Below are 230,686 nucleotides of genomic sequence, written 5' to 3' on the forward strand. Positions count from 1 at the left end.
GTACTTCACGTAACCAGCTATCAACTTCTGTGTTGAATTGACGCTCACCTAGAATTTGACGTGCCATACGCTCTTGATATTCATGAGTCATATCTTTTTCGCGTTTGTCTGTCACTTGTAGGATATGCCAACCAAATTGAGTTTGGAAAGGTTCACTAATTTGACCTACAGGAATTTCCTGCATTTTTTTATCAAACTCAGGAACCATCATACCTGGTGTAACCCAGCCTAAACTACCGCCATCACGTGCTGAACCTGTATCGTTTGAATAGGTTGCTGCAAGTGTAGCAAAATCTTGTCCTGCTTTTAATCGCTTGTAAATGCTATCAATAATTTGTTTCGCATTTTCAGGACTAACGACTTCAGACGGTTGAATAAGAATATGGCGAGTTTGATACTGTGTTACTAAAGCTTTTTGTTCATTTTGCTTACGTTCTAAAAGTTTTAGAACATGTACGCCATCACGTACAGAGATTAGATCAGTTGTTTGACCTTCTTGTAGCGGAGTAATGCGCGCAGCAAGTTCAGCTGGAATGTCAGAAAGAGGGCGGAACCCCATATCTGCACCTTCAACTTTCGCACTTGTAGTTGAAAGCTTTTTGAGTGCATTTAAGTCATTACTTTGAGCAAGCTTCGAACGAACTTCTTTGGCTACACTCTGAACTTCTTGAGGGTTGTCCCCAGAAATTCGCATGTGAATCACATGTACTTGATTGCCAAGAGCTGCTTGTCCCTGAGGTGACTTTAAGAAATTGTCTACATCTTGATCGCTAATTTTAATGCGAGACATTACTTGTTGTTGACGTAAGCGATTGATTGCTAAATCTTCACCAATACGGCTACGTAAATTTTCATAAGTACCTGGTGCTATAGCATCTAACTTTTGTTGAAAGGCTTCTAAGCTTTTGCTACCAGATTGATTTGCTACTTTAAGTACTGCTTCATTTAGACTTTTCTCATCAGGCTTAATGCCATAACGTTTTACTTGTTCAAGTTGAGCTTGACGTAAGATAAGTTGATCTAAAACCTGAAACTGTAGGTATTGTTGAGGTGGTACTTCTTTTTTTTGTGCTTGCAATTCGTGGGTGGCTTCAGCCATTCCTTGTTCAAGGTCGCTTTTTAAAATTACGCTATTGTCCACAATTGCCACAACTTCATCAGCGGGTTGGGCAAAACTATGCATTGATGAAGATATTAATACAGCAAGGGTTGTTGCTTTAAAAAACTGTTTAAGATGCTTTGTCTTCATTAACGTTGTGTCCAAGATTGATTAATTTTGTTAAAACCTAACACGCGATTTTCGAGTAAAGATGCAAGTTTATTGTTTAAACCGCCTAAACCTTTGAGGGTAATTTCAGCCATGATCGCACGTTTTTCACTAACATTCGAAGCTTTCGGATCATCTAGGTCGTTATAGTAAGAGCGACCATAGACTGAGATACCCCAACAGCATGATTCGTAGTTAACACCGAGTAAAATTTCACGGGCAACATCATTATCGATGTCATATTGTACGTGGCCCATAATACGCCAATTGTCTTTAATTGGTTGTATAAACGATGCAACAACTTGATCATAAGTCTCTTGACGACCAGCTATGTCTTTGCGATAGAAGTAACCTAGGTTGTAAAGGTTACCTTTGTCGCCTGTATAGTAAACTTGGAAGTCTCTCTGGGCATTATCACCATTTGACATCCATGCAGAATTGGCAGCAATTGTAAAGTTTTGGTTGAGTTGGCTCGTTAAACTTACAACAGGACCAGTATTACGTTCGGTATCAATATCATCTTGTTCGTTTAAAGTAACACGGCGATCTTCAAAGTAATAACTTTGTCCTACACTTGCACGCAAACGTTCTAAACCTACCGTGTCAAAAAGACTATAACTTACACCTAGTGATAAGAAGTTGTTGTCTTCAAGGCGGTCATGACCATAGAAGCGGTATGGGTTAAAGAGTTGATCGTAATTAACCGATGCTGAAGTTGAGTCGAAGTTTGGATAACTGTCTTGGTTCTTGTAAGGCGCATACGCATAAAATGCACGAGGGGTGATCGTTTGTAGGTATTTACCTTCGCGTTCAAAAGTTAAACCACTGTCCAAAGTAAACTGAGGTACAACAACTGATTTAGATTCTGAGCTTGCATCTAGACCCTGTGAGGCAATACTGTCCTTATCATAGAATGTCTGGATAGACCGTACAGAAACTTCAGGAATAACAAAGGCTGATGGTGTTCGATAGTTATAACGTGTTGCGAACTGGTTATAAATACGCGTACCACTACTTTCCTGAGCAGAACCGTCATTAATTGATTTTTTAAAGTATGCCGTATCGTTATTAAATTCGTATTGTAATCCCTGTGGGTTACCAGTGACATAATTTAATAAAAACTGTGGTAAACGTGCATAAGGTTTATTTGCATCCAAAATTGTTGGATCTAGTGTTTGGAAGTCTTCAACTTTAAGCTGCGCTTTTAAGCCAGGAATACCGTGCTGATAGTTAAGTTCCCAAGCTCTACGTAAATTTACATCGGTTTTAGAGTTTGGGCTGTTATCTAAATCAGCAAAATAATCTTTATCCGATGCATAACGATATTCAAGATTGGTTGACCACTGATCGTTAATATCCCAGTTATGAAGGAAGTTAAAGTTTTTACGATCTTGATCATCGTATTTTTTATCAGATGGAAGTATACCGCCCCATATTTGACCAGAACCGAAGCCATCAGTTAAATATCTAAACGAACCTTGCAGCATTGCACCACGGTCTGCTAAGTAACGTGGAGTCACGGTTGCATCATAATTAGGTGCAAGATTTAAATAAACAGGTACAGAAAGTTCAACACCACCATCGTTTGAGAAGCCAAACTGGGGATTGAGAATACCCGTAGTTCGGCGGTCATCAATTGGAAAGTTGAAATATGGAACGGCAATAACAGGAACATCTTTAACATAGATTTTTGTTCCACGCGTAACACCGCGACCGGTTTCCTGATTTAGCTCAATTTTATTGGCTTGGATCTTCCATGCAGGTTTTTGACCTGGAGGGCAAGTGGTATATGTTGCATCGTTAAGAACCATCACATTTGGAGAGGTTTTTTCGATTTTTCCAGCATGACCATGGGCATGTTGTTGTTCGGCAATATAAAAACTATTGTCTAAATTACCAGTCTGAGTCTTTAAATTGTAATCAATTTCGTCACTTTGAGAGAGTAAGCCACCTTGAGCCAACTGTACTCGGCCTTTTGCATGTGCAAATGTTTGAGTTTTATCAATGGTCACTTTGTCGGCACGAACCGTGCGACCTTCTTGATCAATTACCACATTTCCTTCTAACACCGAGTCGCCAGCAGGGTTGTAATGACCATAATCAGCCGTAACGACCGAAGTGGTTTTATCTGCATCTAACGCTTTGGTTTCAGGATTAATAGGGGTAATCCAAGTTCCTTGACAAAATGCCGAACTCAAATATTTATTATTGCGCAACTGCGCTTCAGGTGCAGATTTATCAACATAATATTGTTGAAAGAATTCCTGTCCTGGATAGGCTTCCTTAATACTCGCCTTAAGTTGATTATTGTCTATGTTGGAGACAACATCAGCTGACTCAGCATAACTTGATTGTATGGAGCCACTACATAAGAGCGTAAAAATAGCGGTCGCTAAAGGATTAAATTTAAACTGATGCTTCATTGTCTCATTAACCAAGTATGCTAATTCACAATTAATTATTGTCGCATCATAGAGAAAAAGTTTATAAGTGGCTACACTTAACCCTTCAAAAATCTCAGCTTGTTTTAGATTTTATTGCAAATGAATACACAACGTGAACAATTGATACATACATGGCTTACATCTGTTCTTGAAAATGATCAATTTCAGATCGCTTTTTTAGCAGGTGATGCGAGCTTCCGCCGTTATGCTCGCATTCAGTTACAAAATAAAACATATATGCTTATGGATGCGCCTCCTGAAAAAGAAGACTGTGTTCCGTTTGTGACGATTGATGAATTTTTTGCGGGTAATGGAGTTCGAGTACCCCAAATTATTGCAAAGGACCTCACTCAAGGTTTTCTTTTGTTAGAAGACTTTGGGGATGTGCTGTTATCTACATTATTAAATGATGAAACAGTAGATCAGTATTATGAACAAAGCTTTAAGCAGCTCGTTCATTTGCAATCGATTGATGGCACTGACAATTTTCCAGCTTATTCATATGAAAAGTTAATGTCAGAAATGCACTTGTTAACAGACTGGATGTTGCCATCACTTGGAATTCATCCAACGGCTGAGCAAAAGAAAATTATTGATAATGCTTTTGATTTTTTGGCTCAATCAGCACTAGCTCAACCTCAGGTTATTGTACATCGCGATTTTCATAGCCGTAATTTGATGAAGATTGCAAGCGAAGACGAATTGGGTGTAATCGATTTCCAAGACGCGGTTATTGGTGCCGATACCTATGATTTAATCTCGATTACACGTGATGCATATGTACAGTGGAACGCTGAGCATGTTTATCAATGGTTTAAAGTTTTCTATGAACTTTTACCAGCCTCTGCTAAACAAAACCGAAGTTTTGAGCAATTTAAACGTGATGCTGATTTAATGGCAATTCAACGCCATATCAAAATTTTGGGTATTTTTGTCCGCTTGTTTGAGCGAGATGGTAAGTCTGGATACCTAAAAGATTTACCGCGAGTGATGTGGTATTTACTTGAGGAAAGTCGTGGTTACGCAGAGCTTGAAGAGTTCATGTCATTTGTAAATAAGATGGTGATGCCTAAGTTTATCGAGAAATATGGTAGCTATGAGGTAGCAGCATAATGAAAGCAATGATTCTTGCTGCAGGTTTGGGTAATCGTATGCGTCCACTCACGCTATATACGCCAAAGCCTCTGCTTGAGGTAGGTGGAAAGCCGCTTATTGTATGGCATATTGAGAAACTCAAAAAAACTGGTGTGACTGAAATAGTCATCAATTCGGCGTGGTTGGCTGATAAGCTGATTAGTAGTTTAGGTGATGGTTCTCAATTTGGTGTGGACATCCGTTGGACACGAGAAGAAGAAGGACTTGAAACAGCTGGCGGCATTATTAATGCTTTGCCACTACTTGGAACGGATCCTTTTATTCTAGTGAATGGTGATGTTTGGACCACGATGGATTTTGAAGCTCTGCGCGATATTAAGCTAAATGATGATTTAGCACACCTTGTATTGGTTGATAATCCTAAACAACATCCTGAAGGCGACTTTACATTATTGGATGGGCGCGCTTTTACATTCGATCAGGATGTGAAGGGTGAAAACCTTACTTTTAGTGGTGTGTCTGTTATTCATCCTAAGCTTTTTGATGGGTTGGAATCTGGTAAACGTCCATTAGCTCCACTATTGAAGCAATCAATGCAAAATCAAAAGGTATCCGCTGAAAAGCTTAAAGGTGCATGGGTAGATGTAGGGACGCCTGAGCGTTTAATGGAGCTAGATTTGCAAATTCGTGAAGGCTTCTACGATTAACTGCGTAATCCCTAATCGTTAAATAGTGTTCCACGATGCATAAATGGGTATACTTTGTTTTAAATTTTACTTAGATGTTATCTGTTTATGCATCCGTTTTTTCAAGAGTTACAACAGGGTAGTCAAAAATTAGGTTTATCGCTTAGCGATGAAGCTTTGGCGTTATTGTTAAAGTATCAAGATGCTTTGGTACTTTGGAACAAAGCTTATAATCTAACAGCGATTCGTGATCCGAAAGAAATGTTAGTGAAGCATTTGTTAGATAGCCTAAGTATTTTGAAAGACTTACCAGCAGGGCGCTTGCTAGATGTAGGTACAGGTGGTGGCATGCCAGGCATGATCATTGCTTTATGTCAGCCGGAACGTTCTTGTGTATTGCTTGATTCAAATGGTAAGAAAATTCGCTTTTTGAAACAGTTTATTGCTGACCTTAAGCTTAAAAACGTAGTAGCTGTGCAAACACGTGTTGAAAATCAAGAAACAATTGATGAGCTTGGTCAGTTCGATGTGATTACAAGTCGTGCATTTGCATCACTAACTGATTTTGTTGATGCTGCACGTCCATATTTGCATGAGCAGAGTATAATTGCTGCAATGAAAGGACTCATTCCATTTGAAGAAATGGAAGAGCTTAAGCAGGAGTTTTCATGTAAAGTGATTGAACTGCATGTACCAAGACTTGATGAACAACGTCATTTACTTTTACTTCAACGAATTTAAATAAAAAGTATTAGGGTTACCATGGCTCAAATTATTGCGATTGCAAACCAAAAGGGTGGTGTTGGTAAAACAACGACTGCAGTAAATCTTGCAGCGTCACTAGCTGTATTGAAAAAACGTGTGTTACTTGTCGATATAGATTCGCAAGGTAATGCAACGATGGGGTCTGGAATTCAAAAGAATGATCTGCTTTATTCAATTACTGATGTTTTATTGGGTGAAGTTCCAATCGAAACAGCAATTCAAAAGGCAGAGGTTGGATATAAGGTTTTAGGCGCGAACCGTGAGCTTTCAGGCGTTGAGCTGGCAATTGCGGAACAAGAAGGACGCGAATTCATTTTAAAGAATGCACTAAATGAAATCAGAAATTCATTTGATTACATTATTGTTGACTGTGCACCTAGCTTAAGTTTAATTACAGTGAATGCCTTAGCGGCGGTAGATAGTGTAATCATTCCTATGCAATGTGAGTACTATGCATTAGAAGGTTTGGCAGATTTAACTCAAACTATCGATCGTATTCAAAAAGCTTTAAATCCTGATTTAGAAATCATTGGTGTGTTACGTACTATGTATGATGCACGTAATGCTTTGACACGTGATGTGTCAGCTGAGTTGGAGCAGTTTTTTGGTAAAAAACTCTACGATACCGTGATTCCACGTAACGTTCGATTGGCGGAAGCGCCTGCACATGGTTTACCAGTTATCTATTTTGAGAAAAGTTCTAAAGGTGCAGTTGCATACTTAAATCTTGCAGCTGAGATGTTAAAGAAAAGTAAAGTGAAGAAAGGAAGTAAAGTATGAGCATCAAAAAACGCGGATTGGCGAAAGGACGTGGTTTAGATGCATTACTTGGTTCAATTCAAAAAGAAAAATTACAACTCGAAGCCCAAGCGCTTGATCATGGTCAATTAAAGCAAATTGATGTGAATTTATTGAAACGTGGTGAATATCAGCCACGTCGTTTTATTCATGAACATGATTTACAAGAGTTAGCATCATCTATTGAAAAGCATGGGGTAATGCAGCCAATTGTTATCCGCCCTGTAGATGATGAAGCTCATCCTTACGAAATCATTGCAGGTGAGCGTCGTTGGCGTGCTGCACAAATTGCCGGTTTAACTGAAATTCCTGCAATTGTTCGTGATTTAAATGACCAAGTTGCCATTGCTTTAGCGCTGATTGAAAACATCCAGCGTCAAGATTTAAACCCTATTGATCAAGCCTTAGCATTGCAACGTTTTCATGATGAGTTTGGTTTAAGTCATCAGGAAATCGCTGATACTGTTGGTAAAGCAAGAACAACGGTGAGTAATTTACTGCGTTTATTAAGCTTGGCTGATGATATTAAAGAGTTTATGCAACAGGGCCAGCTTGATATGGGGCATGCTCGTGCCATTTTGACTTTAAAAGGCAAAGAGCAGCTTGAAGTTGCCCAAATTGTTATCGAAAAAGGATTATCTGTTCGTCAGACTGAACAGTTAGTGCGCGATTGGAATGAGCCTAAACAGGAAAAAGAAAAAACTCCTGTTGCACCAGACATTGAGCAATTAACGCAAAAATTATCTGAGCGATTTGGTGCCAATGTTAAAATTGATCATAACCAGAAAGGTAAAGGTAAGCTTGTTATTCATTATCATTCACTCGATGAGTTAGATGGTATTTTGAATATTTGTTTGCCAGAGTAATTCTAAGTTAGGTCATATATTTCTAATTTATATTCTTGGGGAAGAAAATATGTGGGAACTTGTGAAAGCGGGCGGCTGGTTAATGCTGCCTTTAATTTTGTGTTCAATTTTAACGGTCGCTATTAGTATTGAGCGTTTTATACGTTTAAGACGTTCACAAGTTTTGCCCAAATTACTGATGAGTGATGGTAGTGCAGATGTTTCTCATATCATCACAAATTTGGAGCAGGATACTGCTGCTCAAAACACAGCATTAGGAAATATTCTAAAAGCTGGTTTTGAGCATCAAGAACATGGTGAGCAATTTGCTCGAGCACAAATGGAAGCAATGGCTTCTCAAGAAATTTCTTATTTAGAAAAAAATATTAACTTCTTGGGAACTTTAAGTGCAATTGCACCATTACTTGGCTTGCTTGGGACAGTTGTAGGGATTATTGAGTCTTTTCTAGTGATTGATTTTGGTTCGGCAGGTAGTCCAAGTCTAATGATTCCGGGTATTTCAAAAGCGCTAATTACGACCGCCGTTGGTATGCTCATTGCAATTCCTGCTCTTATCTCATATCGCTATTTTCAAAGAGTAGTACAAAACTACATTGCGGAATTAGAGCAGCAGTCTACACTCTTTCACGCATCACTGTTTTACAAACGCTCTTCTGTTGCTCAAGAACACCGTCGTGTTGGTTGATGGATAGGGAACAATATGAAGTTTAAACGTTCTCAAGTTGAAGATATTCATATCAATCTGACGCCGATGATTGACTGTTTGTTGTTTATTTTAGTGTTTCTATTGTTATCTACTACTTTTAACCAGCCCAGTCGTCTCAATTTAACATTACCAGATGCGCAAGGCGTCCCACCAAAACAGTACGATCATAAAATTGAAGTCGTGGTAGACTCTAGCGGTCATTACGCTGTTAACGGTCAGGCATTGTCTACCAAAGATATAGCTGATTTGAGTACTGCAATTAAGCAAATTGCTCAAGAGCGCCGTGATTTTATGTTTATCATTGCTGCTGATGCAAAAGCGTCTCATCAGGATGTTATTCGTGTTATGGATGTAGCAGGACAACTCGGTTTTGTTAACATCAATATTAGTACCAAAGTTCCTTCTAGAGGTTTTTCTGAGTGAATCAAGATTTTAAGGTTTATTTGCGTCTCATATCTTATTTAAAACCTTATTGGGGCGTGGCCTTATTAGTTCTTATCGGATTCGGTATGAACTCAGCAACAGAGGTTTCAGTTGCTAAGCTCATTAAATTCATTATTGATGCAATTCAAAATTCGAGTAGAGCGGATCTGGATTGGTTCCCTTTACTAATTATTTTATTAGTATTTTTCCGTGGCCTTGGCCTATTTATGGGTGGCTACTATACTGCTGTTATCTCACGTAGTTTGGTTTTTAGCATTCGACAAGAGGTTTATGCAAAACTTTTAAGATTGCCAGCCCAGTATTATCTCGATAACTCTTCGGGACACATTACAGCCAAAATTATGTATAACGTTGAACAGCTGACGGCTGCTTCATCTGAATCCTTAAAAACCATCGTTCGAGATGGCATGATTACTTTGGGATTGTTAGGTTATTTGTTTTATACAAATTGGCGTTTGACTATTTGTATCATGGTTTTTTTACCGATTATTGGTGTTTTGGTACGTAGAGCATCAAAAAGAATGCGCAAACTTTCACTGCAAGTGCAAGACACTATGGGTGATGTCAACCATGTAGTGCAAGAAAGTATTAGTGGTAGTGCAGTTGTTAAAAGTTTCGCAGGTGAAGAGTCAGAACAAGAGCGTTTTTATAAGTCATCTGAAGAGAATTTAAAACGCGGTTTAAAAATGGTGATTGTACAAAACCTGAATAGCCCTGTTGTTCAAGTGGTTATGGCTTGCGCAATGGCTCTTATTGTATGGTTGGCTTTAAGACCACAAATTTTAGGTAATACAAGTGCTGGTGAGTTTGTCGCGTATATTACAGCGGCTGGTTTACTCTCTAAACCTGTCAAAAACTTAACTGATGTTAATGAGAAGTTGCAGCGTGGTTTGGCGGCAGCACATTCAGTTTTTGAATTATTAGATTTACCTGAAGAAGAAAACAGCGGTCATCTTCAACCTAAGTTGCAAGGTGCAATTCGTTTTGATCATGTTGTACTTAACTATGCTGATGGCACTCAGGCGATTAAAGACTTTTCTTTAGATATCCGCCCAGGCGAAACTGTTGCATTGGTAGGGCGTTCTGGTGCTGGTAAAACCTCTTTAGTGAACATGCTGGTGCGTTTTCAAGAAGTCTCAAGTGGTCAAATTTATTTAGATGATTTACCAATACGTGATATTGAACTTTCAAGTTTGCGCACGCAAATTGCAATGGTAAATCAGCAAGTTGTTTTGTTTAACCGAACAGTACGTGAAAATATCGCTTATGGTCAGTTGCATGATGCAAGTGATGAACAAGTGATAGCCGCAGCGAAAGCTGCTTACGCCCATGATTTTATTATGAACTTACCAAATGGTTACGATACTGTCTTAGGTGCTCAAGGCTTAAACTTGTCTGGTGGTCAACGTCAACGTATAGCAATTGCTCGTGCAATTTTGAAAAATGCGCCAATTCTTATTTTAGATGAAGCGACAAGTGCGCTTGATAATGAATCTGAGCATTTTATTCAACAAGCATTTGATGAAGCGATGCAAGATCGTACAACGATTGTGATTGCGCATCGTTTATCAACAATTGAAAATGCAGACCGTATTGTTGTGTTAGATCGTGGACAAATTGTTGAACAAGGTACTCATCAAGAATTACTTGCTAAACAGGGTGCTTATCATCAATTACATCAGCGTAATTTTGAGGACAACTAAGTATGTCTTTAGCCCAGCTGATACAAAATGCATGGAATAAACAATCAAATTGGTTGGTTGTTTTGCGTCCATTATCATGTTTGTATCGTGTTGGGTTTTTATTGAATCGTCATTTTTATAATTCAGGTTTAAAAAAAATCTATGACGCGCCTGTACCGGTCATGGTGATTGGAAATATTACAGTGGGCGGTAGTGGCAAAACGCCATTATTAATAGAACTGGTTAACTACCTGAAACAACATAACGTAAGAGTAGGGGTAATTAGTCGGGGTTATGGTGGAGCTGGTCCTTTTCCTATGTTGGTGACATCAGCCAGTCAGGCAGCTGAAGCAGGAGATGAACCTGCTTTAATTGTACAGTCAACAGGCGTTCCTATGGCTGTAGGGCCCAATAGACAAGCAGCAATCGAGTTATTATTAGCATCAACAAAACTAGATTTAATTATTAGTGATGATGGTTTGCAACACTGGGCATTAGGTCGTCAAATAGAATGGATTGTGCTTGATCAAAATCGTGGCCTTGGAAATAGAAAGTTATTACCAGAAGGCTATTTACGTGAACCTGCTGAACGTTTAAAAACTGGTACAGTAATCGAACATGCATTTGCTCCTTCAACAGCAATGCATATGCATTTGGATGCAGGCCAACCTTACTTGTTGAATCCTTCTTCATCAACTGAATTATCATTCAATACTCAAAATAATTACCATGCAGTAGTTGGTATTGGTTTTCCTCAGCGCTTTTACCAAACACTTAAAGGTTTAGGTATAAACCAATTTCAAGAGCATGCTTTTCGTGATCATCATGATTACGTTATTGATGATCTTGTATTTAATGATGACCAACCTATCATTACGACTGAAAAAGATGCGGTTAAGTTGTTACCGTTACTCGAAAAGCATCCAGAATTTAAACGGCCTATTTGGGTCGTACCTGTTAAAGCTGTTTTGTCTGAAGAATGCTATCAGGTTTTAAATCAACAATTGCAAAAGCTTGATATTCAAATATCTTAGGAAGAAAAAATGAAACACATCGTTATTCCAGCACGTTTCTCAAGCTCGCGTTTGCCAGGTAAGCCATTGTTACTTATTCATGATCGTCCTATGATTTTACGCGTAGTAGATCAGGCAAAGAAAGTTGAAGGTTTCGATGATCTGTGTGTAGCAACCGATGATGAGCGTATTGCTGAAATATGCAGTGCAGAGGGTGTCGATGTTGTTTTAACAAGTGCTGACCATCCATCGGGAACAGACCGTTTAAGCGAAGTTGCTCGTATTAAAGGTTGGGATGCGGATGACATTATTGTAAATGTACAAGGTGATGAGCCTTTACTACCAGCTCAACTTGTTCAGCAGGTTGCTAAGCTTCTAGTTGAAAAGCCAAATTGCTCAATGTCCACATTATGTGAGCCTATTCATGCTTTAGATGAGTTTCAGCGTGATAGCATTGTGAAAGTTGTTATGTCTAATCAAAATGAAGCTTTGTACTTTAGTCGTGCAACTATTCCTTATGATCGAGATGGTACTAAACAAGCTGAACCAAGTTTACATGGCCAAGCATTTCGTCATTTAGGTTTATATGCTTATCGTGTCAACTTGTTACAAGAATATGTTACATGGGACATGGGTAAACTTGAAAAGCTAGAGAGTCTTGAGCAATTACGTGTTTTAGAAAATGGGCACCGTATTGCTATTGCTGTAGCAGAAGCGAATTTACCGCCAGGTGTTGATACTCAAGCAGATCTTGACCGTCTAAATAATATGCCTGTTGAGTCTTTTGAGTAAGTATTAATTTAATGAATCAGAATGTGACTTCTAAGGTTTATCCGTGGCAACAGACAATGTGGGAAACGTTAACAACACGTTTTCCCAATATTGGGCATGGCTTATTATTTTATGGTAAACAAGGTTGTGGCAAGCATGCTTTTGCTAAGCATTTCTTAGCGTGGGTACTTTGTTTAAATAAACAACCTCACGGTGCTTGTGGTGAATGTAGTAGCTGTCAATGGTTAAAGTCAGATACGCACCCAAACTATGTTCATATCACGACTGATGAAGAAAATAAAAAACAGAATGCAAAAATTAAAATAGAAAAAATTCGAGATCTATTGCCATTTGTCCAGCAAACTGGTGAAGGATGGCGTGTTATTGTTATTGAACCAGCCGAAGCTTTAAATCTTGCATCATCAAATGCACTGTTAAAAACTTTAGAAGAACCCGGTGAGCGTGTTGTTTTAATTTTGTTGGCTGATCACTATTTGAAATTACCAGCTACCATTCGAAGTCGTTTACAGCATTTTGCTTTAGACCGCATTTCATATGAGCAGGCAACAACTTATCTAAATGAGCATTTGGCTGAAATCGCGTCAGTGTCACCTGAATTATTGTTAGGCCTTTCTAATGACATGCCTTTGCAAGCAGTCGAAATTGCGACCAGTGATTGGTTTGCGAAAAGACAGTCCTTTTTAGAAGACTGGACGAAAGTCGTTAACCAAAAAAACATGCCTTTATTTTATTCAGCTAAGTGGCAGAAAGAGCTCAACTTTAGTGATTTTATGATGCTTCTTGAGTACTTGTTGGGGGATTTAATTTGTGTCAAGCTGAACCAACCACAGAAAAATATTGATTTACAATTTGATCAATTGGCACAAAACTATAATTTAGAAAGCTTATTCAGTCTTTATGAGGAAGTACAGCAATCTAAAAGATTGGTTGAACAAAATGTGCAAACACAACTCATCACAGATCAACTTTTTATAAAATTAATGAACGTTTAAGGGGAAACTATAATGCAACCACAAATGGGTGGAATTATTCAGGTCAATATTCCTGATAGAGCAACCTTGCAAGCAAGCTATATGGGGTATGTGCAAGGTGGAGGCTTATTTGTACCATCGAAGCAAAAAGTGAAGATGGGCCAAGAAATTTTTATTTTAGCTACATTACCAGAACAATCACAAAAAATTCCTTTAACTGGTAAAGTAGTGTGGATTTCACATAAGCAAAGTGGTTTTAAACCGCAAGGCTTCGCAATTCAATTGAGTGGTGATAAAGGCATTTACTATAAAGCTGAGGCTGAACGGATTTTAGCTGGTAGTATGTCTTTAGATCGTCCAAGTTATACCATGTAAGCAGATAGGAAAGTACAGTGTTTGTTGATACCCATTGCCATTTAACAATGTTAGATTTAATGCCTTATAACGGTGATTTAGATCTTGCACTTGTTGCTGCACGAGCAGAAGGTGTCTCTAAGTTTATGGCAATTTCAGTTGACCTTGATGATCATATTGCTTTAGCTGAAATCGCAAAGCGTCATGAAGATGTTGGGTATACGGTGGGTGTGCATCCTTGTGAGGATATAGATACCATGGCTCGAGCAACGACTGAGTATTTGACTGAGTTAGCTCAATCAGAAAAAGTGTGGGCTTTAGGCGAAACAGGTTTAGATTATTACCACAGTACTGACTTTATTAATGAGCAAAAGGCTTGTTTTGCTCGGCATATTCAAGCCTCTAAAAATGTCAAAAAGCCAGTAGTTGTTCATACACGTTCAGCCAAACATGACACGGTAGATATTATTCGAGCTGAACAATCTTCACATGGTATTTTGCATTGTTTTACTGAAGACTGGGAAACAGCAAAAGCCGTATTGGACTGTGGTTATTATATTTCCTTTTCAGGAATTGTTTCATTTAAAAATGCGCAAGACCTACGAGATGTTGCCAAGCAAGTGCCTTTAGATCGACTTTTAATTGAAACAGATAGTCCTTATTTGGCTCCAGTGCCATATCGTGGTAAAACAAATGAACCAAAATACGTGCCCTATGTAGCGAAAGCACTTAGTGATGTATATGATAAGTCGGTTGAGGAAATTGCAAGAATCACTTCTCAAAATTTTGAAAATTTACTCAAAGCGATTTAACTTATAGAAACTATATAAAGAGAGTAATTGCGTGAAGATGGACCGTCAAGCTCAGTTCCGAGCAAGAGAAGCGTTAATATTTCAAGTTGCGGAACAGTTGTTGTTAGAAAATGGCGAAGCCGGAATGACACTTGATGTGCTGGCTGCTGAGCTTGATTTGGCAAAAGGTACTTTGTATAAACATTTTCAAAGTAAAGATGAATTGTACATGCTGTTAATTATTCGTAATGAGCGCATGCTACTTGAAATGGTTCAAGACACTGAAAAAGCTTTTCCAGAGCATTTGGCTTTCTTTATGTTGCATCATTTGCATCACCCAGAGCGAACAGTTTTGTTTCATCAAATTGAAGAAAAGCTTTCGATTACCGCGCAAGGTGTACACCATCTTTTTAATGAATTGTATCAAGTGCGAAAACAGCGCTTACGTATCATTATTCGTATGACTGACCATTATTTAGAGTCAATCCAGAGTCATATGACTACGCGCGATTACTTGGCTTCAATTTGGTCGCTCACTCATGGAGCTGCTGCAATTCTGAACTCAAGTTTTTACCAACGTTATTTGGGTTCAAGAGATACTTTAAGAGTAGCTTATATTGATCAGGCATTGGCCTTACCGAAACAAGCAGTTGAGCAATACGCTTAATAGGTCGATATGAAATCGAAATCATTTCAATCACAAAAAGGCTTTACCCTCATAGAAGTGATGGTGGTCATCGTGATTATGACAATTATGACCTCACTTGTTGTATTGAATATCGGTGGTATAGACCAAAAGAAGGCAATGCAGGCACGAGAGTTATTTTTATTAGATTTGCAGAAAATTAATAAAGAATCACTTGATCAATCGCGTGTATTAGCTTTAGAAACTCATGGTGAGACAGATGTCTCACCATTTTCTTATGAATTATATGAATATCACGATCAAAGTACCTTGCAAGTACAAGATATAAAAAACCAATGGCAGAAATATGCTGAGTTTAAAACACGGCAACTTCCTACGCATGTATCTTTCTCTGTGCAACCGATAGATGGGCAGAATTATTCTAAAGCTAAAAATACCGATTTAGTGGGAGGGCAAACGCCTCAACTCATTTGGTTTGGCAATGGTGAAGCCAAGACTGTAAAAATACAATTTTATTTAGAACAAAAACCGATTGGTTCAGAAATACAAATAGATCATTTGGGTAAAATAAATGAAATCTAAAGGCTTTACCCTATTAGAAGTTATGGTAGCTCTTGCAATCTTTGCTGTAGCAGCTGTCGCTTTAACTAAAGTAGCAATGCAGTACACACAGTCTACTTCTAATGCAATTTTACGAACCAAAGCTCAATTTGTAGCAATGAATGAAATTGCCATGATGGAGATTAACCAAGAGTGGTTGCAGGGCACTCAAAGTAAGCAGGTAACTTCTCAAGGTGAGACTTGGCAGATTGATAAATCAGCTGAATCGACTGTTAGCCCTAATGTTCAAAAAATTGATGTACAAATCAGCTTATATGATCCGGATAAGGGAAAAGTACAAAACGGTATTACGCATATGGTCTTTTTTAATTATCCAGTGAAAGCAAAATAATGATAAAAAATAAGCACTTTTGCACCCGAAGCAAAGTTTCACGTCTTACGGCACGATCAAGTATTGTGTCGACTGACTACTCAGAGCATAGCTCTTCAGCTTGCGCTCGGACAAAGCGTTGTTTTAGAGAGCCTCACACTCGAAACATGGTTTCTCGTCTTGCGGCGCGATCAAGCAATGCTCGATTAACTCGCGCCTCAGGATTTACGTTGGTTGAGTTATTGGTTGCGATTGCTATTTTCGCGGTTTTATCTTTATTGGGGTGGAAAATATTCGATTATTTACTCAAGGTTCGTGATCGTAACGCCGAACATGAAGTGCATTTATTTGAATTACAAGATGCTTATCAACAAACTCTTCGTGATACTCTGCAAATTATTCCTTTATCTGCAAATCAAGGTGGGCAACTTCATCCAGCTTTAGAAATCGATAATCAAATTTTACGTTTTAGCAAAGCAGGTGTAACTGATCCTTTAAAACAGGGTTTGTCACCATTTGAACGAATTGAATATCGTTATGATGCTGATCAAAAAAAACTATATCGTCTTAAATATACAAATTTAAATACTTCGAATAACGAGCAACCTTTATCAAGTACCTTATTAAGCCAAGTTGACCAATATCGAGTTATGGTTTTGACTCCGCAAGAAGTAACAAAATGGCCCGAAGTTAATATTGATCCAACAAAACCTAACGAGTTAAAAAAATTACCGAAAGGAATAAAAATCCAAGTTACAGTTGCAGGAGTAAGTTATGAATGGGTTTATAGCTTAAATCAAAGCAACTTGGCACTTTCTCAGCAAGGTGGTTCATAATGGTTATTCGTTATAAGCACCAACAGGGCGTGGCTTTATTGACAATACTTATTATGGTCGCGTTGGCTACAATCTTAGCTGCTTCAATTGCTAAACATCAAAATAATACTATGGAAAATACAGCTTACTTAATGCTGCAAAATCAATCTTTGCTCTATGCAAAAAGTGCAGAAGCTTTTTTTTCGGAATTATTAATTCAAGATGCAAATAATGCTGGTGGAGTGGATCATTTAAAGGAAACATGGGCGCAACCTACGCCACCGTTCCCAGTTGAAGATGGTTTTGTCTCAGGGCGTTTACTTGATGAGTCGGGGAAGTTTAATCTAAATAATTTGACCAACGGGGAAGGCGCTGTCAATGAAGATGCTAAAAATTGGTTCGAGCGTTTGCTTGTACGAGTAGGTTTACCCGCTGAGTTAAGTCAAGCTGTGATTGATTGGCAAGACCCAAATGATGAACCAGCTGGACCAATGGGAGCAGAAAGTAGTTATTATCAAGGTTTAGATCCAAGCTATATGGCTGCAAATACTAAATTTCATCGTATTGAAGAGTTAAAGCTGGTCAGAGGCTTTGAAGGTAAAAAATATGACCTTATCTCTCCATATATTTCTGCCTTACCTGAAAATACGAAGTTAAATATTAATACTGCTTCACCATTGGTTTTAGCAAGTATTGATGAAAAACTAGATGTGGGAACTATAGAAAAAGAATTACAAGCACGACAGCAAAACTTAAAGTTCTTTCAAAATGTTGATGAACTTTGGCAATTGAATGCTTTTTCAGCGGTTGATAGTGAGAAGAAAAAGCAGGTGAGTGGTCTTATTGATGTTAAATCCAACTTCTTTCAAGCTCAAATTGAAGTTGTTCTAAACAATAGAAAGCGTCAGTTTACCAGTGCTTTAATGCGAAAAGACAAGCAAGTATATGTATATTCCAGAAGCTTGGCTCCATTTAACTGAATAAATTTATTGATATTTTTTTTGAGTCTGTAATACTTGAAACTTATTAATAAAAGGGATGGGGTCATATTTCTGCATAGACAGTATTTAAAGTAAAAATCAATATCTTCAAAATTCCTTCACATCTCTTATCATACTTTTTGCTAATTGTTTCTATTTGAAAAGTGGTGCGAAGTTTTTGTCTTTTGCTTTATAATAATGTTCTTAGAAGGAATGATCGATTTGGCACATGTTAATTCGTAAGTTATTTAAGTTTGAAAATGCACATGTTGTACGTAACTGTACATCGGATCGTTGTAAGCGATCGATTCATGGGCATAGTTATAAAGTCGAGTTATTACTTAAAGCTTCGAAATTAGATCATGGACAAATGGTATATGATTTTGGACTATTAAAAGGTGTAATTAAAGACCTTTTTGATAGTTTTGATCATGCGATTTGTTTCTGGGAAAAAGATGACCCTCAATATATCGATGCTTGTAAGACTTTTAGTGCACGTTGGATTTCTTTACCAGTGTCTCCATCTGCCGAACAATTTTCTCGTATCTTCTTTTTCTTAGCTCAACAGGTATTACAATCGACCGTTACCCAAAATGGGGAAGGCGATGTTGAAGTTTATTCAGTGATTGTTCATGAAACTGATACGGGATATGCCCAAAGTTTCCTTGAAGATATTCAAAATGAGCAAATGGGTTTGTTAAACCTTGAAGGAATTGTTTTTTCAGAACAAGTTCAATCTGAGTGGACTGATCTACAAATGTATGAAAATTTAAAACAAGGGATTAAATTTCATAATCCGCATGTTAACTTACAAGTAGAAGTGTAAGTTAACTTCCCTTTGTTTTTAGAAATGAAAATTGATCTAGGATGACATTAATGCAATTAACTGAGCAACAGCAAGACAAACTCAGTAAAGTTCAATTAGAAGAAAGCTGGAAAAGCTCATTAACTCCATTTTTGCTGAGCCCTTATATGGATAGTTTGCGAGACTTTCTCTTCCAAGAGAAGCAAGCTCAGAAAACAATATATCCACCAAGCAAACAAATTTTTAGTGCTTTAAATATTACGCCTTTAGATCATGTAAAGGTCGTTATTTTAGGGCAAGATCCATATCATGGTCCTAATCAGGCGAATGGGTTAAGTTTCTCCGTACAAAAAGGGATTGCATTACCTCCTTCTTTACGTAATATTTTTCATGAATTAAACACTGATTTAGGTGTACCTGTTTCGCGTCATGGTGATTTAACTAAATGGGCCGAGCAAGGTGTACTTTTATTAAATAGTGTACTTACTGTAGAAGCAGGACAACCAACATCACATCAAAAACAAGGTTGGGAAGAGTTTTCTGACGCAGTAATTGATGTTTTAAATGAACAACGTGAGCATATCGTGTTTATTTTATGGGGTGCTTATGCACAACGTAAAGGACAACGTATAAATAGAGAAAAACATTTGGTTTTAACAGCTGCACATCCATCACCACTTGCGGCTAATCGTGGTGGTTTCTTTGGGTGTAAAGTGTTTTCAAAAACAAATCAATATTTGAAACAACATGGCATTGAGCCCATAGACTGGCAATTGGACGCATGATGAACTCTCCCAATGTAAATAGCTATCATCCGGATTTGGTAGTTGAAGAAGCGAAAAATGGTTGGCGTATTGTACGATTGAATCGGCCTAAATCATTACATGCTTTAGATGAATCAATCGTAACGGCTTTGTTACGAGTATTTGAAGACTTCCGTGATGATGAGCGAGTAAAAGCAATTTGGTTGGATTCGACAACACCAAAAGCTTTTTGTGCAGGCGGAGATGTACGCAAATTACGTCAGCTGGTGATCAATCAAGAAGTAGAAACAGCAAATAAGTTTTTCCAGCAAGAATATGCTTTGGATTTACTATTGCATAACTATGCCAAACCTATTGTGGTGTGGGGCGAAGGTTATGTAATGGGTGGTGGACTAGGCTTGTTCATGGCGGCGCCTTTCCGCCTTGTTACGCCATATTCACGTTTAGCAATGCCTGAAATTAACATTGGCCTATATCCGGATGTTGGAGCAAGCCGTTTCCTTGCTGACCGTGGGCAAATTGGTTTATTTACTGGTTTGACTGGTTCAATTATGACTGCTGCTGGGGCATTTAGCATTGGTTGGGCGACACATATTTGTGAAGCACAACGTGATAATGTCCTGCAAAAAGTACTTAATATTAATTGGGCTCACTATCCGGCAGGTGATTTCCGCGCGATTGATGATACTTTAAATAGTTTGCATCGCCCGGTTGCAGCAGGGCCATTACAAAATTCGTTAGACGTTATCCATAGTGTTTGTCGTGGTTCAAGTTTTGAACAAGACTACCAATCAATTGTTAGCTTACGAGATGCAAGCAGTGATTGGTTGCGTCAAGCCAGCGAAAATTTGCAAAAGGGTTCACCGAGCACAGCAGCCATTACTTGGTTATTATGGCAATGGGGTAAGCAAGTACATTCTTGGGACGAAGTTTTTGATTTAGAAGCGCAAATCTCTGAATGGAAAATTCGTCATCCTGATTTTGTCGAAGGTGTTCGTGCCCGTTTAGTTGATAAAGATTTATCGCCAGAATGGAAAGCATGTGAAGACCTTAGCTTAAGAGGTATTTTGGCTGATGATCCACCAATAACGTCTATTGATAGCTGGAATGCCTTACTTAGACAATATGGCGTAGTTTCATAGTCAATAAATGTCCAAATTTAGTAACGAGTATTGGATGCAGCTTGCTTACGAGCAAGCTGAGTTAGCGGCTGAACAGGGTGAAATTCCTGTAGGTGCTGTAATCGTAAGTCAAAATAAATTAATTGGAGCAGGTTTTAATGCTCCAATTGGTTTATCTGATCCTACTGCCCATGCGGAAATTCAAGCTATTCGTGCGGCTTGTGACTCATTGAAAAATTATCGTTTACCAGACGACGCAACTTTGTATGTTACGCTTGAACCTTGCACGATGTGTGTAGGGGCCTTAGTACATGCAAGGATTAAACATGTTGTGTTTGGTACAACAGAACCTAAAGCTGGTTCACTTGTCAGTGCGCGTCAATTATTAGAAAATGGTTATTACAATCATAAATTTACTTTTGAGCAAGGGTGTTTACATGAAAAATGTGCTCAACAGTTAAGTCTTTTTTTTAAGCAAAGACGTGAACAAAAGAAAAAAGAGAAACAACAAAAAACGTCCTTAAATGATTAAAAAATGTCATGGGGTTATGGCAAACTAGCGCCGTTTCATTGACATGATTTATTTAAATAAGGAACTTTCATGCGTAATGTAATTACTATACAAAAAGAATTTAATGCTCCGCTGTGTGATGTATTTAACCTGCTTTCTAAACATGCAACTTACAACAAGGCATTTGCTCCACTACAAGTTGTACGTGTGAAAGACTCAACAGATCCTGAAAGACCAGATGGGGTTGGTTCTATTCGTGGTATGGGATTTGGTGCAATTAAACCGCTTAAAGAAGAAATTACTCATCTCGAAGAAAACAAGCGTATTGAATATAAATTGATTGATAATCCTTTAATTAAACATCATTTAGGTCGTATCGAGTTTTCTGAAATTACCCCTTATATTACTTTGGTCACTTATCGTATCGAATTAACAGCAAAAGCTCCTGTTGTAAGTAAATTAATTCTTGCACAGCTAAAACTAGCGATTACACTAGGCTTTTCGAGATTAGCTAAAGCATTTGCTTCTTAGTGAGAGTTCAATGACAGTTCAAATTATTACTATTGATGGTCCGAGCGGTTCGGGTAAAGGAACATTAGCAGCTAAACTTGCTGCGTATTATCAATTTCATTTACTTGACTCTGGCGCCTTGTATCGTTTGTTAGGGTTGTCATTACATAAACATGATTTATTGGAAAAATTAGATAGCCATTTAGATGAGTGTGTGAATTATGCTCGTCAGCTTAATATCAAGTTTGAAACTTCACCTGAGGGAACATTAGTTTTCCTTGATGGAGAAGATGTATCGCAAACCATCCGCACAGAGCGAGTTGGTGAATATGCATCTAAAGTTGCAGCAATTCCTGAACTTAGACAAGCACTTTTTGATCGTCAGAGAGCCTTTGCACAAACTCCAGGTTTAGTTGCAGATGGCCGAGATATGGCAACATCAATTTTCCCGGAAGCTAATGCAAAAATTTATCTGACAGCTTCGGCTGAGTCGCGTGCTGAGCGAAGAGTAAAACAGTTGCAGGGCATGGGGCTAGATGCTAAAATAAACGACATTTTAGCTAATATACAAGCGCGTGACAAAAGAGATATGGAGCGAGAAGTTGCTCCTCTCAAGCCAGCCGCAGATGCTTATATTATTGATAGTTCGGAATTAACGATCGATCAAGTATTTAAGTTAATGGTTGATTATGTCAATAGCCGTACTGTTAGCAACTAAGATTATCAGTTGACGCATAGCTTGATCAGTCTATAAAGACTATGTTGATACTTAACTAAACCGGCCTTGTCTGATCCAAGACCGCTGAATTTATCAGGTATATCATGACCGAATCTTTTGCAGCCCTCTTTGAAGAAAGTGAATTAAACCTCAACGTTGAAAAGGGTGCAGTCATCCAAGGTGTTGTTGTAAACATCGATAGCGACTGGGTTACTGTTGACACTGGCCTTAAATCAGAAGGCATTGTTGATCGTGCTGAATTTTTAAATGAACAACGTGAACTTGAAGTTCAGGTTGGCGATACTGTTGACGTAGTTGTTGAAGCTCTTGACAACGGTATGGGTCAAACAGTTTTATCACGTGAAAAAGCTAAACGTGCTGAAACTTGGACTAAACTTGAAAAAATCTTTGAAGATGGCGAAATCGTTACTGGTGTTATCTCTGGTAAAGTTAAAGGCGGTTTCACTGTTGACATCGGTCCTGTTCGTGCATTCTTACCAGGTTCATTAGTTGACACTCGTCCTATCCGTGACACTACTCACCTTGAAGGTAAAGAGTTAGAGTTTAAAGTAATCAAACTTGATGCTAAACGTAACAACGTTGTTGTATCTCGTCGTGCTGTTATGGAAGCTGAATCTTCTGCTGACCGTGAAGCATTACTTGCTCAACTTGAAGAAGGTCAAACAGTTACAGGTACTATCAAAAACCTTACTGATTACGGTGCATTCGTTGATCTTGGCGGTATTGATGGTCTTCTTCATATCACAGATATGGCTTGGAAGCGTATCAAGCATCCTTCAGAAGTTGTTGAAGTTGGTCAAGAAGTTACTGTTAAAGTACTTAAATTTGACCGTGAACGTAACCGCGTATCTTTAGGCCTTAAGCAATTAGGCGAAGATCCATGGTTAGCGATCATGAGCCGTTACCCTAAAGGTTCTATCGTTAAAGCACGTGTTACTAACTTAACTGACTACGGTTGTTTCGCTGAAATCGCGGAAGGCGTTGAAGGTTTAGTACACGTTTCTGAAATGGACCACACTAACAAAAACATCCACCCATCTAAAGTTGTTCAGATCGGTGACGAAGTTGATGTTATGGTTCTTGAAGTTGACGAAGAACGTCGTCGTATCAGCCTTGGTATCAAACAAACTCGTGCTAATCCATGGGAAGAGTTTGCTAAGTCTCATGAGAAAGGCGAAAAAGTTTCAGGTACAATCAAGTCTATCACTGACTTTGGTATCTTCATTGGTTTAAATGGCGGTATCGACGGTCTAGTTCACTTGTCTGATATTTCTTGGAACGAACAAGGCGAAGAAGCTATCCGTCGTTACAAGAAAGGTGACACAGTTGAAGCTGTTATCTTGTCTGTAGACGCTGAAGGTAACCGTATCAGCCTTGGTATCAAGCAATTGAACAGCGATCCGTTCAATGATTTCTTAGCTGCTAACGAACGTGGTGCTTTAGTTAAAGGTACTGTGACTGCAGTTGATGCTCGTGGCGCAACTGTTAAGTTAGCTGACGAAGTTGAAGCAACTCTTAAAGCTTCTGAAATCAACCGTGACCGCGTTGAAGATGCGACTAAATTCTTAGAAGTTGGTCAAGAAGTTGAAGCGAAAATCATCAACGTTGATCGTAAATCTCGCTCTATCAACTTGTCTATCAAAGCGAAAGACGAAGCTGAAGAGAAAGAAGCAGTTGCTAACTTACGTACAGCATCTGCTTCTCAAGAAAATGGTCCTAAGACTATTGGTGACTTGATCAAAGCACAAATGAAGTAATAAGTTAACAAAGTACAGTTTCATGTAACGAAATTGTACTTTTTATACAAATTACTGTAAACGGTAGCGTAGTATTCAACATACTGCGCTACCGTTTTGTATTTAAACAGGTTATTATCAAACGACTTAGAGTAGTAATAAATAACGAGGTCGTAGATGACTACTGAAGCTCTTAATAAGTCTGATTTAATCGAACGCATTTCGCTAAAAAATCCACACTTGGCTGAACCTTTGGTGGAAGAAGCGGTTAAAATCATGATTGATCAAATGATTGAAGCTCTTTCGACGGACAACCGTATTGAAATCCGTGGTTTTGGTAGCTTTGCTTTACATCACCGTGAACCTAGAGTTGGTCGCAACCCTAAAACTGGTAAGTCAGTTGATGTTGCAGCAAAGGCGGTTCCGCACTTTAAACCAGGTAAAGCACTACGTGATGCAGTGAATGAATCTGGAAAATAAATAAAACTCATAAGGGGTGCCTATGCGTTATATTCTAATTGCATTACTCATTATTTTATTTGGCTATTCTTTAGCACTCGTTTTGCAGAACCCAACAGAACTTCCTGTTGATTTATTATTTACTCAAGTTCCAGCAATGCGTTTAGGGCTATTATTGTTGCTTACCTTAGCGCTTGGAATTGTGGTTGGACTTTTATTAGGTGTGCAAGTTTTCCGAGTCTTTCAAAAAGGCTGGGAAATCAAACGTCTTCGTAAAGATATTGATCATTTGAGAAAAGAACAAATTCAAACTGCTCAATTGGCAGCGGCAGAAGCAGCTGCAAATGTAAGACATGAAAAAACTGTTGTAGATATTTATCCGCAAGATAAAAACTCTACTCCGTTATAATTATTTTTGATACTACTCTTTATCCAGTTATAAAGAGTAGTATTTTTCATTTCTATATTTCAATTACTAAATAAATTCAAAATCAATATTTTCTTATTCAAAAACTTGTCTCAATAGATTTCTTTATTAGTAGCTGACTTGTCTATTATAATAGCGCTGATTTTATGTGATGGAAGAAAGTCTCTTGAGTATCATTGTTGCGTTAGATGCTAAAAGCCAATATGACGCTTTAAAAATTGTTGAACAACTCGATCCTACGTTATGCCGTGTAAAAGTAGGTAAAGAGCTTTTTACTCATGAAGGCCCATCTGTTGTAAAAAAACTTCAAGATGAAAATTTCGAAGTTTTCCTCGATTTAAAATTCCATGATATTCCTAATACAACTGCTCAAGCTGTATGTGCTGCAGCAGATTTGGGGGTATGGATGGTGAACGTACATGCATCAGGTGGTCGTAAAATGATGGAGACCTGTGTACAGCGCTTAAAGGCAGGTAATTATCAAACTCAGCTAATTGCAGTAACAGTTTTAACTTCAATGGGGCGTGAGGACTTAAAAGATATTGGTTTAGATATCGAACCTGTAGAGCAAGTTAAAAGATTGGCTAAACTTACCAAAGACAGTGGTTTAGATGGTGTGGTCTGTTCTGCTCAAGAAGCTAAAATTCTCCGTGAATTAATTGGACAAGATTTTTCTTTAGTTACTCCAGGAATACGTCCAGAAGGTAGCAATGCCGATGACCAAAAACGTATTGTGACTCCAAAACAAGCAATGCTTGATGGTTCTACTCATTTAGTTATTGGTCGTCCAATTACGAAAGCAGAAGATCCAACTCAGATGTTGAAATCAATTCTTGCTTCAATTGCTTAAAAGTTTAAAAACACAGTAATTAAAAGCGGAGCGAGTAAGCTTAAAAGTAGGCCGCTCATCATGGCATGTGGTACATAATGTGTGCCACATGACTGTTTTACCATAGCTAATGTTACATCCATTGAGGTAGCGCCAGCACTTGATATTGCTGGACGTGGAAAACGCCATCCCATTGTATACATTAGTAAAATTGCCACTATTTCTCTAAATAGATCTGTAAGTAAAGCAATTCCGCCTAACTCGGCTGAATGTAACTGTGTAAATAAAATACCCGACATTGAATACCAGCCATAGCCTTGAGCCAAGGCTAGCATTTCGTTGAGTGTAAAATGGTTACCTAGTAAGAAATAGTTGAGAAACCCAGCTATACATGAACCTATAAAAGCAGCCAATGGCACAATAAGGATTTTCCAGCTTAACCATGTTCGATTAAAATGAGTAAAAGCTAATTCGATACCAATCAGAAAAATAAAAACTAATAACAAATACCAGCTATTAAATGGAATATGTACATTTAATCGAGTTAAAAAAACACCTAAAATGATACCTGCAGCTAAAGCTAAAAATGCCTTCGCAATATTTTTTAAAGCATTTATAAAAAGTTGAAGTGAAATTTTTCCTTTTACACTTTCTTTATCAAAAACTGTATACGCTAATAAACATGTAAAAAAGGAACCGAATGATGTCGTGACTGCAATTAATAGGGCAGGTGGCAGTATGGTAGAAGGATTGTTAATTTGATCAAGCGCAAGAGTTAATTCTAAAGCAACACTTGTGAGTAAAATATAAGAAAAATAGGGCAAAACTTTGAAAATAAATTTTCGAATATTTAACGAAAGTTTAGGGCCTAAAAAGTAGCCAAAAGCTATGACAATAAAAATTTGAATAATGAGGCTAACAGATTGCATATAATAGATAGATTGTTATCAACCTATCTATTATGCATTGAACATTTTATGCTGCATAGTTTTTAGAGTATTTATTTAGCAACAAATAATCTTTGGTATTCACTTTACGGGTTTCTAGCCAATACTTCCAAGTGTAAGTTGGCCATAAGGAAAAGTTCTTTCCATCGGCAGCCTGATACCAGCTATTACAGCCCCCAGCTTGCCATACTGTCCCTTGAAGTTGTTTCTGTATTCTTTCATTGAAAGCATCTTGGACTTCCGGTTTAATTTCTATCGCGTGTTGACCAGATTTATCGACAAGTTCAATCAGCTGTAAAATATAATTAACTTGTGACTCAATCATAAAAATAACTGAGTTATGACCTAAAACAGTATTTGGCCCAACGAGTTGGAATAAATTAGGAAAATTTTTGGTCATAATGCCATAATAACTTTCTGCACCATCTTTCCAAGCTTGTTTTAATTCAATTTGGTTACGACCAATACAAGTAAAATGTTTTAAATAAATACGTGGGTCGGTAATAAAACCAGTCCCATAAATCAGACAATCGATAGGTCTTTCTTTTCCATCTTTTGTGATAATGCTGTGCTCTTTAATTTCTTGAATACCATCTGTCACTAATTCAACATTTTTACGGTTAAATGTCGGAAAGTATTTATTTGAAATAAGAATGCGTTTACAACCCATTACAAAGTCTGGTGTAAGTTTTTTAGCTAATTCTTTATCTTTGACTTGGAAACGTATAAAAGCCTCAGCTAATTTTTGCCCATATTTCATGATTTGTGGCTGAACAATTGGCACAACGCGTGATTCGTTACTCCAATAAAGGCGACTGCGATGAATTTGTCTATAAAGATTAGACGTTTTAAATAGGGCTTTACTTAAGCTTGAGTATTTGCGCTCATCTCTTGGAATCACCCATGCGGCTGTTCTTTGAAACACATATAGTTGTTTAACATCTTTTGCAATTTCTGGAATATATTGAATTGCACTACCACCTGTACCAATAGAGGCAACTGATTTACCTATAAGGTTATAGTTATGTTCCCATTGTGATGAATGAAATACCTTACCTTTAAACTTTTCGATACCATGAATATGAGGAATTTGTGGAATATGTAAGGGCCCAGAAGCAAATACTACAAATTGTGCTTCGAGAGAAGGTTGGTTTGTAAAGTCTAACGTCCATACATGGCGAGTTTCATCATACTGAACATGAGTAACTTCATGATTAAACTTACAGTAGTTTTTAATTTGATATTTATGAGTTATATCTTGAATATAGTCAAAAATTTCTGGTGCTTCTGCATAGCGTTTTGACCAGTCAGTTTTAGGTGCAAAAGATAAAGAATACATATGCGACTGAACGTCACATGCAGCTCCTGGATAGCGGTTTTCGCGCCAAGTTCCACCGACATCATTAGATTTTTCTAAAATAAGAAAATCGGTTTGCTTGTTCTGTAATAGACGAATAGCCATTGCAAGGCCACCGAATCCAGCACCAATAATTGCGATTTTAGTTTTTTGAATAGCGTTTTGTTTTGCACTGTGCATTGTAAACCCTGCATATACCGTAAAGAGGATTGCAGGAAAGACTAACGTTTTTTGATCAGTTTAAACATGATTGTACCGACGTGAAAATTGATATATTCGGCAATTAATTTTATTACTTCTTTATAGTAAAACATTTCAGTCTAGGGAAATTGATAGAAGAATGAAACGATCGGCACTTGGTTTAATCTATTTAATTCAAGGAATGCGCAATGCGGGCATTGATGTCGACTCACGTTTGGCTAATATAGGCATTAAAGTAGATTCTTTGGATCCAAGTTCAACAATTCACGATAGTTTAGAGTGGGATATTCAACAAATTATTAGTGAAAATGTTGATCCTGAAAAAGGTTTGTTCATCGGGCAGCACTATGCATTAGCAGGTTATGGTCCGTTATTAATGCTACTTGTAACAAGCCAAGATATACAAACTGCATTGGAAAAAGGCATACAGTATCAAAAACTCACTCATTTATTTGGTACTTTAAGTTTACAAGAAACTGAAAATCACATCATTCTGAACTATTTACCTGTCGACTTAAAAACAGAGATTGGTTTGCTTCGTGCCCAGTGTGAAATTTCAGGGACTTATAAATTTATTCAAGATATTTACACCATGATGGGCTTAACAATGCCTCTTATGCGTATAGATTTGCCATTTCCCAAACCAAATAATACAGATACCGTTGCTCAATATTTCTCATATTATGGAGATGATCTGCATTTTAATTCTACACATGCAGCATTTAGCCTAAGTAAGAATGTGCTTGAAATAAAAGTTCCTTCAGCGGATATCATTACTCATCGTATCTATGAAGCTAAATGTATTAAAGAAATAAAACGATTAAATGAGCAAGATCATCAAATACCACCCATTATTCAATATGTGCAAGATTATCTAGAGCTACAACAAGGAATTATCCCGAGCATGGCGGAAACCGCTTTCGCTTTAAAAATGCCTGAAAGGACATTAAGGCATCAATTGCAGCAGCTTAATACGAGTTATAAACAAATTCGTGAACAGATTATTAAGAATAAGGCGCTTAAACTTATGGAATATAAAGAATATTCAATAGAAGTTATTGCTGAGTCGCTTGGCTATTCTGAACCTGCAGCTTTTAATCATGCGTTTAAAAGATGGTTTGGGCAGAGTCCTCGGCAATATGGAAAAGAGTTTTACTGAGCATAACTCTTGATGCTAAAAGCTAATGTGGTCGGACAAAATGTTCGCTATACTCTCTTCAGTTAAAATTGAAATAAAATGATATGTTAAATTTAAAATCTTCTCATAGTACTGCTTTTACTCCTTCTTCCCCAGCAGAGCGCTATGCTGAGGCATTGGCTTCAGGCCAGTTTATGGCAGATGAAGCACAAGCACAGGCAGTGCAAGAATTAGATCGTGTTTGGAAGGAACTTTTAAACCGCTATAAAGCTTCTAAGAAAGCTTTCCGTCGCTTCCGCCGTCAAACCTCTCCAAAAGGCGTGTATATGTGGGGTGGTGTAGGTCGAGGAAAAACTTGGTTAATGGACCAATTTTATGAGTCTGTGCCATTTCGTCGTAAAACACGTATGCATTTCCATCACTTTATGCAACACGTTCATAAAGAATTAAATAAACTTTCTGGTCAACGTAATCCACTCGATATCGTGGCTGATCAAATTTATAAAGATGCTGTTGTTATTTGTTTCGATGAGTTTTTCGTTTCAAACGTAACAGATGCAATGATCTTGAGTGATTTATTCCAGAAGTTATTTGTTCGTGGAGTAACACTGATTGCTACTTCGAATATTGCACCAGACGGTTTATATAAAAATGGAATTCATCGCGACCGTTTTATACCTACCATTGAAATGGTTAAGAAGAATTGTGCTGTTTTAAATGTAGATGCGGGCGTAGATTACCGTTTACGTGTTTTGAAACAAGCTCAATTGTTCAAATCGCCTTTAGGTAATGAAGCGCAAAGTTGGATATCTGAGCGTTATACTGCCTTAACGCATACGCAAGCAAATTCTCAAGAACCAATTGTGATCAATAACCGTGTTGTTGAAACGCTAGGTCACACCGAAGATGTTTTATGGTGTGAGTTTTCTGAACTTTGTTTAAAGCCGCGTAGCCCAGCAGATTTTATTGAAATTGCTAATATTTATAATACAGTTCTAGTCAGCAATGTTCCGCACTTAACCGACTTCTTGTCAGAAGGAACGCGTCGATTTATTTATCTAGTCGATGAGTTTTATGACCGTGGCGTGAAATTACTCTTAACTTCTCAAGATAGTATCATTGATATCTATCAAGGCGAGAAATTAGCTTTTGAAATTGAGCGTACGCGTTCTCGTTTGTTGGAAATGCAGTCAGATGATTATTTGCATTCAGAACACCGACAAATTGATGAAGCCAAAACTTCTTAAGAAGATAGTTGTGAAAAGCGCTCTAAATAGAGCGCTTTTTTTATAACAAAAAATTGATAAATTTAATTAAATAGTGCTTTTTCACAGCTTAAAGTTTGATATAACTAAATACGCTTTAGAAAAATCAGATACTGAAATTTTTTGTTTGTTAACAAAAAGTCTAGTTTCAGTATTTTTAAATATTGAATAAATTGTTGAGAAACCTAGTTAGAATTTTAATATTTTCCTATATAGAAAAATTTATCTTTGTCAATAGTTTTGCAAGGGAAAATGCTTACTATTTAGGAATGTGATATTAGTATTCAGCTTAATTTAAATCGGTATACTAGGTTTCTCTTGGTATAAAAAGTAGCAACTTCAGGAAAGACAATGACTGCACGTATTCAAAAAGGCAAGTTAGCGATTGCTAAAGAACTTTACGATTTTATCGAAAATGAAGCTTTACCAGGTTCTGGTTTAGATAGTGAAACTTACTGGAAGAACTTTGAGCAAGTTGTTGTCGATCTTAGCCCAAAAAATAAAGCGTTATTGGCTAAGCGTGATGAATTACAAGCAAAAATTGATGAATGGCACCGTAATAACAAATTTGAATTAGGTGCTTATAAAGCGTTTTTAACTGAAATTGGTTATTTATTACCAGAAGTTGAAGATTTCCAGATCACAACTGAAAATGTAGACGAAGAAATTGCATTATTAGCAGGGCCGCAGTTAGTAGTACCTGTACGTAATGCACGTTATTGCTTAAATGCAGCAAACGCACGTTGGGGTTCTTTATATGATGCACTTTACGGCTTTGACGTAATTTCAGAAGAAGGTGGTGCTGAAAAAGGGAAAGGATATAACCCTGTACGTGGTGCTAAAGTAATTGAGTTTGCTAAAAACTTCTTAAATGAAGTTTTCCCACTTGCACAAGGCTCACACGCAGATGCAACTAAATATGCAATTGAGCAAAATAAACTTGTTGTGACTTTAAAAGATGGTACTCAAACAGGTTTAGCTCATGAAGCTCAGTTCGTTGGTTTTAATGGTGAAGAGACAAATCCTTCAGAAGTTGTACTTTTAAGTAATGGTTTGCATGTCATTATTGAAATCGATGCAAATAGCCCAATTGGTCAAACTGATTTAGCGGGTGTTAAAGATTTAACACTTGAAGCTGCGGTTACGACGATTCAAGACCTTGAAGACTCTGTTGCAGCTGTAGATGCTGAAGAAAAAGTTGAAGGTTACCGTAACTGGTTAGGTTTAATGAAGGGTACACTTCAAGAATCTATCGAAAAGAATGGTAAAACAATTGTCCGTGCGTTAAGCAAAGACCGCGAAATTAAAAACTTAATTGGTGGAACAACAAAACTTCATGGTCGTTCACTTATGTTACTTCGTAACGTAGGTCACTTAATGACGAATCCAGCTATTTTGGTAGATGGTGAAGAAATTTTCGAAGGTATTATGGATGCATTGGTAACTCCATTGTTATCAGTTGCTGATATCCGTAGTACGAACGAAAATAAAAACTCTCGTAAAGGATCTATGTATATTGTTAAGCCAAAAATGCATGGTCCAGAAGAAGTTGCTTTTGCTGTTGAATTATTTGAACGCGCTGAGCAAGCACTAGGTTTACCCGCGAAATCTCTAAAAATCGGTATTATGGATGAAGAACGCCGTACATCTGTAAACTTGAAAAACTGTATTGCTGCTGCAAAAGACCGTACTATCTTTATTAACACTGGTTTCATGGACCGTACAGGTGATGAAATCCATACTTCTATGGAAGCTGCACCAGTTGTTCGTAAAGAAGCGGTTAAAACACAAAAATGGATTGCCGCTTATGAAAACCGTAACGTTGCAATTGGCTTGAAATGTGGTTTACAAGGTAAAGCTCAAATTGGTAAAGGAATGTGGCCAAAACCAGATAGCATGAAAGATATGTTAGCAACTAAAGCTGCTCATCCAAATGCTGGTGCTTCATGTGCTTGGGTTCCATCACCAACTGGTGCGGTACTTCATGCAATGCATTACCATCAAGTAAATGTAAAAGCACGTCAAGATCAGTTAAAAGCTGAAGAAATGTTGTCATTAGATGACTTATTAACTCCTCCATTTGCGCCAGAAACAAACTGGTCAGCAGAAGAGATCAACAATGAACTTGAAAATAACTGCCAAGGTATTCTAGGTTACGTTGTTCGTTGGGTTGACTTAGGTGTGGGTTGTTCAAAAGTTCCTGATATTAACAACGTAGGTTTAATGGAGGACCGTGCAACATTACGTATTTCTTCTCAACACGTTGCGAACTGGTTACGTCACGGTATTGTGACTCGTGAACAAGTTGAAGAAGTGCTTAAACGCATGGCAAAAATTGTTGATGAGCAAAATGCGAATGACCCATTGTATAAGCCAATGGCAGCTAACTTTGAAACAAATATTGCTTTCCAAGCAGCTTCAGATCTTATCTTTAAAGGTTGTGAACAGCCTTCAGGTTATACTGAACCGTTACTACACGCTGCTCGTTTAAAGTTAAAAGGTTATACAGGTGACTAATTTAAACCTGTTATAAAAAAGCCTCTTCGGAGGCTTTTTTATTTTCCGTATGTTTTGTGCTTATAGAAAGGGAATTTATAGCTAAAAGGTTTTGAGATTGATTAATTTAAAAGATCTTAATTGTGAAAATTGGATTTTATGTGCAAAGTTGTCATTGCATGAATCTCAAAAAGATTATGTTGCACCAAATGTATATTCTATTGGTGAGGCTTGAATATTTCAGTTCAAAAAAAACGCTAACTGAAGATTCAAGTTAGCGCAGGAGTTAATAGAGTTAAATAGATTGAAAAGTAATATTAGTTACTGCTTACAATTCCAATTTTAGTGACACCTAAACGCTGTGCTGTAGCCATCACCATCGCTACATTTTTATATTCAGCCATCTGGTCTGGTTTGAGTTTGATTTGATCTTGATCTTTTTTGCCAACAACACCTTGAAATAAAGTTTCTAGTGCTTTGCGATCAGAAACTTGTTGGTTATTCCAAAATACTTTGCCTGTTGCATCAATTCTTACATCAATCACTTCTGGAGGTTTTTCATTTGTTGGTGGCGGTGTGCCATTTGGCAAATTAATATTAATCGCGTTGTTTGGTGCAGGTATGGTAATAATAAACATGATAATGAGTACCAACATGACATCAATAAGCGGTGTCATGTTGACTTCTAACATCACATCGTCATCATTATTTGAACCGACATTCATACCCATAAGATTCTCCTTAAAAATAGTTATGGGGAGGCTGGAGGGGTAGTAACAAAGGCAATTTTGCCAATACCAGCTTGTTTGGTTGTACTAATGACCTGATCTATCGCTTCAAAATGGGTAAGCTGATCTCCTCGAATATGTACCTCTGGCTGCGGTCTTTTTTGCGCCACAGCCTGTAATTTCGCTAATAAAATTTCTTTATTTGGTACATAACTTTCATTCCAGAAAATATCTCCTTTCTTATTGACTGAGAGTTGAATATTTTCAGGCGTAGTTGCGTACGGCGTATTTTTTTCTTCAGGTAGTTTCACAGGTACTGTATGTGTAACTACTGGAATGGTAATTAGGAAAATAATAAGTAAAACTAACATGACGTCCACCAGAGGAGTCGTGTTAATTGTTCCAATCATTTCGTCTTCATCTTCAGAACCAACACTCATACTCATAATGTTTGCTCCTGATTATTTAATGCTGCGGTTAACTGAATTATTAGTATTAATTTCTCCGCTTAATAAAACTGCATGTAAATCTGAACCAAATGAACGTACGTTTTCCATCACTGCTTTATTGCGACGAGTCAACCAGTTATAACCAAGTACAGCCGGTACTGCGACTGCAAGACCAATAGCTGTCATAATCAGTGCTTCACCAACTGGACCTGCAACTTTATCAATAGATGCCTGTCCTGAAATCCCGATAGCTGTTAACGCGTGATAGATTCCCCATACTGTTCCGAATAGACCTACGAAAGGGGCTGTAGATCCAACTGTTGCTAAAAAGGCTAAACCTCCACTTAAGTGGTTTTGTACTTTTTCAATTGAACGTTGTATTGAAATGCTTACCCACGTATTGAAGTCAATGCGTTCAAGTAACGAACCGCCGTGTGACTTAGTTGAGTTAATTCCTTTTTCTGCAATAAATCGATAAGCGCTACTTTGTTCTAAACCTTCAGCAGCATTATCAAGAGAAGTAGCTTCCCAGAAATGTCTTTCAGCTTCTTTTCCTTGTCGTTTAACTTTTCCTTGTTGTAATAGTTTAGAAACGATGATGTACCATGTACCGATAGACATAAGTACTAATATGAATAGGGTAGATTTTGCAACTAAATCACCTTCACGCCAAAGTGCTTCTAAACCATAAGGGTTTTTAACGGTTTCACTCGTTGCAGGCTTTGGCGGTGGAGTCGGTGTGCTTGAGTTTGAGGTTGCTTCAGTCGTTGCGGTTGCAACAGGAGTATTGCTCGTTTCTTCTGCAAAAGCTGTACTTAATGGGAGCAGTGAGCAAGCTGCGATTAGGCTTGCAGAAGCGAAACGTACTAGCGCTTGAGTTGATTTTTTCATCATATTTTCTCCAATATTTTTAATTTCTGATTAATTCAATTTGTTCATTCAATTACGAAAGGATATTCAATTTCATACCAGTCCTGCTGAGGCACACCATCTTTCATTGCTGGTTTGAATGTACATAGGCTGTAAGCTTTAGTTGCTGCTTTATCTAAGGTTTTGCTGCCACTCGATTTTTTTACTTTGGCATCAATAACCTTGCCGGAAGTATCAACTAAAACACGTATGCGCACTGTCCCTTGTTCTTCATTCATAAGTGCTTCACGTGGATACTCTGGTTTTTCACAACCTGCGGAACCTTCTGAAACACCACGAGTTACACCAGCTGGTTTAGGTGCTGGAGCAGCCGCAGTTGGAGCAGGTGCCGCAACTGGACTTGGTGATGGTGCACTAGGTGCAGCCGGTGCTGCTGGAGCAGGAGTCGCAACTTTAGTTGGTTGAGCTATTGGAGTGGTTTTTTGCACAGGAGTTACAACTTTCTCAACCTGTTTAGTAGGCTCAGGAACCTTGGCAACTTTTTCCACCATTTTTGGCGGCTCAGGTGGTTTTTCCTTAGGTTTCGGCTCCTCTGGTTTTGGTGGTGGAGGCGGTTTAATATCCTGAATAATTTGTAATTCCACAGGTTTTTCTGCTGGTTTTTGAATATTGTTTGCTAAACCTGACATCAGAATATAGGCAACAAGAAGATGCAGAAAAAGTACTGCGGCAATACCAATAAGGCGTTTGGGAGATTTATTTTCTATGTCTGTAAAAGTCATGCCCATAGTTACTCCTGAAACTGTAGACAAACAATTTTTAAAATGACTGTTTGGCTAAGAATGAGTATTTGTTCTGCAAACTAACTGTTGTTACATTTGCAGAACAACCATTTAGAACTTATATGTACCTCGTACAAAGTAAGTACGTCCTAAAGGATCTGCGTAACGTGGGTCATATCCCATTTGGAAGTTGTCACCAACATTTGAAGCAGGAGGGTCTTCATCAAAGATATTCTTAATACCTGCTGTAACTTCTAGATTTTTAAAGCCTTTATATGTGCCTGAAATATTGTAGGTTGTATAGTCGCTCACTTTGTGATTTCGATAACCTGCCTTAACAGTAGAACTTGAATTTTGATCTTCATAGCCGCGTGAGAAGTTTTGTTGTAGGTTTAAAGCCCAATTCTCATAGTTCCAGTTCACATTGGCGGTATGTTTCCAGCGAAGAATAATAGCTTGGTAGTCTAGGCCACTATAAGTGCCTGCAACACCTTTCCAGTCACCATCTGGTTCAGATTGATATTTGTAATCTGTGACATATGTCCCATCAATATTGAAACCAAATCGACCTGTAGCAGTCATTGGAGAAACCCAACTTAAGCCCACATCGAAACCGGAGGTTTTAATTCCACCTAAATTTTGTTGTGTTGTAATAATATAATCTAATGAGCCATCAGGATTACGTACAAATTTGTCTGCATATTTCACTGGGTCATCAAAAATAGCAGTTTCCGAAAGTGTAGCAATTTGCTTGTCTACTTCAATATTGAAATAGTCGAGAGTAAAGGCTAAATTTTTAATTGGTTCAAATACTAAGCCAGCAGTAAAAGACTTTGACTCTTCCGGATCTAGAGTTTTATTTCCCCCATTTTGTCTATCAAATTGCATATTACAATCACGTTCTCTTACACCACCCGGTTTTAAGTCATTCCCAGGGCAGAGTACGGGATCATAATAGTATCCACCAGTATTGGTTACGGAGTTTGGTCCATTCACTTCCCAAAGTGTTGGAGCTCTGAAGCCTGTACTATAAGTCGTACGGAACATTAATTGTTTAATAGGTTCCCAACGAAGTGCAAATTTTGGATTAAAGGTATCGCCAAAGTCACTGTAATCATCATAACGAGCAGCGATTTGAGCCTCTAAAGTTTTATGGAGAGGGATATGAAATTCGGTAAATACCGATTTTATATTACGATCACCCTTATTTACTGGTTCATCAGGATCAACACCGGTACTAGGGGCAACTCGGGCAACATCAGTAACGACTTTTGAAGTCCAATCTTCATAACGATAGCTTGCTCCAATGGCGAAGCCAACATCTCCTGCTGGTAATTTAAATATAGGTCGACTTGCTGTGAAATCGACAGTAGTTGTATCTAGGTTTGCTTTTAAATACTTGCCTTCAACACCTAACTGGTTCCATACATTGGCATCTTCAGGGTTTTGCGTCCCGAATGGGTTTAAAATACCATTGTTTAAAGCTTCTTGTGTTTTGTCAAAGTTTAAATAGCCATTTACTACAGCATCTGATGCACTACTATGTGCATAAGTAACGCCTGAATTAATATCCCAACCGTGTGTTTCACCCTCAATACCGGCAAATAGTCTATGTGACTGGTTAATACTATTACTTACACGATTACCTGATTGTGAACGTAGATATAATGGAATAGGTCCTGTAGCACCAGCTAGAGCAGGAGTTATGCCATTTCCTGGATAATATTTACTACTAGGATCAAGGGTCAAATCAAAAAATACATCTGGTGCAACTGAAGTGGTGATCTCATTTCTTGCATATAAGTATTCTGCAATCGCATTAAAGTTATCATTCAATTTAAAAGTAGCTCGACCCATAGCTGAAATATCTTCAGTTTTTGGAACAATACCAATTACTGCTTGGCTATTATATTTACAAATTTGACCATCAGTCTCTACTAGAGGGTTATTACCACAACCTGTAGATGCATAGGGATTACCTAATCCAGGTACATTGGCAGGGAATGAGCCACTACTATTTTTATGGATTCCTAATTCAGGTAATATGCCTCCGCGTCGACTAACTTTGCGATCTTGAGCCATGACATCATCGCCTTTTCGGTAATCGACAACTCCAAAAACGTTATAGCCATTTTCTTCTAAGTCACCAAAACCGCCGAAAATGCTATAGTCTTGTTGATCTCCACCTTTTTCTTCTGGTTTTTGATATCCAGCGGTTAGGTTAAGACCCGTAAACTGCTTTTTAGTAATGAAGTTGATAACCCCACCGATTGCATCTGTTCCATAAATGGAAGAAGCACCATCACGTAAAACTTCAATACGGTCTAACATGGCGAGTGGAATAATATTTAAGTTTGTCACCCCACTATCATATGCATTAGCAGCTAATCTACGACCATTCAGCAAAATAAGTGTCTTGTTAGCGCCTAAAGCTCTCAGGTTTGCTGCTGACCCCACAGTTTTACTAGCGCCCACATTGCTAGCAGTTACGAAGTTTGATTGGTTTGCACTAATCTTGGCTAAGGCTTCTTCAGTTGATGTTACGCCTTGTTTTAAAATTTCATCAACTTTCACAACCGTAATAGGAGAAGCACTTTGTGCTGCAACACCTTTGATTGAAGAACCTGTAACGGCAACTTTTACGACTTTTGCCGGTTTATCATCATTGCTTGATTGTTCTGTTTCTGCTGCTTGTGCCATGGTAAGACACATCATGCTTAAACTAAGGGTACTTAATTTAAGTATTGTCTTGCCGATCTTGGGGGTTACCTGAGATCGAACATTGTATTTTTTTTTCATCGTGGATTTGATCCCTTTTTGTTGTAGTTAGCGATATTGCTGGAAAGTTTTTAAGCAAAGCAAGTGCCAACTATATATTTTTCTTTTTTTAGTTTATGCAAGATATTGATAAATATTGATTTTATTATGGTTGCGAACAGTGCTTTTGTTTTTTTATAGGGATAAAAAGTTTTCCATTTGGTAATTTTTTCAATGGTGGCTAAAAGTTCCAAATAAATTTGTATAAAAAATATACATTGCTAGATTCTTCACATGTTTAATACAGAAAAATGTGCTGTTTTAGAACTTTCTTGTATGTAATGTTATACTATTTTTAATAATTATTTATTTCTAATATTTTTAATAATATTAGTGTATTAAGTTGAAATTAGTAATTTTGTATGCATGCTTTTTTGTGATTCATAATGATACATTTGTGTATTTTTATTGTGCATTTAAGGTGTTCAATGATTAACTTATGCAAATATAATATTTGGCAAAAAGTGACTTTTATTTATATAGTTCAAATGAATTTAAGTACCTAATAAAAATATGAATTTCTAATAATCTCGAATATTTTATGATGATTGCCAATAGATGGCATGAAATTCGCTTTATATTCAGTAGTTACAAACACTGGGTGCTTAAGTTTATTTTTTCCATTTGATCAAATAAAAATGATGATAAAGGAAAGTAAATTACAAATCCCAAATAGGCCTATCTGCTGAAAAAGAACTTTTCTTATGCAGATTTAGATGTTACTCAAAAGGTTAATGTCTTTTAAAAAAATTAGTTATGTGGATATGAACTTGAAATTAAAATTTTTTAAGCTCGCCGTTTTAAGTTTGGCTATTACATCAGTTCCATGTGCCTACGCAATTACGCCAGCACAACCCAACAAGATTTTGCATGTTGCCTATGAAGCACCAGATGATGGTTTTGACATGGTTAAAACCAACAATTTTTATAGCGCAAGTATTGCAGAAGCTATTTTTGAACCTCTACTCAAATACGATTATTTGGCACGTCCAGTACAACTGGTTCCTTATACGGCTGAAAGCATGCCTAAGGTTGAACAAGACGGTAAAGTTTATATATTTAAAATTAAGCCAGGTATTTATTTTACAGATGATCCCGCATTTAAAGGTAAACGCCGCGAGTTGGTAGCTGAAGACTATGTCTATGCAATTAAACGTATTTTAGACCCTAAAAACAGAGCGCCTTCCGTTTCTTTTCTGGATGGAAAATTGGTGGGTGCCGATGCAGTGATAGCTCAAGCAAAAAAAACAGGAAAATTTGATTATGCTGCACCAATTGCAGGGCTTAAAGCACTAGATCGCTATACTCTACAATTTACTTTAACTCGCCAAGACTTTAATTTTCCTTATATCCTTGCCTATATTACATTTAGCGGTGTTGCCAAAGAGGTTGTTGATTATTATGGTGACCGTATTGGTATGCACCCTGTAGGTACCGGACCTTACATGCTAAGTAAATATGTTCCAAGAAGTAAGGTCGAGTTGGTTGCCAACCCTGATTATCGTGGTTTTGTTTGGAACTTTAAGTCCACAGGAGCCCCTTGGGATAACCAACTTGTTAAGGAAATGTCTGGAAAGAAAATGCCACAAATTGGCAAGGTGGTGGTTAGTATTATTGAAGAGCAACAGTCACGATGGTTAGCTTTCCAGTCTGGTCAATTAGATTTTGATAGACTTACAGCAGATGCAGTTCCGCAAGCTTTAGATGGCAATCAACTTAAAGCTTCTTTTCAGAAAAGAGGCATTAAACATTTCCCATATAAAGAACCTGAAATTACTTATACCATGATGAATATGCGAGACCCTGTCATTGGTGGTTTTAGTCCTGAAAAAATAGCGCTTCGTCGAGCAATTACTTTAGCTTATGATCAAAAAGAAAGCATAAAACAGGCATATAAAGGTCAGGCTGTCAGAGCAGAAATGTTTATACCTGAAGGTGTAAATGGATATAACCCAAAATATAAAAGTAGTGTTGGGTACAATCCAGTTCTAGCAAATAAATTACTTGATTATTATGGTTATAAAAAAGGGGCTGATGGCTATCGGACCTTACCAAATGGCAAGCCTTTAGTTTTAAAAATTAACAATGAGAATAGCTCAGCATCCGTTATTCATGCTGAACTTTGGAAAAAAAATCTAGATGCGATAGGCATTCGTGCTGATTTTAAAGTAAGTAATTTTGCAGATAACTTAAAAGCCGCAACTCAATGTAAATATATGATGTGGAGTGGGGCATGGATTGCTGACTATCCAGAAGGAGATAATTTTGCACAATTACTATATGGACCAAATGCTGGGCAAGGGAACCATGCGTGTTATCAGTCTAAAACATATGATGCTCTTTACACTCAGGCCATTCATTTACCACCGCAACAACGTCTACCATATTATGAAAAGCTTAATCGCCAGATAGAAGCTGATAATCCTTGGATTATTCATGTAACTCGAATTCGTAATTGGTTGATACGCCCACAAGTTCAGGGTTTTAAACCTCACCCTATGATGAATACAAACTGGCAATATCTTGATATTACCCCTATTAAAAAATAATTTTAGATAAAGATCATCATGACTGAAAATTTAAAACAAAAGCTCAAGCACTGTAGTGTAGGTCTATTATTTGTCAGTATGGCATTAACGGGTAACACGACTATTTTTGCAAAAAGCCCAGCCGATCCAAATAAAGTTCTACATTATACGTTTCCGACAGCTGAAACAGGTTTCGACCCAGCGTATATCCATGACTTATATTCGGCACATGTAACCACGTCGATATTTGAAACTTTATATACCTACGATTATTTAGCAAGGCCAGCAAAGCTTATTCCGCAAATCGCAACCGCTATGCCAGAAGTGAGTGCAGATGGCCTGACTTATACTATTCACATTAAAAAAGGTATTTATTTTACGCCGGACCCTGTTTTTAAAGGTAAACCTAGAGAGTTAACGGCTTACGATTATGCATACTCTTTTAAGCGTCTATTGGACCCAAATTTACGTTCGCCAAATAGCTGGTTGTTGGAGAACAAAATTGAGGGTATGGATGCGTTAGTACAATCAGCCAGTAAAACAGGAAAGTTTAACTACGATCAAAGTGTGAGCGGTTTACAAACACCTGATAAATACACCTTGGTTATTCGGTTAGTAAAGCCTGATTATAACTTTCCTTTATTACTAGCACATGACCCTACAGGGGCTGTAGCACGTGAAGTTATCGAAAAATATAAAGATAAATCTGGCTTTGTTATGGGGCATCCAGTAGGGACAGGACCTTATATGCTCAGTAAGTGGTTGCCTGCTTCGCGTATTGTTTTAAAAGCGAATCCTGATTATCGCGGTTTTACTTGGAACTTTGTAGCCAGTAGTGCTGAGGACCAAGCAATTGTAAAACGCCTCAAAGGTAAACAAATGCCTCAAATCGGCACAATTGATATTCAGGTAATGGAAGAAAACCAGTCACGATGGTTGGCATTCCAGCGTGGTGAAGTTGATATTATTCAACTTGAAGGGCAATTAGTCTCGAAAGCGATTAAAGACGGTAAATTAAGTCCTGAGCTTGCAAAAGAGGGGGTGCATTTATCTCGTATTGTTGATCCGGAAATTAGTTATAACTATTGGAATCTTAAAAATCCGGTTGTTGGAGGGATGAGTAAAGAAAAAATTGCTTTACGCCGTGCAATTGCAATGTCTCGTTCAATAGATCAAGAAATTAAATTAGTACGTAATAGTGATGCTGAGCGTCTACATTTTCCAGTTCCGCCAGGTGTAGTAGGGGCTGAACCTCAATATAGAAGCAGTACCCCATATTCGGTCAAAGCAGCAAATTTATTATTAGATAAATATAACTATAAAAAAGATGCATCAGGTTGGCGTACACAACCAAATGGTAAGCCCCTTGTTATTGAATATATGGCGCGCAATGACAGTATTGGTCAGCAAAGCGCTGAGCTTTGGAAAAAGAACTTTGACAGTTTGAATATTCGTATGGTTTACAAACCAATGCTCTTTTCAGATCTCATTCGGGCGCAAAAACAGTGTGATGGAATGTTTGGTTCCTCTGCATGGATTGCCGATTATCCAGATGGGGATAATTTTATGCAGAATTTTTATGGCCCGAACACTCATATGACCAACTGGTCTTGCGGTTCAATACCAGAGTTTGATCAATTATATCGTCAGTCTCAACAGGTTAAGCCTGGCCCAGAACGAGATGTGATTTATCGAAAAATGACACGTTTGTTAGAAGTGTATATGCCAGTGCAAGTGTTGTATGCACGTTATAGAAATATGTTGGCTCAACCACGAATCATTGGATATAAGAAGCATCCGATTTTACATGCTGAATGGATGTACTTCGATATTGATACAAATACGAAATCTAATCATTAAATGAAAAAAATTGGAGATACGATGAAAAATAACACACTGAAAATGACTACATTATGTATGTTGACGATAGGTATAAGTCAATTTGCATCGGCAGAGACAACACGTGCAACCTTACCATTACTTAAAGCAGAGCAACTCCCAGCATGGTGTGATTCTAATTTAAAAAAAATCCAGCAAGAGATTTCAAACTTTGAAAAAACACCTGTTAAAACCGATGCTACCGCCGCTCCGATATTAGCAAAGTGGGACAAAATTTTTGCTCATCTTGAAGATTTTTCAGGACCTGTCGGTTTATATAGTAATGTAGATCCAGATGCGAAATTACGTAAAGCAGCAGAAGACTGCGAAATCAAAATTAATCAGTTACATACCGATATATTTCAAAACTCAAAATTATATAACGTAATTAAAAATACAAAATCGACTGATCCTATTGATAAAAAATACCGTCAGGATATTTTGGATCAGTTTGAAGACACGGGGGTCCAATTAGAACCAGCAAAACGTGCAAGAATGAAAGCCATTCTGGATGAATTGACTAAACTCGAACAAGAATATAGCCGTAATATTCGTGATAACCCTGAAAAACTTGAATTTACGCCTGAAGAGATGAAAGGTCTGCCGGAAAGTTATATTTCAGGGTTAAAGAAAAATGGCAAAGGTAACTATCTATTAGGTTTTGAGTATCCTGAATATCGCCCATTTATGGAACTGGCAGATAATGATGATGCCCGAAAAAGATATCAAATCGCCTTTACACGACGTGGTACTGAACAAAACTTAAAATTACTCAAACAAGCAATAGATTTACGTTATGAACTGGCGCAGTTATTTGGAAAAGCAAGTTATGCAGATTGGGCGTTAAAGGACCGTATGGCAAAAACGCCCGAAGCTGTAAATCAGTTTTTGGCAGAAGTACAAAAAACGGTGGCACCACTTGAGCGCAAAGAAGTAGAAGAGCTCCGCGCATTTAAAGCACAAACTTTAAAAACACCATTAGATAAAACCGAGATAACACGTTGGAGTGAAGCTTACTGGAGTGAGAAACTGCGTAAGAGCAAATATCAAATTGATCAGGAAAAGCTTCGTGATTATTTCCCGACTTTAGCGGCACAAAAATGGTTATTTGCAATTTCATCTGACCTTTATGGTATTGATTTTAAACCTGTCAAAGTTAAAGCATGGCAAAGCGAAGTTGAGTATTACGATGTAGTCGATAAAAAGACAGGAAAGCTTCTGGGTGCTCTATATATGGATAAATTCCCTCGCGAAGGGAAATATGGCCATGCTGCCGTTTGGGGAGTATATGGTGGCAGTACTTTAACTAACCGCTTACCCGTGTCAGTACTTGTCACAAACTTTAACCGTAAAGGTTTAAATAGTGACGAGTTAGAAACTTTTGTTCATGAATTTGGTCATGCCTTACATGGCATTTTATCTAATACCCGTTATGCAAGTCAGTCTGGAACTTCTGTAGAGCGTGATTTCGTAGAAGCACCATCTCAAATGTATGAAGAGTGGGCGCGCCGTAAGGAAACTTTGTCTAAAGTAGCTGATTATTGTGATCCAGCATGTCCACGAGTTGATGATGAATTAATTGCCCGTTTAAAAGCAGTACATAACTATGGGCGCGGTTTACGTTATGCACGTCAGACACTTTATGCACAGTACGATATGGCACTTCATACGGCTGATGCCTTAAAAGTAAAACCTTTAGAAACTTGGCAAAAAATGGAAGCAGCTACAGCCTTGGGATATGTACCAACAACAGAATTTCCTGGACAGTTTGGACACTTAATGGGTGGTTATCAAGCAGGTTACTACGGTTATATGTGGTCTGAGGTTTTAGCTTTAGACATGCTTTCTGCTTATGGTGACAACCTTAATAACCCACAAGTCGGGCAACGTTACCGTCAGACGATTTTATCCCAAGGTAGCCAAAAACCGGCAGCTGAGTTGGTTAAAGATTTCCTTGGTCGTGATCCTGACAATAAAGCATTCTTTAATGAAATTACTGGACAACGGGTTAAATAAGGAATTATCACTATGCTGGCATATGTTATTCGGCGGTTATGGCAGATGATTCCAACCATGTTGGGAGTAGTACTGTTTATCTTTATTCTTTTTAACTGGGTAGGTGGAGATCCAGCTTATATTTTGGCAGGTAAGATGTCTAATCCTGAGCAGATTGAAAACATTCGTAAACAGCTAGGGGTAGACCAGCCTTATTACGTTCAGCTCTGGATTTTTATTAAGCAGATTCTCACTTTTGACTATGGTGCAAGTTGGAGTACGGGAGAACCGGTTTCACAAATTATTTTAACCCGCTTGGGGCCTTCACTAACGCTTTTGATTCCACTCACTATTTTACAAACCGTTATCTCAATTGGCTTGGCATTGGCTGTGTCGGCTGTACGTGGTTCTTTAACAGATCGTATGGTCATGATGTTATGTACCATTGGCATGTCGATTAGTATCTTGGTTTATATTATTGTTTTTCAATATGTTCTGGCTTATCAGTTAAGTTGGTTCCCAGTGCAGGGCTGGAGCGATAATTTTACAGATAATTTATTTAAGTTCGCCTTACTTCCAATTTTAATTATGTTGGTGGTGAGTATTGCACCTACTTTACGTTTATACCGTAGTTTTGTGCTTGATGAAATTAACCAAGATTATGTTAGAACGGCACGTGCTAAAGGTGTAGGTGAAAGCCGAATTTTAGGTGTGCATGTTTTACGTAATGCCTCAATTCCTATTATTACCGATGTGATGGCGACTTTGCCTGCGTTGCTCATAGGTGCATTTTTAATTGAACGTTTTTTTGGTATTCCCGGTATTGGTCGAGAAGTAATTATCGCAGTTGAGCGAAGTGATTTTCCTGTGATTAAAGCAATTACAGTCTACATTGCAGCTGCAACCATGATTTTTAACTTGATTGCTGATTTAGTCTACAAAGTGGTTGATCCACGTGTACAGTTGAAGTAGGTGGGTTATGCTAAGTGTTCTATCAAAAAGAAAATTACAAACCCAGACAGCGCCTGCTTCAGCGGGTTTATGGCGGCTTGCAATGCGTCGCCTTCGGGCTGACAAAATTGCAATTGCATCACTCATTGTTGTGCTGTTCTATTTGGTCGTATTGCTACTATCATTTACGGGAGTGATTGCCTCGGACTGGAATAAAGAAGTTGCAGTCAGTTATGCACCTCCTACATTTATAGGTGCAGATAAAACAACGGAAGCTTTGCAAAAGACAGCTGCTGTAGATGAGGAATTACCGGAAAATCCAGTCGATCCTTTAAAAGATGTCATTCACCAACTCAAGGCTGAAATTAAACAAGAAAAGAGCTCTGGAAGTGCAATTGATTATTATGGTGTAGTTGATCCGTTAGCAGATGATATGAAAGCAATTGATCAGCAACTAGGTGGACATTTACTCGAACAGCAAAGTGAACTTAAAAGTACGCTTATATTTGGAGCTGACAAATGGGGACAAGATGTCCTTAAAAAGACCATTAAAGGTGCCGAAACCTCAATTATTGTAGGGCTAGTTTCAGCATTGCTCGCAGTAACCTTAGGTACACTGCTAGGGGCGATTTCAGGGTACTTTGGTGGTTGGGTAGATGACATCCTTAACTGGTTTTATAACATTTTTACTTCCATTCCATATTTATTATTAGTTCTTGCGATAGCTGCCGTACTGCAACAAAAGGGCGTTTTATCTATTGTTCTGATTTTAGGTTTAACGGGCTGGACGGGTGTTTACCGTTTAATTCGTGCTGAGTATATGAAACATACCGCACGTGAATATGTTCTGGCTGCCAAGGCAATTGGTGTTGGACATTTCCGCCGTATGTTCATTCATATTTTTCCTAATGTCAGCCATATTGCTTTGGTTCAAATGTCAATTTTGGTGGTTTCTTTTATTAAATCGGAAGTTATTTTGAGCTTCTTAGGCTTCGGTGTACCTGTCGGCGTAGTGTCTTGGGGGAGCATGTTAAATGAGGCGCAAAGTGAACTTCTTTTAGGAAAATGGTGGCAGCTTGTCGCAGCCTCTGTCGCAATGGCTGTTTTGGTTACGGCATTTTCAATGTTTACTGATGCACTGCGTGATGCATTAGATCCAAAACTAAAATAAGAGGAAAACCTAATGTCAGAACAACAAAAAAGTGTCCCTTTACTCCACATTGAAAACTTACGTGTAAGCTTTAAAGGTGAAGACAAGCAGTATATCGAAACTGTTAAAGGAATCTCCTTTGATATTCCAGCAAATACTACTGTCGCTTTAGTTGGTGAGTCGGGTAGCGGCAAGTCAGTTACTTCTTTGGCAACTATGGGCTTACTACCTGTAGGCCAAAGTAAAATTGATGAAAAAAGTAAGATTGCTTTTGAAGGTCAAGACTTACTCAGTTTATCCCGTAAAGATATGCGAAAAATCTGTGGTAAAGATATTGCCATGATTTTTCAGGAACCCATGTCATCATTAAATCCCGTTTTTACGGTAGGTAATCAAATCGCAGAAGTGTTGTGTTTACACATGGGGATGAGTCGTAAACAGGCCCGTCAACGTGTTTTAGAGTTACTCAAAGAGGTCGGGATACCTTCACCAGAAACTAAGATTGATGCTTATCCTAACCAGCTGTCTGGTGGTCAACAGCAACGTGTCATGATTGCAATGGCGATTGCTTGTGAACCTAAGCTACTGATAGCCGATGAACCCACTACGGCACTCGATGTCACCATTCAAAAACAAATTATTGATCTGCTTGAATCATTGCGTCAGCGCCGTCAAATGTCGATGCTTTTTATTACGCATGATTTGGCTTTGGTGGGTGAAATTGCAGATCAAGTCATTGTCATGCGTCATGGTGAAATTAGAGAGCAGGGACTTGCAGAACAAGTTCTAGAGCAACCTAAAGATGTATATACCCGAGCATTGCTATATTGTCGTCCTCAAATGTCACAGCGACCTTATCGTTTGCCTGTGACCAGCGATTTTATGCGTCAAGAAGACAATATATTAGTCGAGCAAAGTTTTGATGTTTCAGAAATTCCACAGCGTAAACGTGGTTTAAATGGCGATGAGCAAATCGTCTTAGAAGTAAAGGATTTGAAAAAAAGCTTTTATAGCCGTAAAGGGTTATTTGGAAAAGAAGAATTTCAAGCAGTAAAAGGTGTTTCTTTCAAACTGGCAAAAGGGAAAACGCTTGGTCTGGTGGGAGAGTCAGGCTCAGGTAAAACTACTGTGGGACTTTTGCTCATGCGCTTACATGAAGCAACAGGAGGTGAAGCTTTCATTGAGGGTAAAGATATTCTTTCATTAACTGAAAAAGAGTTTGCTAAATATCAGCGAAAGATACAGATCATCTTTCAGAACCCATATGCTTCGCTTAACCCACGCTTTACCATCGGGCAGATTTTATTAGAGCCTATGCAAATTCATAACATTGGTAAAGATGATGCGGAGCGTAAACAAATTGCACTTGGGTTACTTGAACGAGTGAATTTACCTGAACAAGCTTACTATCGTTATCCACATGAGTTCTCGGGTGGGCAACGCCAACGTATTGCTATTGCACGTTGTTTAACGCTAAAGCCTGAAATTTTAATTTGTGATGAGTCTGTTTCGGCACTCGATGTTTCAGTTCAGGCACAAGTACTTAACTTATTACAGGACTTACAAGATGAGTTTGGACTAAGTTATATCTTTATTTCACATGATTTATCGGTTGTGAAATATATCTCGGATCAAGTCATGGTCATGAATCATGGGGAGGTTGTTGAAATTGCCAATTCGGATGAGCTCTATGCACATCCTCAACATGACTACACTAAGCGATTATTGCAGGCGATTCCACAAGGCATTCAACACGTTTCATAAGCGTAAAGTTATGTCGCTAAAGGCACTTTCGAGTGCCTTTTCATTTGGTTTATGTGGTAAATGTTTATAAAATAAGAGAAGTAAAAGTACAGTGTTTTATTCTTGCTATGTGTGCCAACTTTAAACCTTTAACGCTTGCCCAATTACAGCAACTTCAGTTGCCTGTGGTCGGCTTTAGCTATGCCGATGAGGTTTATCCTGCTGGCACAACGCCGCTATTATTCAAATCACCGCAAGGTCTTGAATGGCGTGAAGTCATGTTTGGATTAGTTCCCAAATGGGCGGAAGATACAAACATAGCAAAACATACTTATAATGCGCGTCACGAAACAATTTTCCAAAAACCGAGTTTTCAAGAAGCTGCTCTTAAATGTAAGTTTGGTGTGATCCCTGTAACCGAGTTTTATGAAAGTAAATATATAAATGATAAACCTGAACGATGGGCTGTACGCCGTAAAGATGGGCAGGCTTTTTTCATTGCAGCAATTTATGAAATTTGCAAAATAAATGAAAAGATTGTCCGTTCTGCAAGTATGTTAACGATGGACGCCATAGACCATCCTATGATGAAAGACTTTCACGAACCGGGCGATGTCAAAAGATCAGTCATTGTGATTCCACATGACCGTTTAGATGAATGGTTAAGTTTAGAAACACCAGATATTTCGAGTTTTGTTGAAGGTTTTCCTGTTGAGGAGTTTGAATGTTTACATGTTCCTAAAGAGAAAATTATAAAACCTACACCTCAATTAAGTATGTTTGAATAGCAATAGTGGGGCTAGGTTATTGGCTTAATTGTTAAGTCAATAACCCTTTATAGTTAGTCAATATTCTTACTTAAAGTTTGTACCTGATTATCATGTGCTAGATAAGCCAATTCAATTGGTGAAATTACAAAAGTTGAGTTATCTGAGGTTTGTTTAAAAACAAAGCCATATTCAAATGATTGCGTATTTTTACTTGGTAACCAAAATAAATAAGGGCAACCTGTATAGCTACCGTCCCAACCCATTTCTTTTGCTAACGCTAAAGCCGTATCTGATTTAGCAATAATTTCTTTAAGTGATTCTTTGTCTCTTTGAGACACATCACCATCATCATCTGCAAATGTTTGTAAAAACTCGTTTAATGGGGTTAAGTCTTCCCAGTTATTTTCAATTGTTGAGAAATGATATCCATATAGCATCATATTTTAGTCTTCCGTTTTGTTATTGTGCTATTGAACATAACAAGAAATGCTTGAAAATGAAATGTTTGAATTTATGTTAAGTTGTTTATTTTTCATAAGTTACAATAGAATTTATATACAAAAATTAATGTTGTTTTCTTTTGAATATAAGTACTTTACCAATTCAAGATTTAAAGCAAAGCTTATGAAAAAATTGTAATGATTCAATTAAAAAGAATGTATTTTTAAGGATACTAGACTCTTGTTGAATACTGCATTTGTCATAATTCACTTATAATGAAAAGGAAAGTAAATAGAGCTTATTTATGTTTATAACAACAACTCGTCCCAATGATGCCTTAATTGAACAGCTGCTACCAATCTTGGAAGAGGCTAGTCAGATTTTATTACAAGAATATCAAAACTATTCAGCTGGATATGAGTTTAATATTCAAGAAAAACATGATGATTCACCTGTGACTCAAGCAGATTTAAAGGTAAATCAATTTTTATTAAAACAACTTGCGGAAATTACACCAGAGTTACCTGTCTTATCAGAAGAAAGTGACTATAGCGCTCGCCATGACTGGTCTTCTTGCTGGATGCTAGATCCGCTTGATGGCACCAAAGAGTTTATACATGAACGGGATGAGTTCACGATAAACTTGAGTTTGATTGAAGGGCGCGAAACTATCTTCTCTGTAATCGTTGTACCTTGTGAACAGGTTGTTTATTTGGGTTATTTAAAAGAGTTGCCTTTTAAATATAGCTTTAGCCAACAACAATGGTACCAATATCAAAAAGAGCCTTATTCAACACAAGCACCTGTACAAATTGGTTTAAGCCACAGTAGTAAAAATCCGAAATATCATAAATTTATTGAACCGATTGAAAAAAACCGTACCGTAATTCGACGTGAAGCGGGCAGTGCTTATAAGTTTTGCATGATGTTAGAGGGTGAGATTGATATTTACCCTAGATTTCATCCTACCTCTGAATGGGATACCAGCTCAGGTCAGGGATTATTAGAGAGTATAGGTGGGGGGTTACTCACCTTAAAAGGTAAACCCTTTGAATATAACCAGCGTGATACTGTATTAAACGGGGGCTTTATCGCATTTCGTGATCAACAAAGCAAAAAAATAGCATTTGAAGCTTTGGCTCAATCGGGTGTTTTGGATTGAGAGTTATGCCAGACATGTTATAGTGACAAAGTATTGAAAAAAGATGACACGATAAAATGGCACTCGATTTATTGCCTAAAAGCATGTTTGAAGCAATTGATTTATTGCCAGATGCTTCAACCCCTGTAACCCTTTTTACACGGCACTCGCTGAGAGAGTTGGTCGATGGACAAGGCTTGGCAGGATACGATTTGCAACTTACTCCTCAAGGGCGTGAGCTAGCACAGGCATGGGGAAGCTATTTAATTAAAAATACGGACCGTGTGATTCAACACTGTATATCTAGTCCAATCCAACGTTGTGTAGATACTGCTGCGCTTATGATTGAAGGTGCAGATGGTGTAAGCCCTGAACCTAATACGCATACAATTGAAATTGTTGAGCAAGGCCTATTGGTAGAACCGGGAAGCTTTGTACTCGATATTCAACAGGCTGCTCCTTATTTTCGTAAACAAGGGGCACTCGGGTTTATTAATAGTTTTGTGAATAATGCTTTGCCCGGCATGAAACATCCAATTACTGGTGTTTTAGATGTGTTAGAACTGATTTATCGAACTCATCCTAAAACAAAAAGTGGGCTAAGTTTAGCTGTAAGCCACGACACGATTATTGCAGCTATAGTTGCTGTAATTTCGGGTAATAATCAGATACAAAAGGCAGATTGGCCTGCAATGATGGAAGGTTTATTTGTATGGTTTGAAGGGGATGAATTTCCCAACTGTAAATTAAAGTGGATTTGGAGAGGCAAGGCTTACGAGTTGGACGTATCAAAATTTCATAATGAACAGTAAAAGCAAAAAATATAAATAATAAAAAAAGCCCTATTGGGCTTTTTTTATATGCTTCAAATTAGTTAGCTAACGCTTTAACTTGAGCATTTAAACGGCTCTTATGACGAGCAGCTTTATTTTTGTGGATGATGCCTTTATCAGCCATGCGGTCGATTACAGGAACAGCTTTTTTATAAGCTTCTGTAGCAACTGCATAATCACCACCAGCGATTGCACTTAAAGTACGCTTGATGTAAGTACGAACCATAGAACGCAAGCTTGCGTTGTGTTTACGCGCTGTAACGTTTTGGCGCGCACGTTTTTTAGCTTGAGCAGAGTTTGCCACTCTTGCACTCCTTGAAAATAAGTTGGTCTGGGCGGGCTGTGGTCAATCCAGTAAACTGGTGTAACCATCACCAGCCCGTAAACAAGTGCCATATTGTGATGAATCAACACCGTGAAGTCAAGCCTTGCGAGCATTTTAAGCCGTTTTAGGGGCTGCTAAAAGCGTAAGAAAAGGTTAAATTTGAAACAAACTTAAAGAAGGTTGGATAAAAAATGACTATAAGCAAGAAAAAAGCAATTGTACTAGGTGCTACAGGACTTGTTGGTTTAGCTCTTGTAGAGCAGCTTGAGCAAACACCAGAATTTGAAGCAATTACGGTTGTTGTTAGAAAAGAATCGCAACTACTTAATACATATAAAAAAGTTACTCAACTAGTCATAGAGGATTTTTTATTACTTAATGACGAAGACGTAAATGATCATACTCATGCATTTAGCTGCTTAGGTACAACTCTAAAAATAGCAGGTTCAAAGAAAGCCTTTTATGCTGTTGACTATGAAATAAATGCTCATTTTGCCGACTTGATCCAAGATAAACATACTCATTTCTTAATTGTGAGTGCGCTTGGAGCAAATGCTAAGTCACCAGTTTTTTACAACAAAGTAAAAGGACAACTCGAAGACTATATTCAAAGTTTAGATATTGAAAAATTATCGATTTTCCAACCATCTTTATTAATTGGTAAACGTAGCGATGTGCGTTTTATTGAAGATTTAGGACAAAGCCTATTTAAATTCATTGAAAATAAATGGCATAAACCATTCAAATATAAACCCGTTACTGCTGAGCAATTGGCTCATACCATGGTCGTAGCGGCGCTAGCGCAAATTGAAGCATTTAAGCGATATGATAATCTGAGCATACAGCAAACTCGATAAGGGAGAATAAAAGTGTCTACAGTACCATTTGTGACATGTGATTTATTGGATGATAACCCAGAAAAAGATTTACAAGTGGTCATACCCTCAATGGATGGTAAGTTCTTTAAAAGTTATGGTGCGCGTCAAACCTTTGGTGGACAGGTTGTAACTGTAAAGTGCTTTGAAGATAACTCACGTGTAAAAGAGTTATTAGCAACAGATGGTACAGGGAAGGTGTTGGTTGTGGATGGTGGTGCTTCAATGCGCTGTGCACTTATGGGAGATATGATTGCTGAGTCGGCAGTTAAAAATAACTGGAATGGCGTGATTATTTACGGCTGTGTACGAGATGTTGATGCACTTGCAACTCTGGATTTAGGTGTACATGCATTGGCAGCAATTCCACAAAAAAGTAATCGTAAGGGCATTGGTGAAGTAGATATTCCTTTGTATTTTGGTGGAGTCACAATTCAATCTGGAGATTTCATTTATGCAGATAACAATGGAATTGTGATTGCTAAGGAAAAATTAGTTTAGCTCCACAATATAAAGGAACATGACATGGTGAATCATCAAATTAAAGTGCTGCAAGCAGTAGCATCTGCAATTGCTGAGGGTGGTAGAGGGGTTACAGGTACAGCATTTCCTAATCAACCTGTTAAAGCGTTAAAACTCTATGAATTTGAGGGTTCACCATTTTGTCGTCGTGTTCGTGAAGTGATTACACTTTTGAATTTGGATGTTGAAATTTATCCGTGCCCTAAAGGGGGAACAAAGTATCGTTCAGTTGTAAAACAAATAGGCGGTAAATTACAGTTTCCTTTTTTTATTGATGAAAATACAGGCGATAAGCTATACGAATCACAAGATATTATTCATCACTTATTTAAACATTATGGAAAGACAGGACAAACACCTCAGAAATTTTCAAATTATCCAAAAATGCCATATCTGGCATTTGCAGGAACGTTATTGAATGGTGCACGTGGGGTCTGGATTAATAAAAAAATAGTAAATAGAGCTGCACCTGAGCAAAAACTTGAATTATGGAGTTTTGAAGCAAGCCCATATTCGAGAGTAGTAAGAGGTTTGTTATGTGAACTTGAAATTCCTTATATTTTGCATAATGTTGCAAAAGAAAGATGGCAAGATATGGGGCCTGCCATTCTTCGCTTAAAACCGGGTAAATATGTACCTTTAAAAGATGGGAAAAGAGAAAAGTTATTGCCGATTATGCAAGGTAAAATGCAAGTACCTTATCTAGTTGACCCAAATACAGGGGTTAAAATGTTTGAATCTGCTCAAATTGTAAAATATTTAAAACAACGATATGGTAATTAAGATAAATTAAAAAACTTAAAAGAGATTGGGTAAATTCAGTCTCTTTCAAGTCATAAAAAAGAATAAGAAATCGTACGATAAAAAAATGAGTATGCTAAATTACTACCGTAAATAGTAAAAATAAGGCCTGTTTTTATGGAATGTATGAGAATTCAGCCTGTAACGAGTCATCCTGGAGAAAATGCATTATTTATTGTATTGGGATTAGCTCAAGGTGATTCTGTTGTAGAAAAAGTAAAAGATTTTGCTGCTAATTTTTCAGCATTAACCAGAAGTTTATCTAACCGTTATCCGGATAGTAAATTTAATGCTACTTTGGGATTTAGCTCAAATGCATGGAGCATTTTATTTCCTGAACAAGCAAAGCCACAGCAATTAGAAACATTTCAAGAAATTAAAGGCCCAAAGTACACAGCTGTTTCAACACCTGGTGATTTATTCTTTCATATTCGTGCTGATCGACAAGCTCTTTGCTATGAGTTGGGAAGCATAATCAATGAACAGTTGGGTAAAGTGACTTATCCAATCGATGAAGTACATGGTTTCCGTTATTTCGATGGTCGAGCGATTATTGGCTTTGTAGATGGAACAGAAAACCCTGAACCTGTAATTGCAGCGCAGTGGGCGCTAGTGGGTAGTGAAGATCCTGAATTTATTGGGGGAAGTTATGCATTTATTCAAAAATATACTCATGACATGGAAAAATGGCGTGCTTTAAGCGATGCAGAACAAGAAAAAGTGATTGGACGCAAGAAGTTTAATGATGTTGAACTTGGTGATGATGAAAAGCCTTTAACAGCTCATAATGTGGTAAGTAAAGCGCATGATGCAGAGGGCAATGAACTAAAAATTATGCGTGCCAATATGCCTTTCTCGAATCCTTCAAAAAATGAATACGGTACTTTTTTTATTGGTTATTCGCGTAAATTTAGTACAACACGCCAAATGCTTGAAAATATGTTCCTAGGAAATGAACAAGGTCATCTTGACCGTTTACTTGACTTTAGTACTGCGCAAACTGGTACTTTATTTTTTGTACCGACTGTAGATTTCCTAGATGATTTGGGTGACGAATAGTCGCTAGAAATTAATTAAGCATAAGTGATGGAGGTGAATAGGTGGCCTCCATTATTTACATTGAAACTAATATGATGTGATGAAATGTTTAAAAAGTTAAGCCAGCTTTTTCAAGGCTCGAAAGAGTCACCAGAGCAAAAATATTTACAAGAGAATCAACTTAGTTTTGATTCTGAGCGTGGACCCGTAATTAAAAATATTGTCATTAACGAGAAATGGTCAGAGCATCTTGAATATTTTTCAAATCGTAAATTACAGAACTTTGATGATTTACGTAAGTTATTTCAAATTACGCCACAAATTAATGAAAAAATCGACTTAGAGATTGCAAATCAACGCTATGTCGAAAGGTTAAGTAATACTGAAGAAAAGTTACTTGAACTTAAAGCAATCATACAAATATTGAACCAATATTATGTGATGTTTCTACGTGATAAATAAGTTCAAACATTTGTTTAAGAACTATAAAAAAGTATCGTAAAGTAGTAGCTTGATTTCAGAAAAATAACTCAATTCAATAAAAACATCATGCTACTATTAACCTCATATCTTTTTAGCTCATAAAAGCCATATACATGTTTCAACAAGAAATCTCTCAATTGAATTTGCAACAGCTCAAGGCCGGTGAAAAGCGTTGGGTGGGGTCATTATTAGGTTCATCAGCCGCTTTATTGCTTAAAGAAATTGCGACTCAGCATTCTTCTTTATTAGTTTTAGTCGCTCGAAATAACCAGCATGTTGCACAATTAGAAAGTGAACTTGAGTTTTATGGAATAAAACCGACAATTTTCCCCGATTGGGAAATCTTGCCTTATGATCGTTTATCACCGCATCAGGATATTGTCTCGGAGCGTCTTGCGATTTTATCGAATATGCCGCAGCAAGGCGTATTACTCATTTCAGCAAGTACTTTGGCTCAACGCGTTGCACCTTATTCATGGGTTTTAGGTAAGCACTTTGACATAAGAGTAGGACAAAAATTTGATTTAGAACAGCAAAAATTAAGATTGGTTCAGGCTGGCTACAACTTGGTAGATACAGTATATGATCATGGCGAATTTGCGGTACGCGGCAGTATTATGGATATTTTTGCATCTGGGCAAGAAGCTCCTATCCGCATAGACTTATTTGATGATGAAATTGATTCTTTAAAATTCTTTGACCCCGAAACCCAAAGAACAACTACAACGCTAAAAAGTTTTACAGTTTTACCTGCCAAAGAATTTCCATTAAAAGAAGCACGGTCAGTTTTTAGAGATCGTTATTCTGAGTTTTTCCCGACAGCAAACCCTAAGAAAAATCCAATTTATCAAGATGTTTTAGATGGTATAGCATCTCCCGGGATTGAGTTTTATTTACCTTTATTTTTTGATAAAGAACAAATGCAATCGCAAAGTATGTTTACAACGTACTTACCAAAGAATTGCATTGTAATTACAACTAATGATGTTGATACCGATTTAACAAACTTCTGGAAAGAAGTTATGCGTCGTTATGAAGATCGACGCCATAATATTGATCAACCTATTCTTGCTCCTGAAGAATTATTTATTTCTCCAAATAATTTGCTGAGTGCTTTAAATCAGTTTCCGCGCATGCTTGTGAGTGCAGAAACGATTGAAGAAAAAGCTGGTGCACTTAACCTTAAAACTGAACATCCACCTAAATTACCGGTCGATCCAAAAAAAGAAAAACCATTTGCAGCTGTAAAAAAATATATTGATGAAGCAAACCATCCTGTTCTATTGGTTGCGGAAAGTGCAGGACGTCGAGAAAGTTTAAAAGATGCATTGCGTTCAAGTTTGGGGGAAATTCCAAATGTAGAGAATTTTGAGCAATTCAAAACCAGTCAATTTGCAATTGCGATTACCAATGCACCTTTAGACCGTGGCTTACTTATAACTGATCAATTAACAGTTATTTCAGAAAATCAGCTTTATGAACACCGAGTTGTACAGCGTCGTCGTAAGCGACAACAGGAAGTTTCTGAAGAATTTCTGATTCGAAGCTTAACTGAGCTTAGTATTGGTGCTCCTGTTGTGCATATTGATCATGGCGTGGGGCGTTATGCTGGCTTAATTACACTTGCTATCGAAGGGCAAGACTATGAGTTCCTCCAACTCGATTATGCTGAAGATGCTAAAGTTTATGTCCCAGTAACAAACTTGCATCTGATTAGCCGTTATAGTGGTGGCGACCCAGATTTAGCACCACTACATAAAATTGGTACAGATGCTTGGAGTAAGGCAAAACGTAAAGCTTTAGAACAAATTCATGATGTTGCAGCCGAACTTTTACATATACAGGCACGTCGTCAATCAAAACCTGGCTTTGCTTTTGAATTAGATCAATCGCTTTATATGCAATTTGCAAGCGGATTTGCGTATGAAGAAACGCTTGATCAGGCCAATGCAATTGAAGCCACACTGTATGATATGCAGCAAGCAAAACCAATGGATAGATTGGTGTGTGGTGATGTAGGTTTTGGTAAAACCGAAGTGGCCATGCGTGCAGCGTTTGTTGCAGTGCAAAATGGTAAACAAGTTGCAGTTTTAGTTCCTACCACATTACTTGCTCAACAGCATTATGAGTCTTTTAAAGACCGTTTTGCTGATTGGCCCGTTCGTATTGAAGTGTTGTCACGATTTGGTTCAAACAAAACTCATGTGAAAAATATTGAAGACTTGGCTGATGGTAAAGTCGATATTGTGGTAGGTACACACAAACTATTACAAGAAAATGTTCAGTTTAAAGATTTAGGCTTAATGGTTGTGGACGAAGAACATCGTTTTGGTGTGCGTGACAAAGAGCGAATTAAAGCTTTACGTGCCGATGTTGATATGTTGACTCTTACCGCAACACCAATTCCTCGTACGCTTAATATGGCCTTTTCTGGTATGCGTGATTTGTCGATCATTGCCACTCCGCCAGCACGTCGTTTAGCAGTAAAAACCTTTGTACAAGAACATACAGATGCTTCAATCAAAGAGGCGATTTTGCGTGAGTTATTACGTGGTGGACAAGTTTACTTCTTACATAATGAAGTAGATACCATTGAGCGAGCGGCTGAAAATATTCGCATGCTTGTGCCCGAAGCACGCGTGGCGGTAGCACATGGACAAATGCGCGAACGTGAACTTGAGCAAGTTATGCAGCAGTTCTACCACAAAGAATATAATGTGCTGGTGTGTTCAACCATTATTGAAACGGGTATTGATGTTCCAAATGCCAATACAATTTTGATTGAGCGTGCAGATAAACTTGGCTTAGCACAATTGCACCAGTTGCGTGGTCGTGTAGGTCGTTCGCATCATCAAGCTTATGCTTACTTATTGGTGCCTTCAATCAAACATTTAAAAGGTGATGCTGAAAAACGCCTCGATGCAATTCAACGAGCTTCTACATTAGGTGCAGGCTTTATGCTCGCTACGGAAGATTTAGAAATTCGTGGTGCTGGTGAATTATTGGGTGAGCAACAAAGCGGTTCAATGCAGGCGATCGGATATAGTTTGTATATGGAAATGCTTGAGAAAGCGACCAAAGCAATTCAACAGGGTAAAACACCGAATTTCGATGCACCATTGTCGTTAACTGCGGAAATTAACTTACATATTCCTGCACTTATTCCAGATGATTACTTAGGTGATGTTCATCAACGTTTATTATTCTATAAGCGCATTAGTAATACAGATACTCAAGAAAAATTGGATAATATCCGCATGGAGCTTATTGACCGCTTTGGTGTTCCACCGCAATCAGTTAAGCACTTATTTAGCGTGCATCAGATCCGCTTAAAAGCGGAGCATTTGGGTATTACAAAAATTGATATTAATACTCAAGGCGGCAACATTGAATTTTCACCAGATACTCCTGTTCAGGCTATTAGTATTATTCAACTCATGCAAAAGAACCCGACGTATTATCGTATGGAAGGTGGACAGCGCTTAAAAGTGATGGTGCAGCTTGAAGATTATGAAAAACGAATTCAATTTATCAATGATTTACTACAAAAATTGATGAGTGAATTACATGCCTGAGTTCTGTTTTTTTAATAAGCGGTAGCTGATCGGAACATTTGTTTTGTTGTGATTGGATTTTATGCACTTTTTTTATACCTTGAGATATGAATAAGTGCATAAAATCATTGTTATTTGTAAGCAAACGGGCTACTAATAATATTCACATCAAAACTGATGTGATAGTATTAGCCATTATTGTTTATTGTCATTTATAAAAGATATGTTTAGTTTGCATCCACAACTTGCTCAAGATACTTTTTTTGTAGGCGATTTTCCGCTTTCAACATGTCGTTTAATGAATGATATGCAATTTCCTTGGTTGATTTTAGTACCACGCGTACCAGGGATCACGGAATTATACGAATTAAGTCAAGCTGACCAAGAACAGTTTTTACGTGAATCAAGTTGGTTATCTAGCCAGTTAGCTCGCGTTTTTCGTGCTGACAAAATGAATGTTGCAGCTTTAGGTAATATGGTTCCTCAATTACATTTTCACCATGTTGTCCGTTATCAAAATGACGTAGCTTGGCCTAAACCAGTGTGGGGTACACCAGCTGTGCCATACACAAGTGATGTTTTGGCTCACATGCGTCAGACCCTTATGCTTGCTTTACGTGGTCAAGGTGATATGCCTTTTGATTGGCGTATGGATTAAATCAATGTAATGCCACATCTCAGTGTGGCTACATTGAAATGTGGAGGATAGGGTGCAATTAGAGAGGTTTATAGATCGAGAACCTAAACAGTTTGCATATTTTCATCGTTTGATGGGGTATTCAATTCTGTCATTGATTTTAGTGATCTATGCTTTTACCTCACCAAATACTAATTATCAAATCTATATTCCTCCTTTTTTTCTTTTTTTACTTTTTATCAGTTCTAAATTAGAACATTGGTTACAGTATCAATTTGATAAGAAAACACAAAAAAGTGTTTTTTTTGCGATAGACACGATTGTGGTGGCAGTTACTCTTGCAGGAGTACACCTTAATCTTGTTCCAACATTTATTGCAGTTTTCGCCTTATTTTACTCAGCTATTAATAGTCGTATTTCGTTTGCAGTCATTTGTTTAACGAGCTTGCTTGGTGCGATTATTTTTTATTTAAGTACTTTTTTCCTCTTCGGTTTCCATCCATATTTTGAAGCTACTAGCCAAGAACTTACAGTAATTACTTTGCTTGGTCTGGTTATGTTTATAACCATTGGAAATTACTACCAACATCGCTGGGTCAAAAAAATTAGTCAGCAACGTCAGCATTATTATGATCAAATGACACGTTATATCGCTTTTGCTAATCAGTTAAGTCGCTATGCGCCATTACAGCTATGGCAATCTATTATGCGTGGTGAGGCTGAGGCAAAAATTGAATATAAACGTAAGAAAATGACAGTATTCTTTTCTGATATTCAGGGTTTTACTGAGTTATCTGAAACCTTAATTCCAGATGATTTGGCTTTCTTGCTTAATGACTATTTAAGTCATATGACTGAAATTGCGAAGCAATACGAGGCGACTGTCGATAAATTTATGGGAGATGCGATTCTCATTTTTTTTGGAGATCCGAACTCCCAAGGTGTTGAGCAAGATGCCAAATCATGTGTAGAAATGGCAATTGCTATGCGTCAGCAAATGAAGTTGTTGCGCGAACGCTGGAAGAAAATGGGATATTCAGCTTTACATATCCGTATGGGGATTAGTACGGGTTATTGCCACGTTGGGAACTACGGGGCAACACATCGTATGGCTTATACGATTGTGGGTCGTGATGTAAATTTGGCGGCACGTTTACAATATGCTGCTGAAATCGATGAGATACTCATTTCTGATGATACTTATCAACTTATTAAAAGTGATTTTCTATGCGCACCTAAAACACCTATTTATTTAAAAGGTATTCAAGGTGCAGTAAAAACATGGCAAGTTATGGAAAAATATACAGGGAACAAGTCAGATCATCAGCAATGGTTTGATTATGAATATAAAGGTTTCCATTTAGTCCTGAACTTAGAAGAAGTACAGAACTATGAATATCCAGAATTGGTTGAAGTGCTTGAAAAAATGATTCAGCGCATTAAAGTTCAACAAACTTTGATTAATACTCAAGGTGTTGCTCAGCTTAAACTTGAAGACGAAGTTAAGCAGATAAATATTGATCAAAAGCAAAACCAAATATAAATTACAACAATAAAAAAGCTGCCGAAGCAGCTTTTTCACTATTATATTTTAATGATTTTCTGATGCATGGTTAATTGTGTATTTCGGAATCTCGATTTCAAGATCTTCATCTACGATTTTAACTTGGCATGAAAGACGAGAGTCTGGCTCTAAGCCCCAAGCACGGTCTAAAAGATCAGCTTCAACATCATTCATTTCTTCTAAGCTATCAAAACCTTTGCGAACAATGACATGGCAAGTTGTACATGCGCATGACATGTCACAAGCGTGTTCGATTTTGATACCTTTGTTGAGCAGGCTCTGGCAAAGATTTGCATTTTGTTCAACCTCAAATTCTGCGCCTTCGGGACAAATCTGAGCATGAGGAAGTACTTTAATACGTGGCATATTGATCACCTATACCTTTTAGTTTGATTTTGACCAATCGTCGAGTTTTGTGCCTTTTAAGGCATGGTCAATATGTCGATTCATTCGTAGTGCTGCAAACGCATCACTATGTACTTTAAGCTGTTGAACTGCTTGCTCAATCGCTTGGATATCGCTGCCTTCAAGCTGGGTTTTCAAGGATTCTTTTGCAGAGTTAAGAGCTTCACGCTGGTTTTCATCAAGTAAATCTGCATCTACTTTTAATGCTTGCTCTAGAGCCTCAAGTTCACGTTCTGCTTCAACTTTGGTTTCCTTTAAGTGACGAAGATTTTTGTCTTCTTCGGCATGTTGAAAACCTTCAATTAATAAGCGTTCCGTATCTGCTTCAGATAAACCATAAGATGGTTTAATATCAATATAGGCTTGTACACCAGAAGTTGTTTCACGAGCAGAAACAGTGAGTAAACCATCTGCATCAACTTGGAAAGTGACTTCAATACGAGCTTGCCCTGCTGTCATTGGTGGAATACCATGAAGCACAAATCTGCCTAATGAGCGGCAATGTTCAACTAAATCACGCTCACCCTGAACTACATGAATTAACATGGCAGTTTGGCCGTCTTGATAAGTTGTAAACTCTTGACGACGGGCTACAGGAATAGCGGTATTGCGAGAAATTAGGCGTTCAACTAAACCACCCATTGTTTCTAACCCAAGAGAAAGAGGAGTCACATCTAAAAGAAGTGAACCATCTTGACTATTGCCGATTAACTGATTTGCCGTAATCGAGGCACCAATAGCCACAACTTCATCCGGGTTGATCGTGCAAAGAGGCTCTTGATTAAAAACGTCACGGACTGCTTTTTGAACCGCATAAGAGCGGGTAGAACCACCTACCAAAACAACATTTTGAATGTCAGTTAACTCAAGCTTGGCATCACGTAGGACACGCTTACAAACACTAATGGTTTTATCTAGAGCCACTTGAATAATGCTTTCAAATGTAGGGCGATCTAGTGTAAGAGTTGTATCAATCAGCTTTAATTCAACTGAATCTTGATTAGATAATTGCTCTTTAGCTTGACGCGCTGCAACTATAAATACGGCATAGTCTTCATTACTTAATACATCAATATTAAGCTGTTTTTTTGCCCATTTCACAATTAGACGGTCTAAGTCATCACCACCTAGAGCTGTGTGACCACCAGTCGCTAGGACTTCAAATACGCCTTGTGAAAAACGCAAGATTGATACATCAAAAGTACCACCGCCCAAATCGTAAATTACATAGTTACGGTCGGTCTCTAAGTTACTTTCTTGATCCAATCCATAAGCAACTGCGGCAGCTGTAGGTTCATTTAATAAACGTAATACATTTAAACCAGCAAGTTGAGCAGCATCACGAGTTGCTTGGCGTTGAGCTTCATCAAAGTAAGCAGGAACTGTAATCACAGCACCATTAACAGGATTTTGTAGACTGTCTTCAGCACGATCTTTTAATTGTTTTAAAATTTCAGCTGAAATTTCTACAGGTGTTTTACGTCCAGCACGAGTTTCAAAAGCAGGCATCTCGTTTTCTGAGCCTACTAATTCATATGGATGCTGAAACTTAATATCTGCTTTTGAGCGACCCATAAATCGTTTAACAGATACAATCGTATTTTTTGGATCTGCAATGATAAATGGTTTAGCTTCTTCACCATAATGAGTTGTATTGTCCCCATAATGAACGATAGAAGGAAGTAATCTTCTATTTTGAACATCATTGAGTACTTTAGGTTTGCCTGATAACACTGTCGCAACTAGTGAGTGTGTTGTTCCTAGGTCAATACCAATCGCAATGCGATGTTGGTGTGGGGCACTGGATTGACCCGGTTCAGCAATTTGCAAAAGTGCCATGAGTTAAATCCCTTGAAAATAAAGTAGAAAAAGCAAAATTAAAAATCATCGTCTAAATCAAAGCTGTCTTCTTCATCTAACAGTTGATCTTCTGCTTTATCAATATCGTTTAAAACACGTTGAAAGAAACGTAACTTACGTACGGTATCACGTGCTTCAGCCCAATCTTCTTCACTGTAATCAATTTTGAATTCACGAACCAGGCCATCAATCCATTGTTGTACTTCTAGCTTTAAAGTACGTAAATGTTCAGTTGTTGTCGCTTCGTCAAGTTGTTCACGAAGTTCTAAAGCAGATTGTAGAAATTCAAAATCACTAATAGATTGATCAAGATGATGATCTTGCTTCTTAAGAGCTAAAAGATAAGCAGCACGACTATCTACTTGTGATAGTGTTTTAAAAGCTTGATTGATTTCACTTGATTTGATCAATGCTTGATCTTTATCTGAGGCTTTATCTGGATGATATTGTTGCTGCAAACTCAAGAAATTTGATTTTAAGCTTGCCAAATCGATATCGAGTGCCACAGGTAAATTGAACAACTCAAAATGATTCATTAGAAATGGGATCCGCGTTAATTAAATACATTAAAACAGTGCTTGATAGACACTGTTTTAATGAGAAAAAGGAAAGGAGAGGATTAAACAGTGAAAGATTCACCACAACCACATTCACCCTTTTTATTAGGATTGTTAAATTCGAACCCTTCATTAAGGCCATTTTTAACATAGTCCATTTCTAAGCCTTCTAAATAAACTAGGCTTTTCGGATCTACAAAAACCTTAACGCCGAACTGTTCGAAAGTTTGATCATGTTCATCGATTTCATCTACAAACTCGAGAACATAAGCCAACCCAGAACAACCAGAAGTTTTCACACCAACGCGAATGCCTTCACCCTTACCTCGGTTTTTAAGGTAATTGCTAATATGAGTCGCAGCATTTTCAGTTAAATGAATCATGAAAACTCCAACGTTTATAATGGTAACAAATTAAGCTTTTGACTTTTTACTACGATAATCTTCAATCGCAGCTTTAATCGCATCTTCAGCTAAAACAGAGCAGTGAACTTTTACTGGTGGAAGAGCTAACTCAGTCGCAATATCAATATTTTTGATTGCTTGAGCTTCATCAAGAGTTTTGCCTTTTAACCATTCAGTTACAAGAGAACTTGATGCAATTGCAGAACCACAACCGTAAGTTTTAAAGCGTGCTTCTTCGATTACGCCACTGTCATTTACTTGGATCTGTAAACGCATCACGTCGCCACATGCAGGTGCACCCACCATACCTGTACCAACATTTTCAGAGTTTTTGTCTAAAACACCAACATTACGTGGATTTTCGTAATGATCAATTACCTTTTCGCTATAAGCCATTTCGCTTCTCCAAACCTCGGGGTCAGCCTAATATTAATATGAGGGTTAAAACACTAATTTCAATAATTAGTGTTCTGCCCATTCAACTGTAGAAAGATCGATACCTTCTTTGTACATATCCCAAAGCGGAGAAAGTTCACGTAATTTCTCAACAGCGGCTTTGGTAATTGTAAGCACGTGGTCAATGTCTTCTTCAGTCGTGTATTTACCAAAACTAAAGCGAATTGAGCTGTGTGCAAGCTCATCAGATAAACCTAATGCGCGAAGAACATATGAAGGCTCTAAAGTTGCAGAAGTACAAGCTGAACCACTTGATACGGCAGCATCTTTAAGCGACATCATTAAAGATTCACCTTCAACAAAGTTAAAGCTGACATTTAAATAGTTTGCAACGTTTTGAGTCGGGTGGCCATTTAAGAACACTTGTTCAAGATCTTGTAAACCGTTCCAAAGTTTGTCACGAAGTTTACGAAGACGCTCTTGTTCTGCATGCATGGTTTTGCCTGCGATTTCAAAAGCCTCACCCATACCTACGATTTGGTGAGTAGCCAAAGTACCAGAACGCATACCGCGCTCATGACCACCACCATGAATTTGTGCTTTTAAGCGAACACGTGGGCTACGACGTACATATAATGCGCCAATACCTTTTGGACCATAAATTTTATGAGCAGAGAAACTCATAAGATCAATTTTCATAGTAGATAAGTCGATATCAACTTTACCAGCTGCTTGTGCTGCATCTACATGGAAAAATGTTTTGTTGGCACGTGTTAATTCACCAATCGCCGCTACATCTGTAACTGTACCAATTTCATTGTTTACCATCATAAGAGAAACAAGAATAGTATCTGGGCGAAGGGCAGCCTTCACCATCTCAGGAGTAATTAAACCTGTTTGTGGTTGTGGCTCTAGGTAAGTAATTTCAAAACCTTGTTCTTCTAATTCACGACAAGGATCTAGAACAGCTTTGTGTTCAATTTTACTTGTAATGATATGTTTGCCTTTAGAAGCGTAGAATTGAGCTACACCTTTAAGAGCAAGGTTATCTGATTCGGTTGCACCAGAAGTCCAAACGATTTCACGTGGGTCAGCTTTAATTAAATTTGCGACTTGCTCACGTGCATATTCAACTTTTTCTTCTGCTTGCCAGCCATAAGCGTGGGAACGAGATGCAGCATTACCAAAGGTACCGTCGAAAGTTAAACACTCCATCATACGTTCTGCAACTTGCGGATCTACTGGAGTGGTTGCTGCGTAATCAAGATAAATTGGACGTTTCATATCAAATACCTGTACCCGATAAAAGAGCTGAATCTATGCCAGTCACATTTTGGCGTAGTGCAACAGTTTGAACGTTGTCTCGGCTAATGAGGTCGGCAAGAGTGATTTTGGCTAAATAGTCGGCAATATGATGAGAGAGTTCTTGCCATAAATCGTGAGTCAGACACATTGCACCATTTTGGCAGTTACCTTTATGGTCGCAACGCGTTGCATCAACAGTTTCATTTACGGCTTCAATGATTTCTAACACAGTAATTTCATCAGCGTTTCGAGCCAAATGGTAACCACCATTTGCACCGCGAACACTAGAAACTAACCCATGACGCTTAAGTTTAGCGAACAACTGCTCTAAGTAAGCAACTGAAATAGATTGACGTGCGGCAATTTCGGCGAGCGTGATCGTTTGTTCAGTTGGCTGCAAAGCTAAATCAAGAAGAGCAGTCACTGCGTAGCGACCGCGAGTTGTAAGGCGCATGATTCGATACACATGTTAAGACTAGATAATAGGATTTTATGAATCCCGACTAAAATAGTCAAGTTTTTTTATTTTTAATTCAAGTGTAGGATCAAGATAGAAAAAAATGAGTTATGCTGCCCATAAATTATATATCAAATAAGCAAAAAATATTAGGCTAATTATACCAAAGCACAAGTTAATATTGCGTTGACGTTGCTGTAAACGTGCAATTCGATTCTGATATTGTTTAATTTCTACATTTAATGAATTGATCTCTGAACGTTGTTGATCAATTTTTTCAAGTAATGGGGCAATTCTTTTGCGTGAAGCAAGTGTCTCAGCTTCGTCATCTGGCGCGTTGAACCATTGTTTCCAGTCCGCTAGAAGTTTAGGTAATGTGAGATGTGAAATTAAATCGATGAGTTCTTTTTTAGTTTCTGAATCTCCATCAATTCGCATGTTGTTTAAACTACGTTGATTTGAGAAAGCGAAAATTTTGATAAGATCAATAAGTGTACTATTTATTTCTAAGTCAATACGACGGTCATATGAGTGAATATCAAATAGCAAGCCTTTTTCAGTAAATTGCACATAGAAGTCGAAAAATGGCAAATAGCTATTAATGCGGATTGTGATTTTATTAGCAATAAACTTTTTCGCTTGCAAGCGAAGAACACCATCGTGGGTGAGAATAAATGAGAAAAAAGTTTCTAAAATAATTAGAACAATATTCAGCAACAGACGTGGATGTTTTTGTCTTTGTTGCGTTTCACTCATAAAAGTTTATCCTTAAATATTATAGATTAATTGAGGGAATGAGACATCCTATCTCAAACTTAGCATAATGTCCTGTTAAATATATTTACATGACATGATTGTTTTGTAGAACAGTTTCATAAATGTATCAAGTCTTGACTTTGATATTATAAGAATATTTTGTGGTTAAATAAGACTTCGTCTGTCTCATCCGATCAGGAGCTTAGATCAATGGATAATGCAAATATAGAAACACAAGTAGAAGAGCAAGAAGAAAAAAATAAATTAAAATCAAAAAGTTCTAGGAAGTCTGCATTAGATTTTAGAAAGTATACTAAACAGATCTGGTTAGCAGGTCTAGGTGCTTTTTCTCGTGCTGAAGAAGAAGGCAATAAACTATTTGACTCGCTAGTCAAAGTAGGTGAAGAGCTTGAGTCCAAAACAGGTGATTTAGCTGATACAACTGTTGGTAAAGTAACCGAAAAAGCCAAAGAGTCTGTTTCTGACACCAAAGACAAAGTTGAAAAAATCTTAGATACCAGTGTGAATCATTCTTTAAATAGAATTGGCTTAGTTACTCCTAAGGACTTACAGCACATAGAACAACTCTTGGTTCAACTGCATATAAAGGTTGATGCTTTAATTGAAGAAAATCAAAAATTGAAGGCAAAATTGAATGAAAAGTAAAAAAATGTAGGGATTTAGCAAATATATAACAGTTTTTTAGCATTTATTTTTGCTAAAAGCTCTGCTCTAGTATTGCGTTTTCCCCCAAAGCATTGCTATAAAGGCGTCATGGCCTTTTAAACTATAGCCTTGGACCTTAAACAAACGATATTAAGAGGATGTTTTATTCATGAATAAATCAGAATTAATCGATGCAATTGCTGAAAAAGGGGGAGTATCTAAGACTGATGCAGGCAAGGCACTCGATGCGACAATTGCGTCAATTACTGAAGCACTAAAAAAAGGTGACACAGTAACTTTAGTTGGTTTCGGTACTTTCAGTGTTAAAGAACGTGCTGCACGTACTGGCCGTAACCCTAAAACTGGTGAAGAGCTTCAAATTAAAGCAACAAAAGTACCTAGCTTTAAAGCTGGTAAAGGTCTTAAAGATTCAGTTGCTTAATCTTTTAAGATGATTAAACGCGCCAATATAGGCGCGTTTTTTATTAAAAATCTGAATTGACCAATATTGCTCATTCATTCATTGTGGTTTTTCAGTTAAAATTCTCCTCGAAATAAAATATTGGAATACTTATGGAATCTTTTCGTACAGTCATTAAGGGTTGGCTAGGCAAAGTCCTTTTAATTTTGTTTTTGACCCCTTTAGCGCTTGTAGGTATTAATGGATATTTTAATAGGGGAAACAAGGCAGATGTCGCAAAAACTGTCAATGGACAGGACGTATCAAAAAAAGACCTTGAAACTTTAACGCAAAGGTATAAAGAACAATATTTAGCTGCTGTAAAGGGTGATGAAAGTTTACTTAATTTACCGGTAATTCAAGCAAAAGCACTTGATATATTGGTATCTCGTAATTTACTCATTCAGCAAGCTGAAAAACTCGGTATCTCTTTAAGTGATGCGCAAATCGAGCAAATGTTGGCTCAACAGCCAAGTTTGCAAGAAAATGGCCAGTTTTCACAAAAATTATATGAAAATTATTTGCGTTCGATTGGTATGACAAGCCAAGCTTTAATTGCGAGCTTGCGTCAAGATCACGCTTTGAAAATGTTGACTTCAACTTTCTCAGATTATTCTTTAGTAAGTAAAGTTGATTTAATGCAAATTGCGAATTTGCAAACAGAACAACGTACATTACATTTGGCTAGTATTAAGTTAGACAGTTATAAAACTGGCTTAACTGCATCGAATCAAGAAGCTACTGACTATTACAACAAACATCAGAATGAGTTTAAACAGCCTGCTTCAGTTGATGTGGATTATGTTGTTTTATCTCCATCTTTAATGGCTAAGCCTGCACCAGCAACAGATGCTGAGCTTAAGCAAGCCTATGCGAAGTTTGTAGAATCTCAGCAAAAAGATGCTAAACGTGTTGTTAAACATATTCTTATTACGACTGATGGTCGTGATGATGCAGCAGCCCAAAAGCTTGCTAAAGATGTATACGCAAAAATCCAAGGTGGTCTTTCATTTGCTCAAGCAGCAGCCCAGTTTTCAGAAGATCCCACTTCGAAAGCGAAAGGTGGCTTAGTTGAGGCATATGCACCAGGTATTTTCTCTGATGCATTTGATAAAACTGTTTTAAGTTTGAAAAATGGTCAAGTTTCACAGCCAGTAAAAACACAATATGGTTACCACATTATTGAAGCAGAAACCCCAGCGACTCAAATTCCTTCATTTGATGCTGAGAAGTCACGCTTAACTGCAGAAGTTGAAAAGAATAAAGTTGCTACTGTTTATTCAGATACCGTTAATAGTTTGAATGAAACGATTGTTGGTAATGATTCTTTAGATGCAGTTGTACAACAAGTCAAAGGTACAAAAATTGAATCTTTAAATGGTGTAACTTTAGCTACTCAAAACCCGCAATTAAGTGATCCAAACGTAAAAATTAAATTGTTTAACGATGATGTGAAAAATGGTGATCGTAATGCTTCATCAAATATTCAATTAGCGAATGGCGATACTGTCTGGATTAAAGTACGTGACTATCATGCAGCTGGTGTTAAACCAATTGCTCAAGCGATGAATGAAGCGAAAGCTAAAGTAATCGATGAAAAAGCACGTAAAGCGGCTCAAGCAAAAATTGCTACAATGTTGACTGAATTCAAAACTCAGCCAGCTGAACAGGTTGTTGCAAAAAATAAGGTACCTTTTGAATCTGCAGGTGTATTTACTCGCTCACAAGGTTTGAAACGTGCAATTGAGCGTGCAGCATTTAGTGTTCCTACGCCAAAACCTGGTATGTGGTCTGTTACAACAGCAAACTTACCAAATGAGTTAGTCGTTGTTGCTGTATCTAATGTAAATTCAGCTGCGGTAAATGCTATGCCAGCCGACCAGTTAAAGCAATTACAGCAGCTTTATCGCCAGTCTCGTGGGCAGCAAATACTTGAAGATTACAGCGAATACTTAAAGTCACACGCTAAAATCAAATAAAACTTATGTAATAAAAAAAGCGCTTCGGCGCTTTTTTTATTACTGATCTAGACTACTCCCAATATAGTTTTGTCTATATTGTTTAGGCGATAAATCAAATACTCTTTTAAATGCCTGACTAAACGCTGTTTCTGAAGAATAACCAACTTTATTTGAAATTTGTTGAATTGATAAATTGCTTGTACGCAGATATTGGCTCGCTAAACGAAAGCGATAATGCTGTAAATATGTAAGAGGAGGTTCACCAATAATACTATTAAAAAGATTGGCAAACTTAGATCGTGACATGCAACATTGTTCAGCTAATGATTCGACAGTCCAGCTTGCTTCAGGTTGACTATGAATTGCTGATAGAGCATTACTCAACTCAGGGTGAGTTAAGGCACCTAACCAGTTTTGCTGATCTGACATTTGTTGAATATGATCACGAATACATTCAATTAAAAGAATACTCACTAAATGATCGATAATCTTGTCATGCCCAGGTTGAATTTTTTGTGTTTCGACTGCTAAAAAATACAGTCCTATTTGTAACCATTCAGGAGGAGTGGTTTGGTTCTCTCGTTGAATATGCATGATAGGTGGTAATGCATTAATAAGTGGTCCTGCCATATGAGTATCAACTTGACAGCGTAAACAGAGCAGTAATGTATTTTCAGATGCTGCTGAACCGAGCTCAATCGGGTCTTGTCGATGTCCGTTAAATAACGGAGTAATATCTACAGGATCTACAAGTTTACTTGCAGTCGCTTTTGAGTCTGTAGCATGGTGAGCTTTTCCAGAGGGAATTAAAATAATATCTCCAGCCTTGGCTGTTATTTTTTCTGAAGCATTTATTTGAATATATACAGAACCGGTTAAAACGATATAAGCAAGTAAAGCAGATTGATCTTGTGTTTTAAAAGCCCATTCATTTTGTGCTTTGATATAGATATATTCTGACTTATTTAAGTGGATATCATCAAAAAATTTACTTAGTGCATCCATGTTTACGTGATCAATCATTATTTTAATAAAATTATAGTGAGCTGTAAGAATAGATCAACATGTGTTTTTAGGACAAAAAAGTGGAAGAAAATGCCAAAGACTTTGAAATAGGTTTTTTGGACGGTTACAACTGTTAAGCAAATGGTATTTCTTTAACTATATAGATATATAGAAAAAGGAAATATGACTATGAATGCACCAGTAAATGTTCAGCAAGAACTTATGCCAGTGCCAGCGTCTATGCGTGAAATAGATCGTAAGCGCTATTTATGGATGATTAGTCCGGCTCTACCTGTAATTGGTTTAGGTATTTTAGCTGGTTACCATTTTGGTCCACGCCCATTAAAGAAAGTATTTGCTTTGGGTGGCCCACTTTTATTACATGTTGTGATTCCTGCAATTGATACGATTATTGGTAAAGATGCACGTAATCCAACTGATGAAGAAATTAAACTTCTAGAAAAAGATCCGTATTATTCACGCTTGGTGAAGAGCTTTATCCCATTACAATATGCAGCAAACGTTTATGCATGTTATTTAACAAGCCGTAAAACTACTTCTTTTATAGATAAAATATTACTTGGTATTTCAATGGGTGCAATCAATGGTATTGCGATTAATACTGCTCATGAACTAAGCCATAAACATGATCGTATTGACCATATTTTATCTCATCTTGCTTTGGTGCCTACAGGTTACAACCATTTCCGTATTGAGCATCCATATGGCCATCATAAGCGTGCGGCAACGCCTGAAGACCCTGCATCTTCACGGATGGGTGAAACATTCTATGAATTCTGGCCGCGTACAGTTATTGGTTCTTTCAAGTCAGCAATTGAAATTGAGAAAAACCGATTAAAACGTAAAGGTAAAGAGTTTTGGTCACTCGATAATGAATTACTGCAAGGCTGGGGTATGACTGCTGCTTTTCATAGTTCGATGATTGGACTTTTTGGTAAAGGTACGATTCCGTATTTAGCGACGCAAGCATTTTACGGTATTAGTCTTTTTGAAATTATTAACTATATTGAGCATTATGGTTTGCTACGCCAGAAAAAAGAAAATGGTCAGTATGAACGCACAATGCCAGAGCACAGCTGGAATAATAACAACGTAGTGACAAACTTGTTCTTATATCAGTTACAGCGCCATTCAGATCACCATGCTTATCCGACTCGTCCATTCCAAGCACTGCGTCATTTTGATGAAGCACCTGAGTTACCAAGTGGTTATGCAAGTATGTTGCTACCAGCATTAATTCCTTCACTGTGGTTTAAAATGATGGACAAGCGTGTATTTGATCACTACAAAGGTGATTTAAATAAAGCAAATATTTCACCAAAACGTCGTGCAAAAATCTTTAAAAAATTCGGTGTAGTTGATAAGTCATTAGAAGTTACGCCAGTTAAATAAATAAAAAATATATACCTGAAATACCTAACCCTCTAATCATATGATTAGAGGGTTTTTATTTTGTAGATAGAGTAGTACTAAGCAGTAAGGAAGTTTTAACTTACTTGCAACGCTCTTATTTTAATTCGCTTGATGATTTACCAAGCTCACGTCGAGCAATAATAAGCTGCTGAATTTGTTGAGTTCCTTCAAAAATATCAAGAATTTTTGAATCACGTGCCCATTTCTCAAGTAATTCATCTTCGTTATAGCCAACACTTGCTGCTAACTCGACACACTTCAAAGTGATTTCGTTGCCTACACGGCCTGCTTTTGCCTTGGCGATGGAAGCTTCTTTTGAGTTTGGTTTCTTGTTGTCAGCCATCCATGTTGCTTTCAACATGAGTAACCGTGCTGCTTCCCATTCGGCCTCCATACGGTAAATTTGTGCCGCAAGATTGGATGTTTGCAAATATGGCGTTGAGTAATTTGGGTCCAACTGATCTTTAAAAATTTCTTTAATACGTTCTAATGAAGATTTAGCACAGCCAATGGCCATAGCAGCGACAAGTGGGCGTGTATTATCAAAAGTTTCCATTACACCTGCGAAACCTTTAGCAACGTCCACTTCGGCATTACCTAAAAGATTTTCTGCTGGTACACGGCAGTCAGTAAAACTAATAACTGCTGTATCAGAAGCTTTAATTCCCAATTTGTGTTCAAGGCGCTCCACCTTCATTCCAGGCGTGCCTTTAGGCACTACAAATGATTTGATGGCTGCACGTCCAAGTTTTCGATCAAGGGTAGCCCAGACAACCACAGAGTCTGCACGTTCACCTGAGGTTACGAAAATCTTTTCACCATTTAAAATGTAGTCATTACCATCTTTAGTTGCTGTAGTACGGATAGCAGCAGAGTCTGAACCACAGCCGGGTTCAGTAATCGCCATTGCAGCCCAAGTACCTTTAAAGCGTTCTAGTTGCTCATCATTTGCAACAGCAGCAATTGCAGAATTTCCTAAACCTTGGCGTGGCATACTGAGTAATAGCCCAGTATCGCCATAACACATTTCAATGATACCTAGTGCCGTCGACATGTTGGTGCCGTTACGGACACCTTCATTATCTGTTTCACCCCGTTTGCTTGCACCAGCAGCACCTGCATTAATTCCTTCGCCACCTTCGTTCATACCGTCGATGAGTGAGGCAAGCATATCAAGCTCTTTGGGATAAGCATGTTCTGCTTTATCATATTTACGGGAAATAGGGCGTAATACATTGATAGCAACATCATGTGCTTGATCAATCATCATTTTGAATTTTTTTGGATTTTGTAAATTCATGAAAATGTCCTCAGATTGATCTTAAGCATGTAAGCCAGAATGTAAAATTGCGGTCGCACGTAAATCACGGTACCAACGTTCAACTGGGTGTTCTTTTGTGAAGCCATGACCACCCAAAATTTGTACGCCATCTGTTCCTATTTTCATGGATTTTTCTGCACAAAGAAGACGAGCTAAATATGCTTCACGATGGAAAGATTTACCAGCTTCAGCAAGACTTGCTGCATTTAAAATCAGCATACGCATAGCATCAATTTCAATTGCCATGTCTGCAATCATGAATGCGACACTTTGACGATGTGAAATTGGTTCTCCGAAAGCAGTTCGCTCATTGGCATATTTAATACAATAGGCTTTTACAGCTTCACATGTACCTACAGCCATTGCACACCACATCAAGTTGCCCAAATCTACAAAGGCGGTGTAATCAAAATCTGTTGCACCTAGTCGTAGAGCAGGTGTGTGGCTGAATTTTAAAGTAGCTGTCTCTGTTGCTTTGAGGCCCATTGCCGGAGTGTTCTTAATGGAAATAGTGTCACCCACTTGCACTACAAATACATCTGGCTTGCCATTAAAGTCAGCACTCACCAATAACACATCAGCCAAATCACCTAAAATGACTAAGGTTTTTTCACCATCAATGTAAAATTGATCATTTTCAAGAGAAGCTTTTGTTTTTAAAACATAAGGGTTGAATGCTGGAGTTGCTTCTTGTACTGCAAAGGTTGCTGTAATGTCTGAGTCTTCAGCAAAACATGGCAGATACATTGATTGAACCTCGGCAGATCCCCAATGTGTGATTGCATTAATAACGCTAAAGGTACTGAGTAATCCCGCTGTAAGACTAAAATCACCTTCAGCTAGTTTTTCAGCAATCAGTAAGTTGCTTACAATATTTTGTTCAGCAGCAACGCCACCTAGTGCTTCTGGTAGGGCGTAATAATTTAGTCCTAAATCTTCAACATATTGCCAAAGACTTTCTGGAAATTGTGCTGCTTGATCGGCATCATGAGCTAATGTTAGTAAAACTTCTTTAGCAAATTGAGACATTGCTTCAGAAGTCATTTGTTGTTCTTCAGTTAGGCTTAAATCAAATAGGTTTTTCTTTTGCTGAGGTAGTCGTTGTTGTGGAATTTGTTTAGGTTTAAATGCTTTTTGAGTTTGGCTTAATGCTCTAAAGCCAGCTTTTGAACCTTGATAAAGAGACTTTTCAAGAAATTTACGTAGTTTGAGTTGATCAAGTACATCGCTTCCAGCTAATTTTGTGATCAGCGATAAACCCAACCCTTGGGCTTTATTGATCATATTTGTCATGATTATGGTGTCCTAACACATTGTTATTGGTTTATGCTGACACGCAGTATAAGAAAAAACTATGTCGTTACTGACATTCAAAAAAAGAGTAGATAAATGGTAAAAATAAAATAGACTTGATTTTATGTTTTTGATTTTATAAATAAAAATTAGTTCTTAAAAATAATAATTTTGTTTGCATTGACTAGAATGACATTGAGCCATTCTAGTCGTGATCAAATTAAGCAAAGTTACGAATCATACGACGTACATTTGTCTTGGCATCAATAACAGTCATAAATGTATATGCACCAATAAACTTACGGCTAATAAACATAAACTCTTTTGGAGGGACAGAGAAATATCGGGATGCCATTGATTTACTTGCCTGCTGCATAACACGACTATGTAACTGGCTTTTTTTCCAGTCATAACGTTCATGTTCATCCATCAGGCCGGCTGGCATATCTGGATTATTTGCAGATGTGCTGAATGCTTCTGTCGCAAGTAAAAATACATCTGCCATGCCAGGTTTAATACTTTCAGGCATTGCATCGAAAAACTCATATCCAGTCATTGCTTGGACCATCGCATGTTTATCATGCTGATAACCCGCTTGTATGAGATTACGTGCAACTGAGAGTAAGTGTTCATCGAACTGACGAATCGCGCCGAAGTCTAATAGTACGATTTTGTCCTGAACATCTTGGCCATTACCTAAACGAACTAGGTAGTTACCAAAGTTAGGGTCAGTTTGCATTTCACCCCACTCAAAAATCTCACGAACTGCAATCTCTAATGACGCTTCACCAAGTTGATTACGGCGTTCTTGTGGAAGAGAAAGCATAACAGGACTATTAATAGGTACGCCGCGTTCAAACGTCATACATAAGACTTGATCTGTGCAGTAATCATCTACAATTGTAGGGACAATATAGCGCTCATCATCTTTTAAGCGCTCACCAAAGCGGCGAGTGGTTGCTGCTTCAACATCATAATTGACTTCACGATGCATCATTTCACGTACTTCATCAAACCACTGATCAAACTCACGTGTCTGAGGAACCATACGTGTAAGCTTAAGCATGTTTTTAAATAGACTCATGTCTGAGTCAATTGCACTCGCTACACCAGGGTATTGAATTTTTAAAACTAACTCTAATCCATCTGATTTGCGGATTGCGCGATGAACTTGTGCAAGAGACGCTGTACCAATAGGTTCATGATCAATGGTTAAATCGTTTAACTTAGAACCAAGTTGTTCTTGTAAATGTGGCTTAATCGCAGGCCAGTCTAAAGCAACCGTTTGGTTGTTTAAGGTATTTAACGCCTGAGTAATTTCTTCTGGTAAAAAATGTTCACCATAAAGAGCCATCATTTGGCCAATCTTAACAATAGAACCTTTAAGTTTGCCAATTTCAGAAACAAGATAATTAGCTTGTTCGCTCATTGCCTTTTTACGCTTCTTCTCTTTTTCTTCTTCACTAGAAAAAAGGGTAGAGGCACTTGCAGTAGCCCAACGTGTTCCTGCCAGTAAAGAAGCTTTCGCGATTGATAAGCGTCGATCCATGGAAGAAGTTTTTAAACTCTTAAGCTTATCGTTCTGATTTGACATGAAAATAGAATCCTATGCGCATCATGCAGCCAAACGCTGGTGATCTAAAATTGTAACGAATATTACATGTTTTGAACGTATTAAAATAGTTCCCTCAGACTGAATGGTGAGTTGAAAGTATCATTTTATATCTTAATTTTCTAAAATAGCCTAAGCAATATAATAAAAATTAAAATACAATTTCTCCAGAAAGAGGAACTAGATTAAAAAGCCATTAAATATTAATCATTAACTTACATTTTAAACTGAATTTTTAATTCAGCTTTTTGCATTAAGTGGATACGATTAGCTTGAATATGTTGAATAACCATTTGCTTGACAGAATCATGCATAAAACCAAGAGCATGGGCCTTTACAATAACGATGCTCGGTAGTGTATAGAAAAAATACTTAACATCCTCAAAAGTGGCATTATTAAAAATACCTTGTTCGATTAAGGTCTGCTGTAAAAATTGCTTTTCATTTAATACATGATCTGAAGATTCATCCCAAAAACGGTGACGCATTGCCATCAGATTATTGTGTTTGTAACTCATAAATTTGCCAGTTCAGACTTTAAATCTCAATTAAATATATTGGAGTCATCTACTCAATATCAAGTTCAGATTGTTTTTTGTTCAGTGTCTGTTTGATTTTTCATGTAAATGACGTAAATAGCCTAAGCAAATTTTAAACTTTTCTCTAAAATAAATATAATCAATATCATTTCATTAAAATCTAAAATCCTATGACACCTGCATGTAGACTGTTAAAAAGTAATAAAATCGAATTTTCTATTCATGAATATGAACATGATGCAAATGCTAAAAGTTTCGGTTTAGAAGCTGCCGAAAAATTAAATCTTGATGTAAATGAAGTTTTTAAAACGCTACTTGTAACTGATGAAAAAAATTATTTTGTCGCAATTATACCTGTTAATCATCAACTCAATTTAAAAAAGGTGGCTACGGCGGTTGGCTGTAAAAAACTACAAATGGCAAATCCAAAAGATGCAGAACGTTTAACAGGGTACTTAGTGGGTGGAATTAGTCCATTAGGACAAAAGAAACGTTTGAAAACTGTGATAGATGCTTCTGCACAAGAACTTGGCAAAATTTATGTAAGTGGGGGAAAAAGAGGATTAGATATTGGTCTAAATCCGAATGATCTGGCGCAAATATTGACGGCGCAATTTGCAGATATCCTTGATTGATTAAAATAAGGGCAATATCAAATTGACTTATTAAATGAAAATGATTATCATTATTGTGTGGAGTTTGGTTCTACCAGAAGATAACAAGAGTTGATAAATTTCTGGTATTGGTAGACCTGCAAGACATAATAAAAACAATGCAGGTTTGTTTAGCAGTAAATGGACCTAAGAAAAATAAACATTATCAGCGCAATAAAAAGAACAAGTAAAGATAGCAAGCAAGGATAGCTTGCTATCTTTGCATTAGAACTCGGTTTCAGAATTATTTTCATTATTCAACCTTTTAGAGTTTTTAAGTTCTCTCAGTAACAGATTACTTATATTTTTGATTAAAAAATAACCAGTAATGTTTCATTTATTATCATCCTGCCTTTTTAATCAATTTTTTGTATACCCTGAATAAAACATGATCAAAAAAAGAGGTAAAAACGTGCTTATTTTTCATGGAAAACCTGTTCATGGAGCTATCTTTGATATGGATGGGACAATGTTTGACACTGAGCGCTTACGGTTTCAAACATTGCAACAAGCATCTCAAGAGCTGATTGGGCAGGAGTTTTCACACGAATATTTAATGCAATGTTTGGGTTTAAGTGCGACAACAGCAGAAAAACTAGCACAACGTTTATATGGGGTAGATGTTCCGTATAAAGAAATAAGAAAAAGAGCTGATGAGATGGAGCTTGAGCATATTCGTAAACACGGCGTGCCTATTAAAAAGGGATTAGTTCAAGTTCTTGAACGTTTAAGAAAATCTGGTTTAAGAATGGCTGTAGCCACTTCAAGTCGTAGAGCAATTGCCGAAGAATATTTAATAAATGCCAATGTTTATAAGTTCTTTGATGTGATTACTTGTGGTGATGAAGTAGAACAGGGAAAACCTCATCCTGAAATATTTTTAAAAGCAGCAAGCCAACTTAATTTAAACACTAAGCAATGTTTAATGTTTGAAGATTCTGAAAATGGTTTAACCTCAGCTTACACATCTGAGGGTCTAACGATTTTATTAAAGGATATTAAAGAGCCAAATGATGAAATGCTCGAAAAAGCAGATTTTTATTACGATCAGATGTATGACTTTTTAAGCGATCTTGACCAGTTCATTCCTATTATGGATATGCCGGAAATACAAGAACCTTTTCCACAGAGCCTGAATCAACTTACGGTTGGTATACATGGCTTCGGTGCTATTGGTGGGGGATATATAGCTCAAATATTGTCACATTGGGATGGATATACAAAACCAAGAAAAATAATTGCTTCAACTCGTAATAGTCTTTTTCGCGAGGCCGTAAATGCGTTTGGAACCTATAGTATACGCTATGGACAATTTTCTTATGATGAACGTATTGAGAATATGACGATTGTCGACTCTGACAATGAGCAACAAATGTTAGAGATGTATACTCATTCAAGTTTGATTGCACTTTGTTTGCCAGAGCAAGCGATTGAAGCTGAATCAAAAATGATAGCCAAAGGACTATACGCCCGTTTTAACTCGCCACTTGAAACATGTATAGAACCGCTAACTTTTTTAATTATTTTAAATAAAGTGGGTGCTAAATATTTAGTGATGAAGCATCTTCGTGAAGCTCTATTAGAGTTAACGAATGATGAGGATGTGACTGAACATATTTTAAAAGAGCATTACTTTTGTGACACTGTAGTAAACCGAATGGTTTCAAAACTTTCTAATCAGAATTTATATCGTCAACTTCGTATTAAGCATAATTTCCTTGAACAGCATTTAGAAGATTTTGAACAAGAAGATCAAATTGAAATTGAAGACTGCAATAAACTGACTACAGATCAGCAAAACAACGCCTCGGTTTATGTTGAAAATATGCGTCGTAATTTCCAACCTGGTCATATCTTACAAAGTATGGATTTAATCTTATTCCACAGTGAAACGGATATGCCAATTTATGTTGAAAAAGGCAGTCCTTTACTTGAAAAGCTACGTCAGGTTGTATTGGTTGAACAAATTACAGATATTCAACTTATTAAAAACCGCCTATGGAACGGCGTGCATGCGATGCTTGCTTGGTATGCATCACTAATGGGTTATGAATCTATTGGGATTGCTATGGGTGATCATTCAGTAAAAGCATTTGCAGAAAACTTAATTACAGAAGTAAAACAGGGGCTTGCAATTGTATTGCCTAACTATGCAAAAGATCTGAACCGAATGGCTCAAAGTTTTCTAGACTCTTGTGAATATGCATTTAAAGATCCGTGCCAACGAGTAGCTCGAGATCCATTACGCAAACTCAACTATAATGAACGTGTCATGGCATCAATTGAAATGAACATAGGTCATGATTTACCTTATAAAAATTTATTAAGAGGTACTGCTCTAGGTTATGCGTATGCGATTCAATTTTTAGAAATTGATGATAATGCTGTTATTCAGCATTTACAGCAACAAATTCTAAAATTAGATCTGAAGATGGCTCAAAAAAGACAGCTTGAAGTTGATTTGGTCCAACACATTCAATATTTGTTTTCTGAACAAGACCAACAGCTTTTGGATATGAAAACTAACAAAGCCAGAACGACAGCTACCCAATATGTCTGAAGGCATTTAATGATTTAACACTCTACAATTGAAAGGCAAACATGTTTTAATACAAAACTTAAGTGACTTTGAATTAAAACTGTGCTGCTAAAACCTACGACGTTCATGGTGCCAACGACTATACGGGATTATCCGGAATGGCACCTAGGACGTCAAAATTATGCTTTATGGTATCTAGAGATTAATGATCAGAAATTAGTTGATTATCTAGATGTCTTACGTACACATTTTTCAGAATTTTTATTAGAACCGAATAATCGTCAATATCATGTCACATTATTTATATGTGGATTTTTAACCCATGAACCTAGGGTTTATAGTGATGACTTTAGTTTCCATGATTTTTTACAACAAAGAGAAATTTTAAAAAAAGAAAATATTTCACCATTTCGATTAAAAATTGGTTCAGTTGATAGTTTTAGTAGTGCTTTATTTGTAGAAATCCAAGATACCGATAATGTTTTATCTCACATACGTCAAAAATTAGGCATAGTTTCTAATGAAATTGCTGCTTTAGATTACTATCCTCATATCACGTTAGGCTTATATAAAAACATCTATAGTAGTGATTTGATTTTGCAAAAAATTTCTCAATTACCTGTACAATACAAATACGCTGAATTTGAACTGAAAGTTGAGCATTTAACGTTTGGTTTTTATGAAGCTCAAACTTTACAAGGTAAGCTGTTTTCGTATCAGCATTTGTTTTTAGGTGATTCATGTTGCAATTGATTTTGGGTGGTGCTCGCTCTGGCAAAAGTAGACTCGCTGAACAAACGGCAATATCTACACAATTACCTGTGACTTATGTGGCGACAGCGCAAGCGCTTGATCCAGAAATGCAAAGTCGAATTGCACATCATCAAAATCAGCGACCTGTTCACTGGGCATTGGTTGAGGAACCATTATTTTTAGCAAATGCTCTGAAAAAAATTGATCAACCTAATCAAATTATTTTGGTAGATTGTTTAACGCTTTGGTTAACCAATTTGTTACTTTTAGAAGATCAAAGTGTTCAACAATTTGAGTGTGAGCAACTATTAAAAGTTTTACCTACACTTGAGTCAGAAATTATTTTAGTAAGTAATGAAACAGGGCTTGGTGTTGTGCCACTCGGCGAAATTAGTCGCCGTTTTGTCGATGAAGCAGGAAGACTACATCAAGCGTTAGGACAAATTGCAGATAAAGTTGTGTTTTGTGTGGCTGGTTTTCCAATGATTTTAAAAGGTGAGAAGTAAAATGAACTGGTGGTTAGAATCTGTAAAGCAACCTAATCTGGACGCAAAGCAACAAGCTGAACAACATCAACTCCAGCTCACTAAACCTACAGGTGCTTTAGGTGATTTAGAGCAGATTGCAATTACACTTGCTAGTTTACAATCAAATGCACATCCTCATGTTAACCATTCATGGATTACAATTTTTGCTGGTGATCATGGCGTAGTTGAAGAAAATATCTCTGCATATCCTCAAGCTGTTACCCGTCAAATGTTGCAAAACTTCACGACGGGTGGCGCAGCAATTAGTGTACTTGCTAAATATCATGAAGCTTATTTACAAGTGATTGACTGTGGCACAGTGGGCGAAGCATATGAATACGCAGGTGTTGAACGTCACTATATTCGTGCTGGGACTGCAAATTTTGCTAAACAAGCCGCAATGAATGCTGATGAATGCCGTGCTGCCTTAGAGTTAGGAAAGAAGAGTGTAGATACTGCTAAAGTCGACGGCGCAGATATTTATATTGCAGGTGAAATGGGAATAGGGAATACCTGTTCTGCTTCTGCCTTAGCTTGTCTTTTACTAAATGATACTGCCGAGCAATTGACTGGAGTAGGGACAGGAATAGGTGCCGATCAGTTAAGACATAAAATTGAAGTAATTGAGAAAGCTATAGAACTTCATCATAAACATGTCGTTGGTGATGTCTTCAAAACATTATGCGCCGTCGGTGGTTTGGAAATTGCCGCAATTACTGGTGCTTATATTCGATGCGCACAAGTCGGTTTACCTATTATTGTGGATGGTTTTATTAGTTCTGTAGCCGCTTTATGCGCTGTGCGGATGAACCCTAAAGTACGTGACTGGATGTTGTTTGGTCATCAATCGGCTGAATACGGCCACCAACGTATTTTACAGGAACTCAATGCTGACCCGATTTTAAAGATGAACTTGCGTTTAGGTGAAGGTAGTGGTGCTGGTGCTGCATTAGCATTAGTTAAAATGGCATGTATATTACATAATCAAATGGCTACCTTTGCCCAAGCTGCTGTAAGCGGGGATAAAATTGGGTAAATTTAGAATCGATTTACTCAGACATGGCGAAAGTCAATATAGCCATACTCTACGTGGGCATTTGGATGATGAGTTAACAGCAAATGGTTGGCAGCAAATGCAGTCGACCATTGAACAAGTTACAGACCAGACATGGGATGTCATTGTAACTTCTTCTTTAAAACGGTGTGCTTGTTTTGCTGAACAACTTGCAAAGACAACTCAGCTGCCTTTACTTCTAAATCATGACTTAAAGGAAATGTATTTTGGTGAGTGGGAGGGCGTATCAACTCAGCAAATTTACGAAACTTCACCCGAACTACTTGCAAATTTCTGGCAGAAACCGAGTCAATATTGTCCACCACAGGCAGAAACCTTAATGCAATTTCAAACGAGGATTTTGAAAGGCTTTCAAGATTTACTCTTAGAGATGCGAAAACAAAACTGGCAACGTGCATTGGTTGTTACACATGGAGGCGTGATTAAGCTATTGTCTTGCTTAGCACGGCAACAACCTTTAGATGACTTGCTAAAAATGCAGGCAGAACTTGGAAAATTATACTCATTCGAATTTTTTGAAGAAGAACAATTAACTTTTATCTTGAAATAGTGGTTTTATATTTTTATACAATTGTAAGTTATTATTTTTATAAAGATATTTAAGTCCGTTTAATAGAACTGTAATTGCTAAAAACTAAGCTAGGGACATTTCTTATTAATACCTCATCTGACTTATGAATATTTTATTTAAAACGACGTTGCTTGCCACAACCATATTACTCGCGGCTTGCAATAACAATGATGATCAAGAAGTTCAAACTACACCATCTACAAACTCATCGAAATATTATCAAACCAAAACACCTTATCAACCGCAACAAGATCTAAAAAGCTATGAACAAGCACCCAATGGGTTCCAACCAGTTTTTACAGAGCTAGTTGCACGTCACGGTTCACGAGGACTCTCAAGTCTTAAATATGATTTAGCACTTTATAACTTATGGAAACAGGCAAAAGCAGAAAATGCTTTAACGCCGTTAGGTGAGCAGTTAGGTACTGACTTAGAAGCAATGATGAAAGCCAATATCCTGTTAGGTTATGGTGTTGAAGGTATTCGCCAATATGGTTACGGAAATGAAACCATGACTGGTATTTTAGAACACCGTGGCATTGCCGATCGCTTATTACAACGTTTACCAACACTTGTAAACTCTCAAGCATCTATATTGGTACAAAGTTCTGGGGTAGATCGTGCGGTGGATAGTGCTAAATTCTTCACTGCTGAACTTATTAAACAACAACCCCTCTTGAAAGATAAGATTGTACCAACGTCTTATACCAGTTTATCGAGTACAAGTGTTCCAAGTATTTTAGATGGTGGTGTTGACCGTTTTAAACTTTATTTTCATAGTCTAAATGCGGCTGAAGACTTAACTCAACCATTAAGTGCTACCCAACAGAAAATTTATGATGCAAGCCAGGCCTATCAAGATTTTGAAGCAAACAATAAAGATTTAGCTCAAAAGTTGAATGAGTTATCGAAGAATACTCAGGCAGAAAAAACTGCTCAGACCGTACTCATTCCAATTTTTAAAGCAGACTTTATTAAAAAGCTTGGTACAACAGGTTATAGTTTTAGCAATAATGGGTTTTTTACAGTAACTTCACCTAAAGGCGAACAAATTACAGAAAAGGGTAAGGGTAAAAATACCATTGCTAGTGCAGTAGATGCTGCGGCTTATATTTATGAGCTTTATTCTATTTCTGGTGGTATGAAAGATGAGTTAAAAGGTGTTGATTTTGATAAATATATGCCTTTAGACGCCGCAAAATTTTATGCTGAATTTAATGATGCCAATGATTTTTATGAAAAAGGCCCAAGTTTCACAGAGTCAAATCAAGTTACAAGTGAAATTGCACAAGGCCTCAAACAAGATTTATTTCAACAAGTTGATGCAGTTGTAAATAAAGCCCAACCATATAAAGCAGTTTTACGTTTTGCTCATGCTGAAATTATTATTCCTCTAGCGACCAGCTTAGATCTGCATAATATGATGCAGCCTTTACCACTACGCCAAACTTATACCTATTCAACAAGTACATGGCGTGGTGAAGTAGTTTCGCCTATGGCAGCCAATGTACAGTGGGATATTTACCAAAATAACCAAGGTAATACTTTAGTGAAGATGCTTTATAACGAAAAAGAGACGTTATTTAAGTCTGCATGTAATTATGCACGTTACACACCAACTAGTTTTTACTATGACTACATCAAATTGAAACAGTGCTATCAAATGCAATAGATTTTCAGTTTTTAAAGTCTTTCATGGGAATAGGGATTGCTATTCCCATTTTTATTTCTTCATAATTCAGTTTATTTTTAAATATAGTTCAGTTAGAGAGTTGGATATGACACCTTTTTGGATTGCATTGCAATTTTTAACTGTTCTGCCTATTGAGTTAAAAACTATACCAACGGCGCAACAAAATGGTCGAGCTATTTTGTTTTATCCACTGGTTGGGCTGATTATCGGTGGCATACTTTTTATTTTCATCTGTCTTTTGGCTAAACTCCCTATTGTTCTACTTGCCTCAATCACACTCACTTTATGGATTTGGTTGACTGGGGGATTGCATCTAGATGGATTAGCCGATACTGCCGATGCGTGGGTAGGTGGTTTTGGTGATAAACAACGTACTTTACAAATCATGAAGGACCCAAGTTGCGGTCCAATTGGAGTACTGAGCTTAGTTATCATTTGTTTACTCAAATTTGTACTCATCTATGTGTTGATTGAACAACATCAAACACTATTTTTAATACTTGTACCTATAGTTGGACGCGTTGTACCGTCTATTTTGTTTTTAACTACATCATATGTTCGTGAAAAAGGTTTAGGGCGTTCTTTGACAGATCATTTACCTAAAATTGCTTCATGGATAATAACTGGGTTTGTTCTGCTATTGCCATTGTATTGGGAATTGCAAGGGCTTATTACGATTATTGGCTTTTTAAGCAGTCTTGTTTATTTAAGACACTTATTTATAAAACGAATAGGTGGTATTACAGGCGATACTGTCGGCGCAGCAATTGAGATTAGTGAAACTGTACTGCTTTTTACTTTTGTCGTAAGTTATTTTTATTTAGTTTGATATTGAACTCCGCCCAAACAAAATAAAAAAAGCCCTCATTTTTGAGGGCTTAATTTTCAATCTTAAAAAGATGAATTAACGGTTTGGTAAAACATCTTTTAAAGCTTCATGCATTTCAAGCAATGTCTTTTCAGTAGTTTCCCAATCAATACAACCATCAGTTACTGATTTACCATATTCAAGGTCACAAAGGTTTTCAGGAATATCTTGGCGGCCACCTTTTAGGTGACTTTCAACCATAATACCTACAATTGACTTATTGCCATCTAAAATTTGTTCAGTAATGTTTTTAAGAACAAGTGGTTGTAAGTACGGATCTTTATTTGAGTTGGCATGACTTGCATCAATCATGATCTTATTGCTAACTTTTGCCTTCGCTAAAGCAGTTTCTGCTTCTGCAACAGAGCCAGCATCGTAGTTTGGTTTACCATTACCACCACGTAATACAACATGCGCATAAGGGTTACCATTTGTATTAATAATTGAAACCTGACCGTCTTCGTTCAAGCCTAAAAAGCTATGACCATATTTAACAGACTGCATGGCATTGGTTGCAACAGTTAAACCGCCATCTGTACCATTTTTAAAACCTACTGGAGATGATAGACCAGAAGACATTTCACGGTGAGTTTGGCTCTCGGTTGTACGCGCACCAATAGCAGACCATGAAATTAAGTCTTGGTAGTATTGTGGCGAGTTAGGATCAAGTGCTTCAGTTGCACAAGGTAAACCTTTTTCATTTAACTCAAGCAAAAGCTTACGACCAATACGTAAACCTTTTTCGATGTTAAATGAGTCATTCATATCTGGATCATTGATTAGACCTTTCCAACCAATTGTCGTACGTGGTTTTTCAAAATAAACACGCATAACCAAATAGAGAGTATCTTTAACCTTTTCGCTTAGTGCTTTTAAGCGATCGGCATATTCGTGAGCAGCTTTAGGATCATGAATAGAGCAAGGACCAATAACGACAAACAAACGCTTATCAGAACCGTCCAAAATATCGCGAATAGTTTCACGGCCTTTTAGAACAGTTTGTGAAGCAACATCAGATAAAGGAAGTTCTGACTTAAGTTCAGCTGGTGTTACAAGAGTTTGGATGCTTTTAATATTAACGTCGTCGATATCTGGCTTTGAAACGGAATTTAAATGTGTAGTCATTGCTGTCACTGGTTCGATCATACTAAAGGTTGTTTTGTGTACTGAATATACCATGAAATAATTATGAAAATACTACATCCCATGGTATTTCAGTTTGGAAAAATCCTATTGATTTTACTATCTTTCAGTCGAGTTGCCTGTTTTTTCAGCAACTTGAGCTTGTTGTTGTACCACAGGTGCTTTCGGTTTTGCTTTGACTGGATGAACCATAAAGTTAACACCAAGGGCAAATAGAGTGATACCTAAAATTTTACGGATTAAACGTTCAGGCATGCGAGAGCTAATTAATGTTCCTACAATAATTGCAGGAATTGAACCTACCAATAACCATGTAAGCAACATAAAGTCGACATTACCTGCACTCATATGTCCAAGACCAGCAACTAGCGTAAGTAATACGGCATGTACAACATCTGATCCAATAATTCGAATCATTGGCAAGTTCGGGAACATAATCACGAGTGCCATAATTCCAAAGGCACCAGCACCAACAGATGATAGTGTCACGAATACACCTAAAATGATGCCCATAATCACAATGTAGGTACGCTTATTTTGAATAGCTAATTGTTCATTTTCACTATGAGCAGTTTCTTTGTTGCGGAATTTACTAAAAAACTTCTCAATACGAGAGCGGAAAATAATAGAAACACCCGTCAAAGTCAGCATAAAGCCTAACACCATGGTTAATACGGCTTTATAGTGGGTAGATTGACTTAAATAGTGCTCAAGTACCCAAGTGGTAATGAAAGAAGCAGGAATACTACCGACTGCGAGCCATAAAACGATAGGCCACACGATATTCAATTTCTTTGCGTGAACCATTGATCCACAGAACTTTGAAATTGCGGCATAAAGTAAATCGGTACCAATTGCGATATGAGGTTCAATTCTAAAAAGGCCAATTAAAATTGGTGTCATTAATGACCCACCACCAACTCCTGTAATCCCTACACAGAAACCAACTAACATACCCGCTAAGATAAATTCAAAAGCACCAGACATCTTTATCGCCACTTATCACGAAACGCAGATATCTTATTCCTTTTAGAGATAAACTTTTGTCATGAATAATGATTTACTTATGCAAAAAAAAGCTAAGCAATGCAAATATCACTTAGTTTGTTTTATTTTTAATCATTATTTTTAATAAAGAGATTACTTTGATGACTTGAGTGGATTAATTAAAAGTATCAGAGCAAAAGTTAAAGGTGTTGCAAATATCCACCAGCTCACAAAACCAATAGATAAGCCATTTTTTTTGATAAGAATAAATCCGCTCAAAACAAACAACAGACAAGCGGATATTCTTAACAATGAGTGAGATTTCTGAGCTAAGGTTTTGAAATAACCAGTTGATTTGGGGGACCGATATTTCTCGCTCGATATGAATAGTAAATACATGCCTAACACAGTCAGGGTAAAAACAAAGATCATCATGAATTCACCTCAATATTTAACTTATTCAGTTTCTTTTGAATTTTTTGTGTAGCTTTATGCTGAATAGGTCTAATTTTGCAGAATATAAAAAGTGCTAAAGCTGCAAATATCCATAAAAATACGTCTATACGGGCAAAGATCCAATAATCACCGAGGCTTTGAATGTAATTATATTTGATTAAATAACTTAGATTTAAGATTGGAAGTGCAATACAAAGCAGAATAAAAATACTCAATTGAGTTCGCCACAAATGCTGCTTTTTAGTAATTAATGCAATAATTAGGCTCATGAGCCAGACTAAAAAGAAGCTATAAATTTCATAATTGATTGTAGTTATGGTGACGGTAAACAATCGATTCGCATATAAATAAGCAAGGGTTGCACAAGGCAAGCCTACAAATGTGGCAATATTTAAACGGTCAACTAAATAGTGCCCGAAATGAAACTTAGTATTTTTATTTTGAAGTTGGCGCTTAAGGCTCCAAAGTAACAAGCCAGACGCAATCATCACACAACCTAAAATGCCTGAGAAAAATAATCCTAAGCGAAGTAAAGGTTGAGCAAAAGTTGCCATGTGCAAACCATATACTCCCGCATAAAGTGTGGCAACGGCACTATGATTACGCGTATCACTTAAGACTTTGCCAGTTGTAGCATCTAGGATGATTTGCGCTTGATTACGAGTAATGGAGCGGTCTTCTTGCTGAATAAACGTAATTTGAGCCTGATTCGTATTTGGGTTTTTAACACTAATAGTACCCAAAATTTGCTTTCCCCAACGTTGTTCAAGTAGAGCCAATAGTTTTTCGATGGGTAGACTCTGCGCAGGATGCGGAGCATTATTTTCTGAGACTGTTTTGCTCCGTATATCATTGAAATATTGATATGGATTCTCTGGATAGAGTTTTTGCATTCCCCAAGGTAGATATAAATAAAAGAAAATAGCTAAGCCTGTAAAAGTAATAGTCAAAAAGAAGGGTAATGCAAGTACAGATGATACATTATGAAAATCTAGCCATGACCGCTGAGACTTAAAGGTGCGTAAGGTAAAAAAGTCGGTAAAGATTTTTTTATGGGTAATGATGCCCGAGACTAAGGCGATTAACATAATAAAAGCTGCTAAAGATACAACTAGCCGTCCAATGAATATCGGAACGCCAAAAAGTTGATAGTGAAAACGATAAAAGAAGTCACCACCTTCGGTTGCCGAAAGTTTTAGTTCTTGACCTGTGTATGCATCGAGTGTGGCATTGCCATAACCACCGTCAGGTTTTTCCCAATACATGGTGTTAACGGGACTTTCTGCTGTAGCAACAGTTAAATACCAAGACTTGGCATCTGGAGCGTGTTTTTGTAAATATTGATATGCTGTTTTAATTGCAACATCTTGTTTTATTTCGTACTGTGCAAGTGCTGGTTGCATCCATAAATTAATTTCATGACGGTAATACGACAAACTTCCCATTAAAAAAATAGCAAATACGAGCCATCCAAAAATTAATCCAGTCCATGAATGTAGCCATGCCATAGATTGGCGTATACCTTTATGCATAACTCACCATCCGTGTCACAAAAAAGAAAAGAAGACATAACGCGATTGATAACCCAGTGAGTTTCAAAAGTGATTGAATGCAGAAACCTATAATCACGAAAAGTACATAAAACAAAATAGAGATAAATGCTGCCAAATAAATGGCTTCAGGTTTGTCTAGGGTCAAATGGAAAATGCCAGTAAGACCAAGACTTAAATAAGCCATACAGGCATAACCCATACCGAAAACGACTAAGAATCGATAGAAAACTTTTATGCGATATGACATAGGGAGATTTAAAGTTTTGGACATTCTTACTGACACATAAACAAAAATAAGAGGAATGCCAACTCCTAAATAGGAGTTGGCTATGCGATTAATATTTAAACTTTACAGCAACCGTATAGTTAGCTGAGGGTCCATAAAAACCTTGACCATCAGGGAAACTATACAAATATTTCTTATCGAAAATATTATTACCGTTGGCTTGAAGCGTAATGTGGTTATTCACTTCATAGCTCGCCATTAAATTCACTAAAGCATAGGAATCTTGTTTAATGGTGCTGTTTGCTGTCGAGTCATATAGTTTCACGGCGTCTTGCCATTGTAGCCCTGCGCCAACTTTCAGCTTAGGTAAAACAGATGGTGTATAGGTCGTCAGCAAGTTAAGGGTTTGGTTCGGATTATACGTTCTCGCTTCACCACCATTTTTAATATCTTTAATACTAAATTGAGCATAGCCAAAAGTAAGATTGACGTTATCAGTGATTTGACCTGATAAGCCAACTTCAACACCTTGTGATTCTAAATCACTAGTTGGTACTTTTCGGTTAAATGGATTTCCGTCTGAATTACGTAGTGGATAATTATTTTGCTCGGTTTTAAATACTGAAAAAGCACCTGTTAAACGGTCGTCTAGCCATGAGCTTTTAACCCCCATTTCATAACTTTTACCCTCAACAGGTTTCAAAGCTTGATTAGTATTTTGGTCGATACCAGTTTGCGGACGGAAAATAGAGGTATAGCTCATATAACCTGTATATTCAGGCGTAAAGTTATAGGTTAGGCCTGCATAAGGTGAAACTTTACTTTCACTATATTCCATGGGTGAACCATAGCTTTCGCCTTTACTCTCAGCTCGCACATAGTTTGCGCCAAGCAAAAGTTTTAAATCTTCATTGAGATGTAAACGTGTAGCTGCATAAATTGAATCTATATTTTGCGTATAGTTCGCTGCTTCCGTGAAATCTGACCACGTTATAGATTGAGGTGTCCAGCTTGCCCAATTTGTAGTGGTAGAATTGATAACATTGGTATCGTTAATTGTTCCTGTAGATTGATTATCATGCTGACGACTACGTACATAGTTATAGCCTAAAGTTGCTTCATGCTCTCGATTAAAAAGTTTATAAGTTCCTTCAAGATTAAAATCTACAGCATGTTGTTCTTGATGCTCTTGACCACCCCATGGTGTCAAAGACACTCCTGAACCATCAGCTTTTGGATAACCATAATAATAAAGAAGGCGACTATTGTGTTTACTATCAAGATAGTTATAAGTCAGCTTAGCTGCCCATTGATCATTAATTTTCTGTTTTAATTCAACAAAAGCATTTTGCGTTTCATTATCCCAATGTGCCCAGTCAGGGTTTGGGTTATAGGAGCGATCATAAGAAATTTGTTTACCATTGGCATCGAGTAAGGGTAGAGCACCCCAATTGTTTGCATTCGGTTTATTTTTTTCTTGGCTATAACCTACGGTAAGTAACGTGGTATCTGTTAAATCAGCTTCAACAATACCAGCGAAACCATTTTTTTCTGAAGAATATCGGTCAAGGTAAGAATCGCCAGTTTGTTCATAGCCCATAATGCGACCACGGACTTTTCCACTCGGTAGAATTGAGCCAGAGACGTCAGCCTCATAACGCTGAGTGTCCCAAGACCCGTAACTTATACCGCCGCTTGCTTGAAATTCTTGAGTTGGGCGTTTTCGAATATTGTTGATAGTTGCACTTGGGTCACCAAATGCATTCGTTAAAGAGTCAGCACCTTTAACGACTTCTACACGATCATAAAAATAAGTATCAGGATTGGTGTTGTTGTAGTTATAACCTGAGAGGGGAAAACCTACGCCATCAGTCAATATATTTGAAATCTCAAAACCACGAGCCATATAAGTAGTTCGCTCGGTTTCCTGATTGGTAACTGTGACTCCGGGTGTGTTGTTTAGAACATCTCGGGTGCTGGTAAGCCCAAAGTCTTCAATTTGTTGACGAGTAACGACATTAATAGTTTGAGGCGTTTCTTTAGCTTCTATATTAAGCTTGGTTGCACTACTAGAGTTTTTAACACTATATGCTTTTGTTTGTTCAGAAGACTGCTCAGCATTTGATGCTTTAACTTGAATCATCTGCAAAGCTTGTACATCTGTATCTTGAGCATAAGTGAGATTTGCATAACAAATCGCGCAAGCGATTACAGAAAGTTTAAATGGTCGAGGTGGGAAGGTCATAATAGTAAAGATAATGTAAATAATTCTCATTTATTTTATTGTTTGTAAATGTAAGCTACAATTCAAATTGCATTGTTAATTTTGATTAAAATATAGTGAGTGAGTGTAATTCTAGATTATGGCGTGCGGAGACAGACTTTCGCCAGCATGTATCTAGCAAGTTCAAGATTAATAAACCTCTATGCTAGAATGCATTATTTCAAATTCTTGGGTAAACCGACTTGGCAAATCGAAAACTTAAAATAGGCATTGTAGTTGGGGAAGTTTCTGGAGATACGCTAGGTGTCAAACTTATGCGTAATTTCCGCGAGCAAGGAATTGATGCTGAGTTTGAGGGAATCGGTGGACCCCAAATGATTGCTGAAGGTTTTAACAGTTATTACCCGATGGAAACTCTATCTGTGATGGGGATTGTTGAGGTATTAAAAGACTTAAAAAAATTGTTCGCCGTACGAGATGGTTTAATTAATCAATGGACTCAGCATCCGGTTGATATTTTTATTGGTATTGATGCACCTGATTTTAACCTCAGACTTTCAAAAAGTATTAAAGAAAAGAATCTTCCAATAAAAACAGTTCACTATGTCAGTCCATCTGTTTGGGCGTGGCGCCAAGGACGTGTTCACGGCATTAAACAAAGTATCGATTTAGTACTTTGCTTATTTCCGTTTGAAAAAGTTTTTTATGAACAATATGAAGTTCCAGCGGCATTTGTGGGTCATCCATTAGCTAGACAATTACCACTTGAAAATCCAATTCAAATTGCCAAACAGCAATTAGGCCTTAATGAAAATCAAAAGCATATTGCTTTGTTACCAGGTAGCCGTAAAGGTGAAGTAGAGCGACTTCTTCCTATGTTGCTGGGTGCTGCTAATATTTTGCATACCAAATATCCTGACATCCAGTTTTTAATTCCGGCAATTAATGATGCCCGTAAGCAACAGATTGAGCAGGGTGTTCAACAACTAGCACCTCATTTAAAGGCTTCTATTCATATTTTAGAAAATACTGATAGTGAATCTAAAATTGGTCGTATGGTCATGAATGCAAGTGATATTATTGCGTTAGCTTCTGGAACGGCGACTTTAGAAGCCATGCTCATGCATAGACCGATGGTCACTTTCTATAAGTTGCATTGGTTGACCTATATAATTGCTAAGCTTTTGGTCAAAATTCCTTATTATTCTTTACCGAATATTATTGCGGGTAAGAAAGTCATTGAAGAACTGATTCAGACCGATGCAACACCAGAAAATTTAGCCGCTGAAATAGAAAAACTAATGAACGTTGAGACGGCTCAAATTCAAGTGATGCAACATTTAACTATGCATAAACAGCTTATTTCTGGAAATACAGAAGATCCTGTACAAGCCATTTTGCAATGTTTAAATCGTTAATTTTTAAGATTTGATTGGTTAATTGCTTTTAATCCTGCCAATGAAAATTTTTTAAAATGTTCAACTAAATCTTGTAATGGCATCTGAGCAATATTTTTAAGAGGCTCAGGTGCTTGAGCATTAGGTCCTGCAATAATGAGCATCATGCAAGGTGTCATCACGCTTAAAATACAAGGCAAAACAGCTGGATCATTTTCATCTAAGCCTGCAACTTGACTAATGAGCTTACGAATAAGAAAAAATTTTCTCATACCTGCAAATTCAATAAAATTTAATAAATGCTCAGAAGGTGAGAACAACTCACGAATAAAGACTTTGCCATGCCAAACATCTTTTTCAGTTAACTTATGCAGCAAAGTTTCAAGTAATAAGCTCAGCTTTTCTTCTGGTGAGTGAGTGCTCTCGACAAGTTCTAGTAAGTATTGTTCATCTAGATAGTGGGCATGCGCTTCCACCAAAACTGCTTGATATAGTCCATCTCGACCATCAAAGTGATAATTAATTGCAGCTAAATCGACATTGGCAGCGCTAGCAATTGTTTTGTTCGCTGTCTTTGCAAAACCATATTGGGCAATTAGTGGTCCTGCTGCCTCAATAATTTTAGACTTGGTTAAGTCACCATCACTTCGTCTAGATCTGGACATGTTTAAACCTAATTTTCATTCACCATAAAAGTATATCTTTTATTCAAAGATTGGAGTAATTTAAATTTAAATTGAATTTAAACTAAGAAAATTTGAATTTAATAAGAAGGATAATAAGATGAATAAAAAAGTGATTGCCATAGTCGTAGTTATTATAGCTCTGGTTATCATCAGCTTCTGGGCATGGAAATATAATAATAAGAATCAAAAAGATAATGATTTGACTCTATATGGAAACGTGGATATTCGCCAAGTTTCACTCGCATTTGAACAGTCTGGCCGTATAGAGAAACTGTTAGTTCAAGAAGGCGATAAAGTTAAAGCAGGTCAAGTACTGGCGACCCTGAATACCAATTCTTTAGAAATTCAGGCTAAGCAAGCTCAAGCACAACTCAAAGCTCAACAAGAAGCAATCGTTAAACAACAAATTGGAGCTCGGCCAGAAGAAATTAGTCAAGCAAAAGCACAACTTGCTTCTACACAGGCTGACTTAGATAAAGCCAGCAAAAACTTGCAAAGGTTACAAATATTGGTGAACAGTACCGATGGTCGGGCAATAAGCCAACAAGAGCTCGACTATGCCAAAAGTAATAAAAATAGTGCTGAGGCAGCAGTCCGTGAAAGACAAGCTAATTTAGAATTGATCATTAAAGGTGCCAGAAAAGAGGATCGGGAAGCGACTAAAGCACAATATGAAGTGACGAAGGCTAATTTAGATTTAATTAATTATAACCTTACCCAAGCTGAACTAAAGTCTCCTGTAAATGCAGTGGTACGGGCACGGTTACAAGAAGTTGGAGATATGACCACTGCGCAAAAGGCAGTTTATACATTGGCTTTGACTGACCCTAAATGGGTTCGTGTATATGCAAATGAAAAAGATTTAAGTTCCATTCATATGGGCGGTACGGCACAGGTCATTCGAGATGCTTATCCGGATCAACCTATCAATGGAAAAATTGGCTATATATCTTCTGTGGCTGAGTTCACTCCTAAAACTGTACAGACTGATGAGATAAGAACAACTCTAGTTTATGAAGTTCGGGTTTATGTAAATGACCCGAATGATCAATTGAAAATGGGTCAACCGGTGACTGTAAAAGTACCACTTGTTTCAGGTGAAAAAGCTCATGACTGATAATAATGTAGTGGTTCAAGCTCATAATTTATCTATGGCTTTTAAAGCTGAAAATAAAAAATCAGCAGAAATTAAGGCAATTGATGATTTGAATATGCAGATCAATAAAGGAGAACTTACTGCTTTAGTTGGCCCAGATGGTGCAGGAAAAACAACTTTATTAAGATTAGTTGCTGGACTATATAAAGCTACTTCAGGTTCTCTGAATGTGCTTGGGTTTGATATCGATAAACACCCGCAAGCTGTACAAGACCGTGTTAGTTATATGCCACAACGCTTTGGGCTCTATGAAGACTTAAGTGTACAAGAAAATTTAGATTTATATGCTGACTTACATGGCGTTCCAAGGGAAGTACGTAGTCAAAGATTTAAACGTTTATTGGAAATAACGGATCTTACTCAATTCACTGAGCGTCTAGCTGGGCAACTTTCTGGTGGTATGAAGCAAAAACTAGGTCTGGCATGTACTCTAGTTCGTTCACCAGAGTTATTGTTACTTGATGAGCCTAGTGTTGGAGTAGACCCTTTATCAAGACGAGATTTATGGATCATTATTGAACAGCTTGTTCAAGAGGAAAGCTTAAGCGTTATTATAAGTACAGCTTATATGGATGAAGCAGAAAAGTGTGACTATGTGTATATCATGTATGAGGGCAAAATTTTAAAGCAAGGTTTACCTGAGCAATTAAAAGAAATAGCGCATGGACAAACATGGAAAGTAAAGTTTTCAGAGCAAATTAAGGCACGGACTTTACAAGCTCAATTGCTTGGAAATTCTGTTGACATTATTGATGCTGTTCCAAAGGGTGAACAAGTAAATTTTATCGGTCGCCAAAAAGAATTATCAACAGATATTTTACCTCAGGGGCTAGTCGCTCATAGGCGATCAGCAGAACTTGAGGATGCGTTTATGATGTTGTTGCAGCAGACTCAAAAGCAACGAAAACTAGTATCTGTTCCTGAGCAGAATTTTCAATTAGAACAAAACAATCATTTGAAATCAGAACAACCCGTCATTGTGGTTAAAGATTTAGTTAGAACCTTTGGCGATTTTACTGCCGTTGCCAATACATCATTTGATGTTCAACGTGGTGAAATATTTGGATTACTTGGTCCGAATGGTGCGGGTAAAACCACAACATTTCGGATGTTATGTGGATTGTTACCAGCAAGCAGTGGGTATCTAGAAGTTGCTGGTAAAAACTTACGTACAGCCCGTGCTGAGGCCAGAGCCAAAGTAGGGTATGTCTCTCAAAAATTTGCGCTTTATAGTAATTTAACAGTCTTGGAAAACTTAAAGTTTTTTGGTGGAGCTTATGGATTATCAGGTAAAAAACTAAATCAACAAATTGATAAAGCCTTACAGCAATACGATTTAAAGCCACATATTAAAAGCGGTGATTTACCTGGGGGGTATAAACAACGATTATCTATGGCTGCGGCACTGTTGCATGACCCAGAAATTTTATTTTTAGACGAACCCACGAGCGGAATTGACCCGCTTGCACGGCGTTCATTTTGGTACAGCATTGGCGAGCTGGCAAATCAAGGGATTACTATCATTATTACCACTCATTTTATGGAGGAAGCAGAATATTGTGACCGCATTGCAATACAGGATGCTGGAAAGTTATTGGCCTTAGGTTCACCACAACAAGTACGCAATTTAGCCAGTCAAGATAAGCATATTAGTGATATGAATGAGGCTTTTATAGCGATTGTGGAACAAGCACGTACATTAAGGCACGCTGTTTAGGAGGTCTACAATGAGCTTAGGGTTTTGGAATCGCTTGATCGCATTAGTTCGTAAAGAAACTAAGCAGCTCATTCGTGATAAAAGCAGCCTTGGAATTGGACTCGTTTTGCCTGTTATTTTAATTTTACTGTTTGGTTATGGACTTTCCTTTGACTTAAATCAGGCCCGGGTCGGAGTTGTAGTTGATCAGTCTTCACCACAAATCCATCAGGCTTTAGCGGGTTTGAATGGCTCACGATATTTAACAAGTCAAGAGTTTCATAATTTGCCTGAAGCAGAGCAGGCCATTCGAGATGGCGGAATTGATGCCATTTTGCATTTTCCTTCAGATTTCGCCACTCAGGCACAGCAAGGTAATGCAAAGGTTCAACTATTATTAAATGGCACATCCACCACCATAGCAACAGCCTTAGAAGGTTATGTTGCAGGTGCTTTAGCTACCGCGCCGTCTATACAAGTTGACCGTGGGCAAATATTAGCAACGTCAAGCGCCATTAATATTGAACAACGAATATGGTTTAACGAGTCTGCTAACAGTACTTGGTTTTTAGTCCCTGGCCTAATGGTACTTATTTTGACTCTAATCGGTGCATTTTTAACTGGTTTACTTATCGCCCGTGAAAGGGAGCGAGGAACACTAGAGGCCTTATTTGTCACACCTGTAAGACCATTTGAAATTGTATTAGCAAAGCTTATTCCTTATGTTGTTGTGGGCATGATTGATATCGTAATCTCTATTATTGCTGCCTATTTTATTTTTGAAGTGCCCATGCGCGGTTCATTATTCTCAATTTTATCGGCTTCATTTCTCTATTTAGTTGTTTCTTTATTACTTGGTTTAACTATATCCGGTTTTGCTCAAAGTCAGTTTCAGGCAAGTCAAATTGCTTTATTGGCAAGTTTTATGCCCGCACTTATGCTGTCAGGATTTGTTTTTGATACCCGCAACTTACCTTTAGTCGTGCAAATTATTAGCCAATTGCTTCCAGCTACACATTTTATGATTTTAATTAAAACTTTATTTATGGGAGGTGATGATTGGAAGTTATGGCTTAAAGAATGTGGCTTTTTACTGGGATATATCGTTGTTTTGATATGTGCCGTGAACTTTTCACTAAAAAAACGGTTGAGATAAAGTTATGTGGCAGCAACTAATCGCCTGGCTAAAACACTTAAGTTTTTTGGTCAAAAAAGAATTCTTAACCATTTTTAGTGACCCTGCAAATAGAGTCATTCTATTTGTACCTGCACTGATGCAAGCGCTTTTGTTTGGTTATGCTGCAACTTATGATGTTAACCGTGTGGATTATGCGATTTTAGATCAGAGCAATGGGCAAGTTTCACATGAGCTAATCTCAAAACTAGATGGCTCTGGTATTTTTAAGCGTGTTACAACACTTCAATATACAGATCAAATCAAACAAGTAATTGATAGCCGTCAGGCACTGGTCGTGATTACGATTCCATCAGATTTTGAGGGCAAATTAAATGATAACCAAAGTCCACCTATACAAGTCATTGTTGATGGCAGGAATTCATCAACCGCGGTTGTAGCTGGTTCATATCTAAATAAAATAATTGGGGAGTTTAATCAGAAAAAATTTAACTCTGCATTACCTATTAGTCTTGAAACACGAACTTGGTACAACCCAAATCAAGAGTCTCGTTGGAGCTTAATGCCATCATTAATTGCAGCATTAAGTATGATGCAGACATTACTTTTATCTGCTTTATCAGTTGCTCGTGAACGTGAGCAGGGCACATTTGATCAGTTACTAGTGACACCATATACACCATTACAAATTATGATTGGTAAGGCCTTACCACCAATTTTTGTAGGGTTGATACAATCAACTATTATTCTCTTGATCATTTTGTTCTGGTTTAAAATTCCCATGAATGGCTCTATTGGGCTACTTTATTTTGGTTTGCTAAGTTTTAATGTGGCTGTAGTTGGTGTGGGTTTATCTATTTCAGCGTTATCTTTAAATATGCAACAAGCCATGCTATTTACGTTTTTACTCATTATGCCTTTAATGTTACTTTCAGGCTTACTGACACCTGTAGAAAATATGCCGAAAGTATTACAAATAGTAACGTACGCAAATCCATTAAGGTTTGGAATTAACTTGGTACAACGAGTTTATTTGGAAGGTGCAGGCTTTGCACAAGTTCAATTTAATTTTATTCCAATGATTATATTGGGAGTGGTTACTTTACCTTTGGCAGCTTGGCTATTCAGAAACAGATTATCTTAATTAAAAAGCCCCATTTTAGGGGCTTTAAAACTTATCTAGGCACGTATAATAAGCTCGTAACCTGTATATTTACGAATGTTGATCACACCAATATCAAAGATTAAATATTGGCCTTTAATACCCTGTAACACACCGCGAATTTTTGGTGTTTTATCTAGGTTTAGAGATTTAATTTTTTCAGGATATTGTTCTACTGGGTAGACAAATTCGCGCGGCAACTCATCTTCTAATAATTCAACAGTTTCGTTAAATTCAAGATTTTGGCTAAATTCCTCACGAATCGTTTGAATTTTTGGTGCAAATTCTTCGATTAATTGATCACGCTGTTCTGTCAGTTTGAGAGGTTCAGCTTCGCCTTTAAGTAGTTTACGCCAATCAGTTTTGTCAGCAATTAAAGAACCAAACATCGTTTCAAGCTGACCAGATAAACGGCGTGATCCAACTTTCATAATTGGTAAAGCCTGAGTTGCTCCTTGATCTAACCAACGACCTGGCATATGACTAACACGAGTAATACCTACTTTTAAAGCACTCGAATTTGCCAAGTACACAATATGGGGTTGGAAACAAACATTATGGGCAAAGTCATCTTCACGACACGTTCCTAAATGATAATGGCATGTTTCAGGTTTCATAATACAAAGGTCACATTCTGCTTTAGTTTTAAAACATTTAAAGCAGTGACCTTGAGAATAAGACTTCGGTGTTTTAGTGCCACATGAAGTGCAATAGATATTACCTGTCCATTCGATTTCTAGTTCTTGTCCTAAATTAAAAGGAAGATCAATTTCTGAACGGTCTAATACAAATTTGTATTCAACATTTGCCTTGGTTGTCTGTTGATCAGTTACACTAGCATCTTTTAGACCTGCATGCATTTTATGGCAAATGCCTTGTAGTTCCATAAAGTTTAAACTCACATCTTTCAATTAAGGGTTGCAGTTATGGCTGAACAAAATGTCATCACTTCTATGCTAGACGATTTATCAAACGAACAGCCCATTCATACTGCACTTTGTATTGGCCAGAAAATTGACCAGAATAACGCAATTCAATGGCACTATTTTACCGTAACTGAGCTTTTAAGTCTGCCTTTTACTCAGCGTTATGACTTGGGTTTTGTATTGTTTGATACAGATGAAATGCAAAACATTGGCGATGTTCAAAAGTCACAATTATTAGTGAAGCTAAGAGATTTGTTGGCAAAACGGATTGTTGTGGTAAGCAAACGCAGTGATGAACAGCTATTACGTTCTTTAGGCTTCACGCAACTCATCGATAAAACATCACATGATAGTGATTTTGCTTTATGGCAATTCAACATCTTGACATATAAACATGTGCCAGACTGGTTTAACTCAAAGTTTTGGGCGAACCCAGAGAACTGGAATAAATTTCGCTGGTAAAAGGCAAGCAAATCTCTTTCAAAATTTAACAATTTGGCTTTTGCTGTGTTCATAAGAATCCGCGTATGCTCATGTATAAATCATGCATAAGAGATACACATGACAAATTTAAGCAGTATTGTAGAAGTTTTGGCTCAGCAAGCTTTAGGTGGGAACCAGCAAGCATCAGGTCAAGGTGGTTTGGGTGGAATTTTAGGTTCTGTATTGGGACAAATGGGCGGTGATACTTCTTCTGGTGCTCAAGGCGGTTTGGGTGGAGTATTAGGTTCGGTATTAGGACAAGTGACAGGCAACAACAATGCACCTCAAACAGGTGGTGGCGTACAAAGTTTATTAATTGCGGTTGTACCTTTAATTTTAGGTTGGGTTCAACAACAAGGTGGATTACAAGCTGCTTTAGAAAAGTTAAAAGGCGCTGGCTTAGGTAGCCAAGTTCAAAGTTGGGTTGACCCAAATCAAAGTAATAGTGAAGTTCCTACCCAGCAATTACAAAGCCTATTTAACCCAGCAGATATTGAGCAAGTTGCCCAGCAGGCTCAAGCGCCAAAAGAACAAGTTTATGGTGCGATCGCATCTGTGTTACCTCAGGTTATTGACTCTTTAACACCTCAGGGTGACAGTACAGATCATCAAGAAGCGAATCAAGACATTCAAAATGTGATGAATCTGGTCAGTGGTTTCTTAAAATAAGAGATATACTTTAAAAAAGCCGATCATTTTTATATCGGCTTTTTTAGTACGTACAATAAAATAAAAGGGCGCAAGCCCTTTTATTTTATGAAGGATGGTTAATAACTTAGAAGTTATATTCCATACCAGCACCTACAACAGTACGTTTATCGTCTTGAGCAAGCCAGTCACGTTTTTGTTGAGCAACAATACCGTAGAAACGTGCTTGTTTATTGATTTTGTAGTCTAAGCCTACGCCGTATTGATCAATTTTACGATCTTGCTGACCATCTACAGAAGCTTTAGATGATTGGTATTGTCCTTTTACAACAAAAGGTGTTTCACCAATTTTGTAAGTTATAGCACCAACCCATGCATCTTCTTGTAAGCCTTTATATTTAGTCAACTCATCAGTTGGTTCAGCATGTTGCCATAAACCACCCAACACAAGACCAGTTGCGCCAAGTTTACTGAAATCGTAAGAACCTGTTACACGGTAAGCATCAGAGAAAATATTGCTAAGGCCATAAGCATTGTATTTACCTTGTACGCTGTAGTTAGCAGCAGCAGCCAATGCTAAACCAATATCTTTGTTTTCGTAGCCGAGAGAGCCTGAAACTGAGTCACCAAAACCATTACGTTTGTCATCGTTACCAGATGCGCCTGGAGTTGGATCAGCAGGCGTTTCACCTTGTTGGAACATTACATTGAATGTTACACCAGCAAGAAGTTTAGGATCAGATTCAAAACCAATAACGTTATTTAGACGTTCTTCACCATACATTGTGTTGGTAATATCTAAAATAGTGTGGTCGTTATAGATGTCTTGGTAGTTACCAGCGGCATTTTTGAAGTAAGAGTCAAATTTACCAACTTTTAATGTACCAACATTATTTGATTTAATACCGATATAACGGTTACGTTGACCAAGATCTGTACCATCACCATCAGCATTAATTTGCCATTCAGCTAAATAAACTGCTGACAAGTTATCAGTCAATTTCTCTTCGCCTTTTACCCCAATACGAGACGCGTTAGAGTTAACTTCGGTAACGTCACTTTTACCATCGAAATTTTTGTTGTCAACTTGGTCAATGGTAACATTGAGTTTACCGTACAAAGTTGGCGCTGCTTGCACCGCGTTTACGCTTAGAGTTGCAACTGCGGCAGCGAGAAGCAATTTCTTCATTGAGATTTCTCCAAAAGGTATTTTTAAATGGCGTATGCCTAGCTAACTTTTATTTTGTAGTTGGCTTATGTACAAAAAGTTACAGAAGCTCACCAACTTGCTAAGAAGTATCTGTAAACTTTGTGACAGTGGAGTGAAGAAGAAATGACAGTTTTATGACAAATAAGAATTAGAAATACTTTATTTTGTTTTGATTTTATTACACTTTTTAAATAAAAAAGCGGAGCCTAAGCTCCGCCTTTAACTCTTTAAATCAAAGAGCTGCTTTAATTTTTTCGGCTAAGGCCTTGATTTTATCTTGATCTCCTAATTGCGCAGCATGTTTACCAAGCTGGTGAACATTTGTTGGAATTAGGTGAAAGTGAACGTGAGGGACAGTTTGTCCAGCAGCGGCCCCAGATAATTGCATGAGAACAATACCATCTAGGTTTAGTGCTGTTTCCATTGCTTTCGCAATCTTTTGCACAATCTGGATGGTGTAAGCTGCTGCCTCAGGGGGTAAATCAAGTAAAGTTACTGCAGGAGTTTTTGGAATAACTAATGCATGACCATCGGCTTGGGGCATAATATCCATAAAAGCTAGAACTTGATCATCTTCATAGAGTTTTATCGCTGGAAGTTCACCACGTAAAATTTTTGCGAAGATATTTTGATCATCATATGCCATGAATTATTCCTTTAAGTACTATTTACACTTCAATTCTTTTTGACGTTCTTTAATTGCGTCTAGACGTTGCTGCTCTTTATCAGAGAATTTTGGCTTAGTCGTATGACAGTTTTCATTACCATATTTTTCTTTAGCATCTTGGTCTTTAAAGCAAAAGCCTTTTGATGCATAAATCAAATTGTAATCATCTTGCAATTTTTGACATTCTTGCTCAGGTGTTGCAGCTTGAGCACTGAAGCCGGCAAGAGATACCATTCCAGTGAATACTGCAACGAATAATTTATTCATGAGCTTTTCCTCAGTTAAGGTATGAACCTGTACTCAATATAAGGTTTATTCCCAATATTTCAATGACTATTAATTACTCAAGTGTTATTAAAAATCATGTTTTATCTTATAATACAAAAAAGCTTTACATATCAATATCTTTTTTAAAATTTAAATTAAATCAATTGGTTATATTTTATTTTAGATTAAATAATAAAAATATATACATAATAAATATTTAAAACGATTATTAAAATTTCATAGTGATGAATTAAATACGCTATATGAGTAACATCGGTTCTTGTTTATGTAATCAAGAAATTTCTATATTTCTTTAAATGAAAACTATTTATTACTGTCATTGCAGTTTATGGCTAAAACAAACGGGTACAAGAGCGAATGCGGGACTTTGGTCGAAGAAAGCTTTTTGTATAAAGTCAAAACATGAATGGGTAGGTTAGCGAACGCTCATGAAAGTTTTGAACGTTTGCCTGTTATTAAAGAATTTTTAAAGTACTTCGAATAACATCTTTTTAATTTTATATCTTTTAATATTTCTTAAGTGTTCGTTACATAAATGATGTGTGTTCACTGTTGAATATATCCTGTATTTAATTGAGCATGAAATGACATAACTTAAAAAGGATGAATCACATGATAGATGAAGAAAAGCCTTTAAACTTTGAAGATGATGAAGAGCCTCTTGATTTTGAAGATGAAGAATTTATAGACGATAAAAAAGAGGATGAAATGTATAACTCGATCACTAAGGATGGATCTAGCGTTGATCCTGCCGATGACGGAACAAGACATATTCGCCCTGAAGATGGTGATCCGATAGAACTTGATGAGTAAAAACATCAATTTAAATAATATTATTCTTTTTAATATTTAAGTATAAGTGTAATATCCGATCGCTGTCACAAACAGCAAAAGTCCTGAATGATCAGCGCAAAAAATCAAAAGGGTAGAGCCTGCTTACAAAGCGGGCTTTTTATTTTTTGTATAAATTTAAACTGAAAAGTTGGCTGAATGAGAAGAAAATATTCTTGTTTTTAAACTAATAAAATATGCATCAAAATAATAGCTTACAGCTAAATACTCCACTTATTTATAGTGAGCATTTAAAAGGAGCACGAATGTAAATAATAAAAATAAAAAAAGTAGAAAAGCCATAAGTTAAAGCATATCGTTAAATTATTTAGGTATTTTACACAATTTAACATTTTATGCAAATTGGTTTGCATTTTATTAAGATTTGTTAAAATTCGATCAAAGTCTGATCGTTTTAAATGTATGACAATTTTTGTCTAATTTGATAGATTGTTTTGTTTTTTACAACAATGGGTAGGCTGTATGGAAAAATTGTTATTCGCTTTTGCTGTGGTAATGACGCTGAATGGTTGTGCATCACTCACCCATAAAGCTGATGAAAATTATGTTAGCAAGTCACCAGTTACTCCAGTGAATACCGCATTTAATGGAACGAAAGTACCTGAGCATGGAATTTTTACTGAGCAAGATATTGCTAACATGCCTGAACATTCAAATATCAATTCACGTTATGAGGTAGCATTTTAATAAGTGAACAGAATTTGAAATTGAATAGTTAAACTAAATAAACTGGTCAATTAGCAGAAATATTAAATTTACTAGCATTCTATTTAGTAAAAGCTGCTAAGTATAAAACCACCAGTTTGGTGGTTTTTAAAAAGATAAAATGTTAAATTTTAATCATTGAAAAAATTGGTTTTATAAATGAAAATTATCATTATTTTTACTTCTATATTTTTATTATGCGGGTGCGCAATTAATACTAAGTCATTATCATCACCAAAAAGTAATGATGATAAAACGATATTAGAAGCTGAAAAATATAAGCAACAATATCAGAAAAAAATCTTTCGAACTTGGGATGTCCCATCATCTTCATCTGGTATGAGTGCTAGTGTTAAAGTTTTTTTAACTGACACAGGTCAAATTGAGCAAATTATTTTTCTTGATAAAGAAGATCCAAAGTTTAAATCAAGTATTGAAAAAGCTATATGGCGTTCAAGTCCATTTAATTTACCTAATAATCCTGAGGTTCGAAAACAAGCTAGAAAATTCAATATAAAATTTATATCTAAGTAAATTTTTCAATATGAACTTGTTCTTTACTTCAAGAAACTACCAGCAGGTGGTTTCTTTGTTTTTATAGGGAATTTTACGATTTATTGATAACTTTAGGTTATTAATTATTTAAAAACTAATCATTATTTTTTATCAGCTTTTTCTTCTATGTTTAGTTTATCGAAAAAGAGGAATAAGCCATGTTGAATCAACATGAGATTAATTTAAAGCAGTACCACAATAAATCTTTAAGTTATTTGAATAGCACCGCTCATTCTGAAGGGGTTGAATTTGATAAATTTATTAAAGAAATTGAGAAATACCCAAATGCGGTTGTTTTAGATTTAGGTTGTGGTGGTGGTCATGTGGCTTATAACGTTGCTCATCATGCTGATCTGGTTTTTGCTTATGATTTATCTCATGAAATGCTCGATACTGTTTCAAAAGCTGCCAATGACCGAAAAATAAAGAATATCTTTGTACAACAAGGTATAGCTGAAGATATGCCTTTTACAGATGAACAGTTTGATGTAGTCATTAGTCGATATTCTGCTCATCACTGGCAACATGTACCAACGGCCATGAAAGAAATAAACCGGGTTTTAAAACCTAATGGTACCGTTATTTTTGTTGATATTGTTAGCTCAAGTTTTCCCATATTAGATACCTTTTTGCAAACTATAGAAGTGATTCGAGACCCGAGTCATGTAAGAAATTACAGTATTAAAGAATGGGTTTACTTCATTGAGGACGCTGGCTTTGAGTTAACTGCTTTAGACAAACAATCGCTCATGCTAGATTTCGATAGTTGGGTACAGCGCATGAAAACACATGAAGATCAGATAAAAACGCTTAAGTATCTACAAGAAAATGCATCAGATATCGTCAGAAAATATTTCAACCTTCAAAAAGACGGGAGTTTTGAAAGTAAGGTAGGGTATTTTGTATTTAAAAAGATATCTTTTTAGCTCGGTTGTATGTTGAAGTTTCTAATATTAGAAATCTTTGAAACTGATCAAATATACAGTTATGTTTTATAAAAAGTGAAAAAGCCCTTTATATCAGGGCTTTTTCATAGTTGTTTTTTAAATTATAGTCGAACGTTCCGTCAACCAATCTGCCAGTTTAGGCCAAAATTCTTGCGCACTTGCTTGGCTAGACATCAGTCCTAAATGACCTCCGGGAATAAGAGTAAAGGTGACATCTTGGCTACTGGTTAATTGGCTTAATGGCTGAGCAGCATCTGCTGTGACCAATTGATCGCTACGACCTGCACCGACTAAAAGAGAACAATCAATATTTTTTAATTCAATTTTTTTATCTTTTAATTGAATAGAGCCTTGATTCAATGGATTTTGTAGCCATACGTTGAATAACATGTCCTGATTAATACCACCAGGATAATCAATCATATTGTTTAAAAAACTACTTAATGTAGCGTGCTCTTGTACAAATTGAAGGTCATGAAGGTTTTTGAGTAATTGAATATGACCGTCGAACCAGCCTTTAGGGTCAAGAATTTTAAATCCCAAAGAATTTAAAATACCTGGAGTATGGATCAACCGCTTTGGTAAACCAGAATAAATACGTTGCTGAAGTTTTTTATTATGACTAATAGCATTATTTATGGTTCTGTAGAGTTTTCCAATATAACCAGATGCATAACTATTGATAGGGCTGCCTAACACTATAAGGTTTTTGACATAATTAGGTTGGTTATGCGCTGTATATAAAGTAACGAATATGCCTGCCATACTCCATCCATGTAGTGAAATTTGATTGCTACCTGAATGCGTTCGTATTACCTCGATGGCTTTAGGAATAAAATCTTCAATAAATGATAAAAAGTTTAGATGTCTATCTTTAAATCCTAAACGTCCCCAATCGACAAGGTATACGTCGAAACCTGCATTCTGGAAATGTTTAATAAGAGAACGATAAGGATATAAATCATAGATCGCCATATTAATCGCTAAAGGTGCAACAAATACTAATGGTTCTTTAAAGCGCTTTTGAGCAGCAGCATAGTAACGAATGCGAGTTTCATTAAATTGACCAATAACTTCGTAATGCGTGCTTTGAGACAACACCAGTGTTTTGGGGTGGAATAGTCGGGTAGAGAGGTGCTTGATTTGACTTTGTTCAGAGACAAGGGACTTTAAGCGTTTCATCTTGTTTTACCAACTATACTAAAGATTGATTGAAGTCTAAGCGATAATTTTCAGGTTTACCTTGACCTTAAATACCCTAGGCACTCAAAATGATGATAGTTTTTAGTACATGACCAGTAAAGGCGAACATTTAATGAACCAGTCTGATGATTTAGAATACCAACTTGATACTTTAGCCATTCGTACCGGACATACTCGTAGTTTTGAAGGTGAGCATGGCGAACCGATTTTTTTGACTTCATCTTTTGTATATGAAAATGCTGCTGAAGCGGCTGCAAAATTTTCTGGTCAAGTTCAAGGAAATATCTATTCACGTTTTACCAATCCGACTGTATCGATGTTCGAAAAACGCTTAGCAGCTTTAGACGGTGCTGAACGTGCTGTTGCGACAAGTTCTGGAATGGGCGCGATTTTGTCAGTTGCTATGGCATATTTAAAAGCGGGTGATCATGTTATTTGCTCAAGAGCAGTTTTTGGTTCAGTTGTCGCTTTGTTTGAAAAATATATTGCCAAGTTTGGTGTAGATATTACATTTGTCGATTTATGTGATTTGGACGACTGGAAAAACGCAGTACGTCCAGAAACTAAACTTTTATTTGTTGAGTCACCATCGAATCCTTTAGCTGAGATTGCAGATATTCAAGCACTTGCAGATATTGCACATGCGAATGGTGCATTACTTGCAGTTGATAATAGTTTCTGTACGCCTGTTTTACAGCAACCATTAAAATTTGGTGCAGACCTTGTGATTTACTCGGCAACTAAATATTTAGATGGACAAGGGCGAGCATTAGGCGGTGCTGTTGTCGGTAATCATCAGTTGTTAGAAGAAGTTTTTGGTGTCGTCCGTACACTTGGGCCATCAATGAGCCCGTTTAATGCATGGGTTTTCTTAAAAGGTCTAGAAACTTTACGCTTACGTATGAAAGCACACTGTGAGAGCGCTCAAATTCTTGCCGAATGGTTATCTACCCATGACAAAGTAGAGAAAGTCTATTACGCAGGCCTTCCAACTCACGAAGGACATGAACTTGCAGCAAAACAGCAAAATGGTTTTGGCGGGATTGTTTCTTTCGTTGTTAAAGGTGAACGTGAAGGCGCTTGGAAGGTGATTGATAACACCAAATTTATTTCAATTACTGGTAATTTAGGTGATGTGAAGTCAACAATTACCCATCCTGCGACAACAACACACGGCAAACTTTCTGCTGAAGCCAAACAAGCAGCAGGAATTCAAGAAGGTTTAATCCGTGTTTCAGTTGGTTTAGAAGATATTAACGATATTATTGGTGATATCTCACGCGGATTAGATTTAATCTAAATAATTTATATATTTAAGACTGAGCCATACTTATTTTAGTATGGCTTTTCTTTAAATTCACTTTTACTTTTAACCAACGATTGAAATAAAAAAACTACATTTTGTTATAAATGACTTTAAAATCGAAACGTAAAAAAGTTCTAAAGTTAATAAAAATAACAAAGCGAGTTTTAACCATGCTTAAACCTATAATTTTTTTAGTCGCTATAGGGGCAATTGGTTTAATTGGATATGGAGTATTTGCCCAAAAAGATGAACCAACTCAAATCAGCGAAACTGTGTTGTTGATTAATGATGCAAACAAATCAGTTGAAGATGCCGATCATTCAATTGAAAAAGCAAATGCCTCTTTTCAGAAAATGCCTTTAAATGAATACAAACCTGACAATAAAAATCTTCAAGCTTCACAGTAGTGTCAGTTAAATTAGAGAACCAGTTCCTAAGTCTCAAAACTTTTGTATAGAAAACTTTAAATGGATGAGTTAACGAAAATAGTTTCATAGATACCAATAGAAAACATTAATTTATTGTGTCAGAATTGCGGATTAATTTTGATTTAAACGTAATGACCTCAATGATCTTGATGATCGGTAGGGGTAATAAAAGAGTTTAAGTTCCGAAGTGTTATGTGACTATCAATCATATTTGATAGAGATACGGAGTTAGGTTTATGAATATCAATATGCTCATGCAGCAAGCGCAGCGCATGCAAAAAGATATGGAATCAAATATAAAAAAGGCCAAAGAAGAGCTTGCTCAAACTGAAGTACATGCTGAAGCTGGCGGCGGTTTAGTTAAAGTAACAATGACTGGTCGTTATATCGTAAAACGTATCGAAATTAATCCAGAATTACTTCAAGATGAACCAGACATGATTGAAGATTTGATTGCTGCGGCGGTTAATGACGCTGTACGTCAAGCAGAAGTAATTTCTGAAGAGAAAATGCAAAAAGCTAACTCAGGTATGGGTTTACCTCCTGGTTTAGCAGGCATGTTCTAAGGAAATTCAGTGTTTAGTGATAGATTTGAACAACTCGTTCAAGCTTTACGTATTTTGCCTAGCGTTGGACCGAAGTCGGCCCAACGTATGGCTTTACATCTGTTGATGAAAAATCGTGAAGGTGCCTTTGCTTTAGCGCATGCTCTCCATGAAGCATCAAGTTATATTCATGAATGTAGTGTTTGCCACTCTTTAACAGAGCACGAGATTTGTGACATTTGCGCCTCAACAGAAAGAGAAGATCAACTGCTTTGTGTAGTTGAGTCTCCGGCAGATGTGATGGCAATTGAGCAAAGTGGTAGTTTCCGTGGCAAATACCATGTATTAGGTGGTCATCTTTCTCCTTTAGATGGGATCGGGCCAGAGGAAATAGGTATTCCTTACCTAATTCAACGCTTAAGCCAAGGTACTATTGAAGAAGTTATTTTGGCAACTTATGGACTTGATACAGAATTTATTAAGGTTGACACCCTTTGGCCTAAACTTGGAGTATGTCAGGTCAATGTCAACGAAAACGTATATTTGTTGGATGGGGTATCGTTAGATTTAACTGAGTTTTGGAAAAAAATCTTTGTTGCTCAACAAAATATTTTTCACGCATGTAGTGAAGATATCGATTTAATTTACCACTATGCCGATGAACAAAACCTGTTAAATGTTTTTGATACTCAAGTTGGACTTTCTTTTCTCGGACATGGTTTACAAGTCAGCTATCAAGGTGCTTTAAAGCTTTGTTTAGACATTGACATTGAAAAAGATCAAACACGTTCAGACTGGTTGGCGAGACCTTTATCTCCTCAACAGCTATGTTACGCTGCAAATGATGTTTTATATCTTATGCAATTGGCTACCCATATTCAGGAGCAGCTTAAGCAAAAAGGGCTTTACGACTATGTTGTTGAAGATTGCAGTAGTCTCACCAAAGAAATTATTAGTGAAACACCAACTTCATTGCTTTATACAGATGTAGGGAATTATAGACATTCGCGTCGTCAATTAATGCAGTTGCAAAATTTGAGTGAATGGCGCGAACATATAGTTAAAGCAACTAACCAGCCACGTAGTTTTGTTCTTAGAAACTCGACAATGATTGATTTAGTCGAAAAGAATCCGCGTAATAATTTTCAATTATCTCAAGTCAGAGATATTCGTCCAAATGTTGTTCGTGAATATGGCAAGATTATTCTGGATCTTTTAAAAGACTTACCAGTAGAAGGGCAATGGCCAGCTAAAATTGCTAAACCTTTTAAAATTACTTCAAAAGAAACTTTAGATAAAATGGATGCGTTAATTGCTAATGCTATAGAGCAAACCTCCATTCCAAAAGAAGTTTTGCTTCGTAAGAAATGGTTAAATGCGATTCATCAGCATGTGCTTTCTAAAGGTGACGAACAAGATTTACCTGATTACTTGTTGGGATGGCGTTACGAATTACTCACCAAACCGCTTATTGAGCTATTTACAGAAGAGAAGGCAAGTCTCTTATTTTAAATTTATAAAGGTGTTTTTAGTTCAAATAAACTCCTTGTATCTAAGACATAGTTTGTTTGGTTAATATTTATTCAAATAATGCTTGTTAATATTACTTTAAAATAAGACTCTTTTATAAGCACAGTTTTATGAACTTAATTTTTTATTTAGCTTTGCTTTATATTAGTGGGCTTTTTTAAAGTTTAATTACTATAAATATGAGTTAATCTTAATTATATATACCTATGCTGAATTAAATTAACTTTATTCATGAGAAAAATTCAATTGCGTATATATACAGGTCTGTATATTCTTGGTAGCAAGAAAAACAATTTCAAAATAAATAATATATAACTATAAGTTTGTTTCGGTGCAGAAATATAGAGGCCTTCTCGGGGAGAGGAGGCCTCTAATTTTATTTGTGCAATCTTAAAAAGTTTTTAAAATCAATAATAAGTTAATATTGAAATTAATTTTTTATGCTATAAATAAAGCTTACTAATAACTAGAGAGATAAACATGACTAATAATTTTAATGCTGAACAGGCAAGAAAAAATGCTAAAGATGTAAAAATTGATCAAACAATATTATTAGAAAAAATCTTATCTGGAACCGAGGAAATTTCCAAAGAAGGTAAACGCCGAGCAGTGTTTCAATTTCCAATAGATGCCTTACATCCTGAACATATTACCCAAGTAGAAGAAGAGATAAAAGCTAGAGGTTTTAATATTTCAACTAATATTGAACAGTCTGGTACAACGGTCAATATTGAAGTTAGTTTCTAAATTTTTTATCAGACGCCCATACTTTAGGGCGTTTCTTATATTTTTTTACAATCTAAATTTATAAAAATCAATATATTGTTTGACAGGTTTGTACTTCTTCTGTAGCTTTACTTTTTGAGTGGAATATGGATATGAACTTTCAAACAATACTTTCATCTTTCAAAAATCAATCTACTGGTACAGATGCATTTAAAAACTTAAAAAATGCGTGTGAGCAGTATCTAAAACAATCTCCAGATCTAAACCAAAAATCAGCGACTTATCTTATTTATGGGTTTGCTCGTAGTTATGTAATGTTATATGAAGATGAAGCAGTGACTACCGAGTTTGCGCGAGCTTCAAAAGAAACATTAATGAATTACATGAGTCATTTAAATGAGGCCTTACTTACTCAAGATGACAGCTTAATTTTGAGTGCGTTAAATCAGGTGAGTAATGACTATATGCAAGGCTCAAGAGTCTTTTAAAGTTATTAATAGGATACTTCTTTAGTCATCAAGTTAACCAAAGAAGTATCTAGTGGTAATTTTAATGTGATTTTTTCTTACCACCGCCATCTTGTTTATTGACGGTAGACCATGCAATACGTTCAGCTTCTTCTTGAGAATGACCTCTATCTACCTCACTCTCAACAATATGTTTAGCCTGACGCTTTTGCTTTGCTGTATAAGATGATTTATCGCCACGAGACATAGCATAGACCTCCTATTTATAGATCTATAGTTATTGAAACACATCCGAATTTATAATCGGTTAAATAATGTCTTATCCTGTATGCATAAGTTAAAACTTACCAAGGTTTAATTTAAAGCAGAATTTAAATTAAATTTATAATTTTCAATAAATTAAACTGGATTAACTTCAGTTAAATTAAAGTTTGATTGTTTTCAAAATGTAATTTTTTCATTTTATAAAAGTAGTTCAAAGGATTTTTTATGTAAAATTAATAGGTTATTAAAGGTAGAAAATTTAAAACTTTAGAAAATTAAAAGTTATTTGTCGACCTTAATGATTGTTGTGGGTTAATATTTCGCAAGAAAAGAAAAAACGACTGATGCGTAAACAAACCTGCGTGTGTCTGTTGTTTTTTTTCATGTATGCTGTCCTTAGTTCAAGAGTTGATTTGAAATGCACTGTGATATTTATAGATCGAGCAAAAAAGATGAAATGTACATTTATATTGCTCGTCAAAACTATCCTGATGATACGGAGCAAGCCGATCCGTTTGAAAAAGTTCCAGAAGCTGTTTTACAAGCATTTGGTCGTGCAACATTTGTCATGCATTTAGAATTGGCTCCAACACGTAAATTAGCGCGTGTAAATGTTTTACATGTTCTAGACTCATTACAAACAAAAGGTTTCTTTATTCAGATGCCGCCAGAAGGGTTAATTAACCCAAATGCAGTTGAACCAGAGGGCTTACGTGGTGCGTGAAGATCAAGCTGGAGTTTTAAATCAATTACTTTCTTCTCTCGATGCAATTCCTGAGGAAATCATTGCTTTAACAGCTTATGGCGTTGGCGCTCTTATTGCTTTGTGGTGTTGGTGGCGTTTAATGCGTCGCTTACCTACTACTTTTGGCGCAATAAGCTGGTTAGTTGTGTTTGCTATTTTATTGACGCCAACCGTTTCGGAAGGGCCTAATGCATCTGTAGCACCAGCTATTTTTGGTTTACTGTTTGGTGTGTTAACTAAAGACAGTCCTTTAATCTGGTCAAATTTATCCTTAATTCTGTTTGTGGTTGGTCTAGGTTTGGTTATTGGCTATTGTTGGTCAAAATATTCAACAAACAAGAGCATGCGTTCCATCTAACCATTGAAATAGAAAAATAAGGTCTCTACATGTCTGCTGATACCCAACATTTTACCGGTACAGATCAATATATCGCGACTGATAGTCTTAAACTTGCTGTAAAAGCAGCTCGTGCTTTGCAAAAGCCTTTATTGGTTAAAGGTGAGCCAGGTACAGGTAAAACTTTACTTGCTGAGCAAGTTGCAGAAAGTCTTGGTTTAAAACTCATCACTTGGCACATCAAGTCAACGACTAAAGCACAGCAAGGCTTATATGAATACGATGCTGTGTCCCGCTTGCGTGATAGTCAACTCGGTGATGATCGTGTTTACGATATTAAGAACTATATTAAGCCCGGTAAACTGTGGGAAGCTTTCACCAGTGAAGAGCGCTGTGTGCTTTTAATTGATGAAATTGATAAGGCGGACATCGAGTTTCCAAATGACTTGTTACATGAACTTGATAAGATGTCTTTTTATGTTTATGAAACAGGCGAAACGATTACGGCTACTCAACGTCCAATCGTAATTATTACTTCAAATAATGAAAAAGAATTACCAGATGCGTTCCTGCGTCGTTGCTTCTTCCACTACATTGAGTTTCCAGACGAAGCAACTATGCGTGAAATTATCTCGGTACATTTCCCAAGTATCTCTGCAACCTTAGTAAATGAAGCACTTCAAGTTTTCTTCAAACTCCGTGAAATTCCTAATTTGAAGAAACCACCATCTACTTCAGAATTAATCGATTGGTTAAGTCTGCTTATGGCAGATGATATGCCTGAAGATGTATTACGTAATCGAGATACATCAAAAGCGATTCCACCTTTGTATGGCGCACTCATTAAAAACGAGCAAGATGTGCAACTGCTTGAACGTTTGGCTTTCATGTCACGACGTTAAAGGAGGGAATAACCCATGTTTGTGCGGTTATTTTACACCTTACGTAAATACGGTGTTCCAGTTACTACACGTGAGCTCATTGACTTAAACCGTGCAGTAAGTGAAGGTTTAGTTTTTGCCGATCAGGAAGAGTTCTATCAGCTTGCTAAAACCATTTTAGTTAAAGATGAACGCTTTTTTGATAAGTTTGACCGTGCCATGAAAGATTACTTTGATGGCATAGAAACCTTTGATATCGATGAGTTACTCAAGCAAGTCCATAAATTACCAAAAGACTGGTTCGATTTAGAACTTCTCGAAAAGCATTTAACACCAGAGCAAAGAGCTGAGCTTCAAAAAGCAGGCTCTTTAGAAGAACTGATGAAAATGCTAGAGGAACGCTTACGCGAACAGCATAAAAAACACCAAGGTGGTAACCGTATGGTTGGCACAGGTGGAACATCACCTTTTGGCGCTTTTGGTGACCATCCAGAAGGCGTCAGAATTGGTGGGCCAGGGCGTAAACGTTCGGCGGTTAAAGTCTGGGAACAGCGTAAATACCAAAACCTAGATGACGACCAAGTCCTTGGAACTCGTCAGATGCAAATTGCGTTACGACGTTTACGCAAATTTGCTCGTCAAGGTGCTGCTGAAGAGCTAGACGTTGACGGAACAATTCGGGAAACAGCCAAGCAAGGTATCTTGGATGTTCAAATGGTTCCAGAGCGCCGTAATCGAATCAAAGTATTGATGTTGTTTGATGTGGGCGGTTCAATGGATGCTCATATTGCCCAATGTGAAAAGTTATTCAGCGCAGCTAAAACAGAATTCAAAACACTTGAATACTTTTATTTCCATAATTGTCTTTATGACTATGTTTGGAAAGATAACTACCGAAGAACAGCTACGCGTATGAATACATGGGATTTGTTTCATACTTACGGACGCGACTATCGTGTAATTGTGGTAGGTGATGCCAGTATGGCACCGTATGAGCTGAAATCGGTAGGTGGCTCGGTTGAATATATGAATGATGAGGCAGGTGAAATTTGGTTACGCCGCTTACGTCAGCATTTTGATAAAACAGCATGGTTAAACCCTGAAACAGACGGGTATTGGCATTACACACAAACAATTGGTTGGATTAAAGAGATTTTTGAAAACCATATGTATCCAATGACCCTAAAAGGCATTGAGGATTTAACGCGTTACCTTTCTCGATAAACTTGATAACTTTAATAATTTAAAAAGAGGGATGATATGCAACATCAAATTAATGGTATTGCTTTACCGAATGAACAAGGATTTTTTGGTGAGTATGGAGGGCAATTTATTCCTCCACATTTAAAAGAAGCAATGGATGAAATTAATGTTGCTTATGAAGAAATTCGCCATACAGCTGAATTTCAAAATGAACTATCAGACCTCTTTACGAATTATGTAGGCCGTCCAAGTCCCTTATTTCATGCAAAGCGTCTATCTGAACAGTTAGGCGGCGCACAAATTTATTTAAAGCGTGAAGACTTAAATCATACGGGTGCCCACAAAATTAATCACTGCTTAGGTGAAGCTTTACTTGCTAAATATATGGGCAAAAAGAAAGTCATTGCTGAAACTGGAGCAGGTCAACATGGAGTTGCTTTGGCAACAGCGTGTGCTTTAGTGGGTATTCCGTGTGAAATTCACATGGGGCAAGTCGATATTGAAAAAGAACATCCAAATGTTGTCAAAATGAAAATTTTGGGTGCACATTTGGTGGCAGTTACACGTGGTACAGCAACATTAAAAGATGCTGTAGATAGTGCATTTGAAGAATATTTAAAAGATCCTAAAAACTTTATATATGCCATTGGTTCTGTGGTTGGACCTCATCCATTCCCTAAAATGGTTCGAGATTTTCAATCTATTATTGGTAATGAAATTAAAGATCAAACGCACCATCGCTTTGGTAAAAATCCAGATTATGTGGTGGCATGTGTTGGTGGCGGTTCAAATGCTATCGGTGCGTTTACAGCATTTTTAAATGATTCGGATGTAAAACTCGTTGGGGTTGAACCAGCTGGACATGGGTTAGACACCAATATGCACTCGGCAACCTTAACTTTAGGTAAACCAAGCCAAATTCATGGTATGGCGTGTTATGTGCTTGAAAATGAGGCTGGTGAACCTTTACCAGTGCATTCTATTGCTTCAGGACTAGACTATCCGGGTGTTGGGCCACAACACAGTTTTTTAAAAGATTTAGGTCGTGTGGAATATAGCACTGCAACCGACCAAGAATGTTTAGATGCTTTTATGACACTTTCTCGTGTAGAAGGAATTGTTCCTGCACTAGAAAGCTCACATGCGGTGGCTTGGGCAATTCGTGAAGCACCAAAGCTGCCGAAAGAAACCATGATTGTGGTGAATCTGTCGGGTCGTGGAGATAAAGACTCCGATTATGTTGCAGAAAAGCTTAAGCTTTAAGCCAACTAGAGTTCATAAGCGGTCAGTATTTAAAGGCCGCTTTTTTGTTTCAGAGACTATATATTGCGCTACTTATAAAGTTCATTATTTCTTAATTAAAACAAAGTATTCTAATTTAAAGCCGTGATTTCTATAGATTGAGATGTAAAACACTGGTTCACAAGGCAAAGCGTTGCGTTGCTTTGTCTCACTCAGTAGAATAGTCACTTTGCAAAAATTGCCTTTGGAGACGCCTAAGTGGAGCGACCGACGATTAGCCCTGAACATTTACAGGAAGCTGCTGAAAATTTATCAACAATTCGAGACTTTATTCGTTTTGGGGTATCAGCATTACGTCAACATGATGCACATTTAGGACAAGGTACTGAAGATTATTTTGCAGAAAGCTCTGCATTAGTTTTACAAACCTTATCTCTTGAATGGTCAGCAGATGCAGAAATTCTAGATGCTAAGCTTTTACCAAGTGAAAAAGCAGAATTCTTAAGCTTGCTGGAGCGTCGTATTAATGACCGTATTCCAACTTCTTATTTATTAAATTTAGCTTACTTCTTCAATAAGCCATTTTATGTTGATGAACGCGTACTTATTCCTCGTTCACCAATTGCAGAGTTAATTGAGCAACGTTTTGCACCATATTGTTTAGATGAAAATGGTCAAATGCGTGAAGCGCTCAATAACTTACCAGAAAATACTAAACCTAAGACTCCGCAACGTATTTTAGACATGTGTACAGGTTCTGGTTGTATTGCTGTGGCTTTAGCTTATGCTTATCCAGATGCTGAAGTGGATGCAACAGATATTTCTAAAGAAGCTTTAGAAGTAGCTTCAATTAATGTTGAACACCACAATAAGCAATATCAAGTTGCGTTACTTGAATCTGATTTATTCGCCAAGATTCCAGCTGAAAATCAGTACGATTTAATTGTAAGTAACCCGCCATATGTTGATGCCGAAGATATGGCTGACCTACCAGAAGAGTTTTTACATGAGCCTGAACTTGCATTGGCAGCGGGTCAAGATGGTTTAGACTTAGTACGTAAAATGCTTGCTCAAGCAGCAGATTATTTGACAGAAGATGGTTTAATCGTCATTGAAGTGGGTAACTCTGAATGGGCAATGCGTCAGAACTTCAATACGATTGATTTCAACTGGCTCACTTTCCAAAAAGGCGGTTCAGGTATTTTTGCTTTGACTGCTGAACAATGTCGTCGTTATAGAAAATTATTTGCAGAACAATCTTAAGGAGTTGTACATATGGCAGGGAACACTATTGGACAACTCTTTCGTGTAACTACATGTGGTGAATCACATGGTGTTGGCTTAATGGCAATTGTTGATGGCGTGCCACCGGGCCTTGCATTGACTGAAGAAGATCTGCAAATAGACTTGGACCGCCGTAAACCTGGTACATCGAAATTTGCAACTCAACGCAAAGAACCTGATCAGGTTGAAATTATTTCAGGTGTATTTGAAGGGAAAACCACAGGTACTCCAATTGGTTTGCTCATTCGTAATACTGACCAAAAATCGAAAGATTATGGAAATATTGCGCAAACCTTTAGACCGGGCCATGCGGATTATACCTATACACAAAAGTATGGTTTCCGTGATTATCGTGGTGGCGGTCGTTCAAGTGCTCGTGAAACTGCTATGCGCGTTGCAGCAGGCGCTATTGCGAAGAAATATTTAGCAGAAAAATTTGGTGTCTTGATTCGTGGTCATGTCACTCAAATTGGTAATGAAGTTACCGAGAAACTAGATTGGAATGAAGTTCCAAATAATCCATTTTTCTGTGGCGATGTAGATGCTGTTTCTCGCTTTGAAGCATTGGTTACTTCTTTACGTGAACAAGGTACAAGCTGTGGCGCTAAGCTAGAAATTTTAGCTGAGAAAGTTCCTGTGGGTTGGGGCGAGCCTGTTTTTGACCGTTTAGATGCTGACATTGCACATGCAATGATGAGTATTAATGCGGTGAAAGGTGTAGAAATTGGTGATGGTTTTGCAGTTGCTGGACAGTTTGGTCATGAAACACGTGACGAATTGACGAGTCATGGCTTCTTAGCAAATCATGCTGGTGGAATTTTGGGTGGTATTTCAAGTGGTCAAACCATTCGTGTAGCGATTGCCCTAAAACCAACAGCAAGTATCACAACTCCGGGGAAAACGATTAATTTAAATCGTGAAGATACTGATGTATTAACTAAAGGCCGTCATGATCCGTGCGTCGGCGTTCGAGCAACTCCAATTGCGGAAGCAATGCTGGCTATTGTTTTAATGGATCATTTCCTACGCCATCGTGCTCAAAATGCAGATGTTGTTCCTCCATTTGCTCCGATTGAACCTTAGTCATAGTTCTGGTTGAATTAAGAAAAGCCACATAATTTAAAGTATGTGGCTTTTTTATTTATTGATAGCAATTTTTTTAATTATATAGACTTATGAATAATTAAGTTAAGTCTACAATTTGTTCTTCATTTACAGCAATTTGATATTGATTACGACCATTTGTTTTTGCTTGATAGAGTGCATGATCAGCACGGCTAACAAAGGCAGAAATTGAATCATTTAAACGCGGAACAGTCGTTGCCACACCCACACTAATGGTTACATACGGTGAAACACTGCTACATGGATGAACAATTGCAATTTTTTTAATTGCGTTCATTAATCTTTCAACTTGAATTTGAGCCTGTTGTGGGTTTGTCATAGGGAAAAGAAGTAAAAACTCTTCACCACCATAACGAGCAACCAAATCTCCACTACGAGCGGCAATAGATGAAATTGCAGTAGCAATATCTCTTAAGCACTGATCACCCTTAAGATGGCCCAAGGTGTCGTTATATGACTTAAAAAAGTCGATATCAACCATCATAATAGTAAGTGATGTCTCATGACGTAGTGCACGTCGCCATTCATTATCTAGTGTTTCATCAAGATAACGTCGGTTAGCAAGCCCAGTTAAAGCATCTTGTTGTGAAAGCAAAGATAGCTGCTGCGCTTGTTGCATGAGTTCAATACGGTTGAGCTCAATCATACAGTTTTGTAAATAGTTTTCTCGGTGTTGACGGTCTGTTGCGTAAGCAAGGGTCATCCCTAAGAAACTACTAAACGTATATGTACGGTTTAAAAAGGTCCAGTCAATGTCACCTTTTACATAGGTACTGACTAAAATACCAACAAAACCACCAACCCATCCAGCAATAATGGCAGTATAAAAGCGCATACCTACAGCACCGTAGATAATCACAATTGCATACATCATCGCTGCATGAAAAAGAACATTATCTTGGCCATTTTCTAAAACGTTAATTAAAATAAAGGTGATAGCAACGGCGGAAGCAGAGCCAATTCCGACATAATAATCAAACCACTGATTTAATTTTTTAATAAATGATAAAATCCATGCAATTAAAACTATTATACCCACCCAAGAATAATAGTTTAACCAGGATAAAACTTGTTCAGTCGGTAAAACTTGGTATATACCAAAGCTTAAAAATAAATATAATATTAAAATAATAGGTGCTCTATAGCGAAACTCATAGGCCGCACCTTCTTGATATTGAAAACGATAAATCGTTTCAAGTTGCTTTGGAAACCTGAGGAAATTTAATCCGCGTGTGGTTAATAAATCTATTTGTTCCTGTCCCAATATATTGGAACCTTGCAACTTCATAATTAATGCTCTCTATATTGGAAGTTGGCATAAAATGAGACTTGGTTTATTAAAGTTCCATCTAAAAGTATTGGTTATATAATGTGTGGATTATTTAAAAATAATAATACAGATTTTTTAAAAAAGTAATGATTTTTATACTCTCTAATTGTGATAAAAATCACGACATTTCAATGATTAGCGTCACAATTATCTAAAGACCCCAAACCTTTGAGAAAAAATGACAAATGGTCGATTAAAGATTGTATCTTTATCATTTTCGGATAGACTTATAGCCGTGAAGTACAGATGATTGCTGTCATATAAATAGGAAAATTAGCAATGACTGCTTTAAATCAATATGGAATGAATTTAGAAATTACAGCGCATAATGAATGGTCTCAGCGATTTTGGGATGATCTTTTACCAGTTAAGGAGCGAGTCAGTAAACATCCGTTTTTTACTGAAATGGCCAATGGGGGATTGAGCCTAGAGAGTTTCCGTTATGCATTACTTAATTTCTATCCATTAGTAGCGCACTTTCCATCATATATGGCTGGTGCATTAGCTAAAGCGACTGCTTTTGCTGAACCAGGTGTAACGGAAGCACGAGACTGGTTAATTCAAAATATTAAAGTCGAAGAACGCCATTTGCGGTGGTATCGTGATTGGGCTAAAGGTTTTGGATTAACTATAGAACAGCTTGATAGCGTGAGACCGCCGGCTGCAATGAATGCGGTGAACCATTTTCTATGGAATATGAGTCATCGTGGTAATTTAGCTGAATGTTTAGCTGCCACCAACTTAGCAATTGAATGGGCGACAGGTGACTGGTCTATTCAAGTCTATAAAGGTATTCATGCTTATACAGATCACCCTGAAGTCACGATTGATAAGCGCTCTTTAGCTTGGTTGCGTGCCCATGCGCATTATGATGATTTACATCCTTATGAAGCCATGGAGTTGATTAAACGTTTGTCGAATGACCGACCCGATTGGCAGCAAAAAGCATTTCATGCTGCTGAAGAAGGATTGCGTTATTATGAGCTGGCTTTAGATGATTGCTATAGGATACAGCTTAAAGCTTCTGCTTAAGCTGATCTTGAAAAGGGAGAATATTTATACAATATTCTCCCTTTTATTTTATTCAAGCAATTTTAAAAGCTTTACTCTATAAGGTGTATCTTCAGGTAATAATTCAAGTAAGCGTTCAACAGCATCAACTCGATCAGGCACACGACTGACTACCCGTAATAGTTGATCTATATCATCAATTTGATAAATTACATGGCTCAATCGAGCATCAAAACAATCTCTCCAAGCGCATAAGAATGGGCTTTCTGATTTGGCTAAAAAACTACCTCTGTAGAGTGTTAAAGTGGTTGCAGTAAACCCTAAGTTTAACGCCTGCTCAGCCATAAGAAAGTCACATTGAATTTCACAGTTGAGTCTATATGGCCGTGACTCGATAACATCTGGAATTAAGTTTCGAAGTTGAGAGAGTTCAGATTTTAATGTGGTTGTACTCACTGGGCGGTCGCCATATAAAGCGTAGTGTAGTTCTTCTAAGTTTATACCTTCTGGACACAAGGCAAGAATACATAATATTTCGATTTGACGCTGCGTGAGTGTTAAGCCATGTTGATTGTATTGAACTTTAGGTGTGCCTAGAGCCTTAATATATAAAATGTTTTTTTGATGAAGTTGAATGGCTTGTTTTACAAGATCTGCACAGCGTTCAACTGCTAAAATTCCAAGTGAATTATGCTTTTGATACTTAGTTGATAAGTTCATAATGCCATAAAACTGGCCTGTGTTTGCATCGGTGATTGGGGCTGCATAACAGACCCAGTCTCTAACGCTGTTCATCTGGTTTTCATGTGAATAAACACAGCTTGCTGAATGTGTATTAAGTGCAAGACCAATTGCATTTTGACCAACCGCTTGAGTAGACCATTGCCCACCTTCAACAAAGTGGACTTGTTCAGCAGATGAACGCATAGGTGTACTACTCCATGTCCAGAGTAAAGTACCGTGAGGATCTGTCACGCCAATTGCCATATCCGCATCTTCAGCAATATGCATCAAATTTCTATGACACTCTTGGATTGAACGACCAAATAAGGAATGTTGCCATTCCTGATCAAGATCAAATATAGGGGCCGCATCTAAATCGAGTGAGGGCTTTTTCACTGAATAGGCTGTTTCAGAAGTTGTTTCCGTTCTAAAGAAAGACGGAAGGTTATCTGTAGAAGGCAATAATAGTTGTTTTGACATATCCATATCGAAATTCCTTTATCGTTGAAATGGCGTATCCTTAGCCGCTCAACAGGTTTAACTTTCTTATTGTGACAATTTCCTCTTATTTCATTTACCTTAAATAGTTTTAATGGGTTTGACCATTAGCCAATTGGATAAGTTTTGTTATTTCGGATTGCGCTAAGACAAAACATCTTCTCTTGAAAATGGCTTCGGTACAGGTTCTCCAAAGTATTGCCGATCGGCAAAATAGCTAGAACGTACCATTGGTGCACTCCAAATATTTTTAAAGCCTAAACGCTTTCCATGCTGAGTGTATCTTTCAAATTCTTTTAAATGGACAAAACGATGAATAGGGGCATGTGACTTTGAGGGCTGTAGATATTGCCCAATAGTGATTAAATCTACATCGTGATCTTTTAAATCATTGAGTAGAGCAAGCACCTCAGCCTCAATTTCTCCTAATCCAACCATCAGACCGCATTTGGTTTTAATATCTGGACAGTATTTCTTAAAACGTTTTAATAAATTTAACGAATGCTGATAGTCCGAACCAGGGCGCATCGCTCTATATAAACGCGGTACTGTCTCAATATTATGATTAAACACGTCGGGTGGCGATAAACTTAATGTCGAAAGTGCAGTTTCTAAACGACCACGAAAGTCTGGAACTAAAATTTCAATCAGCGTGTCTGGACAACGGTTTCTGATTTCTTCAATACACTTCACAAAATGTGCTGCACCACCATCGTGTAGATCATCGCGGTCTACAGAGGTAATCACGACATATTTTAAGTTTAGGTTGGCGACTGTTTCTGCCAGATGCTTAGGTTCATTTTCATCTAAAGGCATTGGACGACCATGAGCTACATCGCAGAAAGGGCATCGTCTTGTACAAATATCTCCCATAATCATAAATGTTGCCGTACCGCCACCAAAACACTCAGGTAAATTTGGGCATGCGGCTTCTTCGCAAACACTATGTAGTTTTTGTTGACGTAATAAATTTTTGATACGTTGAATTTCTTCGAAATCCGTTATTTTTGCTCGAATCCATTCTGGTTTTTTAGGTAATTCTTCGGTAGGTAAAATCTTAATCGGAATACGAGAAACTTTATCTATTCCTCTTAATTTAATACCTGTCTCTATTTGCCTTTTAAAGTCCATATATAAAATTCCATTTTATATTTAATTCATTTTAAATTAGGTTGTGTATAATAAAATCTTAATTTATAAAAATAATAAAAAATGAATTTATTAATACACGCAGTACACAGCAAATATTATAAATTAACAAAGGTTGGTTAAAGGTTTGTTTTATAAGTTAATGAAATGAATTAAAATTTTTTGATTTTATTTTTGTATTGTAAGTTTTTGAAAAATAAAAATTAATAGTTAAAAAACTTATTTAAAAATTTTTAGTCTAATAGCATATTAAATTAAATTGAGCTTTATTATTTATAGCGAAATATATATCTCGCTGAAACTTGGTTGATTTTCAATAATCAAGATAATAAAGGAAAAGGATATGCAATTAACGGAAGAGCAATTACTCGCAGCATATAAACGCATGCGTGATATTCGTGAATTTGAAGATCGACTTCACGAAGAAAATACCAATGGTGATATTCCAGGCTTTATTCACTTATATAGCGGAGAAGAAGCTGTAGCAGTCGGGATTTGCGAGAACTTAACCGACAAAGACTATATCACTTCAACACATCGTGGACATGGACACTGTATTGCAAAAGGCTGTGACATTCACGCCATGATGCTGGAAATTTTTGGTAAAGATGACGGGCTGTGCCGTGGAAAAGGCGGTTCTATGCATATTGCCGATTTAGACAAAGGTATGCTCGGTGCCAACGGGATTGTGGGTGGTGGACCTCCTTTAGCAATTGGTGCAGCTTTGACAGCAAAAACCTTAAAGACTGGTGGCGTCGGACTGTCTTTTACAGGTGATGGTGGCTCAAACCAAGGCCTTACTTTTGAAGCGATGAACATGGCTGTTGTTCTTAAACTTCCAGTGATTTTCGTTTTTGAAAATAACGGTTTTGGCGAGGGGACTGGTCATGATTACGCTGTAGGAAGTAAGGACATAGCTGGTCGTGCAGCAGGTTTTGGTTTACCTGCGGTTAAAGTTGATGGTACAGACTTCTTTGCTGTCTATGAAGCTGCTCAAACTGCCATTGAACGTGCACGTCGTGGTGAAGGACCAAGCGTGATTGAAACCATTACAAACCGTTTTTATGGCCACTTTGAAGGTGACCCTGGCTTGATTCGTTCTAAGGAAGAAGTCGAGTTTATTAAAGAAAACAAAGATCCTTTGAAAATTTTCCGCGAAAAAGTCAAAGGCAAAATTGATGATGCCAAACTAGACGAGATTGATGCAGCTTCAAAGGCAAATGTTGATGATGCCGTTGCAAAAGCTCGTGCTGCGGCATATCCAAAACCAGAACAACTCCTTACCGACGTCTATGTCTCTTACTAAAGGAATAGTAAAGATGCCAAATAAAAGTTTTCGTAATGCAATTAAAGAAGCCATTGAATCAGAAATGCGCCGCGACCCAACCGTATTTGTTGTTGGTGAAGATGTTCGCGGTGGACACGGCGGTAAAAACACTGAAGACAACCAGTTAGAAGGTTTCGGTGGTGTATTGGGTGTAACCAAAGGTTTATGGACAGAATTTGGTTCGGAACGTGTGATTGATACACCAATTACCGAGTCTGCAATTATTGGTATGGCCGCTGGTGCTGCTGCAACAGGTTTACGTCCAGTTGCTGACTTAATGTTTATGGATTTCTATGGCGTGTGTCATGACATGCTTTATAACCAAGCCGCTAAATTCCGTTATATGTTCGGTGGAAAAGCAAAAGCGCCAATGGTTGTACGTGGCATGATTGGCGCAGGTTTTTCTGCGGCAGCTCAGCATTCTCAGTCGCCATATAACGTATTCGCCGCGGTTCCGGGCTTAAAAGTTGTGGTTCCATCTAGCCCATATGATGTGAAAGGACTATTAATTCAGGCTATTCGAGATGATGACCCTGTAGTGTTCTGCGAACATAAAATGCTTTATGACATTAAAGGCGAAGTTCCTGATGAGGCCTATACCATTCCTTTTGGTGTAGCAAATTACACCCGTGAAGGGACAGACGTGACCATTATTGCTTTAGGCCTGATGGTACACCGCGCCAATGAAGTAGCAGACAAACTGGCAAAAGATGGTATTTCAGTTGAAGTAGTAGACCCTCGTACAATTTCACCTCTGGATGAAGAAGGAATTTTAGAGTCTGTTGCATCAACTGGACGTGTGGTTATTGTGGACGAATCAGCGGCACGCTGTGGCTTTGGGCATGATGTGGCTGCACTAATCGCCCAAAAAGGTTTCCACTATTTGAAAGCACCTGTTGAACTCGTAACGCCACCACATACGCCTGTTCCATTCTCTCCAGTTTTAGAAAAAGAATGGATTCCAAGTGTAGAGCGTATTGAGCAAGCTGTGCGAAAAACATTGGAGGCTTAGGATGAGCGAAATTAAAACGCTGGAGATCCCAAAATGGGGATTATCCATGGAAGAAGGCACGATTGCCCAATGGTTGATTAAAGAGGGTGATAGCTTTAATAAAGGCGATGAAATTTGTGAAATTGAAACCACAAAAATCGTCAATGTGTTAGAAGCGCCTTTTGCTGGAACGCTCCGTAAAATTTTGGCGAAAGACGGTGATACTTTACCCGTCGGTGGTCTTATTGCGGTATGTGCTGATAGTGAAATTTCTGATGCAGAAATTGAAACGTTTATTGCGTCACTAGGTGGTTCAGCAGCTAAGGCCCCCGAAGCACCTTCGGAACAAAGTAAATCGGAAACATTTGCACCTGTTGCTGAAAAAGCCGAACAACCACAGTCTGTAGCTGCAAGTGCTCCAGCTCCTGCAAAGGTAGCTAAAGGTGACTACGATGTACCGGAATCATTGCAAGGCTATCAAACATCTGATGAGTTGTTTACAACACCGCATGCCTTAAAGCTTGCAGAAAAGCACAATGTGAACTTAGCGAAAGTCACAGGTTCTGGTCGTGAAGGCCGCATTAGTGTTCAAGACATCCAGAAGGCTGTACAGGCTGCTGGTGGTCAATGGCCTGATGTTAAGCAGCAAACTCAAGCTAAAGTGGTTAAATCTACTGCTGATGATAGCCGAGTTTCAGCGACACCTGTAGCACGCCGTTTAGCAAAGCAATGGGGCATTAACCTAAATGACTGCCGTGTTTCAGGTACTCGTGGCCGTGTCTGTAAAGAAGATGTTGAAGCGGTTTATTACCGTAATAATCCAACCTCGGTAAATGAACAATCTGCTCAATGTGCTGCTCAACCACAATCGACCGTTACTACTGTGGCGATGAATGGTATGCGTAAAGCGATTGCTTCACGGTTACAGGCTGCAAAACGTAATGCACCGCATTTCCGCTTAGTGGTCGATCTAAACGTTGAAGCTTTGCAAAAACTACGTAAGCAGATTAATGAGACCGTTCCACAAGTGAAACTTTCAATTAATGACATGCTAATTAAAGCAGCTGCTGCGGCACTGATTAAAGTACCTGAGGTAAACGTTCAATTTGATGAGGCGACTCAATCAATTTTACAGTTCTCTCAAGCGGATATTTCGGTGGCTGTAGCGATTCCAAACGGTTTAATTACACCCATTGTAAAAGCAGCAAATCAGAAGTCTTTAGCACAGATTTCCGATGACATGCGTGATTTGGCAACGCGTGCCAAGACTGGCAAGTTACAACCTGATGAGTTTCAGGGCGGCAGCTTTAGCATTTCAAATTTAGGAATGTTAGGCATTAAACAGTTCGATGCCATTATTAATCCACCGCAAGGTGCAATTATGGCATTAGGTGCTTCTGAATCACGTGCTGTTGTTGAAAATGGCAATGTCGTGGTTCGTGAGATTGTTACAGCGACGTTGTCATGCGATCACCGTGTCATTGATGGTGCAGTTGGGGCGAAATTCTTGGCCAGCTTTAAGCAGTTTGTTGAAAATCCTGCTTTAATTTTGGTGTAGGAGAACCCGCATGTCAGAAGCTCAATTTGATTTAATTGTGATTGGCGCGGGACCGGGTGGGTATGTGGCTGCAATTCGTGCAGCCCAGCTCGGGTTAAAAACCGCAATTGTAGAAGAGCAACATTTAGGTGGAATTTGTCTAAATTGGGGCTGTATTCCAACCAAAGCTTTGCTTGCAGGGGCAGAGCTCGCAACCCAGTTTAAACATGCCGTACAGTTTGGTTTTCAGGTATCCCAACTCGATTTTGATATTCAAAAGCTTGTGCAACATAGCCGACAAGTGTCAGCTCAATTAGTACAAGGCATCGATTACTTGCTTAAAAAGAATCAGGTGACAGTGTTTAATGGCCGTGCTCAACTTACGGCTAAAGAAAAACTTGAAGTGACAGATGCTCAAGGTAAAAGTCAGGCTTTGAGTGCACCGCATATTATTTTGGCAACTGGAGCTAAAGCTCGACATGTTCCTCAGCTTCCTGTCGATGGAAAATATGTCTGGAGCTATAAAGAGGCTCTTGTTCCAGAGCGGTTACCGAAAAGTTTACTGGTTGTAGGTTCAGGTGCAATTGGTAGTGAGTTTGCGAGCCTTTATCAAGACTTGGGTTGTCAGGTCACGCTTATTGATTTAGCCAAGCAGATTTTACCAACTGAAGATGCGGAAGTTGCTCAATTTGTCAGAAAGCAATTTGAACAAAAAGGAATGAAGGTCTTAACCGATGCTGTTGTTCAAAGTATTCAAATTGAAAATGATCAAGTCCACTGTGTAATTGAAACGGCAAATGACGTTCAAACGATTATTTTCGACCGTGTGCTTTCGGCAATTGGTGTACAGCCGAATACCACAGGGTTCGGACTAGAACGTTTAGGTGTAGAACTGAATCCACAAGGTTTTGTGGCAATTGATGACTATTGTAAAACCAATGTAGCAGGGCTTTATGCGATTGGTGACGTGGCTGGAGCACCGTGTCTTGCCCATAAAGCAAGCCATGAAGCCATGATATGTGTCGAGAAAATTGCTGGTGTAGCAAACGTACATTCACTCGATCGTAGCCAGATTCCGGGTTGTATTTTTACTCATCCACAAGTGGCGAGTATTGGTTTAACGGAAAACGTAGCAAAAGCTCAGAATTTACCTGTACGAATCGGCAAGTTTTCTTTAACTGCAAATGGTAAAGCTTTGGCAATTGGAGATGCGTCAGGTTTTGTGAAAACTATTATTCATTCAGAAACGGGCGAACTGCTTGGTGCACATATGGTAGGCCATGAAGTAACCGAACATATCCAAGGATTTGCTATTGCCAAATACCTAGAAGCAACTGATGAAAGTTTAGCTCAGGTGATTTTTCCGCATCCAACCTTATCAGAAGCTATGCATGAATCCATTCTAGCTTCAATGCAACGAGCGATTCATATGTAGAAATTCTGCATTTACAGGAGTTGAACATGGTTAAGGGATTAAAAAATAAAGTCGTTTTAGTGACTGGGGCAGCTCAAGGCATTGGCCGTGGGATTGCCCTGCGCTTGGCGCAAGAAGGGGCACATATTGCATTAGTGGATATGAAACAAGATCGACTGAACGATGTGCAGCAGGAGATTCAGGCTTTAGGTGTAAATGCGAGCACATTTATTGCTGATGTAAGTGACCGAGAGCAAGTGTATGCCGCTATAAATCATGCTGAGCAGGCACTTGGCGGGTTTGATGTCATGATTAATAATGCTGGAATTGCACAGGTTCAGGCGATTGCGGATATCACACCTGATGAATTTCAAAAAATTGTTGATATTAATATTGGTGGAGTGCTGTGGGGCATACAGGCTGCTGCTGCAAAATTTAAGCAACGCCAACATAAAGGTAAAATCATTAATGCTTGCTCAATTGCAGGCCATGATGGTTTTGCTTTACTCGGTATTTACTCGGCAACCAAATTTGCAGTACGAGCACTTACGCAAGCTTCGGCAAAAGAATATGCCAGTCATGGTATTACGGTAAATGGATATTGCCCCGGAATTGTCGGAACAGACATGTGGGTTGAAATTGATAAACGTTTTGCTGAAATTACTGGTGCTACTATAGGTGAAACTTATAAAAAGTATGTAGAAGGCATTGCTTTAGGTAGAGCCCAAACACCAGATGATGTGGCTGCATTAGTTGCTTTTCTGGCAAGTGAAGATTCAGACTATATTACGGGTCAATCCATTTTAACGGACGGTGGAATAGTCTATCGCTAAAACAACATCCTGATTTGAGGGAGATAATAATGAAAGCAGCGCGTTTTTATGACAGAGGTGATATTCGTATTGAAGATATCCCTGAACCAGAAGTCAGTCCCGGCACTGTAGGCATTAAGGTAGCTTGGTGTGGAATCTGTGGTACAGATTTGCATGAATTTATGGAAGGGCCAATTTTTATTCCACCGTGCGGACATCCGCATCCTATTTCAGGCGAATCTGCGCCTATTACTATGGGACATGAATTTTCAGGTGTGGTCTATGCTGTAGGTGAAGGTGTTGAAGACATTGAAATTGGTCAGCATGTGGTGGTAGAACCTTATATTGTGGCCGATGATGTGCCGACTGGACCGGGCGATAATTATCATCTTTCCAAAAATATGAACTTTATCGGTTTAGGCGGTCGTGGCGGTGGTTTATCGGAAAAAATTGCGGTTAAACGCCGTTGGGTACACCCAATTTCCAATAAAATTCCACTGGATCAGGCAGCCTTAATTGAACCGTTATCGGTGGGTCACCATGCTTTCGTGCGTAGTGGTGCAAAGGCTGGTGATATTGCACTGGTTGGCGGTGCTGGGCCAATTGGTTTATTGCTTTCGGCAATTTTAAAAGCGAAAGGTCTTAAAGTCATCATTACCGAATTAAGTGCCAAACGTAAAGAAAAAGCCAAAGAGTCGGGAGTCGCAGATTATATTTTAGACCCATCTGAAGTTGATGTTATTTCTGAGGTTATGAAAATTACCAATGGCGATGGTGTCGATGTCGCATTTGAATGTAGTAGCGTTAACAAGGTATTAGATACTTTAGTTGCAGCAGTGAAACCAACTGGTGTGATTGTCATAGTTTCGATTTGGAGCCATCCAGCATCAATTAATGTGCATAGTGTGGTAATGAAAGAGCTTGATGTACGAGGCACAATTGCCTATGTAAATGACCATCAGGAGACGATTAAACTGGTTGAAGAAGGTAAAATAAATCTTGAACCTTTTATTACGCAGCGTATTCGACTGGATGATTTGATTTCACAAGGTTTTGAAACCTTAATTCATAACAATGAGTCGGCAGTTAAGATTATTGTACAACCCTAAATAGAAACTTAAGGCTGTAAAAAAGAGCGAATCATCGCTCTTTTTTATTAAAGTAAATTGTTATTTTTGGCTTCAATAATAGGAGGTAATGGCTGTCCTAAAGAGCTTAGAGACTCACGTTCAATCAAACGCACAATAGAATCGAGCGGTAAATCATTTTCTTGTAACCCGAAAGGTTCTTCAATTTGAGCACTTAAAGCATCTAGCCCTAAAAACATATAAGCGATTAAGCCAACAATAAGCGGTGTCCAAATACCTAAAGCTGCTTCAAGGCTAAATGGTAATATGAAACAGAAACAATAAACAGCGCGATGTAAAAGTACAGAATAAGAGTAGGGTAAAGGTGTACCTGCAATACGGTCACAACCCGCTTGAATATTGCCTAACTCAATAATATGTCGATTTAGCGTGCTATAGATAATGTCACTAATTTCACCGTCTTTTAGTATTTTAACTAAATCTTTTTGAATGTTTTCGAGTACAAACTGCGGTGCATTAATATGATCATTTAAATAATCGAGTGAAGAGTTATTTAAATAAGCATGTTCAAGAAATTTGGTCGGCTCAGCGGTTTGCTGGCGCAGTCGATCACGTAGTAAATTACTAAAAATTAAGACCTGATGAATTAAATGTTCACGTTGTTCATTGTTAAGAACGTGACTATCTCTAACAATATGTCTGGCATTAGCAATTAATGCACCCCAAAGTTTGCGGCCTTCCCACCAACGGTCATAACAGGCGTTATTTCTAAAACCCGTACAAATGGAAAGAATCACACCAAAGATTGTAAATCCAATTGCGGGTACAGTAGGAATTTGAATCCAATGATAATAAGAAAGCCAAACTACACATGCTGAAATAAATACAACAAAACTCAATGCTGGCAAGACCTTGGGTAGAACAGTTCCTTTCCATGCAAATAAGAGTTTAAAAACGTTGCTTTTATCGCGAACAATCATAGAAAGCCTTTGAATTTAATGGATCTAACCAACTGCAATATGATACGCCTTAGATTCAACAAATACCTAGCTAAAGCTTATGTTTTTGTCTATAACGCCAAAGCGTTGTACGGCTAATACCAAAAATATTAGCAACCATATTCAAGTTATGCTCATATTTTTCTAAAGCAGCTTGCACATTTTCTGGACTAAGCTCGGTATTTGTCTCAGGCAATTTAACGTAATCGTCAGCATTTAAAAGCTCATTTGGTAAGTCTTCAACTTCAATCTCATCCTTACCATTTGCCATCGTTAATGCATAAAGTAGGGTGTTTTTAAGCTCGCGAACATTTCCCGGCCAGTCATAATTTAAAAGAACTTGCATGGCTTTTTGATTGACGTGACGAGGCATGGTGTCGAGTTGAGTTGAGCTTTCTTTTAAAATCTGATCGACAATGAATGGAATATCGACTTTTCGTTCTCTGAGTGGTGGTATAAAAATTGGAATTACGCGTAAACGGTAGAGTAAATCATGACGGAACCGTCCGGCTTTAGCTTCTTCGCGTAAAGCTTTATGTGTTGCAGTAATAATTCGGACATTTGCTTGAATCGGTTTTTCACCACCTACAGGCGTAAATTCACCTGTTTCTAACACTCGTAATAATTTAGCTTGAAGCTCTAAAGGAATCTCGGCAATTTCATCCAGAAACAGTGTTCCACCAGCGGCACGTTCAAACACGCCTTTATGGTCACGAATTGCTCCTGTGAAAGCACCTTTAACATGTCCAAACAGCTCACTTTCTAAAATATTGGCATTGAGAGCAGCACAGTTAATCGCTACAAAAATTTTGTTTTTGCGCTGGCTATAATCGTGAATGGCTTTTGCTACCAATTCTTTACCACTCCCAGATTCACCGCGGACAAGCACTGGAAATTCAGTAATAGCTACTCTTTGAATAATCGAAAACATACGAGCCATTTCTGGTGAGCAGCTATTAAAAACTTTGGCTAAGTCTTTCAATTGCTCTGTTATTTCTAACGGTTCTGTAATGTCATTTTCATTGCTTATCGGCTGTAAAATATGTAGCTTCCCAATAATCCGATGCTCGGCAATATAAATATCATGTTCTTGATAGATAAATCGCTTTCTAACTTTAGGAGTATTAATTTCGAGATATTGATTGTGATGATCTTGAGTAAGCGCTGCCATGCTCTCGACAGAAATATCATCTGTGTTAAATTTATAGTAAATTGCGTGAGTCGTTGTGTCTGCTAAAAACAGACTCGAATTTGGGAATAAAGCCTTAAGTTGCTCAAATAAAATATAAAAATCTTGTTCAGACTCAAAATTTAGCTTTGCCATTTCACATGTTTCACAATCGTTTCATTGAAACATACTTGAGTTTCACAGAAACATCAAGAAAAGTTTATATTCTGATTCCAATTTTAAATTTTTAATTAACTATATGATTTTTAAACTTATTATTTAAATAAAAATAATTGGCATTGTATTTGCAAAATATAGGATAGAAATAAATTATCGGGGTATAAATCATGTTCTTTAAGCAATTTTTTGAACAAGAAAGTTCGACTTATACATATATGCTTGGATGTGAAGAAACACGAGAGGCTGTTTTAATTGACCCAGTTGCATCAGATATAGAAATCTATGCAAAAGAATTAGAAAAGCATCAATTTACGCTCATCTATACCTTAGATACACATGTTCATGCAGATCATATTACTGCTGCAAATTTACTGCGTGAACGTTTTCATTGTAAATCGGTTTTACATAGAAATTCAGATGTAAGTTGCGGAGATATTCTTATTACAGATGGTTGTACGCTGAAACTAGGCAAACTTAGTATTGAAGCACGTTATACACCAGGTCATACCAATGCTTGTACGAGTTATCTAGTTGGAAACATGGTTTTCACTGGTGATGCATTATTAATTGATGGTTGCGGTCGAACTGACTTCCAGCAGGGAAATGCAGGCACACTATATGACAGTATTCATAAGCAATTATTTAGCTTGCCTGACGACACTATTGTTTATCCGGGACACGATTATAAAGGTCGTTTATCTTCAACCATTGGCAATGAACGTTTAAATAACTCACGTTTAGGCCAGAATCGTTCGCGTGAAGATTTTATTAAATTAATGAATAATTTAAATCTTCCATATCCAAAGCAGATCGATAAAGCACTTCCTGCTAATCAGGCCTGCGGCTCAATTTCACAATCATAAGGTGGCAATATGGAAATTAAACGAGTTAATCAAGAATTTTATGTTGCTGCTCAAATCACCGCTGATGATGTCGCAAAAATTGCAGATCAGGGAGTAAAGACTCTGATATGTAACCGCCCGGATGGAGAAGGTGCAGACCAACCCAATGTGATTGAAATTGAAGAAGCAGCTCAGCGACATGGCCTAAAGGTAATTTATCAACCTGTTAGCAGTGGCAAAATTACCGATCAACAAGTTGCCGAGTTTAAACAGCTTTATAAGAATGCCCAAAAACCTGTTTTAGCGTATTGCCGTTCTGGTATGCGTGCAATCAGTTTATGGGCTTTGGCCGAAGTTGCTCCAAAAGATGCAGCACTGTTAGTTGAATCTGGTAATAAACTTGGTTTTAACTTAAAAGGCCTAGTTCCACGTATTTTAAAAAGAGATCATGAACCAAGCTCAGTTCCTTGCTATAGCGTTGTAATTGTGGGAGCAGGCGCAGCTGGAATTTCTGTAGCATCAAGTTTACTGTCTCGTGAACCTCATTTGGATATTGTCATTATTGATCCGGCAGACACTCATTATTATCAACCGGGCTGGACTATGGTGGGTGGTGGTATTTTTAAACCGCACGTCACTGCACGCTCAATGGCAAGTGTGATTCCTTCAAAAGTAAAATGGATGAAAGCCGCGGTTGCTGGATTCGACCCTGAGCATAATCAGGTTATTTTGGAAGGATGTCAGCCCATTCAATATAAAGCCTTAGTCGTTTGTCCTGGTTTAAAACTCAACTGGCATGGCATTGAAGGTTTAGTCGAAACCTTAGGTAAAAATGGGGTAACGTCTAACTATCGTTATGATCTAGCGCCGTATACATGGGAGCTGGTGCAACAGCTAAACGGTGGAAAGGCAATCTTTACTCAACCGCCTATGCCGATTAAATGTGCTGGTGCTCCTCAAAAAGCAATGTATCTTTCAGCTGACTACTGGTTAAAGCAAGGCAAACTAAAAGATATCTCTATACATTTTTATAACACCGGCGGTGTTTTATTTGGCGTGAAAGAATATGTGCCTGCACTCATGCAATACGTCGAAAAATATGGCTCTGAACTTCATTTTAATCATCAACTGGTCAAAGTAGATGGGCCTGCAAAAAAAGCATGGTTTAAGGTAGTGAATGAGGAAAATGCAGCATTAGTCGAGACCGATTTCGATATGTTGCATGTTGTTCCACCCCAACAAGCCCCAGATTTTATTCGTGCTAGCACACTCACTGATGACGCAGGCTGGGTGAGTGTGAATCCTCAAACTTTACAACACACACAGCATGCCAATATTTTCGCTTTAGGTGATGTGATGAATGCGCCTAATGCCAAAACGGCTGCTGCTGCACGCGCACAAGCTCCGATCGTCGCTGTGAATGTGATAACGCAGCTCAAGGGTGAACAAAACTTCTGTGAATACAATGGGTATGGCTCATGTCCACTCACAGTAGAGCGTGGAAAAATCGTTCTAGCCGAGTTTGGTTACGGCGGTAAATTGCTTCCTAGTTTTCCAAAATGGGTGATTGATGGACAAAAGCCATCTCGTTTGGCTTGGTTACTTAAAGAACAGATTTTGCCACCGATTTACTGGCAAGGCATGCTCAAAGGCCGAGAGTGGATGGTCAAACCTGAGCGAGGATAAGTAAAGCAACGCTTTACCCTGAGAAGCGGCTAAAGCTTCGCAAGAAGATGAGAAATTGCTTACTCATCAAATGGCAGCTCACAGCAAATGAAATATATGCAATTTTAGGCTTTTGATATGTTACTACTTGTCGTTGAAGGCATTGTGATTGGCTTTTTACTTGGTCTTACTGGTGCGGGTGGCGGTATTCTCGCTGTACCCGCTCTCATGACAAGTCAAGGCTGGACAGTGGCTCAAGCAGCGCCTATTGGTTTGCTGGCTGTCGCGCTATCTACCCTGATTGGGACTATTGAAGGCTTACTTAAAAAGATTGTGCGCTATCGCGCTGCAATCTGGATAGCAATTATTGGTACTCCAATGGCCCATATTGGAATCTTAATATCCAATACGATTTCACCTGTCTGGCTCATGTTAATGTTTAGCTTGGTTATGTTTACAGTGGGTTATCGACTCATCAGTAACCGAGTTTCAGATTTCCATAACCCGCCGTGTCAGGTCAACCCAAGTACAGGGCGATTTATCTGGAATTTTAAAACTGGAGGTGTACTTGCCGGCATTGGAATTATTGCGGGGCTTTTAACTGGTATGCTAGGTGTTGGTGGTGGCTTTGTAATTGTACCAGCGCTTAGAAAAGTCACAAATTTGGATATGCATAGCATTGTTGCAACCTCACTTATGATTATTTTTCTCATTAGTGGCATAAGTATTGTGATGCATATTGCAGAGGGTTTTCATTATCCAGTCGCCATTACGAGTGCGTTTGCTCTTGCATGTGTAGCAGGCATGCTATTAGGTCGTCGAGCTATTCGCGTTATTCCACCTGCGATTGTACAAAAAGTCTTTGCTTTAATGGTTTTTGCTGTCGCAATTTATATGGTTATTAAGATTGTTAATCTAACAAATATCTGAGCGATATAGTATTTTAACTTATCTATATAAATACAAAGTTTCCAGAGATGATGCATTGAAATTGTCTATGGAAACTTTTTGATTTAAATCATATAAATTTTTGAGAAAGCGATATGAAGCGAATTAACGTGGCAATTTGTGGTTTTGGACGGATTGGGCAACAAATTGCAGAGCTTCTTTTAAATCGATCGACATACTATAAACAAAAATATCAAGTTGATGCCCGTTTAGTGGGTGTCTGTAATTCATCTTCAGGTTTAATTGACCAAGATGGTTTACAAGCTTCAAAGTGGCTAGATAAAACACAGTATGAAACTGGTTTGACTGAGCAAAAGTTTTTACAACAGATTCAGGCGGATGTCATTATTGAGACTGGCCCAAGTGATTATGTGACAGGTGGAAAAGGCCTATTTTATTTAAATTATGGTTTAACACATAACATGAATGCGATTGCAGTATCTAAAGGTGCGTTAGTCGTAGAAGGTAAAAAACTAATTAACTTGGCACATCAGCACAATAAAAAACTATTTTTTAGCGGAGCGACTGCTGCGGCTTTACCGACTGTTGATTTGTTTGAATATAACTTGGCTGGTTGCCAAATTTTAGAAATAGAAGGTGTGTTTACAGGCACCACAAATTTTATTTTGAATGATATGTTGCAACACGAATGTGCATTTACAGAATCTCTTGAAAAAGCTCAAGTAAAAGGTATTGCGGAACCTGACAGTTCTTTCGATGTAGATGGATGGGATACCGCTGCTAAAATTACAATACTAGCCAATACTGTTTTGGGAGCTGATATAAAAATTAAAGATATTCCAAGACAAGGAATCAGTCATGTAACTGCCGATCATATACGTGATTGGAAAAATGAAAATCTAACTCCTCGTTTGGTTGGTTTTATTCATATTAAAAATCAGCAAATTCAAACGGGTGTTGAATTAAGACTAGTTGCAGCAAATCATCCTTTTGCTCATCTGCAAGGTTCTAATAAATGCATACGAGTGTTAACGCAAGAGATGGGTGAGTTTGTGGTCAGTGGAGGGGCATCTGCGCCTTTAGCTACAGCAGCTGCAGCTTTAAAAGATTTCGAGTTATTGCTAAAAACGGGCTGTTAAAATTAATTATGATTTATAAAAAAGCAGGCTTAGGCCTGCTTCTCACAACTTTTTTGACTATTAAATAACTTTTTTCCAATTTCTAACTTACTAAACATTAAGTAATTGCCAAGTAAAATTAATAAAATTCCAAGTACAGCATTTAAAGTCCACTCATATCCTTCAAAGAAAGTAGAAACTGTTAAAGCAACTAAAGGGAAGAGCAATGTGCTATAAGCTGCTTTGGCTGCGCCAATTCGTCCAACCAGAGAAAAATAAGCAGAGAACCCAATAACTGTACCAAATACAGCCAAGTAAAGTACCGAACTTAAAAATGGGAAATTCATCGGTGGCATTAAATCTTGTCCTGTAAATAAAGCTAGACTTAACATCACCAATGCACCATAAGTCATGGCATAACAGTTTGTTGAAAAGATATTTAGACCACGTTTTTGGTGTCTAACACTAATCATATTTCCTAAAGAAAAACCGTAAGTGCCTATTGCACATAGCCCAATACCCATTAATAACTGCGCATTAAACTGACTATTAATGAGGTCATGCCAAAACAGTAGAACAATACCACTTAGACCCAAAAGTGCAGCTGGCGCAAAGTTTGGAGAAGGTTTCTGTTTAAAAAAGATAAGCGCATTAATGGCATTAAAGAAAACAGCCATCGAAAAAATGACAGACTCTAAACCGCTATTTACATATTTAACCGCAGTATAAAAACAAATAAAGTTTAGGCCGAAAACACAGAGTCCTTGTAGCATACAAAACAAGTGATCTTTTAAAGCAATTCGCTGTAATTTTCCTGAAAATAGTAAAACAACCCACAGTAATAAGGCTGAAATGGCAAAACGCCATAAAATTGCGACAACGGGTGTTGCATAGTGGCTTTGAACGGCAATTCCAATCCATGTTGTTCCCCAAATCAACACCACCGCAACATAGAGTAAAATATTCATAACTTCATCCTCGATTACCAAGCTTAAGTATCTAGGAATGCTTCATTTTTCACGTATATATTCTTGTGTTATACATGCAAGATCTTGCGTTTTTTATAGATCTAAACTAGCTGAACTTTGCTGAATATGGTTAACTTAAGCTCAATGATATTCGTTTTAATTTTGCATGGCCTATCAAACTTTAGAACAGCTACAGCGATCTAAAGCCAAGCTTCACGAAACTGTGGTGCTTGATGAAAATATGCAACTTGCATTTTGGTCTAATCAGCAAGATCGTGTAAGTGTCTGTAGCGATCATCACACTCTAAGTCTGTATATTCAAGATGGCTATGAAAGCTATCAAAAAACACCTGCGGGCTGGAAAAATGGCGGTGGGCCGGGGCGTTTTTGTTTGTTGCCTGAACATCAGGAATCAACTTGGGACATACGTGGTGGGCTTAAATTTGTTCACTTGTACTATACCGACCAACATTTACGTGATGTTGCCGAAAAAATATGGGACAAAGAGCCGAATCAAATTCAACTAAACGAAGTTGCATTTAGTGATGATGAACGGATTCGAGCACTTTATCAGTTCTTCTTGCTAGATTGTGATTGGCAAGATTCTTCAAACCATTTACAAATGAGTACAACAGCAAGTTTATTGCTAAATCATTTAATTCGAAGATATAGCAATGTTAAGTGGCAACAGCCAGCCATTAAAGGAGGCCTTGCTCCTCATAAACTTAAATATATTCAGGAATGGATTGAAGATCATATAGATCAGGCACTCACTTTGTCTGATTTGGCAAATGTTGTGAATTTAAGCGAATACCATTTTGCTCATATGTTTAAACAGTCCATGAATATGGCACCTCATCAATATGTCATGCAAAGACGTTTAAATAAGGCAAAGGGGTTAATTCAGTCATCTCAGCTTTCTTTACAAGATATTGCTCTAGTATGTGGTTTTAGTTCAGCAAGCCATTTAAGCCATCGCTTTAAACAGTTTTATGGCATGAGTCCTTCGCAGTTACGTTAAAGGACTCATTGCTCATTTTTATAAAAGATAAACACCTAAACCAATTAGTGCTGATGCAAAAATGACATACAGTACATTAATGTTAAAGCGGAATAAGGCAATAAATGCAGCCACTGTAATGAGGGCCGCGATAGTGTCAAAGTGACCAGAAAAACCGTGCGGCCATAGCACGTGATAACTAAAAAATAATGCTAGATTTAAAATGACACCGACCACAGCCGCGGTAATCGCAGTGAGTGGCGCCGTAAATTTAATTTCATTGTGTGTAGATTCAATAAAAGGACCACCAGCAAAAATAAATACAAATGAAAAAAGAAAGGTAAACCAAGTCACAATGACAGCGCCGAGTGCTCCAGCAAAAAATAGATGCTCGGGCCCAAGTAATGAATGATTAACACCTCCTAAAAAACCAACAAAGGCAACCACCATAATCAGTGGACCAGGTGTAGTTTCACCTAACGCTAAACCATCAATCATTTGCGTAGGTGAAAGCCAACCAAAATGATTCACAGCCCCTTGATAGACATAAGGTAAAACCGCGTAAGCGCCTCCAAAAGTCAGTAATGCAGCTTTAGTAAAAAACCATGCCATTTGAGTATAAGAATGATGCCATCCAAAATATGCGCCTAAAGCTAAAATTGGCAATAACCATAAAACGATTGCCATAAAAATAAGTTTAGCTAACCGTAACCAATGGAATTTAGCATGCTCTGGGGTCGGGGTATCATCATTAATAAATGCTGGACCATAATCCTTTTGACTGGCTTTATGCCCAGCTGTTGAGGAAAATAGTTCTGGGTACTTTTTACTAACTAAATAACCTGCAATGCCTGCTGATAAAACAATAAGCGGGAAAGGAAGTTTTAAGACAAAGATGGCAAAAAACGCAGCTATTGCGACGAACCATAAAAATCTATTTTTAAGTGAACGACTGCCTATACGGTAAGTTGCATGGAAAACAATTGCGGTGACGGCAGGCTTGATCCCGTAAAAAATACCTGCGATAACGGGAACATCTCCAAATTTTATATAAACCCAAGACAGCCCAATTAAAATAAATAAAGACGGTAGTACAAATAGAATGCCTGCGACTAATCCTCCCGCAGTTCTGTGCATAAGCCAACCAATGTAGGTCGCTAATTGCTGCGCTTCAGGGCCGGGTAACAGCATGCAGTAGTTCAGTGCATGGAGAAATCTTTTTTCAGATATCCAGCGCTTTTGTTCAACGAGTTCCTGATGCATCACAGCGATTTGTCCAGCTGGCCCGCCAAAGCTAATAAAGCCAAGCTTGAGCCAAAATAAAAAGGCTTGCCAGAAGGTGACTTGAATAATACTTTCAGGTAAAGGGGATTTTTCGTTTTCCATTTTTTATCCCATCAAAAAATTGATTTATATTGATCAGCAGCATCAAACTCAAAATTGCTAATGAATTAAGCAGGTGCGTTGTACTAGGTAGTTATAAGATACAGAACAAAAATGAATTTCTTATTATTTTAAAAAGATATTCTTCTAAAAAAAGCTCTAGAAGAATATCTAACTTTTATTTTTTAGTGATCATGTTCTAAATAATCTGGTTTTTTCGGAAGCGCAAGGCTACACAAGAAACAGATAATCAGCATGACAATCACATAAATAAAGAAGGTATTTTCAATTCCAGCAGCTTTGAATTGCAAGGCTACCGAAGGTGCAGAACCGCCAAAAATAGCATTACCTACTGCATACGAAAAACCTACGCCTAAAGCTCGTACATGAGGTGGGAACATTTCAGCTTTTACCAAACCACTAATAGAGGTATAGAAACTGAGTAACATCATCATAAAGATGAGTAGCAGGGCAATAATAATCGGAGAGTCAATATTGGCTCGCATCCCGACCACCATGACTGGATAGATAAATATGGCGGACAATAAGCTAAATGCCAACATTGAAGAGCGGCGCCCAATACGATCGGATATTGCACCAAATACAGGTTGAGCACACATATAGACAAATAGTGCGAAGGTCATGATATAACCAACGGTTTTTCCATCCATCCCTAAATTGGTCAAATAAGTTTTTGAATAAACAGTTTCTACATAAAACGTTAATGAACCAGCAGAAGTGTATCCGACCACTAATAAAAAGGTTTTCCAATGCTTTTTAAAGAGTTCTCTTAAGCTACCAGACTCTTTACGCTCACTATCTTGATGAGAAAGTGTTTCTTCTAAACGACTACGAGCAAGTAAAGATAAAATTGCCGCGATACCACCAATCACAAATGGAATACGCCAACCGCCGTCATGTAATTGTTGCTCACTTAAAAATGCCAACAAAATAACGCCAAGTAAGCTTGCGAGTAACTGACCACCAGAAAGGGTGACATACTGGAAAGACGAGTAAAAACCACGCTGACCTTTTAAGCCTAGTTCACTCATATAAGTTGCAACTGCACCATACTCGCCACCCACAGATAAGCCTTGAAGTAATCGCACTACAAGTAAAAGAAAGGGTGCAAATAAACCAACTTGATCATAAGTTGGCAAAGCTGCAAACAAAAATGAGCTTAGGGCCATCAGACAGATTGAGATAATCATCGACTTTTTTCGACCATGTCGGTCTGCGATGCGTCCAAATACCCAACTACCAATCGGACGCATAAAGAAACTTGCAGCAAACACACCCCAAACATAAATAGACTTAGTCGTACTATCCATATCTGGTGCGGTTAGGGCTTGAGTAAAGTAGGCAGCAAATACTGCATAGATATAAAAGTCGAACCATTCAACTAAATTACCAGAGGCTGCGCCTACAATCCCACGTATCCGGCTACGTTTTTCTTCCTGAGTATATGTCATATTTATTCCATCGTTTTGTAGACAAAAACTAGGAATTTTTTAGGTATGCTATACAGAAAATAGAATGAAACATTAAAAATCACTCGACCTTGAGCACTTCCTTAAAATTCCTAACCATTCATTTTTTCTAATTTTAAAATTCGATTCTAGTAAAATTACGTCCTTTTGTTCGATTTAAAGATAAATTAACCAATGATCGAACATTTCCTTTCATTCAATTTGATAATGAATTGCATTTAAAATCATTGAGCTAATTTTAAAAATATATCTATTGTTAAATTTCTCCTGACTCCTCTAGTTTTGAGCTTAGTTTCATTTTTGCTATTTTGTAATACTTAAAAAGTTATAACCTCAATTTCAAAGAAAATAAAAGAAATTTATATATTGATAAGTAAGTGCATAAAAGTTGCATCAAATTCACTTAATCGAAAAAATACAGAATGTGTTGTTTCTCAATATGGGTGCCTGTATTCTTGCGTGGCTGAAAAATAGGGCACATAACCGTTTTTTAGCTTTATAAATTATGCTCGCTATGGCAGGTAACTATTCAATGGAAAGACGCGCGTTAAATCTTTACTTCATGACATGCTCTAAAACAGCATTGGCTTCATCTATTGCACTTATAAGCTCTGTAGTTTATGCAAATGAAGCGGAGGTTTCGCAGCTCCCAACCATTACTGTGAATGCCACACAAAATAGTGATGCGCTATACACCTCAAAGAAAGTTAATCTATCTGGTTTTCAAACTGGCGATGTAAAGAAAGTTCCTGCCTCCATTACAACCATTACTTCTGAGCGTCTAGCAGATCAGCACGCAAAAACACTCACCGATGTTATTAAAAATGATTCATCGCTAGGCGATGGCTACGCTGCTATTGGCTATTATCCAAACTTTGTCGCTCGTGGTTTCGCACTCGATTTAGGTTCAAGTTATCTCATTAATGGTCATAGTATACGTGGTGAGCAAAATGTTGCTTTAGAAAATAAAGAGCAAGTTGAAATCTTAAAAGGTATTTCTGCGATTCAAAGTGGAATGTCGACACCCGGTGGTGTGGTTAACTACGTGACCAAAAGACCTGCCGATATTAAAACTATTACGGTCGATGCAAATTCAGAAGGCGGCTATACACTGGCAACGGATGTAGGCGGCTTTGTTAATGACAATTTTGGTTATCGCGTTAATTTAGCGCATGAAAGTATCCACCCAAACGTTGATCACGCAAATGGTAAACGTGAGTTTGGTTCAGTTGCTTTAGACTGGAAAATTAATGATCGCTCTAAATTACTGTTTGATATGGAAGCGCAGCGTCAAAGTCAACGCTCTGTACCGGGCTATCAACTGCTTGATGGGCAAGAAGTACCAACAAATGTAGACCAAGACCGTTTATTGGGTTACCAGTCTTGGAGTAAGCCTGTTGTAAATAACAGTGTAAATGCGAGTTTAAAGTATCAATATGCATTTAACGATCAATGGAATGGTAGCTTAAGCGCATCACAAAGCCGTGTTGTGATTGATGATAATAGCGCTTTCCCATGGGGATGTTATAACGATATTTGTGAATATTCTGGTTTAGGTAATACTTTTGATAAACAAGGTAATTATGATATTTACGATTTCCGTAGCCCAGATGACACACGTATTACTAACCAGTTTGCAGCTGGGTTAAATGGTGAATTCAACACTGGTAACATTCAGCATCAAATCGCTTTCGAATTACAACGTACATATAAAACCTTAAAGCACCATACACCACTGAATGTAGCGGTAGGAACAGGCAATATCTATGAAGATACGGTCGACTACAGTCCATCATCAGAAATTCCAGACGATCGTTACAAAGCTCTAGAGAGTGATCAGACTGCATTTACTGTATCTGACCGAGTTCAATTTAATGATCAGTGGTCAACTTTATTGGGTGGGAAACTTATTCACCTCGATGAGCAAGCTTATAATTCAGATGGGCAGCAAAGCCGTGATACGGATTTAAACAAATTCTTGCCACAATTAGCGCTCATGTATAGCCCAACTACTACAACTAATCTTTATGCTTCATATACTAAAGGTTTATCAGATGGTGGTGAAGCACCATGGTTTGCTAATAATGCTCTAGAAGTTCTATCACCGAAAAACTCTGAACAATATGAAATTGGTGTTAAGCAACAAATACGCAACTTCTTGGTAACAGCAGCTATTTTTGATTTAAAACAAGATAATCAATATAGCAAAGTAAATGCAGATGGAACTTTCGATTTTGTTGAACAAGGTGAACAACACAATCAAGGTATTGAATTAGGTTTAACAGGAGCCTTAACCGATACACTTGATGTAAGTTCAGGTATTACCTATACCAAATCTCGTCTTGTTGATATTGATACTGACAGCTACAAAGGTCATCAAACTCAAAATGTACCAAAGGTACGCGCAACAGCACAGTTATCTTATAAAGTACCTTCTGTTGAAGGATTAAGATTACTCAGTGGTATGCAATATAGTAGCAGTAAATATGCAAATAAAGAGGGCACGGCAAAAGTAGGTGACTATAGCGTCTTTAATATTGGTGCTGCCTATAAAACAAATTTTGCTGGGCATGACACGACATTCAGATTCAATATTGATAACTTATTTAATAAGAAGTATTGGCGTGATGTAGGTGCATTTATGGGGGATGACTATCTATTCTTAGGTAATCCACGTACAGCCCAGTTCTCTACAACTTTCAGTTTTTAAAATACAGAACAAATAAAAAAGGAGCTTATAAAAGCTCCTTTTTTATTTTCAGGAATTAAGCCGACATTTTTGGTTTAACCATATTATTAATCGACAAGATATCATCAAGCACTTGAGTTGATAATAAACCTTCTTTTTGAACTAAAGCCAATACGCTTTGTCCAGTTTCGTTTGCAGTTTTAGCAATACGAGTTGTAGTTTCATAACCTAGGTATGGGTTGAGTGCAGTCACAATACCAATTGAGTTTTCAACTAAAGCTTTACAATGTTCAGGGTTCGCCGTAATTGTATCAATACACTTGCTTTGGAACATTGCCATTGCTCTACCAAGTAAGTCCATAGACTCAAATAGTTTGAATGCAATAAGTGGTTCCATTGCATTTAACTGTAGTTGACCTGCTTCAGCAGCTAAAGTTACAGCCAAATCGTTTGCAATAATTTGGAAGCAAGCAAGGTTCATCGCTTCAGGAATAACAGGGTTTACTTTACCCGGCATGATCGAGCTACCCGGTTGACGAGCTTCTAAGTTAATTTCATTAATACCAGTACGTGGGCCACTTGAAAGTAAACGCAAGTCATTAGCAATTTTTGAAAGTTTTGTAGCAGTACGTTTTAATAAACCAGATAAAAGAACAAAGTCACCCATATCTGAAGTTGCTTCAATTAAATCTGGCGCTGACTTAATTTTCTTATCAGAGATTTTTGCAAGTGCCTGAATAGCCAGTTCACGGTAATTATATTCAGTCGTAATTCCCGTACCAATTGCTGTACCACCAAGGTTCATATAAGCTAAAACATTTGGAATAAGCGTATTAATTTGCTCAAGATCTTTCTGCAAGGTAACTGCAAATGCACCAAACTCTTGACCTAAAGTCATAGGTACAGCGTCTTGTAATTGAGTACGGCCCATTTTTAAAATGTGCGCAAACTCTTGAGATTTGTTAAGAAAACTTAAAATTAAATTGTTAAAAGGAAGATTTAACTCATCTAAGCTTAATAACAGACCTAAACGGATTGCAGTAGGGTATACGTCATTTGTTGACTGCGACATATTAATGTCGTTATTTGGATGCAAGTATTGATATTGCCCTTTAGAATGGCCCATATATTCCAAAGCAACATTTGCTAATACTTCATTTGCATTCATATTAGTTGAAGTACCAGCACCGCCTTGCATCATGTCGATTGGGAACTGGTCATGGAAATTACCACGAATAAGCTGATTACAGCTGTATTCAATTGCTTCGAATTTAGTTTGATCTAGGTTTTTAAGATTATAGTTTGCTTCAGCACAAGCTAGTTTAACCATAGCTAATGCTTTAATTAAATTAGGAAAATTTCCAACTTTGCTATTTGTTAAGTTGAAATTTTCTAAAGCACGTAATGTTTGAACTCCGTAATAATGGTCATTGTTGATTTCTCGATGACCAATAAGATCCTTCTCAATACGGGTAGTAATATCAGCGTTCATCATTAAACTTCGATTCATTAAAGATGATTCATCTTAGAATTCGAAATGCTTCACTTCTAATGCATTTATTAAACCAATTATGCATTTTTTGCATATCAAAAAATGAGTTAAGCTAAAATGAATAGTTAAAAATTGAATAGATCAATAGACTTAATTTCTATTAATATTTAATTATTTCAAATAATTATATTCATGGTTGATGTGCAGAATTGTAAAAATGATTACGTTAATTGAGTGTTTTAAATATGGTTAGGCCATAATTTTATTTTTTAAAAATAGTAAATTTAATTGAAATTTCATGTGAATATTAATTTTAAAGAATAAATAATGAGCTTTGTTTAATAAATTTTAATAAAATTGTGATGCATTTCACATAAAAATACATATAATACAGAAAATTTTGATTTATTAAGTTTATGTTAAAAGTAACTGCTGGATTATTAATATTGGGAAGTTTTGCTTGCTATCTTCTTTGGGGCACTGAAGAAAAAGCTGAAACCAAAAGTTCACACATGCTTAAAGAGGCTGAGCAATCAATAAAAAATGCTGAGCTATCCATTCAAAAAGCAAAGCAAAATATTCCAACTGCATCGTATCGATGAGTTATAGCTTGAGATTGTTGTCTATTAAATAATCTCTTGATTCAAAATTATTGAGATGTAAGCGCTGTAAGAGACAAATGCATGAGAATGAAGTTTATTGCATATGACCCTAGTTCTGGTGAAAAATTAAGCTTAAAAGAGCATGTTCATCACATGGATAAATATACAACTTATGTTTTTTTTAGCGATGAAAAAGACAACATGGTATTTAATCCACAAAAAAAACAAATATTTGAAATTAGTCAATATACTGCAAATATGATGGTTGAAATTTCAAGAAAATTATACTACTTGATTGGAGAGTATTAGTTTGCTTTGAATATCTCCTTTGTCCATAAAGTCATTATTGTGAATGATGACTTTATAAGTTCAAAATAAGCAAATCGATACTTTAGTATAATAGTCGGAATTGAATTTTCACCTTATACTCTTTATAAATATTGTATGAAATACAATTAATTATTATCACTACATAGAACTTGAAAATAAGTTGTAGTAATTATTCATTAAATTTATTTTTACTTTATAAGCTATTGTAAGAGTAAATAAAAGATTCTTATTTCTTGGTGAAATAAAAATGGGAAAAGTTGTTTAATCAGATTTTATGATTGCTCTTAAAGTTGAATAGTGTACTAATTTAATAGTATCAAAATTTAGTCAATAACTTAACAATGGGTTATTGAAACAGTTCATAGTCCGCATTCTTCCCCAAGATGCGGACTTTTTTTATCCAAATTTTACTTCATTCCTGAAGCTATATTTTTTATAAAAAATGATTAAATAAAAGCCTATAGTTATTTCTAAAACTTATTTGGTTGAACTGAATTATTTATTTTTCTGATGTTCTTTTATTCATTGATTTCAAAAATTTTTTTTATTAGATCGTACTTATGTTCATCTCTTAACGTGTTAAAACAAAACCTATTATTCTCTTATCTTGTTTTCTATGTCAGAATTATTAAATACTTCATTTTCATAGTTTGGCATTGTCCAATCTTTTCTCGCATTTTTGCAGGTACTCCCTATGTTTTACCATTTTTATTCATCTCTACATTTATTCATACGACTTCCCAAAAATATCAATTAATAAAATTATAAATATAAAAGGGAATAGATAAGATGAATTTAGAAGTTCGCTGGGTAGAGGATCTCCTCACTCTAGAGCGTGAACGCTCAATTTCAAAAGCAGCAGAGAAAAGGTTCATTAGCCAATCTGCCTTTACTCGAAGAATTCAGCAAATTGAAGAAATGATTGGTGCTGAAGTCATTATTAGAAACAATAAGAACAATATCGAATTTACAGACATTGGACGAATTTTGTTGGTAATGTCTAAAAACATTGAAAAGCAAGTCGAGGAGACCGCAAAACTCATTAAAAATATTAAAAATGAAACTGAATCTACTATTCGTTTTTGTGTTGTTCACTCATTAGCTTCAGGTTTTTTAACAACATTTTTAAAGAAATTTCCTACTCTTATTCGTGATTTAAAAATTGAAATTGTCGCAACCAATAGTGGAGAGGGGCTGTCTTTGTTAAAAGAAGGCGCCTGTGATTTCATGATTTGCTATGCAGATAAAAGCAATATTAGAAAAGTTGGAGATGATATTTTAAGTGGTATTAAAATTGCCGAAACAGTTATTGTTCCTGTTTCTGCTACAGAACCTGACCATAGCCCTAAACATACAATACAAAGTAATTTTGCTCTGCTTGCCTATAGCAAACATGCTTACTTAAGAAAACTGGTAGACCAACTGATAGAAGGTAAACTTGTTTATAAAACGTTATATGAAACGGACAATGCAACTAACTTAAAAGAACTGGTTTTACAAGGTTTAGGGGTTGCATGGATTCCGAAAATTAACGTTGAAGAAGACCTTGCAGCTGGAAAATTAGTTATTTTAGATCAGCAAGAATATTGCCTTGCGCAAGATATTTATATCTTTAAAAATAATTTGAGCGATAATAAATCGGTACAACAAATATGGAATGGTTTTAAAGCCCAGCAAGAACAATAACGCATACTCATTCGCAAGATGAAGTACACGATATTTATATATAAATTAATCAAATAAGTAGATTATGCTTAGGTCTTCATGATGAAAGGCATGATAAAGCATTGCCCCTCATCTAAGTTCTTTGCTAATTTAGAGTAAATTTCAATAAGTCAAAAGTAGGGTATAGGAATCTTTCTATCATTTATACCTGTTTTTGAACTTATTTCACTGGATTATTGAGTCCAAGCGGAGACAATTTTGTTTGATCTAGACAGTAGATTATTAAATATTTTTTATCATATTTATCGGTTCAAAAGTGTTTCAATGGCTGCAGATGCTATTGGTTTAACACAGCCGAGTGTAAGTAACGGTCTAAACAAAATTCGCCAACATTTTAATGATCCTTTGTTTATTCGAGTTGGAAATGAAATGATTCCGACCGAACTTGCAAAGCAGATTTTCCCTTTAATTAGTGAAGTTATTGATAAAGTTGAAAGTATTAATAACTTTAATGTGAACTTTGATCCGTTAACGTCAGATCAGCTGTTTACCATTGCGATGACTGATGTATCACATTTGGTTTTATTGCCTCAGTTAACTAACTATTTAAAAGAAAAAGCACCTCTCATTCGTTTAAATATTAGACCAATTACGCCAGAAACCAGTTATCAAATGGCAAATGGTGAAATTGATTTAGCGATAGGTTTCTTGCCACAATTAGAAGAAGGTTTTTATCAGCAGAAGTTTTTCCGTCAACACTATGTTGTGATTAGCTCAAAAAGCCACCCGCGTTTAGACCCGAATAACTTTACTTTAGAAGATTATATGCGCGAATATCATATCGATATTGATGCAGGTATTGGGCATTATCACATTAAAAATGAGCTACAAAATAAAGGGTTGGATCGAAATATTTTAATTCGCTTACCAAGTTACTTAGGTGTAGGTTTAGTTGTTCAGGAAACAGATGCGATTGCCACTGTTCCATATTATTTAAGCCAAGTTTTATTGGTTAGAGAGAACTTACAAATTTTACCTGCACCGCTTGATTTTCCAACTTATGACGTTAAGCAACATTGGCATATGTCTTGCCACCATAAGAGTAGTCATAAATGGTTCCGTCAAACTTGCTATGAGCTATTTAAAACAGCTTAAGAATTTTATTTATAAAAAAGAAGATGCAAGGAAAGTCCTTACATCTTCTTTTAATTTTTTAATTAGATTTCAATTGCAACAGCAGTTGCTTCACCGCCACCAATACATAGGGCTGCAACACCTTTCTTTTTACCTAAGCGTTTTAATGCATAAATGAGAGAAAGAATAATTCTTGAACCTGTAGCGCCAATTGGATGACCTAACGCGCAAGCGCCACCATGTACGTTAACTTTTGCTTCATCTATTCCTAGCTCATGAATTGGTGCCATTGCTACCATTGCAAAAGCTTCATTAATTTCCCAAGCATCTACTTCATCAACTGACCAACCAGCACGCTCAAGCACTTTTTGAATTGCACTAATTGGAGCAATTGTAAATTCGCTTGGATGTTGTGAGTGAGTAGAAGTTGCAACAATTTTTGCTAAAGTATTTAAACCATGAGACTGTGCATATTCTTCAGTAGCAAGTACTAATGCAGCAGCACCATCAGAAATTGAGCTTGAGTTTGCAGCTGTAATTGTACCGTCCTTACTAAAAGCGGGACGTAGAGTTGGAATTTTCTCAAGATTTGCTTTTAATGGTTGCTCATCTTGATCAACAATTTCCACACCTTTACGTGTTTTTACTTCAACAGGAACAATCTCTTCTTTGAAGTAACCTTCGGTAATGGCAGTTTGCGCTTTTTTAAGTGAAGAAATCGCAAAGTTATCCATTTGCTCACGGGTAAAGCCTTTGGTGTTTGCCATATCTTGAGCAAAAGAACCCATTAAACGGCCTGTTTCAGCATCTTCAAGGCCATCTAAAAACATATGGTCCTTAATTTCGCCGTGACCCATACGGTAACCACCGCGAGCTTTCGGTAAAATATAAGGTGCATTGGTCATAGATTCCATACCACCCGCCACAATAATATTGGCACTGCCTGCTTTTAAGGTATCCGATGCCATTAATACAGCTTTCATCGCAGAGCCGCAAAGCTTGTTTATGGTCACAGCTCCGACATGATCAGGTACACCAGCTTTACGCATAGCTTGGCGAGCAGGGCCTTGACCAATACCTGCACTGAGTACGCAACCGAAAATAACTTCATCTACTTGTTCAGGTTTAACACCTGCACGTTGGATCGATTCACGGATGACAGCAGCGCCAAGATCTGGAGCGGTTAGAGAAGATAAACTACCCTGAAAACCACCCATTGCCGTACGGCTACCTGAAACTATAACTATTGAACTCATCTTAATATCTCTTATTGGTGTTTTTGCTAAATTTGCCTTTAGCCTAAACCAAAGGCGCCACTAAATTAAAAAGTTGGAGGGGTGTAACTGAGCGTTCTACCAAAGAACCACAGCAAGAATAAAACTAATGGAAAATGCACAACGAGCTGAGTGACTGTAAACCCAATCACATCTTTTGCTTTTAGTTTTAAAATGCCTAACATTGGAAGCATAAAAAATGGATTGATTAAGTTTGGTAAAGCTTCAGCTGCATTATAAATTTGTACAGACCAGCCCAAATGAACCTTTAAATCATTTGCTGCTTGCATAACATATGGGGCTTCAATAATCCATTTTCCACCACCTGACGGTACAAAGAATCCAAGTACAGCAGAGTAAACTCCCATCACAATCGCAAAGGTTTCTTTTGATGCGATTGAAACAAAAAACTCGGCAACATAATGAGACAGCGATAAATCCTGACTGTTTAAAGCTTGCGTCATAATAAATGCAATACTTCCATACAGAGGGAACTGAATTAAGATTCCTGATACGGCTGGAACTGCCTTTGCAACAGCATTTAAGAAGTTTCGAGGCGTGCCATGCAACGCTAGACCAAGCATTAAAAAAACAAAGTTGTAAGTATTTAAGCTTGAAATCGCAATAATTGGATTACTTTTTGAAAACTCAAAAAACATCCAGATTAAGCCTAATGCGACCACAATAATTGTTAAGATAGGCGAGTTTTCTAACCAATCGCCCGGACGATTAGATTTCTCCTCATGTGGCTTGTCTTCTTCAAACTGCACATCAAAACTATCAATCGTTTTAACATTATTACCTTTTGGCGCTGACCAATACGCAATGGCGATTGAAACAATCACCAAAATAATGGTCATCGCAATTGATTGCCAAAGGAAAATCGTTTCAGTAAATGGAATAACACCAGTTAGGTTGTAAATTGACTCAGGTAAGCTACTTTTATTTGCCTGAAGCTGTGCTGCTGAAGAGCTGATTCCTAGTGCCCAAGTCGCCCCCATACCAATGATTGCTGCCGCAGCTGCTGCACGGTAATCCATATTCAGCTCTTTACGTTTAGCTAATGCAATCACTAAAAGCGCTGTAAGGATTGTACTAACAGCCCAATTGACCAGTGAAATTAATAAGCTGACAGTTGCTACCAAAACAATGGCACCGCGACCAGAGCTTGGAATACGTGCCATTTTTTGGATGAGGTATTTGACGGGCTTAGATACAGAAACGACATAACCTACAATAATGAGCATCGTCATTTGCAGGGTAAATGGAATAAGACTCCAAAAACCGTTACCAAATGAAGTCGCTACATCATGGATTGGGGCGCCAATACTCAAAGCAGCAATAGACACAATAATGACGCCAAGCAAAGCAAAAATATATGAATCAGGAAACCATTTTTCAGACCAGTCACTAATCCGAAGAGCAAATCTTTCAAAAATTCCTTGCTGTTTTTCCATAGCTGAAAAATCCTTCTCGTTCTTATTTATAAACAGCACATCCGGTGCTTAAAAGGGCTAAGACTCAAGCTCACTTTCTAACTTGAGTCTTGTACAGCTAACTAAATCTTAGAATTTACGCGACTAACGTTTTATAAAACTCGACACCTGTAGCGGCTTGAATTTGTTCAAGCGTGACATCTTTAGCAAGTTCAATCAGCTCTACGCCTTGTGGGGTAATATCCATTACACCCAAGTCAGTAATGACTCGATGAACTACGCCTTTACCTGTTAAAGGTAAACTACAGTTTTTTACGATTTTTGGTGTACCATCTTTTGCACAATGTTCCATAAGCACTACAACTTTTTGGACACCAACAACCAAGTCCATTGCGCCGCCCATACCTTTGACTTTCTTACCTGGAATCATCCAGTTGGCTAAGTCACCATTTTCAGAAACCTCCATTGCACCTAAAATTGCAATGTTGACATGACCACCACGGATCATGGCAAAAGATTCAGAGCTTGAGAAAAATGCAGCACCAGCGCGAGCAGTAACCGTTTGTTTACCAGCGTTAATTAAATCAGCATCAACAGTTTCTTCTGTTGGGAACTCACCAATACCTAATAGACCATTTTCAGACTGAAGCCAAACATTAATATTTTCTGGAATATAGTTAGCAACTAGAGTAGGTAAGCCAATACCTAAATTGACATAAAAACCGTCTTTAAGTTCTTTTGCAGCACGTTGTGCCATTTCGTTACGTGACCAAGCCATTTTATACTGCCTCCGTGCTTAAAGTTTTATGCTCAATACGTTTTTCAGGTGATGCATTCAGTACAATACGGTTTACATAGATACCCGGCAAATGGATTTCATCCGGATCCAATTCACCAATTTCAACCACTTGTTCCACTTCTGCGATTGTAATTTTTCCAGCCATCGCACATTCAGGGTTAAAATTTTGAGCAGTTTTACGGAACACTAAATTACCTGCTTTATCTGCCTTATATGCTTTTACAAGAGCAACATCAGCTGTTAAAGATTCTTCTAGAATGTAGTTTTTGCCATGAAAAGTACGTTCTTCTTTACCTTCAGCAATGAGGGTACCCACGCCAGTTTGAGTATAAAATGCAGGAATCCCAGCACCGCCAGCACGTAACTTTTCAGCTAAAGTACCTTGTGGTGTAAGTTCTACATCAAGTTCGCCATTTAAATATTGGCGCTCAAACTCTTTGTTTTCACCTACATAAGAAGAAATCATTTTTTTGATTTGTTTGGTTTTAAGCAAAATACCTAAACCAAAATCATCTACACCTGCATTATTTGAAATACAAGTTAGACCAGTTACACCACTTTGCTTAACTGCAACAATTAGTTTTTCAGGAATTCCGCATAAACCAAAACCGCCTACAGCAAGTGTTTGATTATCTGCAATAACATCTTTCAGTGCTGCCTCTGCATTGGCATAAACTTTATTCATTCTGTTGTTTTCCTATATCCCTTAGTAATTTAGTTTTAGCATCACATTTTGCGTTATAGAAGTTAATTTTTTTAAAGGATTAATAAGTATAATCAATGAATGGTATCAAATTTATAACAAAATATCAGTTTTACACTGAGCAAAAATTGTTAAAAAATAATCGCAAGCTACTGAAAATTATAATAATTAATAAGTTTATCTTAAACGTGTGCTTAATTTATCTTAAAAGACAGTCTTTAATTTTTTAAAATTTATATTGAACCAAAGCCTCGATAAATTGAGTAGAAATATTTGAAATCTCGAAGTTCTTCTTATAAACAATTCCCACAGTCTTATGGATAGATTCATCCTTTAACTCAATCAACACGTTATGTTCTTTATCAATGTGTTTTGCGAAGTGTCTTGGAATTGCACTTACTCCTATACCGTAAGCCACAAAACTTGAAAGTGATGAAATTTGATGACATTCCACTTTTAAATCGAGCGTTATATTATTTCGCAAACAATTTTGCTCAACTAAATAACGAACAATTGAAGGTTTTTGTAAGGTCACGAATGGATTTGAACAAAGCTCATGCCATGTAATAGAAGATGATTGAGCAAGGGGATGAGTCTTTGGCAATAGAGCTAAGAAATCTTCTTCAAATAGGGGCTTAAATTCTAAGCCTTCTGTGAGATCTGGTTCAAAACAAATACCAAGCTCAAAAATACCATCCTGTACTTTTTCTATAATGGTCTCATTTGGAATATCGTGAATTGAAAAATTAAGATTGGGGTGAACAGCTAAAAACTGGTGAATGACTTCAGGTAAAATTGCATGAGTCACAAAAGGCATAGATGCAATACTTAAAGTTCCCCGATTAAGTTTAAAGCGTTGTTTAACATCATTTTCCATCTCATCCCAATTGGCGAGTAACTTTTTCGCATAGGGAATAAGAGATTTACCTTCCTGTGTAAGCTCAACACGGCGTGTATTACGGTTAAAGAGTTTACCGCCTAATTCTTCTTCTAAACTTTTGATGGTGAGGCTTAAAGCAGATTGGCTTAGATGTAGCTCTAAAGAAGCATTGGCATAGTTGAGGGTACGTGCAAGAGCTAAAAAAGCTTTTAGTTGTTTAAGCGTCATTTCTTACCTTTAGATTACTCAACTTACCTTGAAGGGTAATTTATACGAAAATTTGCCTAATATGATGTTTTTTGACAAAAATTAAGAAAAAGAATGATCAAATTCTTACTTAATATAGAACAAGCAATAGCTATTAAAAATACTAGCTACTTTAGTAAGTTGTCTTATAAAACCCATCTCTATTATTAGAAAAATATAAATATGCCAATTACATGAAAGAATTCAAGATAAATACACGGGCTTGCGAACGAGTAGTACCTGTATGTTGACGGAAAAAACGATAAATGCACTATCACTGATAAACTCCAGTTGTTGCGCCACCTCACTTATTTGTATACCTTAAGATAGTATTTCTATTGCTCTTAATAATCTCCATTCCTGTATCACGAATAAATATTCGGCTAATAACTCCAGTCCGTTATCTACAGAATATTTTTAGAGAAAGCTTGTATAAATAAAATTTTCTCTATCGGTAATATTAGAGTTAATCTTAAAACAAGTAGCAAAAAGACTCTCTTTTAGTACTTTAATTTAATCCATGTTCTTCATAAAAATTGATCTTATTAAAACTATTGGAAACAGGAAAGTGTTTAGAAAAGTTAAAGTATCTTGTGGATTTTTTATTCAAATTAATTTATTACTTTTATGTTAAAAAGCAATTTCTCATATAGAATTTCTACTAAAATCCCTGTTTTTTACTGATTGCATTATGGTTGTTTATGGGAAATTTAAGAATTTTAGGTGAATCTCTGGAAAATGCGGAAATATTAAAAGACGTTCAATATCATATTAAAGATAGGAGATTACCTATCTCTTTAAAAGATGATTTAAACAAACAAGTTATTGAGATTGAAAAATATTTTGGTGAGGATAACTTTGAGAAACTCGAAGTTAAGAAAAACAAAATTAACATCTGGACAGGAGTTCTTGCAGTTCCTATCTTAATTTATTGTATTACCTTGTTCTTAAGTCGATATGTACATAATTTTGGAATTAATATTGATGTAGACATGATGAATCATATGTTATTTGAAAATATATTGAAGTACATATGGGCGATTATTCTTTATGCAGCAGTATTTTTTGGATTAATTTTTTACTTTTATTTAATGAATAATCAAAGTAAAAAATTAATTGAAAAGAATGTTGAGAAGCTTCTGGGTAAATAAATTTTAGAACATTTAAGCCTCGCATTGGCGAGGTTTTTTTGTCAGCATATTTAAACATTCTCTGGGCATTTTTTTCTAAAATTTCTTCTAAAAGAAATAGTAATAATTATTTTTAAAAACTCAGAAAATAAATTATGCATGATTGACGTGATGATAGTGATAAGAGGATCCTTAAAATATTTAGGCATAAATTAGCAAGAAAATAATTAATGTTTAAAAAATGAATTATTTCAAGTATAAAAGAATCTATTACTTTATAAAAATGAGTTATTAAAAATGTCTCCTATCAAAGTACTTTTTGTTGCTGGATTTGGACCAATTACAAGAGTTAATGAAGAGAGTAAAACACTCTATCAAGACACATTAAACCTTCCAATAAAAGCGATGGAAGGCAATGAATCTTATATGAGTACAGAAGATGGGGAGCTTGGCGGTGTAAAACACTTTGCACTGTGGCCATTACATCAAGCAGCAGAGTCCTGCTTTGGTCGAAAAGAATGGCCTGAAGAGTTTACTGTTCCTCAAAGTTGGATTGAGTTTGAAGTTGAGGATATTAATCAAGCTTCAGCTCATATGATTTCTAAAGGATATCAACTACTGGTAAATAATCGTTTAGAACCATGGGGGCAGTCAGTTACTCGCTTTTTAAGTCCTGAAGGAGTACTCACTGGGTTAACAGTTACGCCATGGTTACGTACCGCAAATGAATAAATTAGTAATTTTATCTAAAACATAATAGAAAAATGTTTACTCAGGAATACCGTAGTTTGGTTTTCTTTGTCAGAATCTTGATAATCTTAAAGACCTGATTATTCATTCTTATTTTTTGATGAACGGTCGCATTGTCAAGTTGATCCCATAGTTCAAATGGGAAAAACTCTGAACTATGATCAAATACCCATAACCATTGGTAACTATGAGTCAGTGTATTACTATCAAAACGAACATCTTGAACTTTGACAATCTTAAATTGTTTATGATGTTCGTCTTGAAGAGTGATTTCATGGTTCTCCATTAGACATCCACAAATTAAAGACAGTTTTAATTTTACTAAAATTAAAAGTATCTGTTTAGTTGATTAAGTTGGCATTCATTTACAAAAGATTTCTGCTTGTTAAAGTTTGTCATTTTCAAAATGATAATAATCTTTACTTTTGAAATACAAGGTTTTAAGTAGGCTGCATTGTAAGGATAGTATGTAAGTGTCAGAATGCACCATTGACATTTATCTTCGAGTTATCGCTATGAGTTTAATAGGCTTTATGTATGCAAGTAAAACCAATAGTGAACATAGTCAAATAAAACAAGATTTAATTGATATTCTTACAGAAGCTGTCAAATTTAATTCTAAAAATGACATTACTGGTGTGCTTTACTATGGTAATGGGTACTTCTTACAATACTTAGAAGGTGAGAAAGAACAAGTTGAGGCGCTGTTCTATAAATCAATTTTGAAAGATTCGAGGCATCAAAACTGCGAAATCATCTTTTTGGAACCATCTGAACAACGGTTATTTAAACATTGGAGTATGAAATTTGCTCCTATCAATACAAAAATTAAAGATTTCTTTTTTCATCATCATGTTGATGAATTTAATCCGTATTTACTTAATACTAATTCAATCCCATCTTTTATTGAGTTACTTGTAGATCAACCCAATTTGAAAGCGGATCAATATCAAGTTTAATCAATATTATAATTTTGATTAGATATAACTCGAAAAAGAAAATAGTAAAGGGCGATTATATTACAGCTTCTAAAAAAGCCCTGCATCATCAGGGCTTTTAAATTTTTATCACATATAAATATGACAACTTAATGTTTATGGATGACTACTAACTAGTGATTTTTCAAACGCCATTTCCGCATCTTTTACAATACTAGAAAGTTTTTCTGGTTGAATAAATGCATTGGTTTGTCCAGCGTCTTTACGCGCCTTATTGCCCAAGATATCTGCAACTTCTGGATGGCTAGTAAGCACAATATCTGCCTTCATGTTTTTCAAACGCTCAAAACTCTTACGATAATCTGCAACAATATTTGGATACTGATGATTATTTTGTAAAACATTGCCAGCAACAGAGAGACTGCAAGGGAAAACAACATTTAGGTTCTTACCGTTAGATTTAACTTCAGTTGACCAAGTTGTACAACCTGGGGTATGTCCAGGAGTAAGCGTGGCTTTAAGTTTAAATTTACCTAGTTTAACTACTTCTCCATCGTGAATGACTTTATCAACTTTAACTGGAGTAAAAGGAATAGTTTGGAAGGTGTTTTCACCTATAGGTTTTCCTATTTCTAAAGCCTTAACATCCTGCTGCATTGCAATTAATTTAGCACCAGTATCTTGTTTAATGCGTGCAAGTGCACCTACATGGTCCCAATGAGCATGGCTCGTAACCATAATTTTTACATCTGATAACTTAAAACCTAATTGTTTAATGTTCTGTTCTATTTGCTCTGTATTTTCTGGAAGGCCCGTATCTATCAATAAAGCTTGATGACCAGAAGCTAACAAATAAGCTGCAAGACCGTGAGTACCCACATAGTATATATTTTCAGTAATTTGAAATGGCTGAGTATTTTGAGTCCAGTCATCGGGTAACTTTAATGGTGCAGCTGAGGTAGATAAAGAAGTCAACAATATACTTCCTATAAACAACATCTTTTTCTTCATCTTTATTGGACTCGTAGATTGATCGCAGTAATTAAAGTTTTATATTTTAACGCCTTTGCCATGATTAGACCCTAATCTATTCATAAAAAACATGATTATTAGAGTAAAAAAATTCTGCTTAATTTTTAATATAAGGGATGGAATTTATTTAGTAATGAGAAATTAACCTCCTTAATATTTATTAAGTTAATGATGTAATTAAACTAATTTAAAAAATATATTATTCAATTGGCTTAATTAAATAATATAGAGGTATTGATTTAATTTACTCAATAATTAATAAGTTTTACAAAATAATAATAATTTTTAAATAGTTGAATTTTACCAAATATGCAATATAAGTAATTGTATTTTATTGATATTTTTAATTTTAAATAAATTACATTGTTTTTAAATATTTTAGTGATATTTTATTTTTAAGCTCATTTACCTATTACCACACATGGATATTGTGATTTTTATCATTATAGGTTTGGGATAACCTAAATATCTTTTGGTAATTTTATTGAACCTAGTATTTATTCTTTAGGGAGAAGGAATATATGTGGGAACTATTTGTCATTCTACTTTCGCTTGGGCTGTTGATGTATACAGCTTACAAGGGCTTTTCAGTCATTCTCATGGCACCAATTTGTGCCTTACTTGCAGTTTTACTCATTAACCCAGCCAATGTTTTACCGTTTTATTCGGGTGTCTTTATGCCCAAAATGGTGAACTTTATTAAAGATTACTTTCTTGTGTTTTTGCTCGGGGCAATTTTCGGTAAAGTTGTTGAAATGTCAGGAATTGCTGAGTCTATTGCTCGAACCATTGTGAGATGGATTGGAGCAAAAAAAGCAATTTTAACCGTTGTACTATTAGGTGCAATTTTAACCTACAGTGGTGTAAGTTTATTTGTTGCTGTATTTGCCATTTATCCTTTTGCCAATCAGTTATTCAGACAAGCTAATATTCCAAAACGTTTAATTCCGGGAACTATCGCGCTTGGTGCATTTACATTCACCATGGATGCATTGCCGGGTACTCCACAAATCCAAAACGTAATTCCAACCACTTTCTTTGGTACCAATATTTATGCCGCACCATTTCTAGGAATTATTGGTGCTATTTTTGTTTTATGCATGGGTTTAAGCTACTTAGAATGGCGTCGCCGTGCTGCTGCAAAAGCTGGGGAAGGATTCTCTGGTTTTGGTATAGACAATATGCAGTCTCAAGAAATTGAAGCTGATATGGCTCTACAAAATAATGGAAGTAAGGCTCGTCAGTTTCTAGCATTTGTACCGCTCATTCTTGTTGCAGTAATGAACAAATATTTGTCTAAAGCAATCAAAGAGTGGTATCCAAATGGCTTTGATTTTGCCTCAGTTGGTCTTGCTGATTACACCGTAGATGTTGCAAAAACTGGTGCGATCTGGGCGGTTGGTCTTGCGCTCATTGTCGGGATTATTACTGCAATTTTGTTTGATTACCAACGTGTAGTGACGAACTTTAAAGAAGGCATTAATGCCAGTATTGGTGGCTCACTTTTAGCAGTGATGAATACGGCTTCTGAGTATGGCTTTGGTGCAATTATTGCGTCATTACCGGGCTTTGCCATGATTAGTCATGCAATGAGCAGTACCTTCACAAATCCTTTAGTAAATGGGGCGGTGACGACAACCGTTTTAGCAGGTATTACCGGTTCAGCTTCTGGTGGTATGAGTATCGCTTTAAGTGCGATGGCTGAACATTATAACGCCGCAATTTTAGCTGCAGGTATTCCACCAGAAGTCATGCACCGTGTGGTTGCAATGGCCTCAGGTGGTATGGATACCTTACCGCATAATGGTGCTGTAATTACTTTACTCGCTGTTACAGGTTTAACCCATAAACAATCGTATAAAGATATTTTTGCAGTTACGGTAATTAAAACATTAGCAGTATTTGTAGTGATTACGGTCTTTACCGTAACGGGTATTGTTTAAATCAGCACGTTATAAGTATTAAGGAGTAAATAGATGACTAAACTTTTAGACGGTAAAGTTGCTTTTATTACAGGTTCTGCAAGTGGTATCGGTCTAGAGATTGCTAAGAAATTTGCTCAAGAAGGTGCCAAAGTTGTTATTTCTGATATGAATGCCGAAAAGTGCCAAGAAACGGCGAATTCACTTAAAGAGCAAGGCCTTGAAGCATTATCTGCACCATGTGATGTGACCGATGAAGACGCTTATAAACAAGCAATTGAGCTTACTCAAAAGACCTTTGGCACGGTTGATATCTTAATTAATAATGCTGGTTTCCAACATGTTGCACCTATTGAAGAGTTTCCAACGGCTGTTTTTCAAAAGTTAGTTCAGGTCATGTTAACAGGGGCATTTATTGGTATTAAACATGTTTTACCAATCATGAAAGCTCAAAAATATGGACGTATTATTAATATGGCTTCAATTAATGGCTTGATTGGTTTTGCTGGAAAGGCTGGTTATAACAGTGCTAAACACGGCGTGATTGGTCTAACAAAAGTTGCAGCATTGGAATGCGCGCGTGATGGTATTACAGTAAATGCTTTATGCCCCGGTTATGTAGATACGCCATTGGTTCGTGGGCAAATTGCAGATTTGGCTAAAACGCGTAATGTAAGTTTAGACAGCGCACTTGAAGACGTAATTTTGGCAATGGTTCCTCAAAAGCGTTTGTTATCTGTTGAAGAAATTGCTGACTATGCGATTTTCCTTGCGAGTAGCAAAGCTGGTGGAGTAACAGGCCAAGCTGTCGTTATGGATGGTGGCTACACAGCACAATAATTTAAGTATTTTAAAAGCCGCTTATTTTAAATAGGCGGTTTTTTTATTCGTTAAAAATTTATGATAGTCTGCTGTTCAAAATAATGATTTATATCTACTCTATTTGTTTATAAAAAATCTAATAAAATAAGTTCATTAAGGTATAAAATTATACTTTAAAGGTATTTAACTTATTTCCATTTTTAAAATTTAATAGAGTATGAGAAAGTAATCTTTACTCTCTTTCTTGATTCGGTATTTTCAGGAAAATTCGTCAATTAAAGGATATTAATTGGCATACAAGTTGCTTTTTAAGCAATAAGTTATTTAGCTAGGTGAAAAGGATATGATATCACTCAGCCAACAGATGGAACTCAATCATTATTCACGCAAAGCTGAATTTGCGCAAAATCTGATGTCCACAATTTGTGGTGAACACCGTCTAGATACAATTTACAAAGATACTCTCGATTTTCACTATGACGGAATGCGTTTGCCTAATAAAAAAATGGCAATCGGTACAATCAGTTATGGTGCAAACGTTGCTATTAACATCTCAAATTTAAAAGCGTATAGCATTAGTTTGCCGATACAAGGTCGACAAGCTCTCAACATTCGTGGTGCTCATTATCAATCTGATGAAAATAGAGGCCTTATTGTTTCTAATAACGATCACCAAGATTTGATTATCGATAAAGATTGCAGAAAATTTCAGGTGGTTATTCCTGAACGGAGTATGCAGATTGTTCTTGCAGATCTACTCAATAAACCCATAGAAGCTCCCATTATTTTTAACCCTGAAATGCACTTAGACTCTGAGCAACTTATTGGTGCATGGTGGAAGAACATTCAAAATTTTGTACAGTTAAAATCGCAATATAGCAATTTTTATGGTTTGCAAATGCTATCTGAAGACTATGAAAATTTTGTAATTAAAGCGTTATTGTTGTCTCAAGAAAATAACTACTCTGAAGCCTTAAAGTTACTCTCACATCAGGATGAGCCAGCTTATATTCGTAAGGTTCGTAATTTTATTATTGAACATGCGCACGAAGAGATCTGTGCAGAAGATTTGCAGCGTCTGGCTGGAGTTTCAAAATCAAAATTGTATGACGAATTTCAACAATACTACGGTACAAGCCCTATGTCGTATTTAAAAAAATATCGTCTCCAACAAATTTATAAAATCTTGAGCACCACAGGAGCAGATAGAAAGGTTTCTATTTCAAAGCTTGCTTATGACTGGGGTTTTAACCATTTAAGTCGTTTTTCTCAAGAATATCGTGAAGAATTTGGAGAAAATCCAAGTGAGACTAAAGGCAAAATTTTTTAATATTTAATTTTTCCATTAAAAAACTGATTTAATTATTTAAATCAGTTTTTTATTTATTGATTAATATTTATAAACTTTCTTCAAGTTTTAATACTTGTTTGTTTTTAGATTTCTCATAAATCACTTTCAGACTAAGTGCGATAAATGAAATGAAGGTTGGTAGTGCAAGAATAAAGAAAATACCACTTAAGCTTAGGTTGAAAGTAAAAATAAGAGAGCCAAAGAAAGCACCTAAAATTGCACCGATACGACCAATACCATGCATCCATGAAACACCAACCGCGCGGCACACTGCAGGATAGAACATAGCTGCAAGTGGCAGTAATGAAGACTGAGCACCTGCGAGTAATGCACCAATTAAGAAAATAGTAAGACCTAACAAGAAAATATTTGTGCTCACCAGACCTGCAACAATGAATAGAGCAAAAGCGATGAGATATGAATATTTAATCACTGTAGTTGGGTTTAGTTTATCCATGTACCATCCCATAATGGTTGCACCAATCACACCACCAAAAGGGAAAATCGCTGCAATTAAACTAAACTGTTGAGTACTAAAACCTGCTGTTTTTAAAATCGTTGGCATCCAGCTTGTTAAAAGATAAAACACCAATAGACTGGTAAAGCAGCAGAGCCAAAGCATGCTTGAACCCCACAGGTATTTACCTAAAACCACTTTAACTGGATTTTCATCAGAGGCATTTTCTGCTTGAGTTAAAACAAGTTTTACCGGCTCTTGGAAGGAATGTCCTTGAATGTTCTCTAAAATACGCTGAGCTTTGTCTTGTTGATGACGTGTAATTAAGTATTGCGTTGATTCAGGTAATTTAAGCAATAAAGCAACTACTAAAATGAGCGGAATGCTTCCGCCGATAATAATTACTTTGGCCCAGCCATAGTTTTCTAATAGATAAGCTGAAAGGACACCACCACAAGAAATACCCAGCATAAATCCACAGCCAGCAAGGCCTGTAAGGAATGCTTTACGTTTTACAGGCATATATTCAGAGACAATCGTACTGATGTTTGGCATGGCTGCACCTAAACCAACACCTGTAATAAAGCGATAAATCATTAAGTCTTGGGTTGAATTGGCAAAGCCACACAAAATCGTAAATATGGAAAATAAAAGACTTGTAAAAACAATGACGCCTTTACGTCCAAATTTATCGGACAAAGGCCCCGAAATGATTGCACCGATTGACATGCCGACTAAGGCAGCACTTAAAACCGGAGCGAGTTGAGGCTTGGTAATACCCCAATCATCTAATAATGCAGGAGCAATAAAACCAATAATTCCGGTGTCTAGACCATCACAGAAAAAGACGAAAAAGCCTAGGATAAAAACCATCCACTGTAGCGGAGACAGTTTCTCACGGTTGATAATCGTGTTTGCATCTATCGTTTTCATATATATTCCTTATTCATTAAAATTTTTTGCTGTAATTGACGAAGAAACGGTTTTCAGAGAAATCGTTCCCATGCTTAACGTCGTAATTGATGAAGATGTACTGAAGAGCTAAACCTTTGAGGAATGGCTGTTGAAGGGCATAATTGACAATAACGTTTGCTTCACTTTCTTTATTTTTTAAGCCATCTGCTGTTTTAAAGTGATCACCATATACATATTTGAAAGTCGTATTTAAACCCGGCACGTAATCTTTAAAGTCATAGCCATAAATGAAGTGGTAAGACTTTTCATCTTGTTTGAAAAAACCAGTGGTGTTCCAGTTAATGAAATAAGTTTCAGGCAAGAAACCATCTGGTAACGGGTAAGCAGACTCACCAATAATTTGCTGATAACCTAAACCAAAGCTATGATTTTTTACTTTAAGCGTTTCTAGTAACCCTACATTTTGTGCATCGATGTCAAAAAGATTTCCATTATCTTTGGCATTGAAATATTTGAACTTTGAATTAACTGAAAAATTAGAATTTTTCCATATATGGTCAATGCCGACATAGTGTTTGTTATATAAATCCTCCATATTCCCAAAGTAATATTCACCCTTCAATGTAGGCGTAAATTGATAGCGTAGATCTATGTAGTTAAGTCCGTCGGAGTAGCCAGTCACACCTTTTGAAGTAAAAGAAAATCGATAGAAATCTTCTTCATTTCGCGGTGATACTTTTTCAATACGGCCAATTTCTGCAAAAAGCTTATCGTTTAGCTGGCTCTTAAGGTTAGTTCCCCAATAAGATGTCAGGAGTTGTCGACTTGCATCTACAGTGGTTACGGGTAAATCCAGCCATAATTCACCAATGCTGAGTAGCGTCTTGTTATAGCCTAACTTTAAGGTCGCGCCATATTTTAGGTAATCAGGTGCTTGTGACTGCGTCGCTTTATCGAAAGGTAACACCGTATCTGCAACATGTTTATCTTGGCTTAAACGAACCGCATACTGTGCTGAAGCATTTGCGCCAATTTGAATTGGGGTTCCTCCAATTTCTAACGGCGTATCATGCATATTTGAGCTGTAAAATAGAGAAACTGATTGTGACCAGCTACCTGTATCTTTTACATCTGGATTATCATAGTTTCTGTCTATATATGCATTTTTTGATGTAAATTTCCATTCTTCATCCGCTGAATAAGCCTGAGTAGAAAATGCACTGCAACATAAAATATTGATCAGCATTAACGTTTTTTGTTGTCCATAAATTGGCCATGGTCGATGCATAAATAAACGCCTTAATTTAGAAAATGACTGTGCTTTTTTTATGTAATCAAACGAATTACATGACTTGATTGAACTATTTTTAGCCAATCGTCACTATCCAATAAGTCCTAATCTTCATCCATTTTTTCCAAATGAGATAAAAAGTATTAATTTAATTTTTTAATTTAAGCTTTTGAAATATAGGTGTTTATTGTTTTTTTTAGTTTTTATCCAGTTTGATGGGTTTTGATAATTGCGCAGAGATTGGATAGTGCTTGCAGCTTTTGGACAGTCTAAAAAAAATTTCGGATAGAAGATAAAGCCATAACAATGTCAGGAGTTGACACTATGGCTGGTCAAACCATTCAAATTAAAACAGCATCTGGAAAGCAGTTCAGTGCATATCTAGTGACGCCAGAAACAGGAAAAGGACCCGGTGTGGTGCTTTGTCAGGAAATCTTTGGGGTGAATGCAGCCATGCGAGAAAAAGCAGAATTTCTTGCAGAAGAAGGCTATACCGTTTTAGTTCCTGATTTATTTTGGCGTGTAGCACCTAATATTGAACTGGGTTATACACCAGAAGATTTTCAAAAGGCTTTCGAGCTTTATCAGCAATATGATGAAAATCTTGGGGTTGAAGACATTCAGGACAGCTTAGCTTTTTTAAAGACACGACCAGAATGTGACACCTCTATAGGACTTGGTGTGGTGGGGTACTGTTTGGGTGGAAAGCTTGCTTATCTGGCAGGCTGCCGACTTCCTAACGTGGCATGTGCCGTAGGTTATTACGGTGTAGGCATTGAAAAAGCGTTAGATGAGTTAGCCAACGTAAAAGGGCGTTTGGTTTTACATATTGCAGAGCTGGATCAATTTACACCGCCAGATGCGAGGCAAGCGATTGTGAATGCAGCCAACCAATATTCAAACGTACAAGCCTATGTTTACGAAGGTGTTGATCATGCTTTTGCACGCCCAAAAAGCGATCATTATCACAAACCTTCAGCACGTTTTGCCCACGAGCGTACAGTAACCGCTCTACATGACACGATTGGACCGAAATATGACTTAGTTGCTTTATGGGAAGAGCATATTCGTCATGAATTCGATACGCGTGACGTGCCAGCAACCATGGCAACAATGGTCGCAGAACCGTATGTCAACCATATTCCAACCTTAACTGGTGGTGTAGGTCAAAGCCAGCTTGCCCGTTTTTATCAATATCACTTTGTTCATCAAAATCCAAAAGATATGAAGATCACTTCGATCTCTCGTACGGTTGGCTCAACGCAAGTGGTAGATGAGTTCATTATGAGCTTTACCCACGATGCTGAAATTGACTGGTTATTACCGGGGGTAAAACCGACTGGTAAATACGTTGAAATTCCAATGTTGGGTGTAATTCAGTTCAGAGGTTCAAAGCTGTGCCATGAGCATATTTACTGGGACCAAGCGTCTGTACTGGTTCAAATTGGTTTATTAGACCCAACAGGTTTGCCTGTTGCAGGTGTCGAGACCGCACGAAAACTTCTTGATGAAGATCTTCCTTCAAATACGTTGATGCCATCTTGGTCAAGTAGTGAAGGCAAGCCAGTCAATTAAGGAGTATCTGCAATGAATATAGATTTAAAAGGAAAAGTCGCTGTGGTAAGCGGCGGCGCAACACTGATTGGTAAAGCTGTTGTACAAGCTTTGGTCAGTGCAGGTGCTCATGTCGCTATCTTAGATATTGATGACAAAGGCAAGGCAATTGCAGAAAGCTTTAACCATGACGTGATGTTTATTCAAACCGATTTAACCAGCGATGCGGCTATTCAACAAGCCGTGGCGGATATTCACCAACATTTAGGTGAAGTGAGTTACTTGGTCAATCTGGCATGTACCTACTTAGATGATGGTTTTAAATCCTCACGTCAGGACTGGTTACAAGCACTTGATATTAATTTGGTCTCTACAGTTGAGCTGAGCCGTGCTTTATACCATGACCTAAAAAAGCAGCAAGGTTCAATCGTTAATTTTACTTCAATCTCGGCCAAAGTGGCACAAACAGGGCGCTGGTTATATCCAGTGTCTAAAGCCGCCATACGTCAACTTACACAAAGCATGGCAATGGATTTTTCTACCGATGGTATTCGCGTCAACTCCGTTTCACCGGGTTGGACATGGTCTCGTGTCATTGCAGAAGTCAGTGGTAATAACCGTGAAAAGGCAGATAGCGTGGCAGCCGATTATCACTTGCTAGGCCGATTGGGTCATCCCGAAGAAGTCGCCAATGTTGTTTTGTTTTTATTGTCACCCGCTGCGAGTTTTGTCACCGGAGCAGATTACGCAGTCGACGGTGGCTATTCAGTAATGGGCCCTGAAGGATCACAGCCCGCTATTCCACGTTTAGCCGAATAGCACAGCGTTTTAAAAGCACATTTAGAAAATTATGGAGAATATTATGCGCCGTATTGCAATTGTTGGAGCAGGACAGTCAGGTTTACAGCTGGGTTTAGGCTTATTAGATACAGGCTATGACGTAACTATGATCACCAACCGAACTGCCGATGAAATCCGTCAAGGTAAAGTCATGTCAAGCCAGTGTATGTTTCATACCGCTTTACAAACTGAACGTGAATTGGGACTAAATTTTTGGGAAGAACAATGTCCAGCGGTAGAAGGTATCGGGCTGGCTTTAGTTAATCCTGAAAATGGTGGTAAAGCATTTGAATGGAGTGCTCGTCTTGAACGCTACGCTCAATCGGTCGATCAACGCGTCAAAATGCCATATTGGATGGAAGAATTTGAACGCCGTGGTGGCCGATTGATAATTCAGGATGTAGGTATAGAGGAATTAGAACAACTCGCAAACGACTACGAACTTGTATTACTCGCGGCTGGTAAAGGTGAAGTCGTTAAACAGTTTGAGCGTGATGATGCACGTAGCGTTTTTGATAAGCCACAGCGCGCTTTGGCATTGACCTATGTCAAAAACATGAAGCCAATTTCACCATACTCTCGTGTGACTTTTAATATTATTCCAGAAGTGGGCGAATACTTTTCATTTCCAGCACTTACCGTTAATGGTCCTTGCGACATTATGGTGTTTGAAGGTATCCCAAATGGGCCAATGGACTGTTGGCAAGATGTCAAAACACCAGAACAGCATCTGCAATGCAGTTTGGACTTACTCAAGAAATTTGTGCCTTGGGAATATGAACGCTGCGCGAATGTTGAGTTAACCGATGCTGGTGGATATTTAGCAGGACGTTTTCCGCCGACAGTACGTAAACCCGTTTTAACCTTACCTTCTGGCAAGAAAATTTTTGGTATGGCAGATGCCTTGGTGGTGAATGACCCGATTACTGGTCAAGGCTCAAACAACGCTGCTAAGTGTAGCAAAATCTATTTCGATGCAATTTTAGCTAATGATAATCAAAACTTTAGCGAACAATGGATGGTTCAAACTTTTGAACGTTATTGGGCTTATGCAGAAAAAGTGGTGGCTTGGACCAATAGTCTGTTAGTACCACCGCAACCCCATGTTGTTGAGCTATTAGCAGCCGCAAGCCAAAACCAAAGCATTGCTTCAATTATGGCCAATAACTTTGATGACCCTCGTGCCTTTGCTCCTTGGTGGTTTGATGCAAATCAGGCTCAAGCATTCATGGCCTCAAAAACCGCAGCAAAAGTGGCTTAAGGGCAAAACAGCAAAGGGAGATATGAAAATGGACACAATTGAAACTTTAGCTTTACAAGCAATTAATGCAGAAAACCCAAGAGAAATCCGTAATTTGCTTGGACAGTTTGCAACTGGCGTTACCGTGATTACAACTCGTGGTAAAGATGGTCGAAAAATAGGAATGACAGCCAATTCCTTTTCATCACTGTCTTTAGATCCGCCATTAATTTTGTGGAGTCTTTCAAAAACAGCGCCAAGTTTGTCTGATTTTGTAGAGGCTGAATATTTTGCCATTCACATGTTGGCACAGGAGCATCATCAGCTTTCTGGACATTTCGCTCGAGGTGCCGAAGACAAATTTGCAGGCATTGCCCATCAGCAATGCAATGCAGGCATTCCAATTTTATCCGATGCACTCGCAACCTTGGTTTGCCGCAATGTAAATCAGTATGAAGGCGGCGATCACCTGATTTTTATTGGTCAGATTGAACAATACCAACAACGCCAAGGTGAACCATTGGTATTCCACGCAGGAAAGTATCGGATTGCCGCAGAGCATCCAGAATTAGCACATTAATTCACCACAATCACGATCAATCCGGTCGTGATTTTTTTATAGGAAATAAGAAGATGAAAAGCACTTTAATTAAGCATGGCTTTTTAGCAGGGACATTGTTGGGTTTGCCATTAGTTTCTCATGCCTATGATTTACCGACCGTAAACTTAGGTATGACCAGCTTTCTTGATGGCGGTTTACCCGCAGGGCCTGGCTGGTATGCTCAAACTTACTTTCAAAATTACGATAGTAATAAACTGGTCGATGCCAATGGACAAAAATTAGGTTTACCTAAAACAGATTTAAATTATCAAGTACTGGTTGAACAGATTAGTTATTTATCGAATGTCCGAGTAAAGGATAAAGCCAGCCTAGGTATGAATTTTTTAATTCCTTTTGTCAGCAAAATGGACATGGATGATGGATTGAATAATGCTGCTATTAAAGCCCAAAGTGGCTTTGGGGACATTATGATTGGACCTTTTATTCAGTTCGATCCAGTCATGGGTGCACAAGGGCCGAAGTTTGTACATCGTTTTGAGTTTCAGGTGAATTTACCTACGGGCGAATATGATCGGCAAAAAGATATTAACCCCAGTAATAACGCTGTTTCATTTGATCCTTATTGGGCTGCAACGTATTGGTTTAATCCTAAATGGACTGCATCCACACGTATCCATTATCTCTATAACTTTAAGAATAATGACCCAAGCTATGCTTTTGCTGGAGCTAATGATATGCAAGCTGGGCAAGCAATTCATGCAAACTTCGCAACAGACTATGCCATTACTGAACAGTTTCGCTTAGGACTAAATGGCTATTGGCTAAAACAAGTCACTGATACCGAAGTCGATGGTGAAAAAGTCAAAGGTAGACGTGAGCAAGTCTGGGCGATTGGTCCGGGTGCGATGTATAGTTTTTCTAAAAATGATCATTTGGTTGCAAATGCTTATTTTGAGCAAGATGCTGAAAACCGACCAGAAGGAACACGATTACAAGTTCGTTATGTTCATCATTTCTAAGTCATAAAAAAAGCCTTTTATATTTATTGATATAAAAGGCTTTAACTATTTTTAGTTTACGAAAAAATTGAAGTAATTAAGCCTTCACTTTGACCAGAACGGCGGGTAGAAGAAGGTAATTCACCATAACGGCGTTTGTACTCTTGAGAAAAACGACCTAAGTGAGTAAATCCCCACTTAAATGCAACGTCAGTGACAGAGAGATTTTCATTATGCATCAGCTCTAAATGAGCTTGTTCAAAGCGTAATTCTTTTAAATAAGACATTGGGGTAGTACCCAAATAGTTTTTAAAACCAGTAAATAGGGTTCTTACGCTCACGCCTGCATGCTCGGCCAGAATTTCGACGTTAAGCGGCTCATGTAAATGTTCTTTTATGTAGGCTTCTGTACGCTTCACAAAATAAGGAGAGACTGTTTTTTCTTTATGCTGATCTATTTTATGTAACGCATTATTGGGTTGACCATAAATGAGTGCATTAAATAGATTTGACTCAAATTGTTTAAAGGCTAAAGGATGATGAAGCGGATGTTGTTCACAAGCCAAAGCATCCATCAACGTTCTAACGAGCTGTAAAAAGTAGGCTCCACTTTGTGTAGCAAAGTCTAATTTGGGGTCGAAAACGAGTAAGTTATTTTCTGAATCAGCAATGTGTTGACGGCAATGATACGTAAAATCATCCTTTGAAACTTTTAGAATGAGCTGTGGTGAGTTCGCATGCCAGCGCATACGTAAAGATTGCTGAGGAGAAATAAGAGAAGCAACTTGAGAATAAGAAATAAACTTTTGAGAACCAAACTCGATTTCTGCGTAGCCTTGAGTTGGAATTTGAATTAGGTAAAAGCTATCAAGGTGATCTGGTTCAATAATGACATCCGCACCATATTCCAAGCGACTAATAGACAGTGCGCCTGTTTTAACATGGTGCATGGTTGCACTGAAATCTCGCTTCTGCTGAGAGATTTTAAGATCATGCGGTTTAAAAATTTGGCCAACATTTCGGCAAGTTTCGCTTAAATCGTGGTGATCAAACACCAGATTATGATTGGTAAAGATAGACTCATTTTGAAAATGACGCCCACTGAGTTCTGGGGAGTTGGCTTGGTTCATATTTATCCCTTTTGGCTCACTCCTGTATTTACTTGTATTGCAAGAGCTTTAAAACTTCACTGCACAGCAAGTAAATACGGCACTTAAAAAATTAAGTTACTCGCAAATTACAATGAGATATAAGCAAAATACAGACCAATTTAACCGCTAGTTAATGTGATTTTCTCAAATTTTTACATCGGATTTTGTCTATCAATTTAGTAAATTCGAGAAAAAGAATAGGGGGATATAAAAGGTGCTATAAGTTAATCTCATCATGATCTTATTCCTTAAGATCTATCAAAATTTATAGCAAATCCGAGTGAGCTGGTCAATTTATTTTGTCGGAATTTATTATTTTATATTATTGATATATAAAAACTTTTAATTTAAATGCAAAAATTCAATATACCCCCTACAGAGTATATTGAATCATTTCAGGTTTTAGTGGTTTTTAAATTATTTACACTTTTAACGTGAGGTATTACTCTGTAAAAACTTCTCGCTGTAAATACGGTAGTTTTGCAAAGATTGTTCATCTAACCAATTTTTAACAGCTTCAATCATTGGTGGTGGACCACATAAATACATATCAAAAGCCTGCTCTGCCAATTGATCTTTATTTAAGTGCTCATGAATATAGCCAGCTTTGCCTTGCCAAGCTTCGGTTGCTTTAGTCACAATCGGGTGATAACTAAAGTTTGGTAGCTGCTCCGCGTAGGCATGCAAACGCTGTTGTTCGCATAAATCAGTTTCATTATTTACGCCATAGTACAACTGAACAGCAGGTGAGTTAGGCTGCTCAACCAAGTTATCAAGCATTCCTAAGAAAGCTGATAATCCTGTTCCACCAGCCACAAAAACCAGTGGTCGCTGTACTTCACGTAAATAGAAACTACCAAGCGGCGCTTCAATGAGTAGGGTTTGTCCAACCTGACAACGATCACGCAAATAATTACTCATCACACCGTCTGGCAAGAGACGAATTAAAAACTGTAATTGATTGGTTGCGTTTGGTCTATTGGCAAAAGAATAAGAACGCCAGTCTTCAGTATCTGGAATTTGTAAACGAGCATATTGACCTGGTAAAAACTGAAGTTGTGCAGCATGACTACTTGCATCAAGATGCAAAATTGCTGTCGTTTCAGAAACCAACTCAACAGCGGTCACTTTGGTTTCAATTTTTAAAGTATCACCAGCGTTACAGATAGCAGAATCATGATCGAAATAAAAAGCTGCATCGGATTTCACACGCGTCTGGCAAGCTAACATTTTACGCTCAGCCAAATCACGCTCACTTAATGCATCTTCATCAACATATTCTTGTTCATAAATACCAGTTTCACACTGACCCTGACAGGTACCACAAACACCTTCACGGCAGTCTAGTGGTAAGTTAATTCCTTGGCGAACTGCTGCATCAAGCAACAATTCGTCGTTATTTACCGAAATGAAAAAGGTTTTGCCATCGGCAAAGTTAAGTGCAACTGAATGTCCCATTTTCATTCCCCTTAAACGTGATAGAAGTCTAAAACGGAATCAATTTTGTCATTAAGCAAAATGCTGTGCTGACGACGAATACGGAAACCATCTGCGGTTTGGCGTAAAAGATAAGTAGCGTGTCCGTAAAAACAGCCTTCTAAACCTTGACGGTTATAAAGCGTTTGCCATGCAACTTTTGCTTCAATTAATCCATCTTCCAGTGTTTTAACACGAATGTTGTTTATGCTGTGCAAAGTACGTGGTAACGGTGTTGCAGACGCAGCTTTTCCAGTACGGATACGGAATACACGGTCTTCGAGTCCAGTACGGTCCGCATAATAAATATAAGACAAGCCCTGATTTGGATCTTGAACATAGTTATGGTCATCAATCCACTGTGGAATATGATATTCACTATCTTCATCGTAAAGCTCAAGGTAGGCATCCCAGTCATAAGCATCACAAAGCTCTGCCTTTTTGTACAAAAACTGAGATACAGCAAAATGTAGTTCTTGTGACATGATTACACCTCATCCATTACGGCATTGTTTTCAAAAGTAATATCCTGCATTTTCAAGGCTTTCTTGTTTAAGCCGTCGAGCATTAGGCGCTGCCAGTGTCCATGTTGATTTACATAGAGTCCTTCATGGGTAAACTCTCGGCCAGTAATGACGGGTTGAATGCCTAAATCTTGTGAGTTTTTGGTCGCGCCATATTCCCAAGACTGACAACCGCGAGAAATATCGCTCCAACGTTCAAGTCGTGCTTGGAAACCTTTTTGTTGCTCACGGAATTCAACTAAATCGTCTGGTGTACCAAGGCCCGACACATTAAAGAAATCTTCAAACTGGCGAATACGGTTACGACGCGCTTCAGCAGATTCACCTTTAACACCAATACATTGGCTGATGACTTCAGTTTTATTCCAAGCGACAGGGCGAACAATACGAAGCTGAGAACTAATCTGATCCATAAAGAATAGGCTAGGGTACAAGTTTAAGTTTCTTAAACGATGCATTGCCCATTCAGCATATTTGTCGCCATATTTTTCGACCATATATGGCATAACTGTGCTGTAACCCGGACGAACTGTTGGGTTCGGCATATCACTGAATAAAACACTGTGGCCATTCTTAAAACTAAACCAGCCATCGTCAGTTTCTGAATCACCGGCACCTAACTTGCTGTAGTCAAGCGTATCGAGTTCTTCACCTTTTGATGCATTGACTTGTTGACGGTGTTGGACTGTAGAGACGTAGTTATAGTGAACGGTACTTACATGGTAGCCATCTAGGCCATTTTCATTTTGTAGCTTCCAGTTACCTGCAAAGGTATAAGATGACTTGCCTTGAAGTACTTCGAGTTCACCTGTTGGCGACTGGTTAACCATTAAATCAAGGAACAATTTGGCATCGCCCAAAAAGTCTTCAAGAGAATCTGTTGCTTGAGTATCAAGGCTTACAAATACAAATCCACGATAGCTGGCAATACGGCCTTGTTTTAAGCCTCGGCTTGATTTATCAAAATCTTCACAGTATTCACCAGGCGCTTTGACTTTAACCAAACGGCCATCTGACTTATAGCACCATGCATGGAACGGACAGGTAAATGTAGACTGGTTGCCTTTGGCAACACGGGTTAAAGTCGCACCGCGGTGTTCACAAGCATTGACCATGGCATGTAGTTCGCCTTTACCATCACGGCTCACAATAATCGGTTGGCGACCAATTTGAACTGTTAGGAAATCATGATTGTTTGGAATCTCACTTTCGTGGCATGCATAAATCCAAACCTTTTCAAAAATAAGTTCCATTTCCAAGTCAAATAGTTCAGGCTCAGTAAACATATTACGTGCAATGCGAAACACGCCATCGTTAGGACGGAAGTCGATACATCCATCTACAAAATCATTCCATTGTTTTAAATTAGATGAGGTCATTTGCTCAATCCTATTCATTCAGCTTTTAACTGATTGAACCGCGATTAGGCTTTGGCCTCTATCCGTTTTTTCCAGATCTTTATCCACTTTGTGCAGTTTTGATTTTTTAATAAGACTATTTTTAAGAGCTAATCGAGATTTAAATTTGTATATGTCTTAGCTTGTTAAATTTCCCTATAATGTTAACGAGCATAAAATAAACTTTTGTGAACTAAGTCTATGAAAGAACAAAACTTAAAATTACAGATTAGAATTCTTTTAGAGCAGAACATTGCGTTTGGTCCGGGTAAGGCAGACTTACTTGAAGCAATTGAGAAAACTGGTTCGATCTCACAAGCCGCAAAATCTATGAATATGAGCTACCGCCGTGCGTGGCAGTTGGTAGACACCATGAATCAATGCTTTGAAACAGCTTTGGTGGAAACTCAAACAGGCGGAACACATGGTGGTGGGGCAGCCGTTACAGTTTTGGGCCAGAAAGTCTTACAGCACTATCGTCAAATGGAAATCAATGCTCGACAAGCCTTAGAACATGATTATCAAATTATGAGTAGCTATTTAAAGAAATAAGATGAGAAATACTTTATAAATCAAAAAATTTAAGTGCGAATCAGTTTTACTTACCTATAATTTTTAACTGCTTAGAAAAAAACATCCATCTTTATAAATAATTTCTACTTTTCATCGCGTATGCTTATCGCTATATTCTTGGGTATATATCGCTGCAAAAAACGACAAAAAGGTAAAACATAATGGTAAGTGATACGAAGATAAAAAAGTTGGCTTTAGTCTGTTCGGTGCTCAGCATAGGAGTAGTCTCTAATGTTCCAGCCAAAGCTGAATCGGTTACCGTTTATGCAGCAGCGAGCTTAACGAATGCGATTAACGATTTAGAAAAAATTTATGAAAAACAAAATAAAGTAGAAGTTAAAACTTCATATGCAGGCTCATCGACATTAGCCAAACAAATTGAAGCTGGGGCACCAGCGGATGTATTTATTTCAGCAGATACCCAGTGGATGGATTATCTACAAAATAAAAAACGAGTTGCAACAAATGACCGTATAAATTTATTAGGTAACCGTTTGGTTCTAATTACTCCTAAAGGTCAGTCACTAAAAGTAAAACTAGATAAAACGATCGATCCAAATAAAGTGTTTACAGGCAAGATTTGTACAGGAGATACCAAAAGTGTGCCTGTAGGCAAATATGCTAAACAAGCTTTTACTAACCTAGGTTGGTGGAGCCGTATTGAGCCAAAGTTAGTTGAAACAGAAGATGTTCGAGCGGCATTAAACTTTGTTGCACGTGGTGAATGTCAGGTTGGCATTGTCTATGCAACTGATGCAGCGATTAGTAAAGATGTAACAGTAGTTGGTGTATTTCCAGAAAATACGCATTCATCAATTATTTATCCTGTAGGGATAGTTAAAAAGAATCCGAGCTCAACAAATTTCTATCAATTTTTACAAAGCAACCAAGCCAAAGCTGTCTTTAAAAAGTATGGTTTTAGCGTGTTGGCTCCAGCAAAGCCATGATGTTCTCTTTAACCCCAGAGGAACTCAGCGTTCTGCAACTTTCTTGTAAGGTTGCAGCAAGTTGTCTTGTCGTCAGTATTATTCCTGCAATTTGCGTGGGATGGTTTTTGGCGCGTAAAGAGTTCTGGGGTAAGTCATTCATTGAAACTTTAGTGTTTTTACCTTTAGTGCTACCGCCGGTCGTTCCTGGTTATTTGTTATTACAAGTTTTTGGGAGCCGAGGCATTATTGGACAATATTTGGCACCGCTCGGAATTGATTTTGCATTTAACTGGAAAGGTGCCGTTCTTGCTTCAGCAGTAATGGGTTTTCCGCTATTGGTACAATCTATTCGATTAGCGATTGAACTGGTCGATCAACGTTTAGAAATGGCAGCAAAGACATTAGGTGCCTCATCTTTAGGGGCCATTTTTCATGTCACGTTGCCACTTGCCAGCAGTGGTATTTTAATTGGTGCTATTTTATGTTTTTGCCGTAGTTTAGGTGAGTTTGGTGCAACCATTACCTTTGTGGGTAATATTTCAAATGAAACACGGACTTTACCTTTGGCCATGTATAGCTTAATGCAACAACCCGATACCGAGGCCGCTATTCAAAGGCTAATTATTTTATCGTTAAGCGTGGCTTTTTTAGCGCTATGGTTTGCACAGTGGTTTCATCGTTATCAAAAGAAGCGCTTAGGGCGGTAAGATTATGTTGATTGATTGCCGTTTTCAGCTACACATGGGTCAATTTCATATTGAAGCTAGTTTCCAGTCAGATGCTACTGTTATTGGGCTATTTGGTGCCTCTGGGTCAGGTAAAACATCGATTTTACATGCCATTGCAGGGCTGAACACACCGCGTAGTGGACTCATTAAAATACAGGATCAAACATGGTTTGATTCAAATCAAAACATTAACTTGAGTACCCAAAAGCGGCATGTTGGATTAGTTTTTCAAGATGCTCAGCTTTTTCCGCATAAAACGGTGAAGCAAAACTTATTATTTGGTCTTAAGCACCTGTCCCAACAAGAACGTCACTTTGAAGCAGATTACATTATTGAATTATTAAAGTTAGGGCACTTATTACAACGTATGCCCATCAAACTCTCAGGAGGGGAAAAACAGCGCGTAGCACTGGGTCGAGCATTATTATATTCACCTAAGCTGTTATTGCTTGATGAGCCGTTATCAGCACTAGATGCGAATCATAAAGCTGAAATTATTCCTTTTTTTCAGAAAGTAAAAGATGAAATAAAAATTCCGATGATTTATGTGAGTCATGATATTCAAGAAATTAAACAACTGACCGAAACAATGTGGATTTTATAATTTTTCATATTTCACACATTATTTCAGTCTAGTTAGTTCATGGTTGTTAGTTAGCCCATAAACTGCCAGTTGGTGCAGATTTTCGGCGATCTTGGGCTTGTTGATAAAAACGCCAGAAAGCGAATGCAAAAATGACAGCCAAGAAATCAACTACTAAGATTTCTCCACCATGTACCCATAAGCCAATTTGAGGAATGAGGTAGGCTAAAAGGGAGGTAAGCGGAATCGCAAATAACACCAAAACCAAGGTTAATAGCAGTTGTGGTAAAGCTTTTGCATAACCAATCACAAAGGTATAAATCAAACTCAGTAGGAAAATCGCATAATAACCATACATAAAGAGGTGATTCATGCTTTCAATGTTAAGCGCTGCGAAAAGCCAACGACTGGCCAACATTGTACCTACGACAGCTAAAACACACCCTAAACATGCACCTATCGTTAAGTTCGCAAGGAACACTACATCTTTACGTTGAACAGGAACAGGATCTTCAGCACGCTTTTGTTTACGTGCGCGGGTTTCAACCCAAAGAATGTTACCTGTATAAAACAAGAAAGCGCCACCAACACCTAACACAAAATAAATCCAGCGTACGCCCGTACCACCAAAACTTCCAAAATGTAGACTAAACATGGCATTGATTAACTTATTCCCAGCATCAGTCTGTGTGTTAATGCCTTTATGGTTAAAGTGCTCAACTGCATATGGGTTCATACGCATAAAGTCATGATTTGCACCACGCAACATCTGATCTGAGCTATAGAGAGCAATACGTGCATTGGCTTTTTCAGGTTTATCTAGGCCACTGAACTGGATATAGTCAACAGAATATTCAGGTGCTACTTTTTTAGCTTGAGCTAATATTTGCTGCACATCAATCTGGGTTTGTTTAGGTTGAATAAGCGCAGGGGGAGAACGCTGAAAAACTGGCTGTCCTTTGAGAGCAAGTTGTCCAATCGCATCATAAAAAAAGTCATGAAAAGCAAAGACAATAACGCTAATACTAATAATGATGTGAAATGGTAAACTGGTAATTCCAATCACATTATGCGCATCTAACCAAAAGCGCTTTTTATTTTTACCGGGCCGAATGACAAAATAATCCTTTACCAAGGTTGGTAAAAGTATGATCACTCCTGAAAGCAGGGCAAGAAAATATAAAATTGAAACTACGCCCATCACATAGAGACCTAATCCGTGATGGCCTGCCATGCCCGGTATGCCTGCTGTTTCATGCAACTGTTCAATTAGCCAGCCTGCTTTAGATAGGTTTTCTTGAGCAACAATTAACTCGCCGTTGTTATCTAAGCTTGCCATCCACGTAGACTGAGCAGCATTAAAGCCATCTCCACGTTCATGTTCACTCCACGTAATGGGTGCATAGTGAAATTCATTGGACGATAAATTGAGTGTGAAGTTCTTTTGCGCAGCAGGATAGGCAGTCTGTACTTTTTGAATGAGTTCATTATATTGATCGGGTGAGACTTTCGGTAAAACTTGCTGTGTTGGCGTAGCCCACTTACTAATATGGTGCTGAAACATGCTGAGCCCACCAGCAAAGAAACAGATAAAAAGCAAAATCCCTGCACATACACCCACCCAAGTATGCATGCTTTTTGCTAATTTCATGATGTCTGAACGTACTTTCATGTTGAACCCCGTAATACAAAAATACAGCTATACGCTAGGGCATTAGCAATGAATAAATAGATAAGCGCTTTTCGTCCAGTCGTAAAAAAATAACTGCCAAACATAATAGGCATCCAAACCCAAGGAACACTCCACATACCCACTTGAACCAATAAATCCATGGCAACATAAGGACGACCTAATAGAACTACTAAATTGCCAATCGCGATGGAAAGACTTAGCCCTAAAACCCCGCCAGCAAAAGTTTTACTCCACCAGTCTGGCTGGATCGGAGACTGAATTTTAGCTTTCATGAAATCAGTTTCCGTTTAAAAAGCGCTATAAAGGGAAGAAACGACCATGCAAAAATGATGAGCATGAACCAACAAAAAGCAGCAACCACTTTTGGTAAGCTTGCAAAGAGAGCAATCAATCCAATGCCTAATAGCACTAGACTCAAATACTTAAATAGAGCTGGAAGATGTTGAGACAATAGATTTTGGTTGCTATGACTACAATAGATACTGACCGCTCCCAACAGGGTCAAAAAAAGTCCTATAAGTTTCATAATCAATGTTTATAAGTAAATTAAAGTCAAAATTTACCCAACAGTATAAGTAAATAATAATTATTATCAAATGATAAATATAATTATTTATAGATTTGCAGTGAGTAAGTTAAGATAGAAGATAACTCATTAAAAATATTTATTTTGAAGTCGAATACGTGAGCAATTATCTATACATTCCTGAACAACTCAGTACATCAATTTATGAAATTTCGAATCCTATTTTTTTTACATCAGAGCTATTTTGTTATGGGCTAGATTTATCGCAAACAACGCATTTGCATATAGACCAACAATTAGAGCATCCTCTAAAAATTGCTCAAGCGCGTGTCGAACGTAAAAATGAATACTTATGCGGCAGGGTATTAGCTCAAGCTGTTTTAAATCATCATTTCGGTCTAGATCAGCCAATAACCTCTATGCACGAACATTTACCCATTTGGCCATCCCATGTTTTGGGGAGTATTAGTCATTCACAAAATAAGTTAATTGTTGCACTATCTAGGCATGCGGTTTATTTGGGAATTGATATTGAGCACTGGGTAACTTCAGAATTTGCTCAAGAGAGTGCACATCTAATCTTAACGCCATGTGAGCTTGAATTATGGAAAAATAAAGCCCGTGAGTGTTTTGGTTTTGATTTTGCCCATTATGTGAGCTTAATTTTTTCTATAAAAGAAAGTCTATATAAAGCGGTTTATCCCACTGCAAAGCAATATATCGATTTCTTAGAAGCATCTATAGTTGATATTAATTTTGAAAATCAAACATTAACGCTAACTTTTTTGCCAGAAATTCAGCAAGGCTATCAACTCTTAGAATGCTATGAGGGTGGCTGGGCCGTAGAGCAAGACCATATTATGACTTGGGTTTTTCAAGCACGAAATTTTGCTTAAAATAAAAGAAGGCAACGAATTGCCTTCTTTTTATTTAGGGTTTAATTTTCTTGTAATTTAGGATCTTGGAATCCAGTTTCACGCATATCTTGAGAGTTGAATAAGAACATAAATCCTACTGCAAAGCTTAATATGCCAAAGAAGAGGATACTTCCTGATATTGGTAAAAACCGAGTTAAGAGACCCAAAGTTGTAGTGGCAATCGAATCGCCTAACGCATCTTGTGCGAGCCAAATTGCGTTAATACGGCCTAGATATTCATCAGGTGTATGTCCTTGTACAATGCTGTATTGAAGCAAGTTGGCAATCGACATCAAATATCCGAAAACACATAAAATGGGTAAAGTCACGATGAGCCAAGGTGAAAGTCCAATCATAATCATGCAGCTAAAAACACCTAAGCACGTATAGAGCATGATTAAGCCGGGTCGAAGTAACCTTGTTGTCCATCCACTCAATAAGGCACCTAAAGTTGAGCCTAAAGGCACGGCTGAATACATAAGTCCGAGTTCAAATGCGCCGCCGTGAAAAATTTCATCTGCCATTTGCGGAAAAATAATACGAATAGCGCTGCTAAAACTAAGCAATGTGCCAATTAAAATCGTGCTACCGACTACTTTATTTTTAAAAACAAATTTAAACCCTTGAGCTAATTGACGAAGAGGACTTTCGCCATTTGATGCATGTTGTGGTTTAAGCGCAGGTAGTCCCATCAATAAAAATACAGTGAGTAAAGTGCCCACGGTTGAAACCCAATACACGGTTGCAACACTGCTAGCAGCAATTAATATACCGCCGATTGCTGGTGAAATAACGGTTGCAAGCCGTACGGATACCATACTGATCGCACGGGCTTGTACGATATTTTCGCGCCCTACAATCACAGGCATGATCGCCATCATTGCTGTTACACCCAGTGCACCAAAGAAACCATCCCATGCCGATAAAAAATAAATCGCATAGAGCGAAGGGTGCTCAAACATGGCATTGATGGCGAGACCAGCAAAACCTAAACCACACACACCACGTGCTAATAGAATCAGCCATTTCCGATCTTTGCGATCTGACAACAAACCACCAAGTAATAGGCCAATAAACATGGCTATACCTTCAAAAGCCATTGCGACAGCAACGTTAAGCGAGTTCCCCGTAATGTCATAGACTTGTTTTGGAATAGCCACGACCAACATGCCAATGGTTAACAATGACAATGTGCGGGCAATAAATACATGTCGGAAATGAGCATTACGTTTTAAAAGACTAAAATCGGTCAATATAGATTTGAAGCTCATGGCGTGTGCTCCTCTAAACCGCGTGCCTGACAAATCATACGGTTTAGAATTGGGCCAAGTGTTTCAAGTTGCTGTGGAGACAATATATCGGTATGGTCCGCTTCGCTTAGTCGAACAATATTGAGTTTTTTAACTAAAGGGGACCATTGTTGTTCTGGTTGGATATACGGAAGCAAGTCTTTTTCAGCGACAACTAAGTGTAGTTCACCATCAAAGTTTGGCATTTTATAAGGTTTTAATAAACGGACGGCATCGCGATAGTTTGCGAAAATATCCTCTTGTAAACGTCGAGTTTCTTCACTTAATGCCGTATCTGCATCGGCCAGAATATCATTGAAGAATTGAAGCTGTTCTTGTTCGGCTTCAGCATTCATTTCCTCTACCGATAAATCTAACCACTGATGAATTTCGGCTGGGTAAGTGTCTAACAAGCCGAGAAAATCAACCTGTTCACCTTGTTCAGTTAACTTTGCAGCAACCGCATAGGCTACAGTGCCACCAAATGAATAACCTAATAAGGTATAAGGTCCTGTCGGTTGTTGCTTACGAATAATCTCAAGTTGTTTTTCAACGAGTTCATCCATATCAGTGCTATTTGCCAATAGGCCATCTGGTCGAGGTGACTGCAACCCGATAATTGGTAAGTCAGAATGCAGATAACGATTAAGCACAGTGTATTGCCATGCCGAACCAGAACCAGGGAAGAAACAGAACAATGGATACCCAGAGCCAGAACGGATTGGTAAAACAGGTTGCATACCAGTTTGTTCAACTTCTTCCAAACGTTCTTGTGTAAGAAGCAAAGCCGCTAAACGCTGAATCGTGACATGACTCATTAACTGACCAATTGGAATGGTCCGCTTAAATACTTTTCGGATTTCAATTGCAAGCTTCATGACCAAAATGGAATGTCCACCAATGGCAAAGAAATCTTCATTTACACCAATATTTTGTTCTGTATTTAAAACTTGTTGGAAAATACGTGTCAGTTCATGTTCAAAGCCAGTTGTGGCGTACTGTTTTTCTGTGTTTGAAGTATCAAGTTGTGGTCGTGGTAGTGCTTTACGATCTAGCTTACCATTATGACTTAATGGGAATTTCTCGACCAACATATAGTGTGTCGGCACCATATATGCAGGAAGCTGTTTCGCCAATTGTTTCTTTAATTGGTCGATGTCCAAAGGTGCTGTTGTTTGTAAGTAAGCAACCAATTGAACATCAGCTTTATTTTGTTCAGTAACGATAGGATGTACAACCACATCAAGACCGCTGATTAAGCGTAATTGTTGTTCAATTTCACCCAGTTCAATACGTTGCCCACGTATCTTTAACTGGTCATCAGCACGGCCTACATATTGAATACTTCCGTCTGCATGCCAACGGGCAATATCACCAGTGCGGTACATGCGTTGACCTGCTGCGAATGGATTTGCCACAAAACGTGTTGCTGTTAAGTCTGCTCGATGCAAATAACCCATGGCCAGTTGATGGCCTGCCAAATAAAGCTCACCGTCCACTCCAACAGGAACAGGGCGTAAGTATTGATCTAAAATATAAAGCTGGGTATTCCAGACTGGATATCCAATTGCAACGCTACTTTCTTCTGGGTGTAATCCGAGTGTTGCGTCCATATAACTCACATCTACCGCAGCTTCGGTTGGGCCATATAAGTTATGTAGCTCACAGCTAAAGTGCTCGGTAAATGATTTTGCTAAAGCCGTTGGTAATGCCTCACCACTACAGAATACTCGGCGGATCGGTAAACTTTGACGCTGAGCAGATGACAAAATTTCGGTAGCAGCATTTTCAAAAACAGCCAACATTGACGGTACAAAATGTAATGTTGTTACCTGATATTTTTGAATGAGGCTTAATAATGCCAATGGGTCACGGTGTGCATCTACAGGTGCCATAACCAATCGTGCACCTACTAAATATGACCAGAAAAACTCCCATACCGAAACATCAAAAGTACATGGCGTTTTTTGCAAAATCGTATCGTTGGTTGACAGTGGATACTCTGATTGCATCCATAAAATACGGTTCACAATGGCTTGGTGAGAAACCATGACACCTTTTGGTTGGCCTGTTGTACCCGATGTATAGATTAAATATGCCGGATGCTGTGGCGTAATGACTGTTGTTTTATAGCTGCTTAAATCAACCTTTGTTTCATCAAACAATTCATTAAAAGTAAAGGTGGCTATTGATGGGGAGGCAATAGCAGCTAGATCTTTTTGTTCACCAATCACAAGTTTAGATTTGGCATTCTGCAACATAAATTTGATGCGTTCAGACGGATGTTGTAAATCAATAGGTAAATAAGCTGCACCTGCTTCAATCACCGCTAAAATAGCGATACTCAATTTGACTGATCTTGGTAGAGCAACCGCAACAATATCCCCAGCCTGTACGCCCGCTCTTTGCAATTGCTGTGCTAACGCACAAACTTGCAAACGCACTTCACTGAAACTGAGCTGATGATTTTCATCAGATAATGCCGTTTGTTCAGGAGTAATTCGAGCTTGTTCTCTGAGTAATTGCTGTAACGTGCTCTGGCGAACATAGTATTGGGTTTGATTCGTTTTCTGGATTAAATCGCGTTCTTCGGCCAGTTGTAAGCGATAGTGAGCTAGAGAAGTCTCTGGTTCATTTAATGCAATTTCAATCAATTGAACCATTCGCTCGAGGAAATGCTCTGGTTGATCAATTACACCACGCTGTTCGAGTAATAGTTCAATTTGATGATCAGGAATAACCAATAAAGCAAGTGGATAATGGCTATAACCACGATTTGTGAGTTTGGAAATCACAGCATCGCCCAGTTTTTGCTGTAAATACTGGTTATCAGGATAGTTTTCTACGACTAACAAACTATCGAAAAGATTACCTTGTCCCACTAATTGCTGAATTGCACCCAGACCCAAACCATCATGTTCTAAATGTTCAACATGTAATTGTTGTAACTGAGTCAATTGCTCCCAAAGTGTTTGCTGCATGTTGAGCTTTACACGTACCGGAATCGTATTTAAAAACAATCCAATCTGTTGCTCTAAACCATTAATAGGTGCTGAACGTCCAGAAACAGGTGTACCAAACACAATATCTTCACGGTGAGCATAAATATTTAAAGTCATTGCCCAAATCATTTGCATGAAGACATTAAGCGTGATGCCTTGTTGGCGTAATTTATGTTGAAGTTTCGCACCCAACTCAGCACTTAAACGATATGAAGTTTCCTGTACAGCTTGCTGTGGTTGATTAAATAAAATGAGTGGCTGTAAATCTGCTAAATCACGTTGCCAAATTACTTTCGATGTTTCATGGTCACGTCCAGATAAAGCTTTAATTACTGTTTCATAACTATATTCAAGCACTGGCAATTGCTGGTTAGTCTGCTGATAAGCCTTAATAAAGTCTTGTAAAAACAGCGGAGTTGACCAACCATCTGTTAACAGATGATGCACCATAATCAATAGTTCTGACTGTTCTGGAGCATGTTGAATTAAGGTTGCCCGAATTAAGCCATAGGGTTGGTCAAGGTGAATCGGTTGCTGCAATGCTTCTTGAATGGTTTGCTCAAGCAGATCGGGAGTGACCGAACAAAACTGAACAGGCCAAGCTTGAGTAGGATGTAATGAATAGATAAAGACAGGTTCTTCAGCTAATTCGCTATCAAAATGCCCACCTAGTTGCGGGTGACGTTTTAATACGGTAATCAACGCTTGCTGTAAACGTACTGGATCAATGTCTCCATTTAAACTAAGACGAGTAAAGGCATTATAGTTCGATTGATTTTCTACTTGAGATAAGAACAGCATGCCTTTTTGCAAAGGAAGCAAAGGTAAAATAGTGCTGTTTTTGCCATATTTTTCTTGAACTTTTTGTTCTAGTTCTGCTGAAAATAATGGTTTTGAAATGGCTGCTTGTTGCTCATCTAAACGGGTGAGTTGCGGTGCCATAGCGGCCACTGTTTTAAATTGGAATACATCACTTGGTCTTAAGCCGTAACCACATTGGCGCAATTGAGTACAAAGCATAATGGCCGAAATACTATCGCCACCTGTCATAAAGAAGTCGTCATCAATTCCAATTGCGTCAAGCTTAAGAACAGATGCAGTAATTTGACATAAAAGTTGTTGTTCAGACGTTTCGGCCATTCGGCTATGGGTACGAATTTGAGGTTTTGGCAGTGCTTTTTTATCAACTTTACCACTTACATTTCGTGGAAATTCGGACATAACAGTTAGAGCAGAAGGCACCATATATTCAGGTAAGTTTTGACGTAACTGACTTAAATATTGCTGACTTAATTGCTCACTGGTTTTTTCATCAAGTTCAATGTCTTTAACCACACAATAACCGAGTAAACGATGACTGTTATTAATCGGTTCTGCAATCACGACTGCGCTTTCAACATTGGCTAAAATCGAAAGTGCATTTTCAACTTCACCGATCTCAACTCGATAACCACGAATTTTAATCTGGTCATCACAGCGCCCCATAAATTCAAGTTTACCCGAACTATTCCAGCGGACTAAATCACCCGTACGGTACATGCGCTGTCCGTGTTCAAATGGATTCGCTACAAAACGGGCAGCACTTAAGTCAGCTCGACCTAAATAACCATTGGCAATGCCAAAGCCAGAAATATAAAGTTCACCAATCACGCCTGTAGGGCATCGTTGTAAATGACGATCTAGTACATAGGCCTGTGTATTACCAATAGGGTTACCAATAACAGGGCGAGCTGTCTGTTTTAATTCTGCTCGGAAAGTATCAACCGTATATTCGGTTGGACCATACAAATTATGAGCAAAAAGCGCTGGCTGATCATTTAGCTGTTGCCATAAAGCTAAAGGTGCAGCTTCACCACCAATCAAAATAAGACTTGGGTGATGCTGATTTTCAGCAAATAAACCATTCGTCATCATTTGCGCACAAAAAGATGGCGGTAAATCAAGTGTATCGATTTGTCGTTGCTGAATTTCTTGCACTAAACCAAATGCATCTCGACGCATGTTTTCATCAAAAATATGTAGCTCTTGGCCCCATAACATCCAGAAAACTTGCAACCAAGATGAATCAAAAGAGAAAGAGTGTGTATGCGCTGCACGTAACGGACGCTCAGGGAAACGCTGATTTACAGCTTCTAATACTGGCCAGTAAATGGTTGGTTTATGCGACAAAATGAGGTTGAGTAAAGAACCATGTGTATTCATTACCCCTTTAGGACGACCAGTACTTCCTGAAGTAAAAATTACATAAGCAACATCTTGGAAATCAAATTTGCGATTTTCAGCGGGAATATCACTCGCATCTTGCTTTCGAATTTGCGTTTGAACATCTTCATGATCAAGATATAACTGCTGAATATTTTGTGGTAGTTGCTGTGCGAGTGCTTGTGTGGTTAATACAAATAATGGATTTGCATCTTCACACATCATTTGCATACGATCGATTGGATAATCTAAATCGAGAGGCAAGAAACTTGCACCAGAGTTTAATACGGATAACATCACCACAACTGAGTCAATCGAACGAGGAATAGCTCCAGCAATGACAGTTTGCTTTTTGGCTCCATTTTCTTGTAAAAAACGAGTCAGTTGATTCACTTGTACTGCAAGCTCAGCAAAACTGAGATGCTGAAGGTCTAGACGTTCACCACTCACGATTGCCGTACGTTCAGGATATTTTTTCACTTGCTCATAAAAAATATCTAGAACATTATTATATTGTTCAGGGTGACTAACACGTGGACCAATACCACTTTGAGTTAGGGCAGCAAGCTCTTGTGGTGTCGTAATATTAAAATTGCTACATGCCTGTTCTGGACGAATTAGAGCTTGTTCAAGTAATAAAGTTAAGCGTTGACCATGGTTAAATAGTTCATCTTGTGTATAACGCTGCGAATCTGCACGTAGTTCGATAATGAGTTCATGATCTTGAACAATAAAAGAAAACTCAAAATCATCAATTGGTCCTGTAGAAATATGGTGTGTTTTGACTTTTTCACCATCTAACATCAAGTCTTGATCAAAAGCTTTATAGTTTAAAATAGGGCCGTACATTCGTTCATGAATATCGATACTATTTAAATCTCTTAAAATTTGTTCGGCATCATATTTCTGATGTGGACGAATTTGTCGTAATTGCTCTTGTACATGTTGAGCCAAGCTTACCCAACTGTCTTTTTCAGCAACTTTAAACTTCACAGGCAAGACATTTACCGTCGGTAAGGTTGAGCGAATCGCCTTTGAACCTAAACGACGCATAAATGGAATACCATTAACCAAATCACCTTTATCGGTCATTTTGTAAATATAATGTAATGACAATGACATCATAATGTCATTCAAGGCTAGTTTAGATTGCGCAGCTAAAGCTTGAATTTGCTCTAAAATTCCTGTCGAAAAACGCAGCTGATGCTTAATAAATGTCGCTGTAGTTTTTGCCGCTAAATGATGAGTACTTAAACTAACCGGACTAGGTAAATCTTCACAATATGCCTTCCAGAAAGCTTGGTCTATTTTAAATTGATGACTATTTTCATAAGCCTGACGCTCAGAAATAACATCATTAACGCCAATGAAAGGAGAAATTGAAAGGTCTTTTTCTTCTTGTAATTGTTGATAGAGTTCAACAATACGTTTGGTCAGGTTAATCATGCTAAAACCATCAAGCATGATGTGGTGATAACGTTGATACCAATACACTTTGTCATGGGTCGTAAACAACACCTGACGGAACAGTTGAGATTCACCCGCTTTAAGTGATTTAGCACATTGACGATCTGATGGCATCCAGTCCCATAAACGTTGCTGAGCTTTTTTAGGCGTTAAATGACAAAAATCAAATTCTTCAATTTGAAACTGAACTTGGTTATTAAGCTCAATAAACGGTTGAGATGGGTCAGATGAATATGAAGCAATGACCGTGTCGGCTTCAATTAAGCCGATCTGAATCGCTTTTTTAAACGTTGGGATATCGACAGTTTTTGGTAGTTCCAAACAATGCGCAATGGTATATAAATCTTCAATTGAACTTAAATGATCGGCAAGGAAAATGCCGAGCTGAGTAGATGCCAATTCAAAACGAGCTGGTTGAGAAAGGTCCGGAGTAAATTCATTATTTAATGCCTGATTCATGACAATACTCCTTTACGCTTGTTGAAAGGGGTTAATTGCAAGCCAGTGCTTTTCTACATATGCAATACACGAAGCCCGCGTATCTGGTCCATGCTGAATATCCCACCCCGATGGCACCTGATGTTGAGCAGGCCATAAACTGAACTCACCTTGTTGATTTTTTAAAACCTGAAAAGACAAACTTTCGTTATCAAAGGGATTGATATAATTTTCCTGTAAGTTGCTCATGATATTGTTATCCTTGATGAAACAAATGGTTATAGTGAAAGAGTTTGTTGCAATGCCTTAAGCAAGTCAGTACGCCAGTTCACGGCATCATGTCCGCCCTGAAAAGTGTGAAAACTCACTTGATTGAATGATTGCAATTGTTGATAAAGCTGAAGGCCATCGTCCCGCATATCGGTTTCATACGTGCCAGCACTGATATAAATTCGAGTTGTTTTTGATAATTGATCAGATAAGTTTTGAAGCAGTTCTAAAATATTACCTTTATGCTTTTGCCCTAAAATACTGTTTGAAAAATCTGACCACCAATAAGATCCAGACTGTAAAATCAGAGAAGTAAAAATGGTCGGGAACAACAAAGTACTATGTAAAGCACATAAACCACCTAAACTTTGACCACATAACGTAATGTATGTTTTAGAAATAAAAGAATATTCTTTTAAGAGTATTTCAATGAGTTCATCAACCAACGCCCGACTAAATGCATCATGGCAACCATAATCTTGTTGGCGTTGTTGACTATTTAAACTATGAACAAAAACATAAACTGCTGGACGAATCTTATTTGAATCAGTCAAATGCTGAATTTCGGGAATAATTGAAAGCTCTCGGCTCCAGATTTGGCCATCAAGCAATATGACGAGTGGCAAGTCTTCTTGAGTTGATTGATGACTAATAAAAACGTCAACTAAATAGTCCTGTTGGCATAAGAGACTTGACCATTGAAATGTCTTTGTAATTGGGCAATCGTCTATGAAAGCTTTTGTGTTTTCGAGTTGAATTTGATTGATGTATCGGGCCAGATGTCCCGTATAAAACTGATGTTGATTGAATGAGTCAATTTGAGCATTTTGTTTAAGCTGTGTTTGCCACCATAAGCGGCGTGTTGCCGCACAATTTGTTTCTGGCGCGTCTTCACTAGCGGTCACTACAACATAACTACCAGTCCAAGCTAAGGGCAGCTCTATTTCAAAGAAGTACACATTTGTTCCAGCTATATGGCTAAAACGATTCCACTTTTGATAGATAGAAGGGCTTTGTGAATAAATATCAATATAGACAAAGATACTTTCTTTAGGCTCAGGACTACGCCAAACAAAGGTACATAGCGCTTTATTTTTTTGTAGGTTAACTAGCGGACTACCTATTTTTTTAACGGTATTCCACCAGACCTCACTCCCAACATTGAGTTGTTGAAATAGGGGATGTAAGGGATGAGAAAATGGCTTCATTTTGAGTCCATCTCGACAAGAAAGCGCGGTCAAATTAACAAAATGATTATCATTAGTAAATGAAAACAATTATCATTATAATCAATAAAAAAAGACGGGTTTTGTTAAATTTATTAAAAATCAATGAAATAAGTTAGTTTCTTGGTTAATAAATAACTTGATTTAGATTGTAATCTTATGTTTGATATTTATCGCACTTGATAATAATGATAATTATTTGCAATTATGTGGCGGAATTTAGTATTCGAGTCAAACTGGAGTAAAACATGAGCTCTACCATCGTAGTCACAGGTGCTGCAAGAGGTATTGGAGCTGCTATTGCAAAAAAATTATTGCAGCAAGGGTATCAAGTGATTGGTATTGACCAACAGGAAAACCCAGAACAATGGGAAATCATTCAAAAGCTAGAAAACTATGAAATATCACGTTGGCGAGGAATTTCACAAGACATTACACAGCAACAAACTACTCAAAATTTGATTGCGGAGCTTTTGGAAAAGCACAACATTACAGGTTTAGTGAATGCGGCGGGCGTTTTGATTATGCGGTCGATGCTTGAAGCAAAAACAGAAGACTGGCAAACACTTTTTGCTGTAAATGTCATGGCACCCATTGCGATTAGTCAACAACTTGCTAAACATTTTTGTGAAAAAAAGCAGGGAAGCATTGTCACAATTAGCTCGAACAGTTCACGTATGCCACGTATACAACTTGGCATGTATGCAACGAGTAAAGCTGCACTGAGCCATTACTGCCGTAATCTTGCACTTGAAATCGCACCTCACCAAGTCAGGCTCAATATTGTTTCACCAGGCTCTACGCTCACTCAAATGCAACAGCAGCTTTGGACGGATAATTCACCTCCGCCTGCTGTTATTGATGGTGACTTAAACCAGTACCGCACTGGTATTCCACTTAGAAAACTTGCTCAGCCTGAAGATATCGCTAATACCGTTAGCTTTTTACTTTCAGACCAAGCAGCACAAATTACTATGCAAGAAATTGTGGTCGATGGGGGAGCCACATTAGGCGTTTAAATATTAATTCATCACAACAAAATAATTTTATAAGGAGTTGCGAGATGTCGGTACAGCATCCGTATTTTATCCAACGAGAAAATTTTACTGAAAGCAGAATTACACTCGCAAAAGAAGTTTTAAATTGCACTGATAACGCTGGTTTTATATTTACTACTCCTGAATACATCATATCGAGTCATCAAAAACTTAAAGATATTGAGGTTACAAAAGACACTCAGCTAAAAGAGTGGCTAAACGAAGCCCGTCTACAATTACAACAAGCAATTGCAGATGGTTATAGCGATGCCAAGGTTATGGGTGGGTTGCCATTTAGTTCATCGTCAGATGTCAATTTAATGTTGATGCAAGATGCCAAGGTTTACCAGAAAGCTTTATTTTCGCAAACTGATATTAATCTTGATGACTTAATATTAAAGCAGGCCGATTATTTACCTTCAGGTGAACACTATAAACAACAGGTTGAATATTTAGTACAACAAATGCGGGCACAAAAGCTAGATAAAGCAGTACTTGCTCGTATTTTACAACTTGAATTTGACGAGAATCTTCCAGTCTCGGACATATTTTATAACTTGGCCAAGCATAATCCTGAAGGATATAACTATGCAGTCGCAAGGCAACCTCAAAGCGAAGGTTGGTTTGTTGGTGCAAGTCCTGAACTTTTAATTGCAAAGCAAAATAATAAAATCTGGAGTAAACCTGTTGCGGGCACATTGGCTCGTGATGAAGATCCGATTATTGACCAAAATAATGCAAGAGCTTTACTAGCTTCACAAAAAGATCAACATGAGCATGCTCTTGTCATCGAAATGATTGCTGATGAACTCACACCTTTCTGCAAGCAACTGCATGTGCCCAAACAGCCTTCACTTATTCGCACCAAACGTCTTTGGCATTTGGCCTCACACATTACGGGTGAGCTTAAGCAAGCCGATACTCATGTTTTTGACTTAATTGAACGTCTACATCCGACACCGGCAATTTGTGGTGAGCCAAGCTCTGTAGCAAAAAATTTGATTCATCAACTTGAACCATTTAACCGTGAACTATTCGCCGGAACCATGGGTTGGGCCGATGCCGAAGGTAACGGTGAATGGTCGGTGACTGTTCGCTGTGCCCGTATTTATCAAAATATTGCCCGTTTATTTGCCGGTGCAGGAATTGTGGAAGCCTCACGCCCACAAGCTGAACATGCTGAAACTGCAGCAAAGTTCCGTACTGTACTTGATGGCTTGCACATTTCACCAGACCAATTACCACGATAAGGAATAAATAAATGACAACTAAGAATTATTTAGTTGGCGCTGTGCCATATCCAGCAGAATTTGCTGAGGTTTACCGTAAAAAAGGTTATTGGCTTGGACAAAACTTGAGTGATTTCTTGCGTGAAAGTGCTCAAAAGTATGCGAAAAATATTGCAATTTATGATGGTGATAAAGCTGTTAGCTATGAAAAATTTGACAACTTAGTTGACTGTTGTGCAAGCCATTTATATCACTATGGCTTACGTGCGGGTGATAAAGCCGTCGTACAAATGCCAAACCACTATCAGTTCTGTATTCTATTTTTTGCACTGATTCGATTAGGTGCTTTACCTATCATGTCTTTACCTGCCCATCGATATGCCGAACTCAGTAGCTTTTTTAAACAGACGCAAGCTAAAGCTTATTTCTGCGCAGATTTTGGAGCCCAAAAATTTGATTACCGAGAGCTTGCCGAAAAGCTTCAGCAAACAGCACCTTGCTTAGAGCATGTATTTGTACTTGGTGATGCTGGTAATTTTGTTGCCATCGAAAACCTATTAAAAGAAACAGAAATTCTAGCGGAAGCAATCTCGCCAACTACAGCAGATCAAGTGGCTTTTTTACAGCTTTCGGGGGGTAGCACAGGTGTTCCAAAACTGATTCCACGTACTCATGATGATTATCTATACAGTGTGCGTGAAAGTGCCAAAATCTGCCAACTTAATCAGTCATCACGCTTACTCATGGTTTTACCTGCGGCACATAACTTTTCAATGAGCTCGGCTGGTTCTTTAGGCATTTTTTATGCTGGTGGCGCGGTGGTTTTAGGTACAGATCCAAGTCCGGAAACTGCATTTCCGCTTATTAAAAAACACGGTGTGACAGATGCTTGTTTAGTTCCTGCATTGGTTCGACCGTGGATGGACAAAGCAGCCAAAGATCAAGATTCAATATTATCGACTCTACGTTGTTTACAAGTCGGAGGCGCGCGTTTACCCGATGCTGTTGCCTTACGTTTAATTGATGAGTTTAAGGTTAATTTGCAACAGGTCTTTGGAATGGCTGAAGGGCTGGTGAACTACACCCGTTTTGGTATGTCAAAAGAACAAATTATTCATACTCAAGGTTTAAAAATATCACCAGATGATGAAATTTTGGTATTGGATGATCATGACCAACCCGTAGACGCTGGAGAGGTAGGGCATCTACTCACTCGTGGTCCTTATACCATTCGCGGCTATTACCAAGCACCAGAGCACAACGCTCGTTCTTTTACACCAGATGGTTTTTATCGTACAGGCGACCTAGTTCGTATTCGTGAAGATGGCTGCATTGTTGTAGAAGGGCGTTCGAAAGAACAAATTAATCGTGCTGGTGAAAAAATTGCGACTGAAGAAGTGGAGCAAGCTTTATTAACTCATCCACAAATCCGCTTGGCAGCGCTGGTTGCTATGCCTGATGAGATGATGGGTGAAAAAAGCTGTGCCTTTATTGTATGGCAATCACAAAACGATGATCCAAGCCCAATTCGCCTTGCTATGTCAGTTCGTCAGCATCTTAAAGACTATGGTCTTGCTACCTACAAAATTCCCGATCGAGTCGAATTTATCGAGCAGTTTCCATATACAGCCTTTGGAAAAATCGACAAAAAAAGATTACGTCAACAACTTGAAACTAAAACCAATGTTCTTGCTTAAAGATAAAAAAGGAAAAATTTGATGAGTATTCCTAAAATTGCTAGTTACAGCATGCCACAAGCCCATGAGTTTACAACTAATAAAACACATTGGCAGTTACATACCAATCGCGCCGTGTTATTGGTCCATGACATGCAGCAGTATTTTTTAGATTTTTATGATCAAACTCAAGCGCCTATTCCAGAGCTTATTAAAAATACCAAAGAACTGATTGAAACCGCACGTAAATTTAATATTCCAGTGGTTTATACTGCACAGCCCGGTAATCAGACGCCTGAACATCGCCAGTTATTAACTGACTTTTGGGGAACTGGCCTAAAAGATGATCCGAAAATCACTCAAATTTTGCCGGAAATTTCCCCTCAAAAAAATGATACCGTTTTAACAAAATGGCGTTATAGTGCATTTAAGTTTTCACCACTTGAACAACTCATGCGCGAGTCAGGTCGTGATCAACTTATTATTTGTGGTGTTTATGCCCATATTGGCTGCCTCATGAGTGCCGCAGAAGCATTTATGCTCAACATACAACCATTTTTATGTGGTGATGCACTCGCTGACTTTAGCCGTGAAGAACACGACATGGCATTAAAATATGCAAGTACACGTTGTGCTCAAGTCATGACAACTCAACAAGTGACTCGTGCTTGGACACTTGAACAAACAGCCTCGCCATTAACCCAAGCTGGGATTGTTCAAGCGGTAAGTGAGCAACTACAGATTCCAGCTTCGGACATTCAGTTAAATGATGATCTACTCATGCTTGGGCTTGATTCGGTACGACTCATGACTTTAGTGGGTAAATGGCAGGCTTATGGTGCTCAAGTGAGCTTTGAAGATTTAGCAGAACAACCAACTTTAGAAGTATGGATTGAGAAACTAGTCGCTTAAATTTAAACAATAAAAAAAGCAGATCATTAATCTGCTTTTTTTTGTTTTATAAAGAGGAATGATCTTTTCTATATTTAGATACACGTCTAAACCAAACCCGTCCAAGCGACCATTGCAAAGCCGGTAAACTATGTACCAAAACAAAGAAAAACACCGTAAATACAGGGACTAGTAAGGTTCCAATAATCACACTGCCAAATACACTCATACCAATTTCATGGCGACTCACTGCACCAGCACCTGTAGCAACGACAAGGGGAATGACGCCCGCACCAAAAGCTAAAGACGTCATTAAAATGGGGCGTAAGCGCAGAGCTAAAGCCTCACATGCGGCCGTAACATAGCCTTTACCTTGTTTTATGGCTTTAGTTGCGAACTCCACAATTAAAATTGCATTTTTACAAGACAAACCAATACCTGTTAGTAACGCAATTTGGAAATACACATCGTTTGGTAAGTTAAAGATTTGAGCAAATACAATAGTTCCGGTAATTCCTAGCGGAAGCCCAAGCAAAATAATAAGAGGCACTTTCCAGCTTTCATATAAAGCGGCTAAACATAAGAAAATAAATAAAATAGAGATAATGTATAAAAATAAGGCTTGCTGACTCGATTGCTGCTCTTGTAAAGAGAGGCCACTCCATGCGACATCTACACCAGATTGTTTGCTCACCATATCACTTAACTGTTGCATTGCCTGACCTGAACTAAAGCCAGAACTAACATTTGCTTCAAGTTGTATTGCAGCAAGTCCCATAAATCTTGTTAGTGTTTCTGGACCACCAGTCCACTCACTTTGACCAAAATGCGCAAGAGAAAGCATTCCACCTGTATTATTACGGACATGCCAATAAGCTAAATCTTCAGGTTTAGAGCGAAATTCAGCATCACCTTGCATAATGATTCGTTTAATTTTGCCTCTTTCAACAAAATCACCCATATAGTTTCCACCCCAAGCAGTCGATAAAGTTGAACGAATCGCTTGTTGATCAATCCCTAATATCTTGGCTTTATTCTGATCGAGTTGAATAAAAACTTCAGCCTTATTTTCATCTACAAGTGGACTTAAATTTTCAAACGCAGGATAATTGTGAGATTCTTTTTCTAAAGCTTTATATTGTTTAATGAGTTCATTGCGTCCTTGACCATTTACATCTCTGAGCCAAAGTTCTAGGGCATCAGATTGGCCCAAACCAGAAACACTTGCAGGCATACCCACCATAACTTTGGCTGGTAAGTTTTTTTGCAAGTAATTTTGCGCACGCTCACGTATAGCACTTGCAGTATTAACTTCACCTTTACGTTCATTCCAATGTTTTAAGGAAACAAACGCCATGCCTAAATTTGGACCGTTCCCTGAAAAGTTTTGTCCATTAACGACTAGTACGGTATTAATATTTTTAGCTTCATGTTCAAAGAAATAGTTATTAACCAGTTTACCTACTTCTTGTGTTTGGCTCATAGACGCACTGTTATGCAAACTATAAGGCACAGCCAATAAACCCTGATCTTCATTTGGAATAAAGCTCGTCGGTAAACTACGATAAATCAAAATTAAAACAGCAACTAAAGCTAACACGACAAGACATGAAAGTGTTTTAAACTTAATTGAGCTTGTCGCTAAAAAACTAAAACCAACTTTAATTTTTTCAAGTAAAGTTTCAAGCTTCTGCCCCCATTTAGGTTTTTGAGTTTGTTTTTTTAGTAAGACAGCACACAAAGCAGGCGTAATAAACATGGCTACCAATAAAGATAACAACATTGCAGCTGCTAAAGTGATTGAAAACTGGCGGTAAATCATGCCCGTTGAACCACTAAAAAAAGCCATAGGGATAAATACGGCGGTTAGTACCAAGGTAATACCCATCAATGCGCCGCTAATTTCTTGCATCGATGCTAAACATGCATCCCGAACACTTAATTGTTGCACATGCATAAGCCGTTCAACATTTTCAACCACTACAATCGTGTCATCGACCAATAATCCGATTGCTAGAACCAGTGCAAACAGGGTAAGAGTATTAATACTCATTCCAGATAAATACAACACAACAAAGGTACCGCAAATCACAATAGGTACAGTAATGGTGGGAATAAGTGTAGCGCGCCAATTTTGTAAAAAGAGATACATCACAATGACGACTAAAACTACTGCTTCAAGCAAAGTAATAATGACTTGTTTAATCGACTCTTCAATAAACGGTGTATTGTCCCGCGGATAAACTACTTTATATCCAGTGGGTAGATGCTGCTTGAGCTGTTCAATTTTTGCTTTAATTAGACCAGAGGTTTCAATCGCGTTCGCATCGGGACTGAGTGAAATTCCTAAACCAGCAGAAGGGTAGCCGTTTAGCGTATTAATACTTTCATAGTTTTCGGCACCTAATTCAACTCTCGCTACATCTTTTAAATAAACCAGACTTCCATCTACATTCGCTTTAACCACAACCGATTTAAAATCGTTGACTGTTTTTAGCCGAGATCCTGCAGTGACTTTGGCATAAATATTCTGGTCAGAAGCCGAAGGCATGGCACCAATCGAACCTGCAGCAATTTGGGTATTGTAGTCTTCAAGTGCCTGTTCAATATCACTCGGCATAAGTTGATAATTTCTAAGCTGATTTGGATTTAACCAAATACGCATGGCATAACTGGAACCAAATACATCAACTTCACCAATCCCTTGCAGTTGCGAGAGAGGCTGTTCAAAGTGATTAACCATATAGTCCGATAATTCGATATTGCTGGCTTTACCTGTCTCATCGTATAGCCCCACAATTAACAGCATATCACCTGTGGTTTTCCAAATATTTACCCCTTGCCGTTGTACTTGCTCGGGGAGACGGTTTAATGCACTGTTAATGCGGTTTTGTACTTGTAGTTGTGCCTTATCAATATCTGTACCAATTTTAAAATGAATATCAATACTGGCCGTTCCTGAAGATTCACTATTTGATGTGAAATAGAGTAAGTTATCCAGTCCTTTGATTTGTTGTTCTAAAATCTGAGTTACGCTTTCTTCAACAGTTTCAGCAGACGCACCTCGGTAATTAGCAACCACTGTGACACTTGGAGGAGCTAAGTTTGGATAACGCTCAACGGGCATTGCACGAATAGAAAAAAAACCAAAAATAAGAATAGTGATGGCAATGACAGATACAAAAATAGGGTGATAAATAAAAAATCGAGAGAGCATTGTTATGTCTACTTTAAGCTTGTTTTCAATAGGTTTTTAGGCACACCAAATTGCAATATTAACTTTTTTAAATCAAACAAACAATAATGATTATCATTATATAAATAATAATTACTTTTATCTTGAACAATAAAAGTCATGAGGCTATCATGCACGGCACATCATAAATGATAACAATTATCATATGGTAATCGTTATAAAATATAAGGACCGAGAAATGACGTTAACAAAAAAGGCGCTGGTGATCGCCCTCTCAACACTGCTTCCATTCGCAGTCCAAGCAAATACAGATATTGAGCAACAGGACACAAATGAACCTGTTCAAAAACTTAAAACCATTGTGGTTTCTGCTGCTTTAAAAGAACAAGATGTAGATAAAGCACCCGCATCGATTAGTGTCATCACAAGTGAAGATATTGAACGTACTGCAGCACTGAGCCTTGCAGACGTTTTACAAAAACAAGCAGGGGTTTATAACTATAACAGTGGACAGGACAAAATTATTATCCGAGGGATGCAAGATACGTCTGGTAGTTATACTTTAATTCTAATCAATGGAAAAAGAACATCTTCTCTGGGAGCAATGTGGCGAGGTAATGATTTTGACTGGAGTTCAATTCCATTAAATAGTATCGAACGAATTGAAGTGATTCGCGGACCAATGTCATCGCTTTATGGTTCTGACGCGATGGGCGGCGTCATTAACATCATTACCAAAAAAGCCGAAAATGGACAGCTTCATGGTTCTGTCTTTGGACAATATAACCGAGCCGATCGAGGAAACGGAAAAGATCAATTCCGATACGGATTTAATCTCTTTGGTGGCTTAACCGATAATGTTAGTTTTTCTCTCTCTGGTGATTCTTATAATCGTGATGCGTGGTATCGAAATGGAAAGCCAGACTCAAATGGTGCTTATTTTGTAGAGAAAGACACTAAGAATGTACATGGGACTTTAAGTTGGGATATTAATGATCAACAAACTCTAGACCTAGATTTGGGTTATACCAAAGATAAACGACCACTTACTCAAGACGCGGCATCTTCGATCCAAGAAGGTGAAGATGAGCGAACCAATGTAGGTATTACCCATCGAGGGAAATGGAGTTGGGGGAAAACAGAAGCTTATATTGGAAAAGAAACTGCTAAAATTTATGACTATGACAGCGAATATAATGCTCCCCAAAGTCGTAATTATAAGCAAGAAAACTTACTAGGTCGTGCTTTTGCCAACTTTGACTGGCTCATGAATAACACGACTGCTGGTTTCGATTATAAAGACCAAAAAATCACAGATCCCGTAGGATACACATCTGGCGGGTCTGAACAGAAAAGTTATGGTGTATTTGTTCAGAACGATACCCACATTAACGATGCACTTACTTTAACATTAGGTGGTCGTTACGATGACTTTGATAATTTTGATGGCAAAGCAACTGGTAAAGCATATTTAGCTTATCAACTCGCTGAAGGAGTTATTCTTAAAGGTGGTGTTGGTCAAGCTTATAAAGTTCCAGGACCATATCAGTTAGATGCAAATTATGAGTTAATTTCTTGTGGGGGGAGCTGTTTTATTACAGGGAATCCAAATCTAAAACCTGAAGAAAGTACCAACTATGAAGCAAGTCTAATTGTTCGTAAACCAAACTGGAATACTGGTATTACAGTATTTGAAAATGATGTACAGAACTTAATTGAACGTGTTTCTAATCCTAATTCTCCAAATCCAACCAAATATCCATACAAATGGGATAACGTTGCTAAAGCAAAACTAAAAGGTGTGGAACTCAACGGTGGATATGACTTTAGTGATAATTTAGGGATAACAGCGAATGCAACATATTTGGATGCTAAAAATGAGGTAACTGGTAAAGACCTGACCGAACGTCCTGAATGGTTAATTAATAGCTCACTTTCATGGGCTATTGTTGAAAACTATCGTATGAATTTTGGTGCAAGCTATGTAGGTCATCAAATGTTATCTAGTGGTAAAAAATTACCAGCCTATACGACCTATGACCTTACGTTTACCTCGCCAATTTCGCCACGTTTAACACTGGACTACGGTGTGAAAAACCTGACCGATGTTGACTTGGAAGATAAAAACAAAACTTTTAATACCAAACTTTATGGCCGCAATTACTTTGTGAAAGCGACTTATAGTTTCTAAGTTAAATCTAGACTCAAAGCTTATTCATAGGGGAATAGGCTTTGAGCTTTTCAGTTAGAAAACATCCATAATTTTCAAGTAAATATAGACAAAATAATTTTTAAAACTTTCTATATTTCTAAACTTTAAGGTTAATTAACATGACGACAATATCAAAATCATTATTAAATGGATTACCTATAAAAAAATCGAGAATACAGGTTTTTGAAATTTTAAATCAGAATCCACACGGCTTAAGTGCAGATAGTATTTATGCACAAATTAAAAATGAATATAAAATTACACTAGGCACCATTTACCGAATTTTATCTGAGTTTGAAAATCGCAAACTCGTCAAAAGAGTGTTTTTGGGAAAAAGTAAAAGTATTTATAAGCTCAGAAAAGACAAAATGAGTTGTAATCTGATTTGCTTAAAAACAGCAGAAACTTCAAGCTTTGAACATGAAAAAGTGAAGGAACTATTGCACGAAGTTATGGATATTATTTTTGCAAATACTGGAGCAGACATCAGCAGTGTAGAACTTAATCTCTATACTGAATAAAAGCTCGTTTAGCTTTTCATATAAAATAAAGGACAGCTTCGTACTGTCCTTTATACGTCATTAAATGAAATTATTTGATGACTTTAATTCGAGTTGTAGCCGGAATAATGAGTGGTGAATTTTTAGCAACATAGCTTTCAAAGGCATCAATATCTTGACCGCCACCAACACGGTTCTGACCATCCTTTAACACCGTAAAGTTGTCACCACCATCTGCCAAGAAGCTATTGACTGTTACACGGTATACCTTGGTGTCAACCAATGGGGAACCAGCAATCATAATATTGCTTGCTCTCGGTGAAGCTGTTGTATTTGCCGAATATTGATAACTTAACTCTTTAGATGGCTGTAAAATTTTAGGTGAACTTGCATTTCCACCAGACCATTGTTGCTCAAGGACATCTCGAATTTGTTTACCGGTTAAACTCAACGTCACAATCGAATTACCAAAAGGCTGAACAGCAAAAATATCACCAAAGGTAATTTGGTTACTGCTGTTAATCAGTAGATCGGCACGTACACCACCTGGGTTCATGAGTGTAAAGTCTGAACCTTGGTCGCTTGCTTTAAGAGCAGAGGCTTGTTGTGCATCAGCAATCATATCGCCTAACGGACTTTCACCACTTTCAGCCTGAGTACGGCTCACAACGGCAGTAGAAGTTCCAACCACACGCCCAGAAATAGTTGTTACCGCTTGACGGTATTTGTCTAAAATCGCTTCGATACTTGGTGTCTTACTAAATTTTTGATAAAGATCTGTAAGGCTTACAGTGGTTGTACCTGAAGTATAGGCCTCACTTTGTACTGGAACTTGTTTAGCATCTTTTTTAATAATGTCACCAGTTTTACCATCTAGCTCAATCTTAATATCGGTAATCAGCGTGCCGTATTGGCCAGCGGAAGTCAGTAAGAATGGTTTAGCTGGATTTTTAGTTGCATAGTCACAAATATAAGATTGATGCGTGTGACCTGAAACAACAATATCAACTGCAGGATTTAAGCGATCTAAAATACCTAAAATCGGCCCACTTAAACCATCACATGTTTTTTGATTAAGCTTAGTACTTGGTGCTGCACCTTCATGGACTACCACTACAAAAGCCTGAATTCCTTGTTTTTGTAGTTCAGGAATAAGGGCATTGACTGTATCAGCCTCATCACGAAACTCAACGTCTTTAATACCAGCTGCAGACACAATGCTTGGAGTTGCTTTAAGTGTTAAACCAATAAATGCAACTGGAATTCCGCCATAAGTTTTGACTTTATAAGCTGGAAAAATCGTTTTGCTTGCATCGTTTTTCATTGCAACGTTGGCGGCAAGGAAATTAAATTTTGCACCACTAAAGTTTTTATTAATTTGGCAGGGTGCTGTACTTGTATATTGTTGACAACCACCATTTTGCAGACGACGTAACTCATCTGTACCGCGGTCAAACTCATGGTTACCCACAGCATTAAAGTCAATTTGAATATCATTCATGACATCAATCGTAGGTTCATCTAAAAACAATGAAGAAGTGAGTGGGGAAGCGCTAATTAAGTCACCCGCTGAAACAACAGCATTATTAGGGTTTTGAGCTCTAAGTTTCTTAATTGCATCTGCAAAGTAACTCACACCACCAACGGGAATACGAACTGTCTGAGATGCATCATTGGGGTTAGTTGCATCAACGTAGCGTTTAGGCGGTTCTAAATTTCCATGAAAGTCATTAAAAGCTAAAATATCGACAGTCTGGTTACTTCGTGGCGTAGATGTATTTGAATCACTGTCATTGTTATCATTACAACCAGCTAATAAAGCCATTGCCAGACATAAAGATGTTGTCTTAAATAATATATTTAAAGTCGTCATTTTTTATCAATTGGTGAATTAAGATGCATAAAAAATACGCATACTATATGAATATTTAATGAAAACTAAATCTTTATCAAAATCAGATGATCTTTAAAAAATTAATGCTAAGATGATAATAGATACCCATAAACGTAAGGAAATAAGCAAAAGGTTAAAATAGATCGTAATTTTTAAGGTTTTCATAAAAAATTCATGAATTTGCAATAAAATAGTTACAAAATGTCTGGTGAATAAAATCGGTTATACATTATTAAATTAATCTTTTTTATTCATGTACAATTTTTATCAATTATAAGAGTCAAGAATGACATCATTACCTACATTATCTAGCCCAAACCAGCATAATTTAGAAACGTATATTAATAGAGAACTCTCTTTATTAGAGTTTCATAAGCGAGTGCTTGCTCAGGCCAAAGATATTGAACACCCATTACTTGAACGTTTAAATTTTTTAATCATTTTTTCGCGCAATCTGGATGAGTTTTTCGAAATCCGTGTGGCAAGTTTAATCCAGAAAATTAGCTTAATGAGTCAGGCAACTGGGCCAGAAGGTTTGCCATTAGCAGAAGTATTAAAGCAAATTTCGAAAAATGCGCATGAAGCCGTTGAAGAGCAATATAACATTTTAAATTATACCTTGTTGCCACAGCTACAAGGTTATGGCGTTCACTTTATTCAGCACGGCGATATATTAGAAAAACATAAAGACTGGATTAAAGAATACTTTTTCAAAGAAGTACAACCTGTCGTTACTCCAATTAGTCTAGACCCGGCGCATCCATTTCCACGGTTAGTTAATAAAAGTCTTAATTTTATTGTGACTTTGGAAGGTAAAGACGCTTTCGGACGCCAAATTGATTTAGCGATTGTCCCAGCACCACGCTCTTTACCAAGACTGGTTAAAATTCCAGAGCATATTTCTGGTGGTGCAGAACATTACATTTTGCTCTCGGCTATTATTCATCAGCACATTTCAGATTTATTTCCGGGCATGAAAGCCACAGGTTGTCATCAATTTCGCGTTACTCGAAATGCTGATTTAACCGTCTCAGAAGATGTAGAAGACTTGGCCGTGGCTTTAAAAGGTGAGTTATCTTCACGCCGTTTTGGTCAAGCGGTTCGTTTGGAAGTTGCAAAAAAATGTCCTGAAGAAATTGCAAACTATTTATTAGAGCAATTTGATTTAGATGCTGAACATCTTTATTACGTCGATGGTCCCGTCAACCTAGCCCGCTTTATTTCAAACTTTGATTTGCCAGATTTACGCTATAAACCGTATCAACAAGTTTTACCAAAACTCCTCTATAGCAAAAAGCCAATTTTTGATGTGTTAAAAGCAGGGGATGTTTTACTTCATCATCCGTTTGACTCATTTGCACCTGTCATCAAGTTTCTTCGGGAAGCTGCCCAAGATCCGAATGTCTTGGCAATTAAACAAACCTTATACCGTAGTGGAGCGAACTCGGAAATCGTTCAACTTCTTGCAGAAGCTGCACGTAATGGAAAAGAAGTTACTGCGGTCATTGAGTTACGGGCACGTTTTGACGAAGAGTCCAATATTGAAGTAGCTAACGTATTGCAAGAAGCGGGCGCAGTTGTGGTTTACGGCATTGTTGGTTATAAAACTCACGCTAAAATGATATTAGTCGTTCGTCGTGAACAAGACAAAATGAAAAGATATGTCCACTTAGGTACAGGTAACTATCATGCAGTGAATGCCAAAATTTATACCGATTTTGGCCTGCTTACGAGTGATGCTGAAATTTGTGAAGACGTGCATAAGATTTTCCAAGAACTTACTGGTATGGGCAAAATGGCAAAGCTTAAAAAACTTTTTCATGCACCATTTACCTTGCACTCTCAATTGCTAGAGCTTATTGAGCAGGAAATTAAAAATAGTCTTGCTGGCAAGAAGGCACATATCATCATTAAAGTGAATGCGCTTACTGAACCACAGCTCATCAGCGCGCTTTATAAAGCCTCTCAAGCAGGTGTACAAATTGATTTAATTATTCGTTCCATTTGCTGTTTAAGACCACAAGTTACAGGACTGTCAGATAATATTCGGGTACGTTCAATTGTTGGCCGTTATTTAGAACATACTCGGGTTTACTATTTTTATAATGATGGCGATACAAAAGTGTTTTGCGCTAGTGCAGACTGGATGGAACGCAATTTATTTTCGCGTATCGAAACCTGTTTCCCAATCGAAAGTAAAAAATTAAAGAAACAAGTGATTGAAGATGGGCTAAACAATTATCTAAAAGATAATCGTCAAGCGTGGGAGCTACAAGCCGATGGAACTTGGGTGCAATATCAGCCTAAATCTGGGCAAGAGCTTTATATTGCGCAGCAACACTTAATGAACTTAGCCATGTAAAACATCTGCCATAGCAGAATATTCATTTGCTATGGCTTTTTTAATTGCCTTTGATTGATAAAGAGTTATTAAAATTTGGACAAAAAACACAATTATCGAACAATATCTTGTACCAACCTTATCTACAAACGTGACATTTTTAATTAGAATAAATTTTTAATTGCTTTATAAGATTTGATCAAGTGATTCATTTCACAAGATTAATCCTGACTGGAGAAAAATTTATGCAATGGACAAAACCAGCTTTCACTGATTTACGTATTGGTTTTGAAGTAACAATGTACTTTGAAGCACGTTAATTATTTCTATTCAAATCTGTCATAAGCCCTAGTTTTGTTCTAGGGCTTATGTCTTTCTAATAAGATATTAATTTTATGTATATTTATATTTTAGGTTCAGCAGCTGGAGGCGGCTTCCCTCAGTGGAACTGTAATTGTCCTAATTGTCATGGTGTCCGTACAGGTACGATGAATGCCAAAGTGCGTACTCAATCTTCAATTGCAGTTTCAGAAAACGGCGTAGACTGGATTTTATTAAACGCATCACCAGATATCCGTCAGCAATTATTTGACTTTAAAGCAGCTCAACCTGCGCGTAAATTACGTGACACGGGCATTACCAACGTTATTTTAATGGATAGCCAGCTTGACCATACCACTGGACTTTTAACTCTACGTGAAGGCTGCCCAATGAATGTGTGGTGTACAGAAATGGTCTATCAAGACCTGACCACAGGTTTTCCAGTCTTTAATATGTTGAAGCACTGGAATGGAGGTCTTCAATACAATGAAATTAATCCTAAACAAGCTTTTAGAATTGATGGTTTCGAAAATCTAGAATTTTTACCTTTAATTATTCAAAGCGCTGCACCACCATATTCACCACATCGCCATGACCCGCATGAAGGCGACAATATTGCTTTAATCATCAAGGATCATAAAACACAAAAACAGTTGTTTTATGCGCCAGGGCTCGGAAAGATTGACGATCAAATCATGCAGATTATGCAAAATTCAGATTGTGTCATGATTGACGGTACACTCTGGACCGATGATGAAATGCAGCAAACGGGTGTAGGTAAAAAAACTGGCCGTGAAATGGGGCATTTATACATTAGTGGTGAAGGTGGTTCGTTGTCTTATTTGAACCAACTCAATACACCCAAAAAAGTACTGATTCATATTAACAATACCAATCCAATTTTAAATGAAGACTCTGCCCAATTTGCTGAACTAAAGGCAAATGGTGTAGAGATTGCCTATGATGGCATGCAGATCGAACTCTAAGGTGCGCTATGACACAAACACCTGAAGCTTTAACAACAGAACAATTTAAACAAGCCATTATTGATAAAGGCCAGTATTATCATATTTATCATCCATTTCATGTGATGATGTATGAAGGTAAAGCGACTCAGCAACAAATTCAGGCTTGGGTTGCAAACCGCTATTATTATCAAATCAATATTCCACTCAAAGATGCCGCCATCATGGCAAATTGCCCAGACCAGCGTGTGCGTCAGGAATGGATTCAACGCATGATTGATCAGGATGGTGAATATCCTGACGGTGGTGGCCGAGAGGCTTGGCTACGTTTAGCAGAAGCTGTTGGTTTGAGCCGTGAACAAGTTATTTCCGAAGAATTGGTTTTACCGGGTGTACGCTTTGCCGTAGATGCCTATGTAAATTTCGCACGCCGTGCATCATGGCGTGAGGCAGCAAGCAGCTCTTTAACCGAATTATTTGCGCCTCAAATTCATCAGTCTCGTCTTGAGTCATGGCCACAGCATTACCCTTGGATTGATGACAAGGGTTATGAATATTTCCGTTCTCGATTAAGTCAAGCACGCCGTGATGTTGAACATGGTTTAACAATCACACTTGATTCATTTACCACACATGAGCAACAACAAAAAATGCTAGAAATATTGCAGTTTAAACTGGATATTTTATGGAGCATTTTAGATGCCTTAACACTGGCATACGTACACAATGAAGCACCATATCACAGTGTGACTCAAGAACGTGTATGGCACAAAGGACTATTTAAATGAATAAAGAACAATTTGATGTAAATCTTGTGCCAACATGGCGACAAGGTTATCGTTTCCAATTTGAACCCGCTCAAAATGGCTTTGTGATTTTATATCCTGAAGGCATGATCAAGTTAAATGAAAGTGCAGGGGCCATTGGTCAATATATTGATGGGAAAAATAATGTCTCTGCCATTATTGCCCAGATTAAGCAACAATTTGGCGATATAGCTGAAATTGACAACGATGTTATTGATTACATGTTAGTTGCCCAGCAACAGCACTGGATTGATTTTATATGACCAATGGTGTTGGTTTACCATTATGGCTACTAGCGGAGCTAACGTATCGTTGTCCGCTACAATGTCCATATTGTTCAAACCCTTTAGACTATGCACAGCACAAAAATGAATTGACCACAAAAGAGTGGTTTGACGTTTTCGATCAAGCGCGTCAAATGGGTGCTGTACAACTCGGTTTTTCGGGTGGTGAACCTTTAGTGCGTCAAGATCTGGAAGAGCTTGTGGCGCACGCACACCAACTCGGGTTTTATACCAACCTGATTACCTCAGGTATGGGACTTAACGAGCAGCGTATTTCCCATTTAAAGCAAGCTGGCCTAGACCATATTCAAATTAGCTTTCAAGCAAGTGATCCAGTCGTTAATGATGCTTTGGCAGGATCAAAACATGCTTTTGAACAAAAGTATGAAATGTGTCGTCTGGTAAAAGAATATGATTATCCGATGGTTCTTAATTTTGTGATTCATCGACATAACATTGACCAGATTGATAAAATTATCGAGCTTTGCCTTGAACTTAATGCAGATACAGTCGAGTTAGCTATTTGTCAGTTTTATGGTTGGGCATTTTTAAACCGTCAAGGTTTATTACCAACACAAGAACAACTCATACGTGCAGAGCGTATTACCAATGAATATCGCGACCAGTTAAAAGCACAAAATCATCCTTGCAAACTTATTTTTGTGGTGCCTGACTATTACGAAGAAAGACCAAAAGCCTGTATGAATGGCTGGGGCAAAATTTTCTTTACGGTAGCTCCAGATGGTATGGCTTTGCCTTGTCACGCCGCTAGACAGTTACCTATTTCTTTCCCAAATGTTCGTGAGCAAAGCCTTTCCAATATTTGGTATGAATCTACAGGTTTTAACCACTTCCGTGGCGATGCATGGATGCCAGAAGGTTGCCGTAGTTGCCCAGATAAAGACCGTGACTTTGGCGGGTGTCGTTGCCAAGCCTATATGTTAACAGGCGATGCAAGCAATGCAGACCCTGTCTGTGGTAAATCGCCATATCATCAGCTTATTGAACAAGCACGTGCCGAGAGTGAACTCGATTCCTCTCTAGAAAAACTAGTGTTCCGTAATACTAAAAATTCAAAGCAATTTACGGTTCAGCAAAACATTCCTGTTCAAAATATTGCAGATGAATAGCGGTGAGAACGTAAATATGAACCATAACTCAGTTCCTGTTTTTGATGGTCATAACGATGTACTAACGCGCCTTTGGTTAAGCGATCATCGCAATCCTGCTCAGGCTTTTATTCAGGAACGCTTAGCAGGGCATCTCGATTTAAAACGCTGTCAAGAAGCGGGTTTTATTGGCGGCATGTTTGCTATTTTCTTGCCGCCTTTTCACTATGTTAAGCAGCATCATCCCAACAAACTATTTGACCAAAACACATCTGACTTCACCCAACAGCAAATTGAACAAATTTGTCTGGAACAACTCGATTTAGCAAAACAACTGGCCGAATATTCTAACGATATTCAAATTTGCACAACTGTTCAGGATATTCAGCACTGCTTAGCAAAACAAAAGTTAGCGATTGTATTGCATATGGAAGGTGCCGAAGCACTACAACTTAATCCAGATTTACTCGATGTATTTTATGATGCAGGGCTTCGTAGCATCGGGCCGCTTTGGAATAGACCCAGTCGTTTTGGACATGGTTTAAACGCTAAGTTTCCCCATTCTCCTGATACAGGGATAGGTCTTACACACGAGGGCAAAGCATTTATAAAGCGCTGTGCTGATAAAAAAATGGTGGTTGATGTATCCCATATGAACGAAAAAGCTTTTTGGGATACCGCTAACATTCTTCAACAGCCCATTGTCGCGACTCATTCGAATGTCCATGCCTTATGTCCACAGGCCAGAAATCTAACAGATGAGCAACTCAAAGCGATCAGAGACTCTAAAGGGATAGTTGGATTAAATTTTGATGTCGCATTTTTACGTAAAGATGGACAGCGTGATGCAAACACGTCCATTGATATCATTTTAGAACATCTAGAATATTTAATAGACGAAATAGGGATAGATCATGTTGGTTTTGGTTCCGACTTTGATGGAGCGCTCATTAGTCATGAAATTGAAGATGTAAGGGGACTACACCTACTCATCGAGAGAATGCAAAAAAGGCACTATTCGCATGAAATCATAGAAAAAATCTGTTTTTCTAACTGGTTGACTGTGCTCAATCGTATTTTAGATGAATAATCTATCGCTAAACTTATTGAAAATAGCGAATTATTTTACATTTTTTATTGGCCGAAATGACTAGAAAAAGTACAACTGGTTTAATTGTCAACCATTCGGTAAATTAACTAGAATCAATATTACTGAATGTAAGAACATTTGGTATTTCAGGTCTTTAGTGGTTTTCACTTGCGCCCATTTTTTCTTGAGAAGTAGAAATGGGCGTTTTTTATTGCTTATGAAAAAATGAGAATTTCATCACAGGATTTACCAATTAACTGCAAATCATCTCTTTACTATCTTGACTAAAAGTTCAGCATTAAATACATTTAAGTTGTATTCAAAGATAAATAAGATTGCTTCAAGCAATTAATAATACTGCTTAATCCTGAAATACAGTAGAAAGCCTATTCTTTTTTAGAATAGGCTTTCTGCTTTGTATCAAAATTTATTTTTGAAACTATTACACTCTTCAATTAACATAAAAATTTAATACCTTACAAAAGCGGTTCAAATCAAAGCCCTTAAATAACAAAGAATGTGCTATTAATTTAAGCTGATTTATAAAAAGTTTCTCCGTCGATTGAAGAGGTGTAAAATGTTAAAATCAATTTTAGTACTAGGAACAGGTATTGCAATTGGCATGTGCATGTACAAGAAAAAGCAGAAAAATAGTAAGAGCTTTAGCACAGATAGTGACACTGACTCATTAATTAATAAAGATAATAACAAAGTTAAAGATGATGGTTCACTCGATAATGCTGTACAAGTTTAAAATTTCATAAGGGTTCATCAGTGAACCCTTCTAATATTTAAAATTAACTTTATCTAAAATAAAAATAAGACTAATAAGTTAATTTAAAAATAAATTTCATGTTATATAAAATTTTATTATTCTTTAATTATTTGAGACATATTTAATAAAACAAAAAGAACACTTTAAATGTTAAACTTTACACATTGTAGCAAAACAAACTCTATTATTTTTTATGTTAAGAATAAGAAAATGGAGACTAAAATGTCTAAACGTCATATTTTAAAAGAAGTTAATGCGAAAAGTATGTGCGGTATGGAAATTGTAGTAGAACAAATTTTCGAAAATACATTTGAAAAAAATTTGGCTTCAAGTGAAATACAACAAAACTGGTTACCTCTTTCTAAGATTGTGATTTCAGACAAAGTCATCAATTTGGATCAAGACAATACCTTTGCTCATCCTAGAACAGGTAAAGTCTTTAAGGTATTAAACTCTTAAATAATTTGGCTTTAGATGAATATAAAAGAAATGATTGAGGCGAAACTACAAAGGGTTCCGCCTCAATGTGTTTTATAGATTATTTTTCTTCTTTAAAAATAGTTTTTCGGCTGCTCCCAATACAAAAATAAAGAAGACCGGTACGAAAAATATAGCCAGAATTGTCGCAGAAATCATACCTCCAAACACGCCAGTCCCTAACGCATGCTGGGTTTCAGAACTTGCACCACTTGCAATTACCAGCGGAATCACACCAAAAGTAAAGGCAAGAGAAGTCATTAAAATTGGACGTAAACGTAACTTTGCTGCCGCAACTGCTGCTTCAATTAAGCTCATACCTTCTTCTTTGAGCATTTTTGCGAACTCAACAATTAAGATCGCATTTTTTGCAGATAAACCAATAATGGTAATCAGACCAATTTTGAAGAAAATATCATTTGGCATTCCTCTTAGCATAATCGCTAAAATAGCACCAAAAATACCCAAAGGAACAACCAACATAACTGAAAGCGGAATTGACCAGCTTTCATAAAGTGCAGCTAACACTAAAAACACGACCAACATCGATAAAGCAATAAGAAATGCCATTTGCGATTCAGACTGTTTTTCCTGCAAAGAAATACCCGTCCATTCATAGCCAATGCCTTGAGGAAGCTTAGCAATCAATTTTTCCATTTCTCGCATTGCATCGCCTGAAGAAACTCCAATATTAGGAACCCCAGCAATACTTAATGAAGGACGGCCATTATAGCGATTATATTGCTGCGGCAACTTGTTCCACTGCGGAGTGACCACCTCAGATAAAGACACCAGTTGTTCATTTGCCCCAGCAACTTTCAAGCTCAAAATATCTTTTAAATGCATGCGCGATTGTGCATTGGCTTGAACAATAACTTGCTGCATACGACCCTGATTTGGGAAGTCATTGATATACATAGACCCCATAGAAGTCGAAATAATATCTGAAACAGAAGCAAAGCTTACGCCTAAGGTATTTAATTTCTCACGGTCTATTTTCAAGCTAATATTGTCGCCTTGTGGCAAACCTTCAGGGTAAACCATATAAAACTTTTTGTTTTGAGCCGCCATTTCCATGAGTTTTGTTTGTGCTGCGATTAAAGCTGGCATTCCTAAATTTGCTTTATCTTGTAAGCGCAAACTAAAACCCGAAGATGTACCTAATTCATCAATGGCTGGAGGAAGTACTGACATCGTTGTACCTTCCTTACTTTTCGCCATTTCTGTATTAACGAAATTGGTATAGTCGGTTGTAGATTTATTACGTTCACCAAAATCTTTTAAGGTTGTAAAAGCGAGCGCAACGTTTTGACCAGCACCACTAAATCCCCAACCCATAATTGAAATATTGCTTGTTACATCGGACTGTTCATTTAAATGATCTTCAAATTCTTTAACAATTTTTTGAGTGCGTTCAGCAGTTGCATCTGAAGGCAATTGGAACGAAGTTAAAAACCAGCCCTGATCTTCTTCAGGCATAAAAGCGGTTGGCCAATATCTCATACCAGCAAACGTCAAACCTGTAATCACAACAAAAATGATTAGAGTCGGAATTGTATGCTTAACAACTTTTAGCAGAATAACTTCATACTTTTTTGTGACTTTATCAAAGCTTCGATCAAACCATGCGAAAAACCCTTTTTTTTGATGATGAGCATCAATTGGTTTTAGCAAGGTTGCACAAAGTGCGGGAGTGAGGGTTAAAGCTAAAAATGCCGAGAATAAAATTGAAACCGACATGGTAATCGTAAACTGACGATAGATAATGCCGACCGAACCACTTGCCAAAGCCATAGGTAGAAATACAGCCGCCAACACTAAGGTAATACCAATAATCGGGCTGGTAATCTCTGTCATGGCCTTAGAGGTAGCCTCTTTGGGCGATAAGCCTTCAGTTGCCATAATCCGTTCAACATTCTCCACCACCACAATTGCGTCATCGACAATAATCCCGATTGCAAGCACCATACCGAACATGGTCAACACATTAATTGAGTAACCTGTCAAAAGCATGATGGTAAAGGTACCGAGCAGGGCAATTGGCGCTACAATCGCAGGGATTAAGGTGTAGCGAACATTATGAAGAAATACATACATCACAATGAAAACCAGCGCCATGGCTTCAAGTAATGTATGAACTACTTTTTCTATCGAGATTTTAACAAAAGGTGCAGTGTCATAAGGAATACTAAATTGCATACCTTCAGGCAGGTTTGGTTTTAATTCATCAAGTTTCTGTTTTACTGCATCAGCTGTTTTTACTGCATTTGCACCAGGACTAAGCTGAATTGCCGCAGCCGTCGCAGGCTTACCATTTTCTAAAATTGCGAAGTTATATGATTGTGCGCCCATTTCTACATCGGCTACATCAGATAACTTAATATGAGCACCGCTAATATTGCTCTTTAAACTAATGTTTTTAAACTGTTCAACTGTTTCGAGTTGACCTTGAGCAGATAACGGCACTGTTATTAGCTGCCCGTTGACTAAAGGGCGGTCACCAAGCCGACCTGGTGCAATATCAATGTTATTGCTGCGAATCGCATTGTTTACATCACTAATTGAGAGTCCATAAGAAACCAATTTGTTTGGGTCCACCCAAATCCGCATCGCTTTTTCAGCACCAAAAGACTGAATTTTGCCAACACCTTCAACACGTTTAAGTTCTTCAACCACATTGCGGACCAAGTAATCACTTAAATCGACTTCTGAATAACGATGATTAGGTGAGTTTAAACCGACCAGCATTAAAAAACCTGAAGATGATGCTTCGACTGCTAAACCTTGTTGACGAACAACTTGCGGTAAGCGGGCTTCAACCGCTTTAATCTTATTTTGTACGTCGACCTGAGCCATATCGACATCAGTACCGGGCTTAAATGTCGCAGTAATTTCAGCAGTTCCTGACGAATCAGTTGTAGCGCTATAGTAGAGTAAATTTTTTACTCCAGACATTTCCCGTTCAATGAGGGTAATAACACTATCATTAATTGTTTTAGGAGTAGCGCCAGGATAGCTTGCCGTAATATTCACTTGAGGAGGTGCAACACTTGGAAAGCGTGCAATGGGCAACTTTGGAATACTCAGTACACCAAATAAAATAATAAAAATCGCAATTACCCATGCAAAAACAGGACGGCGAATAAAGAATTGAGACATCATTTAGCATCTCCTTGCTTCACCGTATTTGTTGCCGAAGCGGCTTTCCATGCTGAAATTGCTAGCTTTTGGTTGGGCTGAATACGCTCAATCCCTTCAACCACAACTTTATCTCCAGCATTTAGACCTTTATTGATGAGATAAAATTGTTGATATTGTTGGCCTAGCTCTACAGGGCGTACATCTGCAATACCTTTGGCATTTACAACATAAACTTGTGGGTCGCCGTTCATATTGCGCTGAATAGCTTGTTCTGGAACAAGTAAAGCCTGAGGAACAGAGGCGCGTTCAATGTTGACGCGAACATACATGCCCGGTAATAATTTTCGTTCAGGATTAGACACTTCAATACGGATAGTGACATCACCAGTTTCAGGGTCAACATTAATATCTTCGAAAAGCATTTTTGCCGATACGTTATAAGGCTGTCCTAAACTATTTAAGATTTGTACACCTTTTTGATTGTTGGCAGATAACTCGCCACTTTGTAAAGCTTCCTTTAAGCGCTCATATTCACCAATAGATTGTTTTACATCGACATAAACACGGTCAATTTGTTGAATGGTAGCCATTGTATTGCTATCAGCTTGGCTGACTAGAGCACCTTCGGTCACAAACGATTTACCAATACGGCCTGAAATTGGTGCTCGTACTGTGGCGTACTGTAAATTTAGATTTTGACGAGCCAGCAAAGCTTTCATTTGGGCAACATCTGCAATCGCTTGTCGATATTGCGACTCGGCATTACTTACTTCTTGCTTACTAATTGCGTTGCTTGGTAAGAGTTGTTGATAGCGTTCAAGTTGTACTTTTAAACGATTAACTTCTGCTTCTGCTTTATTTAGGCCTGCTCGATTACTATTTACATCAGCTTCAAAAATTTCCGAGTTTATTTTATATAAAGGTTGTCCTGCCTTGACTTCACTACCTTGGGTGAACAGAACTTTTTCAACAATACCGCCTACCTGAGGACGAATTTCGGCTGTACGGAAAGCCTGAACACGTGCAGGTAGATTTTCACTAAAGTTCACAGACTGTGGCTGAATTGCTAAAACGGTGACTTTAGCTTCTTGCGCTTGTGTTTGATCTGTCGCTTGTTCTTTACCACAGCCATGCAAAACAAGACTAATTGAGAATATGAATGGAACTAAAAAATGCTTCTGCACTTTTGTAACACCTAATGGACTTCTAGATGCTGGCATTATTTTTGATGTGTGTGTAACCAAAATCACTAATATGTGGAAAAAGTGTGGAGACTTAAGAAAAAATACGCGTATCATAAATCAAATTTTTATCGCGTTTTTTTGCTATGTTTGAGTCAACCTTTACGTTTAATTGTCAGGATAAGCTTATTCTTGTGGTAGAAGATGACTATGATATTGGCGATATAATTGAGCATTATTTAAAACGTGAAGGCATGCGTGTTGTGCGTGCCATGAATGGTAAACAAGCCATTGAAATACATGCAACTCAAGCTATTGATTTGGTCATACTCGATATAAAAATGCCCGAATTAAGTGGATGGGAAGTTCTAAATAAAATTCGACAAAAAGCAGCCACACCTGTAATTATGTTGACTGCTTTAGATCAAGAAATTGATAAAGTCATGGCTCTAAGAATTGGGGCAGATGACTTTGTCGTAAAACCATTTAATCCCAATGAAGTGGTTGCACGCGTACAAGCAGTATTACGGCGCACCCAACAAAATCAGCAAATGTCTAACCGAAATCTGATTTATAAAAATATTGAAGTAAATACTGAAATACATACTGCCTATATATATTTAGATAACAAGCAACAAGCGCTTAATTTGACCCTAACTGAATACAAAATTTTGCTGTTGATGCTACCTCATCCATATAAAGTTTTTACCCGCTCGGAACTGATGAATCATTGCTTACCAGATCGAGATGCTCTTGAACGTACTGTTGATAGCCATGTCAGTAAGCTACGAAAGAAAATGGAAGAGCTAGGTTTAGAGAACATGCTGATTAATGTTCGTGGAGTAGGCTACCGTTTGGATAATCCGCATGAAAAATAAAACAGGCATTAGTAAACAACTGATTATAGCACTTAGCTTTACCAGCCTAATTGTTACGTTGAGTTCGCTCATATTAGGTTATGGTACTTATTATGTTGCGATCGAAGTCGGTCTTATTTCTCTTAAAAAATTAAAAGAGAGCGATGAGTTTTTTCACTACTTAGACGGCATATGGCTGTTCGCCGTACTTCTATTTGGTACGGCATTTTCCATTATTTTGGGTATTAAGCTAGCTCAACGTTTTATTGTGCCAATTAACCTACTAGCAGATGCAGCAAAAAAAATTAGTCAGGGTGATTTAACTGCACGTGTAGAAAGCTCTATGCATCATACTTCTGAAATTGCTGAACTCATGCATAATTTTAATGATATGGCACAAAAGCTTGAAACTTCTGTACAGAACGCTCATGTCTGGAATGCTGCGATTGCCCATGAGTTACGAACACCTGTCACCATTTTACAAGGACGGCTACAGGGTATTATCGATGGTGTTTTTAAACCAGATCCGGTTTTATTTAAAAATTTACTGAGTCAAGTTGAAGGCTTATCCAACCTTGTGGAAGACTTACGCACTTTAAGCCTTTTTGAAAACCAACAACTCAGACTTAATATTGAAACGATTAATTTTAATGAGACTGCCTATAAAGTCGTGCACATGTTTCAAGAAAAACTACAAACTGCTCAACTCAAAGTAGCTTTCAATATTCAAGCGCCAGAAGTGAAATGCGATCACAGACGGATAGAACAAGTTTTAATTGCTTTACTTGATAATGCTACGCGATATGCAAATCCGGGTAACTTAAAAATTTCAACCCAATATCATCAACATGATTGGGTCCTAGAAATAGAAGATGAAGGCCCAGGCATTTCAGCTGAGCACCATAAAGAATTATTTAATCCTTTTTTTCGGCTCGAGCAGTCAAGAAATAAAGAATTAGGTGGAACTGGTTTAGGGCTTTCGGTTGTACAAGCGCTAGTGATTGCACATAAAGGAAGGGTAGATTACATCAACGAGAACTCACATAGCATTTTTAAAATCAGCATACCTCAACAAGAGTCAAATGAAGTAACTTAACGTTTTGATTAACAGAATTTGCATTTATTGACTCGTGATTAATCTGAAAATGCGTTAAGTTATTTATAAACTTTGAAGTAAATACTGATTTTTTATGATAATTGAGATAGAAACCCATCCACTACAACCATTTTTACCTGAAAATGCTCGTTTACTAATGCTAGGGAGTTTTCCACCACCTCGTAATAAATGGAAGATGGATTTTTATTATCCAAATTTTCAAAATGACATGTGGAGAATTTTTGGCCTAATTTTTTTCAAAGATAAAACCTATTTCTTAAGTGAAAATCAAAAAACATTTAATGAAGAACGTATCCGAGAGTTTTTAACTGAAACAGGTATTGCTATTTTCGATACGGCTTATCAAATTAAACGCCTCAAGGGTAATGCTTCCGATAAATTTCTGGAAATTGTGGCTCCAACAGACTTGGCTGCTTTACTTCAGCAAATTCCTTTGTGCCAGACAATTATGACGACAGGTGATAAAGCAACTGATACCTTAATTTCGGTTTTACCTGAAAATACGGAAAAACCTTTAATTGGGACATCTACATCAACTTACTTTGCAGACCGCAATATTGATTTATATCGGTTACCATCTTCTTCTAGAGCATATCCATTAGCTCTTGAGAAAAAAGCAGAAGCCTATCAACAATTCTTTAATAAAATCGGATTCTTGTAATATTGAAAAATTACATCATCCATTCAATAGGCAGGTAAGAAACAGCTTTAATCATTGTTCGTTGAAAGCGGCTAGTCCCCGGGTCTTTATTATATTCAATCACTTGCCCATTCGACTGATAATCGAGCCAGATAATTTGTCCTTCACTATTTAATTTCAGTTGATAGGCCACTTGAGTTAGGTGTTGATCTAACATAACGGAAATTTGGGTTTGTAATTGATTAGACTCAATCACTAAGCCAACTTCGGTATTTAAATAGGTAGAGCGGGGGTCAAAGTTAAAAGAACCAATAAATACTTTGCCGTCTACATCAAAAAATTTAGCATGCAAACTGGATTTATTTTTACCTTTTGCTGGTATAACGCTACCCGTTACAATTTCGTACCAAGTTCTACGCCGCCGTTCTAGCACAGGTTTAAACTCATAAAGCTCAACACCATTTTTAAGCATTTCTACGCGGTATTGACTATAAAAAGCATGTACGATCGCAACATCATTTGCGGCAAAAGAGTTGGTTAACGCGCGAACTTTAATTCCTTCAACTCGTAGTTGTTTTAAGTAATATGTACCTTGTTGGGTTGGTACAAAATAAGCCGAAGCTAATTCTAAATGCTGCTTAGGTTTACCCATAATAGACATGACTTGCCCATATAGCATTTCATGTTCAGTTGCTGTTCCTAAAATCTTCTTGGGTGAGTCTGCTACAAAGTGTGCTTTAGACCACTGAATAGGATTATGCTCTAAGAGCTCTTTTAAATAACTCTGGGCATCATAAAGCTTATCTTCTGTGAGGCTTTGGCCTTCATGATGTAATTGTTCATAATGCTCTCTTAGAGCTTTTAAATGATGCTCAGCACAAGTTCCAATAATATCAGTTGCATTTACACTTAAGGTATTTTCCCAAAAATCAGTAAATACAGCTTGGGCATGTCTTACAGCATCTCCATAGAACAAAATATCCATATCAGTAAATTGAAACTTACTACTTGCTTCAAAGTATTCACTACTAATATTTCTACCGCCTGTTACTGCAATCGTGGCATCCGCAATAATAAGTTTATTATGCATGCGGTGATTCACTTTTTTGAAGCGAAAAATATAATCAAATATTCTTAAGTATCTAAATTTATAAGGATTAAAGAGTCTGATTTCAAAGTTAGAGTGCTGTAAAAGACTTCTTAATATGCCATCAAGCTTTATACCGTTTTGATCATCAATTAACAGTCGAACTTTTATTCCTCGATCTGCTGCTTTAAGTAACTCATGCAGAATCAGGTTACCCACAAAATCATTAGTCCAAATATAATATTGTAGATCTATACTTTCCTTGGCATTTCTAATGACATATATACGTGAGGCGATACTCATAAATGCATCATCGAGGGCTACAAAGGCGGTAAGACCCTGACGCGTTTTTTCTTCTGCTGCATCATCATTCAACCAGCTATTTGTCTTTATCACTATATCTTTCTCATTAGGATCGTATCTATCTGTATAAGAAGGTAAATCCGTAAAACCCCAAGCACTTAAGGCCATAGTACTATATTGCTCGTACATCTGATGAAATTTAGTCATATATTTTGGTTAACATTACCAATTTGACTATTTTTTGCATATTTTTATGAAACTAAAAAGAAAGCGGAAAAAATAGAAGTGAAGCTTATCTTTTACAATGTTAAAAACACACCTATATATTTAATATATATAATTTTTTTTAATTAAATCTTTTTAAATACTCAAGTTAAATTTAATAGTTGTAAAATAAAAACTTTAAAATAAAAGGGGCATAATACTTTGATAATAATTCATAAATTAAGAAAAAAATCTTAATTATATTAATCAATATAATAAAGAAAAATAAATTAATTTTTACCTCATCTTTAGAAGATTTTTCTAATGTTGTTATTTTATATATTATTTTTTAGTAAATTTTACCTTTCAAAAAAGACTAACCTTTAAATCCTTCTTTAAAGATTAGAATCACTAGCTATGAAAACGATAACTTTAACGACATTAAAAGCTATGAAAGAACAAAAACAAAAAATAGCTGTTCTGACTTGTTATGACTCTACCTTTGCTAAGGTCGCAAATAATGCAGGAGTAGACGTTTTGCTAGTTGGAGATACTTTAGGTATGGTATTACAGGGATATGACAGCACTTTACCTGTAACAACTGAACAAATGGTATATCACACTGCTTGTGTTAAAAGCGGAAATACTAACGCATTTATTATTTCTGATATGTCATTTATGACCTATGGAACGCTGAAAGATGCGCTAAAAAATGCTGGCCTTTTAATGCAAGCGGGAGCACATATGGTAAAAATCGAAGGAGATTCATGGCTTGCTGAATCAATTCATAAATTAACTCAAAATGGCGTACCTGTATGTGCTCATATTGGATTAACACCTCAATCTGTAAATGTTTTGGGTGGATTTAAAGTTCAAGGTAAAACTGAAGACCAAGCAAAAAATTTAATTAATACAGCAAAGCATTTAGAAGAAGCTGGAGCAGCAATGCTGTTGATTGAATGTGTACCTTCTACTGTTGCAACACAAATCAGTCAATCGGTTTCTATACCAGTGATTGGAATTGGTGCTGGTGCCGATACAGATGCTCAAGTACTGGTCTTACATGATATGTTGGGTTTAAACGATAAGCCGGCAAAATTTGTGAAAAATTTTATGGAAGGACAATCAAGTATTGAGTCTGCTATTAAAGAATATGTTAAAGCTGTAAAAGAAGGTTCTTTCCCAAGCGAAGCACATCAATATATTTAGAAAATTGATTTAAACATAAGGGAAGATAATCAAAAGTTAAAAATGATTATCTTCTTTTTTTAAATTGATGTAGTTAAGTATTTTGAAAGCTGCTATTACCAACACTAAAAATTTACCGTTAAAAACCGAGACACACCACATCTTCAGCCAAAATACTGTGAATTATTTATCAATAAAATTTCACAACTACACATTAATTACATTTAGATGTTTAAGAATCACAAGAAAACACATGTTTTGTATCATACTTCTTTAAAAGGCTGAGTAAGCAACCGACCAAGAAGGAAGGTAAAAAGGAGATAGGACATGCCCCAATATTTGATGATTGCTGAAAAGGTTTATAAAAGATTTAAAGATCAAGATCTTTTTTCAAATATTCCCACCGAACACCTAAACAACTTAATAGCAGTGATTCGTAAAGAAATTAAAGACACCAAATTTAAGCTTAAATATAACTTCATTGATTTTGAAGAGTGTCTAACTAAACCACTAGATCAGTGCACCGTTAAAATTGATATTAGTTTGATGCCTAGTTATAAAAATAAAGATGAGTATATTTTATGGCTAGCAGGATTCATTGAAAGAATCACTACTGGTGGAGAAACTAGACTTCCGTCTATTTCAAAGTTAATTCCCCCAGATTTTAAGTTTAATAGTGAGTTTGACCACTATAAAAATTCGTCAGAAACTGCACAGAAAAATGATGATGGTGAACTGATCATTAAGTACTTTAAATCGGAAGATTTTAAAAAAATGGTAAAAGAAAGAAAATAATTTAAAGAATATAGAAGTGTTTCCACCACACTTCTATGTATCGCTGTTAAAATTCAGCAACCGCCTTCTGGGGCGGTTTTTTTATTCAAAATTTTGTTAAGTTGAGCTAATTTTTCACGGTTCTTGACGTAGAGCAGAATTCATCTCATGTCTAGTTCTACTTATATCTTCGTAAATAATTTTACGCATTCTATTTATTCCACCTAAAGGCTTATGCTCAGGTAAAGCATGCCACGGCGTAAAAGAGAGATTTTCACAAAATTGATTTTGTTCAGGTGTATCAAAGCTCTGTTTTGGTATATGAAGAGTCGCAACTTGGTAAAACGGTGCTTCCGTTTCTTTCCACTCAGTCATTGCATCTTCAACTTGCATTTTATTTGAAGTTCTTGGCTGTATTAAAAATTCCATACAAACATCTTGCTTCTGCAAAGTATCTTTTAAAGCATCTCTTAAAAAATTATGGCTTGGATGATCAGGGAAAGCTGGGGACACCGCCGAGCAATTTCTTACTGAATATTTAACAGCTTGACGGTCATTACCTAATCCTAATTGATAGGGCACCATAGACCAATAACGTGCATAGAGTGGATTGGAAATTTTAGAATTACGAGCTCCTAAAGCATTGATTGTTCCTTTAAAACCTAGGGCAAAAGGAATGTGGAGTTTATTAAAGAAACCCTTATTGTTCACATCATGAATAAATGAAAGATATCTTTGACCGTCATTTACAAAAAAGACTGGATGATTGATCATGATAAAATCTTGAGTTGTCGCTTCCTTTTCACTCTCTAAAATTTTGTCACCCGGTACACCTAAGACTTTTATAGCCATGCCGCGGGCATCTTTTTCAATATCTGCTTGAGAAGCATCGTTAGATGCATTTGAAAAACGAATCCATGCCTCATAGCTTTTATCGGGAACAAATACACCTTTTGCAAGTTGAGTTGGAATATTTTTAAGTACATGAAATTCGGCACGAACACAGCCATGTGCTTTAGGATGTGCATCTCTTAAGGCTTTGCCGGGTGAGTATTCTTTTCGGATAGATTCTTCAATAACTGTGGATATTTGCTGAGCCACTAACTTTTCATTTGGTTGCAGCTTTTCACCCAAGTATGTATCTGGCTCAGGATAAGATTTCGCAATACTTGAAGAAATAACTGTAGGCTTATTATTTTTATGAAATGCTGTATCACTGCAACCACTTATTAATGATAAAGCTGGAGTCAAAAGTAACACTATTCTAAAGTGTCTTAACCGAGAAGGATTTGGCATTCATTGCTCCTTATTGCAAAGTCCACTTTAGAACTAAAATAATGTGTTAGGTTCATATTATTTTAATAATGATAATAATTATCTACTCTTCGTAGATTAAACTCAATTGTTACTTATCCAAACAATATAAATAAAATAATTATTTAATATAAGACTTCTTAAAGCCATTAAGAGCATTATGACATGATAAATAACTCACAAAATGTACAAAATAATTCTACGGTTTCTCCTCAACCCATTACTCAAAATATACTTATTGACAGGTTCAGTCCAAGCTATTGGACAATAGATGGCCCACAAAGTATGTCTTTTGCTATTACCAATTATGGCAATGGTTTTGAGGCAACTTTCCGCTCACGTATGACTACAGACTTAGCAGGTATTAGTTGGAACTCGTATGACACTAAAGATCATAAACTTTTAGCTTATGAAACTAAGTATAGCTATTCAGGCGTGATATGGGACTTTGACATTGAACTGTCATCCTCTATGCCTGTTTTAAATAATGAGTCATTAACGCCAACTCTAACTGTTTATTATAACGACAATGGGGTAGATAAAATTGCGTATATTGTTTTGTTCAACTATGCGAATAATCCATCTTCAAGATCTGCTCATATTCATATTAACTGGGATACAGTCAAAGCAGGTTTCTCGGCTACAGACAGCTTTCCAGTTACCAATATTCAGCGAATTTCATTTTCAGCGTTTACGAGTAGCTATAACGCCCATTCATCATTGCCCTTGAGTCAGTCAGAAGATGGTTATATTCGTATTACCAATTCAGTCGTTACTGGTACAAATGCACAGTTAAATCTAAGCCGAGTGATCGTACCTCAGCATAATTATGGCTTATGTACTAGCTATGACGACCATTACGATCTGAATCCTCAACGAATAGTAGATAATATGGCTGCTTTGGGATATCACGGTTTTATTAACCATTACTGTGGTATGTCACATTATCCTGAAATGATCTGGAGAAGTGATATTAATAGATTCCAGATTCCAGACACACTCGTTACAGGACAAGATGTCGTTAACCCATGTACCCGTAAATGGCATGAGAAATATGCTCAAGCTCTGCATAATGCAAATATGCAACCTGTTTTTGGGGTAAGTTTTGAAATGTACTCGTTAGGAGCAAATGAGTTTTGGGCACAGCGCGACTGGAATAGTAATTTGGGTAAAACAGGCTACCAGCCTCCAAGTTATTTCTTTAGTTTATGTGATCAAAATGCTTTGGCATACTTACACAAAGTTTTTATTGAGTTCGCAGATACCTTGGTGACGGGCGGGTGTGATGTCAACATGCAAATTGGTGAGCCTTGGTGGTGGTACAACACGGATACGAACTTACCATGTGTCTATGACTATCCAACTAAGTTAGCTTTTAATGCAGATACAGGTTTATATGCGCCGGACTTGGGGACAATTTATGATGCAATGAATAAGACTGGAACGCCGTACGATGAGTTTAAGTCATGGTTACGAAATAAATTAGGACAAACATGCCAAGATATTCGAACAGCGATTAAAGCAAAATATTCAAATGCTCAAGTGTGTCCATTAATCTTTTTCCCATCTATCCGTTCTCCAATACAGACCTTAGCAACTTATATCAACTATCCAAGTGAATACTATTCTTATCCAAATTTTGATTACATCATGACGGAAGCCTATGATTGGCTTTTAGAAGCGAAACTAGATTTAGCTCATCAGGCTGTTTCACAAATACCAACTCAAGATTTAGGCTACCCTATAAATAAAGTGGCTTATTTATCAGGATTTGTACCAGATGCATCTATTGCTTATATCTACGGGTTCGATAAAAACAAACCATATCGTACACCGATCTGGCAACGGATTTTTGGAGATATGCAAAACAACTTATCGCTTGGTCTGATGAAGGAGTTTATCTGGGCATATCCGCAAGTGATGTATGACTCGATTACAATTGATACTACTCAAGCTCCAAATGGCTTTTTTGTTGAAAATACGCTATATACACCTATTAGTGATAACACACCATATCCACCAGATATTTACCTATAAGTAAAGATAAGTTGTTTAATATATAAACAATTTAATCAGAAGCCTCTTAACATAAGAGGCTTCTTGTTTTTGAAAAACATGCTTGCCTAGACGTGCTTGACTGGCTATGCTGTGATGGATTGTCATGAAAGCAAAATTAAGCTCTTGTATTACAAATATATAATCTATTTTGCTCGACTATAAATACCGAATGATTTAAAGGAACCCCAAAGATGAAATCTCGTGCAGCTGTCGCCTTTGCCCCAGGAAAACCTTTAGAAATTGTTGAAGTTGATGTTGCACCACCTCAAGCAGGTGAAGTTCTCATAAAAATTACCCATACAGGCGTATGTCATACCGATGCTTTTACACTATCTGGTGATGATCCTGAGGGTGTTTTCCCTGCGATTTTAGGTCATGAAGGCGCAGGTATCGTAGTTGAAGTGGGTGAGGGTGTAACAAGCGTTCAGCCGGGTGATCATGTTATTCCGCTTTATACAGCAGAATGTAAAGAATGCTTATTCTGTAAATCTGGAAAAACAAACCTATGTGTTGCTGTACGTGCTACACAAGGTAAAGGTGTAATGCCAGATGGAACCACACGTTTTTCATATAATGGTGAGCCGATTTACCACTACATGGGTTGTTCAACTTTTAGTGAATATACGGTAGTTGCTGAAGTATCTTTAGCTAAGATCAATCCTGAGGCGAATCACGAGCAAGTTTGTTTACTTGGATGCGGCGTGACGACTGGTATTGGCGCCGTGCATAACACAGCTAAAGTACAAGAAGGTGACTCGGTTGCTGTATTTGGCTTAGGTGGTATTGGCCTAGCTGTTGTACAAGGTGCACGTCAGGCAAAAGCAGGACGTATTATTGTAATTGACACAAACCCAGATAAATTTGAACTTGCTAAACAGTTTGGTGCTACAGATTTCTTAAACCCTAAAGATTATGATCAACCTATTCAGCAAGTGATTGTAGAAATGACAGGCTGGGGTGTAGATCATTCATTTGAATGTATTGGTAACGTCAATGTTATGCGCTCGGCTCTAGAGTGCGCACATCGTGGTTGGGGACAATCCGTTATTATTGGTGTAGCGGGTGCAGGTCAAGAAATTTCGACACGCCCATTTCAGTTAGTGACAGGCCGTAAATGGTTAGGTACTGCTTTTGGTGGTGTGAAAGGCCGTACACAACTTCCTAAAATGGTCGAAGATGCGATGAAAGGTGAAATTCAACTTGAACCATTTGTGACTCATACTATGCCTCTACAAGACATTAACGAAGCTT

Annotated in this window: 209 protein-coding genes and 4 pseudogenes (2 of these 213 cut by a window edge); 142 read left to right on the top strand and 71 right to left on the bottom strand. The window is 37.5% G+C overall.

Features of this window, described 5'->3' with window-relative positions:
• Together B554_RS0116905 and B554_RS0116910 are read right to left on the bottom strand one after the other, a co-directional pair.
• Window positions 1-1,249, bottom strand: the 5' portion of a protein-coding gene (locus tag B554_RS0116905) for a peptidylprolyl isomerase (RefSeq protein WP_019458981.1). 62 nt of this gene lie to the left of the window's left edge; only the first 1,249 of its 1,311 coding nucleotides appear in the window; the start codon lies at window positions 1,247-1,249; its stop codon lies off the left edge, out of view.
• Window positions 1,249-3,690, bottom strand: a complete 2,442-nt coding sequence (locus tag B554_RS0116910) for an LPS-assembly protein LptD (protein WP_019458982.1) — start codon at window positions 3,688-3,690, stop codon at window positions 1,249-1,251. Before B554_RS0116910 ends, B554_RS0116905 begins: the two co-directional genes overlap by 1 nt.
• A gap of 120 nt (window positions 3,691-3,810) precedes the next feature.
• Between B554_RS0116910 and B554_RS0116915 the strand changes: the two genes are divergently transcribed.
• From B554_RS0116915 to pyrF, 28 genes are all read left to right on the top strand, one after another.
• Entirely contained in the window at window positions 3,811-4,824 is a 1,014-nt protein-coding gene (locus B554_RS0116915) for an aminoglycoside phosphotransferase family protein (protein WP_019458983.1), read from the top strand.
• Complete coding sequence (murU, locus tag B554_RS0116920) at window positions 4,824-5,513, top strand: N-acetylmuramate alpha-1-phosphate uridylyltransferase MurU (protein WP_019458984.1); 690 nt, start codon at window positions 4,824-4,826, stop codon at window positions 5,511-5,513. The genes B554_RS0116915 and murU overlap by 1 nt, the downstream gene beginning before the upstream one ends.
• Before the next feature lie 87 nt (window positions 5,514-5,600).
• Window positions 5,601-6,233: a 16S rRNA (guanine(527)-N(7))-methyltransferase RsmG gene (rsmG, locus tag B554_RS0116925; protein WP_019458985.1), complete on the top strand. Its 633-nt coding sequence runs from the start codon at window positions 5,601-5,603 to the stop codon at window positions 6,231-6,233.
• 21 nt (window positions 6,234-6,254) lie between these two features.
• Window positions 6,255-7,037, top strand: coding sequence for a ParA family protein (locus tag B554_RS0116930; protein ID WP_004702001.1), 783 nt, complete (start codon window positions 6,255-6,257; stop codon window positions 7,035-7,037).
• Window positions 7,034-7,921: a ParB/RepB/Spo0J family partition protein gene (locus B554_RS0116935; protein WP_019458986.1), complete on the top strand. Its 888-nt coding sequence runs from the start codon at window positions 7,034-7,036 to the stop codon at window positions 7,919-7,921. The genes B554_RS0116930 and B554_RS0116935 overlap by 4 nt, the downstream gene beginning before the upstream one ends.
• Window positions 7,922-7,970: 49 nt before the next feature.
• A complete protein-coding gene (locus B554_RS0116940) occupies window positions 7,971-8,606 on the top strand; it encodes a MotA/TolQ/ExbB proton channel family protein (protein ID WP_004701997.1) in 636 nt (211 codons plus the stop codon).
• A 15-nt stretch (window positions 8,607-8,621) separates the two neighbouring features.
• Complete coding sequence (locus B554_RS0116945) at window positions 8,622-9,050, top strand: ExbD/TolR family protein (protein ID WP_019458987.1); 429 nt, start codon at window positions 8,622-8,624, stop codon at window positions 9,048-9,050.
• Complete coding sequence (gene msbA / locus B554_RS0116950; RefSeq protein WP_019458988.1) at window positions 9,047-10,774, top strand: lipid A export permease/ATP-binding protein MsbA; 1,728 nt, start codon at window positions 9,047-9,049, stop codon at window positions 10,772-10,774. Before B554_RS0116945 ends, msbA begins: the two co-directional genes overlap by 4 nt.
• Before the next feature lie 2 nt (window positions 10,775-10,776).
• Complete coding sequence (lpxK, locus tag B554_RS0116955) at window positions 10,777-11,787, top strand: tetraacyldisaccharide 4'-kinase (RefSeq protein ID WP_019458989.1); 1,011 nt, start codon at window positions 10,777-10,779, stop codon at window positions 11,785-11,787.
• A gap of 9 nt (window positions 11,788-11,796) precedes the next feature.
• Entirely contained in the window at window positions 11,797-12,558 is a 762-nt protein-coding gene (gene kdsB / locus B554_RS0116960; protein WP_019458990.1) for a 3-deoxy-manno-octulosonate cytidylyltransferase, read from the top strand.
• Window positions 12,559-12,569: 11 nt separating this feature from the next.
• A complete protein-coding gene (locus B554_RS0116965; protein ID WP_019458991.1) occupies window positions 12,570-13,550 on the top strand; it encodes a DNA polymerase III subunit delta' in 981 nt (326 codons plus the stop codon).
• Window positions 13,551-13,562: 12 nt separating this feature from the next.
• Window positions 13,563-13,904 (top strand): PilZ domain-containing protein, encoded by a 342-nt coding sequence (locus tag B554_RS0116970; protein WP_001183024.1) that lies wholly within the window; start codon window positions 13,563-13,565, stop codon window positions 13,902-13,904.
• Window positions 13,905-13,921: 17 nt separating this feature from the next.
• Window positions 13,922-14,695, top strand: a complete 774-nt coding sequence (locus B554_RS0116975; protein WP_019458992.1) for a TatD family hydrolase — start codon at window positions 13,922-13,924, stop codon at window positions 14,693-14,695.
• 37 nt (window positions 14,696-14,732) lie between these two features.
• Window positions 14,733-15,341: a TetR/AcrR family transcriptional regulator gene (locus tag B554_RS0116980; RefSeq protein WP_000375838.1), complete on the top strand. Its 609-nt coding sequence runs from the start codon at window positions 14,733-14,735 to the stop codon at window positions 15,339-15,341.
• Between the two features lie 9 nt (window positions 15,342-15,350).
• A complete protein-coding gene (locus tag B554_RS0116985) occupies window positions 15,351-15,902 on the top strand; it encodes a type II secretion system protein (RefSeq protein WP_004701984.1) in 552 nt (183 codons plus the stop codon).
• Window positions 15,892-16,272, top strand: a complete 381-nt coding sequence (gene gspI / locus B554_RS0116990; RefSeq protein ID WP_019458993.1) for a type II secretion system minor pseudopilin GspI — start codon at window positions 15,892-15,894, stop codon at window positions 16,270-16,272. Before B554_RS0116985 ends, gspI begins: the two co-directional genes overlap by 11 nt.
• Window positions 16,272-17,087: a type II secretion system minor pseudopilin GspJ gene (gspJ, locus tag B554_RS0116995; protein ID WP_019458994.1), complete on the top strand. Its 816-nt coding sequence runs from the start codon at window positions 16,272-16,274 to the stop codon at window positions 17,085-17,087. The genes gspI and gspJ overlap by 1 nt, the downstream gene beginning before the upstream one ends.
• Window positions 17,087-18,046, top strand: a complete 960-nt coding sequence (gene gspK, locus B554_RS0117000; protein WP_019458995.1) for a type II secretion system minor pseudopilin GspK — start codon at window positions 17,087-17,089, stop codon at window positions 18,044-18,046. Before gspJ ends, gspK begins: the two co-directional genes overlap by 1 nt.
• Before the next feature lie 229 nt (window positions 18,047-18,275).
• A complete protein-coding gene (locus B554_RS0117005; RefSeq protein ID WP_019458996.1) occupies window positions 18,276-18,872 on the top strand; it encodes a 6-pyruvoyl trahydropterin synthase family protein in 597 nt (198 codons plus the stop codon).
• A 50-nt stretch (window positions 18,873-18,922) separates the two neighbouring features.
• Complete coding sequence (gene ung, locus B554_RS0117010) at window positions 18,923-19,636, top strand: uracil-DNA glycosylase (RefSeq protein WP_004701973.1); 714 nt, start codon at window positions 18,923-18,925, stop codon at window positions 19,634-19,636.
• Complete coding sequence (locus B554_RS0117015) at window positions 19,633-20,757, top strand: enoyl-CoA hydratase/isomerase family protein (protein WP_019458997.1); 1,125 nt, start codon at window positions 19,633-19,635, stop codon at window positions 20,755-20,757. The genes ung and B554_RS0117015 overlap by 4 nt, the downstream gene beginning before the upstream one ends.
• Before the next feature lie 7 nt (window positions 20,758-20,764).
• Window positions 20,765-21,268, top strand: a complete 504-nt coding sequence (gene tadA / locus B554_RS0117020; protein WP_031944964.1) for a tRNA adenosine(34) deaminase TadA — start codon at window positions 20,765-20,767, stop codon at window positions 21,266-21,268.
• Window positions 21,269-21,337: 69 nt separating this feature from the next.
• Window positions 21,338-21,778 carry an SRPBCC family protein gene (locus B554_RS0117025; protein ID WP_019458999.1) on the top strand — a complete coding sequence of 147 codons (441 nt, stop codon included), beginning with the start codon at window positions 21,338-21,340 and terminating at the stop codon, window positions 21,776-21,778.
• A 10-nt stretch (window positions 21,779-21,788) separates the two neighbouring features.
• Window positions 21,789-22,475, top strand: a complete 687-nt coding sequence (cmk, locus tag B554_RS0117030; RefSeq protein ID WP_019459000.1) for a (d)CMP kinase — start codon at window positions 21,789-21,791, stop codon at window positions 22,473-22,475.
• A gap of 104 nt (window positions 22,476-22,579) precedes the next feature.
• The gene (gene rpsA / locus B554_RS0117035; RefSeq protein ID WP_002050239.1) at window positions 22,580-24,253 is read left to right on the top strand and encodes a 30S ribosomal protein S1; all 1,674 of its coding nucleotides are present in this window, start codon (window positions 22,580-22,582) and stop codon (window positions 24,251-24,253) included.
• A 156-nt stretch (window positions 24,254-24,409) separates the two neighbouring features.
• Window positions 24,410-24,712: an integration host factor subunit beta gene (locus B554_RS0117040; RefSeq protein ID WP_004701961.1), complete on the top strand. Its 303-nt coding sequence runs from the start codon at window positions 24,410-24,412 to the stop codon at window positions 24,710-24,712.
• 22 nt (window positions 24,713-24,734) lie between these two features.
• Window positions 24,735-25,100: a lipopolysaccharide assembly protein LapA domain-containing protein gene (locus B554_RS0117045; protein WP_004701960.1), complete on the top strand. Its 366-nt coding sequence runs from the start codon at window positions 24,735-24,737 to the stop codon at window positions 25,098-25,100.
• A 169-nt stretch (window positions 25,101-25,269) separates the two neighbouring features.
• On the top strand, window positions 25,270-25,968 hold the full coding sequence (gene pyrF, locus B554_RS0117050; protein ID WP_025465262.1) for an orotidine-5'-phosphate decarboxylase: 699 nt from the start codon (window positions 25,270-25,272) through the stop codon (window positions 25,966-25,968).
• On the opposite strand, the gene B554_RS0117055 is transcribed toward pyrF, so the two are convergent.
• Together B554_RS0117055 and B554_RS0117060 are read right to left on the bottom strand one after the other, a co-directional pair.
• Window positions 25,965-26,876, bottom strand: a complete 912-nt coding sequence (locus B554_RS0117055) for a lysine exporter LysO family protein (protein WP_019459002.1) — start codon at window positions 26,874-26,876, stop codon at window positions 25,965-25,967. The genes pyrF and B554_RS0117055 overlap by 4 nt on opposite strands.
• Before the next feature lie 46 nt (window positions 26,877-26,922).
• The gene (locus B554_RS0117060; protein ID WP_019459003.1) at window positions 26,923-28,431 is read right to left on the bottom strand and encodes a flavin-containing monooxygenase; all 1,509 of its coding nucleotides are present in this window, start codon (window positions 28,429-28,431) and stop codon (window positions 26,923-26,925) included.
• Between the two features lie 160 nt (window positions 28,432-28,591).
• Between B554_RS0117060 and B554_RS0117065 the strand changes: the two genes are divergently transcribed.
• The 4 genes and pseudogenes from B554_RS0117065 to B554_RS0117080 form a co-directional block, all read left to right on the top strand.
• Complete coding sequence (locus B554_RS0117065) at window positions 28,592-29,611, top strand: helix-turn-helix domain-containing protein (protein WP_019459004.1); 1,020 nt, start codon at window positions 28,592-28,594, stop codon at window positions 29,609-29,611.
• Between the two features lie 83 nt (window positions 29,612-29,694).
• Window positions 29,695-30,837 carry a cell division protein ZapE gene (zapE, locus tag B554_RS0117070; RefSeq protein WP_019459005.1) on the top strand — a complete coding sequence of 381 codons (1,143 nt, stop codon included), beginning with the start codon at window positions 29,695-29,697 and terminating at the stop codon, window positions 30,835-30,837.
• A gap of 369 nt (window positions 30,838-31,206) precedes the next feature.
• On the top strand, window positions 31,207-33,372 hold the full coding sequence (locus B554_RS0117075) for a malate synthase G (protein WP_019459006.1): 2,166 nt from the start codon (window positions 31,207-31,209) through the stop codon (window positions 33,370-33,372).
• A gap of 97 nt (window positions 33,373-33,469) precedes the next feature.
• Window positions 33,470-33,583: pseudogene (locus B554_RS0117080) on the top strand (GNAT family N-acetyltransferase); the annotation flags it as partial.
• Between the two features lie 85 nt (window positions 33,584-33,668).
• Here the strand turns inward: B554_RS0117080 and B554_RS0117085 are convergent.
• The 5 genes from B554_RS0117085 to B554_RS0117105 form a co-directional block, all read right to left on the bottom strand.
• Window positions 33,669-34,082, bottom strand: coding sequence for an ExbD/TolR family protein (locus B554_RS0117085; protein WP_019459008.1), 414 nt, complete (start codon window positions 34,080-34,082; stop codon window positions 33,669-33,671).
• A gap of 20 nt (window positions 34,083-34,102) precedes the next feature.
• A complete protein-coding gene (locus B554_RS0117090) occupies window positions 34,103-34,525 on the bottom strand; it encodes an ExbD/TolR family protein (RefSeq protein WP_019459009.1) in 423 nt (140 codons plus the stop codon).
• 15 nt (window positions 34,526-34,540) lie between these two features.
• Window positions 34,541-35,422 carry a MotA/TolQ/ExbB proton channel family protein gene (locus tag B554_RS0117095; protein WP_081400437.1) on the bottom strand — a complete coding sequence of 294 codons (882 nt, stop codon included), beginning with the start codon at window positions 35,420-35,422 and terminating at the stop codon, window positions 34,541-34,543.
• 41 nt (window positions 35,423-35,463) lie between these two features.
• Window positions 35,464-36,186, bottom strand: a complete 723-nt coding sequence (locus tag B554_RS0117100; protein ID WP_019459011.1) for an energy transducer TonB — start codon at window positions 36,184-36,186, stop codon at window positions 35,464-35,466.
• Between the two features lie 105 nt (window positions 36,187-36,291).
• The gene (locus B554_RS0117105) at window positions 36,292-38,979 is read right to left on the bottom strand and encodes a TonB-dependent receptor (RefSeq protein ID WP_019459012.1); all 2,688 of its coding nucleotides are present in this window, start codon (window positions 38,977-38,979) and stop codon (window positions 36,292-36,294) included.
• Window positions 38,980-39,755: 776 nt separating this feature from the next.
• Between B554_RS0117105 and B554_RS0117110 the strand changes: the two genes are divergently transcribed.
• The 7 genes from B554_RS0117110 to B554_RS0117140 all read left to right on the top strand — a co-directional run bounded on the left by B554_RS0117110 (window position 39,756) and on the right by B554_RS0117140 (window position 50,030).
• Window positions 39,756-41,546: an ABC transporter substrate-binding protein gene (locus B554_RS0117110; protein ID WP_081400451.1), complete on the top strand. Its 1,791-nt coding sequence runs from the start codon at window positions 39,756-39,758 to the stop codon at window positions 41,544-41,546.
• Between the two features lie 15 nt (window positions 41,547-41,561).
• Window positions 41,562-43,385 (top strand): ABC transporter substrate-binding protein, encoded by a 1,824-nt coding sequence (locus tag B554_RS0117115; RefSeq protein WP_081400439.1) that lies wholly within the window; start codon window positions 41,562-41,564, stop codon window positions 43,383-43,385.
• Entirely contained in the window at window positions 43,386-45,419 is a 2,034-nt protein-coding gene (locus tag B554_RS0117120) for a M3 family metallopeptidase (RefSeq protein ID WP_019459015.1), read from the top strand.
• A 12-nt stretch (window positions 45,420-45,431) separates the two neighbouring features.
• Window positions 45,432-46,370: an ABC transporter permease gene (locus B554_RS0117125; RefSeq protein WP_004709076.1), complete on the top strand. Its 939-nt coding sequence runs from the start codon at window positions 45,432-45,434 to the stop codon at window positions 46,368-46,370.
• A gap of 7 nt (window positions 46,371-46,377) precedes the next feature.
• On the top strand, window positions 46,378-47,520 hold the full coding sequence (locus tag B554_RS0117130; protein WP_019459016.1) for an ABC transporter permease: 1,143 nt from the start codon (window positions 46,378-46,380) through the stop codon (window positions 47,518-47,520).
• Window positions 47,521-47,532: 12 nt separating this feature from the next.
• On the top strand, window positions 47,533-49,263 hold the full coding sequence (locus tag B554_RS0117135; protein WP_019459017.1) for an ABC transporter ATP-binding protein: 1,731 nt from the start codon (window positions 47,533-47,535) through the stop codon (window positions 49,261-49,263).
• 107 nt (window positions 49,264-49,370) lie between these two features.
• Window positions 49,371-50,030: an SOS response-associated peptidase family protein gene (locus tag B554_RS0117140; protein WP_031944965.1), complete on the top strand. Its 660-nt coding sequence runs from the start codon at window positions 49,371-49,373 to the stop codon at window positions 50,028-50,030.
• 53 nt (window positions 50,031-50,083) lie between these two features.
• Here B554_RS0117140 and B554_RS0117145 read toward each other — a convergent pair whose 3' ends face one another.
• Window positions 50,084-50,452 carry a hypothetical protein gene (locus tag B554_RS0117145; RefSeq protein ID WP_019459019.1) on the bottom strand — a complete coding sequence of 123 codons (369 nt, stop codon included), beginning with the start codon at window positions 50,450-50,452 and terminating at the stop codon, window positions 50,084-50,086.
• A 305-nt stretch (window positions 50,453-50,757) separates the two neighbouring features.
• Between B554_RS0117145 and B554_RS0117150 the strand changes: the two genes are divergently transcribed.
• Window positions 50,758-51,615, top strand: a complete 858-nt coding sequence (locus tag B554_RS0117150; RefSeq protein WP_019459020.1) for a 3'(2'),5'-bisphosphate nucleotidase CysQ — start codon at window positions 50,758-50,760, stop codon at window positions 51,613-51,615.
• A gap of 56 nt (window positions 51,616-51,671) precedes the next feature.
• Window positions 51,672-52,406, top strand: coding sequence for a histidine phosphatase family protein (locus B554_RS0117155; protein WP_004701941.1), 735 nt, complete (start codon window positions 51,672-51,674; stop codon window positions 52,404-52,406).
• A 58-nt stretch (window positions 52,407-52,464) separates the two neighbouring features.
• Here B554_RS0117155 and rpsT read toward each other — a convergent pair whose 3' ends face one another.
• Window positions 52,465-52,731, bottom strand: coding sequence for a 30S ribosomal protein S20 (rpsT, locus tag B554_RS0117160; RefSeq protein ID WP_002117906.1), 267 nt, complete (start codon window positions 52,729-52,731; stop codon window positions 52,465-52,467).
• Between the two features lie 212 nt (window positions 52,732-52,943).
• Here rpsT and B554_RS0117165 point away from each other — a divergent pair, with 212 nt between their 5' ends.
• From B554_RS0117165 to B554_RS0117200, 8 genes are all read left to right on the top strand, one after another.
• Window positions 52,944-53,609 (top strand): NAD(P)H-binding protein, encoded by a 666-nt coding sequence (locus B554_RS0117165; protein WP_019459021.1) that lies wholly within the window; start codon window positions 52,944-52,946, stop codon window positions 53,607-53,609.
• A gap of 12 nt (window positions 53,610-53,621) precedes the next feature.
• Window positions 53,622-54,128, top strand: coding sequence for a ribonuclease E activity regulator RraA (gene rraA / locus B554_RS0117170; RefSeq protein ID WP_019459022.1), 507 nt, complete (start codon window positions 53,622-53,624; stop codon window positions 54,126-54,128).
• A 24-nt stretch (window positions 54,129-54,152) separates the two neighbouring features.
• Window positions 54,153-54,932 (top strand): glutathione S-transferase N-terminal domain-containing protein, encoded by a 780-nt coding sequence (locus B554_RS0117175; protein ID WP_019459023.1) that lies wholly within the window; start codon window positions 54,153-54,155, stop codon window positions 54,930-54,932.
• 144 nt (window positions 54,933-55,076) lie between these two features.
• Window positions 55,077-56,009 carry a Dyp-type peroxidase gene (locus B554_RS0117180; RefSeq protein WP_025465265.1) on the top strand — a complete coding sequence of 311 codons (933 nt, stop codon included), beginning with the start codon at window positions 55,077-55,079 and terminating at the stop codon, window positions 56,007-56,009.
• An 84-nt stretch (window positions 56,010-56,093) separates the two neighbouring features.
• The gene (locus B554_RS0117185) at window positions 56,094-56,450 is read left to right on the top strand and encodes a hypothetical protein (protein WP_019459025.1); all 357 of its coding nucleotides are present in this window, start codon (window positions 56,094-56,096) and stop codon (window positions 56,448-56,450) included.
• Window positions 56,451-56,584: 134 nt separating this feature from the next.
• Entirely contained in the window at window positions 56,585-60,046 is a 3,462-nt protein-coding gene (gene mfd / locus B554_RS0117190; RefSeq protein WP_019459026.1) for a transcription-repair coupling factor, read from the top strand.
• 202 nt (window positions 60,047-60,248) lie between these two features.
• Window positions 60,249-60,683 (top strand): HIT domain-containing protein, encoded by a 435-nt coding sequence (locus B554_RS0117195; protein ID WP_004701924.1) that lies wholly within the window; start codon window positions 60,249-60,251, stop codon window positions 60,681-60,683.
• Window positions 60,684-60,735: 52 nt separating this feature from the next.
• Window positions 60,736-62,205, top strand: a complete 1,470-nt coding sequence (locus tag B554_RS0117200) for an adenylate/guanylate cyclase domain-containing protein (RefSeq protein ID WP_019459027.1) — start codon at window positions 60,736-60,738, stop codon at window positions 62,203-62,205.
• A gap of 48 nt (window positions 62,206-62,253) precedes the next feature.
• On the opposite strand, the gene fdx is transcribed toward B554_RS0117200, so the two are convergent.
• From fdx to B554_RS0117240, 8 genes are all read right to left on the bottom strand, one after another.
• Window positions 62,254-62,592, bottom strand: coding sequence for an ISC system 2Fe-2S type ferredoxin (gene fdx / locus B554_RS0117205; RefSeq protein WP_002049779.1), 339 nt, complete (start codon window positions 62,590-62,592; stop codon window positions 62,254-62,256).
• Between the two features lie 18 nt (window positions 62,593-62,610).
• Window positions 62,611-64,470 carry a Fe-S protein assembly chaperone HscA gene (gene hscA / locus B554_RS0117210; RefSeq protein ID WP_004701921.1) on the bottom strand — a complete coding sequence of 620 codons (1,860 nt, stop codon included), beginning with the start codon at window positions 64,468-64,470 and terminating at the stop codon, window positions 62,611-62,613.
• A gap of 38 nt (window positions 64,471-64,508) precedes the next feature.
• Entirely contained in the window at window positions 64,509-65,027 is a 519-nt protein-coding gene (gene hscB / locus B554_RS0117215; protein ID WP_004701919.1) for a Fe-S protein assembly co-chaperone HscB, read from the bottom strand.
• 83 nt (window positions 65,028-65,110) lie between these two features.
• Entirely contained in the window at window positions 65,111-65,431 is a 321-nt protein-coding gene (iscA, locus tag B554_RS0117220) for an iron-sulfur cluster assembly protein IscA (RefSeq protein ID WP_004701917.1), read from the bottom strand.
• A gap of 30 nt (window positions 65,432-65,461) precedes the next feature.
• Entirely contained in the window at window positions 65,462-65,848 is a 387-nt protein-coding gene (gene iscU / locus B554_RS0117225) for a Fe-S cluster assembly scaffold IscU (RefSeq protein WP_002049835.1), read from the bottom strand.
• A 66-nt stretch (window positions 65,849-65,914) separates the two neighbouring features.
• Window positions 65,915-67,132: an IscS subfamily cysteine desulfurase gene (locus tag B554_RS0117230; RefSeq protein ID WP_004701914.1), complete on the bottom strand. Its 1,218-nt coding sequence runs from the start codon at window positions 67,130-67,132 to the stop codon at window positions 65,915-65,917.
• Between the two features lies 1 nt (window position 67,133).
• A complete protein-coding gene (locus tag B554_RS0117235) occupies window positions 67,134-67,607 on the bottom strand; it encodes an Rrf2 family transcriptional regulator (RefSeq protein WP_004701912.1) in 474 nt (157 codons plus the stop codon).
• A gap of 111 nt (window positions 67,608-67,718) precedes the next feature.
• Window positions 67,719-68,366 carry a hypothetical protein gene (locus B554_RS0117240; protein ID WP_019459028.1) on the bottom strand — a complete coding sequence of 216 codons (648 nt, stop codon included), beginning with the start codon at window positions 68,364-68,366 and terminating at the stop codon, window positions 67,719-67,721.
• Window positions 68,367-68,576: 210 nt separating this feature from the next.
• Between B554_RS0117240 and B554_RS0117245 the strand changes: the two genes are divergently transcribed.
• The 3 genes from B554_RS0117245 (at window position 68,577) to B554_RS0117255 (ending at window position 71,471) form a co-directional block, all read left to right on the top strand.
• On the top strand, window positions 68,577-69,032 hold the full coding sequence (locus tag B554_RS0117245) for a phasin family protein (RefSeq protein WP_019459029.1): 456 nt from the start codon (window positions 68,577-68,579) through the stop codon (window positions 69,030-69,032).
• Between the two features lie 169 nt (window positions 69,033-69,201).
• Complete coding sequence (locus B554_RS0117250) at window positions 69,202-69,474, top strand: HU family DNA-binding protein (protein ID WP_001043034.1); 273 nt, start codon at window positions 69,202-69,204, stop codon at window positions 69,472-69,474.
• Between the two features lie 131 nt (window positions 69,475-69,605).
• The gene (locus tag B554_RS0117255; RefSeq protein ID WP_019459030.1) at window positions 69,606-71,471 is read left to right on the top strand and encodes a SurA N-terminal domain-containing protein; all 1,866 of its coding nucleotides are present in this window, start codon (window positions 69,606-69,608) and stop codon (window positions 71,469-71,471) included.
• 39 nt (window positions 71,472-71,510) lie between these two features.
• Here B554_RS0117255 and B554_RS0117260 read toward each other — a convergent pair whose 3' ends face one another.
• Window positions 71,511-72,458, bottom strand: a complete 948-nt coding sequence (locus B554_RS0117260; RefSeq protein WP_019459031.1) for an AraC family transcriptional regulator — start codon at window positions 72,456-72,458, stop codon at window positions 71,511-71,513.
• A gap of 189 nt (window positions 72,459-72,647) precedes the next feature.
• Between B554_RS0117260 and B554_RS0117265 the strand changes: the two genes are divergently transcribed.
• On the top strand, window positions 72,648-73,871 hold the full coding sequence (locus tag B554_RS0117265; RefSeq protein ID WP_019459032.1) for an alkane 1-monooxygenase: 1,224 nt from the start codon (window positions 72,648-72,650) through the stop codon (window positions 73,869-73,871).
• Between the two features lie 115 nt (window positions 73,872-73,986).
• On the opposite strand, the gene B554_RS0117270 is transcribed toward B554_RS0117265, so the two are convergent.
• The 4 genes from B554_RS0117270 to B554_RS0117285 all read right to left on the bottom strand — a co-directional run bounded on the left by B554_RS0117270 (window position 73,987) and on the right by B554_RS0117285 (window position 78,636).
• Window positions 73,987-75,192 carry an acyl-CoA dehydrogenase family protein gene (locus tag B554_RS0117270; protein ID WP_019459033.1) on the bottom strand — a complete coding sequence of 402 codons (1,206 nt, stop codon included), beginning with the start codon at window positions 75,190-75,192 and terminating at the stop codon, window positions 73,987-73,989.
• A 21-nt stretch (window positions 75,193-75,213) separates the two neighbouring features.
• Entirely contained in the window at window positions 75,214-76,497 is a 1,284-nt protein-coding gene (locus B554_RS0117275) for an acyl-CoA dehydrogenase family protein (protein ID WP_171057805.1), read from the bottom strand.
• Window positions 76,498-76,726: 229 nt separating this feature from the next.
• Window positions 76,727-78,100 (bottom strand): ABC1 kinase family protein, encoded by a 1,374-nt coding sequence (locus B554_RS0117280; RefSeq protein WP_019459035.1) that lies wholly within the window; start codon window positions 78,098-78,100, stop codon window positions 76,727-76,729.
• Between the two features lie 233 nt (window positions 78,101-78,333).
• Window positions 78,334-78,636: a hypothetical protein gene (locus tag B554_RS0117285; protein WP_004701894.1), complete on the bottom strand. Its 303-nt coding sequence runs from the start codon at window positions 78,634-78,636 to the stop codon at window positions 78,334-78,336.
• 191 nt (window positions 78,637-78,827) lie between these two features.
• Here B554_RS0117285 and ybaK point away from each other — a divergent pair, with 191 nt between their 5' ends.
• From ybaK to B554_RS0117325, 8 genes are all read left to right on the top strand, one after another.
• Complete coding sequence (gene ybaK / locus B554_RS0117290) at window positions 78,828-79,292, top strand: Cys-tRNA(Pro) deacylase (RefSeq protein WP_019459037.1); 465 nt, start codon at window positions 78,828-78,830, stop codon at window positions 79,290-79,292.
• Window positions 79,293-79,722: 430 nt separating this feature from the next.
• Window positions 79,723-81,870, top strand: coding sequence for a bifunctional mannitol-1-phosphate dehydrogenase/phosphatase (gene mtlD, locus B554_RS0117295; RefSeq protein WP_029767994.1), 2,148 nt, complete (start codon window positions 79,723-79,725; stop codon window positions 81,868-81,870).
• A 105-nt stretch (window positions 81,871-81,975) separates the two neighbouring features.
• Window positions 81,976-82,602 carry a 2'-5' RNA ligase family protein gene (locus tag B554_RS0117300; RefSeq protein ID WP_019459039.1) on the top strand — a complete coding sequence of 209 codons (627 nt, stop codon included), beginning with the start codon at window positions 81,976-81,978 and terminating at the stop codon, window positions 82,600-82,602.
• Window positions 82,590-83,108 carry a bifunctional adenosylcobinamide kinase/adenosylcobinamide-phosphate guanylyltransferase gene (cobU, locus tag B554_RS0117305; protein WP_019459040.1) on the top strand — a complete coding sequence of 173 codons (519 nt, stop codon included), beginning with the start codon at window positions 82,590-82,592 and terminating at the stop codon, window positions 83,106-83,108. Before B554_RS0117300 ends, cobU begins: the two co-directional genes overlap by 13 nt.
• 1 nt (window position 83,109) lies before the next feature.
• Complete coding sequence (gene cobT, locus B554_RS0117310; RefSeq protein ID WP_019459041.1) at window positions 83,110-84,165, top strand: nicotinate-nucleotide--dimethylbenzimidazole phosphoribosyltransferase; 1,056 nt, start codon at window positions 83,110-83,112, stop codon at window positions 84,163-84,165.
• The gene (locus B554_RS0117315; protein ID WP_019459042.1) at window positions 84,158-84,754 is read left to right on the top strand and encodes a histidine phosphatase family protein; all 597 of its coding nucleotides are present in this window, start codon (window positions 84,158-84,160) and stop codon (window positions 84,752-84,754) included. The genes cobT and B554_RS0117315 overlap by 8 nt, the downstream gene beginning before the upstream one ends.
• Window positions 84,755-84,878: 124 nt before the next feature.
• On the top strand, window positions 84,879-86,447 hold the full coding sequence (locus B554_RS0117320; protein WP_019459043.1) for a histidine-type phosphatase: 1,569 nt from the start codon (window positions 84,879-84,881) through the stop codon (window positions 86,445-86,447).
• A 106-nt stretch (window positions 86,448-86,553) separates the two neighbouring features.
• Window positions 86,554-87,297 (top strand): adenosylcobinamide-GDP ribazoletransferase, encoded by a 744-nt coding sequence (locus tag B554_RS0117325; protein WP_019459044.1) that lies wholly within the window; start codon window positions 86,554-86,556, stop codon window positions 87,295-87,297.
• 75 nt (window positions 87,298-87,372) lie between these two features.
• Here B554_RS0117325 and B554_RS0117330 read toward each other — a convergent pair whose 3' ends face one another.
• From B554_RS0117330 to B554_RS0117355, 6 genes are all read right to left on the bottom strand, one after another.
• Window positions 87,373-88,482 (bottom strand): 3-deoxy-7-phosphoheptulonate synthase, encoded by a 1,110-nt coding sequence (locus B554_RS0117330; protein ID WP_019459045.1) that lies wholly within the window; start codon window positions 88,480-88,482, stop codon window positions 87,373-87,375.
• Window positions 88,483-88,578: 96 nt separating this feature from the next.
• A complete protein-coding gene (locus tag B554_RS0117335; protein WP_019459046.1) occupies window positions 88,579-89,466 on the bottom strand; it encodes a sulfite exporter TauE/SafE family protein in 888 nt (295 codons plus the stop codon).
• A gap of 153 nt (window positions 89,467-89,619) precedes the next feature.
• Complete coding sequence (locus tag B554_RS0117340) at window positions 89,620-89,901, bottom strand: hypothetical protein (RefSeq protein WP_019459047.1); 282 nt, start codon at window positions 89,899-89,901, stop codon at window positions 89,620-89,622.
• On the bottom strand, window positions 89,898-91,454 hold the full coding sequence (locus tag B554_RS0117345) for a PepSY-associated TM helix domain-containing protein (protein ID WP_019459048.1): 1,557 nt from the start codon (window positions 91,452-91,454) through the stop codon (window positions 89,898-89,900). Before B554_RS0117345 ends, B554_RS0117340 begins: the two co-directional genes overlap by 4 nt.
• Window positions 91,447-91,746: a hypothetical protein gene (locus tag B554_RS0117350; protein ID WP_004701866.1), complete on the bottom strand. Its 300-nt coding sequence runs from the start codon at window positions 91,744-91,746 to the stop codon at window positions 91,447-91,449. Before B554_RS0117350 ends, B554_RS0117345 begins: the two co-directional genes overlap by 8 nt.
• A gap of 64 nt (window positions 91,747-91,810) precedes the next feature.
• A complete protein-coding gene (locus tag B554_RS0117355) occupies window positions 91,811-93,946 on the bottom strand; it encodes a TonB-dependent siderophore receptor (protein WP_025465268.1) in 2,136 nt (711 codons plus the stop codon).
• Between the two features lie 221 nt (window positions 93,947-94,167).
• Here B554_RS0117355 and lpxB point away from each other — a divergent pair, with 221 nt between their 5' ends.
• On the top strand, window positions 94,168-95,343 hold the full coding sequence (lpxB, locus tag B554_RS0117360) for a lipid-A-disaccharide synthase (RefSeq protein WP_019459051.1): 1,176 nt from the start codon (window positions 94,168-94,170) through the stop codon (window positions 95,341-95,343).
• Here the strand turns inward: lpxB and B554_RS0117365 are convergent.
• Window positions 95,340-95,987: a CerR family C-terminal domain-containing protein gene (locus tag B554_RS0117365; RefSeq protein WP_019459052.1), complete on the bottom strand. Its 648-nt coding sequence runs from the start codon at window positions 95,985-95,987 to the stop codon at window positions 95,340-95,342. The two genes, lpxB and B554_RS0117365, sit on opposite strands and share 4 nt — an antisense overlap.
• A 118-nt stretch (window positions 95,988-96,105) precedes the next feature.
• Between B554_RS0117365 and B554_RS0117370 the strand changes: the two genes are divergently transcribed.
• From B554_RS0117370 to B554_RS0117385, 4 genes are read left to right on the top strand one after another with little or no spacing between them, the layout of a single operon-like run.
• A complete protein-coding gene (locus B554_RS0117370) occupies window positions 96,106-97,125 on the top strand; it encodes an HlyD family efflux transporter periplasmic adaptor subunit (RefSeq protein ID WP_019459053.1) in 1,020 nt (339 codons plus the stop codon).
• The gene (locus B554_RS0117375; RefSeq protein ID WP_019459054.1) at window positions 97,118-98,881 is read left to right on the top strand and encodes an ATP-binding cassette domain-containing protein; all 1,764 of its coding nucleotides are present in this window, start codon (window positions 97,118-97,120) and stop codon (window positions 98,879-98,881) included. Before B554_RS0117370 ends, B554_RS0117375 begins: the two co-directional genes overlap by 8 nt.
• Before the next feature lie 10 nt (window positions 98,882-98,891).
• On the top strand, window positions 98,892-100,016 hold the full coding sequence (locus tag B554_RS0117380; RefSeq protein ID WP_019459055.1) for an ABC transporter permease: 1,125 nt from the start codon (window positions 98,892-98,894) through the stop codon (window positions 100,014-100,016).
• A 4-nt stretch (window positions 100,017-100,020) separates the two neighbouring features.
• Window positions 100,021-101,139: an ABC transporter permease gene (locus B554_RS0117385; protein WP_019459056.1), complete on the top strand. Its 1,119-nt coding sequence runs from the start codon at window positions 100,021-100,023 to the stop codon at window positions 101,137-101,139.
• A 35-nt stretch (window positions 101,140-101,174) separates the two neighbouring features.
• Here B554_RS0117385 and B554_RS0117390 read toward each other — a convergent pair whose 3' ends face one another.
• Complete coding sequence (locus tag B554_RS0117390; RefSeq protein ID WP_019459057.1) at window positions 101,175-102,044, bottom strand: DUF2797 domain-containing protein; 870 nt, start codon at window positions 102,042-102,044, stop codon at window positions 101,175-101,177.
• 39 nt (window positions 102,045-102,083) lie between these two features.
• Here B554_RS0117390 and B554_RS0117395 point away from each other — a divergent pair, with 39 nt between their 5' ends.
• The gene (locus B554_RS0117395; protein WP_019459058.1) at window positions 102,084-102,545 is read left to right on the top strand and encodes a DUF6231 family protein; all 462 of its coding nucleotides are present in this window, start codon (window positions 102,084-102,086) and stop codon (window positions 102,543-102,545) included.
• Between the two features lie 99 nt (window positions 102,546-102,644).
• Window positions 102,645-103,235 (top strand): YidB family protein, encoded by a 591-nt coding sequence (locus tag B554_RS0117400; protein WP_019459059.1) that lies wholly within the window; start codon window positions 102,645-102,647, stop codon window positions 103,233-103,235.
• A gap of 106 nt (window positions 103,236-103,341) precedes the next feature.
• On the opposite strand, the gene B554_RS0117405 is transcribed toward B554_RS0117400, so the two are convergent.
• The 3 genes from B554_RS0117405 to B554_RS0117415 form a co-directional block, all read right to left on the bottom strand.
• Window positions 103,342-104,403, bottom strand: a complete 1,062-nt coding sequence (locus B554_RS0117405; protein WP_004701846.1) for a porin — start codon at window positions 104,401-104,403, stop codon at window positions 103,342-103,344.
• Between the two features lie 253 nt (window positions 104,404-104,656).
• The gene (locus B554_RS0117410) at window positions 104,657-105,070 is read right to left on the bottom strand and encodes an HIT family protein (protein WP_000312749.1); all 414 of its coding nucleotides are present in this window, start codon (window positions 105,068-105,070) and stop codon (window positions 104,657-104,659) included.
• An 18-nt stretch (window positions 105,071-105,088) separates the two neighbouring features.
• Window positions 105,089-105,358, bottom strand: a complete 270-nt coding sequence (locus B554_RS0117415; protein WP_019459060.1) for a YARHG domain-containing protein — start codon at window positions 105,356-105,358, stop codon at window positions 105,089-105,091.
• A gap of 633 nt (window positions 105,359-105,991) precedes the next feature.
• Here B554_RS0117415 and B554_RS0117420 point away from each other — a divergent pair.
• The 4 genes from B554_RS0117420 to B554_RS0117435 all read left to right on the top strand — a co-directional run bounded on the left by B554_RS0117420 (window position 105,992) and on the right by B554_RS0117435 (window position 108,417).
• A complete protein-coding gene (locus B554_RS0117420; RefSeq protein ID WP_019459061.1) occupies window positions 105,992-106,192 on the top strand; it encodes a hypothetical protein in 201 nt (66 codons plus the stop codon).
• Between the two features lie 501 nt (window positions 106,193-106,693).
• A complete protein-coding gene (locus B554_RS0117425) occupies window positions 106,694-106,918 on the top strand; it encodes a hypothetical protein (RefSeq protein ID WP_019459062.1) in 225 nt (74 codons plus the stop codon).
• Between the two features lie 177 nt (window positions 106,919-107,095).
• Window positions 107,096-107,470, top strand: coding sequence for a cell envelope integrity protein TolA (locus tag B554_RS0117430; RefSeq protein WP_019459063.1), 375 nt, complete (start codon window positions 107,096-107,098; stop codon window positions 107,468-107,470).
• Window positions 107,471-107,649: 179 nt separating this feature from the next.
• A complete protein-coding gene (locus B554_RS0117435; RefSeq protein ID WP_019459064.1) occupies window positions 107,650-108,417 on the top strand; it encodes a class I SAM-dependent methyltransferase in 768 nt (255 codons plus the stop codon).
• Window positions 108,418-108,534: 117 nt separating this feature from the next.
• Here the strand turns inward: B554_RS0117435 and B554_RS0117440 are convergent, their stop codons facing one another.
• Complete coding sequence (locus tag B554_RS0117440; protein WP_019459065.1) at window positions 108,535-109,620, bottom strand: alpha/beta fold hydrolase; 1,086 nt, start codon at window positions 109,618-109,620, stop codon at window positions 108,535-108,537.
• A gap of 133 nt (window positions 109,621-109,753) precedes the next feature.
• Here B554_RS0117440 and B554_RS0117445 point away from each other — a divergent pair, with 133 nt between their 5' ends.
• The 7 genes and pseudogenes from B554_RS0117445 (at window position 109,754) to B554_RS0117480 (ending at window position 114,664) form a co-directional block, all read left to right on the top strand.
• The gene (locus B554_RS0117445; RefSeq protein ID WP_025465269.1) at window positions 109,754-110,941 is read left to right on the top strand and encodes an O-succinylhomoserine sulfhydrylase; all 1,188 of its coding nucleotides are present in this window, start codon (window positions 109,754-109,756) and stop codon (window positions 110,939-110,941) included.
• 176 nt (window positions 110,942-111,117) lie between these two features.
• Window positions 111,118-111,354 (top strand): hypothetical protein, encoded by a 237-nt coding sequence (locus tag B554_RS0117455; RefSeq protein ID WP_019459067.1) that lies wholly within the window; start codon window positions 111,118-111,120, stop codon window positions 111,352-111,354.
• 257 nt (window positions 111,355-111,611) lie between these two features.
• Window positions 111,612-111,941, top strand: a complete 330-nt coding sequence (locus tag B554_RS0117460) for a YbaB/EbfC family nucleoid-associated protein (protein WP_002113538.1) — start codon at window positions 111,612-111,614, stop codon at window positions 111,939-111,941.
• Window positions 111,942-111,950: 9 nt separating this feature from the next.
• Window positions 111,951-112,376, top strand: a pseudogene (recR, locus tag B554_RS19030) (recombination mediator RecR); the annotation flags it as partial.
• A pseudogene (locus B554_RS0117470) lies at window positions 112,377-113,432 on the top strand (ribonuclease D); the annotation flags it as partial.
• 498 nt (window positions 113,433-113,930) lie between these two features.
• Window positions 113,931-114,197, top strand: a complete 267-nt coding sequence (locus B554_RS0117475) for a hypothetical protein (RefSeq protein ID WP_019459068.1) — start codon at window positions 113,931-113,933, stop codon at window positions 114,195-114,197.
• Between the two features lie 131 nt (window positions 114,198-114,328).
• The gene (locus B554_RS0117480) at window positions 114,329-114,664 is read left to right on the top strand and encodes a hypothetical protein (protein ID WP_081400453.1); all 336 of its coding nucleotides are present in this window, start codon (window positions 114,329-114,331) and stop codon (window positions 114,662-114,664) included.
• 61 nt (window positions 114,665-114,725) lie between these two features.
• Here the strand turns inward: B554_RS0117480 and B554_RS0117485 are convergent, their stop codons facing one another.
• Window positions 114,726-114,890 carry a hypothetical protein gene (locus B554_RS0117485; protein ID WP_000086293.1) on the bottom strand — a complete coding sequence of 55 codons (165 nt, stop codon included), beginning with the start codon at window positions 114,888-114,890 and terminating at the stop codon, window positions 114,726-114,728.
• Window positions 114,891-115,325: 435 nt separating this feature from the next.
• Here B554_RS0117485 and B554_RS0117490 point away from each other — a divergent pair, with 435 nt between their 5' ends.
• The 7 genes from B554_RS0117490 (at window position 115,326) to aroC (ending at window position 121,682) form a co-directional block, all read left to right on the top strand.
• Window positions 115,326-115,631 carry a YcgL domain-containing protein gene (locus B554_RS0117490; protein WP_019459070.1) on the top strand — a complete coding sequence of 102 codons (306 nt, stop codon included), beginning with the start codon at window positions 115,326-115,328 and terminating at the stop codon, window positions 115,629-115,631.
• Window positions 115,624-116,010, top strand: a complete 387-nt coding sequence (locus B554_RS0117495; RefSeq protein WP_019459071.1) for a hypothetical protein — start codon at window positions 115,624-115,626, stop codon at window positions 116,008-116,010. Before B554_RS0117490 ends, B554_RS0117495 begins: the two co-directional genes overlap by 8 nt.
• 29 nt (window positions 116,011-116,039) lie before the next feature.
• Entirely contained in the window at window positions 116,040-116,891 is an 852-nt protein-coding gene (locus B554_RS0117500; RefSeq protein ID WP_004701808.1) for an AAA family ATPase, read from the top strand.
• A gap of 15 nt (window positions 116,892-116,906) precedes the next feature.
• A complete protein-coding gene (locus B554_RS0117505; RefSeq protein ID WP_019459072.1) occupies window positions 116,907-118,094 on the top strand; it encodes a vWA domain-containing protein in 1,188 nt (395 codons plus the stop codon).
• Between the two features lie 36 nt (window positions 118,095-118,130).
• Complete coding sequence (gene trpB / locus B554_RS0117510; protein WP_019459073.1) at window positions 118,131-119,336, top strand: tryptophan synthase subunit beta; 1,206 nt, start codon at window positions 118,131-118,133, stop codon at window positions 119,334-119,336.
• Window positions 119,337-119,573: 237 nt separating this feature from the next.
• Window positions 119,574-120,578, top strand: coding sequence for a 50S ribosomal protein L3 N(5)-glutamine methyltransferase (prmB, locus tag B554_RS0117515; RefSeq protein ID WP_019459074.1), 1,005 nt, complete (start codon window positions 119,574-119,576; stop codon window positions 120,576-120,578).
• Between the two features lie 12 nt (window positions 120,579-120,590).
• Window positions 120,591-121,682, top strand: coding sequence for a chorismate synthase (aroC, locus tag B554_RS0117520; protein WP_004701801.1), 1,092 nt, complete (start codon window positions 120,591-120,593; stop codon window positions 121,680-121,682).
• Between the two features lie 100 nt (window positions 121,683-121,782).
• On the opposite strand, the gene B554_RS0117525 is transcribed toward aroC, so the two are convergent.
• Window positions 121,783-123,012 carry a GGDEF domain-containing protein gene (locus B554_RS0117525; RefSeq protein WP_019459075.1) on the bottom strand — a complete coding sequence of 410 codons (1,230 nt, stop codon included), beginning with the start codon at window positions 123,010-123,012 and terminating at the stop codon, window positions 121,783-121,785.
• A gap of 321 nt (window positions 123,013-123,333) precedes the next feature.
• Here B554_RS0117525 and B554_RS0117530 point away from each other — a divergent pair, with 321 nt between their 5' ends.
• Window positions 123,334-124,086, top strand: coding sequence for a TenA family transcriptional regulator (locus B554_RS0117530; RefSeq protein WP_019459076.1), 753 nt, complete (start codon window positions 123,334-123,336; stop codon window positions 124,084-124,086).
• Between the two features lie 48 nt (window positions 124,087-124,134).
• Here the strand turns inward: B554_RS0117530 and B554_RS0117535 are convergent, their stop codons facing one another.
• Together B554_RS0117535 and lipA are read right to left on the bottom strand one after the other, a co-directional pair.
• Window positions 124,135-125,274 (bottom strand): helix-turn-helix domain-containing protein, encoded by a 1,140-nt coding sequence (locus tag B554_RS0117535; protein WP_019459077.1) that lies wholly within the window; start codon window positions 125,272-125,274, stop codon window positions 124,135-124,137.
• A gap of 156 nt (window positions 125,275-125,430) precedes the next feature.
• The gene (lipA, locus tag B554_RS0117540) at window positions 125,431-126,417 is read right to left on the bottom strand and encodes a lipoyl synthase (protein WP_019459078.1); all 987 of its coding nucleotides are present in this window, start codon (window positions 126,415-126,417) and stop codon (window positions 125,431-125,433) included.
• Between the two features lie 361 nt (window positions 126,418-126,778).
• Here lipA and B554_RS0117545 point away from each other — a divergent pair, with 361 nt between their 5' ends.
• From B554_RS0117545 to B554_RS0117570, 6 genes are read left to right on the top strand one after another with little or no spacing between them, the layout of a single operon-like run.
• The gene (locus B554_RS0117545) at window positions 126,779-127,741 is read left to right on the top strand and encodes a thiamine pyrophosphate-dependent dehydrogenase E1 component subunit alpha (protein ID WP_004701792.1); all 963 of its coding nucleotides are present in this window, start codon (window positions 126,779-126,781) and stop codon (window positions 127,739-127,741) included.
• A 13-nt stretch (window positions 127,742-127,754) separates the two neighbouring features.
• Window positions 127,755-128,774: an alpha-ketoacid dehydrogenase subunit beta gene (locus tag B554_RS0117550; protein ID WP_019459079.1), complete on the top strand. Its 1,020-nt coding sequence runs from the start codon at window positions 127,755-127,757 to the stop codon at window positions 128,772-128,774.
• Window position 128,775: 1 nt separating this feature from the next.
• Window positions 128,776-130,311 (top strand): 2-oxo acid dehydrogenase subunit E2, encoded by a 1,536-nt coding sequence (locus tag B554_RS0117555; RefSeq protein WP_019459080.1) that lies wholly within the window; start codon window positions 128,776-128,778, stop codon window positions 130,309-130,311.
• Window positions 130,312-130,321: 10 nt separating this feature from the next.
• Window positions 130,322-131,725 carry a dihydrolipoyl dehydrogenase gene (gene lpdA / locus B554_RS0117560; RefSeq protein WP_019459081.1) on the top strand — a complete coding sequence of 468 codons (1,404 nt, stop codon included), beginning with the start codon at window positions 130,322-130,324 and terminating at the stop codon, window positions 131,723-131,725.
• Between the two features lie 26 nt (window positions 131,726-131,751).
• Entirely contained in the window at window positions 131,752-132,537 is a 786-nt protein-coding gene (locus B554_RS0117565; RefSeq protein WP_019459082.1) for an acetoin reductase, read from the top strand.
• Window positions 132,538-132,566: 29 nt separating this feature from the next.
• Complete coding sequence (locus B554_RS0117570) at window positions 132,567-133,625, top strand: 2,3-butanediol dehydrogenase (RefSeq protein ID WP_019459083.1); 1,059 nt, start codon at window positions 132,567-132,569, stop codon at window positions 133,623-133,625.
• 47 nt (window positions 133,626-133,672) lie between these two features.
• Here B554_RS0117570 and B554_RS0117575 read toward each other — a convergent pair whose 3' ends face one another.
• Both B554_RS0117575 and B554_RS0117580 read right to left on the bottom strand, forming a co-directional pair.
• A complete protein-coding gene (locus B554_RS0117575; RefSeq protein WP_019459084.1) occupies window positions 133,673-134,584 on the bottom strand; it encodes a bestrophin family protein in 912 nt (303 codons plus the stop codon).
• Window positions 134,585-134,654: 70 nt separating this feature from the next.
• Window positions 134,655-135,926, bottom strand: a complete 1,272-nt coding sequence (locus B554_RS0117580) for a sigma-54 interaction domain-containing protein (protein ID WP_019459085.1) — start codon at window positions 135,924-135,926, stop codon at window positions 134,655-134,657.
• A gap of 191 nt (window positions 135,927-136,117) precedes the next feature.
• On the opposite strand from B554_RS0117580, the gene B554_RS0117585 reads away from it, so the two are divergent.
• From B554_RS0117585 to B554_RS0117600, 4 genes are all read left to right on the top strand, one after another.
• A complete protein-coding gene (locus tag B554_RS0117585; protein ID WP_019459086.1) occupies window positions 136,118-136,813 on the top strand; it encodes an MBL fold metallo-hydrolase in 696 nt (231 codons plus the stop codon).
• 9 nt (window positions 136,814-136,822) lie between these two features.
• The gene (locus B554_RS0117590; RefSeq protein WP_019459087.1) at window positions 136,823-138,478 is read left to right on the top strand and encodes a bifunctional protein tyrosine phosphatase family protein/NAD(P)/FAD-dependent oxidoreductase; all 1,656 of its coding nucleotides are present in this window, start codon (window positions 136,823-136,825) and stop codon (window positions 138,476-138,478) included.
• A gap of 117 nt (window positions 138,479-138,595) precedes the next feature.
• A complete protein-coding gene (locus B554_RS0117595) occupies window positions 138,596-139,387 on the top strand; it encodes a sulfite exporter TauE/SafE family protein (RefSeq protein ID WP_019459088.1) in 792 nt (263 codons plus the stop codon).
• 113 nt (window positions 139,388-139,500) lie between these two features.
• Complete coding sequence (locus tag B554_RS0117600; protein ID WP_019459089.1) at window positions 139,501-140,505, top strand: homoserine dehydrogenase; 1,005 nt, start codon at window positions 139,501-139,503, stop codon at window positions 140,503-140,505.
• Between the two features lie 29 nt (window positions 140,506-140,534).
• Here the strand turns inward: B554_RS0117600 and B554_RS0117605 are convergent, their stop codons facing one another.
• A complete protein-coding gene (locus tag B554_RS0117605; RefSeq protein WP_019459090.1) occupies window positions 140,535-141,452 on the bottom strand; it encodes a DMT family transporter in 918 nt (305 codons plus the stop codon).
• 166 nt (window positions 141,453-141,618) lie between these two features.
• On the opposite strand from B554_RS0117605, the gene B554_RS0117610 reads away from it, so the two are divergent.
• The gene (locus B554_RS0117610) at window positions 141,619-142,473 is read left to right on the top strand and encodes a helix-turn-helix domain-containing protein (protein ID WP_019459091.1); all 855 of its coding nucleotides are present in this window, start codon (window positions 141,619-141,621) and stop codon (window positions 142,471-142,473) included.
• A gap of 18 nt (window positions 142,474-142,491) precedes the next feature.
• On the opposite strand, the gene chrA is transcribed toward B554_RS0117610, so the two are convergent.
• Both chrA and B554_RS0117620 read right to left on the bottom strand, forming a co-directional pair.
• Window positions 142,492-143,838, bottom strand: coding sequence for a chromate efflux transporter (gene chrA / locus B554_RS0117615; RefSeq protein ID WP_019459092.1), 1,347 nt, complete (start codon window positions 143,836-143,838; stop codon window positions 142,492-142,494).
• Between the two features lie 182 nt (window positions 143,839-144,020).
• Entirely contained in the window at window positions 144,021-145,307 is a 1,287-nt protein-coding gene (locus B554_RS0117620) for an MFS transporter (protein WP_019459093.1), read from the bottom strand.
• Window positions 145,308-145,830: 523 nt separating this feature from the next.
• Here B554_RS0117620 and B554_RS0117625 point away from each other — a divergent pair.
• Complete coding sequence (locus tag B554_RS0117625) at window positions 145,831-148,035, top strand: TonB-dependent siderophore receptor (RefSeq protein ID WP_019459094.1); 2,205 nt, start codon at window positions 145,831-145,833, stop codon at window positions 148,033-148,035.
• A gap of 55 nt (window positions 148,036-148,090) precedes the next feature.
• On the opposite strand, the gene B554_RS0117630 is transcribed toward B554_RS0117625, so the two are convergent.
• Window positions 148,091-149,509, bottom strand: a complete 1,419-nt coding sequence (locus B554_RS0117630) for an aspartate ammonia-lyase (RefSeq protein WP_019459095.1) — start codon at window positions 149,507-149,509, stop codon at window positions 148,091-148,093.
• A gap of 413 nt (window positions 149,510-149,922) precedes the next feature.
• On the opposite strand from B554_RS0117630, the gene B554_RS0117635 reads away from it, so the two are divergent.
• The 4 genes from B554_RS0117635 (at window position 149,923) to B554_RS0117650 (ending at window position 153,258) form a co-directional block, all read left to right on the top strand.
• On the top strand, window positions 149,923-150,108 hold the full coding sequence (locus B554_RS0117635; protein WP_004701766.1) for a hypothetical protein: 186 nt from the start codon (window positions 149,923-149,925) through the stop codon (window positions 150,106-150,108).
• 87 nt (window positions 150,109-150,195) lie between these two features.
• Window positions 150,196-150,417: a hypothetical protein gene (locus tag B554_RS0117640; protein WP_081400454.1), complete on the top strand. Its 222-nt coding sequence runs from the start codon at window positions 150,196-150,198 to the stop codon at window positions 150,415-150,417.
• A gap of 810 nt (window positions 150,418-151,227) precedes the next feature.
• The gene (locus B554_RS0117645; protein WP_019459097.1) at window positions 151,228-152,124 is read left to right on the top strand and encodes a LysR substrate-binding domain-containing protein; all 897 of its coding nucleotides are present in this window, start codon (window positions 151,228-151,230) and stop codon (window positions 152,122-152,124) included.
• Window positions 152,125-152,361: 237 nt separating this feature from the next.
• Window positions 152,362-153,258: a LysR family transcriptional regulator gene (locus B554_RS0117650; protein WP_004887299.1), complete on the top strand. Its 897-nt coding sequence runs from the start codon at window positions 152,362-152,364 to the stop codon at window positions 153,256-153,258.
• A gap of 62 nt (window positions 153,259-153,320) precedes the next feature.
• On the opposite strand, the gene B554_RS0117655 is transcribed toward B554_RS0117650, so the two are convergent.
• The 5 genes from B554_RS0117655 to B554_RS0117680 form a co-directional block, all read right to left on the bottom strand.
• The gene (locus B554_RS0117655; protein WP_019459098.1) at window positions 153,321-154,493 is read right to left on the bottom strand and encodes a thiolase family protein; all 1,173 of its coding nucleotides are present in this window, start codon (window positions 154,491-154,493) and stop codon (window positions 153,321-153,323) included.
• A 65-nt stretch (window positions 154,494-154,558) separates the two neighbouring features.
• A complete protein-coding gene (locus B554_RS0117660) occupies window positions 154,559-155,968 on the bottom strand; it encodes a short-chain fatty acid transporter (protein WP_019459099.1) in 1,410 nt (469 codons plus the stop codon).
• 115 nt (window positions 155,969-156,083) lie between these two features.
• Complete coding sequence (locus B554_RS0117665; protein ID WP_019459100.1) at window positions 156,084-156,725, bottom strand: 3-oxoacid CoA-transferase subunit B; 642 nt, start codon at window positions 156,723-156,725, stop codon at window positions 156,084-156,086.
• Between the two features lies 1 nt (window position 156,726).
• Window positions 156,727-157,431 (bottom strand): CoA transferase subunit A, encoded by a 705-nt coding sequence (locus B554_RS0117670; protein WP_019459101.1) that lies wholly within the window; start codon window positions 157,429-157,431, stop codon window positions 156,727-156,729.
• 244 nt (window positions 157,432-157,675) lie between these two features.
• A complete protein-coding gene (locus B554_RS0117680) occupies window positions 157,676-158,557 on the bottom strand; it encodes a LysR family transcriptional regulator (protein ID WP_019459102.1) in 882 nt (293 codons plus the stop codon).
• 719 nt (window positions 158,558-159,276) lie between these two features.
• Between B554_RS0117680 and B554_RS0117685 the strand changes: the two genes are divergently transcribed.
• Entirely contained in the window at window positions 159,277-159,726 is a 450-nt protein-coding gene (locus B554_RS0117685; protein ID WP_019459103.1) for a DUF6097 family protein, read from the top strand.
• A 276-nt stretch (window positions 159,727-160,002) separates the two neighbouring features.
• Window positions 160,003-160,437, top strand: coding sequence for a glyoxalase/bleomycin resistance/dioxygenase family protein (locus B554_RS0117690; protein ID WP_019459104.1), 435 nt, complete (start codon window positions 160,003-160,005; stop codon window positions 160,435-160,437).
• Window positions 160,438-160,477: 40 nt separating this feature from the next.
• Here B554_RS0117690 and B554_RS0117695 read toward each other — a convergent pair whose 3' ends face one another.
• Entirely contained in the window at window positions 160,478-160,741 is a 264-nt protein-coding gene (locus B554_RS0117695; protein ID WP_019459105.1) for a hypothetical protein, read from the bottom strand.
• 229 nt (window positions 160,742-160,970) lie between these two features.
• Between B554_RS0117695 and B554_RS0117700 the strand changes: the two genes are divergently transcribed.
• Window positions 160,971-161,414, top strand: coding sequence for a BLUF domain-containing protein (locus B554_RS0117700; RefSeq protein WP_025465271.1), 444 nt, complete (start codon window positions 160,971-160,973; stop codon window positions 161,412-161,414).
• 135 nt (window positions 161,415-161,549) lie between these two features.
• On the opposite strand, the gene bla is transcribed toward B554_RS0117700, so the two are convergent.
• Complete coding sequence (gene bla, locus B554_RS0117705; RefSeq protein WP_029768010.1) at window positions 161,550-162,404, bottom strand: putative subclass B3 metallo-beta-lactamase; 855 nt, start codon at window positions 162,402-162,404, stop codon at window positions 161,550-161,552.
• A 542-nt stretch (window positions 162,405-162,946) separates the two neighbouring features.
• Here bla and B554_RS0117710 point away from each other — a divergent pair.
• The 3 genes from B554_RS0117710 to B554_RS0117720 all read left to right on the top strand — a co-directional run bounded on the left by B554_RS0117710 (window position 162,947) and on the right by B554_RS0117720 (window position 166,499).
• Window positions 162,947-164,368, top strand: a complete 1,422-nt coding sequence (locus tag B554_RS0117710; RefSeq protein WP_004701709.1) for a GntP family permease — start codon at window positions 162,947-162,949, stop codon at window positions 164,366-164,368.
• Between the two features lie 33 nt (window positions 164,369-164,401).
• The gene (locus tag B554_RS0117715; RefSeq protein ID WP_019459108.1) at window positions 164,402-165,187 is read left to right on the top strand and encodes a 3-hydroxybutyrate dehydrogenase; all 786 of its coding nucleotides are present in this window, start codon (window positions 164,402-164,404) and stop codon (window positions 165,185-165,187) included.
• A gap of 325 nt (window positions 165,188-165,512) precedes the next feature.
• Entirely contained in the window at window positions 165,513-166,499 is a 987-nt protein-coding gene (locus B554_RS0117720) for an AraC family transcriptional regulator (protein WP_019459109.1), read from the top strand.
• A gap of 67 nt (window positions 166,500-166,566) precedes the next feature.
• On the opposite strand, the gene B554_RS0117725 is transcribed toward B554_RS0117720, so the two are convergent.
• Window positions 166,567-167,910 carry an MFS transporter gene (locus B554_RS0117725; RefSeq protein WP_019459110.1) on the bottom strand — a complete coding sequence of 448 codons (1,344 nt, stop codon included), beginning with the start codon at window positions 167,908-167,910 and terminating at the stop codon, window positions 166,567-166,569.
• A 16-nt stretch (window positions 167,911-167,926) separates the two neighbouring features.
• Complete coding sequence (locus B554_RS0117730; RefSeq protein ID WP_413540761.1) at window positions 167,927-169,138, bottom strand: OprD family outer membrane porin; 1,212 nt, start codon at window positions 169,136-169,138, stop codon at window positions 167,927-167,929.
• 369 nt (window positions 169,139-169,507) lie between these two features.
• Here B554_RS0117730 and B554_RS0117735 point away from each other — a divergent pair, with 369 nt between their 5' ends.
• The 5 genes from B554_RS0117735 to B554_RS0117755 are packed head-to-tail and all read left to right on the top strand — an operon-like array spanning window position 169,508 to window position 174,398.
• Window positions 169,508-170,758 carry a dienelactone hydrolase family protein gene (locus B554_RS0117735; RefSeq protein ID WP_019459112.1) on the top strand — a complete coding sequence of 417 codons (1,251 nt, stop codon included), beginning with the start codon at window positions 169,508-169,510 and terminating at the stop codon, window positions 170,756-170,758.
• Window positions 170,759-170,770: 12 nt separating this feature from the next.
• On the top strand, window positions 170,771-171,556 hold the full coding sequence (locus B554_RS0117740) for an SDR family oxidoreductase (RefSeq protein ID WP_019459113.1): 786 nt from the start codon (window positions 170,771-170,773) through the stop codon (window positions 171,554-171,556).
• Between the two features lie 43 nt (window positions 171,557-171,599).
• The gene (locus tag B554_RS0117745; protein WP_019459114.1) at window positions 171,600-172,838 is read left to right on the top strand and encodes a styrene monooxygenase/indole monooxygenase family protein; all 1,239 of its coding nucleotides are present in this window, start codon (window positions 171,600-171,602) and stop codon (window positions 172,836-172,838) included.
• 28 nt (window positions 172,839-172,866) lie between these two features.
• On the top strand, window positions 172,867-173,397 hold the full coding sequence (locus tag B554_RS0117750; protein ID WP_019459115.1) for a flavin reductase family protein: 531 nt from the start codon (window positions 172,867-172,869) through the stop codon (window positions 173,395-173,397).
• A 53-nt stretch (window positions 173,398-173,450) separates the two neighbouring features.
• Window positions 173,451-174,398, top strand: coding sequence for a transporter (locus B554_RS0117755; RefSeq protein WP_019459116.1), 948 nt, complete (start codon window positions 173,451-173,453; stop codon window positions 174,396-174,398).
• Window positions 174,399-174,454: 56 nt separating this feature from the next.
• On the opposite strand, the gene B554_RS0117760 is transcribed toward B554_RS0117755, so the two are convergent.
• From B554_RS0117760 to antA, 4 genes are all read right to left on the bottom strand, one after another.
• Window positions 174,455-175,507, bottom strand: coding sequence for an AraC family transcriptional regulator (locus B554_RS0117760; protein WP_019459117.1), 1,053 nt, complete (start codon window positions 175,505-175,507; stop codon window positions 174,455-174,457).
• 450 nt (window positions 175,508-175,957) lie between these two features.
• Window positions 175,958-176,992: an anthranilate 1,2-dioxygenase electron transfer component AntC gene (gene antC, locus B554_RS0117765; protein WP_081400442.1), complete on the bottom strand. Its 1,035-nt coding sequence runs from the start codon at window positions 176,990-176,992 to the stop codon at window positions 175,958-175,960.
• A 5-nt stretch (window positions 176,993-176,997) separates the two neighbouring features.
• Window positions 176,998-177,489, bottom strand: coding sequence for an anthranilate 1,2-dioxygenase small subunit (gene antB, locus B554_RS0117770; protein WP_000076813.1), 492 nt, complete (start codon window positions 177,487-177,489; stop codon window positions 176,998-177,000).
• Between the two features lie 2 nt (window positions 177,490-177,491).
• Entirely contained in the window at window positions 177,492-178,907 is a 1,416-nt protein-coding gene (gene antA / locus B554_RS0117775; RefSeq protein WP_019459119.1) for an anthranilate 1,2-dioxygenase large subunit, read from the bottom strand.
• A 219-nt stretch (window positions 178,908-179,126) separates the two neighbouring features.
• Between antA and B554_RS0117780 the strand changes: the two genes are divergently transcribed.
• The 4 genes from B554_RS0117780 (at window position 179,127) to B554_RS0117795 (ending at window position 181,759) form a co-directional block, all read left to right on the top strand.
• The gene (locus tag B554_RS0117780) at window positions 179,127-179,477 is read left to right on the top strand and encodes a winged helix-turn-helix domain-containing protein (RefSeq protein ID WP_019459120.1); all 351 of its coding nucleotides are present in this window, start codon (window positions 179,127-179,129) and stop codon (window positions 179,475-179,477) included.
• A gap of 182 nt (window positions 179,478-179,659) precedes the next feature.
• On the top strand, window positions 179,660-180,445 hold the full coding sequence (modA, locus tag B554_RS0117785) for a molybdate ABC transporter substrate-binding protein (protein ID WP_019459121.1): 786 nt from the start codon (window positions 179,660-179,662) through the stop codon (window positions 180,443-180,445).
• A complete protein-coding gene (modB, locus tag B554_RS0117790; protein ID WP_019459122.1) occupies window positions 180,442-181,134 on the top strand; it encodes a molybdate ABC transporter permease subunit in 693 nt (230 codons plus the stop codon). The genes modA and modB overlap by 4 nt, the downstream gene beginning before the upstream one ends.
• A gap of 4 nt (window positions 181,135-181,138) precedes the next feature.
• Window positions 181,139-181,759 carry an ATP-binding cassette domain-containing protein gene (locus B554_RS0117795; RefSeq protein WP_019459123.1) on the top strand — a complete coding sequence of 207 codons (621 nt, stop codon included), beginning with the start codon at window positions 181,139-181,141 and terminating at the stop codon, window positions 181,757-181,759.
• Between the two features lie 46 nt (window positions 181,760-181,805).
• Here B554_RS0117795 and B554_RS0117800 read toward each other — a convergent pair whose 3' ends face one another.
• Window positions 181,806-183,410: a PepSY-associated TM helix domain-containing protein gene (locus B554_RS0117800; protein ID WP_019459124.1), complete on the bottom strand. Its 1,605-nt coding sequence runs from the start codon at window positions 183,408-183,410 to the stop codon at window positions 181,806-181,808.
• Window positions 183,407-183,703 (bottom strand): hypothetical protein, encoded by a 297-nt coding sequence (locus B554_RS0117805; RefSeq protein ID WP_019459125.1) that lies wholly within the window; start codon window positions 183,701-183,703, stop codon window positions 183,407-183,409. Before B554_RS0117805 ends, B554_RS0117800 begins: the two co-directional genes overlap by 4 nt.
• Window positions 183,704-184,115: 412 nt before the next feature.
• On the opposite strand from B554_RS0117805, the gene B554_RS0117815 reads away from it, so the two are divergent.
• On the top strand, window positions 184,116-184,853 hold the full coding sequence (locus B554_RS0117815; protein ID WP_019459127.1) for a 4'-phosphopantetheinyl transferase family protein: 738 nt from the start codon (window positions 184,116-184,118) through the stop codon (window positions 184,851-184,853).
• 41 nt (window positions 184,854-184,894) lie between these two features.
• Here B554_RS0117815 and entS read toward each other — a convergent pair whose 3' ends face one another.
• From entS to fes, 4 genes are read right to left on the bottom strand one after another with little or no spacing between them, the layout of a single operon-like run.
• Complete coding sequence (entS, locus tag B554_RS0117820; protein WP_019459128.1) at window positions 184,895-186,145, bottom strand: enterobactin transporter EntS; 1,251 nt, start codon at window positions 186,143-186,145, stop codon at window positions 184,895-184,897.
• Window positions 186,142-193,293 carry a non-ribosomal peptide synthetase gene (locus B554_RS0117825; protein WP_019459129.1) on the bottom strand — a complete coding sequence of 2,384 codons (7,152 nt, stop codon included), beginning with the start codon at window positions 193,291-193,293 and terminating at the stop codon, window positions 186,142-186,144. The genes entS and B554_RS0117825 overlap by 4 nt, the downstream gene beginning before the upstream one ends.
• A 12-nt stretch (window positions 193,294-193,305) precedes the next feature.
• Window positions 193,306-193,521 carry an MbtH family protein gene (locus B554_RS0117830; protein WP_005305165.1) on the bottom strand — a complete coding sequence of 72 codons (216 nt, stop codon included), beginning with the start codon at window positions 193,519-193,521 and terminating at the stop codon, window positions 193,306-193,308.
• A gap of 29 nt (window positions 193,522-193,550) precedes the next feature.
• Window positions 193,551-194,750 (bottom strand): enterochelin esterase, encoded by a 1,200-nt coding sequence (gene fes / locus B554_RS0117835; protein WP_019459130.1) that lies wholly within the window; start codon window positions 194,748-194,750, stop codon window positions 193,551-193,553.
• A 266-nt stretch (window positions 194,751-195,016) separates the two neighbouring features.
• Between fes and B554_RS0117840 the strand changes: the two genes are divergently transcribed.
• The 5 genes and pseudogenes from B554_RS0117840 (at window position 195,017) to B554_RS19205 (ending at window position 199,622) form a co-directional block, all read left to right on the top strand.
• On the top strand, window positions 195,017-195,787 hold the full coding sequence (locus B554_RS0117840; protein ID WP_019459131.1) for an SDR family oxidoreductase: 771 nt from the start codon (window positions 195,017-195,019) through the stop codon (window positions 195,785-195,787).
• A gap of 44 nt (window positions 195,788-195,831) precedes the next feature.
• Entirely contained in the window at window positions 195,832-197,055 is a 1,224-nt protein-coding gene (locus B554_RS0117845) for an isochorismate synthase MenF (RefSeq protein ID WP_019459132.1), read from the top strand.
• 11 nt (window positions 197,056-197,066) lie between these two features.
• Window positions 197,067-198,731: a (2,3-dihydroxybenzoyl)adenylate synthase gene (locus tag B554_RS0117850; protein WP_019459133.1), complete on the top strand. Its 1,665-nt coding sequence runs from the start codon at window positions 197,067-197,069 to the stop codon at window positions 198,729-198,731.
• 21 nt (window positions 198,732-198,752) lie between these two features.
• Window positions 198,753-199,403: pseudogene (locus B554_RS0117855) on the top strand (isochorismatase family protein); the annotation flags it as partial.
• Window positions 199,404-199,421: 18 nt separating this feature from the next.
• A complete protein-coding gene (locus B554_RS19205; RefSeq protein ID WP_373368118.1) occupies window positions 199,422-199,622 on the top strand; it encodes a phosphopantetheine-binding protein in 201 nt (66 codons plus the stop codon).
• A 46-nt stretch (window positions 199,623-199,668) separates the two neighbouring features.
• On the opposite strand, the gene B554_RS0117860 is transcribed toward B554_RS19205, so the two are convergent.
• The gene (locus tag B554_RS0117860) at window positions 199,669-202,818 is read right to left on the bottom strand and encodes a multidrug efflux RND transporter permease subunit (protein WP_019459135.1); all 3,150 of its coding nucleotides are present in this window, start codon (window positions 202,816-202,818) and stop codon (window positions 199,669-199,671) included.
• Window positions 202,819-203,035: 217 nt separating this feature from the next.
• On the opposite strand from B554_RS0117860, the gene B554_RS0117865 reads away from it, so the two are divergent.
• A complete protein-coding gene (locus B554_RS0117865; RefSeq protein ID WP_019459136.1) occupies window positions 203,036-204,988 on the top strand; it encodes a TonB-dependent receptor plug domain-containing protein in 1,953 nt (650 codons plus the stop codon).
• 140 nt (window positions 204,989-205,128) lie between these two features.
• Window positions 205,129-205,530: a transcriptional repressor gene (locus B554_RS0117870; RefSeq protein ID WP_004701669.1), complete on the top strand. Its 402-nt coding sequence runs from the start codon at window positions 205,129-205,131 to the stop codon at window positions 205,528-205,530.
• A gap of 70 nt (window positions 205,531-205,600) precedes the next feature.
• Here B554_RS0117870 and B554_RS0117875 read toward each other — a convergent pair whose 3' ends face one another.
• On the bottom strand, window positions 205,601-207,382 hold the full coding sequence (locus tag B554_RS0117875; protein WP_019459137.1) for a bifunctional metallophosphatase/5'-nucleotidase: 1,782 nt from the start codon (window positions 207,380-207,382) through the stop codon (window positions 205,601-205,603).
• Window positions 207,383-207,689: 307 nt separating this feature from the next.
• Here B554_RS0117875 and ppk1 point away from each other — a divergent pair, with 307 nt between their 5' ends.
• The 9 genes from ppk1 to B554_RS0117915 all read left to right on the top strand — a co-directional run bounded on the left by ppk1 (window position 207,690) and on the right by B554_RS0117915 (window position 215,553).
• The gene (gene ppk1 / locus B554_RS0117880; protein WP_019459138.1) at window positions 207,690-209,765 is read left to right on the top strand and encodes a polyphosphate kinase 1; all 2,076 of its coding nucleotides are present in this window, start codon (window positions 207,690-207,692) and stop codon (window positions 209,763-209,765) included.
• Window positions 209,766-209,989: 224 nt separating this feature from the next.
• Complete coding sequence (gene pqqA / locus B554_RS18830) at window positions 209,990-210,064, top strand: pyrroloquinoline quinone precursor peptide PqqA (protein ID WP_001982218.1); 75 nt, start codon at window positions 209,990-209,992, stop codon at window positions 210,062-210,064.
• Window positions 210,065-210,139: 75 nt separating this feature from the next.
• Window positions 210,140-211,051, top strand: a complete 912-nt coding sequence (gene pqqB, locus B554_RS0117885) for a pyrroloquinoline quinone biosynthesis protein PqqB (RefSeq protein ID WP_019459139.1) — start codon at window positions 210,140-210,142, stop codon at window positions 211,049-211,051.
• Between the two features lie 8 nt (window positions 211,052-211,059).
• Window positions 211,060-211,818, top strand: coding sequence for a pyrroloquinoline-quinone synthase PqqC (gene pqqC / locus B554_RS0117890; RefSeq protein WP_019459140.1), 759 nt, complete (start codon window positions 211,060-211,062; stop codon window positions 211,816-211,818).
• Complete coding sequence (pqqD, locus tag B554_RS0117895; RefSeq protein WP_019459141.1) at window positions 211,815-212,099, top strand: pyrroloquinoline quinone biosynthesis peptide chaperone PqqD; 285 nt, start codon at window positions 211,815-211,817, stop codon at window positions 212,097-212,099. Before pqqC ends, pqqD begins: the two co-directional genes overlap by 4 nt.
• Window positions 212,096-213,250 carry a pyrroloquinoline quinone biosynthesis protein PqqE gene (pqqE, locus tag B554_RS0117900; protein ID WP_019459142.1) on the top strand — a complete coding sequence of 385 codons (1,155 nt, stop codon included), beginning with the start codon at window positions 212,096-212,098 and terminating at the stop codon, window positions 213,248-213,250. Before pqqD ends, pqqE begins: the two co-directional genes overlap by 4 nt.
• 16 nt (window positions 213,251-213,266) lie before the next feature.
• Complete coding sequence (locus tag B554_RS0117905; RefSeq protein WP_025465273.1) at window positions 213,267-214,319, top strand: dipeptidase; 1,053 nt, start codon at window positions 213,267-213,269, stop codon at window positions 214,317-214,319.
• Window positions 214,320-214,896: 577 nt separating this feature from the next.
• Window positions 214,897-215,073: a hypothetical protein gene (locus B554_RS0117910; protein ID WP_019459144.1), complete on the top strand. Its 177-nt coding sequence runs from the start codon at window positions 214,897-214,899 to the stop codon at window positions 215,071-215,073.
• A gap of 243 nt (window positions 215,074-215,316) precedes the next feature.
• Window positions 215,317-215,553, top strand: a complete 237-nt coding sequence (locus B554_RS0117915) for a hypothetical protein (RefSeq protein WP_019459145.1) — start codon at window positions 215,317-215,319, stop codon at window positions 215,551-215,553.
• A gap of 72 nt (window positions 215,554-215,625) precedes the next feature.
• Here the strand turns inward: B554_RS0117915 and B554_RS0117920 are convergent, their stop codons facing one another.
• Entirely contained in the window at window positions 215,626-218,733 is a 3,108-nt protein-coding gene (locus B554_RS0117920) for an efflux RND transporter permease subunit (protein WP_019459146.1), read from the bottom strand.
• The gene (locus B554_RS0117925; RefSeq protein WP_025465274.1) at window positions 218,730-219,896 is read right to left on the bottom strand and encodes an efflux RND transporter periplasmic adaptor subunit; all 1,167 of its coding nucleotides are present in this window, start codon (window positions 219,894-219,896) and stop codon (window positions 218,730-218,732) included. Before B554_RS0117925 ends, B554_RS0117920 begins: the two co-directional genes overlap by 4 nt.
• Window positions 219,897-220,039: 143 nt before the next feature.
• Here B554_RS0117925 and adeR point away from each other — a divergent pair, with 143 nt between their 5' ends.
• The 3 genes from adeR (at window position 220,040) to B554_RS0117940 (ending at window position 222,528) form a co-directional block, all read left to right on the top strand.
• Window positions 220,040-220,771, top strand: coding sequence for an efflux system response regulator transcription factor AdeR (gene adeR, locus B554_RS0117930; RefSeq protein ID WP_019459148.1), 732 nt, complete (start codon window positions 220,040-220,042; stop codon window positions 220,769-220,771).
• Window positions 220,761-221,846: a two-component sensor histidine kinase AdeS gene (gene adeS, locus B554_RS0117935; RefSeq protein WP_019459149.1), complete on the top strand. Its 1,086-nt coding sequence runs from the start codon at window positions 220,761-220,763 to the stop codon at window positions 221,844-221,846. Before adeR ends, adeS begins: the two co-directional genes overlap by 11 nt.
• Before the next feature lie 94 nt (window positions 221,847-221,940).
• Complete coding sequence (locus tag B554_RS0117940) at window positions 221,941-222,528, top strand: uracil-DNA glycosylase family protein (RefSeq protein WP_019459150.1); 588 nt, start codon at window positions 221,941-221,943, stop codon at window positions 222,526-222,528.
• A gap of 10 nt (window positions 222,529-222,538) precedes the next feature.
• Here the strand turns inward: B554_RS0117940 and B554_RS0117945 are convergent, their stop codons facing one another.
• A complete protein-coding gene (locus B554_RS0117945; protein WP_019459151.1) occupies window positions 222,539-224,104 on the bottom strand; it encodes a phospholipase D family protein in 1,566 nt (521 codons plus the stop codon).
• Between the two features lie 414 nt (window positions 224,105-224,518).
• On the opposite strand from B554_RS0117945, the gene panB reads away from it, so the two are divergent.
• Together panB and B554_RS0117955 are read left to right on the top strand one after the other, a co-directional pair.
• Entirely contained in the window at window positions 224,519-225,310 is a 792-nt protein-coding gene (gene panB / locus B554_RS0117950; RefSeq protein WP_019459152.1) for a 3-methyl-2-oxobutanoate hydroxymethyltransferase, read from the top strand.
• A gap of 306 nt (window positions 225,311-225,616) precedes the next feature.
• Window positions 225,617-226,084, top strand: coding sequence for a hypothetical protein (locus tag B554_RS0117955; protein ID WP_019459153.1), 468 nt, complete (start codon window positions 225,617-225,619; stop codon window positions 226,082-226,084).
• A gap of 114 nt (window positions 226,085-226,198) precedes the next feature.
• Here the strand turns inward: B554_RS0117955 and B554_RS0117960 are convergent, their stop codons facing one another.
• Complete coding sequence (locus B554_RS0117960; RefSeq protein ID WP_019459154.1) at window positions 226,199-227,359, bottom strand: catalase family protein; 1,161 nt, start codon at window positions 227,357-227,359, stop codon at window positions 226,199-226,201.
• A gap of 183 nt (window positions 227,360-227,542) precedes the next feature.
• On the opposite strand from B554_RS0117960, the gene B554_RS0117965 reads away from it, so the two are divergent.
• The gene (locus tag B554_RS0117965) at window positions 227,543-229,414 is read left to right on the top strand and encodes a hypothetical protein (RefSeq protein WP_019459155.1); all 1,872 of its coding nucleotides are present in this window, start codon (window positions 227,543-227,545) and stop codon (window positions 229,412-229,414) included.
• 212 nt (window positions 229,415-229,626) lie between these two features.
• Window positions 229,627-230,686, top strand: partial view of an S-(hydroxymethyl)glutathione dehydrogenase/class III alcohol dehydrogenase gene (locus B554_RS0117970; protein WP_019459156.1) — the 5' portion only. It continues 50 nt past the right edge of the window; only the first 1,060 of its 1,110 coding nucleotides appear in the window; it begins with the start codon at window positions 229,627-229,629; the stop codon falls past the right edge of the window.

The sequence above is a fragment of the Acinetobacter sp. GG2 genome, assembly GCF_000292385.1.
In the GTDB taxonomy this organism is placed as follows: Bacteria; Pseudomonadota; Gammaproteobacteria; order Pseudomonadales; family Moraxellaceae; genus Acinetobacter; species Acinetobacter seifertii.

Coding starts and splice junctions, on each gene's coding strand:
- chrA (WP_019459092.1), bottom strand. CDS start 143,838: ATGGAAAACGAAAAATCCCCTTTACCTGAAAGTATTATTCAAGTCACC.
- B554_RS0117265 (WP_019459032.1), top strand. CDS start 72,648: ATGAATGCACCAGTAAATGTTCAGCAAGAACTTATGCCAGTGCCAGCG.
- B554_RS0117045 (WP_004701960.1), top strand. CDS start 24,735: ATGCGTTATATTCTAATTGCATTACTCATTATTTTATTTGGCTATTCT.
- B554_RS0117920 (WP_019459146.1), bottom strand. CDS start 218,733: ATGATGTCTCAATTCTTTATTCGCCGTCCTGTTTTTGCATGGGTAATT.
- B554_RS0117955 (WP_019459153.1), top strand. CDS start 225,617: ATGCCCCAATATTTGATGATTGCTGAAAAGGTTTATAAAAGATTTAAA.
- B554_RS0117415 (WP_019459060.1), bottom strand. CDS start 105,358: ATGAATAAATTATTCGTTGCAGTATTCACTGGAATGGTATCTCTTGCC.
- B554_RS0117175 (WP_019459023.1), top strand. CDS start 54,153: ATGGTGAATCATCAAATTAAAGTGCTGCAAGCAGTAGCATCTGCAATT.
- B554_RS0117420 (WP_019459061.1), top strand. CDS start 105,992: ATGATAGATGAAGAAAAGCCTTTAAACTTTGAAGATGATGAAGAGCCT.
- B554_RS0117910 (WP_019459144.1), top strand. CDS start 214,897: ATGTTAAAATCAATTTTAGTACTAGGAACAGGTATTGCAATTGGCATG.
- gspJ (WP_019458994.1), top strand. CDS start 16,272: ATGATAAAAAATAAGCACTTTTGCACCCGAAGCAAAGTTTCACGTCTT.
- B554_RS0117590 (WP_019459087.1), top strand. CDS start 136,823: ATGGAAATTAAACGAGTTAATCAAGAATTTTATGTTGCTGCTCAAATC.
- B554_RS0117410 (WP_000312749.1), bottom strand. CDS start 105,070: ATGGCATATGATGATCAAAATATCTTCGCAAAAATTTTACGTGGTGAA.
- B554_RS0117570 (WP_019459083.1), top strand. CDS start 132,567: ATGAAAGCAGCGCGTTTTTATGACAGAGGTGATATTCGTATTGAAGAT.
- lpxK (WP_019458989.1), top strand. CDS start 10,777: ATGTCTTTAGCCCAGCTGATACAAAATGCATGGAATAAACAATCAAAT.
- B554_RS0117565 (WP_019459082.1), top strand. CDS start 131,752: ATGGTTAAGGGATTAAAAAATAAAGTCGTTTTAGTGACTGGGGCAGCT.
- B554_RS0117695 (WP_019459105.1), bottom strand. CDS start 160,741: ATGGAGAACCATGAAATCACTCTTCAAGACGAACATCATAAACAATTT.
- iscU (WP_002049835.1), bottom strand. CDS start 65,848: ATGGCTTATAGCGAAAAGGTAATTGATCATTACGAAAATCCACGTAAT.
- B554_RS0117475 (WP_019459068.1), top strand. CDS start 113,931: ATGACTAATAATTTTAATGCTGAACAGGCAAGAAAAAATGCTAAAGAT.
- gspI (WP_019458993.1), top strand. CDS start 15,892: ATGAAATCTAAAGGCTTTACCCTATTAGAAGTTATGGTAGCTCTTGCA.
- mfd (WP_019459026.1), top strand. CDS start 56,585: ATGTTTCAACAAGAAATCTCTCAATTGAATTTGCAACAGCTCAAGGCC.
- B554_RS0116910 (WP_019458982.1), bottom strand. CDS start 3,690: ATGAAGCATCAGTTTAAATTTAATCCTTTAGCGACCGCTATTTTTACG.
- B554_RS0117680 (WP_019459102.1), bottom strand. CDS start 158,557: ATGACGCTTAAACAACTAAAAGCTTTTTTAGCTCTTGCACGTACCCTC.
- B554_RS0117725 (WP_019459110.1), bottom strand. CDS start 167,910: ATGAAAACGATAGATGCAAACACGATTATCAACCGTGAGAAACTGTCT.
- B554_RS0117040 (WP_004701961.1), top strand. CDS start 24,410: ATGACTACTGAAGCTCTTAATAAGTCTGATTTAATCGAACGCATTTCG.
- kdsB (WP_019458990.1), top strand. CDS start 11,797: ATGAAACACATCGTTATTCCAGCACGTTTCTCAAGCTCGCGTTTGCCA.
- B554_RS0117750 (WP_019459115.1), top strand. CDS start 172,867: ATGGACACAATTGAAACTTTAGCTTTACAAGCAATTAATGCAGAAAAC.
- B554_RS0117585 (WP_019459086.1), top strand. CDS start 136,118: ATGTTCTTTAAGCAATTTTTTGAACAAGAAAGTTCGACTTATACATAT.
- B554_RS0117125 (WP_004709076.1), top strand. CDS start 45,432: ATGCTGGCATATGTTATTCGGCGGTTATGGCAGATGATTCCAACCATG.
- B554_RS0117065 (WP_019459004.1), top strand. CDS start 28,592: ATGAAACGATCGGCACTTGGTTTAATCTATTTAATTCAAGGAATGCGC.
- B554_RS0117155 (WP_004701941.1), top strand. CDS start 51,672: ATGGCACTCGATTTATTGCCTAAAAGCATGTTTGAAGCAATTGATTTA.
- B554_RS0117380 (WP_019459055.1), top strand. CDS start 98,892: ATGAGCTTAGGGTTTTGGAATCGCTTGATCGCATTAGTTCGTAAAGAA.
- B554_RS0117460 (WP_002113538.1), top strand. CDS start 111,612: ATGAATATCAATATGCTCATGCAGCAAGCGCAGCGCATGCAAAAAGAT.
- B554_RS0116945 (WP_019458987.1), top strand. CDS start 8,622: ATGAAGTTTAAACGTTCTCAAGTTGAAGATATTCATATCAATCTGACG.
- B554_RS0117940 (WP_019459150.1), top strand. CDS start 221,941: ATGATAATTGAGATAGAAACCCATCCACTACAACCATTTTTACCTGAA.
- B554_RS0117870 (WP_004701669.1), top strand. CDS start 205,129: ATGACGACAATATCAAAATCATTATTAAATGGATTACCTATAAAAAAA.
- B554_RS0117735 (WP_019459112.1), top strand. CDS start 169,508: ATGGCTGGTCAAACCATTCAAATTAAAACAGCATCTGGAAAGCAGTTC.
- B554_RS0117505 (WP_019459072.1), top strand. CDS start 116,907: ATGTTTGTGCGGTTATTTTACACCTTACGTAAATACGGTGTTCCAGTT.
- B554_RS0116980 (WP_000375838.1), top strand. CDS start 14,733: ATGGACCGTCAAGCTCAGTTCCGAGCAAGAGAAGCGTTAATATTTCAA.
- B554_RS0117330 (WP_019459045.1), bottom strand. CDS start 88,482: ATGATCGAACCAGTGACAGCAATGACTACACATTTAAATTCCGTTTCA.
- B554_RS0117640 (WP_081400454.1), top strand. CDS start 150,196: ATGAAGTTTATTGCATATGACCCTAGTTCTGGTGAAAAATTAAGCTTA.
- B554_RS0117535 (WP_019459077.1), bottom strand. CDS start 125,274: ATGGATATGTCAAAACAACTATTATTGCCTTCTACAGATAACCTTCCG.
- B554_RS0116935 (WP_019458986.1), top strand. CDS start 7,034: ATGAGCATCAAAAAACGCGGATTGGCGAAAGGACGTGGTTTAGATGCA.
- B554_RS0117485 (WP_000086293.1), bottom strand. CDS start 114,890: ATGTCTCGTGGCGATAAATCATCTTATACAGCAAAGCAAAAGCGTCAG.
- B554_RS0117745 (WP_019459114.1), top strand. CDS start 171,600: ATGCGCCGTATTGCAATTGTTGGAGCAGGACAGTCAGGTTTACAGCTG.
- B554_RS0117390 (WP_019459057.1), bottom strand. CDS start 102,044: ATGGAACTACAAGGCATTTGCCATAAAATGCATGCAGGTCTAAAAGAT.
- B554_RS0117945 (WP_019459151.1), bottom strand. CDS start 224,104: ATGACTAAATTTCATCAGATGTACGAGCAATATAGTACTATGGCCTTA.
- B554_RS0116970 (WP_001183024.1), top strand. CDS start 13,563: ATGCAACCACAAATGGGTGGAATTATTCAGGTCAATATTCCTGATAGA.
- B554_RS0117525 (WP_019459075.1), bottom strand. CDS start 123,012: ATGAAGTTGCAAGGTTCCAATATATTGGGACAGGAACAAATAGATTTA.
- ybaK (WP_019459037.1), top strand. CDS start 78,828: ATGACACCTGCATGTAGACTGTTAAAAAGTAATAAAATCGAATTTTCT.
- B554_RS0117760 (WP_019459117.1), bottom strand. CDS start 175,507: ATGAACCAAGCCAACTCCCCAGAACTCAGTGGGCGTCATTTTCAAAAT.
- B554_RS0117555 (WP_019459080.1), top strand. CDS start 128,776: ATGAGCGAAATTAAAACGCTGGAGATCCCAAAATGGGGATTATCCATG.
- B554_RS0116930 (WP_004702001.1), top strand. CDS start 6,255: ATGGCTCAAATTATTGCGATTGCAAACCAAAAGGGTGGTGTTGGTAAA.
- B554_RS0116965 (WP_019458991.1), top strand. CDS start 12,570: ATGAATCAGAATGTGACTTCTAAGGTTTATCCGTGGCAACAGACAATG.
- B554_RS0117625 (WP_019459094.1), top strand. CDS start 145,831: ATGCTCGCTATGGCAGGTAACTATTCAATGGAAAGACGCGCGTTAAAT.
- pqqE (WP_019459142.1), top strand. CDS start 212,096: ATGACCAATGGTGTTGGTTTACCATTATGGCTACTAGCGGAGCTAACG.
- B554_RS0117185 (WP_019459025.1), top strand. CDS start 56,094: ATGTTTAAAAAGTTAAGCCAGCTTTTTCAAGGCTCGAAAGAGTCACCA.
- B554_RS0117320 (WP_019459043.1), top strand. CDS start 84,879: ATGAATATTTTATTTAAAACGACGTTGCTTGCCACAACCATATTACTC.
- B554_RS0117445 (WP_025465269.1), top strand. CDS start 109,754: ATGAACCAGTCTGATGATTTAGAATACCAACTTGATACTTTAGCCATT.
- B554_RS0117385 (WP_019459056.1), top strand. CDS start 100,021: ATGTGGCAGCAACTAATCGCCTGGCTAAAACACTTAAGTTTTTTGGTC.
- B554_RS0117490 (WP_019459070.1), top strand. CDS start 115,326: ATGCACTGTGATATTTATAGATCGAGCAAAAAAGATGAAATGTACATT.
- hscB (WP_004701919.1), bottom strand. CDS start 65,027: ATGAATCATTTTGAGTTGTTCAATTTACCTGTGGCACTCGATATCGAT.
- bla (WP_029768010.1), bottom strand. CDS start 162,404: ATGAAGAAAAAGATGTTGTTTATAGGAAGTATATTGTTGACTTCTTTA.
- B554_RS0117425 (WP_019459062.1), top strand. CDS start 106,694: ATGGAAAAATTGTTATTCGCTTTTGCTGTGGTAATGACGCTGAATGGT.
- fes (WP_019459130.1), bottom strand. CDS start 194,750: ATGAAGCCATTTTCTCATCCCTTACATCCCCTATTTCAACAACTCAAT.
- B554_RS0116985 (WP_004701984.1), top strand. CDS start 15,351: ATGAAATCGAAATCATTTCAATCACAAAAAGGCTTTACCCTCATAGAA.
- antC (WP_081400442.1), bottom strand. CDS start 176,992: ATGAAAATGGGACATTCAGTTGCACTTAACTTTGCCGATGGCAAAACC.
- B554_RS0116940 (WP_004701997.1), top strand. CDS start 7,971: ATGTGGGAACTTGTGAAAGCGGGCGGCTGGTTAATGCTGCCTTTAATT.
- B554_RS0117635 (WP_004701766.1), top strand. CDS start 149,923: ATGTTAAAAGTAACTGCTGGATTATTAATATTGGGAAGTTTTGCTTGC.
- B554_RS0117140 (WP_031944965.1), top strand. CDS start 49,371: ATGTGTGCCAACTTTAAACCTTTAACGCTTGCCCAATTACAGCAACTT.
- fdx (WP_002049779.1), bottom strand. CDS start 62,592: ATGCCACGTATTAAAGTACTTCCTCATGCTCAGATTTGTCCCGAAGGC.
- B554_RS0117350 (WP_004701866.1), bottom strand. CDS start 91,746: ATGTCCAAAACTTTAAATCTCCCTATGTCATATCGCATAAAAGTTTTC.
- B554_RS0117150 (WP_019459020.1), top strand. CDS start 50,758: ATGTTTATAACAACAACTCGTCCCAATGATGCCTTAATTGAACAGCTG.
- B554_RS0117500 (WP_004701808.1), top strand. CDS start 116,040: ATGTCTGCTGATACCCAACATTTTACCGGTACAGATCAATATATCGCG.
- lpdA (WP_019459081.1), top strand. CDS start 130,322: ATGTCAGAAGCTCAATTTGATTTAATTGTGATTGGCGCGGGACCGGGT.
- B554_RS0117195 (WP_004701924.1), top strand. CDS start 60,249: ATGTTTAGTTTGCATCCACAACTTGCTCAAGATACTTTTTTTGTAGGC.
- B554_RS0117405 (WP_004701846.1), bottom strand. CDS start 104,403: ATGAAGAAATTGCTTCTCGCTGCCGCAGTTGCAACTCTAAGCGTAAAC.
- B554_RS0117860 (WP_019459135.1), bottom strand. CDS start 202,818: ATGCTCTCTCGATTTTTTATTTATCACCCTATTTTTGTATCTGTCATT.
- trpB (WP_019459073.1), top strand. CDS start 118,131: ATGCAACATCAAATTAATGGTATTGCTTTACCGAATGAACAAGGATTT.
- rsmG (WP_019458985.1), top strand. CDS start 5,601: ATGCATCCGTTTTTTCAAGAGTTACAACAGGGTAGTCAAAAATTAGGT.
- antA (WP_019459119.1), bottom strand. CDS start 178,907: ATGACCTCATCTAATTTAAAACAATGGAATGATTTTGTAGATGGATGT.
- tadA (WP_031944964.1), top strand. CDS start 20,765: ATGTCCAAATTTAGTAACGAGTATTGGATGCAGCTTGCTTACGAGCAA.
- cmk (WP_019459000.1), top strand. CDS start 21,789: ATGACAGTTCAAATTATTACTATTGATGGTCCGAGCGGTTCGGGTAAA.
- B554_RS0117230 (WP_004701914.1), bottom strand. CDS start 67,132: ATGAAACGTCCAATTTATCTTGATTACGCAGCAACCACTCCAGTAGAT.
- B554_RS0117865 (WP_019459136.1), top strand. CDS start 203,036: ATGACGTTAACAAAAAAGGCGCTGGTGATCGCCCTCTCAACACTGCTT.
- B554_RS0117245 (WP_019459029.1), top strand. CDS start 68,577: ATGGATAATGCAAATATAGAAACACAAGTAGAAGAGCAAGAAGAAAAA.
- entS (WP_019459128.1), bottom strand. CDS start 186,145: ATGAGCTTCAAATCTATATTGACCGATTTTAGTCTTTTAAAACGTAAT.
- B554_RS0117720 (WP_019459109.1), top strand. CDS start 165,513: ATGATATCACTCAGCCAACAGATGGAACTCAATCATTATTCACGCAAA.
- rpsA (WP_002050239.1), top strand. CDS start 22,580: ATGACCGAATCTTTTGCAGCCCTCTTTGAAGAAAGTGAATTAAACCTC.
- B554_RS0117280 (WP_019459035.1), bottom strand. CDS start 78,100: ATGTCAAATCAGAACGATAAGCTTAAGAGTTTAAAAACTTCTTCCATG.
- B554_RS0117270 (WP_019459033.1), bottom strand. CDS start 75,192: ATGAATTTACAAAATCCAAAAAAATTCAAAATGATGATTGATCAAGCA.
- B554_RS0117655 (WP_019459098.1), bottom strand. CDS start 154,493: ATGAGTTCAATAGTTATAGTTTCAGGTAGCCGTACGGCAATGGGTGGT.
- B554_RS0117085 (WP_019459008.1), bottom strand. CDS start 34,082: ATGGGTATGAATGTCGGTTCAAATAATGATGACGATGTGATGTTAGAA.
- B554_RS0117805 (WP_019459125.1), bottom strand. CDS start 183,703: ATGAAAGCTAAAATTCAGTCTCCGATCCAGCCAGACTGGTGGAGTAAA.
- B554_RS0117055 (WP_019459002.1), bottom strand. CDS start 26,876: ATGCAATCTGTTAGCCTCATTATTCAAATTTTTATTGTCATAGCTTTT.
- B554_RS0117255 (WP_019459030.1), top strand. CDS start 69,606: ATGGAATCTTTTCGTACAGTCATTAAGGGTTGGCTAGGCAAAGTCCTT.
- B554_RS0117135 (WP_019459017.1), top strand. CDS start 47,533: ATGTCAGAACAACAAAAAAGTGTCCCTTTACTCCACATTGAAAACTTA.
- ung (WP_004701973.1), top strand. CDS start 18,923: ATGCAATTAACTGAGCAACAGCAAGACAAACTCAGTAAAGTTCAATTA.
- modA (WP_019459121.1), top strand. CDS start 179,660: ATGGTAAGTGATACGAAGATAAAAAAGTTGGCTTTAGTCTGTTCGGTG.
- B554_RS0117105 (WP_019459012.1), bottom strand. CDS start 38,979: ATGAAAAAAAAATACAATGTTCGATCTCAGGTAACCCCCAAGATCGGC.
- B554_RS0117060 (WP_019459003.1), bottom strand. CDS start 28,431: ATGCACAGTGCAAAACAAAACGCTATTCAAAAAACTAAAATCGCAATT.
- pqqC (WP_019459140.1), top strand. CDS start 211,060: ATGACACAAACACCTGAAGCTTTAACAACAGAACAATTTAAACAAGCC.
- zapE (WP_019459005.1), top strand. CDS start 29,695: ATGTTAAATTTAAAATCTTCTCATAGTACTGCTTTTACTCCTTCTTCC.
- panB (WP_019459152.1), top strand. CDS start 224,519: ATGAAAACGATAACTTTAACGACATTAAAAGCTATGAAAGAACAAAAA.
- hscA (WP_004701921.1), bottom strand. CDS start 64,470: ATGGCACTTTTGCAAATTGCTGAACCGGGTCAATCCAGTGCCCCACAC.
- B554_RS0117100 (WP_019459011.1), bottom strand. CDS start 36,186: ATGGGCATGACTTTTACAGACATAGAAAATAAATCTCCCAAACGCCTT.
- B554_RS0117395 (WP_019459058.1), top strand. CDS start 102,084: ATGGCTGAACAAAATGTCATCACTTCTATGCTAGACGATTTATCAAAC.
- B554_RS0117710 (WP_004701709.1), top strand. CDS start 162,947: ATGTGGGAACTATTTGTCATTCTACTTTCGCTTGGGCTGTTGATGTAT.
- B554_RS0117090 (WP_019459009.1), bottom strand. CDS start 34,525: ATGAGTATGAGTGTTGGTTCTGAAGATGAAGACGAAATGATTGGAACA.
- cobT (WP_019459041.1), top strand. CDS start 83,110: ATGAACTGGTGGTTAGAATCTGTAAAGCAACCTAATCTGGACGCAAAG.
- adeS (WP_019459149.1), top strand. CDS start 220,761: ATGAAAAATAAAACAGGCATTAGTAAACAACTGATTATAGCACTTAGC.
- B554_RS0117370 (WP_019459053.1), top strand. CDS start 96,106: ATGAATAAAAAAGTGATTGCCATAGTCGTAGTTATTATAGCTCTGGTT.
- B554_RS0117825 (WP_019459129.1), bottom strand. CDS start 193,293: ATGAATCAGGCATTAAATAATGAATTTACTCCGGACCTTTCTCAACCA.
- B554_RS0117575 (WP_019459084.1), bottom strand. CDS start 134,584: ATGATTGTTCGCGATAAAAGCAACGTTTTTAAACTCTTATTTGCATGG.
- B554_RS0117905 (WP_025465273.1), top strand. CDS start 213,267: ATGAACCATAACTCAGTTCCTGTTTTTGATGGTCATAACGATGTACTA.
- B554_RS0117665 (WP_019459100.1), bottom strand. CDS start 156,725: ATGGCTTGGTCACGTAACGAAATGGCACAACGTGCTGCAAAAGAACTT.
- pqqB (WP_019459139.1), top strand. CDS start 210,140: ATGTATATTTATATTTTAGGTTCAGCAGCTGGAGGCGGCTTCCCTCAG.
- B554_RS0117800 (WP_019459124.1), bottom strand. CDS start 183,410: ATGAAAGTACGTTCAGACATCATGAAATTAGCAAAAAGCATGCATACT.
- modB (WP_019459122.1), top strand. CDS start 180,442: ATGATGTTCTCTTTAACCCCAGAGGAACTCAGCGTTCTGCAACTTTCT.
- B554_RS0117335 (WP_019459046.1), bottom strand. CDS start 89,466: ATGTCTGGTGCTTTTGAATTTATCTTAGCGGGTATGTTAGTTGGTTTC.
- B554_RS0117645 (WP_019459097.1), top strand. CDS start 151,228: ATGAATTTAGAAGTTCGCTGGGTAGAGGATCTCCTCACTCTAGAGCGT.
- B554_RS0117595 (WP_019459088.1), top strand. CDS start 138,596: ATGTTACTACTTGTCGTTGAAGGCATTGTGATTGGCTTTTTACTTGGT.
- B554_RS0117730 (WP_413540761.1), bottom strand. CDS start 169,138: ATGCTGATCAATATTTTATGTTGCAGTGCATTTTCTACTCAGGCTTAT.
- B554_RS0117130 (WP_019459016.1), top strand. CDS start 46,378: ATGCTAAGTGTTCTATCAAAAAGAAAATTACAAACCCAGACAGCGCCT.
- B554_RS0117025 (WP_019458999.1), top strand. CDS start 21,338: ATGCGTAATGTAATTACTATACAAAAAGAATTTAATGCTCCGCTGTGT.
- B554_RS0117700 (WP_025465271.1), top strand. CDS start 160,971: ATGAGTTTAATAGGCTTTATGTATGCAAGTAAAACCAATAGTGAACAT.
- B554_RS0117400 (WP_019459059.1), top strand. CDS start 102,645: ATGACAAATTTAAGCAGTATTGTAGAAGTTTTGGCTCAGCAAGCTTTA.
- cobU (WP_019459040.1), top strand. CDS start 82,590: ATGTTGCAATTGATTTTGGGTGGTGCTCGCTCTGGCAAAAGTAGACTC.
- B554_RS0117630 (WP_019459095.1), bottom strand. CDS start 149,509: ATGATGAACGCTGATATTACTACCCGTATTGAGAAGGATCTTATTGGT.
- pyrF (WP_025465262.1), top strand. CDS start 25,270: ATGGAAGAAAGTCTCTTGAGTATCATTGTTGCGTTAGATGCTAAAAGC.
- ppk1 (WP_019459138.1), top strand. CDS start 207,690: ATGACATCATTACCTACATTATCTAGCCCAAACCAGCATAATTTAGAA.
- aroC (WP_004701801.1), top strand. CDS start 120,591: ATGGCAGGGAACACTATTGGACAACTCTTTCGTGTAACTACATGTGGT.
- B554_RS0117660 (WP_019459099.1), bottom strand. CDS start 155,968: ATGGAAAAACAGCAAGGAATTTTTGAAAGATTTGCTCTTCGGATTAGT.
- B554_RS0117875 (WP_019459137.1), bottom strand. CDS start 207,382: ATGACGACTTTAAATATATTATTTAAGACAACATCTTTATGTCTGGCA.
- B554_RS0117605 (WP_019459090.1), bottom strand. CDS start 141,452: ATGAATATTTTACTCTATGTTGCGGTGGTGTTGATTTGGGGAACAACA.
- B554_RS0117285 (WP_004701894.1), bottom strand. CDS start 78,636: ATGAGTTACAAACACAATAATCTGATGGCAATGCGTCACCGTTTTTGG.
- B554_RS0117600 (WP_019459089.1), top strand. CDS start 139,501: ATGAAGCGAATTAACGTGGCAATTTGTGGTTTTGGACGGATTGGGCAA.
- B554_RS0117235 (WP_004701912.1), bottom strand. CDS start 67,607: ATGCGCCTTACAACTCGCGGTCGCTACGCAGTGACTGCTCTTCTTGAT.
- B554_RS0117075 (WP_019459006.1), top strand. CDS start 31,207: ATGACTGCACGTATTCAAAAAGGCAAGTTAGCGATTGCTAAAGAACTT.
- B554_RS0117850 (WP_019459133.1), top strand. CDS start 197,067: ATGACAACTAAGAATTATTTAGTTGGCGCTGTGCCATATCCAGCAGAA.
- B554_RS0117965 (WP_019459155.1), top strand. CDS start 227,543: ATGATAAATAACTCACAAAATGTACAAAATAATTCTACGGTTTCTCCT.
- B554_RS0117165 (WP_019459021.1), top strand. CDS start 52,944: ATGACTATAAGCAAGAAAAAAGCAATTGTACTAGGTGCTACAGGACTT.
- murU (WP_019458984.1), top strand. CDS start 4,824: ATGAAAGCAATGATTCTTGCTGCAGGTTTGGGTAATCGTATGCGTCCA.
- B554_RS0117340 (WP_019459047.1), bottom strand. CDS start 89,901: ATGATGATCTTTGTTTTTACCCTGACTGTGTTAGGCATGTATTTACTA.
- B554_RS0117580 (WP_019459085.1), bottom strand. CDS start 135,926: ATGGCAAAGCTAAATTTTGAGTCTGAACAAGATTTTTATATTTTATTT.
- B554_RS0117915 (WP_019459145.1), top strand. CDS start 215,317: ATGTCTAAACGTCATATTTTAAAAGAAGTTAATGCGAAAAGTATGTGC.
- B554_RS0117430 (WP_019459063.1), top strand. CDS start 107,096: ATGAAAATTATCATTATTTTTACTTCTATATTTTTATTATGCGGGTGC.
- B554_RS0117275 (WP_171057805.1), bottom strand. CDS start 76,497: ATGATCAATAAAGCCCAAGGGTTGGGTTTATCGCTGATCACAAAATTA.
- B554_RS0117840 (WP_019459131.1), top strand. CDS start 195,017: ATGAGCTCTACCATCGTAGTCACAGGTGCTGCAAGAGGTATTGGAGCT.
- B554_RS0117610 (WP_019459091.1), top strand. CDS start 141,619: ATGGCCTATCAAACTTTAGAACAGCTACAGCGATCTAAAGCCAAGCTT.
- B554_RS0117260 (WP_019459031.1), bottom strand. CDS start 72,458: ATGGATGCACTAAGTAAATTTTTTGATGATATCCACTTAAATAAGTCA.
- B554_RS0117960 (WP_019459154.1), bottom strand. CDS start 227,359: ATGCCAAATCCTTCTCGGTTAAGACACTTTAGAATAGTGTTACTTTTG.
- B554_RS0117755 (WP_019459116.1), top strand. CDS start 173,451: ATGAAAAGCACTTTAATTAAGCATGGCTTTTTAGCAGGGACATTGTTG.
- B554_RS0117545 (WP_004701792.1), top strand. CDS start 126,779: ATGCAATTAACGGAAGAGCAATTACTCGCAGCATATAAACGCATGCGT.
- B554_RS0117345 (WP_019459048.1), bottom strand. CDS start 91,454: ATGCATAAAGGTATACGCCAATCTATGGCATGGCTACATTCATGGACT.
- B554_RS0117480 (WP_081400453.1), top strand. CDS start 114,329: ATGAACTTTCAAACAATACTTTCATCTTTCAAAAATCAATCTACTGGT.
- pqqD (WP_019459141.1), top strand. CDS start 211,815: ATGAATAAAGAACAATTTGATGTAAATCTTGTGCCAACATGGCGACAA.
- iscA (WP_004701917.1), bottom strand. CDS start 65,431: ATGATTCATTTAACTGAAAATGCTGCGACTCATATTAGCAATTACCTT.
- B554_RS0117005 (WP_019458996.1), top strand. CDS start 18,276: ATGTTAATTCGTAAGTTATTTAAGTTTGAAAATGCACATGTTGTACGT.
- B554_RS0117365 (WP_019459052.1), bottom strand. CDS start 95,987: ATGTCCAGATCTAGACGAAGTGATGGTGACTTAACCAAGTCTAAAATT.
- B554_RS0117795 (WP_019459123.1), top strand. CDS start 181,139: ATGTTGATTGATTGCCGTTTTCAGCTACACATGGGTCAATTTCATATT.
- lipA (WP_019459078.1), bottom strand. CDS start 126,417: ATGGACTTTAAAAGGCAAATAGAGACAGGTATTAAATTAAGAGGAATA.
- B554_RS0117670 (WP_019459101.1), bottom strand. CDS start 157,431: ATGAATAAAGTTTATGCCAATGCAGAGGCAGCACTGAAAGATGTTATT.
- B554_RS0117180 (WP_025465265.1), top strand. CDS start 55,077: ATGAGAATTCAGCCTGTAACGAGTCATCCTGGAGAAAATGCATTATTT.
- gspK (WP_019458995.1), top strand. CDS start 17,087: ATGGTTATTCGTTATAAGCACCAACAGGGCGTGGCTTTATTGACAATA.
- B554_RS0117300 (WP_019459039.1), top strand. CDS start 81,976: ATGGTGCCAACGACTATACGGGATTATCCGGAATGGCACCTAGGACGT.
- B554_RS0117845 (WP_019459132.1), top strand. CDS start 195,832: ATGTCGGTACAGCATCCGTATTTTATCCAACGAGAAAATTTTACTGAA.
- B554_RS0117355 (WP_025465268.1), bottom strand. CDS start 93,946: ATGACCTTCCCACCTCGACCATTTAAACTTTCTGTAATCGCTTGCGCG.
- B554_RS0117095 (WP_081400437.1), bottom strand. CDS start 35,422: ATGATGAAAAAATCAACTCAAGCGCTAGTACGTTTCGCTTCTGCAAGC.
- B554_RS0117145 (WP_019459019.1), bottom strand. CDS start 50,452: ATGATGCTATATGGATATCATTTCTCAACAATTGAAAATAACTGGGAA.
- B554_RS0117530 (WP_019459076.1), top strand. CDS start 123,334: ATGACTGCTTTAAATCAATATGGAATGAATTTAGAAATTACAGCGCAT.
- antB (WP_000076813.1), bottom strand. CDS start 177,489: ATGTCACAAGAACTACATTTTGCTGTATCTCAGTTTTTGTACAAAAAG.
- B554_RS0117250 (WP_001043034.1), top strand. CDS start 69,202: ATGAATAAATCAGAATTAATCGATGCAATTGCTGAAAAAGGGGGAGTA.
- B554_RS0117325 (WP_019459044.1), top strand. CDS start 86,554: ATGACACCTTTTTGGATTGCATTGCAATTTTTAACTGTTCTGCCTATT.
- B554_RS0117685 (WP_019459103.1), top strand. CDS start 159,277: ATGGGAAATTTAAGAATTTTAGGTGAATCTCTGGAAAATGCGGAAATA.
- B554_RS0117690 (WP_019459104.1), top strand. CDS start 160,003: ATGTCTCCTATCAAAGTACTTTTTGTTGCTGGATTTGGACCAATTACA.
- adeR (WP_019459148.1), top strand. CDS start 220,040: ATGTTTGAGTCAACCTTTACGTTTAATTGTCAGGATAAGCTTATTCTT.
- B554_RS0116915 (WP_019458983.1), top strand. CDS start 3,811: ATGAATACACAACGTGAACAATTGATACATACATGGCTTACATCTGTT.
- B554_RS0117015 (WP_019458997.1), top strand. CDS start 19,633: ATGATGAACTCTCCCAATGTAAATAGCTATCATCCGGATTTGGTAGTT.
- B554_RS0117120 (WP_019459015.1), top strand. CDS start 43,386: ATGAAAAAAATTGGAGATACGATGAAAAATAACACACTGAAAATGACT.
- B554_RS0117620 (WP_019459093.1), bottom strand. CDS start 145,307: ATGACATATACTCAGGAAGAAAAACGTAGCCGGATACGTGGGATTGTA.
- B554_RS0117375 (WP_019459054.1), top strand. CDS start 97,118: ATGACTGATAATAATGTAGTGGTTCAAGCTCATAATTTATCTATGGCT.
- B554_RS0117455 (WP_019459067.1), top strand. CDS start 111,118: ATGCTTAAACCTATAATTTTTTTAGTCGCTATAGGGGCAATTGGTTTA.
- B554_RS0117240 (WP_019459028.1), bottom strand. CDS start 68,366: ATGAGTGAAACGCAACAAAGACAAAAACATCCACGTCTGTTGCTGAAT.
- B554_RS0117435 (WP_019459064.1), top strand. CDS start 107,650: ATGTTGAATCAACATGAGATTAATTTAAAGCAGTACCACAATAAATCT.
- B554_RS0117830 (WP_005305165.1), bottom strand. CDS start 193,521: ATGAGCAACTTACAGGAAAATTATATCAATCCCTTTGATAACGAAAGT.
- B554_RS0117440 (WP_019459065.1), bottom strand. CDS start 109,620: ATGAAACGCTTAAAGTCCCTTGTCTCTGAACAAAGTCAAATCAAGCAC.
- B554_RS0117715 (WP_019459108.1), top strand. CDS start 164,402: ATGACTAAACTTTTAGACGGTAAAGTTGCTTTTATTACAGGTTCTGCA.
- B554_RS0117740 (WP_019459113.1), top strand. CDS start 170,771: ATGAATATAGATTTAAAAGGAAAAGTCGCTGTGGTAAGCGGCGGCGCA.
- B554_RS0117550 (WP_019459079.1), top strand. CDS start 127,755: ATGCCAAATAAAAGTTTTCGTAATGCAATTAAAGAAGCCATTGAATCA.
- B554_RS0117780 (WP_019459120.1), top strand. CDS start 179,127: ATGAAAGAACAAAACTTAAAATTACAGATTAGAATTCTTTTAGAGCAG.